This window comes from Ostreibacterium oceani (genome assembly GCF_009362845.1).
Classification (GTDB): domain Bacteria; phylum Pseudomonadota; class Gammaproteobacteria; order Cardiobacteriales; family Ostreibacteriaceae; genus Ostreibacterium; species Ostreibacterium oceani.
In genome coordinates, this window is record NZ_WHNW01000004.1 from 1 (window position 1) to 230,686 (window position 230,686).

General features: G+C 45.6%; 198 protein-coding genes, 2 tRNA genes and 2 pseudogenes (1 of these 202 cut by a window edge). 93 read left to right on the plus strand and 109 right to left on the minus strand.

From position 1 onward, the window contains the following. From GCU85_RS04360 to GCU85_RS04370, 3 genes are all read right to left on the minus strand, one after another. Window positions 1–1,619 (minus strand): thrombospondin type 3 repeat-containing protein (locus GCU85_RS04360; RefSeq protein WP_152809753.1); only part of this gene is annotated, 1,619 nt, incomplete at its 3' end. Between the two features lie 698 nt (window positions 1,620–2,317). Further along, a complete protein-coding gene (gene ssb, locus GCU85_RS04365) occupies window positions 2,318–2,833 on the minus strand; it encodes a single-stranded DNA-binding protein (protein WP_152809755.1) in 516 nt (171 codons plus the stop codon). Next, on the minus strand, window positions 2,815–4,041 hold the full coding sequence (locus GCU85_RS04370; protein ID WP_152809757.1) for an MFS transporter: 1,227 nt from the start codon (window positions 4,039–4,041) through the stop codon (window positions 2,815–2,817). Before GCU85_RS04370 ends, ssb begins: the two co-directional genes overlap by 19 nt. Before the next feature lie 354 nt (window positions 4,042–4,395). Between GCU85_RS04370 and glnA the strand changes: the two genes are divergently transcribed. Beyond that, window positions 4,396–5,802 carry a type I glutamate--ammonia ligase gene (gene glnA / locus GCU85_RS04375; protein WP_152809759.1) on the plus strand — a complete coding sequence of 469 codons (1,407 nt, stop codon included), beginning with the start codon at window positions 4,396–4,398 and terminating at the stop codon, window positions 5,800–5,802. 161 nt (window positions 5,803–5,963) lie between these two features. On the opposite strand, the gene GCU85_RS04380 is transcribed toward glnA, so the two are convergent. Next, window positions 5,964–6,944, minus strand: a complete 981-nt coding sequence (locus tag GCU85_RS04380) for an NAD-dependent epimerase/dehydratase family protein (protein WP_152809761.1) — start codon at window positions 6,942–6,944, stop codon at window positions 5,964–5,966. Between the two features lie 250 nt (window positions 6,945–7,194). Here GCU85_RS04380 and GCU85_RS04385 point away from each other — a divergent pair, with 250 nt between their 5' ends. Both GCU85_RS04385 and GCU85_RS04390 read left to right on the plus strand, forming a co-directional pair. After that, complete coding sequence (locus GCU85_RS04385; RefSeq protein WP_152809763.1) at window positions 7,195–7,626, plus strand: hypothetical protein; 432 nt, start codon at window positions 7,195–7,197, stop codon at window positions 7,624–7,626. Between the two features lie 759 nt (window positions 7,627–8,385). Continuing rightward, on the plus strand, window positions 8,386–8,889 hold the full coding sequence (locus GCU85_RS04390) for a hypothetical protein (protein ID WP_152809765.1): 504 nt from the start codon (window positions 8,386–8,388) through the stop codon (window positions 8,887–8,889). Window positions 8,890–9,767: 878 nt separating this feature from the next. On the opposite strand, the gene abc-f is transcribed toward GCU85_RS04390, so the two are convergent. Continuing rightward, complete coding sequence (gene abc-f, locus GCU85_RS04395) at window positions 9,768–11,714, minus strand: ribosomal protection-like ABC-F family protein (protein ID WP_152809767.1); 1,947 nt, start codon at window positions 11,712–11,714, stop codon at window positions 9,768–9,770. A 403-nt stretch (window positions 11,715–12,117) separates the two neighbouring features. Between abc-f and GCU85_RS04400 the strand changes: the two genes are divergently transcribed. The 7 genes from GCU85_RS04400 to GCU85_RS04430 all read left to right on the plus strand — a co-directional run bounded on the left by GCU85_RS04400 (window position 12,118) and on the right by GCU85_RS04430 (window position 18,927). Continuing rightward, a complete protein-coding gene (locus tag GCU85_RS04400; RefSeq protein WP_152809769.1) occupies window positions 12,118–13,455 on the plus strand; it encodes a Na(+)-translocating NADH-quinone reductase subunit A in 1,338 nt (445 codons plus the stop codon). A 2-nt stretch (window positions 13,456–13,457) separates the two neighbouring features. Further along, on the plus strand, window positions 13,458–14,615 hold the full coding sequence (locus GCU85_RS04405) for an NADH:ubiquinone reductase (Na(+)-transporting) subunit B (protein ID WP_152809770.1): 1,158 nt from the start codon (window positions 13,458–13,460) through the stop codon (window positions 14,613–14,615). Further along, window positions 14,602–15,369 carry a Na(+)-translocating NADH-quinone reductase subunit C gene (locus GCU85_RS04410; protein ID WP_152809772.1) on the plus strand — a complete coding sequence of 256 codons (768 nt, stop codon included), beginning with the start codon at window positions 14,602–14,604 and terminating at the stop codon, window positions 15,367–15,369. The genes GCU85_RS04405 and GCU85_RS04410 overlap by 14 nt, the downstream gene beginning before the upstream one ends. A 15-nt stretch (window positions 15,370–15,384) precedes the next feature. Continuing rightward, on the plus strand, window positions 15,385–16,062 hold the full coding sequence (locus tag GCU85_RS04415; protein ID WP_152809775.1) for an NADH:ubiquinone reductase (Na(+)-transporting) subunit D: 678 nt from the start codon (window positions 15,385–15,387) through the stop codon (window positions 16,060–16,062). 40 nt (window positions 16,063–16,102) lie between these two features. Beyond that, a complete protein-coding gene (nqrE, locus tag GCU85_RS04420) occupies window positions 16,103–16,714 on the plus strand; it encodes an NADH:ubiquinone reductase (Na(+)-transporting) subunit E (protein ID WP_152809778.1) in 612 nt (203 codons plus the stop codon). A 10-nt stretch (window positions 16,715–16,724) separates the two neighbouring features. Beyond that, a complete protein-coding gene (gene nqrF, locus GCU85_RS04425; RefSeq protein ID WP_152809780.1) occupies window positions 16,725–17,942 on the plus strand; it encodes an NADH:ubiquinone reductase (Na(+)-transporting) subunit F in 1,218 nt (405 codons plus the stop codon). 151 nt (window positions 17,943–18,093) lie between these two features. Beyond that, on the plus strand, window positions 18,094–18,927 hold the full coding sequence (locus tag GCU85_RS04430; RefSeq protein WP_218110531.1) for an outer membrane protein assembly factor BamD: 834 nt from the start codon (window positions 18,094–18,096) through the stop codon (window positions 18,925–18,927). Window positions 18,928–19,093: 166 nt separating this feature from the next. Here GCU85_RS04430 and GCU85_RS04435 read toward each other — a convergent pair whose 3' ends face one another. The 4 genes from GCU85_RS04435 to GCU85_RS09960 form a co-directional block, all read right to left on the minus strand. Then, window positions 19,094–19,489, minus strand: coding sequence for a CoA-binding protein (locus GCU85_RS04435; protein ID WP_152809784.1), 396 nt, complete (start codon window positions 19,487–19,489; stop codon window positions 19,094–19,096). 178 nt (window positions 19,490–19,667) lie between these two features. Beyond that, window positions 19,668–21,332: an acyl-CoA synthetase gene (locus GCU85_RS04440; RefSeq protein ID WP_152809787.1), complete on the minus strand. Its 1,665-nt coding sequence runs from the start codon at window positions 21,330–21,332 to the stop codon at window positions 19,668–19,670. 3 nt (window positions 21,333–21,335) lie between these two features. After that, the gene (locus GCU85_RS04445) at window positions 21,336–22,112 is read right to left on the minus strand and encodes an enoyl-CoA hydratase (RefSeq protein ID WP_152809789.1); all 777 of its coding nucleotides are present in this window, start codon (window positions 22,110–22,112) and stop codon (window positions 21,336–21,338) included. Window positions 22,113–22,289: 177 nt separating this feature from the next. Next, on the minus strand, window positions 22,290–22,454 hold the full coding sequence (locus GCU85_RS09960) for a hypothetical protein (protein ID WP_218110532.1): 165 nt from the start codon (window positions 22,452–22,454) through the stop codon (window positions 22,290–22,292). 48 nt (window positions 22,455–22,502) lie between these two features. Here GCU85_RS09960 and GCU85_RS04450 point away from each other — a divergent pair, with 48 nt between their 5' ends. Beyond that, the gene (locus tag GCU85_RS04450; RefSeq protein ID WP_218110533.1) at window positions 22,503–23,846 is read left to right on the plus strand and encodes a glycine cleavage T C-terminal barrel domain-containing protein; all 1,344 of its coding nucleotides are present in this window, start codon (window positions 22,503–22,505) and stop codon (window positions 23,844–23,846) included. A 162-nt stretch (window positions 23,847–24,008) separates the two neighbouring features. Here the strand turns inward: GCU85_RS04450 and GCU85_RS04455 are convergent. Then, window positions 24,009–24,803: pseudogene (locus tag GCU85_RS04455) on the minus strand (aminotransferase class I/II-fold pyridoxal phosphate-dependent enzyme); the annotation flags it as partial. Between the two features lie 67 nt (window positions 24,804–24,870). Here GCU85_RS04455 and GCU85_RS10450 point away from each other — a divergent pair. Continuing rightward, window positions 24,871–25,674, plus strand: a pseudogene (locus GCU85_RS10450) (integrase core domain-containing protein). Here GCU85_RS10450 and GCU85_RS09970 read toward each other — a convergent pair. Both GCU85_RS09970 and GCU85_RS04470 read right to left on the minus strand, forming a co-directional pair. Next, window positions 25,592–25,999 (minus strand): hypothetical protein, encoded by a 408-nt coding sequence (locus GCU85_RS09970; protein ID WP_218110535.1) that lies wholly within the window; start codon window positions 25,997–25,999, stop codon window positions 25,592–25,594. The pseudogene GCU85_RS10450 and the gene GCU85_RS09970 overlap by 83 nt on opposite strands. 15 nt (window positions 26,000–26,014) lie before the next feature. Further along, window positions 26,015–26,449: a universal stress protein gene (locus tag GCU85_RS04470; protein WP_152809793.1), complete on the minus strand. Its 435-nt coding sequence runs from the start codon at window positions 26,447–26,449 to the stop codon at window positions 26,015–26,017. A gap of 534 nt (window positions 26,450–26,983) precedes the next feature. On the opposite strand from GCU85_RS04470, the gene GCU85_RS04475 reads away from it, so the two are divergent. After that, window positions 26,984–28,069, plus strand: coding sequence for a TRAP transporter substrate-binding protein (locus GCU85_RS04475; RefSeq protein WP_152809795.1), 1,086 nt, complete (start codon window positions 26,984–26,986; stop codon window positions 28,067–28,069). Window positions 28,070–28,207: 138 nt separating this feature from the next. Here GCU85_RS04475 and GCU85_RS04480 read toward each other — a convergent pair whose 3' ends face one another. Then, window positions 28,208–29,761: a 3-deoxy-D-manno-octulosonic acid transferase gene (locus GCU85_RS04480; protein WP_218110536.1), complete on the minus strand. Its 1,554-nt coding sequence runs from the start codon at window positions 29,759–29,761 to the stop codon at window positions 28,208–28,210. After that, window positions 29,718–30,629, minus strand: a complete 912-nt coding sequence (locus GCU85_RS04485; RefSeq protein ID WP_152809799.1) for an aldo/keto reductase — start codon at window positions 30,627–30,629, stop codon at window positions 29,718–29,720. Before GCU85_RS04485 ends, GCU85_RS04480 begins: the two co-directional genes overlap by 44 nt. Window positions 30,630–30,727: 98 nt before the next feature. Here GCU85_RS04485 and GCU85_RS04490 point away from each other — a divergent pair, with 98 nt between their 5' ends. Both GCU85_RS04490 and GCU85_RS04495 read left to right on the plus strand, forming a co-directional pair. Further along, on the plus strand, window positions 30,728–31,540 hold the full coding sequence (locus GCU85_RS04490; protein WP_218110537.1) for a symmetrical bis(5'-nucleosyl)-tetraphosphatase: 813 nt from the start codon (window positions 30,728–30,730) through the stop codon (window positions 31,538–31,540). A gap of 206 nt (window positions 31,541–31,746) precedes the next feature. After that, window positions 31,747–31,831 (plus strand) — tRNA-Tyr (locus GCU85_RS04495). A 63-nt stretch (window positions 31,832–31,894) separates the two neighbouring features. Here GCU85_RS04495 and GCU85_RS04500 read toward each other — a convergent pair. The 4 genes from GCU85_RS04500 to GCU85_RS04515 form a co-directional block, all read right to left on the minus strand. Further along, window positions 31,895–32,338 carry a DUF6196 family protein gene (locus GCU85_RS04500; protein WP_152809802.1) on the minus strand — a complete coding sequence of 148 codons (444 nt, stop codon included), beginning with the start codon at window positions 32,336–32,338 and terminating at the stop codon, window positions 31,895–31,897. Between the two features lie 282 nt (window positions 32,339–32,620). Further along, a complete protein-coding gene (lpdA, locus tag GCU85_RS04505) occupies window positions 32,621–34,042 on the minus strand; it encodes a dihydrolipoyl dehydrogenase (protein ID WP_152809804.1) in 1,422 nt (473 codons plus the stop codon). A gap of 46 nt (window positions 34,043–34,088) precedes the next feature. Continuing rightward, a complete protein-coding gene (odhB, locus tag GCU85_RS04510; RefSeq protein WP_152809806.1) occupies window positions 34,089–35,294 on the minus strand; it encodes a 2-oxoglutarate dehydrogenase complex dihydrolipoyllysine-residue succinyltransferase in 1,206 nt (401 codons plus the stop codon). A 58-nt stretch (window positions 35,295–35,352) separates the two neighbouring features. After that, window positions 35,353–38,190: a 2-oxoglutarate dehydrogenase E1 component gene (locus tag GCU85_RS04515; RefSeq protein ID WP_152809808.1), complete on the minus strand. Its 2,838-nt coding sequence runs from the start codon at window positions 38,188–38,190 to the stop codon at window positions 35,353–35,355. 291 nt (window positions 38,191–38,481) lie between these two features. Here GCU85_RS04515 and rsmD point away from each other — a divergent pair, with 291 nt between their 5' ends. Together rsmD and coaD are read left to right on the plus strand one after the other, a co-directional pair. Then, window positions 38,482–39,081, plus strand: a complete 600-nt coding sequence (gene rsmD / locus GCU85_RS04520) for a 16S rRNA (guanine(966)-N(2))-methyltransferase RsmD (RefSeq protein ID WP_152809810.1) — start codon at window positions 38,482–38,484, stop codon at window positions 39,079–39,081. Between the two features lie 64 nt (window positions 39,082–39,145). Further along, complete coding sequence (gene coaD, locus GCU85_RS04525) at window positions 39,146–39,631, plus strand: pantetheine-phosphate adenylyltransferase (RefSeq protein WP_152809812.1); 486 nt, start codon at window positions 39,146–39,148, stop codon at window positions 39,629–39,631. 63 nt (window positions 39,632–39,694) lie between these two features. Here the strand turns inward: coaD and GCU85_RS04530 are convergent, their stop codons facing one another. The 21 genes from GCU85_RS04530 to GCU85_RS04630 all read right to left on the minus strand — a co-directional run bounded on the left by GCU85_RS04530 (window position 39,695) and on the right by GCU85_RS04630 (window position 61,931). Next, window positions 39,695–40,516, minus strand: a complete 822-nt coding sequence (locus GCU85_RS04530; protein ID WP_218110538.1) for an alkaline phosphatase family protein — start codon at window positions 40,514–40,516, stop codon at window positions 39,695–39,697. A gap of 21 nt (window positions 40,517–40,537) precedes the next feature. Beyond that, on the minus strand, window positions 40,538–42,262 hold the full coding sequence (locus GCU85_RS04535) for a dipeptide ABC transporter ATP-binding protein (RefSeq protein WP_152809814.1): 1,725 nt from the start codon (window positions 42,260–42,262) through the stop codon (window positions 40,538–40,540). A gap of 8 nt (window positions 42,263–42,270) precedes the next feature. Continuing rightward, window positions 42,271–43,563 (minus strand): ABC transporter permease, encoded by a 1,293-nt coding sequence (locus tag GCU85_RS04540; protein WP_152809816.1) that lies wholly within the window; start codon window positions 43,561–43,563, stop codon window positions 42,271–42,273. A 34-nt stretch (window positions 43,564–43,597) separates the two neighbouring features. Further along, window positions 43,598–44,773, minus strand: a complete 1,176-nt coding sequence (locus GCU85_RS04545) for an ABC transporter permease (protein WP_152809818.1) — start codon at window positions 44,771–44,773, stop codon at window positions 43,598–43,600. Window positions 44,774–44,884: 111 nt separating this feature from the next. Continuing rightward, a complete protein-coding gene (locus tag GCU85_RS04550) occupies window positions 44,885–46,942 on the minus strand; it encodes an ABC transporter substrate-binding protein (protein WP_152809820.1) in 2,058 nt (685 codons plus the stop codon). 48 nt (window positions 46,943–46,990) lie between these two features. Then, a complete protein-coding gene (locus GCU85_RS04555; protein WP_152809823.1) occupies window positions 46,991–47,692 on the minus strand; it encodes a phosphonatase-like hydrolase in 702 nt (233 codons plus the stop codon). A gap of 16 nt (window positions 47,693–47,708) precedes the next feature. After that, complete coding sequence (locus GCU85_RS04560; RefSeq protein ID WP_152809825.1) at window positions 47,709–48,839, minus strand: TIGR03364 family FAD-dependent oxidoreductase; 1,131 nt, start codon at window positions 48,837–48,839, stop codon at window positions 47,709–47,711. A gap of 197 nt (window positions 48,840–49,036) precedes the next feature. Continuing rightward, the gene (locus tag GCU85_RS04565) at window positions 49,037–50,419 is read right to left on the minus strand and encodes an aminotransferase (RefSeq protein WP_152809827.1); all 1,383 of its coding nucleotides are present in this window, start codon (window positions 50,417–50,419) and stop codon (window positions 49,037–49,039) included. Between the two features lie 80 nt (window positions 50,420–50,499). Next, the gene (locus GCU85_RS04570) at window positions 50,500–51,990 is read right to left on the minus strand and encodes an NAD-dependent succinate-semialdehyde dehydrogenase (protein WP_407944972.1); all 1,491 of its coding nucleotides are present in this window, start codon (window positions 51,988–51,990) and stop codon (window positions 50,500–50,502) included. Between the two features lie 209 nt (window positions 51,991–52,199). Continuing rightward, complete coding sequence (locus GCU85_RS04575; RefSeq protein WP_152809829.1) at window positions 52,200–52,535, minus strand: 5-carboxymethyl-2-hydroxymuconate Delta-isomerase; 336 nt, start codon at window positions 52,533–52,535, stop codon at window positions 52,200–52,202. Window positions 52,536–52,625: 90 nt separating this feature from the next. Next, complete coding sequence (locus tag GCU85_RS04580; protein ID WP_218110540.1) at window positions 52,626–52,991, minus strand: hypothetical protein; 366 nt, start codon at window positions 52,989–52,991, stop codon at window positions 52,626–52,628. Between the two features lie 30 nt (window positions 52,992–53,021). Beyond that, window positions 53,022–53,924 (minus strand): galactosyltransferase-related protein, encoded by a 903-nt coding sequence (locus GCU85_RS04585; RefSeq protein WP_152809833.1) that lies wholly within the window; start codon window positions 53,922–53,924, stop codon window positions 53,022–53,024. Between the two features lie 262 nt (window positions 53,925–54,186). Beyond that, complete coding sequence (locus tag GCU85_RS04590) at window positions 54,187–54,672, minus strand: Lrp/AsnC family transcriptional regulator (RefSeq protein WP_152809835.1); 486 nt, start codon at window positions 54,670–54,672, stop codon at window positions 54,187–54,189. Window positions 54,673–54,745: 73 nt separating this feature from the next. Further along, on the minus strand, window positions 54,746–55,741 hold the full coding sequence (locus GCU85_RS04595) for a cyclodeaminase (protein WP_152809837.1): 996 nt from the start codon (window positions 55,739–55,741) through the stop codon (window positions 54,746–54,748). Between the two features lie 15 nt (window positions 55,742–55,756). Then, window positions 55,757–56,785: a hydroxyectoine utilization dehydratase EutB gene (gene eutB, locus GCU85_RS04600; protein ID WP_218110541.1), complete on the minus strand. Its 1,029-nt coding sequence runs from the start codon at window positions 56,783–56,785 to the stop codon at window positions 55,757–55,759. After that, the gene (locus GCU85_RS04605; protein ID WP_152809839.1) at window positions 56,782–57,570 is read right to left on the minus strand and encodes a GntR family transcriptional regulator; all 789 of its coding nucleotides are present in this window, start codon (window positions 57,568–57,570) and stop codon (window positions 56,782–56,784) included. The genes eutB and GCU85_RS04605 overlap by 4 nt, the downstream gene beginning before the upstream one ends. After that, window positions 57,563–58,300, minus strand: a complete 738-nt coding sequence (locus tag GCU85_RS04610) for an aspartate racemase/maleate isomerase family protein (protein ID WP_152809841.1) — start codon at window positions 58,298–58,300, stop codon at window positions 57,563–57,565. Before GCU85_RS04610 ends, GCU85_RS04605 begins: the two co-directional genes overlap by 8 nt. Window positions 58,301–58,338: 38 nt before the next feature. After that, entirely contained in the window at window positions 58,339–58,776 is a 438-nt protein-coding gene (locus GCU85_RS04615; protein WP_152809843.1) for a universal stress protein, read from the minus strand. Between the two features lie 49 nt (window positions 58,777–58,825). Further along, complete coding sequence (locus tag GCU85_RS04620; RefSeq protein WP_218110542.1) at window positions 58,826–60,112, minus strand: TRAP transporter large permease; 1,287 nt, start codon at window positions 60,110–60,112, stop codon at window positions 58,826–58,828. A gap of 13 nt (window positions 60,113–60,125) precedes the next feature. Further along, on the minus strand, window positions 60,126–60,698 hold the full coding sequence (locus tag GCU85_RS04625; RefSeq protein ID WP_152809845.1) for a TRAP transporter small permease: 573 nt from the start codon (window positions 60,696–60,698) through the stop codon (window positions 60,126–60,128). 231 nt (window positions 60,699–60,929) lie between these two features. After that, entirely contained in the window at window positions 60,930–61,931 is a 1,002-nt protein-coding gene (locus tag GCU85_RS04630; RefSeq protein ID WP_152809847.1) for a TRAP transporter substrate-binding protein, read from the minus strand. 363 nt (window positions 61,932–62,294) lie between these two features. Between GCU85_RS04630 and GCU85_RS04635 the strand changes: the two genes are divergently transcribed. From GCU85_RS04635 to GCU85_RS04700, 14 genes are all read left to right on the plus strand, one after another. Further along, window positions 62,295–63,476 (plus strand): M24 family metallopeptidase, encoded by a 1,182-nt coding sequence (locus GCU85_RS04635; protein ID WP_152809849.1) that lies wholly within the window; start codon window positions 62,295–62,297, stop codon window positions 63,474–63,476. 99 nt (window positions 63,477–63,575) lie between these two features. Continuing rightward, the gene (gene doeB / locus GCU85_RS04640) at window positions 63,576–64,586 is read left to right on the plus strand and encodes a N(2)-acetyl-L-2,4-diaminobutanoate deacetylase DoeB (RefSeq protein ID WP_152809851.1); all 1,011 of its coding nucleotides are present in this window, start codon (window positions 63,576–63,578) and stop codon (window positions 64,584–64,586) included. Window positions 64,587–64,879: 293 nt separating this feature from the next. Beyond that, complete coding sequence (gene ccmC / locus GCU85_RS04645) at window positions 64,880–65,632, plus strand: heme ABC transporter permease CcmC (protein WP_152809853.1); 753 nt, start codon at window positions 64,880–64,882, stop codon at window positions 65,630–65,632. Then, window positions 65,629–65,874 (plus strand): heme exporter protein CcmD, encoded by a 246-nt coding sequence (gene ccmD, locus GCU85_RS04650; protein ID WP_152809855.1) that lies wholly within the window; start codon window positions 65,629–65,631, stop codon window positions 65,872–65,874. The genes ccmC and ccmD overlap by 4 nt, the downstream gene beginning before the upstream one ends. Next, window positions 65,871–66,389: a cytochrome c maturation protein CcmE gene (gene ccmE, locus GCU85_RS04655; protein ID WP_152809857.1), complete on the plus strand. Its 519-nt coding sequence runs from the start codon at window positions 65,871–65,873 to the stop codon at window positions 66,387–66,389. The genes ccmD and ccmE overlap by 4 nt, the downstream gene beginning before the upstream one ends. 15 nt (window positions 66,390–66,404) lie before the next feature. Continuing rightward, complete coding sequence (locus GCU85_RS04660; protein WP_152809859.1) at window positions 66,405–68,369, plus strand: heme lyase CcmF/NrfE family subunit; 1,965 nt, start codon at window positions 66,405–66,407, stop codon at window positions 68,367–68,369. 44 nt (window positions 68,370–68,413) lie between these two features. After that, window positions 68,414–68,980, plus strand: coding sequence for a DsbE family thiol:disulfide interchange protein (locus GCU85_RS04665; protein ID WP_152809861.1), 567 nt, complete (start codon window positions 68,414–68,416; stop codon window positions 68,978–68,980). Window positions 68,981–68,985: 5 nt separating this feature from the next. Continuing rightward, window positions 68,986–69,522 carry a cytochrome c-type biogenesis protein gene (locus GCU85_RS04670; protein ID WP_152809862.1) on the plus strand — a complete coding sequence of 179 codons (537 nt, stop codon included), beginning with the start codon at window positions 68,986–68,988 and terminating at the stop codon, window positions 69,520–69,522. Beyond that, complete coding sequence (gene ccmI, locus GCU85_RS04675) at window positions 69,519–70,847, plus strand: c-type cytochrome biogenesis protein CcmI (protein WP_152809865.1); 1,329 nt, start codon at window positions 69,519–69,521, stop codon at window positions 70,845–70,847. Before GCU85_RS04670 ends, ccmI begins: the two co-directional genes overlap by 4 nt. 6 nt (window positions 70,848–70,853) lie before the next feature. After that, window positions 70,854–71,762, plus strand: coding sequence for an ABC transporter ATP-binding protein (locus tag GCU85_RS04680; RefSeq protein WP_152809867.1), 909 nt, complete (start codon window positions 70,854–70,856; stop codon window positions 71,760–71,762). A gap of 55 nt (window positions 71,763–71,817) precedes the next feature. Then, complete coding sequence (gene ccmB / locus GCU85_RS04685; protein WP_152809869.1) at window positions 71,818–72,486, plus strand: heme exporter protein CcmB; 669 nt, start codon at window positions 71,818–71,820, stop codon at window positions 72,484–72,486. A 161-nt stretch (window positions 72,487–72,647) separates the two neighbouring features. Continuing rightward, window positions 72,648–73,568 carry a DVUA0089 family protein gene (locus GCU85_RS04690; protein ID WP_152809871.1) on the plus strand — a complete coding sequence of 307 codons (921 nt, stop codon included), beginning with the start codon at window positions 72,648–72,650 and terminating at the stop codon, window positions 73,566–73,568. Window positions 73,569–73,951: 383 nt separating this feature from the next. Further along, window positions 73,952–75,316: a DEAD/DEAH box helicase gene (locus GCU85_RS04695; RefSeq protein ID WP_152809872.1), complete on the plus strand. Its 1,365-nt coding sequence runs from the start codon at window positions 73,952–73,954 to the stop codon at window positions 75,314–75,316. Window positions 75,317–75,811: 495 nt separating this feature from the next. Beyond that, window positions 75,812–76,465, plus strand: a complete 654-nt coding sequence (locus GCU85_RS04700; protein ID WP_152809874.1) for a Fic family protein — start codon at window positions 75,812–75,814, stop codon at window positions 76,463–76,465. A gap of 85 nt (window positions 76,466–76,550) precedes the next feature. Here the strand turns inward: GCU85_RS04700 and GCU85_RS04705 are convergent, their stop codons facing one another. Genes GCU85_RS04705 through GCU85_RS04715 form a run of 3 tightly spaced genes read right to left on the minus strand, consistent with a single transcriptional unit; the run spans window position 76,551 to window position 81,417 of the window. Further along, the gene (locus GCU85_RS04705; protein ID WP_152809877.1) at window positions 76,551–78,599 is read right to left on the minus strand and encodes an NADH:flavin oxidoreductase; all 2,049 of its coding nucleotides are present in this window, start codon (window positions 78,597–78,599) and stop codon (window positions 76,551–76,553) included. A gap of 33 nt (window positions 78,600–78,632) precedes the next feature. Then, entirely contained in the window at window positions 78,633–79,817 is a 1,185-nt protein-coding gene (locus tag GCU85_RS04710) for a mandelate racemase/muconate lactonizing enzyme family protein (RefSeq protein WP_152809879.1), read from the minus strand. A 19-nt stretch (window positions 79,818–79,836) separates the two neighbouring features. Continuing rightward, window positions 79,837–81,417 carry a trimethylamine methyltransferase family protein gene (locus GCU85_RS04715; RefSeq protein WP_152809881.1) on the minus strand — a complete coding sequence of 527 codons (1,581 nt, stop codon included), beginning with the start codon at window positions 81,415–81,417 and terminating at the stop codon, window positions 79,837–79,839. Between the two features lie 124 nt (window positions 81,418–81,541). Between GCU85_RS04715 and GCU85_RS04720 the strand changes: the two genes are divergently transcribed. Both GCU85_RS04720 and GCU85_RS04725 read left to right on the plus strand, forming a co-directional pair. Then, a complete protein-coding gene (locus GCU85_RS04720) occupies window positions 81,542–82,183 on the plus strand; it encodes a TetR/AcrR family transcriptional regulator (protein ID WP_152809883.1) in 642 nt (213 codons plus the stop codon). Between the two features lie 137 nt (window positions 82,184–82,320). Next, window positions 82,321–82,719 carry a VOC family protein gene (locus GCU85_RS04725; protein ID WP_152809885.1) on the plus strand — a complete coding sequence of 133 codons (399 nt, stop codon included), beginning with the start codon at window positions 82,321–82,323 and terminating at the stop codon, window positions 82,717–82,719. Window positions 82,720–82,899: 180 nt separating this feature from the next. Here the strand turns inward: GCU85_RS04725 and rpmA are convergent, their stop codons facing one another. After that, window positions 82,900–83,163: a 50S ribosomal protein L27 gene (rpmA, locus tag GCU85_RS04730; RefSeq protein ID WP_152809887.1), complete on the minus strand. Its 264-nt coding sequence runs from the start codon at window positions 83,161–83,163 to the stop codon at window positions 82,900–82,902. A gap of 19 nt (window positions 83,164–83,182) precedes the next feature. Continuing rightward, window positions 83,183–83,491: a 50S ribosomal protein L21 gene (gene rplU, locus GCU85_RS04735; RefSeq protein ID WP_152809889.1), complete on the minus strand. Its 309-nt coding sequence runs from the start codon at window positions 83,489–83,491 to the stop codon at window positions 83,183–83,185. A 184-nt stretch (window positions 83,492–83,675) separates the two neighbouring features. Between rplU and rppH the strand changes: the two genes are divergently transcribed. Then, window positions 83,676–84,218 (plus strand): RNA pyrophosphohydrolase, encoded by a 543-nt coding sequence (rppH, locus tag GCU85_RS04740; RefSeq protein ID WP_328592794.1) that lies wholly within the window; start codon window positions 83,676–83,678, stop codon window positions 84,216–84,218. A 191-nt stretch (window positions 84,219–84,409) separates the two neighbouring features. Here rppH and GCU85_RS04745 read toward each other — a convergent pair whose 3' ends face one another. After that, window positions 84,410–85,744 (minus strand): sensor histidine kinase, encoded by a 1,335-nt coding sequence (locus tag GCU85_RS04745; RefSeq protein ID WP_152809891.1) that lies wholly within the window; start codon window positions 85,742–85,744, stop codon window positions 84,410–84,412. Between the two features lie 32 nt (window positions 85,745–85,776). After that, window positions 85,777–86,451: a response regulator transcription factor gene (locus GCU85_RS04750; RefSeq protein WP_152809894.1), complete on the minus strand. Its 675-nt coding sequence runs from the start codon at window positions 86,449–86,451 to the stop codon at window positions 85,777–85,779. A 250-nt stretch (window positions 86,452–86,701) separates the two neighbouring features. Here GCU85_RS04750 and GCU85_RS04755 point away from each other — a divergent pair, with 250 nt between their 5' ends. Genes GCU85_RS04755 through pgeF form a run of 5 tightly spaced genes read left to right on the plus strand, consistent with a single transcriptional unit; the run spans window position 86,702 to window position 92,939 of the window. Then, window positions 86,702–87,952: a sarcosine oxidase subunit beta family protein gene (locus GCU85_RS04755; RefSeq protein ID WP_152809896.1), complete on the plus strand. Its 1,251-nt coding sequence runs from the start codon at window positions 86,702–86,704 to the stop codon at window positions 87,950–87,952. 47 nt (window positions 87,953–87,999) lie between these two features. Beyond that, the gene (locus tag GCU85_RS04760; RefSeq protein WP_152809898.1) at window positions 88,000–88,350 is read left to right on the plus strand and encodes a sarcosine oxidase subunit delta; all 351 of its coding nucleotides are present in this window, start codon (window positions 88,000–88,002) and stop codon (window positions 88,348–88,350) included. Further along, complete coding sequence (locus GCU85_RS04765) at window positions 88,347–91,364, plus strand: sarcosine oxidase subunit alpha family protein (protein ID WP_152809899.1); 3,018 nt, start codon at window positions 88,347–88,349, stop codon at window positions 91,362–91,364. Before GCU85_RS04760 ends, GCU85_RS04765 begins: the two co-directional genes overlap by 4 nt. Next, window positions 91,357–92,010 (plus strand): sarcosine oxidase subunit gamma, encoded by a 654-nt coding sequence (locus tag GCU85_RS04770; RefSeq protein ID WP_235896231.1) that lies wholly within the window; start codon window positions 91,357–91,359, stop codon window positions 92,008–92,010. Before GCU85_RS04765 ends, GCU85_RS04770 begins: the two co-directional genes overlap by 8 nt. Window positions 92,011–92,066: 56 nt before the next feature. Beyond that, window positions 92,067–92,939: a peptidoglycan editing factor PgeF gene (gene pgeF / locus GCU85_RS04775; RefSeq protein WP_152809903.1), complete on the plus strand. Its 873-nt coding sequence runs from the start codon at window positions 92,067–92,069 to the stop codon at window positions 92,937–92,939. A gap of 167 nt (window positions 92,940–93,106) precedes the next feature. Here the strand turns inward: pgeF and orn are convergent, their stop codons facing one another. From orn to GCU85_RS04795, 4 genes are all read right to left on the minus strand, one after another. Continuing rightward, window positions 93,107–93,679, minus strand: coding sequence for an oligoribonuclease (orn, locus tag GCU85_RS04780; protein ID WP_152809905.1), 573 nt, complete (start codon window positions 93,677–93,679; stop codon window positions 93,107–93,109). 113 nt (window positions 93,680–93,792) lie between these two features. Beyond that, window positions 93,793–94,443, minus strand: coding sequence for an NADPH-dependent FMN reductase (locus tag GCU85_RS04785; RefSeq protein ID WP_152809907.1), 651 nt, complete (start codon window positions 94,441–94,443; stop codon window positions 93,793–93,795). A gap of 121 nt (window positions 94,444–94,564) precedes the next feature. Continuing rightward, on the minus strand, window positions 94,565–95,188 hold the full coding sequence (locus GCU85_RS04790) for an L-threonylcarbamoyladenylate synthase (protein ID WP_152809909.1): 624 nt from the start codon (window positions 95,186–95,188) through the stop codon (window positions 94,565–94,567). Window positions 95,189–95,231: 43 nt separating this feature from the next. Next, window positions 95,232–96,383: an LpxL/LpxP family acyltransferase gene (locus GCU85_RS04795; protein WP_152809910.1), complete on the minus strand. Its 1,152-nt coding sequence runs from the start codon at window positions 96,381–96,383 to the stop codon at window positions 95,232–95,234. Between the two features lie 324 nt (window positions 96,384–96,707). Between GCU85_RS04795 and ubiM the strand changes: the two genes are divergently transcribed. Next, entirely contained in the window at window positions 96,708–98,069 is a 1,362-nt protein-coding gene (gene ubiM / locus GCU85_RS04800) for a 5-demethoxyubiquinol-8 5-hydroxylase UbiM (protein WP_235896227.1), read from the plus strand. A 145-nt stretch (window positions 98,070–98,214) separates the two neighbouring features. Here ubiM and GCU85_RS04805 read toward each other — a convergent pair whose 3' ends face one another. The 4 genes from GCU85_RS04805 to mutS all read right to left on the minus strand — a co-directional run bounded on the left by GCU85_RS04805 (window position 98,215) and on the right by mutS (window position 102,328). Beyond that, window positions 98,215–98,577 carry a type II toxin-antitoxin system PemK/MazF family toxin gene (locus tag GCU85_RS04805; protein WP_152809912.1) on the minus strand — a complete coding sequence of 121 codons (363 nt, stop codon included), beginning with the start codon at window positions 98,575–98,577 and terminating at the stop codon, window positions 98,215–98,217. Further along, window positions 98,574–98,837 carry an AbrB/MazE/SpoVT family DNA-binding domain-containing protein gene (locus tag GCU85_RS04810; protein ID WP_152809921.1) on the minus strand — a complete coding sequence of 88 codons (264 nt, stop codon included), beginning with the start codon at window positions 98,835–98,837 and terminating at the stop codon, window positions 98,574–98,576. The genes GCU85_RS04805 and GCU85_RS04810 overlap by 4 nt, the downstream gene beginning before the upstream one ends. Window positions 98,838–99,057: 220 nt before the next feature. Then, window positions 99,058–99,675, minus strand: coding sequence for a trimeric intracellular cation channel family protein (locus tag GCU85_RS04815; RefSeq protein ID WP_152809922.1), 618 nt, complete (start codon window positions 99,673–99,675; stop codon window positions 99,058–99,060). A gap of 4 nt (window positions 99,676–99,679) precedes the next feature. Further along, window positions 99,680–102,328, minus strand: coding sequence for a DNA mismatch repair protein MutS (gene mutS, locus GCU85_RS04820; RefSeq protein ID WP_235896228.1), 2,649 nt, complete (start codon window positions 102,326–102,328; stop codon window positions 99,680–99,682). Between the two features lie 71 nt (window positions 102,329–102,399). On the opposite strand from mutS, the gene GCU85_RS04825 reads away from it, so the two are divergent. From GCU85_RS04825 to GCU85_RS04855, 7 genes are all read left to right on the plus strand, one after another. Next, window positions 102,400–102,870, plus strand: coding sequence for a hypothetical protein (locus GCU85_RS04825; RefSeq protein ID WP_152809924.1), 471 nt, complete (start codon window positions 102,400–102,402; stop codon window positions 102,868–102,870). Window positions 102,871–102,954: 84 nt separating this feature from the next. Further along, on the plus strand, window positions 102,955–104,139 hold the full coding sequence (gene ispC / locus GCU85_RS04830) for a 1-deoxy-D-xylulose-5-phosphate reductoisomerase (RefSeq protein ID WP_407944973.1): 1,185 nt from the start codon (window positions 102,955–102,957) through the stop codon (window positions 104,137–104,139). Window positions 104,140–104,156: 17 nt separating this feature from the next. Beyond that, entirely contained in the window at window positions 104,157–105,668 is a 1,512-nt protein-coding gene (rseP, locus tag GCU85_RS04835) for an RIP metalloprotease RseP (RefSeq protein WP_152809926.1), read from the plus strand. Window positions 105,669–105,819: 151 nt separating this feature from the next. Next, window positions 105,820–106,668, plus strand: a complete 849-nt coding sequence (locus tag GCU85_RS04840; protein WP_152809928.1) for an FKBP-type peptidyl-prolyl cis-trans isomerase — start codon at window positions 105,820–105,822, stop codon at window positions 106,666–106,668. 331 nt (window positions 106,669–106,999) lie between these two features. Then, entirely contained in the window at window positions 107,000–107,551 is a 552-nt protein-coding gene (locus GCU85_RS04845) for a copper resistance protein NlpE N-terminal domain-containing protein (protein WP_152809930.1), read from the plus strand. Between the two features lie 112 nt (window positions 107,552–107,663). Further along, entirely contained in the window at window positions 107,664–108,851 is a 1,188-nt protein-coding gene (locus GCU85_RS04850) for an amino acid aminotransferase (protein ID WP_152809932.1), read from the plus strand. Between the two features lie 76 nt (window positions 108,852–108,927). Then, window positions 108,928–109,599, plus strand: coding sequence for a SanA/YdcF family protein (locus GCU85_RS04855; protein WP_152809934.1), 672 nt, complete (start codon window positions 108,928–108,930; stop codon window positions 109,597–109,599). Between the two features lie 216 nt (window positions 109,600–109,815). Here the strand turns inward: GCU85_RS04855 and GCU85_RS04860 are convergent, their stop codons facing one another. Continuing rightward, window positions 109,816–110,334, minus strand: a complete 519-nt coding sequence (locus tag GCU85_RS04860; protein ID WP_152809936.1) for a DoxX family protein — start codon at window positions 110,332–110,334, stop codon at window positions 109,816–109,818. Between the two features lie 100 nt (window positions 110,335–110,434). Between GCU85_RS04860 and GCU85_RS04865 the strand changes: the two genes are divergently transcribed. The 4 genes from GCU85_RS04865 to GCU85_RS04880 all read left to right on the plus strand — a co-directional run bounded on the left by GCU85_RS04865 (window position 110,435) and on the right by GCU85_RS04880 (window position 117,267). After that, window positions 110,435–111,196, plus strand: coding sequence for a Maf family protein (locus tag GCU85_RS04865; RefSeq protein WP_218110545.1), 762 nt, complete (start codon window positions 110,435–110,437; stop codon window positions 111,194–111,196). A 5-nt stretch (window positions 111,197–111,201) separates the two neighbouring features. Beyond that, a complete protein-coding gene (locus GCU85_RS04870) occupies window positions 111,202–112,665 on the plus strand; it encodes an Rne/Rng family ribonuclease (RefSeq protein WP_152809940.1) in 1,464 nt (487 codons plus the stop codon). 74 nt (window positions 112,666–112,739) lie between these two features. Continuing rightward, entirely contained in the window at window positions 112,740–116,603 is a 3,864-nt protein-coding gene (locus GCU85_RS04875) for a YhdP family protein (RefSeq protein WP_152809942.1), read from the plus strand. 1 nt (window position 116,604) lies between these two features. Beyond that, window positions 116,605–117,267 carry a thiamine diphosphokinase gene (locus GCU85_RS04880; protein ID WP_218110546.1) on the plus strand — a complete coding sequence of 221 codons (663 nt, stop codon included), beginning with the start codon at window positions 116,605–116,607 and terminating at the stop codon, window positions 117,265–117,267. Here GCU85_RS04880 and GCU85_RS04885 read toward each other — a convergent pair. From GCU85_RS04885 to GCU85_RS04940, 13 genes are all read right to left on the minus strand, one after another. Then, window positions 117,226–117,678, minus strand: a complete 453-nt coding sequence (locus GCU85_RS04885; RefSeq protein ID WP_218110547.1) for a virulence RhuM family protein — start codon at window positions 117,676–117,678, stop codon at window positions 117,226–117,228. The genes GCU85_RS04880 and GCU85_RS04885 overlap by 42 nt on opposite strands. Window positions 117,679–117,863: 185 nt before the next feature. Next, a complete protein-coding gene (locus GCU85_RS04890) occupies window positions 117,864–118,514 on the minus strand; it encodes a DUF4391 domain-containing protein (protein ID WP_152809948.1) in 651 nt (216 codons plus the stop codon). Then, window positions 118,515–121,748 (minus strand): helicase-related protein, encoded by a 3,234-nt coding sequence (locus tag GCU85_RS04895; protein WP_152809950.1) that lies wholly within the window; start codon window positions 121,746–121,748, stop codon window positions 118,515–118,517. 7 nt (window positions 121,749–121,755) lie between these two features. Further along, window positions 121,756–124,887: a type III restriction-modification system endonuclease gene (locus tag GCU85_RS04900; RefSeq protein ID WP_152809952.1), complete on the minus strand. Its 3,132-nt coding sequence runs from the start codon at window positions 124,885–124,887 to the stop codon at window positions 121,756–121,758. Further along, the gene (locus GCU85_RS04905; protein ID WP_152809954.1) at window positions 124,884–125,765 is read right to left on the minus strand and encodes an ORF6N domain-containing protein; all 882 of its coding nucleotides are present in this window, start codon (window positions 125,763–125,765) and stop codon (window positions 124,884–124,886) included. Before GCU85_RS04905 ends, GCU85_RS04900 begins: the two co-directional genes overlap by 4 nt. A gap of 41 nt (window positions 125,766–125,806) precedes the next feature. Then, on the minus strand, window positions 125,807–127,675 hold the full coding sequence (locus GCU85_RS04910; protein ID WP_152809956.1) for a site-specific DNA-methyltransferase: 1,869 nt from the start codon (window positions 127,673–127,675) through the stop codon (window positions 125,807–125,809). Next, window positions 127,676–127,816, minus strand: a complete 141-nt coding sequence (locus tag GCU85_RS09975) for a hypothetical protein (protein ID WP_218110548.1) — start codon at window positions 127,814–127,816, stop codon at window positions 127,676–127,678. Window positions 127,817–128,018: 202 nt separating this feature from the next. Beyond that, window positions 128,019–129,593, minus strand: coding sequence for a phosphoenolpyruvate carboxykinase (ATP) (pckA, locus tag GCU85_RS04915; RefSeq protein ID WP_152809958.1), 1,575 nt, complete (start codon window positions 129,591–129,593; stop codon window positions 128,019–128,021). 173 nt (window positions 129,594–129,766) lie between these two features. Then, window positions 129,767–130,810 (minus strand): tRNA (adenosine(37)-N6)-dimethylallyltransferase MiaA, encoded by a 1,044-nt coding sequence (gene miaA / locus GCU85_RS04920; protein ID WP_152809960.1) that lies wholly within the window; start codon window positions 130,808–130,810, stop codon window positions 129,767–129,769. A gap of 1 nt (window position 130,811) precedes the next feature. Continuing rightward, the gene (gene mutL / locus GCU85_RS04925) at window positions 130,812–132,716 is read right to left on the minus strand and encodes a DNA mismatch repair endonuclease MutL (RefSeq protein ID WP_152809963.1); all 1,905 of its coding nucleotides are present in this window, start codon (window positions 132,714–132,716) and stop codon (window positions 130,812–130,814) included. A gap of 123 nt (window positions 132,717–132,839) precedes the next feature. After that, entirely contained in the window at window positions 132,840–133,991 is a 1,152-nt protein-coding gene (gene bamC / locus GCU85_RS04930) for an outer membrane protein assembly factor BamC (RefSeq protein ID WP_218110549.1), read from the minus strand. Window positions 133,992–134,092: 101 nt separating this feature from the next. Continuing rightward, window positions 134,093–134,977, minus strand: coding sequence for a 4-hydroxy-tetrahydrodipicolinate synthase (gene dapA, locus GCU85_RS04935; protein WP_152809967.1), 885 nt, complete (start codon window positions 134,975–134,977; stop codon window positions 134,093–134,095). 153 nt (window positions 134,978–135,130) lie between these two features. Further along, window positions 135,131–136,123, minus strand: coding sequence for an ion transporter (locus GCU85_RS04940; RefSeq protein WP_152809969.1), 993 nt, complete (start codon window positions 136,121–136,123; stop codon window positions 135,131–135,133). 74 nt (window positions 136,124–136,197) lie between these two features. Here GCU85_RS04940 and GCU85_RS04945 point away from each other — a divergent pair, with 74 nt between their 5' ends. Both GCU85_RS04945 and GCU85_RS04950 read left to right on the plus strand, forming a co-directional pair. Then, on the plus strand, window positions 136,198–136,671 hold the full coding sequence (locus tag GCU85_RS04945; protein WP_152809971.1) for a peroxiredoxin: 474 nt from the start codon (window positions 136,198–136,200) through the stop codon (window positions 136,669–136,671). Window positions 136,672–136,793: 122 nt separating this feature from the next. Beyond that, entirely contained in the window at window positions 136,794–137,834 is a 1,041-nt protein-coding gene (locus tag GCU85_RS04950; RefSeq protein WP_152809973.1) for a GlxA family transcriptional regulator, read from the plus strand. Window positions 137,835–137,989: 155 nt separating this feature from the next. On the opposite strand, the gene GCU85_RS04955 is transcribed toward GCU85_RS04950, so the two are convergent. The 3 genes from GCU85_RS04955 to GCU85_RS09980 all read right to left on the minus strand — a co-directional run bounded on the left by GCU85_RS04955 (window position 137,990) and on the right by GCU85_RS09980 (window position 139,799). Further along, on the minus strand, window positions 137,990–138,499 hold the full coding sequence (locus GCU85_RS04955; RefSeq protein WP_152809975.1) for an OmpA family protein: 510 nt from the start codon (window positions 138,497–138,499) through the stop codon (window positions 137,990–137,992). Between the two features lie 390 nt (window positions 138,500–138,889). Further along, window positions 138,890–139,480: an OmpA family protein gene (locus GCU85_RS04960; RefSeq protein WP_152809977.1), complete on the minus strand. Its 591-nt coding sequence runs from the start codon at window positions 139,478–139,480 to the stop codon at window positions 138,890–138,892. A gap of 163 nt (window positions 139,481–139,643) precedes the next feature. Further along, window positions 139,644–139,799: a hypothetical protein gene (locus GCU85_RS09980; protein ID WP_218110550.1), complete on the minus strand. Its 156-nt coding sequence runs from the start codon at window positions 139,797–139,799 to the stop codon at window positions 139,644–139,646. A 73-nt stretch (window positions 139,800–139,872) separates the two neighbouring features. On the opposite strand from GCU85_RS09980, the gene gyrA reads away from it, so the two are divergent. From gyrA to GCU85_RS04975, 3 genes are all read left to right on the plus strand, one after another. After that, entirely contained in the window at window positions 139,873–142,608 is a 2,736-nt protein-coding gene (gene gyrA / locus GCU85_RS04965; protein WP_152809979.1) for a DNA gyrase subunit A, read from the plus strand. Next, window positions 142,608–143,693, plus strand: coding sequence for a prephenate dehydratase (gene pheA, locus GCU85_RS04970; protein WP_152809981.1), 1,086 nt, complete (start codon window positions 142,608–142,610; stop codon window positions 143,691–143,693). The genes gyrA and pheA overlap by 1 nt, the downstream gene beginning before the upstream one ends. Before the next feature lie 83 nt (window positions 143,694–143,776). Further along, window positions 143,777–144,682, plus strand: a complete 906-nt coding sequence (locus GCU85_RS04975; RefSeq protein ID WP_152809983.1) for a prephenate dehydrogenase — start codon at window positions 143,777–143,779, stop codon at window positions 144,680–144,682. On the opposite strand, the gene GCU85_RS04980 is transcribed toward GCU85_RS04975, so the two are convergent. The 15 genes from GCU85_RS04980 to GCU85_RS10310 form a co-directional block, all read right to left on the minus strand. After that, window positions 144,662–145,327, minus strand: a complete 666-nt coding sequence (locus GCU85_RS04980; RefSeq protein WP_218110551.1) for a sulfite exporter TauE/SafE family protein — start codon at window positions 145,325–145,327, stop codon at window positions 144,662–144,664. The genes GCU85_RS04975 and GCU85_RS04980 overlap by 21 nt on opposite strands. Beyond that, complete coding sequence (ccoS, locus tag GCU85_RS04985; protein ID WP_152809988.1) at window positions 145,314–145,643, minus strand: cbb3-type cytochrome oxidase assembly protein CcoS; 330 nt, start codon at window positions 145,641–145,643, stop codon at window positions 145,314–145,316. The genes GCU85_RS04980 and ccoS overlap by 14 nt, the downstream gene beginning before the upstream one ends. Next, entirely contained in the window at window positions 145,640–148,318 is a 2,679-nt protein-coding gene (locus GCU85_RS04990; protein ID WP_152809990.1) for a heavy metal translocating P-type ATPase, read from the minus strand. Before GCU85_RS04990 ends, ccoS begins: the two co-directional genes overlap by 4 nt. Before the next feature lie 85 nt (window positions 148,319–148,403). Beyond that, window positions 148,404–149,057, minus strand: coding sequence for a FixH family protein (locus GCU85_RS04995; protein WP_152809992.1), 654 nt, complete (start codon window positions 149,055–149,057; stop codon window positions 148,404–148,406). 2 nt (window positions 149,058–149,059) lie between these two features. Then, complete coding sequence (gene ccoG, locus GCU85_RS05000; protein WP_152809994.1) at window positions 149,060–150,475, minus strand: cytochrome c oxidase accessory protein CcoG; 1,416 nt, start codon at window positions 150,473–150,475, stop codon at window positions 149,060–149,062. 342 nt (window positions 150,476–150,817) lie between these two features. Further along, on the minus strand, window positions 150,818–151,759 hold the full coding sequence (gene ccoP, locus GCU85_RS05005; protein ID WP_152809995.1) for a cytochrome-c oxidase, cbb3-type subunit III: 942 nt from the start codon (window positions 151,757–151,759) through the stop codon (window positions 150,818–150,820). A 192-nt stretch (window positions 151,760–151,951) separates the two neighbouring features. Next, the gene (gene ccoO / locus GCU85_RS05010) at window positions 151,952–152,566 is read right to left on the minus strand and encodes a cytochrome-c oxidase, cbb3-type subunit II (protein ID WP_152809997.1); all 615 of its coding nucleotides are present in this window, start codon (window positions 152,564–152,566) and stop codon (window positions 151,952–151,954) included. Window positions 152,567–152,664: 98 nt separating this feature from the next. Further along, entirely contained in the window at window positions 152,665–154,131 is a 1,467-nt protein-coding gene (gene ccoN, locus GCU85_RS05015) for a cytochrome-c oxidase, cbb3-type subunit I (RefSeq protein WP_152810000.1), read from the minus strand. A 345-nt stretch (window positions 154,132–154,476) separates the two neighbouring features. Further along, window positions 154,477–155,172 carry an ABC transporter permease gene (locus tag GCU85_RS05020; RefSeq protein WP_152810002.1) on the minus strand — a complete coding sequence of 232 codons (696 nt, stop codon included), beginning with the start codon at window positions 155,170–155,172 and terminating at the stop codon, window positions 154,477–154,479. Between the two features lie 96 nt (window positions 155,173–155,268). Next, the gene (locus GCU85_RS05025) at window positions 155,269–155,985 is read right to left on the minus strand and encodes an ABC transporter permease (protein WP_152810005.1); all 717 of its coding nucleotides are present in this window, start codon (window positions 155,983–155,985) and stop codon (window positions 155,269–155,271) included. A gap of 214 nt (window positions 155,986–156,199) precedes the next feature. Next, window positions 156,200–156,973, minus strand: coding sequence for an ABC transporter substrate-binding protein (locus GCU85_RS05030; protein WP_152810007.1), 774 nt, complete (start codon window positions 156,971–156,973; stop codon window positions 156,200–156,202). A gap of 194 nt (window positions 156,974–157,167) precedes the next feature. After that, window positions 157,168–159,468 carry an NADP-dependent malic enzyme gene (locus GCU85_RS05035; RefSeq protein ID WP_152810009.1) on the minus strand — a complete coding sequence of 767 codons (2,301 nt, stop codon included), beginning with the start codon at window positions 159,466–159,468 and terminating at the stop codon, window positions 157,168–157,170. 788 nt (window positions 159,469–160,256) lie between these two features. Then, window positions 160,257–160,823: a dihydrofolate reductase gene (locus tag GCU85_RS05040; RefSeq protein ID WP_152810011.1), complete on the minus strand. Its 567-nt coding sequence runs from the start codon at window positions 160,821–160,823 to the stop codon at window positions 160,257–160,259. Between the two features lie 12 nt (window positions 160,824–160,835). Further along, complete coding sequence (locus GCU85_RS05045; protein ID WP_152810013.1) at window positions 160,836–161,672, minus strand: hypothetical protein; 837 nt, start codon at window positions 161,670–161,672, stop codon at window positions 160,836–160,838. A 105-nt stretch (window positions 161,673–161,777) separates the two neighbouring features. Continuing rightward, a complete protein-coding gene (locus GCU85_RS10310) occupies window positions 161,778–162,443 on the minus strand; it encodes a pilin (RefSeq protein WP_328592795.1) in 666 nt (221 codons plus the stop codon). Between the two features lie 250 nt (window positions 162,444–162,693). Between GCU85_RS10310 and GCU85_RS10220 the strand changes: the two genes are divergently transcribed. Next, entirely contained in the window at window positions 162,694–162,816 is a 123-nt protein-coding gene (locus GCU85_RS10220) for a hypothetical protein (RefSeq protein ID WP_268965628.1), read from the plus strand. Between the two features lie 96 nt (window positions 162,817–162,912). Here GCU85_RS10220 and GCU85_RS05055 read toward each other — a convergent pair whose 3' ends face one another. From GCU85_RS05055 to GCU85_RS05065, 3 genes are all read right to left on the minus strand, one after another. Continuing rightward, on the minus strand, window positions 162,913–164,688 hold the full coding sequence (locus tag GCU85_RS05055; RefSeq protein ID WP_152810015.1) for an SLC13 family permease: 1,776 nt from the start codon (window positions 164,686–164,688) through the stop codon (window positions 162,913–162,915). A 124-nt stretch (window positions 164,689–164,812) separates the two neighbouring features. Then, window positions 164,813–165,670, minus strand: a complete 858-nt coding sequence (locus tag GCU85_RS05060; protein WP_152810017.1) for a M48 family metallopeptidase — start codon at window positions 165,668–165,670, stop codon at window positions 164,813–164,815. A gap of 12 nt (window positions 165,671–165,682) precedes the next feature. Further along, window positions 165,683–166,174 (minus strand): YbjQ family protein, encoded by a 492-nt coding sequence (locus GCU85_RS05065; protein ID WP_152810019.1) that lies wholly within the window; start codon window positions 166,172–166,174, stop codon window positions 165,683–165,685. Between GCU85_RS05065 and GCU85_RS10225 the strand changes: the two genes are divergently transcribed. Further along, the gene (locus GCU85_RS10225; protein WP_268965629.1) at window positions 166,173–166,295 is read left to right on the plus strand and encodes a hypothetical protein; all 123 of its coding nucleotides are present in this window, start codon (window positions 166,173–166,175) and stop codon (window positions 166,293–166,295) included. The two genes, GCU85_RS05065 and GCU85_RS10225, sit on opposite strands and share 2 nt — an antisense overlap. A 1-nt stretch (window position 166,296) precedes the next feature. Here the strand turns inward: GCU85_RS10225 and GCU85_RS05070 are convergent, their stop codons facing one another. Together GCU85_RS05070 and GCU85_RS05075 are read right to left on the minus strand one after the other, a co-directional pair. Beyond that, entirely contained in the window at window positions 166,297–166,689 is a 393-nt protein-coding gene (locus tag GCU85_RS05070) for a YbjQ family protein (RefSeq protein ID WP_152810021.1), read from the minus strand. 100 nt (window positions 166,690–166,789) lie between these two features. Further along, the gene (locus tag GCU85_RS05075) at window positions 166,790–167,776 is read right to left on the minus strand and encodes a DnaJ domain-containing protein (protein ID WP_152810023.1); all 987 of its coding nucleotides are present in this window, start codon (window positions 167,774–167,776) and stop codon (window positions 166,790–166,792) included. Between the two features lie 198 nt (window positions 167,777–167,974). On the opposite strand from GCU85_RS05075, the gene GCU85_RS05080 reads away from it, so the two are divergent. Next, a complete protein-coding gene (locus GCU85_RS05080; protein ID WP_152810025.1) occupies window positions 167,975–172,744 on the plus strand; it encodes an NAD-glutamate dehydrogenase in 4,770 nt (1,589 codons plus the stop codon). A 253-nt stretch (window positions 172,745–172,997) separates the two neighbouring features. On the opposite strand, the gene glmU is transcribed toward GCU85_RS05080, so the two are convergent. After that, window positions 172,998–174,410, minus strand: a complete 1,413-nt coding sequence (gene glmU / locus GCU85_RS05085) for a bifunctional UDP-N-acetylglucosamine diphosphorylase/glucosamine-1-phosphate N-acetyltransferase GlmU (protein WP_152810027.1) — start codon at window positions 174,408–174,410, stop codon at window positions 172,998–173,000. A 124-nt stretch (window positions 174,411–174,534) separates the two neighbouring features. Here glmU and GCU85_RS05090 point away from each other — a divergent pair, with 124 nt between their 5' ends. The 6 genes from GCU85_RS05090 (at window position 174,535) to GCU85_RS05115 (ending at window position 181,678) form a co-directional block, all read left to right on the plus strand. Then, window positions 174,535–174,909, plus strand: coding sequence for a DUF3461 family protein (locus tag GCU85_RS05090; protein ID WP_152810029.1), 375 nt, complete (start codon window positions 174,535–174,537; stop codon window positions 174,907–174,909). A 69-nt stretch (window positions 174,910–174,978) separates the two neighbouring features. Next, window positions 174,979–175,413 (plus strand): DUF4870 family protein, encoded by a 435-nt coding sequence (locus GCU85_RS05095; protein WP_218110553.1) that lies wholly within the window; start codon window positions 174,979–174,981, stop codon window positions 175,411–175,413. Between the two features lie 311 nt (window positions 175,414–175,724). Beyond that, window positions 175,725–178,676 (plus strand): DUF349 domain-containing protein, encoded by a 2,952-nt coding sequence (locus GCU85_RS05100; protein ID WP_152810031.1) that lies wholly within the window; start codon window positions 175,725–175,727, stop codon window positions 178,674–178,676. Window positions 178,677–178,748: 72 nt separating this feature from the next. Continuing rightward, entirely contained in the window at window positions 178,749–179,156 is a 408-nt protein-coding gene (locus GCU85_RS05105; protein WP_152810033.1) for an OsmC family protein, read from the plus strand. 100 nt (window positions 179,157–179,256) lie between these two features. Next, window positions 179,257–180,999 carry an ABC transporter permease subunit gene (locus GCU85_RS05110; RefSeq protein WP_152810035.1) on the plus strand — a complete coding sequence of 581 codons (1,743 nt, stop codon included), beginning with the start codon at window positions 179,257–179,259 and terminating at the stop codon, window positions 180,997–180,999. Then, on the plus strand, window positions 180,986–181,678 hold the full coding sequence (locus GCU85_RS05115; RefSeq protein WP_152810037.1) for a thiamine ABC transporter ATP-binding protein: 693 nt from the start codon (window positions 180,986–180,988) through the stop codon (window positions 181,676–181,678). The genes GCU85_RS05110 and GCU85_RS05115 overlap by 14 nt, the downstream gene beginning before the upstream one ends. 42 nt (window positions 181,679–181,720) lie before the next feature. Here the strand turns inward: GCU85_RS05115 and GCU85_RS05120 are convergent, their stop codons facing one another. The 9 genes from GCU85_RS05120 to GCU85_RS05160 all read right to left on the minus strand — a co-directional run bounded on the left by GCU85_RS05120 (window position 181,721) and on the right by GCU85_RS05160 (window position 190,900). Continuing rightward, window positions 181,721–182,320, minus strand: a complete 600-nt coding sequence (locus tag GCU85_RS05120) for a rhomboid family intramembrane serine protease (RefSeq protein ID WP_152810039.1) — start codon at window positions 182,318–182,320, stop codon at window positions 181,721–181,723. A 120-nt stretch (window positions 182,321–182,440) separates the two neighbouring features. Continuing rightward, window positions 182,441–184,258, minus strand: coding sequence for an Ig domain-containing protein (locus tag GCU85_RS05125; RefSeq protein WP_152810041.1), 1,818 nt, complete (start codon window positions 184,256–184,258; stop codon window positions 182,441–182,443). A 56-nt stretch (window positions 184,259–184,314) separates the two neighbouring features. Further along, complete coding sequence (gene pilQ, locus GCU85_RS05130; protein ID WP_218110554.1) at window positions 184,315–186,438, minus strand: type IV pilus secretin PilQ; 2,124 nt, start codon at window positions 186,436–186,438, stop codon at window positions 184,315–184,317. Window positions 186,439–186,464: 26 nt separating this feature from the next. Continuing rightward, window positions 186,465–187,052, minus strand: a complete 588-nt coding sequence (locus GCU85_RS05135; protein WP_152810045.1) for a pilus assembly protein PilP — start codon at window positions 187,050–187,052, stop codon at window positions 186,465–186,467. An 18-nt stretch (window positions 187,053–187,070) separates the two neighbouring features. Next, entirely contained in the window at window positions 187,071–187,697 is a 627-nt protein-coding gene (locus tag GCU85_RS05140) for a type IV pilus inner membrane component PilO (protein ID WP_152810047.1), read from the minus strand. Between the two features lie 3 nt (window positions 187,698–187,700). After that, window positions 187,701–188,267, minus strand: coding sequence for a PilN domain-containing protein (locus tag GCU85_RS05145; protein ID WP_152810049.1), 567 nt, complete (start codon window positions 188,265–188,267; stop codon window positions 187,701–187,703). A gap of 2 nt (window positions 188,268–188,269) precedes the next feature. Beyond that, window positions 188,270–189,274, minus strand: a complete 1,005-nt coding sequence (gene pilM / locus GCU85_RS05150) for a type IV pilus assembly protein PilM (protein ID WP_328592796.1) — start codon at window positions 189,272–189,274, stop codon at window positions 188,270–188,272. 39 nt (window positions 189,275–189,313) lie between these two features. Next, the gene (locus GCU85_RS05155) at window positions 189,314–190,591 is read right to left on the minus strand and encodes a citrate synthase (RefSeq protein WP_152810051.1); all 1,278 of its coding nucleotides are present in this window, start codon (window positions 190,589–190,591) and stop codon (window positions 189,314–189,316) included. 66 nt (window positions 190,592–190,657) lie between these two features. Next, the gene (locus GCU85_RS05160) at window positions 190,658–190,900 is read right to left on the minus strand and encodes a type B 50S ribosomal protein L31 (protein ID WP_152810053.1); all 243 of its coding nucleotides are present in this window, start codon (window positions 190,898–190,900) and stop codon (window positions 190,658–190,660) included. A gap of 469 nt (window positions 190,901–191,369) precedes the next feature. Between GCU85_RS05160 and GCU85_RS10385 the strand changes: the two genes are divergently transcribed. From GCU85_RS10385 to GCU85_RS05200, 8 genes are all read left to right on the plus strand, one after another. Next, the gene (locus GCU85_RS10385) at window positions 191,370–191,594 is read left to right on the plus strand and encodes an oxidative damage protection protein (protein ID WP_407944974.1); all 225 of its coding nucleotides are present in this window, start codon (window positions 191,370–191,372) and stop codon (window positions 191,592–191,594) included. Window positions 191,595–191,708: 114 nt separating this feature from the next. Beyond that, window positions 191,709–191,784: transfer RNA gene (locus tag GCU85_RS05170), tRNA-Phe, on the plus strand. A gap of 32 nt (window positions 191,785–191,816) precedes the next feature. Beyond that, a complete protein-coding gene (rpmB, locus tag GCU85_RS05175) occupies window positions 191,817–192,053 on the plus strand; it encodes a 50S ribosomal protein L28 (protein ID WP_152810057.1) in 237 nt (78 codons plus the stop codon). A 9-nt stretch (window positions 192,054–192,062) separates the two neighbouring features. Beyond that, window positions 192,063–192,230: a 50S ribosomal protein L33 gene (gene rpmG, locus GCU85_RS05180; RefSeq protein WP_152810059.1), complete on the plus strand. Its 168-nt coding sequence runs from the start codon at window positions 192,063–192,065 to the stop codon at window positions 192,228–192,230. A gap of 174 nt (window positions 192,231–192,404) precedes the next feature. Next, a complete protein-coding gene (locus GCU85_RS05185) occupies window positions 192,405–193,415 on the plus strand; it encodes an ABC transporter ATP-binding protein (RefSeq protein WP_152810061.1) in 1,011 nt (336 codons plus the stop codon). After that, a complete protein-coding gene (locus GCU85_RS05190) occupies window positions 193,408–194,178 on the plus strand; it encodes a hypothetical protein (RefSeq protein WP_152810063.1) in 771 nt (256 codons plus the stop codon). Before GCU85_RS05185 ends, GCU85_RS05190 begins: the two co-directional genes overlap by 8 nt. A 150-nt stretch (window positions 194,179–194,328) precedes the next feature. Next, the gene (gene sohB, locus GCU85_RS05195) at window positions 194,329–195,321 is read left to right on the plus strand and encodes a protease SohB (protein WP_152810065.1); all 993 of its coding nucleotides are present in this window, start codon (window positions 194,329–194,331) and stop codon (window positions 195,319–195,321) included. A gap of 12 nt (window positions 195,322–195,333) precedes the next feature. Then, window positions 195,334–195,945, plus strand: a complete 612-nt coding sequence (locus GCU85_RS05200; RefSeq protein WP_152810067.1) for a Smr/MutS family protein — start codon at window positions 195,334–195,336, stop codon at window positions 195,943–195,945. 502 nt (window positions 195,946–196,447) lie between these two features. Here GCU85_RS05200 and GCU85_RS05205 read toward each other — a convergent pair. The 4 genes from GCU85_RS05205 to GCU85_RS05220 form a co-directional block, all read right to left on the minus strand. Further along, the gene (locus GCU85_RS05205) at window positions 196,448–197,416 is read right to left on the minus strand and encodes a hypothetical protein (RefSeq protein ID WP_152810069.1); all 969 of its coding nucleotides are present in this window, start codon (window positions 197,414–197,416) and stop codon (window positions 196,448–196,450) included. Then, entirely contained in the window at window positions 197,406–199,190 is a 1,785-nt protein-coding gene (locus GCU85_RS05210; protein ID WP_152810071.1) for an eL24 family ribosomal protein, read from the minus strand. Before GCU85_RS05210 ends, GCU85_RS05205 begins: the two co-directional genes overlap by 11 nt. Window positions 199,191–199,468: 278 nt before the next feature. Then, a complete protein-coding gene (locus GCU85_RS05215; RefSeq protein WP_152810073.1) occupies window positions 199,469–200,350 on the minus strand; it encodes an SH3 domain-containing protein in 882 nt (293 codons plus the stop codon). Window positions 200,351–200,434: 84 nt separating this feature from the next. After that, entirely contained in the window at window positions 200,435–201,178 is a 744-nt protein-coding gene (locus GCU85_RS05220; protein WP_152810075.1) for a helix-turn-helix domain-containing protein, read from the minus strand. A gap of 143 nt (window positions 201,179–201,321) precedes the next feature. On the opposite strand from GCU85_RS05220, the gene GCU85_RS05225 reads away from it, so the two are divergent. Next, window positions 201,322–201,984: a PspA/IM30 family protein gene (locus GCU85_RS05225; RefSeq protein WP_152810078.1), complete on the plus strand. Its 663-nt coding sequence runs from the start codon at window positions 201,322–201,324 to the stop codon at window positions 201,982–201,984. Next, on the plus strand, window positions 201,968–203,587 hold the full coding sequence (locus GCU85_RS05230) for a hypothetical protein (RefSeq protein WP_152810080.1): 1,620 nt from the start codon (window positions 201,968–201,970) through the stop codon (window positions 203,585–203,587). The genes GCU85_RS05225 and GCU85_RS05230 overlap by 17 nt, the downstream gene beginning before the upstream one ends. Window positions 203,588–203,721: 134 nt before the next feature. Here GCU85_RS05230 and GCU85_RS05235 read toward each other — a convergent pair whose 3' ends face one another. Then, a complete protein-coding gene (locus tag GCU85_RS05235) occupies window positions 203,722–204,189 on the minus strand; it encodes a hypothetical protein (RefSeq protein WP_152810083.1) in 468 nt (155 codons plus the stop codon). 409 nt (window positions 204,190–204,598) lie between these two features. Here GCU85_RS05235 and tolQ point away from each other — a divergent pair, with 409 nt between their 5' ends. The 18 genes from tolQ (at window position 204,599) to arsH (ending at window position 226,422) form a co-directional block, all read left to right on the plus strand. Next, window positions 204,599–205,291, plus strand: a complete 693-nt coding sequence (tolQ, locus tag GCU85_RS05240) for a protein TolQ (protein WP_152810087.1) — start codon at window positions 204,599–204,601, stop codon at window positions 205,289–205,291. A gap of 1 nt (window position 205,292) precedes the next feature. Then, on the plus strand, window positions 205,293–205,742 hold the full coding sequence (locus GCU85_RS05245) for an ExbD/TolR family protein (RefSeq protein ID WP_152810089.1): 450 nt from the start codon (window positions 205,293–205,295) through the stop codon (window positions 205,740–205,742). Window positions 205,743–205,835: 93 nt separating this feature from the next. Beyond that, the gene (tolA, locus tag GCU85_RS05250) at window positions 205,836–206,873 is read left to right on the plus strand and encodes a cell envelope integrity protein TolA (protein WP_152810091.1); all 1,038 of its coding nucleotides are present in this window, start codon (window positions 205,836–205,838) and stop codon (window positions 206,871–206,873) included. Between the two features lie 158 nt (window positions 206,874–207,031). Then, window positions 207,032–208,288, plus strand: a complete 1,257-nt coding sequence (gene tolB / locus GCU85_RS05255) for a Tol-Pal system beta propeller repeat protein TolB (protein ID WP_218110555.1) — start codon at window positions 207,032–207,034, stop codon at window positions 208,286–208,288. Between the two features lie 11 nt (window positions 208,289–208,299). Then, entirely contained in the window at window positions 208,300–208,872 is a 573-nt protein-coding gene (locus GCU85_RS05260; protein ID WP_152810095.1) for an OmpA family protein, read from the plus strand. Window positions 208,873–208,983: 111 nt separating this feature from the next. After that, a complete protein-coding gene (locus GCU85_RS05265; RefSeq protein ID WP_218110556.1) occupies window positions 208,984–209,688 on the plus strand; it encodes a tetratricopeptide repeat protein in 705 nt (234 codons plus the stop codon). A gap of 92 nt (window positions 209,689–209,780) precedes the next feature. Continuing rightward, window positions 209,781–210,656, plus strand: a complete 876-nt coding sequence (locus GCU85_RS05270; RefSeq protein ID WP_218110557.1) for a mechanosensitive ion channel family protein — start codon at window positions 209,781–209,783, stop codon at window positions 210,654–210,656. 90 nt (window positions 210,657–210,746) lie between these two features. Then, entirely contained in the window at window positions 210,747–211,151 is a 405-nt protein-coding gene (locus GCU85_RS05275) for a hypothetical protein (protein ID WP_152810099.1), read from the plus strand. A gap of 20 nt (window positions 211,152–211,171) precedes the next feature. Next, window positions 211,172–212,422, plus strand: a complete 1,251-nt coding sequence (locus tag GCU85_RS05280) for a vWA domain-containing protein (protein WP_218110558.1) — start codon at window positions 211,172–211,174, stop codon at window positions 212,420–212,422. A 351-nt stretch (window positions 212,423–212,773) separates the two neighbouring features. After that, a complete protein-coding gene (locus tag GCU85_RS05285) occupies window positions 212,774–215,656 on the plus strand; it encodes an SNF2-related protein (protein WP_152810103.1) in 2,883 nt (960 codons plus the stop codon). Between the two features lie 124 nt (window positions 215,657–215,780). After that, on the plus strand, window positions 215,781–216,599 hold the full coding sequence (locus GCU85_RS05290) for a KilA-N domain-containing protein (protein WP_152810105.1): 819 nt from the start codon (window positions 215,781–215,783) through the stop codon (window positions 216,597–216,599). Window positions 216,600–216,703: 104 nt separating this feature from the next. After that, window positions 216,704–217,045, plus strand: a complete 342-nt coding sequence (locus GCU85_RS05295) for a GxxExxY protein (protein ID WP_235896229.1) — start codon at window positions 216,704–216,706, stop codon at window positions 217,043–217,045. A gap of 20 nt (window positions 217,046–217,065) precedes the next feature. Beyond that, a complete protein-coding gene (locus tag GCU85_RS05300) occupies window positions 217,066–220,485 on the plus strand; it encodes a site-specific DNA-methyltransferase (protein ID WP_218110560.1) in 3,420 nt (1,139 codons plus the stop codon). Beyond that, window positions 220,482–221,552, plus strand: a complete 1,071-nt coding sequence (locus GCU85_RS05305; protein ID WP_152810107.1) for a virulence RhuM family protein — start codon at window positions 220,482–220,484, stop codon at window positions 221,550–221,552. The genes GCU85_RS05300 and GCU85_RS05305 overlap by 4 nt, the downstream gene beginning before the upstream one ends. After that, complete coding sequence (locus GCU85_RS05310; RefSeq protein ID WP_152810109.1) at window positions 221,552–224,791, plus strand: DEAD/DEAH box helicase family protein; 3,240 nt, start codon at window positions 221,552–221,554, stop codon at window positions 224,789–224,791. Before GCU85_RS05305 ends, GCU85_RS05310 begins: the two co-directional genes overlap by 1 nt. Window positions 224,792–224,875: 84 nt before the next feature. Continuing rightward, a complete protein-coding gene (locus tag GCU85_RS05315) occupies window positions 224,876–225,211 on the plus strand; it encodes a metalloregulator ArsR/SmtB family transcription factor (protein ID WP_152810111.1) in 336 nt (111 codons plus the stop codon). A gap of 15 nt (window positions 225,212–225,226) precedes the next feature. Beyond that, window positions 225,227–225,700 carry an arsenate reductase ArsC gene (locus tag GCU85_RS05320; protein ID WP_152810113.1) on the plus strand — a complete coding sequence of 158 codons (474 nt, stop codon included), beginning with the start codon at window positions 225,227–225,229 and terminating at the stop codon, window positions 225,698–225,700. After that, a complete protein-coding gene (gene arsH, locus GCU85_RS05325; protein WP_152810115.1) occupies window positions 225,700–226,422 on the plus strand; it encodes an arsenical resistance protein ArsH in 723 nt (240 codons plus the stop codon). The genes GCU85_RS05320 and arsH overlap by 1 nt, the downstream gene beginning before the upstream one ends. 219 nt (window positions 226,423–226,641) lie before the next feature. On the opposite strand, the gene topA is transcribed toward arsH, so the two are convergent. The 3 genes from topA to dprA form a co-directional block, all read right to left on the minus strand. Next, window positions 226,642–229,257: a type I DNA topoisomerase gene (topA, locus tag GCU85_RS05330; RefSeq protein WP_152810117.1), complete on the minus strand. Its 2,616-nt coding sequence runs from the start codon at window positions 229,255–229,257 to the stop codon at window positions 226,642–226,644. A gap of 150 nt (window positions 229,258–229,407) precedes the next feature. Next, window positions 229,408–229,896, minus strand: coding sequence for a DUF494 domain-containing protein (locus GCU85_RS05335; RefSeq protein WP_152810118.1), 489 nt, complete (start codon window positions 229,894–229,896; stop codon window positions 229,408–229,410). Window positions 229,897–230,008: 112 nt separating this feature from the next. After that, a protein-coding gene (gene dprA / locus GCU85_RS05340) for a DNA-processing protein DprA (protein ID WP_152810120.1) crosses the window boundary here: on the minus strand, window positions 230,009–230,686 show its 3' portion. Its footprint extends 486 nt past the window's final position; only the last 678 of its 1,164 coding nucleotides appear in the window; its start codon lies off the right edge, out of view; it ends in the stop codon at window positions 230,009–230,011.

Consider the following 230,686-nt stretch of genomic DNA (forward strand, 5'->3'; position numbering starts at 1 on the left):
GGGATGCCATCACCATCGCTATCTGTATTGCTGTAAGGATCAGTACCATTGATGGCTTCATCGCCGTTGGTGACACCGTCGCCATCACAGTCTGCGGCTGCCCACGTGGCATTGCTTGCATCATAACTCGTATAGCCTGGAGCTTGCATTGGGTCACACGCATTGGTTGTTGATGTGCCGTTGGCGACTTCAACATCATTGGAAACCCCATCACCGTCGCTGTCGTTAACTAACATCAACGTAATAAATTCTCCGTCAGCCAAAGTAATATTGGCTATTTCACCATTGGCATTTAAGGCGCCTACTCGTACCGAACCTGTGCTGAAATCACCATCACTATCTTTTACTAAGTAGTAGGTAGCTGAAGCGTTCGAAGCAAAGCCATCAAATTTAAAATTCACCGGCTGGGTGAAGTTTTCCAGCTGCACCTGCCATTCTCGGGCAATACGCGCATTGATTTGCGGTGCGGTGATATCAGTTGGTAATTCTGTTTTCACACTGCTCGTTGCGCCGTTGTTATTAGCAAAGGTCGCAAAGCTTAAATCACTGGCGATGTCTGTTCTTGAGGCATCGTCATTAGGCAAGGTGAAATTATTGGTGGTAGCGACAATAAGCACATCGTCTGCGTTTTGAGAGCGTGAAACTTTTTGATGTAAATCCGAGTCGTTATCTCTACCGATACCAAAAATATCTTTGTTGTACGTTGTATTAACTGACGCATCCCACATCAAGGTTGTGCCATCACTTGCTACATAATTTTGACCAGAAGCTTGATCTAGCGTGACTCCATATTTTATCGCTAAATAAGAGTTAACCCGAGATCGTTCTACTGCTGTTAGCACTCTGTTGTAGGTAATCAACTCAGATACTTTTCCTACAAATCCTTCATCTTTTGCTCCAATATCTGTATACCCAACTGCATATCGCCTTGTCCCAGTAAAATTGCCAAATACAGGTGCTGAAGGTGCAATACTTACTCCATTATTAACAGCAGTTACCGTTGCATCCACTGCTGCTGGAGGTGCAGCTGTAGCTTTACCTGTGTACACACTCCTTATCACTCCATTAGAAGGTCCAGAACCATATGAATACTTAGGCGCTGTATTATTATCTATTCTTGTTTGATAAAAATCTGAGTTAAAAATACCATAATCAAATATTTTAGTACGATCTGATCCAGTAGAAGACCTATCAAAGGAAATTACTTTCCCTGAAGTAACAATTTCTTTTTGAGCGAAAAATTGCTCGATAAAAGTATCATTTAAAGCTGTAGAAAAATCTTCGCTCCATAAAGCATCTGTATCTGATTCAAAATCTAGTGCAGGATTGAAATTAAAATTATTAGGTAATAATGTTGGCTGAGTAATCGTTGTGAAATTATTATCAGTATTATTATAAGTAGCTAAGGCATCAAAGCTATTTCCAGATTGATCTCCCCAAATAGTTACCTCATTGCTAACATTGGTAGTTATTTCTGAGTCAGCTTTGAGCCATAAAGCTAGATTACCCGTTACATTGCCCGGAGCTTGTGCAAGTGCCAGCCCCTGTCCTAAAGCAGCAGTTGTGATTAGGAAGCCAAGTTTCCAATATTTCCATTGGTTAAGTGTTTTGTGTTTCATGTCTTTCTCCGTGTCTTTTTATTTTACTCTTAATACTAGGTATTACTTAAAGATAATATAATAAGATTAAGTCTTAATCAATAGATGAGATTTTAATTTTTATACTGCTTTTGGTTTGGAAGCGCTTTATTTTACGATAACTAACTGTTAATTAATTTATTATTTAAAATTTAGCTTGATTTTTTATGGTTTATTTTTTAAAAAAATAAGGTATTTTTGTATGAATAATTCGCAAAAAAATCGCAAGTAATGAAAAAAATAGCCCAGTGACGATTAAGCGGTTGGCGGTAGCTGGTGATGATTGGTGGTAACTACGGGTAAATACGGGTAAATACGGGTAAATACGGGTAAATTCGGATAAATGCAGGTAAGGGAATTATTGGGAAATTATTGGGGAATTATTGGTATGAGGCTTGAGGGAATTTCAATGTCAGTGGTGGCTCAATGTCAGTGGTGGGGATGAGTGGTGGGAATGAGTGGTGTTAGCCGTTCGGTGTTTGGTGTTTGGTGTCGATATAAAAAAAGCACCCGTGTGGAGGGTGCGTTTAAATGGTGCATTTAAATGGTGGTTTAGATGTTGTTAAGTTAGTGCTGAGGGATTTTTTGTCAGCGCATTTGTCAGTACAATAACCTGTCAACGCAATAACCTGTCAACAGCAGCCTATCGACGAAATATTCGGTGCGATATTCGTGGGGTATTAAAATGGAATATCGTCAGCAAAATCATCATCCAGCTGGGGCTTTTCAAAGTTTTTTTGTGCGCCAGACGATGGATTCGCGGATGGGCTTGCTGATGGGTTTTGGTTGTTTTGGTTAGGGTTACTGCGCGCTGGACTATCGCCAAAGTCAGAAGTGCCGCCCTGGCCACCACCTTGTTTACCGCCCAGCATCTGCATTTGGTCAGCACGGATTTTGGTGCTGTATTTCTCTACGCCTTGATTATCCGTGTATTTGTCGGTGCGGATTGACCCCTCGATATACACCTGCGAACCCTTGCGTAGATACTGCCCCATGATTTCAGCGAGTTTGCCAAACGCCTCGATACGGTGCCACTCGGTGCGCTCCTGTGGCTGTCCTGTGTTTTTGTCTGTCCACGTCTCACTGGTCGCCACTGATAGGGTGGTGACTGCCGTGCCGTTAGGCATGTACCGCATTTCAGGATCATTGCCTAAGTTACCTACGATTATTGCTTTGTTTACGCCTCTGCTTGCCATGTTGCCTCTTTGTTTTTCATCATGTATGTGGTCACCGCGAATAATAATGCGATGCCTGCTAATAAGTAAAATCCATGGTTAATTGTACCACTTGTGTCAAATTTCGTATAGAGACTTGCGCCGAGAATCCCGCCTAAAAAGTTACCAACAAATTGGTAAACGGCATAGACACCACTGCTCGCACCGCGCGAGGTGTTGCTGACTAATTGAAATAATCGCGTCGGCAAGGACGCTTCAATAAACGTAAACGCAAAAAAGAACACCGTCAAACTAACGCTAAACCATACAATCGAGTGAAATCCCATGCCACTGGCAAATAATAAAAAACCACTACCCAAAATCGCCCACATCAGTGGTAGGCGTTTGGCGACTTGGCTTTTTTGTTTGGCAATAACGGGCATGACCAGCGCAAAGGCCACAATCAGTCCAGGGACATAAAGCAAAATAAAATTAACGCCTGCTAAGTGCTGGGTCAGTAACAGCGGAATCAGGAAAAAACTACTGGCAAGTACCAAATGCAGCATGGCGATTTGTAAATTAACAAACCAAGCGGCTTTGTGCGTAATGACTTTGGCAAAATCAGTGAGTTTAAATACGGTCAGCGTTTGTGATGGTATTGGTAGGCGGTAGGCAAAAAAGAGTGCCAGCGCCGCCAACACGCTGGTTAAGACAAATAACCCTTGTAGCCCCCACTGGGCGCTAATCAGTGTGCCTAGCACAAACGAGGCAACAAATGATAAAGCAATAAAAATACCAATCACCGCCATGGCTTTGCCGTGATGCTGACCACGAATGCCATCAGCGACATAAGCAAGACAAACAGCAGAAACAGCGCCTGTGCCTTGGATAAAGCGCGCGAAAATTAACCAATGAATATCATCGGTCATGGTGGCCAACAGACTGCCAAGCAAAAATAAACTAAGCCCAATGTAGAGGACTTTTTTACGCCCGATAATGTCTGATAGTATACCCGCAGGGATTTGTAAGGCCGCTTGTGCGAGGCTATAAATGCCGAGTGCTAACCCGATTTTAAACGGCGTGCTGTGCGTCAAATCTGTCGCTAATAGCGAAAAAGTAGGGAAAATCAAAAATAGCCCGAGCATTCGCGTGGCGTAGATGCTCGCGAGAATCAGCGTGATTTTCTTTTCAACTGTGGTCATGGGTGTGTTCATGGGTATGTTCATGGGGGCGGTCATGGGTGAGGTCATGAGGGGGTTGCTTATTTTATGGTTATTTTATGGTTGCTTATTGTACGCTGTTTGACTTAAAAAATAAAAACTTGTGTGAAAATTTAAAATAACAAACGGTTATCGATAGTTAATTACCTATGGTTTATAAGTTGATAATAATAATTTGATTATTAAGCGGTAAAGCGTACGTGTTATTTATCTAGAGTAGGGTAAGCTATTACTTGAAATTTAAGTGGTTCGCTTGGGTTCGCTTGGCGAATACTGATGCGCTTAAATTGCTTTTGTCACTGTTTGTGTCATTGTTTTTTGTAATTGCTTTTTGTGATTGTTTTTTATAATCACCCTTAATCACCCCAAACTCACGAGGAAACTATGTCAACTGAACTCATCGAAAAAATCAAAGCCGAAGAGATTAAATACGCGGATTTGCGTTTTACGGATACCAAAGGCAAAGAACATCATTTTACCTTGCCTGTCAGCGAATTAGACGAAGAATTTTTTGAAAATGGCAAAATGTTTGATGGCTCATCAATTGCTGGGTGGAAATCAATCAATGAATCCGATATGGTCTTAATGCCTGATCCTGAGACGGCCTATATCGACCCATTTTTTACCGACAAAACCATCAATATTACCTGTGGCATTATCGAGCCATCGACCCTGCAAGGCTATGGACGTGACCCACGTACGGTTGCACAGCGTGCAGAGGCTTACTTACGCTCGACAGGGATTGCGGATACGGCGTTTTTTGGGCCAGAAAATGAATTTTTTGTGTTTGATGATGTGCGTTTTAGAAATGACATGTTTGGCGCTGGGTATGAAATTGATTCCGAAGAAGGCCTCAATAACTCAGCAACCGAATACGAAGACGGCAATATGGGGCATAGACCGTTTTTAAAAGGCGGATATTTACCCGTGCCACCCGTCGATCACTTGCATAACGTGCGTTCAGAAATGTGCAATGTGCTACAAGAAGTCGGGCTTAAAGTCGAAGTGCATCACCACGAAGTATCGACAGGCGGCCAGTGTGAGATTGGGGTTGCGTTTAACACATTGGTTAAAAAAGCCGACGAAGTACAAAAGCTCAAATACGTTATTCATAATGTGGCGCATGACTTTAACAAAACGGCAACGTTTATGCCAAAACCCATCGTCGGTGATAACGGCTCAGGGATGCACGTGCATCAATCACTTGCCAAAGACGGTGTGAATTTATTCACAGGCGAGGCTTATGGTGGGTTGTCTGAAATGGCGTTATACTACGTGGGCGGGATTATTAAACACGCGCGTGCGATTAATGCCTTTACAAACCCCTCGACCAATAGTTATAAGCGATTGGTGCCAGGGTTTGAAGCCCCTGTGGTGCTCGCGTATTCGGCAAAGAATCGTTCTGCATCAATCCGCATTCCATACATTGCAAACCCCAAAGCACGTCGTATTGAAGTGCGATTCCCTGATTCGACAGCAAACCCGTACTTGGCGTTTTCCGCGATGTTGATGGCGGGTCTTGATGGTATTCAAAATAAAATCCATCCAGGCGATGCGATGGACAAAGACTTGTATGACTTGCCTTCTGAGGAATTGGCTGATATCCCACACGTGGCTTATTCGCTAGAATCTGCGTTAGAGGCACTCGACAATGACCGTGAGTTTTTGCTCAAAGGCGATGTCTTTTCTAATGATTTAATCGATGGTTATCTCGCGCTTAAGCAAGAGGAAGTCACGCGCTATCGTATGGCAACGCATCCGATTGAATTTGAGATGTATTATAGTTTATAACGCGATATAAGTTTATGGCGCGATATAAGCTTATCACGCCATAAAAAAACAATCGTGATAACGATAAAAGCCCACTGCGCGTTGCGGTGGGCTTTTTTTTTGATTAAAAACGCACGGGTGTTGTCTGCTATTTTTGGCTATTGTTTATTTTTCTGTGCGTGTTACAACTTCTGTGATTTCTGTGATTTCTGTGATTTCTGTGATTGATAAGCACTAATCTCTGCTTTGATGCCTGTCGCAAAATCCATCGGTGAGTAGCCAAAATCCCGTGCCGCCTCATCGTGCGGGAACGCCCTAGGCTCGACTAAGCGTTGCACGCGTTCACGATAGTCAACTTTGCCAAGCGTTAGCGCAAAAACAGCGCAAGCACCACAGTAGGCGACTGGAAAAGGGACCGAAAAAAAGACCGTTTGCTTTTCTAAATAGGTCGCCATGAGTGTTAGCATGTCAATGAGTCGGATAGGGGCTTTGCCTGATAGGATGTAGGTTTTATTACAAGTGGTTGCTGGATTGATAAGTACTTGATAATAGGCATCACCCAGATCCTGTTGATGGACGGGTTGTAAAGCGTATTTGGCTTGATTAACCACGGGGAAAAAGCGTAATTTATCGACCATTTTGATGAAAATAATGACATTGTTGTCCGAAGGGCTGCCATAAATCATGGTCGGCTGCAAAATGGTGATATCGATATTTCGATTGGCAATGAGCGCCTTGACTTGATTCTCTATGGCAATGTAGTCGGCGCTTGCAGATTTGTAATTGGAGTAGATGCCCGTCGTATGGACCAAAATCAGTCGCTTAACTGGGCTGTTAACCGCTGCTTTGACCACGTTAATGGAGGTGTGAATGCCTGCAATATGCAAAACAGTCGATGCTTGTTTCATGGCTTGATGAATAAATTGATCATCCTGTAAATCACCGACTGAGATGGCGATGGGTAATCCGCTTTCTTCAATTAACCGTCTATCGGCGTGGTTTCGGACAATGGCACGAAATGTCATTTCCCCAAGGTGTGCTTTTTCTTGGGTTAATCGCCGTAAAAACCAAGCACCAGTCCGCCCCGTTATGCCAGTAATTAAGACCTCGTGGCTATTTGATGACGCTGTACCTGTTTGTGATTTAATGTCGTTAACTGTCATATGCGGTGGTTTACCATTCGTTCGTCGGTCAGTCTATATTGGATTCTGAACTAACGCAAGCTACTAAAGCTATCCGCTAACGACATCCGCTAACGACATCCGCTAACGCAGCCCTTTGGCAGTCTTTTGGCAGCCCTTTGATGAATGCGCTGATTTTTAGGATTGAAATCCCAACGAATTGAAATAATTGAACGATTTGTGTTATCATAGGACATGATGATAACCATTTAAAACCAACAAGAGGTCAATCATGCCAAAATCTACATCAGAATCTACATCAGAATCTACAGAGGCCCCCTCAGGAGAGACCGCGCAACCAGAGAATAACCCAGCCAATCCCATGAATACGCCAATGAAAACCTTGTTAGCAGCGCTAACGCAGGTGGTTTCTGAGCATATTGAGCAATTCGAAGTTGTCAATACACACGAAGAAATCGAGGCCCTATTTATGTGGGTTAACAAGGCGCATGGCGGTGACAAGTCGGCTCAAGCGCTGCTTGCAGCAGAAGGGTTGCGTATTTTAGAAGATACTAGTCAGCACTTAGGATTAATGGCACAGGAATACCTGTATGTTAACGAGGAAAATTTAAACAAACGCCCAGCGGGCGAACCAAACCCCAGCCATCTACTCAAGGCAAAATCAGCGGTTGACGAATTGATTACCTTATTAAACAATGGATAAGGCGAATCCGAGACCCAGCTCGCGAGCCTTACCCGTGATGATATTTTTATCCTAAACCGACAATTTAGGCATAATTATCCTGCCTGAAACGACTTACGCATTGCATTGACGTAGCAATACACCAGCAAAAGCAATAGATAAACGCAATAGGTAAAAGATTGGCTATGCGAAAGTTATAATTAAATCTAATGATTTTAATTTAGTTACTTATACTCAATCTGAAACGCGCAAATGGTCGAATTTGGCTCTAAAATAAGGTATAGTTAAAAATCGCAAGCCAATGTTATAATAAGAAAAGTTAGAATAAACACTAAGGTGAAGCCCCCGTGTGGCTATAAAATAATTACCTTGATATTCCTTTTATTTGCCCTAAAAAGTTTCGCCGATACAGTTCTTTTATTAAGTTATGGTTCTACGGCGGAGGGAACGGTTGTTGACTTTTATAGCGGGCATAAGGGTCAAGTGCCTGTCTTTGAATACAGAGATAGCAATGGACAAGCAGTAAAATTCTCATGCCTTTTTATTTCGCCTAATTATCGCTGACGGTTAAGACCAGTCATTGGATGTCATCAGATTGGATATTAAATCCGATAGATAGGAATAGATAGTAACAGATTGCTTTGTATCAATGTATCCGATATGATGGTTAGGAAAAATTACATCGGCCTACATTGGCGCACTGCCACAATAAATATGTATTTAATTTATTATGTTGTGAGTAGTTTAATATTTAATAATTGAAAAAAATAGGATATTGGCATGATTGACTGGATTACGGCTGGTGTGCTTTTAGTGTCTATCGTGGCATTAGTCATAAGCCCATGGCTTCATATTGAATCAAAGCGATTAGAAAGAAGGCTAGAAATACGCTTTCAGTTATATGATAAGATTTTTGAGTATAATGATTTTTATTTTTCGCTTCGTGAGCATTTATGCTATATGTCCAAATTGGATATGAATAAACACACGTCTTGGGAATCCGAGGTGAAATTTTTATTACGACTAGCTGGAAATGAGAAGGACAAGGAACTTTATGATAAATTTGTAGGTGCGCATGGAAATTATGTTGACTATCTTAGCGGTATTCTCGAGATGTATGGCTATGAATTTCCCCCTGGGATATCTGGCGATACTCACTTTGAGAATCAACACTTATTAGAGGAAATACTTAGAGCGCTCGATAGTCTTATTGAGCATTGCGTTGCCGAACATAAGCAAGAAACGAAAACCTTTTGGAAAAGGTGGTTTGCGTGGAAAGAATAGTTTGCGTGGCTAAAAAGGTATTTCAATGACGTTGCACAAAATAAAAATAAGAAAGCAATTAAAGCCAAGCGTAGCGTTTTTGACTAGATATAGCGCTAGATATTACTATTAAAAAATATATAGTTATAAAAAACAATGCATTGTATCTTTAAAGCGTAGGCGGGCCCGCTCCACTTTTCATTTGGCGGGGATTGTTGCTATATGCACCAACAATCCTATTGTTCTAAATAGACAAGGAAGTTTTGGCTGTACATACAGTTTAAGCAACGGGTAGATTATGTTGAAAGGATTTAGTCGCATCAAACGGTACTTTGATGTTAGTTGAGAATAAAATTGTCGATTATTTAAAGGGGAATCCTGCTTGCAAAGGAAAAATTAATGTTAAATCGTAAATGTCCCGTTTGTAAATCTTCCGTACCTCATTTAAAAATAATTAAATCGGTTACTTGGCTTAAAGGGCTTTCGTGTTTAGAGAATGACCATTTTGTGTTTAAATGTGATGTTTGCAAAAATAAAATCTATGTAAATGACTTAGCTGGGCTTTCTCCTAGGATATTGTTTCCAAGTATTATCCTGCTTTATTTCTGGTATAGGGTAGTTTCGGTTTATGGTTTTTTTAGTTTGCTTGGATTATTAGCTACAGGAATAACTCTAGCTTTAGTTTTCATCATATTTTATTGTTTTGTTTATCTTTACCCTAAGATTAAATAAACGAACCTAACTGGCTAACGTGCGCATTGTGCCACGATAATAAACACGAGTCATTGCCGTTATGCTTGGGTGGCTATCAAGCTATAGAATAATTTATAGAGCAAGCCATTGATTAACTTGTTGATTAATTTGCTGATTAAGCTGTTAATTAAGTTGCTCGTTGCTGGCTACGATTGCAATGCCTCGGCGCGTTCTAGTAGTGCGAGGTATTGCTCTTCTTTGTCTGTTAGTGACTGTTGGCATTCGGCGAGTGTCGTCGTGAGTGCTTGTAATTGTTCAGCATCGCTGGCGTTTTCATTAATCGATTGATTAAGTATGGCAATTTTTTCGACAAGCTGGTCGATTTCATGCGGTAGGTTGTCTAGGGCGTGTTTATCTTTGAAAGTCAGCTTTTGCGCAGTCGTTTTTGAGCGACTGTCGGTATTTTCCATGCTGGTTTTGGCGTGTTTGATTTCGCTCTCTGCTTCGCCAATTTCTTTGAGTGTTTGCTCGATGTCTAGGTATTCTGAATATTTTTGATAGCTTTCTTCGATACTGCCGTCTGTATTGAAAATAAACAGTTTTTGGGCGATTTTATCGACAAAATAGCGGTCGTGGCTGACGAAAATCACCACGCCGTCAAAGGCGTTTAGCTTTTCCTCTAGGATGTTAATCGTCTGAATGTCCAAGTCATTGGTGGGCTCGTCCATAATCAGGCAATCGACTTTTTTGGTAAACAGTAACGCCAATGCAACACGACTGCGTTCACCGCCTGATAGCATGCCGATGCGTTTGGTGAGGTCTTCTTGTGGAAAATTAAATAACTTTAGATAGCCATAAACGTGCATGTTTTTACCCTGTACTTCGATGCGATCACCGCCACCTGGGCAAAATGTTGAAATCAGGTCTTTGTTTTCATCGAGTGCTTCGCGCTGTTGGTCGAAATAGCCGATATTAAATTCGGCGCGTTTGATTGTGCCTGAATCGGGTTGGATTTTACCGGTTAGTAATTTGAGTAGCGTTGATTTACCCGCGCCATTGGGGCCGACAATCGCGATGCGTTGCTTGGCAAGGATTTTGGTTTTGAATTGGCGAATCAGTGGGCGACCATCAATGGCATAATTAATATTATAGACATCGAAAAATATTTTTTTACTATGGTTTTTGTCGCTGTCTGAAAAATGCGCTTTTTCACGCATGAGTTCCGAGCGCATCCGTTTGAGTGCATTGGGGTTTTGATTGACTTGTTGTTTGAGTTCGTTGACGCGTTTGACGCGCCCCATATTGCGCTTAGTCCGTGCTTTGACACCACGATTAAGCCAACTGAGCTCATTCTGATACAAACGCGATAAATTATGCTGTTGTTTTTCTAGGGTGGCGATTCGCTGTTCTTTGCTGGCGAGGAAATCCCGATAACCGCCTTTGTAATACACCAGTTTTTGGTTTTCAATTTCGACAATTTGGGTGGCAATATTGTCGATGAAATAGCGGTCGTGCGAGACAAATAAAATTGTGTAGCGGCCGTTTAGAATGGTCTCTTCTAAAAATTGAACCATTTGTACATCGAGGTGGTTAGTTGGTTCGTCCAGAATCAGCACATCGGGGGATTTGAGGATAAGCCCTGCCAGCGCGACACGGCGCTGTTCACCGCCTGATAACTGTTGCACGGGCTTGTTTTCGTAATGTTTTAGGCGAAACGCGACCAACGCTTGTTCGACACGGTTATCCAACGACCATGCGTTGTGGTGGTCGAGAAAATTACTGGTTTGTTCGTGGGCGGTTTTGAGGGCTTCGTTAGTAAAGTCATCCGCCAGTTGCGCGGTCAGTGTTTGGTAGCGTGTTTGAGCGGCCTTGAGCTCGCTGAGCTCGCTTTCAATCGCTTCGCGTACCGTTAATTGCCCGTCAAATCGCGGAATTTGGCTGAGCATTTCGATTTGGATATTCGTATCTGCCACGCGTTTGCCATGGTCTAATGTGAGGGTGCCGTGTACCATTTTCATCAGTGTCGATTTGCCACAACCATTTTTGCCAATAATGGCGACGCGATCCCCTTCGTGCAAGTGAAAATCGACTTGGTGAAGTAGGGGAGTGGTATCGTATTGTTTGCTTGCTTCGAATAAATCGACCAGTGCCATAAATGAATTGTCCTCAGTCCTGTGTTGCCGTGTTGCCGTGTTGTGCGTCTATATGTTGTTATATGCCGCTATATGTCGCTATATAGTATCAGCTTTGCTAACTTTATCTAGCGAAGGATGTGTTTTTTAATTAGGATGCTTTAATCAGGATGAATGTGGTGATAAATTTTATTGAGATGCTATAGACGCAAAAAAACCGCAATTGATGCTTATTTTTCTGTCATAAAAATGTTAAAATTACGACAAAATTTTACACGCTTGGTTTCAGCGTGCTGACACAAATAAATCTACCTGCGTAGCGGCGGTTTTGTTTGCGGTTGATTTGGTTTGGTTTTTAGGTTCGCAACGTCGTTTTTGATGTTTGCGTTTGTTAACAATGCAATGTGAATACCCAAGGTAACCTATGTTCAATATTAAAAAAGGCTTAGATTTGCCAATTGCAGGTGCTGCAACCGGGGCGGTCGAGCAAGTTTTTACGCAACAAGTCGGGGTGCTGGGACCTGAATACATCGGAATGCGACCCAGCATGTTGGTCCAAGAAGGTGATACGGTTAAGCGCGGTCAAAAATTATTCGAGGATAAGAAAAATCCTGGCGTGTTTTTTACCGCACCGATAGCAGGTACGGTGTCTGCGATTAATCGTGGTGAACGGCGGCGGTTGCTGTCTGTCGTGATTGACCGCCAAGGCGACGACGCAGTACAGTTTTTACAAGTCGATAACGTGGCTGCGATAGAAGGGTTATCCCGTGATGCGATTGTTGAAAACTTACTCGAGTCTGGTTTGTGGGCGGCACTGAGAACGCGTCCTTACAGCAAATCACCGAACCCAAGCAGTGAGCCGAATAGCCTATTCGTTACCGCGATTGATACGAATCCGTTGGCCGTCTCGCCAGAGCTAGTCATCGGCGATAACGCAGCGGCATTTGAAGCAGGCCTAGTCGCAGTGAGTAAGCTCACCTCAGGCAAAACCTATTTGTGTAAAGCAGCGACTAGCACCATCGGTGCAGGCAGTGCCAAGGTCGAAGTCGCCGAATTTTCAGGTGTTCATCCAGCGGGGCTGGTCGGTACGCATATTCATATGTTAGACCCAGTGAATACGAAAAAAACCGTCTGGCACTTGCATTACCAAGACGTCATTGCCATTGGGCGATTGTTTTTAACTGGGCAGTTGGATTTGACCCGTATCATTTCGGTGGCAGGCCCTGCCGCGAGCAGACCCAAAATCGTCGAAACCACCATGGGTGCGAATATCAAAGAGCTAACCGCTGATCAGTCGCTAGGCGAGTCCGTTCGTATGATTAATGGTAGTGTTTTTTCGGGTGGTTATGTGTTTGATGGGACTGAGTTTTTAGGTCGTTTTGCGCTGCAATTGTCGCTATTGGCAGAAGGCACTAAAAAAGAGTTCCTCGGCTGGATTACCCCAGGCAGTAATAAATTCACAGTAACGCGTAGTTTTATTGGCGGTATCGTGAAAAAAGCCTTTAACTTCACCACAACGACCAACGGCTCACCACGCTCGATGGTGCCTATTGGTGTCTATGAAAAGGTCATGCCATTGGATATCTTGCCGACTTTACTGCTCAAAGCAATTATCGTCAAAGATACCGAAACGGCACAGCGTTTAGGCGTGCTAGAATTAGACGAAGAAGACCTCGCATTATGCACGTTTGTTTGCCCGTCTAAGTATGAATATGGCGCAATTTTGCGTGAAAACCTCGAAAAAATCGAAGTGGAAGGCTAATCATGAGTGATAAAAAACAAAACTTTTTTGAGCGAATCGAACATCACTTTGTTGGCGATGGTAAATATACTAAATTTTATGCGCTTTATGAGGCGGTAGCGACCATTTTTTATACACCTGGGTATGTCTCGCAACGCTCGGCGCACGTGCGCGATGCGATAGATCTAAAGCGTGTTATGATTTTTGTGTGGCTGGCGACTTTCCCTGCGATTGCTGTGGGGTCATACTCGATTGGCGCACAGGGCTATATGGCGCAAGGCATAGACGCAGGTATACTCGCAAGCTTTTCCAAAGGCTTCTTTTTTTCATTTTTGCCGATTTACTTAACCGCCTTTATTGTCGGTGGATTTTGGGAAGTGCTATTCGCCTCGGTGCGAAAGCACGAAATCAACGAAGGGTTTTTCGTGACCTCTATTTTGTACGCGCTGATATTGCCACCAACCACGCCCTTGTGGCAGGTGGCGCTAGGTATTTCATTTGGTGTCGTCATTGCCAAGGAAATTTTCGGGGGTACTGGGCGCAATTTTGTCAACCCAGCCCTTGCCGGGCGAGCGTTTCTTTATTTTGCGTACCCTGCACAAATGTCGGGTGACCAAGTATGGGTTAATGTTGACGGCGTGACCAAAGCAACACCGCTGGGCGTTGTGCCTGCCGAAGGTATGGAAGCATTAACCCAGTATAGCTATACTTGGATGGATGCATTTTTGGGCTTTATCCCAGGCTCTATCGGTGAGGTATCGACTTTTGCGATTTTATTAGGCGGTGCGTTTTTGCTCTATACGGGGATTGCCTCGTGGCGAATCGTGGCGGGGGTGTTTATCGGTATGGTGGTCACCGCACTGCTATTTAACCTGATTGGTTCTGATACTAACGCCATGTTTGCGATGGGGCCGCATTGGCACTTTGTCCTCGGTGGGTTTGCCTTTGGTATGTTTTTTATGGCGACCGACCCAGTGACGGCCGCTGTCACCAACCAAGGTCGGTGGATATTTGGTATCTTGATTGGTGTGATGACCGTGCTCATCCGCGTGGTCAACCCTGCCTTTCCAGAAGGCATTATGCTAGCGATTATTTTTGCTAACCTATTTGCACCGTTGATTGATTATGGTGTGATGAAAGCAAACATCAAACGAAGAGAGGTGCGATATGGCACGAAATAAAGAAGCCACAGGGTTTATTATAAAAGTAGCCGTCATGCTAAGTGTGGTCTGCGCCACACTGGTCTCTATTGCGGCGGTTAGCCTAAAACCAATCCAAGAACGCAATGCCGCGCGCGAAAAACAACTAAATATCCTAAAGGCGGCGGGTATTTATGAATCAGGCATGAATGTTGAGCAGGTATTTAATGAAAACTTTGTCTCCAAAGCCATTGATATTCGTACGGGTGAAGTGGTTGAGGATGTCGACGTCAAAACCTATGATATGCTGTCTGCTGCCAAAGACCCGAATCAAAATATCGTACTAGGCGATAAAGATATTGCCGGGATTAAGACGATTTCTGAATACGCGATTATTTATTACTTAATGGAAGGTGAGCAGGTAGAAAAAGTCATCCTACCTGTCAATGGCTATGGTCTGTGGGGTATCATGTATGGCTTTATCGCAATCGACAAAGACGGTGAAACCATCCGCGGACTTACGTTTTATAACCACAAAGAAACCCCAGGCCTAGGGGCAGAAATTACCAATGCAAACTGGCAGGCCTCGTGGGTGGGTAAAAAAGCGTTCGACAACCAAGGACAGCCTGCTATTTCGCTAGTCAAAGGTGGTGTCAGTAATCAACCTGAGCGTGCGCAATACCAAGTCGATGCACTCGCTGGTGCAACCATTACTAGCCGTGGGGTAGAAAACATGGTCGCGTTTTGGCTAGGTGAAAATGGTTATCAGCCATTTTTAACACAATTAACGCAATAATCGGTGGAGTAAGTTATGGCAACAACATCTTTAAAAGCAACTTTATTAAATCCAATCCTTGCGAATAACCCGATTGCATTACAAGTGCTAGGCATTTGCTCGGCACTGGCGGTAACAGGAAAAATGCAAACGGCATTTTTAATGTGTATTGCACTGACGTCGGTATTGGCGTGCTCAAACCTCGCGATATCGGCGATTCGCAACTATATCCCGAATAGTATTCGGATTATTGTGCAGATGGTGATTATTTCTTCGCTGGTGATTATTGTCGACCAGATTTTGCGTGCGTTTTTTCCCGCGGTTGCCAAAGAATTATCGGTTTTTGTCGCGTTGATTATTACTAACTGCATCGTGATGGGACGCGCCGAAGCTGTCGCGATGAATACACCACCAATGGAATCATTCGTTGATGGTGTGGGTAATGGCTTGGGCTATTCGGCGTTATTGCTCGTCGTTGCGACTATCCGTGAAATTATTGGCAGCGGTACGTGGTTTGGGCTGACTGTATTGCCGAACGCCAGTGATGGCGGTTGGTATGTCCCTAACGGTTTGATGCTATTGCCACCTTCTGCCTTTTTCATCATTGGTTTGTTGATTTGGGCACTGCGCAGCTACCGCACAGAGCAGGTCGAAGCGCGTGATTTCCAAGAGGCAAGTGCCGCAGAACCCTTATACAGCCCCCATGGGCACTAACTAGCGCATTAATTAGCGCATTAATTAGCGGAGAGAGACGATGGAATATTATTTGAGTCTATTTGTTCGAGCCATTTTCATTGAGAATATGGCCTTGGCTTTCTTTTTGGGGATGTGTACGTTTTTGGCAGTCTCTAAAAAAGTAGAAACGGCCTTTGGTCTTGGCGTCGCGGTAATTGTTGTGCAAGCAATTACGGTACCTGCCAATAATTTAATTTACGCTTTTTTCCTCAAAGATGGAGCTTTATTTTGGAAAATGCTGGGGCTAGATATCGATATTTCTTACCTCGGTTTGGTCGCGTTTATCGGTGTTATCGCGGCGATGGTACAGATTTTAGAGATGTTTTTGGATAAGTATATCCCTTCACTTTATAATGCGCTGGGTGTGTTTTTGCCCTTGATTACGGTGAATTGTGCGATTTTAGGCGGCACGGTTTTTATGGTGGAGCGTGATTATAATTTGGCAGAGTCTACGGTGTTTGGCCTGGGGTCGGGTATTGGCTGGGCGCTTGCCATCGTGTTGTTGGCTGGTGTTCGTGAAAAACTAAAATATGCCGACATTCCCAAAGGGCTAGAGGGACTGGGTATTACCTTTATCATCACGGGACTCATGTCACTAGGGTTTATGTCTTTTTCTGGAATTTCGTTATAGGAGCCTAACCATGGTCGTTTTATACGCAGTACTCGCTTTTATCGTCATCGTATTAGCGCTGACAATGTTGATTTTACTTGCAAGAAAAAGCTTGGTTAGCACAGGCAACGTAACCATTGATATCAATGGCGAAAAAACCATCACCGTTCCTGCTGGCGGTAAATTACTCGGTGCGTTGGCTGGCGAAGGGATTTTCTTATCGTCTGCTTGTGGCGGCGGTGGTACTTGTGCGCAATGTCGGTGCAAAGTAACGGAAGGCGGCGGCTCTATTTTGCCGACCGAGGAAAGTCACATCAATAAACGCGAAGCACGTGAGGGCGAGCGCCTATCCTGCCAAGTTTCGGTCAAACGGGACATGAAAATCGAAGTGCCAGAAGAAGTCTTTGGCACAAAACAATGGGAATGTGAGGTCGTCTCTAATGATAACGTGGCAACATTTATCAAAGAATTGGTGCTAAAAATCCCCGATGGCGAAACGGTTCCATTTCGTGCTGGTGGCTATATCCAGATAGAATGTCCACCACACGAAGTTGAATACAAAGATTTTGATATTGCACCCGAATACCGCGAAGACTGGGATAAATTTAAGGTGTTTGACAACCGTTCTGTGGTCAAGGAAAAAGTTATTCGCGCGTATTCGATGGCAAATTACCCCGAAGAAGAAGGCATCATTATGCTTAACGTGCGAATTGCCTCACCACCACCAGGCGCAGAAGGCATCCCACCAGGGCAAATGTCTAGCTTTATTTTTAATCTAAAACCTGGCGATAAAGTCATGATTTCAGGTCCTTATGGTGAGTTTTTTGCCAAAGACACCGACAATGAAATGGTGTTTATCGGTGGTGGCGCGGGTATGGCCCCCATGCGTTCGCACATATTCGATCAGTTAAAGCGAATTCACACCAATCGGAAAGTGACTTTTTGGTACGGTGCGCGTTCATTAAAAGAAATGTTTTATGTCGAAGACTTTGATTCGCTAGCTGAAGAGTTCCCCAACTTTGAATGGCATGTCGCACTCTCAGATCCATTACCCGAAGATAACTGGACGGGGTATACAGGATTTATCCACAATGTGGTTTATGAAAATCACCTAAAAGACCACCCCGCACCAGAGGATTGTGAGTTTTATATGTGTGGACCACCGATGATGAACAAGTCTTGTATCGATATGCTGCAAAACTTAGGCGTCGAAGAAGAAAACATCATGCTAGATGACTTTGGTGGATAAACACAACCATCCCACAAAAAGTTGAAATACCCAAAGCGGCGGTAGGATAAATTTATTTACCTATTTCGTCGCTTTTTATTATAATGATTGATAATGACAGCATAGGCTGATGCGCTTTTCGTGTCAGTATAAAATGACTAAAGAGGATAACATGAGATTGTTTTTTGTATTCGCGGCACTGATGGCAATGCTAGGCTTGACAGGGTGTTCCACTGTATCCGAGGACAAAACACTAGGCTGGTCGGTGCAGCGCATCTATTCAGAGGCCAAAGAAAACCTAGACGGTGGCTCGTATCGGCCTGCACGTGAGTTGTATGGTAAGTTATTAGCGCGCTATCCCTTTGGTCGTTATGCCCAACAAGCCCAGCTGGATTTAATCCAGCTCGAATACAAAGACCGTGAATTTGACCAAGCCATTGCCCAAGCCGATAAGTTTTTGCAACTCTATCCGACTAGTCCTTATGCCGATTACGCACGGTATATGAAAGGGGTTATCAGCTATTCGCGCGATGTCGGTATTATCGATAAATTAGTCCCAACCAATATTGCCCAGTCCGATCAGGCATTGATGAAAAAAGCATTCGAAGCGTTTCAAGCATTGGTAGAGCAAAACCCCGAAGGGAAATACAGCGAAGATGCGCAACTCCGCATGATATTTTTGAATAACATTAATGCCGAGCACGAAATTTATGTCGCAGAATACTATCTACGCCGAGGGGCGTATCTAGCGGCGGTCAATCGCGCTAAATATGTACTGGAAAATTATCAAACGACCCCGTCTGCAGCACTTGCGCTAGGTGTTAAAGTCCGTGCTTACCGTGAACTTAATTTGCCTGATTTGGCAGACGATGCCATGCGAGTGTTGACGCTAAATTTCCCCGATGAAATCACAGCTAACGAGCGTCTGGTGCATCTGTTAACGGGCGATTTGCAGAAAAAAAGGGGATTTTTTAGCAGTATTCGTCAAACCTTAAGCACCAACTAACAATCAAATAATCCCAACTAACCACCAAATTAAGCGCTTAATTGGAGCGTCAATCAACAGGCGACTGATGTCCTGTTGGTTACATTGAACGGCGCTGAATTAATCATTGCGCTGACTTTTTTGCCCTTGCCTGAGTGATTATCCTCATTGAATGGTCATTGAATGGCTAGCTTTCTAGCGCAGCGTGCTCAATTTTAATGCATTTATCCATAATGACGCTAAGGCCTTGTGCTTTCGCTTTATCAGCGGCTGATTCATGGCTCACGCCCAGCTGCATCCAAATGGTTTTGGCGCCGATTGCTATCGCCTCATCAACAATAGGTGGCACTGCGTCACTGCGTCTGAATATATTGACGATGTCAACCGAAATCGGAATGTCGCTTAGGCTAGCATAGGCTGTTTCGCCCAGTAAATGGGTTAGTTTGGGGTTGACAGGGATTATTCTATAGCCCGCATTTTGCATGTATTGTGCGACCTTGTAGCTGTCGCGCTCTGGGTTATCTGATAAGCCGACAATCGCGATGGTTTGACTGGTGGAAAATAAGTCGTCTCGTGTTTTCATGTGAATCCTCTGCTTGATGTTGGTCGTATTGGTCTCAGTCGTTATTGGTCTCAGTCGTTATTGGTCTCAGTCGTTATTGGTCTCAGTCGTTATTGGTCTCAGTCGTTATTGGTCTCAGTCGTTATTGGTCTCAGTCGTTATTGGTCTCAGTCGTTATTGGTCTCAGTCGTTATTGGTCTCAGTCCTTATTGGCAATGTCGCGCAACACATTTTTCTGTATTTTGCCTGTGGCGGTTTTCGATAATTCGCCAAAAATGACCTTTTTCGGAATTTTAAACCCAGCCAGATTGGCGCGGCAGTGTTTTTGTACGCTTTCTTCGCTTAGCTCGTGGTCTGGCTTGATGCTGATAAACGCACACGGGACTTCCCCCCATTTGTCATCTTTTTTAGCAACGACAGCGACCTCAGCAACAGCAGGGTGTTTGTATAAGGCTTTTTCAATTTCAATGCTAGAAATATTTTCACCACCTGAAATGATAATATCTTTATCACGGTCACGAATTTCCACGTAGCCGTCTGGGTGACAAACGGCTAAATCACCACTATGAAACCAACCTGATGCAAAGGCTTTTTGGGTCTCTGCTGGGTTTTTTAGATAACCTTTCATAACAACATTGCCGCGAAATAGAATTTCACCGATGGTTTGACCGTCATTCGGTACAGGTACAGGCTGGCTATCCAATGAATCCATTTCTGCAACCATCAGGCGCTCTAGCATGGGGTAGCGCACGCCTTGTCTTGCTTTTAACTCGGCTTGTTCGGTTATGGCGAGTTGATCCCATTGTTGATGCCACGCACAGACCACCGCAGGCCCATAGACTTCGGTGAGGCCATAGGTGTGCGTGACATGAATGTTCATGTTTGCCATGGCTTCTAAGATTGATGGGGGTGGCGCTGAAGCTGCTGTCATCACATTAATTTTGTGATTAAAAGTTGATTTTAACGCCGCATCTGCGTTTGACATCATCGATAAAATAATCGGTGCGCCACACAAGTGCGTGACTTTTTCCTCGGCAATTAGTCTAAAAATGGTGTCAACTTTAACGCTACGCAGACACACATGCGTGCCGTTTAGTGCCGCAATGGTCCACGGGAAGCACCAACCATTGCAGTGAAACATGGGTAGCGTCCATAAGTAAACAGGGTGTGCGTTCATATTCCATGCCATAACATTGGATACGGCATTTAAATAGGCGCCACGGTGATGCGTCACCACCCCTTTGGGTAACCCTGTCGTGCCTGACGTATAGCCCAGTGCGATGGCGTTCCATTCGTCATCGGGTAGTGTCCAGGCAAATTGTGGGTTTCCGCTATCTAGCAGCGTTTCGTAGGCCGTGGCTTCGTGGGGAAAATCGTTGGTCGCAGATGGATAGGTAAACTGTGCATCATCAACCACGATGATTTGCGGCGTTACCGATGCCTTATCCAAAGACAAGGTATTCAAAGCTTGTTGAATGACAGGCAGATACTCGCGGTCAACGATAACTAGCTTTGATTCGCTGTGTTCTATCATAAACGCCAATGTACTGGCATCTAGGCGGATGTTGAGTGCGTTAATGACACCGCCCGCCATGGGGATGGCAAAGTGACATTCCAGCATTTCAGGAATATTGGGTAACAAAACCGCCACCGCATCATTTTTGCCTATGCCGATCTGTTGTAATGCACTGGCAAGCTGGATGCAACGCTGGTAAATCTCACGCCAATTACGCCGCACGTTTCCATAAACGACTGCCGTGTGTTCGGGGTAAACCGAAGCAGCGCGTTCAATAAAGGTCAACGGGGATAACTCTGTATAATTGGCCAAATTTTTGTCTAAATCGGTATCAAACATCGATGTCATCGTTTATTTACTCCAATTAGGTGTGCGTTTTTGTAAAAAGGCATCAATGCCTTCGCGGGCATGATCCGTATCCATGTTGCAAGCCATTGTTTCGCTAGCATACTGGTAAGCAGTCGGTAAATCCATTTTCAGTTGTTTATAAAACATCGCCTTACCTAATGCGATGGCAGCAGCGGGTTTGGCGGCGATTGATTCAGCAATGGCAAGCGTATGTTGGCTTAGTGTGCTTTCATCGACTAGGTCGTTGATTAGCCCATAATTTAGGGCTTGTTGTGCATCGATAAACTCACCAGTCAGTAGCATTTTTAGTGCGTGTTTTTGTGATAAATTACGGCTTAATGCAACGGCTGGGGTCGAGCAAAATAAGCCAAAGTTAATACCTGAGACCGCAAATTTTGCCTGCGGGCTAGCCACCGCTAAATCACAGTTGGCGACTAGCTGACAGCCAGCGGCGGTTGCGATACCGTTGACTTCGGCAATCACGGGTTGTGGCAGTTGATTGATAGAAAGCATCATTTGACTGCATTGATTGAATAGGGCTTCGTGAAAGGCTTTGTCTTCGCGGTGGCGTACTTCTTTTAAATCATGCCCTGCGCTAAATGCTTTGCCGTGCGCTTTGATGATGACGACTTTGATGGTTTTGTCTTGGGCAATACTGTCTAGGTGGTTTTGCAGCAAAGTCATCACTTCGCTGGATAGCGCGTTGAATTTTTCAGGTCGATTGAGTATTAATTGCGATATCGCGTGTTGATCGTGGCGTAAAACAATAGCGTCTTGCATAAGGGCTCCGAAAAAATGTCAGAATGAAAAAATATTTTTGTTGTCCTATTTAGGTCAATAGCGGTCGATTATATTCAATTTTGGCAATAAATCTATCTTATAATAGACATCAATTTAAGCAGGTCTTAAATAGCAGGGGTTATTTTAAAGGCAAACTGAAGTTATCTTGAGTGTAATTTAAGTTGCCGTGGCTTGTTTTGGGTTGTTACCCATTTTAGGTATCGCGACTGCCTGTTTGTACTGCTTGTTTGTACTGCCCACTTGTGTGCCATTGTGCCAGCGTGGCTGATACTGGCGACATTGGCGGCATTGGCGATAGACGATACGGGTAACTTGTATCATAAAATTGCGATAAAACAATAATCTGTCAGACCATCATGAGGAAAAAAAATGAAAAACGATCACGAAGTCATCCATAATGAAGCGTTCCACACGCACCCCAACGTGCCCCCCGTCGATCAATCGGATAGAATCGTCCCTTACAATTTACGGCAGTCTGGACCGACATCTGTCCAGATGCTCATTTCGACGCGGATTCGAAAATCGCCATTTTGGCACTTGTCGATTGAAGCAGGGGCGTGGCGCGCCGATGTCTATAATCGCATGTACCATCCACGCGGCTATGTGAAACCAGAAGACGGTGGTGCGATGGCCGAATATGATGCGTTGGTCAATCGTGTGACACTGTGGGATGTCGCGGTCGAACGCCAAATTCGGGTTAAAGGTCCTGACGCCGAAGCGTTTGTAGATTTTGTAATAACGCGTGATGCAACCAAAATCAAACCGATGCATGGTAAATACTGCATCTTGTGCAATGATCGTGGCGGTATATTGAATGACCCTGTTTTGCTGAGATTATCACAAGATGAATTTTGGTTTTCGGTCGCTGATTCTGATTTGTTGTTATGGTTACAAGGGGTCAACGTCGCCAAACAATGGGATGTGGTAATCGACGAAATTGATGTCGCGCCCGTTCAAGTTCAAGGCCCATTGTCGGTGGATTTGATGGCTGAATTAGTCGGTGATGTGGTTCGTGAAATTCCTTATTTTGGTATGTTAGAGAGCGAAATCGCGGGCTGTCCTGTGGTCATTAGTCAAACGGGCTTCTCAGGAGAAAAAGGTTACGAAGTATACGTGCGTGATGCAACACTCAACGCAGAGAATGTTTGGTATGCGATTCGTGGTACGGGTGCGCGCTATGGTCTGCGTGTTATTGCAGTTGCACACCATCGACGCATTGCGGCGGGTATTTTATCTTGGGGACAGGATATGGATAACGAGACATCACCGTTTCAAGTCAATCTTGCCTACCATGTACCAAGAAACAAAACCACTGATTATATTGGAAAAAAAGCATTGGAAGCACAGCGAGAGCAAATCGAGTCGGGAAACTATCCGTTTAAATTAAAAATGGTTGGGCTCAAAATGGGCGGTAAACCAATAACCGATTATGCGCCAGATTTTTGGTTAATTCAAAATACGGAAGGTGTTCGTGTCGGCTATGTGACTTCACCGTGGTGGTCGCCAGAACTACATATCAATATCGCACTGGCTTATGTGCCTTGGGAACTATCAGAGATTGGCACACCGCTTAGAGTAGAATTGCCTGAAGCATACGCCGAAGCATCTGGCGAGCACGTAAAAGCCGAAGTCTGCGATGTGCCATTCCGTCCGTCGGCCAACCCAAGTGCGCGAGAAAAGGCAATGTTAGCGGGCAGAGATTATACGGATTAACGATACGAACGAATTCAATCCAATACGTCAAGCACTCAAGCACTCCTCAAGCCATGAGTGTATGGGAGTGCTTGGCTCAATCGAAACAGGCTCAATCGAAACAGGCTAATATAGACTAATCAGCACGTAATTAAGCGCTGATTAAGCGTTGAATAATGTGTATTAAGCGGTATTAATCAGCTGTTGGCGCAAAAAAGTCACCAGTCGATTATCTGCTGAATAGGCGACATTTAACCGTAGTGCAGGGTAGGGTGATGCCGCTGGATAAAAGAGCTTTCCAGGGGATAAAAAAATCCCCGCTTTGGCCGATTTTTCAGCCAACTGCATATCTGAAATATGACTTGGCAACTTCACCCATAAATATAACCCATCAGAATAGGGTGAGATTTTTAATATCGGCTTTAACTCGCCAAGTGTTGCTAGTGTCGCGGCAGCTTGCGCCGATAGATGCTGTTTTAATGCGCATAGATGCTGTTCGTATTTGCCAGAAATCATTATGTCATAGAGTATGGCTTCATTAAAAGCTGATGTATTGACCATAGTGACCGTTTTGAGTTTTAATAACGAATTGATGCAGTGTTCGTCCGCAATGACATAACCACAGCGTAGCGATGCGGACAGTGTTTTAGAAAAGCTGCTTAAATAAATTGCATGTGGCCAATATGCATGGGAATTATTGAGTATATGTGCAAATGGGTCGTCTATGACGACAATGGTTTGGTGACGATGACAAATTTCACAAATCTCATCAACGATTTTTTCACTCATACTGCCGCCCGTTGGATTATGCGCATAGGGCTGAAAAAACAATATCTTGGGCTTTCTTTTTTCCAGAATGGTTTCTAACTGATATAAATCAGGGTTGATGCTTCGTGCCCAGGGGATTAATTTAATATGTGCCATTTCCAGTTTGCTAAATAAGGGATAATAGCCAGGCGCTTCGACCATGACTTTATCGCCTTTTTTTAGGTAATGTGTAAGATTTCTTCGGGTTGTTTACAGTATTTTTTGAGAGAATACTGTAATGAACATGCACAAACGAATACGCTTAACACCACTTGATCGCCAAGAGATTTGGCGTCTTTATCAAACCAGACAATGGCGAGTAACCGATTTAGCCACACGCTATCGCGTGAGTCGCCCAACGATTTACAAAGTCCTTAAAAACGCGAGGCTGCAGTCTTTTTCACCTAAGAAAAGTACCAACGCGCGTTATCGCAACATCCAATACGGTATGAAGCGATTGGCTAAAGTCGAGCAATCCANACGACTGCCGTTACTACAAGGACAGAAAACAACTGAGGCTAGGGATTATTTGTTTGTTGCGATTGATGACTACTCGCGGGAACTGTACGCGGATATTTTACCCGATAAAACGCAACACAGCGCCAAAGCTTTTTACTCAACAACGTGCTTGCACAATGCCCTTACACCATTGATTATGCGTACTCAGATAATGGTAAAGCATACAAAGGAACGCCGCAACATGCATTTGTCAAAGCGTGTCGTGACAATGGCATCGGGCAAAAGTTTACACGTATTGCTAGACCACAGACCAATGGTAAAGCAGAACGTGTTATCCGCACTATGATGGAAATGTGGCACGAAAAACAATCATTTAAAGATAGTGCACATAGACGATTGGAATTAAATCGATTCATCAATTTTTACAATACTGTCAAACCGCACAAAAGTTTGAACAACGCAACACCTTATGAGATACTTAGTCACTACTTTGAGTTAACCTAACTGTAAACAACGCGAGGATTTCTTACACCTAAACCAACCGTACCTGATAAGGCGGTGGCAAGGGCTTGGAAATGGCTGACTTCCCCCGCATCATTGGGATCTGAATATTTACCTTTAAGTAAATCAATGGAGTGTTTAACGCCACTTAATTGAATAAAGCCAAAGTAAACGGTGAAAACAACCGCACCGATAACTAACCAGCCAACAATCCATAAGAACTCAATTTCCGTGCCAGGGATGGTGATTGAGGAGAATATAAAGCCAACAAATGGGCCAGTCACTACACCAAAGTAGTGTTCAGCTTTTTCTAGCATGCTGGTGGCTTCCTCAGCCTCTTGCGCATACGCAACACTAAACAAGCTAAATGAAGCCAGAATAGCGAATAAATTTCTTAATGTTTTCATAATGATTCCTCCCGATTACGGAACAACGGTGACAGGTACGTCAGCGATTTGCACGAGATTGGCTGGTACCGAGCCAAAGATACGGTTAGATAGCTTGCTACCGCCATGACGACCGACAAAAATATGTGTCGCGTTACTTTCTTTGCCGTAATTGACGAGTGTTTCGGCAATGTTACCGTATTTTACCACCGCATCGATTTGAATCCCGTAGTCACCTAGGGCAGAAACTAACGGGTTCAAAATTGCCGTTTTGGCTTTGGTTAGGTCTTCTTCGCGTCTTTTATGGCGCTGTTCGAGTTCTTCTGGGGTGAGAAAGCTATACGCTGACCACTCAAGCACATGGATGATTTTCAGCGTAGCGCCCGCTGCTTTGGCATCTTCTGCAGCAAATTTAGCGGCTCTTACGCCACCTTCGCTACCATCTATGCCGACAACATAACATTTTGACATAATCAATTTCCTCTCTAGTTGATTGTATTACTGTGCTTTCAACCTAATAAACGACACCAGTGGCATTAACAATCGCATCACTAATTGCATTGCTAATCGCATCACTAATCGCGCTACCAATCTGCAAGCACAGATGCGACTAGGTTAACGATTTTTTAACTAAAAATAAAGTAATAATTGTTATTACTCATTAAAAAGGCAGTTGCATGTTGATTTAAATAAATAAAAATTTATGTCGTTGGTGGGCTGAGTTCATCTATCTGAAATAGTATGTAACGAATGGTACTGTGGGTTTAATGTGAATCATGTGCGCGCGTTGGTATTCGCGCTGTTATTCGCGCTGTTATTTGTGCTGGCATTCATCAATTAGGCTTGATTAAAGCTATTTATTTTTCCTATATTTGTTATAGAATAGTCCAGACGGGTACAATGAGGATACGCAGGCATCTTGCAGTTATTCTGCTTTACAGGCGTTTTTCTTGTCGTATCATGCTGGTAGGTTAAAATAATCAACACTTGACAGAGAGGATAAATATGCAAAGAAGAAAATTCCTAAAGACAGCAGGGGTGACAGCAGGGGCGGTTGCAACGGCCGCATCGATTGCTCAGGCCGATGAGAAAAAAGTCCACGAATGGAAAATGGTCACTACGTGGCCAAAAAACTTCCCAGGGCTTGGTACAGGCGCAGAATTTTTAGCGAAAAAAATTAACGAACTCACCGACGGACAAGTCAATGTCAAAGTTTATGGGGCGGGTGAAATCGTGCCACCGTTGGAGTCGTTTGATGCTGTATCAAATGGCACAGCGCAAATGGGGCATGGCGCAGCGTACTACTGGAAAGGCAAATCAGAAGCCGCACAGTTTTTTGCGGCCGTTCCTTTTGGGCTAAATGCCATGGAAATGGACAGCTGGATTTATCACGGTGGTGGTTTGGAAATTTGGCAAGAGACCTATGCGCCGTTTAATCTGGTGCCAGCTGCTGCGGGCAACACGGGTGTGCAAATGGGTGGTTGGTTTAATAAAGAAATTAACGCTATTGAAGATTTAAAGGGCTTGAAAATGCGTATCCCAGGGTTGGGTGGCGAAGTCCTCAAACGGCTAGGTGGTACGCCAATTTCTTTGCCGGGTGGTGAAATCTTTACTTCGTTGCAATCGGGTGCGATTGATGCAACGGAATGGGTAGGGCCTTATAATGATTTGGCTTTTGGATTGCATAAAGCCGCCAAAAATTATTATTACCCTGGCTGGCATGAGCCTGGCACGACGTTAGAGACCTTTATCAATAAGGATGCACTGGATAGCTTGCCAGAAAATTTACAGAAAAAAGTCCTAGACGCAGCGCGTATTGCAAACCAAGATATGTTTGCTGAATTTAACGCGAGAAACGGACATGCACTCAAGGAATTGGTTGAAAAACACGATGTGCAACTAAAACCATTCCCTGATGATGTGCTCAAAGAAATCCGTAAAATTTCGGATGAGGTTGTCGCTGAGATTGCGAAAAAAGATGCCATCTCGCAAAAGGCGTATGATTCTTATATTGCCTTTAGAGAAAACGCAATTGCGTATGCTGAGGTTAGTGAATTGGCGTATTTGAGAGCGCGTTCAATGACGAATTAAGTATGGTGTCTTCGTTGTCGCTTGCAGTACGGCATTGCGACAAAGCGGCTATCGAATAAGCCGTGTGAGACGCAGTCCGTGTCAGCTAAAACCGTGTCAGAAGCAAGCATCGCATCTGACACGGTTTTTTATGGGCTTTTATGGGCTTTCTGGGTAAATGAGCGTAAAGTAACGCGCGGTTGCGCCTTGGTGCTGTGTTAAAAAGTGGTGCGCGCGATGCCCAATGCTAGGCTGGTTAAGCGTTTCGTTGATGGCATGCGTTAGTAATGGCGTTAGTAATGGCGTGAGTAATGGCGTGAGTAATGGCGCTGATAATGGCGTTGACGTGGCGCCAGTTGATTGACGCTGCAGTGTCTGCGGTGTTTCTACTCCTGTTGCCGTTGTTTTTTTCGCTACTTTTGCGGCCACGTTTTCGGCTGCTTTTTTTGTGGCATCTATTTGCGGCTCTATTGACGGCGTGATAACGACGATGGCTTGTTCCGCGTGCATCGCGGTGACAATCGCATCAAAGTTAAAGAAATGGGGCCCGATAATACTAGGCGTTTTAAATAAGGCCGCTTCCAATGGATTGTGTCCACCATGTGGGATGAAACTACCCCCAATAATCGTCAGCTTTGCCAGCGCATAAAATGGCATCAACTCTCCCAACGTGTCGATGATTAACACGTGGGTTTGTGGCGAAAGCGGTGATTGTTTTGCGTCGCTATAGCGTTCGACCTGCAGCGAGGTGTTAATGCACAGTTGCTGTACCGCGCGGCTGCGCTCAGGATGGCGTGGGGCGATGACCAATAACGCGTTAGCATCATCGGAAAAATGGCTGTTTAGATAAGCGTCAATAATAGACTCGTCTTCACCCTTGTGCGTGCTGGCAGCAAGGATAAACGGGCGACCTTGGGTGCGAGTTTTGCAATTTGTTTTTTGGGCTGCAAAATCAGGGGGAGCATGGATGTCAAATTTCATTGAGCCATAATTGCAGGCGGCCGCGCCTAGTGTTTTAAACCGCGCTTCACTCATAGTGTTTTGACAGGCCACTAAGTCAAAACAGTTAAGCACATCGGCAGTGAAACGGCGACAACGCGCGTAACGGCGATAGGATTTTTGAGAAAGCCGTGCATTAATTAAATAGGTAGGAATGCCGTGTTTTTTTAGCTGACGCAAGCAGTGCGGCCAGATTTCTGTTTCGACAAAGAGGGCGGTTTTGGGCTGTGTTTTTCGAATAAAACGCCCAATAATGGTCGGCGTATCAAACGGGAAGTAACCATGAAAAATGCGCTGATTGAGCTGAGACGCTAATTTATCGCGTACCATCGCCGCACCAGTGGGTGTGGTTGTTGTGATGAGAATGGGTTCATCGCTATCAGCCAGTAGTTTTTCGATCAGGGGTAATACGGCTAAAAATTCTCCAACAGAGACGGCATGAATCCAGATGGGTCTGCCAGGCAGTGTTGGCAGGCCGTAAGCAAAACGCTGGCCGATTTTTTTTCGATAATCTGGGTTGTGACGGCTTTTCCAGAGTAAGCGGATTACCGCAAACGGTGGCAAAATAAGACTCAAAAACGTATAGAGCCACCACCAGAAAAAACGAGCAGGGTGGGTTGTTTTGTGGTGGGTTGGTCGGTGTTTATCTGTGAAATGGCTTGGCATGGTGTTATTTTTTACGTAAAGCCCCTGTATTTGAATATCGAGTGGCACATTGCGCGATTGCCTGTAGGCTATTTTCAGCGGCACGGCAGTTGGCGCTCAGGTGTTCTGGATTGATTGTTCCGCAGATAACGGTATTGACAGGTGAGGCGAGTAAAAAATCCATAGTGGCTTGCAGTGTGTCTGTTGGATTGTCAGGCTGGCTGGCTGCTTGGCTGGCTGTTTGGCTAGCTGCTTGTGCGACTGGTTGTATCAGATGGCCACTGGCAAAGGCTTTTTTGATAAAAATTTGTTTGTGGTGCGCCATGGCATAATCAATAACGGGCTGTTCAGCGCGGTAATGCAGATGGTGTGTAATCATGGCAATGTCCATATCATAGTGCTTGAGTGCTGCAATGCCACCTTCGGCCGTTTTACTAGAGATGCCAATGGCTCGGATAATGCCTTTGCGTTTGAATCGCTGTAGCGTGTTGACGGCATCGGTATGTGCAAGGATATCAAAATCATTGCCATCTGAATGAATCAGCACAATGTCCAGCCAAGTTGTGTTCAGCCGTTTTAGCGATTGTAAAATACTTTGCTCGATTGCTGCTTGGGTAAAGTCAAAAACGGATTGTCCTGCGTGATAGCGTTCCCCAACTTTGGTCGAAATCACCCAGTGCTCGCGTTGGGACAACAGTTGTCCGATTCTTTTTTCGCTTTCACCATAGGCAGGTGCTGTGTCTATCAAATTGATATTGAGTGATTTAGCGCGCGCTAGCAACGCGCAAATAGCAGCGTCGCTCGGCAGCTCAAAGGCATGCGCATACTTCACATCAGTATTGCGGCCGAATTTGACAGTGCCTAAACCAATGGGAGAAAAGGATAATTCATCAGATAACCCACTAGGTTTAATCGTCCTGTAATTGTTTTCAAACATAATCGCCTATTATAGGGCACAAAAAGCAGATACTCTAGAGAAAAGCGCTGATAAAAAAATCAGCCGCAATGATAAATAGGTCACAGGGTTTAAGACGGATGAGTACGTACATTATCGGGGATGTCCACGGTTGTTATCAATCGCTATTGGCATTATTGGGTAAAATACAATTTAACCCCAAAAAAGATAAACTGATTTTCGTGGGCGATTTAATCAATCGCGGGCCTGATTCTTTGTCCGTATTGCGCTTTGTCAAGTCATTAGGCGACTCGGCGGTGGTTGTTTTGGGCAACCATGATATTTCTTTTATTGCGTACATGGCAGGCGTGTATCATGGGCGCGGTACGGATTTTCCGAAAATGGCATTGGCAAAAGACAGTACGGCATTGTCTGAGTGGCTAAGAAACCAGCCACTATTGCATCAGGTGTTGGATTTGAACTATCTAGTCGTTCATGCGGCTATTCCGCCTGAGTGGTCGATTGAAAAAGCAACCCAGCGAGCGCGTAAGGCAGAAAAAAAACTGCGTGGTGAAAACTACAAAAAATATCTGCGTGCCGCGTATCAACCAGGCCCAACGCATTGGAAAAAATGCCAAACGAAACGCGATAAGTTTCGTTATACAGTTAACGGATTAACGCGGTTGCGCTATTGCGATGCTAAGGGTGGCTTTGATCTATCTGAAAAGGCACCGCCTAGGCAGCAAAAAAAAGGACTGTTGCCTTGGTTTGAAAGTCGGCAGTCGCGACAAGATGACCAAGCCACGCAGATTGTCTTTGGTCACTGGGCAGCGTTGGGGTACCATCAGTATGGTAATAGCATTTGTATAGACAGTGGCTGTGTCTGGGGTAATCGGCTCACCGCGCTTAAAATCACGCCAGACGGATATTTGGCCATTCATAAAAAGAGATAGCCTCTTGGCGACAGTCTCTCGGTGATACCTAGTTGCAGGCGATGGTTGCGCATTGCAATAGCATAGCAATAGCCACGGTAATAGGACGAGGACAGGATTGAAACAGGATTGAAGCAGGGCTGGGGCAGGGCTGCAAGCATCGGGTTAAAAAATCCGATAAAATATTTGACAGTGTTAAGCCATTCGGTGATAATAGCCGTCCTGATGGAGGGGTTGGGGAGCGGTCAAACCCATCAGACTGTAAATCTGACGCCTCGTGCTTCGAAGGTTCGAATCCTTCCCCCTCCACCACTTCAAATTTGATTGTTCAATAGAATAATCTGTCAATAGATGCTGATTTTTTTGGTACAGTTGCTATAGGTTTTTTCCATCCTCTATCAGTTTTTGAACTTCAGCGACTGCTTTGTCACCAAGCGCTAACGGGCAACCCCAGTAATCAAATATTCCATCCCTGTTCGTGTTTTGTCCACAGGTTACAAATAAACCTGTTCCTAATCTTGCCTTCAAATGATTAGCTAACCAACCTATAAATCCGCTGTTATCTTTACATTCATCAAAATGAAAAGAGAAAATCTGGAACAATTCTTTGGATTGGTCGTCAGAGGGAATAAGTTGACTCCAAACCTCTTCATCTCGGATTAAACACAGCGCATTTTGATTCACTTTGTCATTAAATTTTGCCAATGGAAATTCTTCAAAGGCGTATGCGCCTGCGTAAACTTTAAAATCTGTTTCGGAAATCACTTTTCTGAGACGGTTTTCTGTCTGCTCGGTTGTTTCGTGGCTTATTTGCACCATAATGTATCCTCATTCTCCGTATAGTTAATTACTTATTAACTTATTATAGGTGAATTTGAGTGACAATTTTTTTGAAAAACAATCTGATTCGAATTAAAACAAAGGTTTTTTAGTGGGAAACTGACTGTTTTATCTGCGTGAGATAATCAAATAGTCTTTTGGGGTGGGAGCAAGCTAATTTAAGGCGCTTGATTTTTAGTAGTAAGTAGCCTAATAAAATAGGGGTGTCAAATGACAATACCCCTATTTTATTAGGTCAAATCCCAGTTGCTTGTGAATTAGCTATTTATTGACTTTGTGCAAGGCGCGACCATCAACAGCTAAGGCGGCTTCATGGATGGCCTCGACCAATCCTGGGTGGCCATGACAAATGCGCGCAATGTCCTCGGCAGCGGCTTTGTATTCCATTGCGACCACGAGCTCTTGAATCAGCTCTGATGCCATCGGGCCAATAATATGCGCCCCTAAAATTTCATCGGTGACGTCATGGGCCAAGATTTTGACGCGGCCTTTATCGGCATCCATGGCTTTGGCACGACCATTCGCGGCAAAGGGGAAGTCGCCTTTTTTGTACGGGATGCCTTCAGCCTTGAGTTGTTCTTCGGTTTTGCCGACACTCGCAATCTCTGGGTTTGTGTAGATGATGCTGGGTACGAGTTCGAGGTTCATATGCGGTGATTGGCCATCAATGACTTCAGCGGCCATGACGCCTTCTTCTGATGCTTTGTGGGCAAGCATCGGGCCACGGACGCAGTCACCTACCGCAAAGACGTTGGCAAGCCCTGTGCGACACTGGTCATCGACCTCGATAAAACCACGGTCATCGCATTTGATGCCTAGGCCTTCAGCGAATAAGTCTTGGGTGTTTGGGCGCCGACCAACGCAAACAAGTAACTTGTCAACTGTTTGAGTTTGATCTCCTTTTTTGTCTTCGTAGGTAATGACGACTTCATTGTTTTTGACGTCAGCTTGTTTGACTGCGGCGCCAAGGCGGATGTCGAGTTTTTGCATTTTGAATTGACGCCCTGCATCTTTGGCGATTTCTTGGTCAACCTGTGGTAACAGGGTTGCGGAGGCTTCAAAAATAGTGACCTCTGCGCCCAAACGGTGCCATACACTGCTCATTTCAAGGCCAATAACGCCAGCGCCAATAACGCCTAATCGCTTAGGTACTTCGGTAAAAGATAGTGCGCCAGTCGAATCAACAATGTGGGTGTGATCCATTTTTGCCACTGGGATGTCAATGGGTACCGAGCCTGGCGCAAGGATAACGTATTGGGTTTTGTAAGTTTCGACTTTTCCTGCTGCATCCGTGACTGCTACCGAATCTTTGGCGGTGAGTTTCCCTTGACCCTGAATCCAATCGATTTGATTGGCTTTGAAAAGCTGCTCAATACCGCCAGTTAATTGCCCCACGATGCCGTCTTTTCGTGTTTGCATGGTTGCAATATCAATGCTAGCCCCTTTGATGCTGATACCATGTGCAGCAAGGCTGTCTAGGCGATGAAAATGCTCGGTGGTTTCTAATAACACTTTTGAGGGGATACAGCCCACGTTGAGACAAGTACCGCCCAATGCAGGTGTTTCGCCTTTGTGCTGGTACATTTCGACACAGGCAACGCGTTTACCGAGTTGAGCGGCGCGAATCGCCGCAACATAGCCACCTGGGCCACCACCAATCACAATGACATCATAATTTGACATAAAAACCTCATAAACCTATTTATACTGAATGGATTGCATTGCTGATTTATACGTCAAGTAATAATCTAGCAGGATCTTCGAGCATGTTTTTCAAATGGACTAAAAAACTGACTGACTCACGTCCATCGATAATACGGTGGTCATAAGTCAACGCAACGTACATCATAGGACGAATCACAATCTCACCATTCTCAACAACCGCGCGCTCAACGATATTGTGCATCCCTAAAATTGCCGACTGCGGCGGGTTGACAATCGGTGTGGACATCATAGAGCCAAACACCCCACCGTTAGTAATAGAGAAAGTACCGCCTGTCATTTCTTCAATGGTTAGGCTGCCGTTTTTGGCTTTGCCGCCGTACTCACGAATTTGTGCTTCGATATCGGCAAAACTCATGCGATCCGTATCACGTAGAATAGGAACGACCAAGCCGCGTGGGCTGGATACGGCAATACCAATATCAAAATAATTGTGATAGACAATGTCGTCGCCATCAATGGCGGCATTGACTGCGGGAAATTCTTTGAGTGCCTCGGTTGCCGCTTTGACAAAGAAAGACATAAAGCCTAATCGGGTATCGTGACGTTTTTCAAAAGCATCTTTGTATTGGCTACGAATGTCCATGACAGGCTTCATGTTGATCTCGTTAAACGTAGTCAGTAGCGCAGAGGTTTGCTGTGACTCGAGTAACCGCTCGGCAATTCGCTTGCGTAGTCGTGTCATGGGGACGCGTTCTTCGGCGCGCATCGGTGCTGCGCCATGGGCCAAAGTGGAGAGTACGTCTTGTTTGGTGATGCGGCCGCTGTGACCTGTGCCTGCAACGGCCGTTACGCCAGTTTCTGCCATCATTTTCTTTGCTGCGGGGCTGGCAATGCTCTGACCGCTTGTGTTAGGGGCTGATTTTGTTTCAACAGCGGCGGGTTCGGCTTTATCGGCCTTGCCAGCGTCACCTTTGTCGGCGTCGCCCTTGTCAGTTTGCGCGTCGGTGGCTTTAGCCTCGGCGGCAGGCGCTTCGCCCGCTTCGATATAAGCGACTAAAGCATCACCTTCGACGGTTTCACCGCTTTCAATGACGATTTCTTTGAGCGTGCCACTAATCGGTGCGGGCAGCTCTAGTACGACTTTGTCAGTTTCTAAATCAACGAGATTTTCTCCTTGATTCACAAAATCGCCAACGCTTTTATGCCAGTCTAACAAAGTCGCATCAGCGACAGATTCGGGGAGTTGTGGGACACGGACTTCATTGCTCATTTTTCACCTTTTTTCTTGATACGTGTTAGTTAACCGATGATATTGCGTAGGCGCTTTATCACGAGTGCTTGTCAGAAATGTTTAATGCCTGTTCTACCAAGGCGGCCTGCTCTTTATTGTGGACATACGCATATCCTGCTGCGGTTGAGGCTGACTCAGGGCGACCGATATAGCTGATAGGCGCTTGGCTAGGGTTGTGTTGGGTTAATTGATGAACAATATTGCGCCAAGACCCTTGGTTTTCAGGCTCTTCTTGTGCCCAGACGATTTCAACGGCATTAGGATAACTGCGAATTTGTGCCGCATAGTCTTTGGCTGGGAATGGGTATAATTCCTCGATGCGAATGATGGCAATGTTTGTGATGCCTTGTTCGCGGCGTTTTTCCAGTAAGTCGTAGTAAACTTTACCCGAACAGAAAATAATCCGTTTGACTGTTGCGGTATCCAACGCATCAATTTCACCAATGATTTCATGGAATTTGCCATTGGCTAAATCGTCCATTGTATTGACAGCAAGTTTATGGCGCAGCAGTGATTTGGGCGTCATAATGATAAGCGGCTTTCTAAACGATTGTTTCATTTGTCGCCGCAACATGTGAAAGGTTTGCGCGGGTGTGGTTGGCATGCAGACACGCATGTTGTTTTGCGCACAAAGCTGTAAATAACGCTCTAGTCGTGCCGAGGAATGCTCAGGGCCTTGTCCTTCGTAGCCGTGTGGTAGCATGACAGCAAGCCCACAATAGCGCTCCCACTTGGCTTCGCCAGAGGCAATAAATTGGTCAAATAGGACTTGTGCACCGTTAGCGAAATCACCAAATTGCGCTTCCCAGATGACCAGCGCATTGGGCTCGCTTTGTGAAAAACCGTATTCATAACCGAGTACGGCTTCTTCTGACAAAATGGAGTCGATAATTCGGCAGCTAGGCTGGTTAGGGCTGATATTGGCTAGCGGTGTATAGCTTTCGCCTGTGGTGGCGTCGTGGATGACGGCGTGGCGGTGCGCAAACGTGCCGCGACCCGTATCTTCCCCTGAGAGGCGAACGAGGTAGCCGTCTTCAAGCAGCGTGGCATAGGCTAAATTTTCAGCAAAACCCCAGTCACAGGGCTGCTTGTCTTCGCTCATATCAATGCGCGTATCGTAGAGTTTTTTAACGATACGATGCGGCGTGAAACTGTCAGGATAGCCGAAGGTTTTTTTGGCGAGTGCGACCAAAGCGGCCTTATCGTATGTCGTATCGACAGGAGTTGCCCAGTCTTGTGCTGCAAATTGCTCCCACGCTTTAATGGCTTCGCTGTTGTGTTTGGTCGTGGGGATCGGTCGGGATACGCTTTCACCTGCATCGAGTTTTGCCTTGTAGGCGTTTTGTATATCGGTTAGCTCGCTAGCGCTAATGATGCCCTCTGCTTGGAGTTTTTCAGCGTATAAACTAAGGGTTGATTGGTGCGAACGGATAATTTTATACATCATCGGTTGCGTGATGGCTGGCTCGTCTGCTTCGTTATGCCCCAGTCGGCGGTAACAGACCAAATCGAGAACGATGTCTTTGTTATATTTAAAAATATAATCCGCCGCTATTTCAGCGCAAAGCACGACAGCCTCTGGGTCGTCGCCATTGACGTGGATGACAGGCGCCTGCACCATTTTGGCAGGGTCCGAGCAATACAGCGAGGAACGGGCATCCAGCGGATTAGACGTTGTGAATCCGACTTGGTTGTTGATAATAATATGCACCGTACCACCGACACGGTAGCCACGCACTTGAGAAAGCTGGAGTGTTTCTTGGATGACGCCTTGGTTTGCAAAGGCGGCATCGCCATGGATTTGAATGGGTACAACTTCGTTAGCAACACCCATAGCAGAGCCAGCGCCAGGTGTTTTTTTGCGACGCTCCATCCGTGCTCGCACAGAGCCTTGGACGACAGGATTGACAATCTCTAAATGTGATGGGTTAAACGCTAACGCTAGGTGCAAATTGCCGCCAGGTGTTTCGACATCTGACGAAAAACCCATATGGTACTTGACATCACCGGCTGTGTTTTCCTTAATGGCACGACCCTCGAACTCATCAAATAGATTGGCGGGCAATTTGCCTAAAATGTTAATGAGTAAATTCAATCGGCCACGGTGTGCCATGCCGATGACGACTTCTTTGCTACCGTTTGTGCCGAGCTTTTGTAGTAAGTGGTCCATCATGGGAATTAGTGATTCGCCGCCTTCCAAAGAAAACCGTTTTTGACCGACATAACGGGTATGTAGGTATTTTTCTAGCCCTTCGCCTTTGACGAGATTCTGTAAAATTTCGCGTTTTTGTGCAGGGGTCGCTTTTGGTTTGTGTGCAAAGCGCTCTAGTCGCTCTTGTAGCCAGCGTTTTTCTTTGATATCGTGAATATGCGCAAATTCGGCGCCGATGGTCGTGGTGTAAACATCTTTGAGGTACGCAATAATATCGCGTAGCTTCATCTGTGTTTGCTCAACGAATAGGGTTGACACATCAAAATATTCGTCTAAATCGCTGTCGTTTAGGTTGTGATAACGATAGTCTAAATCAATAACCGTATTGCGGTCACGGAAATTCAGTGGATCAATGTTGGCGTCTTTGTGACCCGAATTGCGATAAGCACCAATCAGTGAGTTGACTGCAGACTGCTTGGCTGATGCATCACCGCTATCGCTACTACCCTTGGGGAGTTTAGATAAAATTTGGAATTTATCTTGAACGATTAGCCTTGGCGTATCGGGCGTTTGGTCGTTATCTTTGAGTTGCTGGAAGTATTGTCGCCAGTTGTCAGGGACTTCATCTGGGGTCGTGAGGAATGTTTCGTAAAGGCTCTCGACAAAGGTGGCGTTAGCGCCCGATAAATGGGCCGTTTTTTTTAGTTGTTCGTAATTACTCATAAATTAATCTCTATGGATAACAAGTAGTGGCTTTGTTGTCGCCTTTATTGTTGTTGTCTTTGTTGTTGTCTCGCCATTTATTATGATGAGGCCTCACAGCAAGGATTTTAGCGTTATCTAAAGCGCTATGTAAGCGTCACGTAAACCAGGATAAATAGCATGTTCTAAATTAGACATACTTTTGGGGATATGATACGCTTTTATACGCTAGAAATAAAGTCTATTCCTACCAATATCGATTCAAACCCGAACAATCAATTTAAATCATTCATTCACCACTATCACTAACCCATGTCAAACCGCCGTTTTTCTCGTCGAAATTCACCTGCTCGCAACACGGTCAAAGTCATGGCTGGCGAACTCCGTGGACGCGCCATACCTTTTGCGTCAGCTGACGGGCTCAGGCCGACAGGTTCTCGGGTGCGTGAGACACTGTTTAATTGGCTGGCACCCGTGATTGAGGGTAGTCGCTGTTTGGATTTGTTTGCTGGTAGCGGTGTATTGGGTATTGAGGCGATTTCCAGAGGTGCTGCATGGGTGACTTTGGTAGAATCACACCGCCCGACTGCCCAACAGCTTGCAACAGTGCTCAGCGATTTATCTATACAAAATGCACAAATTATCCAGGCAGATTTTCAGCGTTTTTTAGCGTCTCATCCCGTCGATTACGATGTGGTTTTTTTGGATCCGCCCTATGCTAAGCGCTATTTGTCGCGTGTGTTATTGGGCTTGCAAGATTTGCAGAAAAACAAACCTCGTTATATTTTTATTGAGGATAATCAGCCGATTGAGTCGTTAATGGCGGCGTTGCCTGATTATCAGCTAATGCGTGCTAAGCAAGCAGGGGCAATTTATTATGGGTTATTGGTGTTAAATCGTGATACCTTATGAAGCAGCGCGCAATAAACCGCAATAAACAAACCATAATAAACAAAGTTAACCAATCGTAGAATCTATGGCACAAAAAAACGTGGCGATTTACCCAGGCACTTTTAACCCAGTGACCAGCGGACATATTGATATTGTCCATCGGGCGGCAAAAATGTTCGATAAAATCTATATTTGTGTGGCTGAGAGTCAACACAAAAACCCTTTATTTAGTTTAGATGAGCGGGTTGCGCTTATCGAATCCATTGCATTTGCCGATCATGTCGAGGTGATTGGGTTTCGCAAGCTGCTGATTGATTTATGCCATGAGCTCAATGCCAATGTCATTATTCGTGGACTGCGGATGGTGTCTGATTTTGAATACGAATTTCAGTTGGCCTCGATGAACCGCCATTTGGATCCACAAATTGAAACGATATTTCTAACACCTGCTGAAGATAAATCCTTTATCTCGTCGACAATTGTCCGCGAAGTTGCCAAGCTCGGTGGCGACGTCACTCAGCTAGTGCCACAGCATGTTGCAGCGGCACTAAGAGAAAAATACGCGCCTTAAAATACGTGTCTTAAGTGATGCGCCGCCTTAAATGATATGCGCTTTAAATGGTGTGTGCTTTAATCAGCCACCTGTTATCTGCATTACTTTTTGTAAATAAGCAATAATCTCAGTCTGTTTTACGCCTTGGCAAGGAACGATATCTAATATTCGTTCGCCGATGACGTATAGCGGGACGAGCCTTTCTATCGCTGCCATGCCACCGTGGCTCGCGCCTTTGTCATTATTCATGCCGTGGTCTGAGGTGATTAAAATTTGATAGCCCGCAGCAATCCAAGCTGGGACAATGTGGCCAATAACTTGGTCAACTTGGCGTGCTTGACAAAGATATTCATCGCTATAAACGCCATATTGATGACCAGTATCATCGACGTTCATTGGGTGAATTAATAAAAAATCAGGGTCGTAGGTTTTTCTGAGGTATTCAGCGTCTTGAAAAACCGCCATATCAGGATAATGGTCTTGATGATAAAAAATACCGTGTTGAATAGGTTTGTTTTTATCATTTTGAATACGGTGTGTCCAAACATCATACGGTGATTGATTATATAGCTCGCTAAACCAGTGATAAGCGGCAGCCGCCGTTGTGAGCCCTGCATCACTGACGTCATGAAACAGACTGCGCTCATTCGATAGACGGTTCACGGTATTTACCGTAATACCGCTTTCATAGGGTGTTTTGCCTGTTAAAATGGTTTCGTACAGTGGGCGAGAAGCTGATGGCAAAGCGCACTCAATAACTTGGTGCTTGGCAATGCCTGCTTCAATCCAGCTGTGAATACTACCCATCGCTTTTTCGGCGATTTCATTGGCGAGCCCATCAATAATAATTAAAATTGTCTTAGTGTTAGGATCAGCGTGGCTGTTTGTGGCGGTTTTCATCATGAGGTGTTAGGTTATTGGTTGTTATTTAAGTGAAGCATCGCATCGTCTATCGCTGGTATGAAGATGATTTAATGCAGGAGTTAATACGGACGCGTTTGATGAGGTGTTGCAAGGTTCAAGTGGATCAATCATCGGGATGGAGTGAATTAACTGTTGAGTATAAGCGGCTTGGGGTTGCAAGAAAATGTCACGCACCGAGCCTTGTTCAACAAGTTCCCCGTGTCTAATCACCACCACGTGATCACATAAGTTGGCAATCACACTCAAATCGTGTGAAATAAATAAGATAGTCAGTCCCATTTCATCGCGCAGGGATTTCAGCAGTTTTAAAATTTCCGCTTGTGTTGACACATCCAGTGCGGCAACGGATTCATCGGCGACAATAAACTGTGGTTCACAAATTAAGGCACGTGCAATACTGATGCGTTGACGTTGCCCACCAGAAAACGCATGGGGGAATCGTCGCAGATGTGAAATTTCGATATGACAACGCGCGGCGATGGCTTTGACGCGGGCGTCAATTTCCGCTTTGTCTTTGCATAATTTTAATGCTTCTAAGGGCTCTGCGATGATATCGCGAACGGTCATGCGCGGATTCAGCGAGGCATGTGGATCCTGGAAAATCATCTGACCAATCCGCGCAAAGGTTTTGCGTTTGATTTGTTTGGGATGATTAAATTGCAGCGGTTGATCTCCTAAAAAAGCAATCGTGCCGCTGCTGATGGGGGTTGCCCCCAGCAACGCTTTGCCCAAGGTGGTTTTACCTGAGCCTGATTCACCAACCAATCCAATAATGCGACCTTTCGGCAAAGTTAAATTAATGTCTTTAACTGCATGAAATTGCCGCTTATCGTGTCGCCCACCACTATTCATGGGGAAATAAATGTTGAGATTTTCGATGCGAACAAATGGATCGCCTGCGTCTTTGGGTGGCGGTGGCAGTTCGTTGATGTGCGGTAGCGCGTCGAGTAATTGCTGGGTGTAGGCGTGTTGCGGTTGACGCAAAACAGTTTCAGCGCGCCCTGCTTCAACCACACGCCCTTTTTTCAGCACGGTAACGTTGTCCGCCACTTTACTAATTACGCCCAAATCATGTGTGATAAAAATCATCGCCATGCCGAGTTGCTCGCGCAATTCCAGCATTAAATCGAGGACTTGCGCTTGAATCGTAACATCTAGCGCCGTTGTGGGTTCATCCGCAATCAGTAATTTCGGTTGCGTGGAGAGCGCCATCGCAATCATCGCGCGCTGGCGCATACCGCCCGATAATTCAAAAACGTATTGATCAAAACGCTGCTCAGGCATGGGAATACCGACGCGCTCAAATAGTCCGATGCCGATTTTTCGCGCTTCGTCACGGCTTTTACCGAGATGAATTTGAATCGTTTCAATGATTTGCTCGCCAATGCGAATGGCCGGGGCGAAGCTTGCCATCGGTTCTTGGAAAATCATCGACACGACACCGCCATGCACCATGTTAAGCTGTTTCCCTTTTAGCTTAAGCACATTATAGTCTTGGTTGTTGTGATGTAGCATCACACGACTGTTGCTATGCACGAGGGCGTTGCTGGGCATCAAGCGCATAATGGTCTTGGAGGTCACAGATTTACCTGAGCCTGATTCGCCGACCAAACCGACAATTTCGCCAGGATGTACCGATAAATGAATATCATCGACGGCGCGAATCAGTCCTTCTTCGCTACGAAAGTCAACGGTAAGTTGAGAGACATCAAGTAATGATTGCATAGGTTACCTCATCCTTTGCGTTCTGAGTAAGGGTCTGCCGCATCACGCAGGGCATCGCCGACAAACACAAATGCCAATATCAAGACAATAAACACCGATACAGGCAAAAACTGCCACACCATGTTTTGTTGAATATCGGGGTCTTGCGCTTTTTGCAGCAACACGCCTAAACTGTTTACCGGCTCGGTCAAGCCCAAACCTAAGAAACTTAAACTGGTTTCTGCCAAAATAACGTATGGGAAATTAATCAATGTATCGACGATGATATAGCTGGTAAAACTAGGAATCAGGTGTTTGCCAATAATTCGCCGCGTCGAAGACCCGCATAATTGCGCGGCCAAAATATAATCTTGCGTACGCTCGGTTAAAATATGGGTGCGCAATCGCCGAGCAAGTGCGGCAAAATCAAGCATGCCAATAATCATCGCGATAGCAAAATAGCGCTGTACGGGTGTTAAATCAAATTGCGACAGGGCGACTGCACAAGCTAGATAAATCGGAATCGATGGAATCACGCGAATTGCTTCGGTAATACTCATCAACACCTGATCCACACGTCCGCCAAAGTAGCCACTAATACCCCCGACAAGTAGTGAGGTGATGAGTTTAAATATCAGTGCCACAATCGCAATACTAACGGTAATCCAAATCGCATGTAGCGTGCGCGAAAACACATCTTTACCATCTTCGTCGGTACCAAATAAATGGATTTGTCCGTCTTTGACGCCAAATAAATGCCGATCCCATTTGATCTCAAAAAACCCGAGATTGACCAACGAATACTCCCAGCCTTTGACGAAAAAATACACATAGCGCCGTTGGTCTTTATCAATGATGTATTCGTTCTGGCTGGATGAACTTAACGCCCCGCTGTTAGTCAGTGCATCAAGGGCACTTAAATCTCCGCTGGCGATGGTGCTAAAATCAACTTCGGCTTGTTTTTTGGTGTAGGTATACACAAACGGTCGCCACGAAAATTCATTCTCATCGGCAAAATGAATACCTTGAGGCGCACCACGTTTATAGTCGCTATTTGCTCCACGAATCGTCGGGTCGACTGGCGAGAAAAAAGGGGCGAAAAACCCGACAAACACCAAGATAAACAGAAACCACGCCGCCGCTACACCTAACCAGTTTTTTGCAAAGCGACGTTTAATTAAGGCGAATTGCCCCGCAGTATAATAATCATCGTGTTTTAATGTGGGTGGTTGCTCAGGCAGCCCCTCGTTATGTGGCGATGGCAAATCATTGGGAGGTAGATTTGCTGGAATTGGTTGGGCTGGAGGAATTCGGTGACTCATTATGTTTGCCTCTGTTTACTTAGCCTTTGTTTTCTTAGCTCATCACACTTCGACGGACGCGCGGATCAACCGCCGCTAAAATCACATCGGTGGAAAAGTTAAAGACAATCACGACCAGCGCAACTAAAAATAAAATGGCAGCGGCCAGTTGTTGATCGTTGGTCATAGCGAGTGCTTCAATGAGCAATGCCGCTGAATCGGTTAGCCCAATCACCACAGCAACAATAGGTAAATCATTATAAATACGTTGATAGTCAAATCCGACACTGTTAAACAAAGGGCTAATCGAATGCCGTACAGGGTATTTTGCCCATAGCGCTAGGCCAGATACGCCGCGTGCGCGTGCCGCTTCAACGTAGAGTTTATTTGATTCATCGACGACCAAGGCGCGTACGGTTTGTAGTTGCAGCGCCGTTGCCGACCAGCCAATGACAAAAATGGGAAGCCAAATATGACTTAGAAAATCCCATAATTTACCGAACTGAAAACCGTTTTCAAACCAACCGACTTGCGCCCACTCATCCGAAAACAACCCGGTCGGCATGGCTTTTCCAGCAAACACAAACAACAGAATAATCGTTAACGCAAGTAAGAAGTTAGGGATTGCTAATCCAAGATAACTGATAACCCGAAGTACATTATCTAAAAACTTTTGACAGAGCGTAATTATACTGGCAACAACGCGTTGATTTGTTTGTAGTTGTGGATTTCGGTTAAGCCACGATTTACCAATCATGCGCGCAGAAAATACACCAAAGGGCACAGCGATTAAATACGAGAGCAGCAGTCCCGCAATACAAAACCCAAAACTCAGCCAAAAACGATCCCCTAATGCTGACGATACCGATTGTCGTTTGGAGCAACTAAAGCCTAAATCGCCTTTAAGCGTGAGGTTGCTGACCCAAGTAATCCAACGCTGTAAAGCAGGTTGATCTAGCCCCATGCGAGCACGTTCAGCATTGATTTCTGCCTCGGTAATGATTTGCCCTTGGCTGCTTTTATACGCAATCATTTTTTCGGCGCAGTCACCCGGAATGGTTTCCATCAACGCAAAAACCATGCCGCTGACTAACAACAAAGTCAGCAGCGCCATTACATAACGACTAAAAACGTAGTTCCAGTACTGGCTGGTGAATGCTTTAAAATAAATCGTCGCACCAATACCAAGCAGCACCCACAGCAACCAAGTGTTCAGAAAAAACGCGCTCATTTTATGACCTTATTCATTCGACATTCTGTTGGATTAAGTGGCAAGTGTTAAATCAAGTGGCAAGCCATGTTTTTACACACATGACTTGCTCAATCTTTCTCATAACCATTGTTAAGGCTTGAGGTACCACTGCGTTGCCATATAAGGATACACACGGTAGTATTCGTAAGAAGAGGTTTTGGGCACTTCAAAGTTACCTAAGTTACGACTGTAATAAATCGGTGAGGCGCCTTTTACCGTGCCGATAATCAACAATTGTTCCAGCCAGTTATCCACAAGCTCCTTGCCCAGTTGATTCGACGCATCAGAACCCATGCTGAGCGTAGTGAATTTGTCAGCCATATTCGCAATCTCGACAAATGCTTCAGGTTGCTGAACGCCTTCTTTCCCATTGGTGTCATTATATTTAGTCCAGTCCAACCCGTTTCGAATACTGAAAAAGTTTCCAAACGGTGCTTTAAACGTGCTGGGATCACTAGCTAAAACGGCCAAGGGTTGTCCGACTTGCCACTGCATAATGCTTAAGTCATTGGCGGATTGCGCATTGCGGTATTCGTCCGAAGTGACTTCTTTTAATGCCGTTTTAATGCCAATATCAGTCATATTCTGTGTGAAAATCTCGGCAATTTCAGTGGCGATACCCTGTGTTGTAAAGCGAAACGATAATTCAAACGATTCCCCTGAAGGGAGCTCGCGCACACCGTCACCATCGCTATCCATGATACCCATTTCATCTAATAACGCTTTCGCTTTTTCAGGGTTATAGTCCGTTAGATAATTGCGTTGCTCATCATTCACAAAAGGCGTAGTGTCAGGGTCAAACACCGTGTATTGCATGGGTTTGCCTAAATTCAAAAAGCCAATTTCGTTCATTTTCGGGCGGTTGAGGGCGTGCGAAGCGGCTTTGCGGAATCGTATATCGCTGAACACTTCGGCAAGCTCAGGATTTTTATCGTTCACATTAAACGAAAATGAGGTTAATGCAATATTGGGACGTAGTGCAATATCGTAATTACCTTTGTCACGATTTTCTAACAATACGGGCGCGGCTGGTACATTCACCGATTGCGCTTTGTAGTCAATTTCGCCAGCAATCATTTTCGCAGTTTGAATGTTTTCATCGCTAATAAAAACCTCTTTAATCTCATCAATATACGGCAATTGATTACCCGCCGTATCGACTTGGAAAAAATAAGGGTTGGCGACTAAGCGGCGACCTTCTGCAGTATCTTCAACGACAATAAACGATTCTAAGGTCGGTGCCGTAGCTGGATAACCTGCAGCAACTAATTTGTCCGATAGTGCTTTGTTTTTATTAATCGGCGTAGGGACATCTTTCCAATCTGATTGCCCGTAATAAAAAGTAAGCGCTTCATACGCGTCTTTAAAACCTAGCTCTTTGGCTTTAGTATCGGCATCATCACTGACTTTAGGGTCAAATTGGCTGAGTAAATGCTTGGGCTGAAAAGGTTGCGCAAAATCGGTGGCAAACATACCAAGCAATCCAGGCTGAGGCGCAGCGAGACTGATTTTAACCGTGGTATCGTCGATGACTTCGACCGTCCACGGCTTACCACCGGCTAAAAAGCGGTCGTCCATTTTGCTGATGACTTTTTCATCACGCAGTAAATTATTATACCAATAAGCTACGTCATGTGCGGTAAAGGGGTGACCATCAGACCATTTATGTCCTTCGCGCAGTATTAGCGTAAGCTCGGTGAACTCGTTGTTAAACTGCCACGATTTGGCGACATTCGGCACAATAGTTTGCAAATCATCACTAAAACGCACTAAATTCACGTGGCGTACTGATAATAAATCCGAAGTGCCTGATTCTGTCGCTTTGGAAATACCGTCAAATACGCCACCGTAAGTACCAATCGCTTGGTAAGGCGCAATCACGAGTGGCTCATCAGGCAAGCGTTCGTTGACTGTTGGTAACTCCGGGTTGCCTTTGATTTTGCTATTCAGTGTTGCAATATTGGGGTTTTCTTTGAAAGAAAGTGTACAGCTGTGCTTTTGCTCAAATGCGGCCGCATCGACAAAAATATGCGGATATTGGCCATCGGCTTGATTAGCGACAAGCGGTGGACAGTCACCAGCAAAGCTAGATGTGGTAAAGTTAGATACGGCAACAACGATACTGGTTGATAAAAATAGTTTTTTCATAACTTCCTCAGATGGTTTGATAATGGATTAATAAAAAGTGACAATGGGTTACAAAGATAAAATATCGCTCAAGTTATCAACGATGACATCGGGTTCAGCCTGTGCGATTTGTTCGCGCGTTTGTGCGCCCGTCAGCACGCCGACCGTGACACCACAATTGGCGTTTTTGCCTTCTTCGATATCAATCGCCGAATCGCCAGCTTTTAAAACACATTCAGGGTGATCGATGCCAAATTGGCGCATAGCTAGGTGAATCATGTCAGGTGCTGGTCGACCACTGCTGACATCATCAGCGGTAATGAGTGCATCAACGGTTTCACCAGTCGTCCAATCTAAGCGTTTGAATATCGATTCGGCGGTGACGCGGCTATAACCTGTGTTAAGGACAACAAACACACCGCGTTCACGTAACTCGGTGAATAAGTCTTCAACGCCGTCAACTGGGCGCATCGAGTGGTCGCGATAGGCTTGTGTTAGCATGGGCTGGAATGCTTGGAATGCTTTATTGGCAAGCGTATGGATATCGACAATGCCGATATCCAGCGTTATCGCACGCAGTGTATCGACAATGGCTTGATGTTTTTCTTTACCCGCGCCATGCTCAAGCACAGTCTCTAGTGATATCCTTAAACCGTGTGATGCTATGACGGGCTGTATTGCTTGTTGCAAGGTTTTATAGACGAGATTTTTCTCATCAACGGTTGTCCCTGCCATATCAAAAACACACAACTGAATTGAGTCTAATAACATATCAAATGGCTCCTCATTAAATCGTTTTTCTGTTTGAGTTTAGTGCTAGGGTTAGTAACTCCTCACCCAAGGCAAAGCCCGTGGATGCGCCTGTACCACTTGTCACTACCCCAACAGCTACGCCGTTTGTAGGTGAATATTTCAGCACGACATCGTCAGCTGATGGGTAAACGCCCAACCAACGTTCGCGCACGGAGAAAGTCTGGTTTGGTATTAAACGTTGTAATTCGGCGATAATCAGCGCATCAATGTGTTCGTCACGAAACGGTATTTCGGCATCGGTGTAGCGGTGACTGTCGCCGATTATCCAGGAGCCATCTTGTGATTGTACGACAATCAAGTGAATGCCAAACTGACGGTAGTTTTCCATCGTTTGGTCCAACAACAGACCAAGGAATTTGCCTTCGGGTAATTGTGCAAAGCCGTCATAGCGCGCAAAACTTAAATCTGACATCAGCGCACCAGGTAGCGGTATCGATTTCTGTGGCTTAACGCGCAGCATTTGTAAGGTACATAATTTGATCGCGGCTTGTTTATAAAGCTCAGGGTATAAATGTGTCGCGTCATGGTGTGCGCATACGATGCAATGTTCACCGCGGATTTCACCTTGTGACGTGGTTATCGTGGGTAGCTCGATACGGTGAGCCTGTGTTTGCCAATAAAAATCGACATGATGGACCTTGGTTAACCAGTTGGCAAGTTGCGGGATGGCGGTTTTGGACTCAACACGCAACTCATGCGGGCTGAATAACACGCCCTCATGAGGTCCAAGAAAAGGGAGTTTTTCGGCAATCTCTGTTTTTGACAGCCAGCGACAGTCTTTGCCCATTTCGGTGTGCAAAAATGCTTCGGCAACGGCGGTGGCTTCGGGGCGCTGCGCTGGCATGTACAAACCACGTTGTGCTATAGGAATGCCTGCTTGCGGTGCAATCTCTGCCCATCGATCACGCGAGTATTTCGCACGGCGCCAATGTTCGCCTGCGCGTTGGCCAGAAACGGTAATAAAACCAAAGTTGCGAATGGATGCGCCAACACAGCGTGCATGGCGTTCTAAGACAGCGACCGATAAGCCTTGCTTTACTGCAGCATAAGCAGTCGCCAGGCCAATGATGCCACTTCCAATCACAACAATATCATAATTACGCATGCCTTAATGGTAGCGTCTATTTGTTACCGTTTTTTGATATTTATGCTAAGGATAGATGACAGTTTTGTGATGTTTTTATGAACAAGAGAACAACATGTTTTGATGAATAATAAGCAGAAGGTGCTTTTAACCACAACGGCATTAACCCGCGTCGATTAAAAGCACCTAAACATAGGTTAAAAATATTGGCTAACGAATTAATCCCCAAACACTTCGCTGACAGCCGCAGTAATTGCGCTGACGACGGTGTCAATTTCTGCTTCACTGATAATGAGCGGTGGGGCAATGCCGATAATATCGCCTTGTGGCATAGCGCGACCGATAACATGGCGTGCTAGCATGGCGGCAGCGACTTTTGGTCCGTGTTGACCGATGGGGTTAAACAAAGTTCTACTGTTTTTGTCAGCAACAAATTCGATGGCACAAAGCAGCCCTTGACCGCGAATATCACCGACATTTTTATGGCTGCCAATGGCGGTTTTTAGTTTGTTGAGCAGTGATTGCCCACGGACGTTGGCGTTATCGACTAGATTTAATTCATCGACAAGTTCAAGACTTGCAACGCCTGCGGCAGCACCGATTGGGTGAGCGGAATATGTCCAGCCGTGCCCAAAGGCTCCTAGTTTGGTTGTGCCGTCCTCTAGGACTTGCCAGATTTTATCAGATACAATAGAGGCTGAGAGCGGTGCATAAGCTGAGGTTAAGCCTTTGGCTGAAGTGATGATGTCAGGTTTCATCCCGTAAAGGTCCGAGCCAAACATAGCGCCCAATCGCCCAAACCCTGAGATGACTTCGTCAGCAATCAGCAAAATATCATACTTGTCCAATACGGCTTGGATGGCTTGCCAATAGCCCTTGGGTGGCGGGACGAGACCGCCAGTGCCTAGCGCTGGCTCGCCAATAAACGCAGCGATTGTATCAGCACCTTCTTTTAAAATCAGCTGCTCTAAATTATCAGCACACTCGGCAGAAAAAGCGGCTTCGCTTTGGTTGCAGTCTTTGCGGTGGAAATAATAAGGCGCATCGGTGTGAATGACTTGCGATAATGGCAAATCAAACTGATTATGGAATAGTTCTAGTCCAGTTAACGAACCCGTCATTAAGCCTGAGCCATGATAGCCGCGCCAGCGAGAAATGATTTTTTTCTTTTCAGGGCGGCCAAGGACGTTGTTGTAATACCAAATGATTTTGATATTCGTCTCATTGGCATCAGAGCCTGACATGCCATAATACACTTTGGACATGTTGTCGGGTGCGCGGTCGATAATCATTTTTGATAAGGTGATAGAGGCTTCTGTACCATGACCGACATAGGCGTGATAATAGGCGAGTTCTTGTGCCTGTTTGCAGATGGCGTCGATGATTTTTTGTTGGCCGTAGCCCGTGTTAACGCAGTAAAGCCCTGCAAAAGCATCGAGGAGTTTGTTGCCGTTACTATCGGTGATGTAAACACCTGAACCACTGTTGACGATACGCTCAGGCGCTTTGCCGTGAGCAAAATCTGCCAAGTGTGTCGAAGGATGGAAAAAAGCGCATCTATCCCATTGTTCTAGTTGTTGTGCTTTTTCTTGATTGGTCATTGGTTTCTCCTAAAAAGGTGGTTTTATCTATAGCGAGACACTAAAGGGTGTCGCGCTGTGTATCATTTAAGCGTAATAATTTAAGCGTAATAACGGCAAACATACTTAATTTCGGTAAATTCTTCCATACCCAGTCTTGCGCCTTCGCGACCTAACCCAGACTGTTTTGTGCCGCCGAAAGGAATCGGTGCGCCCGTAATTTTGGTGCGATTAACGGCTACCATACCATAATTCAGCGCGCGTGTAACACGATAAATTCGATGGGCATTTTGTGTATGAACATACGCCACTAAGCCATATTCGCTGTCATTGGCACGTTGGATTACGGCATCCTCATCGTCAAACGGGATAATGGCGGCCACAGGGCCAAAGGTTTCTTCGTGCATGATATCGGCGTTGTCAGGGACATCCGCCAAAACCGTTGGCGTCATATAGTTTATGCCCGCGGGGTGTGGCTGCCCACCGGTTAGCAATTGTGCACCCTTGGTGATGGCATCTTGGACTTGTGCGCATTGTTTTTGTACCGCTTTTTCGTTAATTAATGGGTTAATGTCGGCGTTGTTGATGCCTTCGCCTACTGACAGTTTTTCGGTTGCTGCGGCAAATTTCTCGCAAAATTCAGTATAGATATGGCGGTGGATAAAGAGGCGATTAGCGGCGAGACAGTCTTGACCAGAGGTAGCAAATTTGGCGGCAATGGCATGCGCGACGACGGCGTCGACAGCGGCGTCTTCAAAGGCTATAAACGGGGCGTGTCCGCCAAGCTCTAACACGAGCTTTTTGACCGTTTCGGCGCTTTGGCGGTAGAGCAATTTACCGACCTCTGTCGAGCCAGTAAACGAAATAGCACGTACACGTACGTCATGCATCCACGGTGCAACGATGGTTGCTGCATCACCCGTTAGCACATTAAAGATACCCGCAGGAATGCCTGCACGGGTTGCGAGCTCGGCTAAAGCCAGCGCGGAGTAAGGGGTTTCATAGGACGGGTGGATGACCACAGGGCAGCCTGCGGCAAGCGCGGCGGCCGCTTTGCGGGTAATCATGGCACAAGGGAAATTCCACGGCGTAATGAGCCCAACGATACCAATAGGCTCACGCCATAGCTCCATCTCTGCGTGCTGCAAGTGTGAGGTGACACCCTCGATATTCGGGCGTTTTGCTTCCTCTGCATAAAATTCAATAAACGCCGCCGCATAGTCAATTTCACCGCGCGCGTCATCAATGCCTTTGCCTTGCTCTAGCGTCATAATTAGCGCCAAATCATCCCGATTAGCGATGATTAATTCAAACCATCGACGTAGGTATTGACTACGTTCATGTGGTAACAATCCTGCCCATTGTGCAAAAGCCGACTGCGCGGCATTGATGGCCGTTTGGCTTTGTTCGGCACTCAACATGGGTATATTGCCCAACCAGTTTTGATTCGCAGGATTATAGACATCCATTGTTTGATGGTCGGTTGCATTCACCCATTTACCGTCAATAAAGGAAAACTCCTTAAATAAAGTGGGGTCGTTCAGTTGTGATAAGTGGTTATCACGGGTGTGTTTTGTGGCGGTCATCATCATTGTCATCAACTCGTCAAAGGTGAATAAATTATTTTCAACCCATTATAAGTGAGTTTGGATGATGGTTTTTTTGGAAAAATAGCTTTTTTCGACTAAAAACGATGGTTTTTTAGTGGAAAACGGCGTGTTTTATCTGTGTGTGGTGAAATGGATTGAACCGTCTTGCATTTTTAGTGCCACCGGGGAGCGCAGCGTGTGTCTTGCGATAACTAACGACACCACTTTGAATAACTGTCACGCTCAATGTCGACTACTTCGACAGTTAAAGAACAAGTTTGGATATCAAGTGTTTTAAGTGCTGATAACACACAAAGAGAAAGCATTTTCTTTTGTTCAGGGGTTCTGCCAGATAATATTTTTAAAGCCACATGAATAAAATCAGAATGCTTAGCCCCAGTTAAATAGTGGTGATAAATCATTGTCCTTATTTTGATATCGCTGCCGTCAGGCTCAAATAGCCCAGATTCCATGGCGCCTGAAAATACCAGCGGCAGTATCCGCTCAGCATCTAATGCTGCCGAATGCTCGATTATACAATGGGGCATGAGCTATATCCAAAAAACAGAATGCGAATGGTATACATAAAATTAAAGGAACTGTGTTGGCATGAAAAAGCCAAGTCCATCAATGGCTTTTTATGTTTTTTTGCTATATTCACCAATGACCTCTATTTTGCCAACAATATTACGGTTTAAGTCATCTAGATCTTCAGCAGGTATCCACCATTCCGTGTGTCCAATTGCGCCTACTTTTTTAACGGGATAATTATCCATAAACGCTTTTTTTACTTCGAACTTTGTTACATAACCTTTGCCGAAATCAGTAATATTCCACTGAGTGAGCTCAATGGCATATTTTTCATTAGTGACGGGGTAAAAAATTGGTTGCTCGGGTAGCCTAGGTGGCCATTTCAAATAGTTAGATTCAATCACTAAATCTAGTTCTTTCTGCCCTGTAGGGCGATAGCAAGTGATAGTCTCTATGTTTCTTAATTTAGTCATAGCCTCGTTTATCATATGTTCAATGCTATCTTATGCTCCACTAAAATCAACTAGTATGGTTTTAACATCGTTATTGATAGTTATGTTCTCTATTTTATAATCAGTTAAAGTTGAGACGCCATCATTATCTTGTGCATAGAATTCTGTTTTTATTCTTGTGTATCTTTTTTTATTGTTTTTTAAAAGTCTTTTATTCTCTTTTAGGGTTTTGGGGTCATTTGATACCTTGCCATCATTGTTTTTTAAAATTGATGGGTTGTGCTCTAACGCTTTAAATTTGCCGTTGTTATCGCACAGTGCAATATGGCCTTTAAAAAGATGACGTATAAAAAAATCATCATCTTCTCGTCCCCATTGCCAATAATTATTTGAGTACCCGTTGATATCGAAAAAGATATCTTTTGGCACTAAGACAGCACCCCCTAGTACCGTTTGCTTATATTCCTTGTAATTACTGTCTTTTTCATGTTTTATTTCAAAGAAAAGCTTTAATGTATGGCTGCAGTATCTATAGTCAATATTTTCAGGTAATAAGTCTACATCATGAAATACAAAGTATTCACTGTCCTTTCGGGCATTTTTTGCGCCAATATTCATAAGTTTTGCTTTGTTAAAAGGTTTTGAGTTTGTTTGTTCGACAATAATTATTTCGTAATCTATTTTTTGCTTATCAAGATAATTTTTTATATATGGTAAAAATAGTTTTAAGTGTTCCCGTCTGTGCCTATATGGAACAATTAACGTCATTTTCCTATGGTATTTTTTTATTTCAAAAGTTGTGTTTTTTTTCCTTAGCTCCATAAGCGTTCTTTTTATTGGGGATGTTAATGAAATTCCTATAATCTCAATGGGTTTTATTGAGCCAGCTTGATTGTATTCAAATGTTACATCTTTCGTTATTTTATGCTGTGGCAAGAATTTATTTATTGTCATTATCTGTTTATGTTATTGTTATTTTGATGTAATTGAACTGGCTTTTAGCTCCATTTTGACGTGTAAAAGTAGGAGCTTGATATTGAGGTTGGCTTTTTATAGACGAACCCATTTTGCTGTTAATAGCAATTGTATCTATATCTAGGCTAAAATCAATCACAAAAGTAAGAATAAAATCACAGCAAATGTAATCGTTTTATTAGGTTTGCTGCATGGTGTGTTTTGGTTGGGTGGGCTTGCCAAGCAGAAAACAGTTAGCGGGCTATTCATCAGGTACGGGTAAAAAATCAAGTGGTAAGGCTGTTTTGGATTTGATTCGTTTGGTCACAATGTAGGTGTAGTAACGTTTTAACCCAATATTAGCGTTTAGCATGGTGTCAACCAGTTGCTGGTAGCTATCAATGGTCGGGACATCGATTTTTAGTAAATAATCAAACCCACCACCAATCGCCCAACATTCGCTTATTGCTTGGTGTTGGGCGATGTAGTCTTCGAAACGACTAAAATCTTGGGATTGATGGCTGCTAATTTCGGCTTGCAAAAAAACCGTGGTGTGAACACCCAATTTGTCTAAGCAAATCTTGGCGCCATAACCCGTGATGATGCCTGCATTTTCTAGGCGCTTGAGACGATCCCAGCAAGGTGCGGGTGACAGGTGAATGCGCTCTGCCAGTGCGGTCTTGGTAATGCGTCCTTCGTCTTGCAAAATGCGTAAAATGGCGAGGTCACGTTGGTCGAGTTTTATCATGTGTTTTTATTTGAATCAGTTACAATGGCGCAATTACAATGGCGCGGTTACAATAGCGGCCTAATTAATGGCGTTAATTGGCTGGCATTTCTGTGCCTAGCCCTTGGCGTTGCATTTGCGTCCAGACCGCATTGGCAATCGCTGTGTCTTGAATCCCTGTGCCAGTTAAGTCACACAAGGTGATTTGCTCATCATGTTGTCTGCCGATTTGTTGGCCCGCACAAACGTCACCTAATGTGATGAGCGGTGATGTTTGAGCTAAAAGCCCTTGTGACTGAACGCGACGCATTTCTCCACGTTCAATGGATTGGGCGATACTGTCAACAATAATGTTGTCTAGCGTTAGTATCGCCTGCGGATCGATTTCGTTTTTTACGGGTGAGTCTGCGCCCATGGCGGTAATGTGTAGGCCTGAGTGTAGCCAGCTGGCATCGATTAACGGCGTCTGAGACGGCGTTGTTGTCACTACGGCTTGGGATTTTTCTACCAATGCCTGACGGCTGGTCTCAACGTGCACGGGTTTTTGCAGTAATTCGCTTAGCTCGTGGGCTAATTGGTTGGCTTTGTCTGTGTTTCGCCCCCAAATGAGTATGCGCTCGACGTTGCGTTCTTGGGTAAAAGCCAACGTTTGTAGTTTGGCTTGCATGCCCGTGCCAATAATACCTAGCGTTGGGCAGTGTTTGGGGGCAAGGTGTCGTGCCGCAACGCCGCCAGCGGCTGCTGTGCGTAAATCCGTCAAGTAACCGTTATCAAGTAAAACGGCTTTGGTTAGCCCAGTTTGTGCACAAAAAACAATCATTAAACCGCTTAGGCTTGGTAAGCCTTTGCTTGGGTTGTCAAAAAAGCCTGGGCTCGCCTTAATGGTAAATGTCGGTAGGCTGGGCACATAGGCTGTTTTGACATCGACCTCGCCGTTGACCATGGGTAGCTCCATACTGAGCACAGGTGGCATAATGACCTCTGTGGTTGCAAGCAGGGTAAATGCGTGCTCGATAGTGTCAGTGATAGATTGACTGAGCGGGAAGTGCGCTCTCAGAGTTTGTTCGTTAATCAGTTGAATGTTGGTCATATTTACACGATATAGTTAGTCAGTTACTGGTGTTGCTGTTTTGGGGTTAACGATGTCATAAAACTGTGCCATATCGATGTTTTTCCCAGAGATAATCAGGGCAATATGTTTGCCTAATAAAGGCGCTAGTCGCTGTTTTATGTCTTGGTCAATTAAGGCAGCAACACCCACCGCACCACCGCCTTCGGCAACGATGCCTTCATGAAGGAATAGGTGTTGCATGCCGCGAGCAATTTGTGCTTCGGATAATAAAATTAAGTCATCAAGATATTGTTTAGTCAGGTCAAACGTGTATTGATTGTTAAGGCCAATGCCACCGCCTAATGAGTCTGCTAAGGTGGGCTCTTCGGTAATTTCTACGGGGCGGTTTGCTGCTAAACAGGCGGCCATGCAAGCGCCGCGCTTGGGGCTAACGCCAATGACGCGAATGTTGGGGTTAATGGTTTTAAGCACCATTGCAATGCCACCGAGCAATCCACCGCCAGAAAGCCCAACAATGACGCTATCAATTTGAGCGAAATCAGCCAGTAATTCTAGCCCAATAGTGCCTTGTCCTGCAATAATATCAGCGTGATCAAACGGTGGGATTTCAATCAGGCCTTTTTCTGCGACGAGCTGGTCAACGACGGTTTGTGCATCGTCTTGGCTGTTGCCAAATATTTCAACTTGCGCGCCTAGCGCGCGAATCGCCTCGACTTTGTTGCGAGGGACTAAGGTTGACATGCAAATAGTCGCTTGGGAACCCATTTTTTTGGCGGCGTAGGTGAGGGCGCGCCCGTGGTTCCCCGTTGAGGCGCAAACCACGCCGCGGGCGAGTTCCGCTGGGCTTAATTGTGCAATAGCGTTAGCCGCGCCGCGTAATTTGAATGCACCGATAGGCTGTAAGGTCTCTAGTTTGAGTTGGACATCGTATCCGTTTGTCGATAAGCTCTCTGCACGAATTAGCGGTGTTTTTAGTGCCGTGTCACGGATGGCGTGCTGTGCTTGGTAAACGGATTGCAGGTTAAGGGGTTTGGCGCTTTTCATGGGGTGTCGATGATTCATTGTTTGATGGCTGTTTTTGGGGCTGATGCTTTTGTTTTTGTCGTTGTTTTCACGGTTGCTGCCGTAGCAGTTGCAGCCTTAGCAGTTGCTGCGGTGGATGGGTTTTGCGCCAAGCAATACTGTTGCAATCGGTACAGGGCGCATTCGATGTGAAAGCGTAAGATGGTGGCGATACTGTTGTGGTGACCTGCCTGCAATACACGCGTTAAATCCGTAATTTCTTCGCTGAGAATATCGGTTTCTTTTTTTAGTAATCGATTGTCTTTGAGCAAAAAAGGCCACATTCTAGCGGATTTGTAGAATAATAAAGACAGCATTTCACAGAGGGCGCGGCTATCAATGGCCTGTAGCGTGATTTCAAATAACTCTAGGTTGATTTCGGCAAATGCATGTTGCGGCGATTGATTTTGGTTGATTTGCTGGCTTTTAATGAGTAATTGTTGCATCTGCTGCAAAACCGAGTCGGGCATCGGAGATTTTAATTTTTGTGGAATGAGCATGACCAGCTCCATACGCATGGCATAGATATCGCATAGGTAGTCTAATTCAACGGTGGAGACATAATTGCCCGCGCCGTGGCGAATTTCAACCATGCCTTCGTTTTCAAGCGTGGTTAGTACGCGGCGAATAGGCGTGCGGCTGATGTTAAACTCTTCTGCCAGTGCGTGTTCTGATAGGCGCTTTCCAGGCTCGTACTCGAGTAAGCAAATCCGTTTTCTGAGTGTGCTATACACTTCATAAAACCGCTGTTGCGCGTCGTTACGTGATTCGTGTAAATTAAACATGGCGATGGGTTGCTTTGTTAAGTTGTTCGACAACCTGTGTAAACGTGCATAGATTGCTACTAAAAATTGGTTTTTTTATGTGGTTTTGTAATGCATCAAGTGCGCCAACGACCTGCAATGCGGTGCAGGAAATAAAGAGCGCTTGCCCCGCTGTAGTCACTGCACCTTTAGCCGCTTGGACAATGCTAGCAGGCGATACACAGGCGATATCGCGATCATCGTCAATATCAAGATAAGTGAGCGAGGTAATGGTGAGTCCTTGTTGACTAAAATATTCGGCGAGTTGATAACTAACGGATTGGCTATATGGACAGAGCAAGTCAATGTGTGTATAACCAGCTGATTGGATTGACTGTAACGATGCAGCGGCGGTTGTGATAATGGGTGTGTTGGGCAAGTCGATGGCTTGTTTAATGCGCGCCTCACCCAACAAAGCCGAGGCGGCAGTACAATTAAAAACCAGCGCATCCAGTGTTGTGTCTGGTAAGATTTGGGCGGCCGCACTAGGTAATTCAAATAGCATATCAGACAAACTTTTGCTGGTAATCGGATTTTGAAAATGTATACGATTGACAAAAACATCGAATTCGATTTGCCGCTTGTGACGCAGATAGTGAAAGTCGTGTTCGCAGGTTAAATCGGTGGACAAGACAATCATTCCGACTTTAGGCCGTGATTTGATGATAGGCTCGATGAGCGTATTGCTTCGCTGGGCTTCGGGTATGTGCATCGAGTTTTTTATAATTAAGTTAAGTAGGTGGCAGCCAATCAGATAACCAGAACAGGGATATTTGCCATGCTGGTGACCTTGTGCGAAACGCTGCCCAGCATAAACCCATCACGATCGCCATGACCGCGGCTGCCGAGGACAATCAAATCAATTTGTCGTTCTTCAGCAAAGGCGATAATGGTGCGTGCAACAGGCCCAATTTTGATAAACCCCCTAACGTTGATTTCAGGATTTGCCGCTGTGACAGTCGATTTGGCTGATTTAACCAGCTGCTCGCTGTATGCTAAGACACTATCACCGACCGTCGAATTATCATTAGGCATCATATGCATGGAGGCTTCTAGATTGCTCATGTGCTTTTGTACTAATAGAATATAAATATCAGCATGTAGTGATTGGTTAAGCTCAATCGCTTTTTCTAATGCGGCTTTGGCTGCGTCTGAGCCATCAATGGCGACAAGTATTTTTTTAAACATAGGTTTTTATCGTGGTGGTCTCGTGTTGATTTCGTGGGGCTCTATAAGGTCATTTATCAAAAGCAATATCACGCAAAAAGAGCGCAATTTGCGGAAAAATAATCAGCAGGGCAGACGTTGCCAGTAGAATGAATATAAAGGGCGGTGTGCCTCTAATGACTTCGATATAAGGACGTTTAAAGACGGCAATGGCGGTAAATATATCACAACCAAATGGCGGTGTCGCTGAACCAATCGCAACCTGTAGCGTAATAATGACACCAACCAAAACAGGGTCTAAGCCAGCTGCGTTGACAACGGGGGCAAAAATGGGCACAAGAATCAAGATGACCACAATCGGATCGACAAACATACAGCCGATAAAAAATGCGATGGATATAGTGACCAGAATGGCGATTGGCCCCATGTCTGCAATGCCGATGCCTGCCATAATGGCTTGTGGGATTTGTGCTAACGAAATGACATAGGAAAACGCCGCACCAGCACCGACCAGAATAAAGACAACTGCAGTGATTAACCCAGTAGATTGTGCTGTTTTGTAAATATCAGATAGCGATAGGGTTTTAAAAACAATGAATTCAAGAATAAAGGCATAAGCCACACAAATCGCGGCGGCTTCGGTGGGGCTAAAGATACCAGTATAAATTCCGCCGACAATAATGACGGGGAAGCCCAGTGGCCATAGGGCTTGCTTGACGGCAATAAAACGCTCAGGCCAAGTCGCTTTTGGTTCGGTGGGGACTTTGTGGATATGCGCATAAATCACACTGTAAATGGCAAAAAAACAAAGAATTAGAATGCCTGGCCCAATCCCTGCGATAAAGAGCTCAGCGATGGAGGTTTTGGAGACAACGCCATAGATAATCATGCCGATACTTGGTGGGATTAAAAAGGCGATATCACTCGCATTGACAATGAGGGCGAGTACAAAAGAGTCTTTGTAGCCTGCTTTTAGCATGCGGGGACGCAGCGGTGTGCCTACGGCGACGACCGTGGCTTGTGTTGAGCCTGAGACAGCGCCAAACAGCGTACAGGCAGTGGCCGTACTAATCGCCAGCCCGCCTTTGACGTGACCGATGAATTTCATCACCATATCAATCAGTCGGTTAGCGGATTCGCCACGCGTCATAATATCGGCGGCCAAAATAAACATCGGCACAGCAATGAGAGAAGCAGGGCGAATGCCAGCCATCATCTGCTGTACCATAAAATCCATTTTACTGAATCCACTAAAAATCTCATAGAATCCAATGGCCGCGCCCAAGAGCAGTGGTATCATCATCGGAAAGCCGAGGAGAAGTAAAATAATCATGGCAGCGAGCATTATCCAACCCATTGGTTTTCTCCCTTTAAATTTCGATTTCAGATTCTTGGTAGCCGTCAACTACCTGTGTTGATAGGTAGATGTCGTCCGCCAAATAGTTTTTGATTGCCGTTAATAAATATTGCACCCCAGTCATAAAAAATCCAATGGGCACCCATACATAAATAAACCAAACAGGGATTTGTAGCGCAGGGAGTATTCGTCCTTTTTTCATCATTCCTGCAATATAGCTAAATGCATAATAGCTGAGTGCGAGCATGCAAACAGCAGTCACCAGCGCGATGATAATCATCAATATTTTTCTGGGTTTGTGCCCCAACATGTCGAAAAAAGCGGTCATGCGGATATGTCTGCCATGTCTGGCAGCGTAGCTTAGCCCTGAGAAAGTAATAAAGATAATCAAAATTCGATTAAGTTCTTCGATAAAAAAGATTGATCCAAACGTCATGCGTCCGATGACATTGGCAATAGTGGCAATTGCCATAATCAATACGCCCGATGCTAGCATAAACGATTCAATACGACTGACAAAGCGGTCTAGCGTGCCGAGTACGCCAGGTAATGATGATTGATGCGGGCTAGATTCAAGGTTTGACATAGTGGTGTTTGGGGTGATTTTGTCGTTAGTTTTGTCGTTAATTTTGTGGGCGGTTTTCTGGCAAGCGTTGTTTTCGTGTTATTTGTTATGACGCAATGATTGCGTAATGATTGACTGAAACCCCTATCCGCAGTCAACGGATGCAACGCATAGATATAAATGAATATAGACGCTATTGCTAACCAGTTGACTGCTGATAATGTTGGGTTTAGTTAAGCTGACTTACTCGACTTATTTAGTCGCTTCTAAGTCTGCTTTTAGCTGTGTCAGTATAGCGTTGCCAGAGTCACCTGTCATTTCGACGAATTTGGCTTCGACTTCTGCAGCCGCATCTTTGAAGCATTGACGTTGTTCATCGCTTAGCACGGTGATGTTCATGTCGGGCTTGGCGGCTTTGATTTTCTCGAGTTCGGTGGTTTCTAGTGCTTTCTGGTACTCAACAATATAGTCAAATGCAGCAGCAGCGGCGTCTTGGACTAGCTGTTGATCGGCTTCAGATAGCTCACTGTAAAAATCTTGGTTCGCCATAATCGCCGTGGTGAAGTTGCTATGACCTGTATAGGTAATGTGGTCTGTGACTTCATAAATTTTGGTTGAGTAAAGGTAGAAAGTCGGGTTTTCTTGACCTTGGATGATGTTGGTTTGTAGTCCGCCGTAGACTTCGCCCCAGGGTAGCGGTGTTGGTGTCGCACCAAATGATTTGTATGTCTCGACGAGCAATGGGTTAGTCATTACGCGAAATTTCACACCGTCTAAATCACTACACGTATTGATGGCTTCTTTGGTCGTCATGGCGACTTCACCCTCGGGATACATTTTGAGTAACTCTAGCCCTTGATCGGCATAGAGTGTTTTGAAGTCTTCGTTGACGGCTTTGCTCTCTTTGAAAAAGCGTGCCAAATGGTCTTGATCAGCGGGTAAAATATAAGGAATAAAGAAAACCTGTGCTTCAGGGATTAACGCACCAGTAAATCCCGGTGATTGATTAACAAACTGTAAAATGCCCGCTTGTGCTTGTTCCATGATGTCAGCAGACTCGCCCAGTGTACCATAAGGAAATAGCTGGATGGTGTAATCTGAATTGGCCTCGATATGTTCTTTGAATTTGGTGGCATATACGCCTTGTACTTCAGTGAGAGATTCTTCGAATGCATATTTCCATTGCTCGGCAGACGCAACGTGAGCGATAAATGCGCTGGCAATGAGTGGTGTGTACAGGGCTTTTTTTATCATAAGATTTCCTCTTGATGGTTGGTTATTTTTCATTTAAGATATTGTATTAATTAATTTTATTTTTACTAATAAGCGCTAGGGTAATCAGTAAATTCTGAGTAGATTCTGCAATAAAAGCATTGGCTATAACTCCTATCACAAATTTTATCAGCCTACATTAACGAAAAAAAAAGCAGAAAGCAAATACTTTTTGTATACATTTTTTGATTTTTTAACTATTATTTACCTAAATCCCAGCAACAATATTGTGATTTGTATACCTCTTTGAGGGTGGCGGTGAATTTGCTGGGCTTTGCGTGTGGTTTTTTAGTCCATTTTTACAGGTGCCATTTTTACAGGTGCCATTTCTTAAAGGTAATAGGCATGAAAGAATCAAGACGACGGTTTAGCCGTCAAGAATATGTCGACAGACAAACCAAAGTCCGTCAATCGATGCGCGAAAAAGGGGTTGACGTATTAATCGTTACCGACCCATCCAATATGTGTTGGCTAACAGGGTATGATGCGTGGTCATTTTATGTACACCAGTGCTTGGTGATTGATGTCAATACGGCTTTGCTTTGGTACGGACGGATTATTGACGCATCAGCGGCCCAGATGACCACTGATTTGCCCGCTACGGACATTATTCCTTATCCCGATGATTATGTGATGTCAACCGAGCGCCACCCGATGGATTATCTTTGTGGCGTGTTGCGTGATCGTCAGCTAATAAATGGCGTGATTGGTGTGGAAATGGATAACTACTATTTTTCAGCCAAGGCCTATGAGGCGCTGCAACAAGGACTGCCAAAGACGAAATTTGTTGACGCAACCGCATTGGTTAACTGGCAGCGCAGTGTTAAATCGACGGCTGAACTGACCTATATGCGTCAAGCAGGCGCGATTATCAAAAAGGTGTACGACCATATTCTCGAAAAAGCAGAGCCTGGTATGGCGAAAAATGCCCTAGTGGCTGAAATTTTGCACGCCAGTGTCTCAGGGACGGATGGGGTTGCTGGTGATTATGCGGCTATTGTACCGCTGATTGGCGCTGGCGAAGAGGCATCTGCCTGCCATCTGACATGGGATGATTCGTTGATTGAAGGGGATACTGGTGTGTTTTTTGAGATAGCAGGCGTAGTGTCGCGATATCATTGTCCGTGCTCGCGCACCGTATACTTTGGGAAGCCACAAAAAAAATACCGAGAAATTGAAGCCGTAATTAATGAAGCGATTGCAAATACATTGCCCGTGTTTGCACCAGGACGGACCTGCGGCGAAGTGGCGGCGACTTTTTTTGATACGCTAGAAAAACACGGATTTAATAAAGACAATCGCTGCGGTTATCCAATTGGGCTATCTTATCCGCCTGATTGGGGTGAGCGCACCATGAGCCTGCGACGCACTGACACGACAGTGCTGCAGGCTGGGATGACGTTTCATTTTATGCCAGGCATGTGGTTTGATGACTGGGGGTTTGAGACGACTGAAAGCTTGGTGGTGACCGAGCAAGGCGGCGAGTGTTTGTCTAGTGTGTATCGAGGAATGCTCGTTAAGCCGTAAGGTAGCGTGCTAAGTGCGAAAGGGTTAGGCGCTTAAAGGTTAGGCGCTTAAGGGTTAGGCGCTTAAGTGGTTAGAATAATTAGAGAGAGACAGCTTAGTATGATTGAAACATCCATTACCCCCACGATTGATTTTGAACAATCGGGTATTCAACATGGTTTTTTAAGGTTGCCCTATTCGCGAGATGACTCTGCTTGGGGCGCGGTGATGATACCGATTGCCCAAATAAAAAATGGCGAAGGCCCCACGGCGCTTGTGACTGGCGGCAATCATGGCGATGAATACGAAGGTCAGATTGCGTTGCTAGATTTTGTCAATACGTGTCAGCTAGATGATATTCAGGGAACGGTTATCGTTGTGCCTGCCATGAATTATCCTGCGGCGCAAGTGGGTAGCCGTGTCTCGCCGATTGATAAAGGCAATTTGAATCGTTCCTTTCCAGGAAACCCCATTGGCAGCGTAACCGAAAAGATTGCAGATTATTTTACACGCTATTTAGTGCCACGCGCTGATTATGTCTTGGATATGCATTCAGGCGGCAAGACGCTGGATTTTATCCCGTTTGCGGCGTGTCATTATCTGGCCGACAAAGCGCAAGAAGCACGCTGTGAAGCCGCAATGCAAGCCTTTGGCGCACCCTACGAAGTCAAGATGCTAGAGATTGATGCGACCTCCCTCTATGACACGGCGGTCGAAGAACAAGGCAAGACTTTTGTAACAACCGAGCTGGGTGGCGCGGGCACAACGACACCAGAGACAGTCGCGATTGCTAAACGTGGCGTGGCTAACTTTTTGCGTCATGCAGGGATTTTACAGACGCTTGCTGAAGAAGAGCAACAAGCACCAGCCATTCGGATTGATATGCCTGATAATCGTTCGTATGTGTTTGCAGAGCACGAAGGCATTTTGGAGCCTTGCGTTGGGCTAGGGGATTATGTAGAGCAAGGGCAGTTAGTCGCCAAGGTTCACATCGGGCATCGTACAGCGGTGCTACCATTTGAGTATTATGCGCCGCGTGACGGGATTGTGATAACACGTAATTTTTCGTCTAAACTCAAAATGGGGGACTGCTTGCTGGTGATTGGTGAGATTGTTGGTACTTCATCATAAACGGCGTGACTAAATTGTGCCGCCAGCTAGCGCGTCGCTCAGAAAGCTGACCTAAAGCGAATTATTTACAGCCGTTGACTGAGACGTTAAATCGCATTCATGTTGACGGTTTTGCTGTCGTTTACAGGATAAAAAGTTTATAATGCCCCTTGTTTAATCGCCAGTCAATGAGTGCGGGATGATTGCCGTAACGTGTGATTCCGTCAAGTGCATTCCTCAAGTGCATCCCGTAAAGCCTGAGAGTAGGTTGAGTTGAATAGGCTGAACGTGTATAAACAAGATATGGGCATCGTATGACTATAATGAAAACGCTGAAACGCTGGTGGCATCAGCTGTCCTCGCCGCATTATTTTAATAAAATAGCGGCGATTTGTGCGCCTGTTTTTTGGATGGCGGCACTGCTGTTGTTGGTGTTGGGGTTTGTTTGGGGGCTTTTTTTTGCACCGCCTGATTACCAGCAAAAAGATGCATTTCGTATTATCTATGTCCATGTGCCCAGTGCGTTTTTGTCGATGGCGGTTTACGTCTCGATGGCAGTGGCTGGGTTGATTTATTATGTGTGGCATATCAAACTAGCGGCGTACTATAATCGTGGCATGGTGTTGCTGGGTGCATTGTTTACCGTGCTGGCATTATTTACTGGCGCCGTCTGGGGCAAGCCAATGTGGGGGACGTACTGGTCATGGCGCGATCCACGCCTGTTGGCAGAACTGCTTTTGTTATTTTTGTATTTGGGTTATTGGTCGCTGACGATTACGATTGAGCGCAAAGCCTTTGCTGACAAAATGGGGGCGATTTTGTTGGTCGTTGGTGTGATAAATATCCCTATTATCCACTACAGTGTCGTTTGGTGGAACTCGCTACATCAGGGCGCCACGATTATGAAGCTAGGTAAGCCGTCAATTGATGCGAGCATGTTGTGGCCGTTACTTATTTGTTTGCTGGGTTTTTTATGCTTTACCATTGCCTATGGCTTTGCGGCGACGCGTTATCAAATGATTGCCGCGAACAATGAAAAGCGTTGGCTGGAGCGTCTCTACTCATGAGTAATAACAATATGTTACAAGATTTTTTGCAAGTTTTGCATATGAGTGGCTATGCGGTGTTTGTATGGTCTGCTTTTGCCATGACGATGGCGGTGTTGATCGGCGTGTATTGTTATGTGAGTAGCCGCTTAAAAGCGGCACTAAAACAGCAAGAAGAAATGAATCAAGCAATAAAATCACAGAAATCAGCGCAGCAATTGTCGCCATCGCCCTCCGAAAAAATCAATGGCGGTGTAGGATGAAACCGGCACGTAAACGACGTTTAATCACCCTAATAGCGGTGCTAGTCGGTGTTAGTAGTGCATTGTCACTATTGTTGGTTGCTAAGGGGTCTAATTTGAACCATTATATGGAAATATCCGAAGTGCATGCAGGCAACGCACCAATCGGTAAGACGATTAGCATTGGTGGATTGGTTGAAGCAGGTTCAATTGAACGCACAGCGGGTTCGCTTCAAGTAGTGTTTAGTGTGACCGATACCAAAAAAAATATTACCGTTCACTACGAAGGTATCTTGCCTGATTTGTTTCGCGAGGGGCAAGGTGTGCTAGCACGTGGAAAACTAATCGATAAACAGACCTTTGTGGCGCACAATATCTTGGCAAAGCACGACGAAAACTACCTCCCCAAAGAAGTCAAAGCCGAACTTGAAAAGCAAGGGTATTTTCAGCAGGCAACACCAACATTATCTGGCGATGATTCGTCATTGCGTGGCGCAGATAATACGGGTTATGGCGGTACGGGTTATGGCGATTAATCATAGGGTAAATCAATGATTTTTTCTATTATAGAATTAGGACATTATGCGTTAATATTAGCGCTCGTCATGATGTTTTTACAAACCTTGCTGGGTTTTTTTGGTGCTTATGCCAAAGAGCTCAACAGCATCGCTTACAGTGTTCGCGCGGTAAAAGTAGGGTTTTATTTAACGACAGTATCGCTGGTGGCACTGGCCGTTGGTTTTTTGCAGAATGATTTCAGTGTCAAATATATTGCCTCTAACTCGAATGCCTATCTACCGTGGTATTATAAAGTGTCGGCGGTGTGGTCTAATCATGAAGGCTCATTATTGCTATGGGCGTGGATTTTGGCGCTGTGGAATTATCTTGTCGCTGTCAAGGCGACGCATTTGCCCCCCAGTTTTCGCGGCAAAGTTTTTGGCGTATTAGGTGTGATTAGCGCTGGATTTTTTTCTTTTCTTATTCTGACATCAAATCCGTTTGAACGATTACTGCCAGGCACGGCTGTTGGCGGATTCCCCTTGATTGGAGAAGACTTAAACCCGCTGTTGCATGACATTGGCCTGATTTTGCATCCGCCGCTGTTATATGTCGGTTATGTCGGGTTTTCGGTGTCGTTTGCGTTTATTGTTGCCGCTTTGTTAGAAGGTCGCTTGGATACGGCTTGGGCACGGTGGTGTCGGCCTTGGACGATGATGGCATGGTCATTTTTGACACTAGGTATTGCGTTGGGTAGTTGGTGGGCTTACTATGAATTGGGCTGGGGCGGTTGGTGGTTTTGGGATCCAGTAGAAAACGCCTCATTGATGCCGTGGCTTGCAGGGACGGCATTGATTCATTGCTTGGCAGCGACTGAAAAGCGCGATGTGTTTAAGATTTGGACGGCTTTTTTGGCGATTTCGACATTTTCTTTATCGCTGATTGGTACATTTTTAGTGCGCTCAGGCGTGCTCACTTCGGTACATGCCTTCGCCAACGACCCAACACGCGGTATTTATATCCTAGCATTGCTGGTGTTGATTTCAGGTAGTGCGTTTTTACTGTTGATTTTGCGCGCGCATCGGTTGCATGGTACGGGTCGATTTGAGTGGGTTTCACGAGAAATGGGGCTGTTGTTAAATAATCTGTTGCTGTGTGCGGCGTGTCTGATCGTCTTTATTGGTACGTTGGCGCCGCTGTTTTATGATGTGCTGGATTGGGGGCAAATTTCCGTCGGGCCTGCGTATTTCAACCAGATGATGCTTTATGTATTCGTTATTACTCTTGTTTTTTTAATGTTTGCGCCGTATTTGCACTGGAAACGTAATCGGCTTGCGCGATTTGTCCCGATGCTATTGATTGCCGCGGTATTTTCTTTGGGCTTGTCAGCCTTGATTAATGCGCCGTTTGCCTCGTTTAGTTGGTTGGCGTTTGCATTGACCGCGCTAACCCTAACGGCGGTTTTGTCGACTGGCTGGGATGCCTATCAGCAATCCTATCGAACCAAGACGGGCTGGCGATTACCGAGTAAAGGCTATTTAGCCATGCTAACCGGGCATTTGGGGTTTTTGGTCATGTCATTAGGTATTATTTTGGTGTCAAGCTATGCCGTGGAAATTGACCGTTATGTACGCTCAGGAGAGACGGTCGAGGTTGGCGATTATAATTTTGAAATGAAGGGCTTAAGCAATCACGAAAACAAAATTTATTCGGCTTCGCGGATTGATTTTTTGGTGCGTGATGCAGAAAATAACGTGGTAGGTATTATGTCGCCTGAAAAACGCCAATACGAAGTTTCGCAAATGCCAACCGCTGAATCAGCACTGCGAGCGAGTTTGACCGAGGATATTTATGTTGCCTTGGGCGAACCCCAAGATGCAGGGGCTTGGTCGGTGCGATTTCAAATTAAACCCTATATTCGTTGGGTATGGTTGGGGGCATTGATTATGTCACTGGCAACTGTATTTGTGCTCCGTGATCGACGCTATCGACTAAAACAATCTCAGGCAGTGTCATGAGGCAAGATGTCATGAGGCAAGATATCAATGAGGCATGAAATTCGATGAAAAATAACGCGATAGACACAGGCATCAGTCGGACGCAGTGGATTAGTCTGGGTGTGTTTTTGCTTGCTATTGCGGTAGTGACGGTCGTTTTTTTCCGAGGATTGGGGCGAGACCCGCAAGCACTAGACTTAATGACAGCAGGCAAGCCCATCCCCGACTTTTCCTTGCCCAATTTGCTGGCAGAGAGCCACCTGTCTCGAGCCGATTTAACGACGGATCAGGGGTTTTATTTGATGAATTTTTGGGGTTCTTGGTGTCCTGCGTGTTACGACGAGCACACGTTTTTAATGGCGCTAGGCAAAAAACATGCCCTGTACGGTGTGAATTGGAAAGATGACAAAGCCGATGCGTTAGCGTTTTTGCAAAATTTAGGCAATCCATTTAAGCAAATTATTGTTGATAAACATAGCGAGCTGGCTATTAATATGGGTGTTTACGGTGCGCCTGAGACATTTTTAATTACAGCAGATGGCGTGATTATTCACCGCTATGCGGGGCCGCTAGATGACGCATTGTGGCAATCAGAATTTGTGCCAATCATTAACCAACTTGAAACCAACTAACGCCGATGTCTTTATTAAATCACTACCGCTGGCTTTATCGTGTGATGACACTGATGGTTGCCGTGCTTGGCGCTTGGGCTACGGCAAGCTTTAATGTCTATAGTTTTGAAGAACGCGCACAAGAACAACAGTTTCAGAAAATCATCAAAGACCTACGTTGTCCTAAGTGCCAAAACAACAATCTGCACGATTCGAATGCACCGCTTGCGGTGGATATCAAGGATTATGTGTATGATTCGTTGCAAACGGGGCAGGGCGAGGCGCAAATCGTTGAATTTTTGGTGGATAAATACGGTGAATTCATTATTTATTCACCGCAGCGCCCTGTGTTATGGTTGTTGCCTTGGGTAGTTGCTGGCGGTTTATTTTTATGGGCGTTGATTAACATCTCATACAAAAGAAATCAGCAACGCAAACGGCAAGCGGATGCCGCATCAGCCAGTATGCGAGAAATTATTGCCGATTATGAGCACGAACACGAGCCCGAACACGAGCCCGAACACGAGCGCGAACGCGAGCAATCATCCAAGAGGCAACCATGATTATTGCTATTTTTCTTGCTTTGTTGGTGCTGCTGATGTTTATGTGGCCAGTGAAGACAGAGACAGGGTTTGACGAAAAAGGTGAAGCCATTAAAATTTATCGAGACGAAGTGGCGTTTATCGATAAACAATACCAAACGGGCTTGATTGATGCGCAAGACAAAGCCAAATTACTAGAAGAACTTGACGTGAAAACTACGTCAGCGATTGCGCGTATAGAGAAAAAGCAATTCGCGCCACGACTGCGCTATACGCCCGTATTTGCCGTGGCATTGGTCATCACGCTGTCGCTGGCGATTTATTTTGTTTATTTACAAAATAGTCAAATCAAACGCTGGCATGATTTTAAACAGGTGCATCAAGCGCAAGTGACCGAAGGACTGTTTGATGGTGATGTGATTGCCGCTTTTTTAAACAAAAATCCGTCATTAGCCAGTCATTATTGCTTCACCATGCAGCAGACGCTATTGGCAAATTATCATGCCAACGCGGATGCGCTGGCAAATTTAGCCAATTGCCATTTGATTGTCGGCTATCCACAGCTCGCAAGGCAAGCTATTTCTCGCGGTTTGGGCGAACAGCCTGAGCACGCAGCGCTGAATTTTTTATCAGCAGAAATGGCGTTTGTTGAAAATAATCAATTAAGTAGTGACGATTTAGACCGATTATTTATTACGATTCGGGCAGAACCAAAACACAAAGGTGCGCTGCGTTTATTGGGGATTAATAGCCTGAATTTGGGGCAGTATGCGCAGGCACAGTTCTTTTTTGATAATTTGCGCGAGGTTGAAACAGACCCGCAAATTTTGGCGCTTTTAGACGATATTGACGAGACAATTGCGGCACGCCAAGCAGCAGAAGCGGCGGCTGGCGAGCCCCAACCAGTAACGCCGCAATCAGCGCCCCAAACGTCGCCGCAAGCAACTAAACAATTACAACCCAATGAGGCATCGCTTCATTTGGCGATAGCGGTTAGCCCCACGTTGATTGCGTCACAGCCTGAAACGCTGACCTGGCCAAAATCCGTTTTTGTTGTGGTCAAATCCGTTGATGGTGCCTTGATTAATGCCAGTAAATATATCATGCAAGATGCCAATCAAGCGCTAGTAGTGACCATTTCAGATGATATGCCACAAGCCATGCAAAGACAATCGCTGGCCGACTTTGAGCAAGTCACGGTGACCGCACGAGTGAGCCTCGATGATCAACCAATTGCTGCCAGCGGTGATTTAACGAGCGGTGCGATACCGATTCCTGTATTAAAAAACACCGAGGGACCAGCGCGCGCGCCTTATCGATTGGTTATTGATCGAACGGTGCCGTAATAGTCCATGAATACGATAAGCTCAGAAAGGGCATCACCGCACAAGGCGTCATCGGACAAGACGTCATCGCACAACCCCCCGCCGATTTGCGAAGTGAGCGAGCTGGCGTTGGTGCGTGGCAATCGGTTGTTGTTTCAAGGCATGAATTTTATCTTATCGCGCGGTGAAGCGTTGCATATCTGCGGACGAAATGGTAGCGGAAAAACAAGTTTATTTAAAATGATAATGGGGTTATTGCCGCCTAACAAAGGACTCATTCGAATTGCAGGTCAGTCGCCCCAACAGTTTTTGGCAAACAATCCAGCAAGTATTGCGTATTTAGGGCATCAAACGCCCATTAAGCGTGAGTTTACCGTGGCAGAAAATATCCGCTTGAATACCCAACTATTTGCCAATTGGCGACCTAGCCAAACGCAAATTGATGTGGCCTTGGATGCAGTTGGGTTACAATCATTTGCTGATACGCTAGCGGGTAAGCTTTCTGCGGGTCAGCAGCGACGAATTTTGTTATCTAGATTGTGGTTATCACCACTGGAATCAGCGGCGCAATCCTCATCGCAATCCTCATCGCAATCACAATCACAATCACAATCACAATCACAATCACAATCACAATCACAATCACAATCACAATCACAATCACAATCACAATCACAATCACAATCACAATCACAATCACAATCACAATCACAATCACAATCACAATCACAATCACAAGACATAAAACAACCGCCTCCCCAGCTCTGGCTGCTTGATGAGCCCTTGGCGGCACTAGATACCAACGGTGTCGATGCATTACTGGCGCAAATTGCACGATTGGCTGCTAGCGGGCATAGTTTTATTCTGACATCTCACCAGTCGATTCGTTTGGAGTGCGCGTTACAAACGCTCACGATAGGCAAAGCACATAAATGATAACGCCTCTGATGATGATAAAGAACACCGCACTGAGCGCTGGGGATAGTGCACAGTGATAAAGGCACTGCTTTATCGGGAGTGGTTACTTGCGGTGCGAAAGTTGCCCGTATTGTTGCAGCCTGTCAGTTTTTTGTTGATTCTCATTACGATTTTCCCGATTGCGGTGGGTGCTGAGACCACGCTATTGCAACAAATTGCACCCGGTGTTATTTGGGTCGGCGTGCTGCTATCGGTATTGCTTTCTAGCGAACATTTTTACCAAGCCGATTACCAAGACGGTACCATCGCGCAGTGGTATTTGGCAGGTAATGACCGACTATTACTCAGTGTATTGGCTAAACTACTGGTGCAAAGCGCGTTGCAAATCATCCCCGTGTTATTGCTATTACCGATACTGAGTTTATTTTACACACTGCCTGTGATGACCAGCGTATTGATTGGTTTGACCATTCTTTTGGGTGGGCCGTGTTTGGTTTTGTTGGCAATGCTTGGGGCAGCGATTACCGTCGCCGTGCCGCGCGCTGGGCTACTGTTGATTGTGATTATTTTGCCTTTGTACTTTCCTGTGATTATTTTCGCGATATCGGCGATGCGTCATTATAGCGATGGTTTTAGCCCCGTGTCTGATTTTGCCCTGTTGGGTGCTTTGTTATTATTTAAGTTAACCCTGATGCCATTTGCCATTGTCGCGGCACTAAAAACCGCACTATCTGAAAGTTAGACTGGAATAATCTTATCGTGGTGCGGAATTAACCTGCGACATGATTTAAAGGGATACGAAATAGGCATCGGACGCATGAATTACCTTGCTATTTAAATGAAACTTCATTACTATGCTTGTTGTTGGAAAATTAATTAAATTCAATTTTTAAGGGATAGATTATGAAAAAACATATTGCAGTTATATTTTTATCATCGCTATTAACTCAGCTTAGTTTGGCTGCGGACTTTTCTTTTCGTGGACAGTTGAGCAACGATGATGAATTTTTGTTATTTAATTTTGCTGTGGATGAAACGAGCGATGTAACGTTAATTACGCATTCTTATGCAGGCGGTGTTAATAGTCGCGGGGAAATTATCCCACAAGGCGGTTTCGATCCAATTTTAAGTTTGTTTGATTCAGCAGGTGTTCTAATTGATAATAATGATGATGGGTCGTGCAGCGAAGTCCCAGTGGATTCTGTGACAGGAGAATGTTACGACACTTTTTTAACAGCTCGTCTTGACCCAGGTGAGTATACTGTATCTATCACGCAGTATGATAATTTCCCAAGAGGTGAGAATTTATCTGATGGCTTCCTAGGTGCAAATACAACAGGTTTTGTTGATGTGACAGGAAACACCAGAACCAGTTCGTGGGCCTTTGATGTTTTAAATGTAAGATCAGCCAACAACGATACCACTAATTTTGTATCAAATCCGACAGGAGTATGGTACGAACCTGAAAGGCCAGGTGATGGGTTTAATTTTGTCAAAACTAATGCAGGTTTATTTTTCTATTTCTACGGTTACAAAGCGAGTAATGCTTCTGAACCACTGTGGCTGCTATCAGGTGCAGGACCTAAAAATATCAGAAAAGGAACTAGCTATACTATGGATGTGTTTTCATCCTATGCGAATAATGGCGGTAGATTCGGCGCGCCACCTGTTGCCAGCGATAATGGCATAAGTCCTTGGGGCACCGCGACAGTCACATTTAATGATTGTAACACAGCTCAAGTCACATTGACTGGCACAGATGGAACTGCTAGCTTTAATTTGGATCGTTTGGCATCTGTAGAAGGGCTGAGATGTTCTGACTAAGACTAAATAGTTACCGCATAATAAATGCGCTAACTGAAATAGAGCGTTATTCTGGGTAGAGAGAATTTGTCTATCCAGCATAACATTCTCATTATGTATTAAATCTTAAGCATAAATCATGCGACCTAAAAAATGTGGTCTAAAAAATAAGTCACTTTTTATCTAAGGAGCAGGCATGCAATCGGCTTAACAGCCCTTCATTATTTCAGGTTTACAATCCTCGCTATTCTCAAATTAGTTGTTATAATAGGCTTACCCTGTGCGAGACTAATCGGCATAGCGGCATTTATACGATTTTCAATCTTTTAAATTATTCAATAATCCTTATTCCATTGGTTTTGATTAGTGTTGCGTGATGCAACGGGCTGATGGCGGAAAACCATATGAATTCTACAGTAAATAATACAATCAACAATACAAGTAATAACGCAAACAATAATGCAAACAATAATGCCCCTTCAGCGCCCACAGTCCAATTTGCTGATTTAGGCCTGGCAGCGCCAATTTTACGCGCGATCAAGGACACAGGTTATGACACACCGACACCGATTCAGACCAAAGCCATTCCATTGGTATTAAACGGTGGCGATTTGCTTGCTGGGGCGCAGACAGGGACGGGCAAGACGGCGGGCTTTACCTTGCCCATTTTGCAACGCCTAACTCAAACGCGCCCGACTAACATTCGCGCTGGGCGACCGCGTTGCCTGATGCTCACACCGACACGCGAGTTAGCCGCACAAATCAAAGAATCAGTCGATACCTATAGCAAATACCTTGAATTACGGTCAATGGTCGTGTTTGGTGGCGTTAATATTAACCCACAGATTAACCAGTTACAACGCCCAATTGATATCTTGGTCGCGACGCCAGGACGCTTGTTGGATTTACACCAACAGGGCGAAGTCGATTTATTAGGTATTGAAATTTTGGTTTTGGATGAGGCTGATCGCATGCTCGATATGGGCTTTATCCACGATATTAAAAAAATCCTCGCGTTGCTACCTAAATCGCGGCAAAATTTGCTCTTTTCGGCGACATTTTCAAACGAGATTAAAAAACTCGCTGATCGGTTGTTGAATCAGCCTGATTTTATCGAAGTCGCTAGACGTAATACCGCGTCTGAAATGGTCGAGCAATCGGTGTATCGCGTGCGGCAAGGACACAAGCGTGATGTCTTGAGCCACTTGATTAATCAGCATAATTGGTATCAAGTGCTTGTTTTTACTCGTACCAAACACGGTGCCAATCGATTGGCAGAAAAACTCGTCAAAGATGGTATTAGCGCGCTAGCCATTCACGGCAACAAAAGCCAAAGCGCACGCACCAAAGCCCTGTCAGAATTTAAAACAGGCAATACGCGTGTACTCGTTGCGACTGATATTGCCGCGCGGGGGTTGGATATTGACCAACTGCCACAAGTGGTCAATTTTGAGTTACCCAATATCCCCGAAGATTACGTGCACCGCATCGGGCGAACAGGCCGTGCAGGCGCTTCGGGTGGGGCAATTTCATTGGTCGATCAGGATGAATTGAAATACTTAAAAGACATTGAAAAACTCATCAAACGCACGATTCCTACCTTGACGCTTGACGGCTTTATTCCGCCGACAACCATCGAGCCAGAGCCCGATAGACCTGCGCGGCGAGGCAATCACCGATCTACCGCAACGCATAACGCTAGAAACAAACCCGCCCAAGGGCAACGACGCCCCCAAAGCCAGAGAAAACCCAACGGACAGTCGCGCTAGTGGCGTAATACATCACGGCAATACATCGCGCATAAATTGCAATAAACTGCATATAAATTGCGATTTAATCAGCATCTAATCACCGCCTAATCAATAGCAGAATGCAATAGCAGAATGGGTGGTGGTTATTTTTAAAATCTTACATCTGAAGCCTTAAGAAGGCGAATTTTAGTCGATATTTTGCCATTGTGGCCATATGAGGCGATACAGCCACTTAGAAATAATTTGACAATGTTAGCTACTCACCCTGATGCACTCAATAACGATATTGAGTGCATTAGATTGATATTAAAGCACAAACTAGCTGAAAAAGATTGGGTGGTGCGGTGGATTAGTTTCCGAAAAAATCAAGCAGTCGAACGAGTTGAGCTGTTCAGACAACTTGAGAATTACGCAATAAAGCAATCATAGCAGGAATTTAGCAATGAATTTTTGGATTCTTTTGTATTATCTTGAAATCGCTTAAACTCATAATAAAACATCAACGATTAATGTATGACGAAAACGGAAGCAATCTCTGATGTAAAAAAAATACTGTCTGATTTGGTTTATAATATGACCAGTCACGAGGGCAATCCAATCACATTGTCCGAAGTAAGAAAATTGCTTGGTGGGGGAGAGATTGACGGGCATGACGTCAGTGATGAACAGCAGGTTTTTCGCATTAAAAACGGCTGGGAAGAAATGATTCGATTGGTTGAAAATAATCAGTTTCAACCTAACAAAAAAACCATCTGTTACTTGCATAACATTTACGCGAAAGAGGAAGCCTTGACATGGGGCGAATTTCGCACGCGAATCGTCACGATACGCGGTACAGAACATATGCCGCCTGATGCGGATAGTCTCGATATATTGTTCGATGAAATGATTGATAATTATCACCATGCCATAGATAAAGACGATGCCAGCTACGACGTGTTTTTAAGCTGTGCGATGAATCAATATTTTAACGATGGCAATAAACGCGCTGGTCAGTTTTTGATGAACGGTGCGCGTTTATCGCTTGGTCTGCCCGCGATTACGATTCCCGCTAAACGGAACTCGGAGTACAACCAAAAAATGGTTCAGTTTTATGACTCACAAGACCGCACAGAAATGAAGACTTTTTTACAGTCTTGTCGGATTAATGCCCCAGTAGTTGACTAATCAACACCAACGAAAAACACCAACGACAAACAGCACCAGCGATTAATCAGCCCCCTCCAAAAAACGGCCGTTAAATATCCTTGACTTAAATATCCTTGACTAGGCGCAGAGCATCATAAATGGCAGCGTGCGTATTACGCGCACTGACCGCATCGCCAATTCTAAATAGCTGGAATTGTCCTGCTAAATGGCGAACCAAGGTCTGCGGCTTACCATTTAGCAGGGCATTGACATCGACTGCGCCTTGGTTTTTTGACAGTGGTTTGAGGTCAAAATACAAATCCGCGAGCGGCAAAGTGCCGTAATTGACGATGATTTGGTCGTAGGTTTTTTCATAGGTGTGGTCGCTGTAATCTGTGCCAATGGTTGCGCGAAGCTGCCCTTCTTGGTGACGTTCGACGGTAAGCAATCGGCGTGTGACGGTAAAGGTTACGGCTTTGTCTTGTAAGGCACGCATGTAGGGCGATAAATTCATGGCCATAATATCGGGTGCAAAAGTGCGGTCTGGCGTCATGATTTCTACGGTAGCGCCAGTCTCTGCAATCATTTCTGCCGATTGTAGACCTGAGTGGTCACCGCTTTCGTCATAGACGAGGACATTATTGCCCGGTTTTACATCGCCTGACAGGATATCCCACGCCGTGTCAACCAGTGATAAATCGCCATGTTGTTCAAATAATTCCGTATTAGGCATGCCGCCTGTGGCAATAATCACCACATCAGGGTTTAGCGCGGTAATATCAGTGGCTTCTGCCCACGTGTTAAACTGAAAATTCACGCCAAAGGATTCGCATTGTGCCATGCGCCAGTCAATAATCGAGCGCATTTCGCTGCGTCGTGGTGATTGCGCGGTGAGGCGAATTTGTCCGCCCGGTTCATTCGCTGCTTCAAAGACAGTGACACGATGACCGCGTTCGCCAGCAACTCGTGCCGCCTCTAGCCCTGCAGGGCCAGCACCGACAATGACAATGTGTTTGCTTTGTTGGGTTTTGGGGATGTCATGCGGCATCGTTAATTCGCGACCTGTGGCGGCATTGTGGATACATAGGGCTTCACCACCTTGGTAAATGCGGTCTAGGCAAAATGTCGCACCGACACACGGACGAATATCGTCTTCGCGTCCTGCGATGATTTTGCGCACAATATGTGGATCTGCCATGTGTGCGCGCGTCATGCCTACCATGTCGAGTAATCCCGCAGAAATGGCATGGCGAGCGGTAGCGATATCAGGGATTTTTGCTGCATGAAACGTTGGCATATTCGTGGTTTGTTTGACACGTCCAGCAAAATCCAAGTGCGGTGCGTTTTTCATGCCCTGCACAGGAATAACGTCTGTCATGGCAGGGTCGGTATGAATTCGTCCACGAATGACATTTAAAAAATCCACCATGCCACAATCACGAAAACGCTCAGCAATGGCGAGGCCTTCTGTCTCTGTGATGCCGCCAGGTTGGGTTTCATCGGCGGTGAACCTTACCCCGACAATGAATTCATTGCCGCAACGGCGACGAATTTCGGTCAGCACATCAAAGGTAAACCGCAAACGATTGTCTAATGAATCGGCGCCATAGGAACCGTCTAGCCGATTGGTTAGCGGCGACCAAAACTGATCCATTAAATGGCCGTAGGCTTGAATTTCGATACCGTCCATACCGCCTGCTTGCATGCGTTCTGCGGCACTGGCGTAGTCATCGATAATACGCTCGATGTCCCAGTCTTCGATGAGTTTAGGAAAGGCACGGTGGGCAGGTTCGCGATGCGGGCCGGGCGATACGGATGGTAGCCAATCGCCTTTGTTCCAGCCCGTGCGGCGACCTAAATGCGTCAGCTGTATCATGACCGCGCAATCGTATTCGTGGCACGCGTCGGTGAGTTGCTTTATCCAAGGCACGACTTCGTCTTTGTACGCCAAAATATTGTTAAAAACGGGTGGACTGTCTTTACTGACAGCCGCTGAACCTGCGGTCATCGTCATGGCGATGCCTGCTTTGGCACGCTCGGCGTGATAGGCGGCATAACGCGCCTTGGGCATGCCATCTTCGGGATAAGCGGGTTCATGACTGGTCGTCATGATACGATTTTTTAGCGTGAGGTGCTTGAGTTGATAAGGTTGTAATAATGGATCGTTAGACATGAGTTTCTCCTAATGCATTATGGCATTATGCGCCTAGTGAAGCGGCAGGCGTTGATAGCGTCCTGGATTATTAGGGTGATCAAAATGGCGCATTGGACCATGTGTTTTGAAATGATTGTGCCAGTGACGCATTGCATCTGCGTCAAGTGTCATACCCAGACCGTGCCCCTCGGGAACGTCAATGACATCGTTTTTTTGTCGAAAAGGCCCATTTTCAATGACATCACCAATCTGCCAACGAAAGAGCGATTGCGATGCTTCGCTAATATGTGCAGTGGCGGCTGAGACGTGCAAATAGGCGGCAGTCATAATGCCTAAGTCGTTTGAGTAACACCAAAAACCCTTGCCCATGGCTTCGCAAGCGGCGATAAATTTTAGGGTTTTTGAAATACCACCCAAGGCGGCAAAATTACACACGAAATAATCGGGTGCGCCGAGCGCAACGGCACGGCGTAAATCAGGGACATGCGTTGAAAATGGGATGGTTGAATGCTGGCGTAGTTGCGCCATTTCTTCAAAAGTCGCAACGGGGTCTTCGTAGTTGCGAATATGATAAGGCTCGATTTCACGGAGGATATAACGGGCGGTTGGTAACGACCACTGCATGTTGCTGTCCAGTTTAATCTGTGCTTTATTGCCAAGGGCTTCGCGCAGTAGCTTTACTGTTTTTATTTCTAATTCGGGGTCGCCTAAGATGAGTTTTCCTTCAAAAATAGAAGCACCGTGTTCTTCTCGCATTTTGAGGCAGTATTCGACAACGGCTTCGGGCGTCGTTTCCCCTTTTAGTCCGTTATGGTCAGGGCGAAAGGAAAAATATTCTGAGAAGGCGATTTTTTTGCGTACAGCGCCGCCAAGCAGCTGATAAAGCGGTGTGTTATAGGCTTTGCCCTTGATATCCCAGAGCGCAATCTCGACAGCGCCAAAGGCAACGCTGGCCGCATTTTCGCCAGTATTGGCGGTGATTTGATAGGGTGGCACACAGCGACTTTCACAATCGGCAATATCCAATGGATTGGCACCGATGAGTGCAGGCACAATGTCAGTTTTGATGATTTCACCAAAATGCCACCACGGTGCCTCACCTAGTCCGACAAGGCCTTGATCGGTCTCGACCTCAATGATGGATTTAGACGCGCCAGGATAAAGCCCGCCAGTCCACCAAAAGGGTTTATCAAATGGCACATTAACATGGGTGACTTTGATGCGGGTGATTTTCATGATTTATCTCCAAAATCAATCAATGCCATAAGTCTGGCGTATGGTCTTTTTTGTCTTGGATAAATGCCTGTAGTTCGGCGTCGATTGTGGCATCTATTGGCGGTGCTTCGTAGTCGGCCAACAGTTGTTTCCAACGTTGGTTGGCGCGGGTTGCCATATCGATACCGCCTTGCTCAGTCCAATGTTCCCAGGGCTGATTGTCATCGAGTGCGCTGTCGTAATAAGCCGTTTGATAATGGCGCATGGTGTGAGCGGTTGAGAACAAATGCTGCCCAGGGCCAAGCTCAGCCAGCGCCTCAAATGCTAATGTGTCGTCGTTGACTTCAAACCCTTGGCAATAGCTGTGCAGCATGCCACACAAGTCCGTATCCATGACAAATTTTTCATACGACATCGATAGGAGTCCATCTAAAAATCCTGCGCTGTGTAGGATAAAATTAGCACCGCCTTGGACGGCTGACATCATTGACATCATGCTTTGCTGCATTGCTTGTGCATCGGGGAGTTTTGAGGTCGAGAAATTCCCTGCGCATCGTAGTGGAATATTTAGCCGTCTGGCTAGTTGCCCCATGACCAAGGATGCTAGTGCAGGCTCTGGTGTGCCAAAGGTTGGCGAGCCAGACCGCATTGCCAATGAACTTAAAAAGCAACCTAAAACAACGGGTGCGCCAGGGCGTGTGAGCTGGGTAATTGCGCAGGCCGTCATGCTCTCAGCCAAGCACTGTGCGAGTGCGCCGGGCATTGTCAGCGGTGATACGGCGCCGCCTAATAAAAAAGGTACATGGATAGAGCCTTGGTTAGCCGCAGCATAGGTACGAATACCTTGTGTCGTCACACCATCGAGCACCAACGGCGAGGTGACGTTAAAATTCCCCATAACCACACAGTGCTTATCAACAAAATCTGTGCCAAATAAAATACGACACATGGTAATGCTGTCTTCAGCGCGTTCGGGTGCCGTGATAGAGCCTAAAAAACCGCGGTCAGAGTATTTGATATGCGCATAAACCATATCAAGGTGGCGTTTGTTGACAGGGATATCAGTCGGCTCGCAAATCGTCCCGCCAGAATGGTGCAACCACGGCGATGATTGGCCAAGTTTGATTAAGTTTTGAAAGTCGGTAATTGTGCCATAGCGCCGACCGTTGTCTAAATCCATGACAAAAGGCGAGCCATAAGATGGTGCAAAGACCATGGCATCGCCACCAATGACCACGTTATTTTTTGGGTTTCTTGCATGCTGAGTAAATTGGGCGGGTGCTGTCTTTAAACACTCACGAATCATTCCAGGTGGAAACTTAATGCGCCAACAGTCTGGTTTGGTTTCAGTGACTTGACCGCCTGCTTTGCGAAATAATTCAACGGTTTCTGGGTCATCACGAAATTCAATGCCAATTTCCGCCAAAATACGGTCGGCGGTTTGTTCGATTTTTTCCAAACTGGTCTCATCGAGTAAGTCATAGGTGCGAATTTTTCGTTGGATGTACGGGACTTCTAAGTGTGGGTTTTGCCCTGGTGCGCCAGTGCGTTTGTCGTGAGAGCGACTGCCACGGCGAGTTTTTCTTGGTGTTGATTTGGCAGAATTGGTAGCGTTATTCATTGTCTATGACCCTCATTGTCTATGATCCCAGCAACGGATTTAAAATTTTATTGTGCTTTTTTCTCAGTTTCTGCTAAATTGACACAAGTGTCAAGAAATTTTACGAATGGCTGCTATATAAAAAATGAATAATGATTTAAGCACAAGCCCCGCCTCAAAAACATGGTCGTCTAAAAATCAAGGCTCTCCTGCTATTTGGTTACAAGCGGCGTATGAATTAATTATTGAACAAGGGGTCGATGCGGTCAAAATTATGACCCTCGCGAAACGGCTACGCATGACGCGCACAAGTTTTTATTGGCATTTTGCCGACAGAGAGGCGCTGCTACAGGCGATAATTACACGCTGGGAAGCGCAAAACACAGGAAATTTAATTCGGCAAACACAAAAACCAGCAGGTAACATTTGCCAAGCGATACTTAACGTTTTTGATTGCTGGCTAGATGATGCGCTGTTTGATGCGCCGCTGGATTTGGCAATACGCAATTGGGCGCGTAACGATAGCGCACTACAAGCACGATTAGATACCGCCGATGCGCGACGATTAGCCGCATTAGCGGGGCTGTTTACACGGTTTGGTTATTCAGCGCTACAGGCCGAAGTCCGCAGTAAAACAGTACTTTATACACAAATTGGTTATATTTATATGCAGGTGCTCGATGCGCCAGATAAACGATTGGCGATGATAGCCGATTATGTGCAGGTGTTTACGGGCGTTGCACCGAGTATATCCGAAATAGAGGCATTTGTTGCACGTCATTCTTAGTGTCTCATTCAGTGCCTTATCATCAGCGCCTTATTCAGCACCTTATTTAAATACATTCGGCAGATGGGTAGTGAGGTTATCATGTTATCACGAAAAAACATAGTATTTTGATTTAATTTAGTGAGATAGGAGTCAACATGAAATTAGGTTACACAATTATCTACGTGCCGCAAGTCGATGCGTCGCTGGCATTTTTTGAGACGGCATTTGGGTTTTCTCGACGATTTTTACATGAGTCGGGTGATTATGGTGAGCTTGAGACGGGTGAGACAACGCTTGCGTTTGCTTCGCACGAATTGGGGCAGATGAATTTTGCAGCAGGCTTTGTCGCAGCCAGTGAATCTAGTCAGCCGCTTGGGTTTGAAGTGGCGCTGGTCACAACAGCCGTTGAGGAGGCGCATACCAAGGCGCTAGCGCACGGTGCGGTTGAAATAAAGGCGCCAGAATCAAAACCATGGGGCCAGATGGTTTCTTATGTGCGCTGTCCGGATGGGACGCTGGTTGAGATTTGTTCGCCTGTTTCGAGTCAGGACTAGGTTGGTGTGGTTTGCTTGGGTCGATTGATTACTTGAGTCGAGTAACGCAAAAAGCCCCAAAGAGGGGGCTTTTTGCGAAAGGTAAGGTAATTGAATCGTAGTGTGTGTTGGCGTAGTGTGTGTTAGCGCTGTGAATAGGATAGCGCCACACGTCACGCGGCCACACGTCACGCGAGTAGGCTATGCCTCTAACGCCTCAATCATTACATATTTTCTATTGTTAGGTCCTTTGACGGCAAAGCTAACGCGACCATCAACTTTGGCGAAGATGGTGTGGTCTTTGCCAAGACCAGTGTTATCACCGGCATGAAAACGTGTGCCACGTTGGCGCACGATAATGCTGCCTGCTGAGACGATTTCGCCGCCAAAGGCTTTGACGCCAAGACGTTTTGATTGGGAATCGCGACCGTTACGGGTACTACCGCCTGCTTTTTTATGTGCCATGAGTATCTCCTAGTATAGTTTACGCGATGCTTTCAATGCGAACCGCAGTGTAATTTTGTCTGTGACCTTGTCTTTTCATATGGTGCTTACGGCGTTTAAATTTGATAATTTCAATTTTTTTGCCACGTGCGTGCTCCAAGATTTGGCCTGTGACTTTGGCATCACTGAGCATTGGTGCCCCGATTCTAATGTCATCGCCATCAGCGACCATTAAAACGTCTGAAAATTCAACCGATTCGCCCGTTTCGCCTGGGATAGTTTCAATGCGAATGACTTGACCTGTTTCAACGCGGTACTGCTTACCGCCTGTTTTTATTACCGCATACATATGCTGTTTCTCCGTTTGATTTCAAGGCGTTGGGACGTGTGTCTCAGCGACACCCCACGCTTGGCTGCCTGAAATAAGTTAATCTTTTAATTTTATTAATAATAAAAAGCACTGCTAAAAAGACAGTGGAAAATGATTATAAAGTATGAAACAATTGTATTCAATAAAAAATTGAGAAAAAAACGTGATTGATGAAAAAGGTTATCGCCAAAATGTTGGAATAATTATCATTAATGCCGAGAAAAAAGTATTTTGGGGTCGACGGATTGGGCAGAAATCTTGGCAGTTTCCTCAGGGAGGAATTGATGAGGCAGAAAGTGCGCAAGACGCAATGTACCGTGAGCTGCACGAGGAAGTCGGCTTGCGGCCGCAGCACGTTGAGCTGGTTGCAGAGACAGAAGGTTGGTTGCATTATGAGTTGCCGAAAAAGTTTCGGCGCAAAAATACGCAGCCGCTTTGTATTGGGCAAAAGCAAAAATGGTTTTTATTGCGGCTAGTCGCCAGTGAAGCAGAAATTGATTTTAACCAAGGGAAAAAAGCCGAGTTTGATGCCTTTCGCTGGGTAGATTATTGGTATCCTGTGCGGAAAGTGATTTACTTTAAGCGCTGTGTTTATCGTAGTGCTTTGGCAGAATTTGCCCGCACGGTCGGCATCGAGCAGCAACGCGCTGTGTTGACTAAGCCATCGAAGCCTGCCAAACACCTTAAGCGAACGAAAAGAAATTAGACGAAAAACAATGGGCTTATATCGCAAACTGTGATGCAAGTTGCATTGCAGGTTATGCAGGTTGCATTGCAAACTACATCGTAAATCATATCGTAAATCACATCGTAAATCATGCGACTTGCTGGTTTCAAGCGATTGTCTTGTTGGCTCTAGCGCTAGGAAATCGGTGTGTTAAGCGGCGTCGAACGGCATCAAGTGGCGTCAATCGGTAATGCCGATAATACCGGTAATACAATATGGACAACGGTGCCTTGGTCGACACGGCTTTGAATGATGAGTTCACCTTGGTGCGCATCAATAATGGCTTTGATTAAATATAGCCCAATGCCAAATCCCCCAGTGCTACGCTGGCGTGAATGGTCAATGCGGTAAAATGGCTCAGTAAGGAGTTTGATTTTTTCCGCAGGAATGCCGACACCAGAATCTTCAACTGAAATCGTTAGCGTCTGCTCGTCACAGGCAGTGGATATAATGACTTTGTCGTCAGGCTGACGATTCGCTGTCAGCGCATTTTTGATTAAATTTTTAATCGCAAGCCCGATACGGTTTGCATCAATCGTTATTTCAGGCAACTGACTGTCTAGGTTAAATACGACTGGGGCATTTTCGAAAAAACGGCCCTGTATTTGATAGATAACGTCATTGACATTGGCTTTGCTTAAGTCGAGTGGCGCGTGGTTGCCTTTTAGTCGTTCGGATTCGAGGAGTTCATGAATGAGGGATTCCATTTCGTTCATGTCTTCTTCGGCGCTGGCTTTTTGGTGGCTGTCATCCATCATGGATAGCGCAATTTTAGCACGCGTAATCGGGGTGCGTAGTTCGTGGCTAATGGCGAGTAGGAGCTGGCGTTTTGCTTCTAGCATTTGCTCAATGTTGTCTGCCATTTTGTTGATAGATTTTGATAAATCACCGAGTTCGTCGCGACGATTAATCGGCAATCGATGCGAAAAATCGCCGTCACCGATTTGTTTGACGCCTTGCTGGATGATTTTGAACGGGCGAAAGGTAAAATACACAAACGCATAAATTAAACCGATAATGAATAAGGCGGCAATAACCGTGATGAGAATTTCTTTGACGCGGGTGGTTTTGTGTAGTTTTTCAGTAATAATAAACGAGGTGATATAGCCCTGATTAAATGTACGTAAGATAAAGTTGTCTTTGTAAAAACCTGCTTCTGAAGTAATGCCTTGGGGGCCAACGCGTTGGATTTTAACATCCAGATAATCTTTGTCGATGAAGTCACCATTAGATGCCCAGCTAAACGTCGGGGCTTCGATGACGATATTCACAGGGGCTTGTTCGGTAATACGCTTGGCAACGTTAATGTCGGGTGGGAAGCCGACTTCGTTTTGTAGTGAGATTAAATAATTACTAAAATAAGGTCGAATTGAGTCTGAGAGTTGGCGTTCAAAGGTAATGCCTAGTGAAAACCATAGCCCCCAAGCCAATAGCGCGGAGGCACTAATAAAAACTAAAATAATTTTGATCGAAATTGAACGACCGAGTCGGCGAAAAAAACGCATGCAGTAACGCGTCGGGTTAGTGTTGGTAGGCGTTAGGCAGCAACAAATTTATAGCCCACTCCCCAGACGGTTTGGATATAATCTAGTGGTTTTAGTTTGTTGCGGAGGCGGCTGACCAAAATATCAATCGAGCGTGAAAATAGTTCGCTATCGATGCCGCTGAGTTCGTTCATGATGTCATCGCGGCTATAGACTTTGTTGGGGTGCTCGCTCATGAGTAGTAGCAGGGCGTACTCTTTGGTCGTTAGTTCGACTTTATTGCCATTAACATGGACTTCGTAGCTGTTTTTATTAATGATGAGTTTTTCAAACTGGATAAGGTTTTCGGGAATATTGGTGGTATCTAAAGTCACGCGTGATAAAATGCTCTCCACGCGGGCAACCAGCTCGCGCGGGTCGAATGGTTTGGGTAAATAGTCGTCTGCGCCCGCCTCTAGCCCGATGACTCGGTCGTTAATGTCACCGCGGGCAGTGAGCATTAGAATGGGTACGTTGGAATGTTTGCGGATTTTTTGACAGACTTCAAAGCCGTCCATTTCAGGCAGCATGACATCAAGGATGACCAAGTCAGGCTGCGCTTTTTCAAAGCGCGCTAAGCCAGCAGATGGGGTTGTTTCGCTAATCAAATTAAGGTTGAATTTGGCAAAATACTCCGATAGCAGGGTTCCAATTTTTTCGTCGTCGTCAATTAGCAAAATGATTGTCATAGGCGTTGTGTGGTCGTTGTGTATTGTTTTAGTGGATATGATGAACAGTGTATTGCACTTTAGATTATCATATCACTATTATTGCGGATAAAAGTTACAATTTGCTAAACTCCCAATTGGCGTCGCTGGTGTGCTTGGTGTTGGGGGTGATTCTTAAATAAAATGGCGTAAATAGACAATGCCAAATGAGCCTTTTGCGATACAATAATACGATTGATAATGTTAACTAGTTAATTAGGTTGGATAGACAATGAGCAAGTATTCGATTTTAAGCCTCGCTCGCAACGCGATGTCCTATAATGAAAAATGGGGTGAGGCGTGGCGTTCTCCTGAGCCAAAGCAGCAGTATGACGCGATTATTATCGGCGCAGGTGGACATGGATTGGCCACGGCCTATTATTTGGCAAAAGAGCACGGCATAACGAATGTTGCGGTCTTGGAAAAAGGGCATTTGGCTGGTGGGAATATTTGTCGTAACACGACAATCGTTCGCTCTAATTATCTGTGGGATGAAGCGGCACTTTTCTATGAAAAAGCCATGAAGCTATGGGAAGGATTGTCGCAAGAAATCAATTATAACGTGATGTTTTCACAGCGTGGTGTTTATAATTTGGGGCATACGTTACAGGATTTGCGTGATATTCGTCGTCGCGTGGAGGCGAATCGTTTAAACGGCATTGACTCTGAATTTTGCGATGTGCAACAGTTGCAACGCGAAATTCCGTTTTTAAACTGCACACAAAATGCCCGTTATCCGATTATGGGTGCATCGCTGCAACGCCGTGCTGGCGTAGCGCGTCATGATGCCGTGGCTTGGGGTTTTGCGCGCGCAGCGGATAAGTATGGCATTGATATTATTCAAAACTGCGAAGTGACGGGGTTTGAGATTGAAAACGGCGTGTTTAAAGCTGTGCAGACAAACCGCGGCACGATCCGCGCGAACAAAGTCGCGATTACGGTTGCAGGAAACACGTCCGTGCTAGCCGAAAAAGCAGGGTTTAGACTACCTGTTGAGTCGCACCCGTTGCAAGCATGGGTTTCTGAACCGATGAAACCGATTTTAGATACGGTCGTTATGTCAAACGCGGTGCATGGTTATATTTCTCAGTCTGATAAAGGTGAGTTAGTTATCGGTGCGGGTATTGATGCCATGAATGGTTATAGCCAACGAGGCGCATTGCACACGGTGGAGCATGCAACGGCTGCAATTATTGAATTGTTCCCTGTCTTTAGTCGGGTGCGAATGCTGCGCCAGTGGGGTGGAACGGTCGATACAACACCAGATGCTTGCCCAATTCATGGCAGAACGCCAGTTAAGAATATGTATATTAATTGCGGCTGGGGAACGGGTGGTTTTAAGGCGACGCCAGGTTCTGGCTGGACAATGGCTTATACGTTAGCTAAAAACGATCCGCATCCACTTAATGCCCCATTTTCGTTGGAGCGATTCGAGACGGGTGCATTAGTTGACGAGCACGGTGCCGCTGGTGTCGCGCACTAACTAGGCGCTAGCTAGGCACTAACTAAATTTGGTCGGAGAGTACTTATATGTTAAAAATTAATTGTCCTTACTGTGGTGTTCGGGACGAAATAGAGTTTAGCTATGCAGGCGAGGCGCATATTGTTCGCCCAGTGGATGGCGAGAATATGACGGATGCCGAATGGGCAGATTATCTATTTAATCGTAAGAATCCTAGGGGTGTACACCTAGAGCAGTGGTGTCATACGGCAGGCTGTCGTCAGTTTTTCAATGCTGCGCGCGATACTGTGTCTAATCAGTTTATCCAAACGTATAAAATTGGTGAAGTATTTCATCTGGATGAGGCCGTTAAAAATAACGAAATAGGCAAAGAGACAGAGACAGGCGCAGAACATCTTCAGGAGGGCAGTGGCTCATGAGACCTTGTGTTAAACGCTTGCCAGTCGGTGGGCAAATAAACCGTGATAAACCATTACACTTTACCTTTAACGGTAAAGCCTATATCGGTTATGAAGGGGATACTTTGGCGTCTGCATTGTTAGCCAATGGTGTTAAGATTTTGGGGCGCAGCTTTAAGTACCATCGCCCGCGTAGTATTTTTGGGCTAGGCGCTGAAGAGCCTAATGTATTATTACAAATCGGCGAAGGCGCAAAGACGCTACCGAACCAGCGCGCCACACAGGTGATGCTTTATGATGGTCTGGTGGCAAAAACTGTCAATGGGTTTCCGTGTGTTAACTATGATTTTTATGCGGGGCTAGGGCTATTCTCAAAAATGCTATCGGCTGGTTTTTATTACAAAACATTCATGTGGCCGAAAAGCGCTTGGGACTGGTACGAAGAAAAAATCCGTGCCGCCGCTGGTCTAGGGATTAGCCCTGTTGAGGCAGACCCTGATATTTATGAACATCGGAATCAACACGTTGATATTTTGATTGTTGGTGGCGGTGTTGCGGGTATTCGAGCGGCACTGGCGGCCGCAGCGTCTGGGCAGCGCATTATGCTGGTTGACGAACAATCAACGTTTGGTGGCTGGTTTCAGCACAGTCAACAGAAAATCGATGGCATACAGCCTAAACAATGGATTGCCCAAGCGATACAGACCTTGCGTAATCAATCCAATGTGACCGTATTAAATCAAGCAACGGCCTTTGGTCGTTATGATCATAACTTTATTGCTGTTTTAGAAAAGCATGGCGAGGTTAATCGCGCAGCGCACCAGCCACGAGAAACCGTTTGGCATATCCGCGCCAAACACCTGATTTTAGCCACAGGCGCTCAAGAACGCGGGTTGTCATTTGGTAATAACGATCGACCAGGCATTATGCTCGCCAGTGCGGTGTCGGGTTATATTCATCGTTATGGCGTTAAATTAGGGAGTAACGGTGTCTTATTTACGAATAACGATGGCGCTTACCAAGCTGCTATTGATATGCAAAAAGCAGGCATCACCGTCAAAGCGGTGATTGATGTCAGGCACCAAGGCGCTGGCTCTATTGCGCAGGCAGTTAAGGCACTGGGTATCAAAGTTTATAATGGCTATACCGTCGTTAACACTTATGGGCGCAAAGGCATTCACAAGATTCGTGTGACTAAACTTACCGAAGACAAGCGTGCGTTGACGGACGTGGTCGAAGACATTGCTTGCGATGTGTTGGCGGTATCGGGTGGTTACTCACCCGTGATTCATTTACACTCGCATATTGGCGGTAAAAATCGCTGGAATGAGGAAAAGCTTTGCTTTGTGCCCGATCCAGCAACAGGTGAAGGGATTTACTTTGCAGGCGCAATCACAGGTGAGTTATCGACACGTGGCTGTTTGAGGCAAGGGGCTGAAATCGGTTATCAGGTCAGCAAAGGCGTAAATGGTGCAACAGGCGAGACGGCGAGCGAGATTACCGTGCCATGTATCCAAGAACACCAAGAAAACCCCATCGAAGCGTATTGGCAAACACCGTATGCTAAGGGACCAACGCGTGCGCCTAAACAGTTTGTAGACTACCAAAACGATACGGGTGTGAGCGATATTTATCAAGCGATTACCGAAGGTTATAAATCGATTGAACATATCAAACGCTATACGGCGCTAGGGTTTGGTACGGATCAAGGTAAAACAGGCAATATCAACGGCATGGCAGTAGCGGCTGAGAAAATGGGCAAAACCATCCCTGAAGTCGGCACAACCACGTTTAGGCCTGCCTATACGCCTGTCACCTTTGGTGCATTGGCGGGCCGCGAAATCGGCGAATTTTTCAATCCAATCCGTACAACGGCGATGCACGAATGGCATGTGAGCCACGGTGCTGAGTTTGAGTTGGTTGGAGATTGGTATCGCCCGTGGTACTATCCGCAAGATGGCGAAGACATGGAGGCGGCAGTTGCCCGTGAATGCCTTGCTACCCGCCATAGTGTGGGTATGCTAGACGCATCAACACTGGGTAAAATCGAGGTCAAGGGCAAAGATGCTGCCAAATTCTTAAATATGATGTACACTAACCCATTTTTAAAATTGGGTATCGGTAAAGCGCGCTACGGATTGATGCTGGGCGAAGATGGCATGTTGATGGATGACGGTGTTGTACTAAGATTGGCCGAAGACCATTTTTATGTGCATACAACCACAGGTGGTGCTGCTAGCGTATTTAATTGGATGGAGCGTTGGGCGCAAACCGAGTGGCCAGAGATGGAGGTATTTTTCACGTCTGTCACCGACCATTTTGCAACCACGGCGGTTGTCGGTCCCAATAGCCGTAACGTACTAGAAAGTCTCTGCGATGATATTGATTTTTCTAATGAAGCATTTGAATTTATGAGCTTTAGGGAAGGCACTATTGACGGTATCCCAGTTCGGGTTTGTCGAATTTCGTTTTCTGGCGAATTGGCCTTTGAGGTCAATGTTAACGCCAATTATGGGCGTCATATTTGGGAAGCGATTTATGCAGCGGGTCAGCCGTTTAACATCACGCCTTATGGCACAGAGACCATGCACGTGTTACGCGCGGAAAAAGGCTATATCATTGTGGGGCAAGATACCGATGGCTCAGTGAGTCCACACGACTTAGGTATGGCGTGGGCGATTGGTAAAAACAAAGCCTTTATTGGCGATCGCTCTTTGCATCGTGAGGATATGGTGCGTGATAACCGCAAGCAGCTTATCGGCTTAGAAACCGCTGATCCGAAACAGGTATTGCCTGAAGGCGCGCAACTTATCAACACGCGGGAATATGAAATCCCTGCCGATATGCAAGGACATGTGACATCAAGTTACTACAGTCACAGTTTAAATAAATCGATTGCATTGGCACTGGTAAAAGGTGGATTGAGTCGAATCGGTGAGACGTTGTACTCGCCACGCCCAGAAGGCGGCATCGTTGAAGCTAAAATTGTATCGCCCGTTTTTTATGATGAGGCAGGAGAAAAACGTGATGGTTAATTTATTGGATAAAGCAATTTCTGCAATGCGCCCTGTGTTAACGCCTTATCAAGGTAAAGCCACAACAGGAAATGCCGCAGAAAATACCGCAGAAAACACAGCGGTTATTTTGACGGAATTGGCCTGTTTGGACTATTTAAATGTTAGGATTCGAGCAACAGATGAGCAAGCTCGTCACCAAGCCGCTAAAGTGTTGGGCGCTGAATTGCCCAGCATTTCGCAATTTTGCTCAAACTCAGGCAACACACTGTTAGGGATTGGTCCTAGCGAATGGCTTGTTGTGTTACCTAGCGGCGAGGCGGCCAAGGTGCAAAACGAATTGGTGGCCGCCTTGGGCGATGCACATCATTTGGTGGTCGATGTCACAGGCGGGACAACGCAATTACGTGTGACAGGCGAAAAAGCCCGTGCAGTCCTCGAAAAAGGCGCTTATGTCGATTTGCACCCGCGTATTTTTAAATCAGGGCAGCATTATGCGACCGTTTTGTCAGGCGCACCCACTGTAATTATGTGTTATGGCGACAATGACTATGCGTTGCTTGTGCGCCGTAGTTTTTCTGATCATGTCGCGCGATGGGCGATTGATGCCGCGTCAGAGTATGGATTTACGGTAACAGCGCCTGCCCTGAAGTCCACGGCAGAGTAGATGCGGCGTTAAGGGTTGGGGGGCAGTCATATTCGATGCCATGCTGGGCGTAGCAGATGAAACTAAGTAAAACGGATGTCGTGTGGCCAGATTGGCCAGCGCCAACACAAGTCGTTGCGTTTAGCACCACGCGGCTGGGCGGTGTCAGTACAGGTGATTACCAGCAACTGAATTTGGGGTTACACGTCGGCGATAATCAGGCGCATGTGGCGACCAATCGCGCACGGTTACAACACTTTGTTGGTGAAGATACGCCGTTAGTGTGGCTTCATCAAGTGCATGGCGATGCCATTGCAGATGCGGCAACGAATGTGGGAATGGGTTCGGGAATGGGTTCAGTCACGGACTCAGAGATGGGTGCAGCAGCAACGGATAGGATTGAAGCCGATGCTTGTGTTTGTGCGCAACCCAATCTCGCCTGTGTCGTGATGACCGCGGATTGTTTGCCCGTGTTGCTATGTAATGCCAAAGGCACTCAAGTTGCCGCGCTGCATTGTGGTTGGCGTGGATTATATCAAGGATTGATTGGCAAAACGCGACGCAATTATTTTAGTGACGAACCGGTTATCGCCTGGCTGGGGCCTGCTATTGGGCCGCAAAGCTACGAAGTCGATGATGCGTTTTATCAGCGCTTTGTGGCGTTAGATGCTGGGTATGCCAGTGCGTTTTATGCCAATCGTTCTGGGCATTATTGGTGTGATTTGTATGCCATTGCGCGCTATCAATTACACGCACAAGGCATTGCGTCTGTCTATGGCGGTGGGTTTGATACGTTGTCTGATTCGCGGTTTTTTTCGTATCGCCAGCAGACGAATGCAGAAAAGACACGAGGCGAGACAGGAGGGGATACGGGGCGCACAGAAACGGGGCGAATGGCAACGGTTATCTTTATTCAAAACGAAGGGCTAGGAAAGGCTAGGAAGGGCTAGGAAGGGCTAGGAAGAATTAAATAAACTCACTTAGATTCGGGCAATCAGTGTTAATTAACGAATGGTGCTAATTAACGAATGCCCGTCGTTGGTTTAGATGTAGTCGCTAAAATTTCAGTGGGTTAAGTTTTGGTGGCCTAGATTTTAGTAAGTTAAATCTCAGTAAGTTAAATCTCAGCAGGTTGGGCTGAAACCATAATCGTTTCGCGGTAGTGTTTTAACTCATCAATCGAATCATAAACATCGTCTAGGGCGAGGTGGTTGCTGTTTTTTTGGTAACTTTTTGCTGCGTTAGGATACCAACGGCGCGCGAGTTCTTTGAGTGTGCTAACGTCTAGATTGCGATAATGAAACCACGCTTCTAATTCGGGCATTTGGCGCGCGAGAAACCGTCTGTCTTGGCAAATGCTGTTGCCTGCCATCGGCGATGCGCCTTTGGGAACGTACTGACTAATGAATGCCAGCGTTTCTAGCTCTGCCTCACGTAGGGTTGCGGTTGCATTTTGTACGCGAGTATAAAGCCCTGACTGGCGGTGCTGACGTTGATTCCAGTCATCCATTTGCGCCAGCACGTCTTGAGGCTGGTGGATCGCGATTACTGGGCCTTCGGCGAGCACCTGTAAATGTGAATCGGTAATAACCGTTGCAATCTCGATAATCTCATCGGTTTTTTGACAGAGCCCTGTCATTTCTAAGTCAATCCAGATTAGGTTGTTGCGAGATTTATTGTTATCGGTCATGTAAAATTCCTTTGGGTGCTTTTTAGGTGGCTTAGCGATTGTTCCAATCAATGTGCTTGTTTGTTAGGTAAGAATGGCATATCGCTTGTTGTAATGCTGAGGCTAGTGGTTATTTATTGTTTCGTGTCGGTATTGTGTCGGGCGGTGGCTTGAAAAGTGGCTTTAAAGGTGGCTTGAAAGGCGTGTAGTGCGGCTAAAAAGTCGTTGTACTGTGTCTTATCGGTTATTGTACCATCGACGAAAGCCTCGTGAAAACGGGGCAACGAAAATTGGCTAATAATATTTGCGCCCATGCGAGGGAATCCTGCCTGAGCAATTTGCATGACAGAAGCCCCGCCAAATTGTCCAGGTGAGGTACTCAGTAATAGCATGGGTTTGTCGCCAAACATTTTGCGCTCCAGCCGCGATGTCCAGTCGTAGAGGTTTTTAAAAGCAGCCGCAAAGTTGCCATTGTGTTCGGCTAACGAAATGATAAAGCCATCGGCGGCTTGGAGTTCTGTGAGAAAGGCTTCGGCAGATTCGGCTTTGCCGATGGCCTTTTCCATATCTTCGCTAAATAGTGGACAAAGATAGTCATTGAGGTCTAAAACTTTTGCACTAACAGCTTTTTCGCTAACAGACGTAAGTTGGTTGGCAGCAAAAGTCACAAGCTGTTTGTTAATGGAGGTCGTGCTGGTGCTCGCAGCAAAGGCGACAACGGTTGTCGTTGTTTCCGTTGTCGTTGTTTCCGTTGTCGTTGTTTCCGTTGTCGTTACCGATGTCATGGATGCTCAGGGGTTGCTAAAATTGGGCACCATTATATCACGTGCCCTCAGTTAGACAATGCGCGTTCGCCGTGGCGTATTGATACGGTATTGATAACGTATTGATGCGGTGTTGATGGTGTTATTGGCGCAAAATGACGGGTGTGTTTTTTGTCAAATCGACAATTTGGCTAGGTTTGGCGTGACCGCCTAGCGGCGCATCGATAAAATATTCAACCCACTGCGCAAAAACTTGCTTGGCTTCGTTAAGGTTAGCCACAGGTGGCTTGCCACTGATATTAGCGCTGGTCGAGATGAGCGGTGCGTTGAGCGCGTCGCATAAGGCCACGATAATTGGGTGCTCACTGATGCGGATGGCAATCGTCTCATGGTTGCCAGTTACTAATGCAGGGCAGTTGCTAGATTTGGGCAGTAAACAGGTGACAAATCCTGGCCAAAGGTCGTCTAGTTGGCTGCGTTGTACCGCATTAATCGTGATATAGGGTTCGATTTGTGAGAATTGACTGGCGACCAAAATAAGCCCTTTGTCGGCGGGTCGGGATTTGGCTTGTAGGAGTTTTTGAATGGCGCTGGGTGATTGGGGGTCGCAGCCTAATCCCCATACACCCTCAGTGGGATAGCAAATAACGCCAGCTTGCCTGATAATAGTAACGGCGTCGTTTATCTGTGTCGCTATCTGTGTCGCTATTTGTGTCGAGGTTTGATTTGTTGTTTGTTTGTCTTTTTGATTAGGCGAGCTTGTCATGGTGTGATTGGGTGTGGTGTAATTGGTTGTGGTGGTTATTGATCTAGCTTTTTGGCTGATTTTTTTCCTTTTTTGCCTTTTTTTGTTCAGCGTGCTGGGCTTTTAGGGCTTTTTTGTCGCCTCTGATATGGCTGGGTTTGCGTGGGTAAAATGCTGATTCGCCAGTAGGTCGTGTTTTAAAACGGCGGTGTACCCAGTAATATTGGGCCTCAAAGCCAGTCAGTAAGGTTTCAATCGCTTGGTTCATGGCGTTGGCGGCGACAGCCTCATCAATGAGTTTGTCAGTAGGGATTTCTGGCAAAAAACGGATTTCATATTGACCAGTTTGCGCGTTACGAAAACCAGCGACAGGGATGACGGCGGCGTTGGTTTTGCGTGCGATTTTGGCATATAACGGCAGTGTGTAAGCATCGACCCCAAAAAACGGCGCAAACACGGCGGGTGCGCGACTGCCAAAGTCTTGGTCGGCTGCGTACCAGACGCATTGGCCTGCTTGTAGCTGGGTGATTAATGCGCGCATATTGCTTTGTTCAATCGCGCCTTGGCTATGTAATATTCGCCGCCGTGAAACGATGTAATCCAGCACGGGATTTTTCATCTTGCGGTACATAAAATACGTGGGGAATTTTAGCGTGACCATAGGCGCACCAAAATCAATATGGGTGGTATGCATGCCGAGTAGTAACACGCCTCGGTTTTCTTTGAGCGCATTGCTGACATGATAATCATCGACAAAATGAATCTTATGGGCAAAGCGCTCAGCAGGCAAAAACCAGCCCATCGCCATTTCAAATATACCTTTGCCTAGGGCATCTACATGCTGATTGAATAAATCAGTGGTATTGAGTGACGATTGTGAAAAACAGTGTTCAAGATTGGTTTTGACGACCAGCATACGATAGGGCATGGTGATTTTCATTAGGCGACCGAGCCCGCTGCCTATGGCCATTAAACCGTGATAGGGTAATACACGGACCAGTAACCATAAAATACCAACCGCTAACCAACTACCCCAATGTTTTGGGTGCAGGAGTTTGCGGTCAAATGGCGGGGTATTCTCTGGCATAGGTATTTGGGTAGTTGGTCGGTGGTTGGTCGGTGGTTGGTCGGTGGTTAGTTGGTCTTTTAGGTCATGATTGTTTTGCGTTTTTTTGGTTATTTTTTGATGCAAATGCGTCGTGTTAGCGTGTGCCATCTTACCGTAATAATGTCAATTGATAAAGTGCTTGGTTGCGGGTTGAACTATTCAACAAAAAACAGAGTCCTTTTAACGTGTAAAGCGATTCAAACTACAAAGCCAGATCAACCTTGGGATTTGCATGAACCTTCATTGCAGTATGCTCTCAAAAAAACACTGTAAACAGCCCGATAAAATTCTATAAGTTAGGCGGGATCTGGCATTGGCGACGTTAAAACATTATAAACAATTCACCTAAAAACAGCCGACAAAATGCGTTGAACGCGCTATAATTGACCATAGTTGAAATTAAAACAACAAAGCAGCGGGCTGGGGTGCAAGATGACAAGTGATAGCGAGAAAATGACTGAGGTATTGCCAAGCGATAACTTGCAAGCAACAGGGGATACAGCAGAGGATGCAGAAGTGGGCGCAGTAGCGGGGGCAGTGGGCGATTTTCATCAGGGAAGCGCACGAGATAGCGAGCGAAATAGCGAGCAAAATGCGGACACTCCAGATATTGCCGACATCGCCGATATAGTCGTTATTGGTGCAGGGCCTGCTGGATTGAGTTTTTGCAAGTCGTTGGCCGACAGTGGGTTATCCATTACGTTGGTCGAGCAACATGACCAAGAGACGCTAGCCAACCCACCACCCGATGGGCGCGAGATTGCCTTGACACACGTCTCTCAGCAAACGCTACAAGCATTAGGGGCGTGGGATTATCTACCCGCCGCGGATAAATACTACCTACGCCAAGCCAAAGTCATTGACGGCGATTCGCCTTATACGTTGCATTTTCCAACACCAGACAAGGCATTGGGGCAAGCCACAGACACGTTGGGTTATTTAATCTCTAATCACAATATACGCCGCGCGCTTTATGCGCAGTGTAAAAATCAACCCAATCTCACGTTTAAAACGGCCACGCGTGTTCATTCGGTTACAAGTAATCGTGAGATGGCGACCGTGACGCTAGCCAACGGCGATACGGTTCGTGCGCGATTGGTGGTTGCCGCCGATAGTCGATTTTCGGCAAGCCGTCGACAGATGGGGATTAGCACCCAAATGCAGGATTTTGGTCGCACGGTGGTTGTTTTTCGTATGCAGCATACCCTGAGTAATGAAAGCACCGCGACCGAATGCTTTTATTACGGACAGACGCTGGCGATTTTACCCCTGACTGAAAAGCTCTCCTCGATTGTGATTACCATTGATAGTGCTAGCGCGCATGAGATACTGGATGTGTCGCCCGACGCGTTACGGCGATTAGTGATTAAGCAATTGGATGCAAAGCTGGGCGATATGCATTTGATTGGTGAGCGCCATAGTTATCCGCTGGTTGGCGTGCATGCCAATCGATTTTATAGCCAGCGGTATGCGTTAATCGGTGACGCGGCGGTGGGAATGCATCCCGTGACGGCGCATGGATTTAATTTAGGACTGCAAAGCCAATCTCTGTTAGCTGAATTGATTTTGGCTGCCAATCGCGACGGCAAAGATATTGCAAACCCTGAATTATTGCGCGAGTATGATCGCAAGCATCGCCGTCATACACTGCCGCTTTATTTGGCAACCAATGTTATTGTGAAATTATTCACCACTGAGACCCCGCCTGCAAAAATCGTGCGTAAATTCGCGATTCGCGCAGGTAATGTATTGTTGCCGTTTAAAAAAATAGTCAGCAAGCAATTGACTGGGTAGTGGGTAAAGTGAGTGCGTAAAGTGAGTGCGTATAGACGATGCCTTGTGTTAGCGTCTCTTGGATACCGAACAATCACCCCCAATGAATACACTAACCTATGCCGTGTTAAACCACCAATGCGTACCCTTGGCTAATTCACCTCGGTCAAGCTTCTGTCAAATTTGCTAGATATTCGTCTCCTGTAATAAGGGGAATAAGTCTAGTCAATACGCTTTCAAAGACGCCGGGTTCCGCTTTGGCGATAAATTTAATTTTTCTATGTCGGTAGTCCAATGTCTGGATTAAATTGCTGGCAACAACCGATGGTTGATCTAAACCAGTAATCAATACTTCGGTTTGAGTATGTCGAATGCTAGTGCTAATTGGGCAACAGATAAGCAAGCCACAAGCTTTGCTATATGCTTTGCTAGACAATATAAGTGCTGGACGATATTTACCAATCTCTTTACCTTTAGTCGGTTCAAAATCAAGCCAGACAATATCGTTTCTATCGGGCAAGTATGTCATTCATCAATCTCTTTGCCTGCGGGATTGGTCAGTAAATCAGCATGAGAGTTATCGACTGTTATGCCTTTGATTAAGTCAGCTTCTTTAAATGGCCATTTATTTTTTCTATTAACAGCACTAACTGTTAATACGTGATTCTCTTCATCTAATGACAATGTGACCTCACAGCCATAATTAATTCCCAGCCCTTTGGCGATTTCCTGATTAATTCTTAGACCCAGTCCGTTGCCCCACTTGGTTATTTTGCCTGTGATTTGCATTTCTATTACTCAATAGTCACTAATAAATATAGTATACACATGTATATACTATATAGCAAATATTGGCGCCTGATCTCCCCTTTATCAAGTAACTTACCCCATCAGATTATTGCCAACCCAACCGCCATTTTTGGCGATAGCTGGCAAACAGTTGGTGATTGCTGATGATTACTGATGATTGCTGATGTCGGCTGATGTCGGCTGATGTCGGCTGGTAGCCCTATTTTTTGTTGAATCTCGGCAAGCCCCAATTATGATAAACCGCCGTCATTCTGATGCCAAAAATGGTAGATAACGTGATGGGATAAGCGATTTCACGGGCGATATTGAGATGAAGTAGGATGAGCAAGATGCCCGCACCAATTAAACTGGCGGTGATGTAGATTTCTTTGTGTAAAACCAGCGGTATTTCATTGCAGATAATATCACGCATGATGCCGCCAAAAGATGCGGTGGTAACGCCCATAATGACCGCAATAAATGGGGTGAATTGATTGAGCAAAGCGACTTCTACGCCAATCACCGTAAATGCCGACAAACCAATAGCGTCAAATACACGCAACGGTCGCTCAATTTTGATGATTTGGCGATAAAAAATCAGTGTGAGTAGCGCGCAGACGAAAATAACAATCAGGTAAGTGGGGTTAACCAGCCAAAAAATGGGGTGGTTATTGAGGAGTAAATCTCTGACTGTGCCACCACCGACAGAGGCAACTGTGGCGATAAGTAGCACCCCAAAAACATCCAGGCCTTTGCGAATCGCCAAAATTGAACCCGCTGTGGCGCAAGCGGCAATCCCGATTAAATCGAGTGAGGTAATAAGGGTTTCGATAGTCATGAGGTTATTGTGATAATTTTTTTAGCGATTGCAACAGTTGTAATGCTTGCAACGGGGTGGTGTTTTCGATTTCGATGCCATCAAGCGTGTTTTTTATCGCTTCATATTCAGGGGGTAAATTGACATTAAAAAGTGTCATTTGTGCGCTGGGTGTTTGCTTGGGTGTTTTTTTGCGTGGTTGTCCGTGCGGTTGTCCGGGTGGGTTGGATTGGCTGTCACTGGTGTTGTTTTTGTCGCTTTGGCTAAATTGGGCGAGCAATTGCTGCGCTTCGTCGATGACAGCGGGCGCGACACCTGCGATTTTGGCCACATGTAGCCCGTAACTCTTACTCGCGGCGCCAGGCTTGACGTGGTGTAGGAAAACGATATCCCCGCCACTGTCAACGGCATCCAAATGCAGATTAAATAGCGTAGGGTGCGTCTCGGTGAGCGCGGTCATTTCGAAATAATGCGTGGCAAATAGGGTGAGGGATTGGTTGTGCGTCGCTAAATACTTGGCGCTGGCCATCGCAAGCGATAGTCCGTCATAGGTTGAAGTGCCGCGTCCTACTTCGTCCATCAACACCAGCGAGTGAGGTGTTGCATGGTTTAGGATGGTTGCGGTTTCGGTCATTTCAACCATAAACGTGGATTTGCCAGCGCTAACGTCATCGCTGGCGCCAATACGGGTGAAAATACGATCGATATGACCAATATCGGCCGTATCGGCGGGGACAAAGCTACCGATGCGTGCCATGAGGCAAATTAAGGCCGTTTGCCGCATATACGTTGATTTACCGCCCATGTTTGGCCCTGTGATAATCGCCAAGCTTTGCTGACCATCCAAATGGGTATCGTTGGGGATAAATGGTGTGGTTGTATAGGCCTCGACAACAGGATGCCGCCCATTTTTGATATGGATGCCCGTGTTATCGCTTAATTGAGGGCGGCGATAGGCTAGCGTCTGGGCGCGTTCTGCTAAATTGCTGAGGGAATCAATGCTGGCGATGGCGTTGGCAAGCGCTCTGAGTCCTTGGGTTTGTTGTTGCAAATCCATGACGAGGCGTTCGTATAAGGTTTTTTCTAACGAGATGGCCTTGTCTGCAGCGGATAATACGTTGTCCTCGAAACTTTTTAGCGTCTCGGTAATGTAGCGTTCTGCATTTTTTAGCGTTTGTCGGCGCGTGTATTCGGCAGGGATTTCAGTGCCACTGGCTTTGCTGATTTCGATGTAATAACCGTGCACGCGGTTGTAGCCGACTTTTAGATTGGGGTTACCAGTGCGGGTTTTTTCTTGGGTCTCATAGTCTAATAAAAACTGGTTGGCGGTCGAAGACAAGGTGCGTAATTCGTCCAAGGTGGCATCGTAGCCTGTGTTAATCACACCGCCTTCGCGGGTGTGTGGCGCAGGCTCTGGGTAAATCGCGCGCGCAAGGAGGGCTGCCATGTCATCGAATGCGCCTAGTTGTTGCTTTGCTGCATTCATCAGCGTGCTGTTTGCCGACGTGAGGGTTTGCGTTAATTCGGGTAGTTGTTGTAGGCTGTCCCGTAGCGACGCTAAATCTTTGGGGCGAACAGTGCCTAGCCCGATACGCGCGGCAATGCGTTCGATATCGGCGATGCCTTTTAATTGTTGTTTTAGCTGGTCGTTATCAATGGCGGTTTGCAGTATATCGATGCTGTCATAGCGCTGGTTTAATTGCGTATTGCTAATCAGTGGCTGCGAAATCCAGCGGTTAAGCAAACGGCTGCCCATTGCGGTTGCGCATTTGTCCAAGACACCCAATAATGAAAAAGCTTTGTTACCTGCGTGATTGTGGGTGAGCTCCAAATTTCGCCGTGTAATAGCGTCTAACACCACATAATCACGGTGGGGCGTTTTTTTGGGTAAATCGAGTTGGGGTTTGGTTTGACGGTGGGTGTTTTGTAGGTAGTAAACCAATACACCCGTGGCAACGGTCTCATGGTCGCTGAGCTCTAGTTGTTCTAGGTGGCGCAGTTGATAAAAGTCGCATAATTGTTGTGTTGCTGTTGTGCGATTAAAGTGCCATTCGGGGAGTTTGGTCGTTTGGTAGCTAGCAAAACTCGTCGCCCATTCTGTTTCGCAATAAAGTAATTCAGCGGGCGTGATTCTGGCGAGTTCGTTTTCTAATTCGGCAATGTCGTTTAGCGTAATCACGTGGCAGGAAGCGGCGCCAAGTTCGGTGTATGCAATAACAGGCTGGTGGAGGTTAAACACACACGCCAACACATTGTCGCGGGTAGCATCTAGCAAGTTTTCATCGCTAATGGTGCCAGGCGTAATAATACGGGTTACTTTGCGTTCGACAGGGCCTTTGCTGGTATTTGGATCGCCGACTTGTTCGCAAATGGCGACCGATTGGCCTTTGCCAATGAGTTTGGCAAGGTATTGATCGACGCTGTGAAAGGGTACGCCTGCCATCGGGATGCGTTCACCCGCGCTTTTTCCACGATAGGTTAGGCTAATACCCAGCAATTCGTGGCCGCGAATGGCATCATCAAAGAACATCTCATAAAAGTCACCCATTCGATAAAAGACAAGCATGTCATCAAATTCGGCCTTGATACGCAAGTATTGCTGCATCATGGGTGTATGCTCGTGATGGTTGGTAGGGGGTTGTTTTGCGTTCATTGTCGGTTGTTGTGTAACCATCGGTTGGTGAAAAGCGTATAGACTAGCAAATTTATGCAGTATTTTCTTCTATTTTTCGTTAAAATATCCCAATGAGAGACGATGAAGACGCGGTTAAACCAGTCATACCTGAACGCGACCGTGAATACCGCATTACCCTACTGATGTTGATGGCGTTAATTTTATTACCTGCCTCTATTGCTAGCTATACGATTGCGCTGATTGCTATTATTAAAAGCACTTATTCAGTCACAGCAACGGATTATCTATTGCCCGCGCCACTCACAGGGATTTTAGTTGCGTTGTGCATCACAGGCTACCTCGCAGTGCATTGGGTCGTGATGATCAAGTTTTATCGTGCGATTGAGCGCCAAATCATCGGTTGGATGAATTTTTTTCGGGTTTATGGGTTGTTGGTAATCAATCTATCGGTCTTGGTGTTTACGGTGCTGTTTGACTTGTATCAACTGCCGATTTATATGGTACCGATTATGCTGCTGGGGATTAATGGCTATTTGGTCTATTTACGCTATCGCTTACTGACGGGTTTTCCGTTAGAATAGCCGCCTATGAATCAGTCTATAAATCAGTCTATGAATCAGCCGATGAATCCAATAAAAAAGCCTGCGCCTGTAAAAGCGGAGCCTGTGAAAACAGTGACCATTTTAGGCGCAACGGGATCGATTGGTACGCAAGCACTGGATGTGATTGCAAAGCATCCCGATAATTTCACGGTGTTTGCGCTTACGGCGGGGAATAATACGGCGTTATTGTTGCAGCAGTGCATTGCATTTATGCCACAATATGCGGTGGTCAGTGAGACGGCTGATGTGAAATCGCTAGTGGCGCAATTTGCCGCACACCATTTGCCCACCCAATTATTAGTCGGTGCTGAGGCGTTATGTGAAGTCGCTGCTGCGAGCGAGGTGACGCATGTTGTTGCGGGGATTGTTGGCGGTGCGGGGTTGCCGTCTATTCATGTGGCGGTCAAGGCTGGCAAGGTGGTTTTGCTGGCTAACAAGGAATCACTGGTCATGACAGGGGAAATACTACTTGCCGAGGCGGACAAAAACCACGCGACCATTTTGCCCTTAGACAGCGAGCATAATGCGCTTTTTCAGTGTTTGCCCATCGCACAAGGCTTGCGCCGAGAAACCTTATCACAAGCAGGTGTTGCCAAGCTAGTACTAACCGGTTCTGGCGGTCCGTTTCGTGAGTTACCGCTAGATGCACTGGCGCATCAGCTGCCTGAAGCAGCTTGCAAACACCCCAATTGGTCTATGGGACGAAAAGTCTCGGTCGATTCAGCGACGATGATGAACAAAGGGCTAGAGTATATTGAAGCCAAACTCTTATTTTCGGCGGCAGATAGTCAGCTGGATGTGATTATTCATCCGCAGTCGATTGTGCATTCGTTGGTACAGTACAAAGACGGCACGTCACTTGCCCAGCTAGGCTACAGTGATATGCGCGTACCGATTGCGCATGCCTTGGCTTATCCTGCACGTCTCGAATCAGGCGTGGCGTCGATTGATTTAACCCAATGTCAGTTAACGTTTGAGCCGGTTGATTACCAGCGATATCCCTGTTTACAGTTAGCCATCGAAGTCGCTAACGAAGCCGCGCTCACGACGATACTCACGGCGGCTAATGAAGTCGTCGTCGAGGCGTACCTCAATCATCAAGTGGATTTTGGTGATATTCATGTCGTTGTGAAACAAACGTTAGATACTTGCGATACACTGACGATTGATGGTATTGATGCTGTGTTAGCGCAAGATCAGTTGGCGCGTCAGCAAGCCAACCGACTAATCAAACAAAAACTAAATTAATTAAAAAACAGGTTGATATGATTGAATGGATAAACACGCTGCCTAATCCTTTGGTGGCCATTGTTGGCTTTATTGTGACCATTTTGTTTTTGGTGAGCATCCATGAGTACGGGCATTTTTGGATGGCACGGCGATTTGGTGTGCGTATCGAGAAATTTTCAATCGGCTTTGGTAAACCGATTATTAGTTGGCGTGGAAAACGCGACAATACCGAATATTGCTTGGCATGGATACCGCTGGGTGGTTATGTCAAGATGTACGGCGAAAACGTCAGCGAATTAGAAAAACTGGGTGAAGACAGCCATACCCCTCATCAGGGGAATGATAGTATTGACGCTAGCGACTATAGTGATTATAGCGATATTGCTTGTGATGTGTCGCAGACAGCGCAGTCAACACAGGCAGCGCAGGCAGCGGGGGGCAGTTTTTCTGCATTGCCGCCGTACAAGCGTTTGCTGATTGCGCTGGCAGGTCCTGCCGTGAATTTGGTATTTGCGGTGTTTGCCATTTGGCTGCTGTTTGTCATTGGTGTGGCGGGAGATAAGCCACAAATAGGAGAAATCCAGCCCAATTCAGTGATGGCCAATACACCGATTGCTGCCGGCGATAATATTGTCGCTATTGACGGCAAAACCATTGTCACCGTGGGCGATGCCAATATCTATTTGGTAAAAGGTCTAGGCAATGCGGTGGTGGATATTGTCGTTGAGGATACCAGTGGTCGGGTGAAGCAAGCGGCCATTAATATGGCAGAATTACCTAAGGGTAGCGAACAACAGATTACTCAGGCGCTAGGGTTTAATTGGGCAGTCGTTGATGCAATTAAAAATGCGCCCATTATCATCGGGGTGGTGCAGGAAAACTCGGCGGCAAGCCACGCGGGTTTGGTGGTAAACGATGAAATTGTCGCCGTCAATGGGCAACCCATCAGCCAATGGACGCAGTTTGTCGATGTTGTCAAAAGTCACCCAAATAGCGCGTTGGCACTCAGTATTATTCGAAAGGACGAAGAAAAAAACCTGACACTAACGCCACAAACACACCCAGAAAATAGCAACTGGGGCTATGCAGGCGTCAGCCCTGCTTTTGATGAATCGGCTTATGAAAAATACCAAGTCGTTAAGCAATACGGGGCGTTAGCCGCGATACCCCAAGCCGTGCGTTATAACTATGATCAAGCCGCATTGCTGCTGAAAACGTTGGGTCGCATGATCACTGGCAAGGCCTCTATCGAAAATATGGGTGGACCAATTACAATTGCAGATTTTTCAGGCAAAACGATTAAATTAGGCTACGAAGTGTATTTTAATTTTTTAGCGGCGATTAGCTTGACATTGGCGGTGATGAATTTATTACCAATACCCGTCTTAGACGGTGGGCATATCGTGATGTGCTTGGTTGAAATGGTCAAAGGCAAACCGTTGTCAGAGAAAACGGTCGGCGTTTTGATGCGCATAGGGCTTGCGGTGCTATTGAGTTTTATGCTGTTGGTCATTAGCGTGGATTTGTGGCGGTATTTAATTGCTTGAATTTCTTTTGTAGGTCAGCAGGTTTAAAAGCCACTAAAGAAAGCGCCAAAATAAGCACCAAAATGTAACTGGCATGATACATGTTGTTTATATGGGTTGTTATAATTCTCCCCACGTTTAAATTAATTCGTCAATTTTTAGGAGTTTGACCATGAAAAAAATACTATTAGCCGCCGTCGCCGTCGGGGTGACACTTAATATTCACGCTGCAGAGCTGAGCACTGATGACCAAAAAATTTCTTATGCGGTAGGGACGCAAATTGGTGAAACGCTGAAAAATAGCGTTAATGGACCAATAGAGTTAAACCAAGACGCATTGTTTGCGGCAATTTCTGATGCGTTGGCAGGCGAGACGCCTAAGCTTTCAGCCGAGGAGATGAATCAAGTCATGCAAACGTTCTCTCAAAAAGCCATTGAACACCAAAAAACGCAAGCCGCAGAAGCAGCAGCTAAAAACAAAGCAGAAGCCGACGCATTACTCGCTGAAAACCAAGCCAAAGACGGCGTTGTTGTGACTGATTCTGGGCTACAATACCTTGTCGTTAGTGAAGGTAATGGCGACAAGCCAACCGCAGAAGATACGGTTCGCGTTCATTACAAAGGGACATTTGCCGATGGGACTGAATTCGACAGTTCGTATAGTCGAGGCGAGCCAGCTGAATTTCCTGTCAATGCGGTTATTCCAGGCTGGGTAGAGGCACTGCAATTGATGTCAGAAGGCGGTAAATTTGAGTTGGTTATTCCGCCTGAGTTGGCCTATGGCGATCAAGGTCCTGCGAATATCGGACCTAGCCGTGCGTTAAAATTTGAAGTTGAGCTGATTGAAATTGTCAAACCAGACAATGCAGCAGCCGAAGCAGCCGAAGCAGCCAAAGCAGTTACAGAAGCTGCTGTAGAAACTGCTACAGATGCTGCTAAGGGTGCAGCAGATGCCACAGCCGAAGCGGCCAAAGACGCAATGGACGCGACCAAAGAGGCAGTAAAAGAAGCAGCGAAATAAACAGCGAAATAAACAGCGAAATAAGCAGCAATCACGCTTTTACCGACAATTAGCGTAATAAAAGCCCCTGATGCTTAGGCATTGGGGGCTTTTATTTTGTGCCAATGTTAGGTCGGTGGTTTAACTTGCTTGTCTTTGTTACTGGGTTAGGTAAAATAAGGGTTGTGCTGAAATAATTTGTGCCGATGTGCCTGAGTCAATTTGTTTGGATTAACTTGTTTGGATTAACTTGTTTGAGCCGATTTATACAATGGTTGATGGCCCAAGGGGTTTATATCTAAAGGGGTTGATGGCTAAAGGGTTAACGGTCAGTTGAGAGAGGAGAAATAGAATGAATGATTTTCGTGTGATGTGTCGCCGTTTCAGTCGCGCAGGTCTTGTGTTTTTTATGCTGTTGTCAGGTTGTGTCTCGACAGATGATGCAAGCACCAACGCTAAAAACACAGCAGAAACTGGGGCGGCGGAAAAAGCAGCGGGGAATGCAGCGGGTAATTCAGGGGTCGATGGAACGTATTATGCACGGCTACCCTGTGCAGATTGTCCAGGTGTCCGCGTTGACTTAGTCTTGTCAGGTGACGGTTTTTATGAAGCGATGTTAGCGACAGTAGGCGCTGAAGACGAAGCTGTTTTTCAGTCTGGGCAATGGGTGCAAGCAGATAATCGCGTACAACTGATGCCATCGAACAGTGAGTCAGCTGGCGAAAATGCGGGAGAAAACACAGAAAAATCACCCAATTCACCTGACTCACCTAACGCTGGGATGAGTGCATTGAGCACGACTTCACAGTTTCAAATAGACAATAACGGCTTGATATTACTCAACGCGGCGGGTCAACCTTATGATGGTGATGCGGCGAATGCATATCGATTTGAAAGAAAATAAACATAATCATATTAAGGTCGTTAGGGGTTGAAATCGGACGCCTAATTGACCTAACTGATTATTAAACAAAAACTAAACAACTAAACAACTAACTAAATAAATAAGAGGTTTTATGTTTGAGCAATTGTCCGCAGTTCCAGGCGATCCTATCCTACAATTGATTGAGATGTATCGACAAGATACCAACCCACAAAAGATTGATGTCGGTGTCGGTGTGTTTAAAAATGCAGAGGGCGAAACGCCGGTTATGCGTGCCGTCTCTATTGCCGAACAACAATTGCACGATACCCAGGCGACCAAAGCCTACGTGGGTATTGCGGGTGATGCTGATTTCAATGCCGCAATGCGAGCGTTGGTTTTCGCTGATAGCGTTGATTATGCGCGCGTTCAGGCGTTGCAAACGCCAGGTGGCAGCGGTGCATTGCGGGTTTGTGCAGAGATGTTGTACGAGGTAATGCCAGATAGCACGGTGTGGATGAGTGATCCAACATGGGGGAATCATCGTCCAATTTTTGAAGCAGCAGGGTTTACCGTCAAGCATTACCCCTATTTTGATCCGGCTACGCGCATGGTCGATGAAGCGCGTATGCTGGCAGCATTAAACGAGCTAGGTCAAGGCGATATTGTTTTATTGCATGGCTGCTGTCATAACCCAACAGGCTCAGACTTGTCTTTTGCGGCTTGGGATCGCGTGGCAGAGATAGCGAGTCAGCGTGGGTTTTTGCCGTTTATTGATTTGGCGTACCAAGGCTTTGGCGACGGTCTTGATGCTGACCTATACGGGATACGTCAACTAGCCAAGCATGTCGATGATATGATTGTCACGAGTTCGTGCTCTAAAAACTTTGGTTTGTACCGCGATCGCGTTGGTTGCGCATTGGTGTTGGCAAAAAATGCAGCAGCAGCAACGGTTGTCAAAGGACGGCTAGCTATTGCAGCGCGGGTGTCTTATTCGATGCCACCCGATCATGGTGGGGCGATTGTTGGCATGATACTGAATGATGCGACACTGCGTGAACAATGGGAAGATGAATTAACGGAGATGCGCAATCGTATCTTGAGTTTGCGTCAGCAATTGGCCGATAGAATGCGAGACATTACTGGTACGCCCAAATGGGATTTTATCGCTAGGCATCGCGGTATGTTTTCGCTGCTTAGTTTGGATAAATCGCAAACTGATAAATTAATCCATGATTATTCTATTTATATTGTCAATGGCGGACGAATTAATATCGCAGGTCTGCGTGATGAGGCGCAAATTAATCGATTTGCTGATGCGCTAGCAGAGGTAACTAAATGATAAATTTCTATTTAATTAGCGATTTGTTTCTTTGATTAAATAGAAAGCCTCGATAGTCAGCGTGGTGAATTAACGCATGCAATGTAAGGTTACCCACCTGCGTCAATGGGTTCAGCGCTGGCTGTTACGGTTTATTATTTTGGTGTTGGTTATTGCTATAGTGGCAGCACTATTAGATTATCGTGTCACGGTCAGCGCCAAACCAGAACAATACGACAGGGTGCAGGACATTCCCCATCATTCGGTGGGGTTGCTGCTAGGGACGAGCAAATACCTCACGTCAGGCCGCGTCAACGCCTATTACCAACACCGTATCAATGCCACTGTGGCGCTCTATCAGGCGCAAAAAATAGACTACGTGTTGGTGAGCGGCGATAATGGTACGGTTTATTATAACGAACCCGTATCGATTCAGCAGGATTTGATTGCGGCAGGAATCCCTGCGTCGAACATTTATTTGGATTATGCCGGTTTTCGTACCTTAGATTCGGTGGTGCGTAGCCAAAAAGTCTTTGGGCAACAGCAGTTAACGATTATCTCACAGCCCTTTCACTCGGCGCGAGCGCTTTATATTGCCGAACATAACGGCATTGACGCTATTGCTTTTAATGCCAAGGATGTGCCGCTTAAATATGGGTTTAAGGTACAAGTTCGCGAGCGGCTTGCACGGATGAAAATGTTTTGGGACTTGTGGACGGGGCAGTCGCCTAAGTTTTTGGGTGAGCCGATTGAAATCCCCGCCAGTTGAACTGCCAGTCACCCCGCTAGTCACCGCTGCTAGTCGCCCCACTACTAAGTCGTATCGCTACTAGTGGTATCGCTACCAGCGCCATGCTTGGCAGCGATACGGCGAATAGATTGCAGTAATTGATTGCAGCAATCCATTACGCGTGTTTAGTTGACGGTGCTAGCCCAACCAAACACGAGGTTATTGATTTGTCGTTGTTTATTGATGCTGAGGTCTCTAGTAATGATAAGTGGGTTTTTTTCGTAAAAGCTGATCAATGCTAACTCGACCAGCGCCGAACACGATAATAACCAAAATTAATAAACCCCATACCACATGGTCTTCAAACCCTTTGGTGGGGAATACAATACTCGTTGGAATAAATCCCCAGACCGTTGTCATGGCGAATTCGCCCGCAGTCAGGGCTTTGTAAGAAAGCACGGCGACGATGTTAAAAACAAACAGAGCAAACGCCGACCAGCGCGTCAAAATGCCAAAAATAATCAGTAGCGGCAAGACAATTTCAGCGGTAGTGCCTAGCATAGCAGCTAGTTTAGGTGACAATAATGGTACGCTATATTCGTATTCGAATAGAAAAACGGTGGTGCTAAAATCCTGTAATTTTTGTAATCCAGCCCGCAAAAAAACACTGGCAACAAATAATCGGATGATCAGTAACGTAATACATTGAAAAGGTTTGGTTGCCATTTCACCAAAGTTTAAGAGTTTGTTGTAGCCGTTTTGTATGGGGTTCATAAAATGTCACCTAGTCGTTTATTAATAATTAAGTTAAATGATGCGTATTGTATTCGGATATGCCTTATTATACGCATATTGAATAAAAATGGTTTCTAAAGTGCATCGACAAATTATTTTGGCATCGTCATCGCCACGACGAAAAACCCTGTTAGGGCAGTTGGGTTTGGATTTTTCAGTTGTTGTCCCCGAAATCGACGAAAGTTGGGAAGCGCATCTTAACCAATCAAGCAAATTTGGGGAGGCAAATGGTAATGCGATACCCGACGGATTATCTGAAGGCTTGGCTGAAGGCTTGACTGAAGGTTTATCACAGGCAGGGTCTGAAAGACCTGAACGGTTATCTCGGTTTGCCTGCTATGCACAGCGATTAGCGATTGAAAAAGCCCAAACGGGGCTAGCCATGTTGGATGCCGATGTTAGGATGAAGTCGCAGCCGATTGTTATCGGCGCAGATACTTGCGGGGAGATTGATGGTAAACTATTGACCAAACCGTTGCATTATGAGGATGCAAAACGTATGTTAGAGACTTTGTCGGGTGAAACGCATCAGATTCATTCTGCGTATGCATTAGTGACGGCTGATAATAGGTTGTCACGAGTCGTTACTTCGCAGGTGACCATGAAGCCATTGACTAAAGAGGAAATAAAACGCTATTGGTTGACTGGGGAGCCATTGGATAAAGCAGGTGCTTATGCAATTCAAGGACTGGGTGCGCAATTCATTCGGCAGTTGGTTGGTAGCTATTCTGCGGTGATGGGGTTGCCTTTATTTGAGTTGGCACAAGATTTACAAAAACTCGGTATAGCGACATTGCCTATTGCGCCATTACCTATCGTGCCATTACCCCCGGAGGCTTAACCGACATGCTAAGGCAAAAGCAAACTGAGATATTGATCAATGCTGGGTTGCATGAAACGCGGGCAGCACTACTTGAAAATAGTATTTTACAAGAGGTCTATATTGAGCGCCAAGCATCAGCGGGCATTGTAGGGAATATTTATAAAGGCAAAGTGGTTCGCGTTTTGCCTGGTATGGATGCAGCTTTTGTCGATATTGGTCTGGAGAAAAATGCGTTTTTGCATGTCAAAAATATTGTGGCGTCACGTCAAAGCCTAGCGGATAAACAAAGCATCACAGACTTTGTTTATCAAGGCCAGACTTTATTGGTGCAAATACTCAAAGAGCCGCTAGGCAACAAAGGTGCGCGGTTATCGACTGATATTTCAATCCCATCGCGATACGTCGTGTTTTTGCCTAATGCAAGCGATATTGGGGTTTCTACGCGTATCGAAGATGAGTCAACGCGTCAGCATATCAAGGCCTGCATCGAAAAATTTTCAATGGGGTTGCAGGGTGGGTATATTGCACGTACCGCAATTGAAAAAACAGATGCATGGGCATTGCATTCTGATATTCAGTATTTGCATAAAATTTGGCAACAAATCCAAGACAAAGCGCAAAGCGCGCCCGACAGCAGTTTGCTGTATGCGGGATTGCCGATGCATTTACGCGTATTGCGCGATTTGGTCGATGAATCGGTCGTTCGCATCCAGGTCGACTCTGTGGCATGGGTCAATGAAATGAATCAATTTATTCAGGACTTCTTTCCTGATAATTTAGGCTTAGTCAGTTATTACGGCGCTGAACGTCCGATTTTTGATTTATATAGCGTTGAGGATGAAATTGACAAAGCATTACGGCGCAAGGTGACGTTAAAATCGGGTGGGCATCTCATGATAGACCAAACCGAAGCCATGACGACCATTGATGTCAATACGGGTAAATTTGTGGGTGCACAAAACCACGCCGAAACTATCTTTAAAACCAATTTAGAGGCCACCAAAAGTATCGCAAGACAGTTGCGGCTGCGTAATCTAGGCGGTATTATCATCATTGATTTTATTGATATGTTAGATACGGTCCATCAACAGGCGGTCGTTGATTCGTTAGTGGAGGCAATGGATGCAGGGTACAGCCGCTACACGATTGAAGCCATGTCTAGTCTCGGTTTGCTGCAAATGACACGAAAGCGCACCCGCGAGAGCTTGGGGCATATTTTGTGCGAAACGTGCCCAGCTTGTCATGGACGCGGCTATGTCAAAACGATTGAAACCGTTGCTAATGAGGTCATTCGTGAAGTGATTCGTGAATCGGTGCAATTTAAACCCCAGCGGATTAAAATCATTTGTGCGCACGAAATCAATTATTATCTCAGTGAAGAAGCCCCTGATATTTTAGCGGATGTTGAGGAAACATTAAAAATACCGATTACGACGAAAGTGGATGAATATTATGCGCGTGAGCAATACGATATTGCAGTGTATTAGCCAATGGTTAATTCATCAGCGTGTTGATGACGCGCGGATGCCGTGCTGCGTAACCGTCAAGGTTAAGGGACTATATGTGGCGTAAAGTAGGCAAATTCTTTTACCGCTTAGCACGTATTTTACTGTTATTATTTATTGTGCTGGTCACTTTGTTGGCTTTGGTGCTGAAAAATCCTAATTGGGTGATTGATTTTGCACAGGCAGAGCTGGCTAACTATGGCATTGAATTAAAAATCCATGAAGTCAGCGGGGAATTCACGGGGCTAAATTATGCCCTGACAGGGCGTGTCTCTACGACCGATTACCATGGCATTGCGGTTGAATCGGCAGACATCAATATGCAGGTGAATTGGTGGCAGTTTATTCGGTTTGACAAATTGTTGGGTGATATCACGGTAAAACAAGCAGCACTTACCGTTGATCCTGATGCAACGCGAGCTGGCGTGATGCAGACCATTAAACGCAAAAAAAGTGAAAAAAGGCAGGGCGCGGATTATGTGGAAAATACAGAAAGCATAGTAGGTAACGCGGCAGATGACGTGGCAGGCGACGTGGCAGGCGACTGGACAAGTGGAGAGTCACGGTTTAGTGAGATCCACTGGCTATTTGAGTCGGTTAAAGTCCAGGTAAATGACCAAGCATATACTGCACGCGGAGAGGGGCAGGGCATCAACACGGCGAATATTGAATTAATCACGGCTAACAAAGAAGCGCTGCGCCTTGATTATGTCCATGAAAAATCGGCGTTAACTATTCAAAGCCAAGCATTAGATATTTCAGCCTATACCAACCAGTCTGCACAATTGCAGCAGGTTAATGCACAGATTAATACCCGCGATTGGCTAGCCAGCCAAATCGAGGCGACCGTCGAATATGCGGGTATTCAGGGTGATATAACGATGCAGGGTGATGGCAATGATCAAGTCAAAATGACCGCTAATGTGGCAGATAACACCGTTGAGTTGTTGGCCAAGCGAATAGCCGGAGGGGCAAAAATCACCTTTGCGAATCAAGACTTGACCCATTTTATGCCGTTGCGGGATTGGATTGCTGAGGTGTTTCCCGTTAAGCATTTTTCTGGTTTGGCGACTGGAGAAGTCGTCTACATGGCGCAACAGGGCATTACCCAAGCGGACTTGACGCTGGTAAATCCAAAAGTTTCGCATGCAACAGGCCAATTCAGTGCGGCTGGGATGAATTTGACCTATCAAGAGGCAACAGTCGATTTTACCGTCGCGTTTAACGAAAATTCACAGGTGTTACCATTATTGGCGCGTGGGGATAAGCCGTTGGTTTTGAGCGGTCAAGTCAACGGGCGCTATCAGGTGGCCTCCAAAACACTCTTGATTGAGGATGGCCGCTTAGCTGATGATACGATAACTGCTTTGGTTTTTAAAGGGCAATTGCAAGAGAAAGCGTTTGAAATATCAGGTGAATTGACTGATGTGGCGGTTGATGGCATCGTCGATTATCTACCCCAGCAAGTCAACAAGCAATGGTTAGAATCATTAACAGTAGGGCTTGTCTCGGGCAAGACAAACCAAACGACCTTTGCGATTTCAGGTCCAACGAACGCTTTTTTTGCGAGTGAAGCGTCTCGGCTTCAAATCCACAGTCAAATCCAAGACACGGTGATTCAGCACCCACAAAATGCGCAGCAAGCCACGATTGCTCATGCGGATATTGCCATTGATAATCGGGCTATTACTATTGATAACGCCAAAGTAACGACTAATGGTGTCACGGTTGTCTCACGCATTAATATACCTGATATCCAAATCGGCGAGGTTCAAGTCGGCGAGGTTCAAGCCGACATAGCGCTGGCCGAAACCCCGATTGCGGCATTGGCTGAGTTAGCCAGTAAAAATGGGCTAGCTGAGGCGGTGCAAAAAATCAACCAAGAGATCGACCTGACGGGGAGTGTAAGTGGCGATTTGTCGTTGTTATTCGATATAAAAACACGAAAGTGGCAAGTCAGCGCACAGCCTGTTATTAAGCTGCAAAAGCTAATGGTGGCGCGTTATCCTGATATCGATTTTCAGGCGATTAACGCCCGTGCAACGATTCGGGATAACCAATTGGATAGTGCCGAGGCGACAGGGCGTATCAATGGGCAGTCAGTGGTTGGGGATTTGACCAATAAAATGACCAATAAAACGACTAATAAAACGACTAATAAAACGACTAATAAAACGACCGAAAAATCAGGTTATGAAATTGACTTGAAAGGAAAAACAGACGCAGTTAGTTGGTTGGCGATTTTTGGGGTGATCGATGCAAAACAGCACAGTCTGTTATCAACCTATGGTGTCATCGATAATGCCCCAGTTGATAGTCGGGCAACCATCCGCTTAGATAAGCATTGGCGGTTTGTTAGTGTCAGTGGTGAAAGCGAGCTTGATGGTATCGCGCTCAATGGGTTTGACGCAATAACCAAGCCTAAGCAGCAAAAAGCACGCACACGATTTAGCTATAACCATCAGACTAAGCAAGTCGATTTTAGTATGGAAAAATTGCTAGATTTGGCAATACAGTTAGACGATAGGGGTAGGAGGATTGATGGACTGTTGTTAGCAGCAGGAGAAATAAAACCAACATCTGCAAGCACGCCATCTTCAGATGCCTCGTCGAAAACCTCGTCGAAAACCGCTTCAAAAGCGGTGGGATTTGAAGCCAATACAATAAAAATTCACCTACATAGTCCGCGATTTGATTGGCAGTCCTTTAACCAGTTTTATCACGATTGGTTGTCCAAGAAAGGGGCAGATAATAGTGCCACAGACAATAATGCCACAGACAATAGTGCTAGGCGAAAACAAATACTAGCAAATTTAACCGTAAAACTGGACATCAATGTTGACGATTTGCGTTTTGATAAGACGACCAGCTTTCCGTTGGTTTTGTGGGGCAGTTTGAATGATATGACAGTCGTGAGTCCTTTGATGAATGGGCGGATTCAGTATCAGCCAAATCAGTTTGATGCCCAGCTGACTCGGCTAAACCTAAGTCAATGGATAGACATGATTAAGCCCAAAGAAACGGCGCAGGATAAGCCTACTGATTATCGGTTAGGCGACTTTGCCAAAGCCTTTCCACAGATGAAAGTCGCAATCGAAAAAATTATTTATAACGACCACGACATTGGTCGGTTTGATTTTAAAACCAGCATTAATGAAGGCCAGTACAGCATTGATGAGATGCTACTGACGGGGCCAGACTATTATTTAACGATTTCAGGCTACGAAGACAAAGAAGCGCAAGGTATTACGACCAAAATTCAAGCCGATTTCAAAAGTGAGCGCACCCAAAATTTGATTAGCCAATTGGCGTTAAACGAAGTGATGGAAGCTGATCAATTTGATATGGCATTTGATTTAGCATGGCCTGGAAAGGCGCATAGTCTGAATATTCGTCAAAGCTACGGCACCGCTAGGTTGTACGGACAAAATGTCAAATTAACCGAAGTCAAACCAGGGGTTGGCGGTGTGCTAGGGCTGATGGATTTTGGTAGTATTTTAAAACGGATTAGCTTGGATTTTTCAAATTTAACGAGTTCTAAGCTAACCTTGGACACCATCAATGGTACTTGGAATATCGGGGGTGGGCGTGCGGTGACCAATGATTTTAAGGCGGATGGTTCGTTGATTTCAATGCAAATAACAGGACCAATCGATTTGTACCGCCGTGAATTCGATAATCTGTCGATTGTGGTGATACCAAGCGCTAGCAACGTGTTGCCGATTATTGGCACGGTCGCTGGCGGTGCGCTGGGGGCGGCTGCAGGCGTCGTGGTACAGCAGGTTATTGGGGATGAGTTGAACAAGGTGGCGGGCATTCCCTACACGCTGTCTGGCAAATGGCTAGACCCTGAATTAAAGCTAACCGCTGCACAAGCGTCGGATGAGAATGTGCGCGACTCAGGCTTTGGGGATAAATAACGTGAATCATAATACGCAAGCCGTTTCAACAGCTGATTGTCGTGACTACCCATGCGAGCAAAGTCAGGCGCTAGTGCTACTCAATGGCGATAAAGTGCCGTTGGCTGATTTGCCGTTTGCCTTGTCAGCATATGCGCTGGTGGTTTGTGTCGATGGCGCGTGGAATCAGCTGGTTGCAGACGGTGATGATGAAAAAGTGCATCAAATCATTGGTGACGGTGATTCCATTTTAGACCCTGCGCCAAGCAAATGGCAAATAGCACACGACCAATCGACCACGGATTTCGAAAAGACACTGTTATATTTAGATAAATTAGGGTTTAATCAAGCCGATATCTACTGGGGTAGTGGCGGAGAAATGGATCACTTTTTGGGGAATTTGGCGGTCGCTGCGCGTTATCATGACCGTATTCGTTGTGTGTTTTATGATCAACATCAGGCGTATTTTTTTACCCAGACGGCTGTTAGGTTGCACGGTCAAATCCATCAGACCATTACGCTATATCCGTTTCCAGCAGCAACGGTGAGTAGCGATGGACTGCGCTATGAACTACATCAAACCGATTTAGCAATAAAAACCCAACAAAGCCTACGCAATGAAATAATAGAAACCAAGGCTCACCTAACGGTCAGCGGCGATTTGTGGGTGTTTATCACGAGGTAATGTTGGGTTTATGAGTTGCTTTTTCAGCCGTTCATCGTCCATGGTAAAGCCTTTGCGGATGTATTCGTTAAGGCGTTTGGTGGCCCAAATTCTAAATCGCGTGGCCATTATGGAGTTGACACGATAACCCAATGAAATAATCATATCCAGGTTATAGTGTTTGGTCTGGTATTTTTTACCGTCTGCGGCAGTTCGTAATAATTTCTTACTAACTGAATCCTCCTGCAATTCACCTTCGGTAAATATGTTTTTGATGTGCTGCGTAATGCCGGGCCGTTCTACTCCATAAAGACTTGCTAACTGATCTTGCGTAAGCCAAACATCATTTTCGTTTAAGCGTACATCGACCGAAACTTGTTCATCCACTGTTTTAAAGATGATGAATTCTGAATTATTTTTTGGCTCTTCCATATTCCTCATTGTGCTTTTTTATCAATGTTTCCAACGCAATTTTTGAACCTTCCCTTGCTTGTGTAATCGTGCTTTCTTTTCTTTTCTTTCGTCCGTGCGTAGGGAAAGATACACTCTTTGACAAGCTTTGGCAGGTGCGGTTGGCTTGAGCGGCTTGGCAATGTGTGTGGCTTTAGGTGTATTCATTAGTTTATGATCTTTTTAAGTTCCTTTTCAGTAGTCTTCAACTTTAGATTTAAGTCCACCTTCTCATTAAATTTTTTACTTCTTGAAATTGCTGATTTAAGCTTGGCAACTTTCTTTTTCAATTGGTCTATTTCCTGCTGATTTTGCAGGATTGAATCCATAGACTTTTTAGATAAATCAGGCTTTCCTGTTAGTTGAACACAAAGGTCTTTATGCACTGCATCCAATGAGTTTTTAAGATTGATTTGAAAGGGTGTGGTTGCCAAATCAAACCAATCTGAGGTGAATGTCCAATCAACTACTGAAATGTCTTCATTCGTTGGGTGAGGGTGCTTTACTGCAGTGGAAATATAAGCTTGTTCTTTGAACTCAACCCAAAAGACTATGTGATACGGAATTGCCTTGTTAATGATTTCAAGGATTTTCAGGATATCCGTCTGTTCTTTCAATTCTACCTTAAAAACCTGAATTTCCTTAATATCCTTGGCTTCTAAGTTTACTGTTTCAGTTGATAATTTGTGGATCCAAGTAATGCGCTGAATACCATCCGTAAACTGCTTCTTTTGTTTGGTGTTGGTGTACTCATCAAAGGCATTCTTTGGTACAACACGACCTACTTTTGTTCTTGAAGGTAAGTTGAAAAAGTCCATTTAACGCACGATTAAAAATGATACTAATTTAAAGTCTTCAATACCTTTTATCTTTTCCTGCAGCGCTGTAGTTCCACCTGATTTGAATAAGCTTAACACTTCTTTTTCTTCTTCCTTTTGGAGGATAGTACTTATGCTATGCTTGAGTAATGACGAATATTCATCCATTTGGTGGTAGTCATCTGTTTGTTCGCTTAATTCCTTGCATACTTCTTCAATTGGTGCCGTTTGTCCTTTGCAAAGCATACGCATCGCATCTAATATCTTTTTAGAATCAACATGATTTAAGATGAGCTCACCGCTCATCTTCATATACACCAAGTAGTAGGGGTGTAATCTGTTTAGCTTATTGATATTGACACTTGAATTGACATTCTTCAAAACAAATATTGCCCCACTTTGAAGAATTGGGCTTGATTTAACAACAGCATGCAATCCTTCTGGAATATTCTTCAATTCACCATACTCCTTAATCATGTTGGATAGATCCACTCTAAAGTCATTCAATCCAAGGTCGGTAATACTGACTCCTTCTCTTAAATCTTCCAAGTCAATTACTTCATCCTGCAGCCTTTGTAATTGAATTTTACGGTACTCTAAGTCTTTATCTTCTGTGTTGAGAATGTTATCATCACCTGTGCTTGCCATGTTGCTGATAAGCATCTTGTTCTCCACACGCTGCTTGAGGTTGATATAATTATCGAGAGTAACATCAGGCCAAAAGTTGACCATGGTTATGCTGCCATTCTTCGAGCCAATCCTATCTATTCTACCGAAACGTTGAATGATTCGCACTGGATTCCAATGAATATCATAGTTGATTAGTAAATCACAATCTTGTAGGTTTTGACCTTCCGAAATACAGTCTGTGGCTATCAATAAATCAACAGAGTCTGAGATTCTTGGATATAGCTGAGCCTTGTCTTTAGACAATGGCGAAAAGCAAGTAAGGATAGCATTGAGGTCTGACGGTATTTTCTTGGAAGTACAAATCTTACGTGAACCTGTAATGAGTGCTGTGTTTATGCCATAGTTTTCTTTAAGTGACTCGCTAATATTTTCAAATAGGTAGTTTGCGGTATCAGCAAATGCAGTGAAAACTATTGCCTTTTTGTTCTCATGGTTAAAAGGTTTTTCAGCCTTGTTATTCAAAAGCTCAACTAAGCTTTGAAGTTTTGCATCATTGGCTCCTGTAATGTCTACAACCTTGCCCCATAGGTGATTCAGAACAGTAAGGTCTTCATTCAGGTCTTCCTGCCACTTGGTAGTGTCCATGTCAGCAATGTGTATCTTAATTTTCTTCCCAATTACCTGCTCTTCATCTGCCCAATTTGATTCAAAGTCATAATTCTCATCGCTAAGGATTTTGTGGATTCCCTCATAGTCATCCGCATCACCTTTATCTATGGTTTTAATAGCGTTTTCAATCTGACCGATAATACCTTCCAAAGTAAGACGGAAAGAGTCGACAGAACTCTCTAAACGCTTGAGTAAGTTGATACGCATGAGAATACGCAAACTCAATTCTCTATCTACCTGAGATAGTTTTCCTGAACCTGAACGCACTTCTTTATCGTACAAATCCGCATACGCCTGAACCTTGCTTGGCAGAATGTAATTCAATGGCGTGTAAACAGATAAGTTTAGTAGGGTAAGCTTTTCAGCAATATCCACATAAGTAACATCATCAGAATCAGTTAGCGGACTTTGAATGGGCACTGGCTTATTGCGAGTAGGAAAATTCCCAATAGCTGTGGTGTCGTAATAAGTGGTTATGTGTTTCCTTGATCGTGCTATGGTCAATGAGTCCAATATCTCAAAGAAGTCAAAATCGAGCATGTCTAAGAGCTTCTCTGTGGTACGTTCAGCTGTTTCGTATTTACTCCAAATATTGAAAGCTTGTTGTGCCTTTCGGAAGATTTGGTCAATGCTGCTTGCGGTGTCTAATTTGCTATCTATATTCTCCGTATCACCTTCATACGCCAAAGCTAATTGGTTTCTTAAATCGTTGAATCTGTTATTAACAGGAGTAGCAGAAAGCATCAATACTTTTGTTTCAATTCCTTCTTGAATGACCCTGCGCAATAATTTCTGATAACGATTTTCCCTGTCTACAACTGTATTGTTGTTTCTGAAGTTGTGTGATTCGTCAATGACAATTAAGCCATAGTTTCCCCAATTCACCGATTCGAGATTACGACCGTTACTTGTTCCACTTTCTCTACTAAGGTCAGTATGGAATAACACATCATATCTGAAGCGGTCAGCCGCTAATATGTTGTTCTTATCGTTGTGGCGATAAGTGTTCCAATTGGCTTCTAATTTCTTAGGGCAAAGCACTAATGCGTCCTTATTCCGCATTTCGTAGTACTTAATGACGCCCAAGGCTGAGAATGTCTTACCTAGACCCACAGAGTCAGCGATAATACAGCCCTTGTACTTCTCTAGTTTATTGATAGCACCAATAACTGCATCTTGTTGGAAATTATAGAGTTTGTTCCATACGAGTGACTCTTTGAAGCCTATTTGTTCGTTAGGAAGGTTGTCTAATGACAGGTCTTCAAGAAAGTCATTGAAAATATTGTATAGGGTAATGAAATAGATGAATTCAGGGCTATTTTCCTTGTAAGCACTTTCGAAGTAGTCCTGAACTTTCTGTGTTACATCTTTTAAGTCTTCTTCATTATCCCATATCTGATTAAACCAATCTAAGTAGTCATTGCTATCAGGGTATTCCGCTTTTTGGATAAGCGTAGGGAACCCTTTTTTGTGTGTAATTCCTAAATCGGAGGTGGTGAAGCCATTAATGTTTGAATACGCTTGTGCATTCTTATCGCCTTGATCAACATGTATCATCCCATTAAGGGGTTGGTTATTGTGTTTATTGGATTTAAATGTGACTTTTCCCTTTACCCACCTTGAACACTCTTTGGCTATGGCCCTTTGGTTGAGTTGGTTCATCAATCTCAACTCAAACTCACCACCACAAAGTTCTGACTCCCTTACTATGTGTGGTATGTAGAATTTTCTGCTCTCTTTCTGAAACTTCTCTTCAGTGAAGGTAGGTGTGCTAAAAATGAAACGCAATTCATCAATCTTGCCCAACTCTTTTTTAAGTGCTTCAAAAGCATAGATTGAGAACGTAGAAGCGGCAATACTGAGTTTACTGCCTTTTCTTATGGTCTCCTTTAGGTCATCACCCAAGCGTGTATTTATATTGTCGATTAGCTTCATATAGGCATTAACTCAATTGCACAATGTCCATTAGTTTCTCGTAACCGCTCACTTTCTCAAATCTCACTTCTGCACCGCTTATTTCCTTAAAGTGTTCGGTAGCGCAGTGGATTTTTAGCTGTTCTATTTCTCTCAGATCTAAGTCGGAATCTGACCCTTTTGTTTCTGCTACAAAATAGATATGGCGCACCTTGTCTTTATCAAATACTATCGCCCAATCAGGGCTGTAGTTAGCTACTGGTGTAGAGACATAGAAACTTTTTGGAAGCTTGGCATACACCACAACTTCAGTGCTGTTTTCTAATGCAGTAGCAAAGTCTGATTCAATTTTAGAGTCGGAAGTAAGGAAGTCGTAAATGTGCTTTTTGAGCAATTCCGACTTGCGCAATGCAAACTTATCATTGGTGAACACGGTCTTGGCGTCATGCCGTTCTTCGGTCTTGTGATATACAATGTTGTTGATAATAAGGCTTGCTTTTACTTCATTGATCAGCTTGCTGCACTTGCCTATAAACTCTTCTGGATTCTTACGAATGAGCAAGAACTTCTCCTGCTTAATCTTCTTGAGTATTTCTACTATGGTTCTTCGGGTAAGATTGGTTTGCACTTCTATTTCACCTACTACATCATAGACCGTATTGGAATACAAATCATTCTTGAGCTTGAAGTTTTCTCGTTTTGATTCTTTAATCAACTCGCCATGCTTCATCTGTTCCGCAGAACCGTCTTTTAGCTCTCCTGTTTTCACTTCATACACACGATCACCAATGTTGAGTTGGGCATCTATTTTGACTTTCGAATCCTGAATAAGCTGCTCTGTATCGAACTGTACTTCGTAAATGGTTTTCAGGTTTATCTTATCCCAAAGAGCTTGAAACTCCTTCTTAGCGAAGTTCTTGTTGGTGTTGAGTATGACCGTTTGACGTTCATCTTCTGGCTTGAACTCAGCACCTGTGTAAATAGTCTGTAATAGTTTGCAAACAGCTTCTTTAAAGGGTTCAAGCTTCTCTGGTAGCGCAATTTTGCCTTGCTCAATTAGCTCTTTTCCTTTAGGGGTGATTTTGTATTCTTCATCAATTATTTCCCCAACAATCAGTTTAAACTGAAGCTTCTTTGCATCATCTTCTGTTAAGCGCAGCTCTTCACCTTTTTCATTGGTAATGAGTTTGCTCACGAAGTAATCTACTTCTGCTTTTTGTGGTCTGTCTTTGAGGGTATCGGCTATTTCTTTCTGTAATCCTTTGGCAAAGGCTTCATAGCTCTCAGAGGCAATAACGGTAAGCTTGTTCAACTCATGGACCTGATCGCCAACCAATTCAAAATCTTGACGGACTCCACGTTTATCTACACACAAACGCATACCACGTCCTACTTCCTGTCTGCGTCTGGTTAAACTGCCACTTTCTGCATGTTTTAAGGCGCATATTTGAAATACATTCGGGTTATCCCAACCTTCTTTCAATGCTGAGTGTGAGAAGATAAAACGGGTAGGTTCTTCAAAGCTCAGTAATCTTTCCTTGTCTTTCATAATCAAGTCGTAGGCTGAAACATCTTCTGATTCTTCTGAACCTTTCTTGGTAGTTGGATCTACGGTTTTCCCTTTCTTATCTATTGAGAAATAGCCATTGTGCACTTGGTCTGCTGAATCTCTTTTGAGGTATTCTCCAAAGTTGGTTGGCATGTAGCCTTTATGCACCTTGATTGGGTCTGTGTCTTTTAGAAAGTCGTTGTATTCCTGCTCAAATAGGTCTAAGAACTCGTTCTTGACCTTGTTGTATTCTTCTTCAAATATCTGAGCGTATTCACCCAATTGCTGTTCTCCTAATTCATCATACACACGGTATTTCTCCACGGTATCAATGAAGAATAGAGATAAAACTTTTATACCCTGACCAAAGAGCTGTTTTTCCTTTTGCAGGTGTGAGAGGATACATTCACGAATCTGAACTCTGCGGAATGCGTGTTCATCTTTATCATTGAGTATATCACCTGGATAGACATCTTGACCACCAACCACAATTTTATTGAGGTAGCCATTTATCTCGGTTACCGTCTGGTTCTTATAAGCAGGCATATTGCCCGACTGCTCATACAAGTTGTAACCTTCAGCTACTTTAACTCGCTTCTTGCTTATGGTGCCTGAGGCTGTGCGCTTTTCATGCTCAATGATTGCAAAAGGAGGCTTGTCGGTACTCAGGCTAATACTTTCTAAATACAAATAACCATTCGTTCCGGTTGAGCCTTTTAGGTTGATTCCTTTTACCTGTATTTTCTTAACCAATCGTTTATTGTAGGCGTCCAAGGCATCTAAACGATAGATTTTATTGTACTCCACCTTGTGCGTAGCTGAATAGCGTAGCGTGAAGAGTGGATTAAAGTCCTGCATGCTCGCTAAAGTCTTTTCACCATCCACTGATTGCGGTTCATCAATAATTAAAATCGGGTTGGTCTGAGCTATAATATCAATAGGTCTTCGTGTACCAAATTGGTCTAACTCCTGATAGATACGCCTGGCATCTTTACCACTGGCATTGAATGCCTGGGTATTGATAATCATTACACTGATACGGCTATCAGAGGCGAAATTCTCAATGTCCTGTGGACGACCTGAGTTGTAAATGAATGGATTGATCTTGTGCCCGTAGCGTTCTTGGAAGTGGTCTTGTGTTACCTGAAAAGATTTGTACACCCCTTCACGAATGGCAATGCTGGGTACAATGACAATAAACTTGCTCCATCCATACTTTTTATGCAGCTCATACATGCTGCGGATATAGGTATAGGTTTTACCTGTACCTGTTTCCATTTCTATGGTGAGGTTGTAGCCTAACTTTACACCTTTAGGACGTTCTATCTGTTGGCTTTCATGCAGGTCGTTTTGCTTTTGGACTTCCTGAATGTTCTTCAACATCTGCGTTTCCATGAGTTGGATAGCGGCATTGCGGTACCCAATTTCTTCTTCTAAAGAAAGAGCAGCTTGCGCACTGCCCCCTGAAGCTACCAATTTGGCATTCCGTACCAATTCTTTGCTGCGCTCTAAAGTGAAGCGATTGGTTTTGAGGGATTGCCCTTCAAAACAATCTACTACAGCCTGAACTGCATTGACCTGAAAATCTTGTTCTTTAAACTGTAGTTTCATAACGCATTAATCTTATTGATTATTGATACTGCATCTGCTTGCAATTGAGTGAATGCAAACCATTTTTTGCCAAGATCCTTAATAGACGCCCCGATATGATATACCTGTTTTCCATCAAATATCATAAAGCGGTCATGAGCATCTTTGAAAACAACAGCTTTTACTTTAGGGTACTGTCCATTATGTTTTTCTATATCAAGTTGAAGTTGCTTGGATATGGTTTTTGTGTAAATAATTACTTCTACCTCCTGATTTCTCTTTGAAAGCAGTGTGAGAACCGTGTCATCAACATAATTGTCGATGATCTGGATTGACTTTTTAGCTGTTCTAATCAAATCAGAAACAAAAGCATAGGCATCATACGTTTGACCATTAAAAAAGACCCCCTGTTTTGGAGGCTGATTTTTCGATTCTAACGCTGTAAACACTTTAGCGAATTTTTGATCGTGATCTGCCAATTTCAATTGAATACCATCCATTCTTTGTAATAACCCTGCATGAGAACTAATCACTTTTCTCATCTCGACAAAAGCATCCATTATTTGAAGGCTTACTTGAATGGCTGTGGAACTTTTTAATACTGCTGAAAGCATGGCTACTCCTTGCTCTGTGAATGCGTATGGCATAGACGAAGAATGCTTGAGGGTTTCTAACCGGTCACAATTTGTGACCAGTTCATCTCTCTCCTCTGTGGTAAGTTGAAATCGAAACTTTTCAGGGAATCTTTCTATGTTTCTTTTAACAGCTTGATTTAAAACTTTCGTTTCTACATCATACATTTCGGCAATGTCGCGATCAATCATTACTTGAGTATCTCTGATGGTAAAGATTCTATTCTCAATCTCAAGTAGACTGTATTTTTGTATTGCTTTGTTCATCAAATAGTAACCTTTGTTAGCGGTCGCAAATTGCGACCGCTTTAAATCACTTTCATTTCAGTTTCTGGACTTAGCTGCTTGAGTAGCTGCTTTACATTGGTTTTGGCAGTATCATTTTTAAAGCCACTATCTTTGAACACTATGCGCAAGGGTTCATCTTTGGTAATGGCTTTGGCAAAGTCTTCATCAATACCGCTATCAAAGCAAGCATATAGTGAGTTCTCTGCTACTTTAAAGACCTTCTTGCCTGATACATCTACCTGCTCAATCTTGAGCGATAGGGGTAAGCCCCAATCCAACATCACTTGTGCCAATAAATCATCTGCAGAGCGGTCTGATTTTACATTGTCTGCAAAGAGGTCTAAGTTGCCTTGGTCATAGTCTTGCGGCTTGTAATAGACATCTTGCATGTTGCTTTCATCCAAGCGATAGACACGGAATCCATAATCTATATCAGCCTTGGTTTCTTCTTTGATTTTTTTGGCTGCTCTACGGATTCGTTCTTTTGCTATTTCACAAATATTTCGATAGCCGTCTTTATAGGCTTGTGTTTTTTCTTCAAGCAGTTCTGGAAGTTGAACTTGAATACACTTTCTGTTCCCTGAATCTTCGGCATTCTTTGATATTACAGCATGAGCAGTAGAACCTGAACCTGAGAAAAAGTCTAAAACAACGTCACCTTTTTCAGCATCGGTGGTTAATGTAATTATTCGCTTTATTAAGTCTACTGGTTTTGTGTATGTGAAGTAGTTGTGGTCAAATAATTGAAGAAAGTCAAGTGTAGCTGATTGAGTGCTTCCCACTTCTGTATAATCCAAAACTGACCTTTGTACAACCTTTTTTGCTTCTGTGAGATATTGCTTCTTACGTGGTGATTTACTTTTTCCATCTGCACCCCAATAGAGTCTTCCTTCTTTTACATGTTGGGCATGGGTCTCTTTAGAATAAGCCCAAACAGCAGTTTCACGAGGCCATACTTCTTCACCTGTAGTTGGGTTTATTAATGGATAATATAGGTTTGGTCGTTCATCTTTGTTCTTGTTACATGTATATGCTGCAGAGTTCCACGGTCCATTAGGGTCATTATCAGGGTTCTTATAGTAAGAGTTTTGTTTTTCTGATCGCTCTAATCTGTTTGGATACCAAGTTTCTTTGTCTTTGGCAAAAACTACAAGGTATTCATGATCTGAACTGAACCACTGAGAGTCATTTGCTGGTGATACTCGTTTCTTCCATACAAGCTTCGAAACAAAGTTAATTTCACCAAAAATGTCTTTACAGATTTTCTCTAAACTATCTACTTCATTATCATCAATAGAAATAAATATAGCTCCATCCTTGTCGAGTAAATTTCTCGCCAATTTTAACCTTGGATACATCATGCTTAACCAATCGGAATGATAGCGTCCTGCTGTTTCAGGGTTGGCTACCAAACGTTGGTTGTACTCGTCTTTTTGTCCGCTTTCAATCAGTTCTTCTTGGGCATCTTTGCTAAAGTTGTCTTGGTACACAAAATCTTTGCCTGTGTTGTAAGGCGGGTCTATGTAGATCATCTTAATCTTACCCAAGTAGCTTTCTTGTAATAGCTTGAGTACTTCTAAGTTGTCGCCTTCTATGTAGAGGTTTTCGGTGTTGTCAAAGTTTACAGAGTCTTCTCGTACAGGGCGTAGAGTTTTAGTAGTGGGCAAGTTGGCGGTTACTATGGCTTCTCGTTTCCCTGGCCACTCCAAACGGTAGCGTTCTTTATTGCCTTGTACCACGGCATGGCTCAGCTCTTGTTTGAGCAGGTCAAAGTCTATGGCTTTGCCTTCTGCACTTTCCGTAACGCAGTTGGGGAATAGGTCTGCTAACTTTTCAAAGTTTTTGTTTACCAGGTCGGGTGATTTGAGGTCTAATTTATCTGTATCCATTTACTTTTTTTCTTTAGTTGAGACGATTAAGTCTTTCATATCTACGTCTAATATTTTGGCAATGTCGGCAAAAACCAAATATGCTATTTGCGCGTTGGCTTTTGCATGCCGCACAACAGGGTTATAGGTCATACTAAACATTCGTTTATTCGTCATAGTATACGAGATACAACCACAAAGCAATCGTTGTGCTCAAATGCCTAGCGCCAGCGAGCATAACCATGATGCTGGTTGGACGCTACAATCCGCTAAATCAAAACCACCTACAAAAACTGCCCACGAAAGCTGCCTACAAATAAAATCTGTCTTAGAAAGGGCAGTTACACAGTTGAATGACCGTTTATTATCCCTTGGGGGCGGCGGATTTGATGGCATCGGTTGCCTGTGCGGCATATTGCGTGAAGTTTTCATTAAACATTGCTGCCAGCGATTTGGCCTGTTTCTCATAGGCAGATTGGTCTGCCCACGCATTTTTAGGGATTAGGATATTATCAGGTACGCCAGTGCATTTGGTGATAATTTCAAAGCCAAAAACCGAATCCGTTTGGCTGGGCGCATTGGCTAGTTCGCCTGCGTTAATCGCATCAATAATGGCGCGTGAATAAGCCAGCTTGATACGTGAACCAACGCCATAAGCACCGCCTGACCAACCCGTGTTGACTAGCCAGACATTGACTTTGTGCTGTTGCATTTTTTGCGCTAACAATTCGGCGTATTTGGTCGGATGCCAGACCATAAATGGTGCGCCAAAGCAAGCGGAGAAAGTGGCTTCGGGTTCGGTAACGCCCATTTCAGTGCCTGCCACTTTGGCGGTGTAGCCTGAAATAAAGTGGAACATGGCTTGCTCAGGACTGAGTTTGGCGACGGGCGGCAATACACCAAAGGCATCACAAGTCAAAAAGACAATATCGCTAGGATGCCCCGCTAGGCAAGGAATACGGGCGTTAGAAATGGCCTCGACAGGGTAGCAGCCGCGCGTATTTTGTGTGATACTAACATCGCTATAATCGACTTGGTGTTGGTCGTTGAATTTGACATTTTCTAGTACCGAGCCAAAGCCCAACGCGCCGTAAATCTCAGGCTCTTTTTCCGCGCTAAGATCGATGACTTTGGCGTAGCATCCGCCTTCGATGTTAAAGATACCCGTATCGGTCCAAACATGCTCGTCGTCGCCGATTAGCTCACGATTAGGGTCTGCTGATAAAGTGGTTTTGCCTGTGCCTGATAGCCCAAATAAAACGGCTGAGCGTTCGCTATTGATTTCGGCAGTGGCTGAACAGTGCATGGGTAGCTGTTGCTGTAATGGCATCAGGTAATTCAAAATAGTGAATACGCCTTTTTTCATTTCACCTGCGTATTCGGTGCCAAATATCACCATTTCACGGTGCTCGAAAGAAAGCGAGACGGACGTATTGGAGGTAACCCCTTCAATGCCTTGGTCGGCATCCACGTGCCCTGCGTTATAGACGACGTAATCGGGCTCGCCAAAGTTAGCTAATTCGGCTTCATTAGGGCGAATCAGCATATTGTGCATAAATAACGCGTGGTAAGGGCGCGAGGTGATGATGCGTATTTTTAAGCGGTATTGTGTATCCCAGCCAGCGAACCCATCGACGACATAGAGTCTTTGCGTCTCATTCAGCGAGGTGATTGCTTGGTCGCGTAATTGAATGTGTGAGGCCTCAGGCAATGGTCGGTTAATGTCACCCCACCAAATGTTTTGCGCTGAATCGGGGTGTTTGACGACACGTTTATCTTTGGGTGAGCGCCCTGTTTTTTCCCCAGATAGTGCAACCAAAGCCCCTGAGGCGGCAATCGCACTGCCAGCTTCGTATTTGATGGCCTCTTGGTAAAGTACCGCTGGCGCTGCGTTACGTAAAATGATGGGTTGGGAAATTCCGTTAATAGTTACGCTCATATTGTCTCTCGATGCAGGTTAATTAGGGTTGTCTAACCAGGGTTATCTAATCAGCGTTGTCACAACATAGGGTGACAATCGTTTCAAGGCGCATACCATAACACAAAAGCGACATTTTTTCCTTAAAAAAATCAACTTTTATGAAGGAAATATGGCAGTCTTGTACCTTGTGTCTAGGGTGGTGATTTTGGGGTATCAATCTCGGCGTTAATCTCGGCATCAATCTTGGCGTTAATCGCAGATTTAATGGTCAAAAAATCAACTTTTAAGGGGTCAGGGATGATAATGTCGGCGGGGATTTTGCGTAGCCAAGTGAGCTGTCGTTTGGCGAGTTGTCGGGTAGCAAAGATGCCACGTTCGCGCATTTCTTCCCAGGCGGTGTTCGTTTTGTTGTGTTGTCGAGTACGTTGAATATGGTCGTATTCACCGGCAAGGTATTGCCAAACCTGACGATAGCCCGCGCATCGCATTGACGGGTGTTCCGCGCTGAGCGTGTATTGCCGTTGCAGTGCGCGCACTTCATCGACTAAACCGAGGGCAAGCATGGCATCAAATCGCTGTTCGATACGCTGATGTAGCCACTGTCGATTGTCGGGGAAGAAAGCGATATGAAAAAAATGAAAGCTAGCGGGGGCTTGTTGCTCGGCAAATAACTCGCTTGGCGCACGGCCTGTCAACCGTGCAATCTCGACAAAACGAATGAGTCGCTGGGTGTCGTTACCCTGAATGCTGGCGGCAAGCGCGGCATCGATTTGGCTGAGTTCGTCGCGTAGCGCCTGATGGCCATGCTGTGCCAACGTATGGTGTAGTTGTTTGCGGAGCGATGAATCCGCTGCAGGCAGTGTGGCCAGTCCATCAATCAGCGCTTTGTAATATAACATAGTACCACCAACAAGCAGTGGGATATTGCCGCGCTGAGTGATTTGCGCAACGAGGTCGTTGACATCCGTCACAAACTGGGCGACCGAATAATGTGCCTCGGGTGAGATAATGTCCATTAAATGATGCGGGTAACGGGCCCTTAGTTCGGGCGAGATTTTGGCCGTACCAATGTCCATGGATTGATAAATTTGGGCGGAGTCCATATTGATTAGTTCAATCGGGAAACATTCGCTTAGCTGGATGGCCAAATCGGTTTTTCCTGCGGCAGTTGGCCCTGTGACGGCGAGAACTAGCGGTTTGACTAGCGGTTTGGCTTTGCTAACGGGGACAGGCATTTTACTCTCCGCGCAAGAATAACTTGTCCAGCATATCAATGGTTAATTGTGTCCACGTTGGGCGACCGTGATTGCAATAGTCGCTACGTGCGGTGCGTTCCATGTCGCGAAGCAGGGCGTTCATTTCATCGAGGGTGAGCTTGTGATTGGCGCGAACGGCGGCATGGCAAGCCATGGTTGAAATAATGGGGTAAATGATGCTTTCGTGTGCGCGATGACCCTCAAAATGGCCGAGTTGGTTGATGACTTCATGGACTAGTGCTTCACCCCGTTGGCTGCTAAGTAGGGCTGGCATCGTCCGTATTGCAAGGTGCGTCGGGCTAGTAAAATGCACGTCAAAGCCTAAATTAGCCAATGTCTCTGTCTCTGCCTCTACGGTGTCAATCTGTTCGCCAGTGAGCTCGGTAACGATAGGGACGAGCAAGGTTTGCGTGGCGATTGTTGCGGTATCAAAGCTAGTTTTCATGCGTTCATACACGATGCGTTCGTGTGCCGCATGCATGTCAACGATGATGAGGCCTTGGGTGTTTTCTGCCAAAATATAAATGCCATGAATTTGTGCGATGGCGCGCCCTAGTGGATAAGGGGTATCATCAGGTAGTGTGCCAGTAGATAATGCATCAGTAGATAATGCATTGGTAGATAGTGCTGCTACGTCGATTTGATCAGGATTTACCGTGTTATCGCGGTTAGCTGAATGGGGTAATAACTGGTAATCTGCAATACGGTTGCCTTGGTGTCCCGCTGTGTAGCTGGTGTATTTGGTGTTGAATAAGGCGCCTTGTGAAGCGCTGTGTGGGGTGCTATGTGAAGTGCTGTGTGAAGCGCTGTGTGGGGCATCTTGTTGCCTAGTTGATGGTTGGCTGGTTAATGACTGATTGACTGACTGATTAGCTGAATGATTGACTAACTGAGCTTGGCTTTGTGGTTTGGCAAGGGCGTGGTGCAGAGTAGAGTAGATAAAATCATGGACGAGTCGGCCTTGATGAAATCGGACTTCTTGTTTGGCTGGGTGCGCGTTGACATCGACTTGTTCGGGGGCGAGTTCGATGTGTAATAAAAAAACAGGCTGGCGTTGTCCATACAGGGTGTCGCGATAGGCTTGTTTGACCGCATGCGCGACCAACCGATCTTTGATGAAGCGACCATTGACATAAAAAAACTGTTTGTTGGCTTGGGACTGGGCGAGATTCGGGTGCCCAACCCATCCCCACAATCGCACGCCAGCGCGCACTTCGTCAATAAACGTGGTGTGCTCTTTAGCCGCTGGACCAAAAACATAAGCCAGTCGTGAGGCTTCGTAATTACTCGCGCCAGCGGCAAAGCGTGTGACTAATTTGTTGTTGTGGTGCAAGGCAAAGCTCACCTCAGGGCGAGAAATGGCAATACGTCTAAACCATTCTTGGCACTGGGAAAATTCAGATTTTTCTGTCTTTAAAAATCGTTTGCGCGCAGGAATATTAAAAAACAAATCCCGCACCCAAATAGTCGTGCCGATAGGATGCGCTGCTGCCGTAATGGTTTTTTGATTGGTAATCTGGTAGGCGTTATCCGATTCGGGGGTGCGCGAGAGGATTTGCATTTGGCTGACGGCGGCAATACTGGCTAATGCCTCACCGCGAAACCCCATTGACGTCACATGCTCTAATTCGTAGAGATTGCTGATTTTGCTGGTCGCGTGGCTGGTGATGGCCAGTGCCAAATCGGCCTCGCTAATGCCGTGTCCATTGTCAATCACGCGGATTGATTTGCTGCCCCCTGCTTCTAAATAGACGCTAATTTGGTCGGCGTCTGCGTCTAGACTATTCTCTAATAATTCTTTGACAATTGACGCAGGGCGCTCAATGACTTCCCCTGCGGCAATTTGGTTGACAAGGTGGTTGTCAAGTTGTTTTATTCGCCGCATAAGCTGTCATTCAATTCAGTTATCAATCCAATATCACCGATAAAAGCCACCGATAAAAGCCACCGACAAAATCAATCAGTGCCATAACCCATTGCCATAATTCAGTACCGTAACTCAGTGCCATTAAGGCGTTTCTTGAATGGCTTGGGATATTTGTTGTAGTAACGCTTGTGCCGCATCGGGTGTGGGGGTTTCATCCGCGATTTGTTTGACGACGGCAATTTGCTGATTGCCTTGGTCAGCCAATCCGACTTCGTAGCGGGTGATTTGGCGCTCGGTGCGCTTGATGAGGAATCCCGTTTCTTTGTCTTCGATTTTGGCGAATTGATACGTGCCGCTTTGGCGGTTTTGTCGTGTCAGTTCATACCCTGAGCGATCAATGGCAACACCCAGCAGAACCCACGCTTCGTTGAATCGTCCGTTGATGACTAATGCGGGCGTGCCATCCGCCAAACGCTCAAATGCGAGCGAAGACTGCTGGCGCTGACTGTTTTGTGCGTCTATTTGCTGTAAATTGCTGGCATTGTTGAGTAAGTAAAGGCTAAGGCGGCGTAGCATTTCAATTTCTAATTCAGGGTTGCGTGACGAACCCGCCCAGGCGTACTGTTTGACTTCGCGTTGGTTGGCTGTGCCTGCTGTGTTGGCATCAGAAATGGCTTCTTCGGTTGCGCCGTAGTGAGTTAGATAAACGTAAGTAACGTCATCGTGGTAGTCGATACGTGTGCGGAATTTGTCACGAATGCCTGAATCACGAATGCCGCTGAAAATATTGTTTAAAAATCCAGTAATTCCCGTAGAAGGCAGGTTGCCATTGGCTTGTAACCAATCGGTTTCCATGATGCCGATATTTTTGTCTTGGCGAACCAGTGGCAGTCCGTTATTGAGCCAGAAGGCGCTAGCACGGTCAAATACTTGGCTAGGGCTTGCTGTCATTTCTAGCCATGACACGTTGCCGTCAGAATGGATGTTGCGTAAGGCGGCGGCAAGACGGTCTTGTTCAGATTGTGTGTTGCTTCTTTCTTGTTGGTAGTCTGATAGCGCGGCTTTGTCGACACCTGATAGCTCTGGGATAGTCAGGCTGTCATCAATGCTGGATTGGGTTAGATCAGGCGGTATTTCTAATGGGTTGGTGGTGCGACTTTGTCGGTAATCAGGGCGATTGTCGGGTACCAGCGATTCAACATCGACGCTAGAGCAGCCGCTAATCCCAGTAAGCAACAAGCCAATAAGCATCAAGGTGAAAAATCTAGGGAGGGAGTTATTTTTGTTTATCATGGTTAGGTTCTGCTGTGTTTTCATTGTAGGTTGATGAGTAAATAAACGAATAATTAATAAGCGCGTCATTAAATAGATTAATTAAATAGATTAAATAGGCGCTATACAGTTTTTGGTAACGCAATATGTGCCGCTGACAAAGCGGCCTCGACGCATCCATAGTGCGCTTCATCAAGCGGCACAAGCGGTAGTCGAAGGGTGTTTTTAATATAGCCCATTTGTGCTAAAGCCCATTTTGTCGGGGCGGGGCTTGGCTCGATAAAAAGCTGCTTGTGTAAGGGTTGTAGACAATCATCGATGGCTTTGGCCGCGGCAAAATCGGTTTTAGCCAGCTCGCAAACCGACGCCATCAATTTGGGGGCGACGTTAGCCGTGACCGAAATGGCGCCCGCAGCGCCTTCGTGGATGATTTGGCAATTGATTGGATCGTCACCGCTGTAAATAGCAAAATCTGCAGGGCAAATCCGTAGCAATTCGCGGCAACGCTCGATCGTGCTGGCCTCTTTGATGCCGATAATGTGTGGAATTTCAGCGAGTTTTTTGACGGTTTCTGGGGCAATGTCGCTACAGGTTCTGCCGGGTACGTTATAGAGAATCAACGGTAAATCACAGGCAGCGGCAATAGCAGAGAAATGCGCAAACAGGCCGCGTTGGTTGGGTTTGTTGTAATACGGGCTGACGGATAAATGGGCATCACAGCCAGCGGCTTGGGCGCCTTTTGCCAGATGGATAGCCTCTGCCGTGCTGTTGGCGCCAGTGCCTGCAATGACGGGGATGCGGCCGTTGACTTTGTTGGTGACGAATTGGATGCACTGGATATGCTCTTCGGGCGTGACTGTCGGTGACTCGCCTGTTGTGCCGACGGCGACGATACCGCGCGTGCCCTGTGCAATATGAAATTCAATGAGGCGTTCTAATGCATCCCAGTCAATTTGACCGTTAGGTTGCATGGGCGTGACGATGGCCACTAGTGATCCTGTAATCATAAACAGAACTCCTTTAATAAAGCTAGATTGACACCAATATTAACGCCCAAATCGAAAAATAACAACCATTGTTCGATGAAATGTTGTTGAGTAAGTTATGGATGGGCTACTGGACGGCAGTCAATGTTCGCAAAGGTTGATTGGTGTGAGAGACTATTCGGGCTGGTCAATATCAATTAATTTGGCTGGCAGGCTTTTGCCGCAGTGTGGGCAAGCGTCTGTTTTTGCGCTTTGGTTTTTGGAGGACATGGCCATTTGGTTTTGTAGAATTTTGTTGGCTTCTTCGGGCTCGATATCGAATTGCTCTTGTAGTGTTTTTAAGTGCTGGTATTCTTCGGGAGTGATAACGCCGTCTAGCAGAGCTTGTTTGACCGCGTCGCGATAATTGTCTTTGTTTTTATGGAGCTGCTCAGAAAATGCCGACGCCAGTATGCCCGCAGGTAGCGCGACAATGCCAATGCCAATGACGGTAATCAGCCCGCCAAAGACTTTACCCATCGGGGTAATCGGCGTGACATCGCCGTAACCGACGGTGGTGAGTGTAATCAGTGCCCACCACATCGCTTTGGGGATACTGCCAAAGGCTTCGGGCTGTGTCTTGCCCTCGATTAAGTAGATAAAGCTAGACGCAATAATCAACATAATTACCAGCACAAAGCACGCCGCCGCAAAAGAGCGACTTTCGTTGCGCAGTACAGTTAGCAGCGTGGTGATGGTCGAATTGTAACGGGTAAGCTTGAAAATCCGCAGTAACCGCAAAATACGCAAGAATCGCAGGTCGACAGAAATGAAAGCCAGTAACATCGGTAAAATCGCAAGTAAATCAATGATTGCCATGGGCGACATGGCGTATTTTAGACGGGCTTTGCTGGGTGGTAAGTCTTTGTATTTGGGGAGGTCTGGCGCAATCCATAGGCGCGCAAGGTATTCGACACTAAAGACACTGACTGCAACCACATCGATATAGCGTAATATATGGCCGTAAGTGCCGCTGATGCTAGGCTCTGATTCGAGGACAATCGAAATGATGCTGATAATGATGAGGCCAATAATCAACAGATTAACCGTGATGCTGAGCCTGTCCCTGCTGCTGTCATCTAGGGCTAAGGTAATTTTTTTTCGAAGCGGCGCAGTTTTGCTAGGCATACATGTTATAATTTAGTTCGATAGCTAGATTTTAGCAGAAACTCACCGATTGACGAAGCAATTAAGGTATATTCATGGTATCAGCATTGACAGCAGGGGAATTAACAATAGGGCAGGCGGTTCCACCGTTTGTGGGGCAAACCAATCAAGGGCAATGGCAGTTGACCGATTTTCTGGGGCAACAGGTGATTGTTTATTTTTATCCCAAAGACAATACCCCAGGCTGCAATAACGAAGCGCAAGACTTTAACCGCGCTATGCCAGAGATACAGTCGAAAAACGCAAGCGTCGTTGGGGTGTCGCTGGATAGCCTCGCCTCGCATCAAAAATTCAGTGATAAGTTTGATCTGACCTTTCCGCTGATAGCCGATGAAGATAAATCAATCAGTGAGTTATTTGGTGTGTATCAGCAAAAACAATTCATGGGTAAAACCTTTATGGGGATTGTCAGAAGCACCTTTGTCATCGATGAATCAGGTCACCTAAAACACGCTTGGCGACAAGTTAAAGTCAAAGGGCATGTTGACGACGTGTTATCGGTGTTATAATACGGGGTTTATAAATAATTGCCCTACAAGTAAGCGTCTTACAAGCGAATTGCTAATTGTTGGTCTTTTTGTTAATTTTTTATTAATTTTTTTGTTAATTTTTTTATGGCAGTAATATATTGATGGAAAAAACGCCAAAGCAAGTGGCATTTTTAATGCTAGAAAATTTTTCTATGATGGCTTTTTCGTCGACAATCGAGCCGATGCGTGCCGCTAATCGGTTGTATGGTCGAGATTTGTTTCAGTGGCAGCTGTTTTCTGTGGACGGTGGTCCTGTAACGGCAAGCAACCAAATCCAGCTAACGGTAGATGGTGCGATGGCGGCCATTAAACGCCCCGATTTGATTGTGCTGTGCAGCGGATTAGATGTCCAGCACATAGACTACAAAGCAATTAGCAAGATTTTATGGCCCTTTGCGAGCAATGAATCGGTCAGTATCGTTGGTGTCTGTACGGCGCCTTATATCTTAGCCAAATGTGGCCTGCTAGACCGCAGTCGTTGTACGATTCACTGGGAGAATTTAGCCAGTTTCCGTGAGGAGATGCCAGCACTGCTAGTGACTAACAATATCTATGAGATTGACGGTAACCGGATGACGTGTTCGGGTGGAACCGCGCCAATCGATATGATGCTGGAATTGATTCGGCAATCGTTTGATCAAGACTTAATGTTGGCGGTTGCCGACCAGTTTATGCACGAACGCGCAAGACCTGCGGATGAATCGCAAAAAATGGCAGAACATGTCCTCACATCACGGCAGTCGTCCAAACTCGCCGAAGCCATTCAGATTATGCAAAACCATATCGATGATCCGTTGTCTACCAATGAGGTCGCAGAAATTGCGGATGTGTCTTTGCGCCAATTAGAGCGTTTATTTAAAAAGTATAAAAATACAACGCCACAGCGTTATTATTTGTTCCTGCGGTTGCAACAAGCGCGGCGGTTGCTGTTGCAAACGAGTTTGTCAGTGTTGCAAGTGACGATTGCAACGGGGTTTTCCTCGCAGTCGCACTTTACTAAATGCTATCGTGATTTGTTTCATCATACACCTGGCAGCGAACGCAAAGTCATGCGAATTGATAAAACGACAGCCTTGGACGAGCCGTTAAGTGAGTCATTGAATGACGCGTTAGAAGAGGCGCTGGATGCGGCGAGGCGCTAGCGGATGCGTTAAATGGCGATTAAATGGGCAATTAAATCACGATTAAAAAATCCCGCTGAATGAATCGCTCATTCGCGGGATTTTTGATTTTTTATCGACTCTGAAACTAGGCGGATTATCTGTCGCTTAATCTCAGCGGGTTGTGATTTATTGTATTAGTTGTAAACCACTTTAATCGACGGTCCTTCGATATGAATCTCAACGCGGCGATTTTTTTGCATGCCTGCACGGGTTCGGTTGCTGGCAACAGGCTGCGTTTCGCCTTTGCCTTTTGCAACGATGGCACTGCTTGGGATGCCTTTGCCTTGTAGGTAGGTTGCTACCGCGGCAGCGCGTCGCTCTGATAATTTTTGGTTGTAGGCATGCGATGCGCGGCTATCTGTGTGTCCGATGACAACGACGCGATTGCTATCGCTAATCACACCGCGCGATTTTGCCTGCATTAAATGCGAGGCTAGCCCATCGAGCTCTTGTTGCCCTTGTGGTTTTAATACCGCTTTGTCGGTATCGAACCAAGTGCGGCCAGTATATCTAAAAGGCTGCGTGATAAGCCCCGGTGCATTGAAAACTTGCCCGTGGTGCTGGTTGTGGTGGTAGCTGGTGCTACACCCTGAAATGCCGATGACAAAGGTTGCGACGATGGCAAGACTTAAATTTCCTTTCATTGTTAAACTCTCCAATAAGTCAGTTTTTAGTTATTGTCAGCATAGCTTAATATGAAATGGCTTAAAAAACAACAGCCCATTTCAAATAAGTCGATTTTCTTTGCTGTGTCTCGTTTTTATTAAGCCCTGAATTCCATTTGCAAGGCATTTACCCAAGACATTACCAAGGCATTTGCACCTGTGTGATGGCGAAATAAAGCGCAATCAATGCGTATAGAAAATTATACGGGACTTTTGTGGTGCTTGTGTGGTGTTTTTGTGGTGCTTGTGTAGTGTTTGCCTAGGAGGGCTTTGTGCCGATTAAAATAGATAATAAAGTAGGCAAAAGTAGACAATAAAAAACCCGCGTTAATGCGGGTTTTTTATTGTCTTAAGCAGTGTTAATGGTGATTAGTTCGCCATTTTTTTAACGTGCTTTTCAACGCCTTGTACTTTAACTTCGACGCGACGGTTTTGTTGACGACCTGCTTCGGTTGCGTTGGTTGCAACAGGGTTTAGCTCGCCTTCACCGTATGCAGAAATCATGTTTGCAGGAATACCTAATTGAACTAGGTAATTGCGAACAGTCGCTGCACGACGCTCAGATAGGCCTTGGTTGTACTGAACAGAACCTTTGCTGTCAGTGTGACCAACGACTTCAACTTTGCTGACTTTAGCGATGCGGCCGAGTTCTTTGCCTTCTTTGATTTTGCTAGCAAGGGTTTCTAACTCTGCTTTGCCTTCGGCTCTCAAGTAAGACTTGTCAAAGTCGAATAGCGTGTGTGCGCCAAGTGTGAAAACTTCTTCAATCATTTTTGGTGGTGCTTCGTTACCACCACACTCAACGCGCTCATCGTTATAAACTGCTTCAACGCAATCGCCGAAACTATTCTTAACGACATTGCCACTGCTGTCAACTAATGCGTTAGGTGTTGTGTGGGCAGAGGCTGCGAAAGACGCCGCAGTCGCTGCAACTAGTACTAATTTTAAATTTTTGTTCATTTTTTTCTCCAAACAAAAGATAACTTGCAAGTTATATCCTAATTTAGTTTTATTATATAAAGAGTCCTGAAATATTAAAACTCCCGCCTATGATAATAGGCAACGCGAAAAAATGCAAAGAAAATAGCGAAATTATTACAATAATATTGCTTTGGCTGCTTGTTTAATACTTGTTTGCTGCTTGCGGCCTGCATAATAAATCCTGATTTGGCTGGCTGGCTGGATGGACGGATGACTGGATGACTGGGCGGCTAGGTGGGTGCTGGGTAGTTTGCCGTGCGCGCTCGTGGGCAGGCTCGTGGGTAGTGTAAATAATCATGACCAGCTATGCGTGATATGGCGAGCTTGTGTTAAAATAGCCGCTTTATAAGATGGATAAGTAGGAAAATATCATGACTGAATTCGCAAAACAAGTCGCACCAGTAAGTTTAGAAGGGGAAATGAAAGCCTCTTACCTAGATTATGCAATGAGTGTCATTGTTGGGCGAGCATTACCCGATGTGCGTGATGGGTTAAAGCCAGTGCATCGGCGTGTGCTTTATGCAATGGATAAAAACAACAATGCGTTTAATCGCCCTTATATCAAATCGGCGAGGATTGTCGGTGAAGTAATTGGTAAATACCACCCGCACGGTGACCAAGCGGTATATGACACCATTGTTCGCATGGCACAGCCGTTTTCGATGCGCAATATGCTGGTCGATGGACAAGGAAACTTTGGTTCAATTGATGGCGATGCCGCTGCTGCAATGCGTTATACTGAGATTCGCATGGCGAAAATCACGCACCGCCTGCTCGCCGATATTAATAAAGAAACAGTTGATTTTGTCCCGAACTACGATGGCAAAGAATTTGAACCAACGGTATTGCCAACGCTGGTGCCTAATTTGTTGGTCAATGGTGCTTCGGGTATCGCAGTCGGTATGGCGACAAACATCCCGCCGCACAATGTCGGCGAAGTCGTTAATGCGTGCTTGGTTGAGTTAGATAATGAAAATGCCACGGTAGATGACTTTTTGGCCGTGATGCCTGGGCCTGATTTTCCTACGGCGGCTATTCTCAATGGCTCTGAGGGCATTCGCCAAGCCTATGAAACGGGCAAAGGACGTTTGTTTGTTCGCTCCAAAACCCATGTCGAGACAATTAACGAAGTCAATGGACGCCAGGCCATTGTTATCGATGAGCTGCCTTATCAAGTTAACAAAGCACGCTTAGTTGAACGTGTCGCGCAGCTGATGAAAGAAAAAATCATCACAGGGATTTACGATTTGCGCGATGAATCGGATAAGCAAGGCATCCGTGTCGTGATTGAGTTAAATTTGGGCGAAGTGCCAGAAGTCATCCTCAATAACCTATTCCGTCAAACCCAATTGCAAGTGACGTTTGGTGTGAATATGGTGGCATTGCATGATGGCCGCCCCCAGCTATTACCGCTTAAGACGATTATCCGTGCCTTTTTAAAGCACCGCCGCGAGGTAGTTACACGGCGCACGATTTTTGATTTGCGCAAGGCAAAGAATCGCGCACATGTGTTAGAAGGTTTGACAGTTGCTTTACATAATATTGACGAAGTGATTGCCATGATTAAGCAATCACCAGGTCCAGCCGAAGCCAAAGAAGCGCTAGTATCAAAAGCGTGGCGCCCAGGTCAAGTGCTAGATATGTTGGCGCGTGCAGGCGCTGAAAACTCGCATCCTGATGAGCTGCCAGATACGTATGGGTTGCAGCAAGACGCGTATCACTTATCACCCGTGCAGGCCCAAGCAATACTGGATATGCGTTTGCACCGTTTGACAGGATTAGAGCAAGAAAAAATCATCGAGGAATACAAAACCCTGATTGAGCTCATCGAAGATTTGCTTGATATTCTAACCAACCCAGACCGCTTAATTCAGGTGATTCGTGAGGAGTTGATCGCGATTCGTGATGAATTTGCAGATGTACGCCGCACCCAAATTATCGACCAGCATATTAATCTGACCTTAGAGGACTTAATCGCCGAGGAGTCGTTGGTTGTGACGTGGTCGCATGATGGCTATGTTAAGTCACAGCCACTCGCTGATTATGAAGCGCAAAGACGTGGCGGTCGCGGTAAAAGCGCGACCAAAACCAAAGACGAAGATTTTGTCGAACGTCTATTTGTCGCCAATAGCCACGACACGTTGCTTAGCTTTACTAGCTATGGCAAGGTCTTTTGGATAAAAGTCTATGATTTACCGCAAGCGGGCCGTAATGCCAAAGGTAAACCGATTGTGAATTTGTTACAGCTAGACTCAGACGAAAAAGTACAAGCGGTACTCCCTGTGCGAGAATACCGTGACGATGCCTTTATTTTCTTTGCGACGCGAAATGGGGTGGTGAAAAAGACCCCGCTGTCTGCGTTTTCGAACCAGCGCGCTAACGGTATTATTGCGCTCAGTCTGCGAGACGGTGATGAATTGTTGGATGTGGGCGTTACAAACGGTCAGTGCGATGTCATGCTATTTAGCGATACAGGCAAAGTCATTCGATTTAATGAAAACGATGTGCGAAGCATGGGACGCACCGCCGCAGGGGTTCGCGGTATGCGATTGGTTGATAATAGTCGTATTGTTGATTTGGTGGTGGTTAACCCAGCGGACGATGTGGATATTTTAACTGCAACCATCCGTGGCTACGGCAAACGAACTGCGTTGGCAGAATACCCATTACGTGGTCGTGGTGGTCAAGGGGTTATTTCAATTCAAACCAGCGAGCGTAATGGTGCGGTTGTCGGTGCGATTCAAGTGACAGACAGCGAAGAAGTCATGCTGATTACTAACGGCGGCACGCTAATTCGCACCCGAGCAGCCGAGGTATCACGGGTAGGCCGAAATACGCAGGGTGTTAAACTGATTCGGATGGGTGAGGGCGAATCTTTGATTAGCGTGGTTAGAATCATTGATGACGAAGAAGCCGCTGAGGATGCCGCCGAGCTGGCTGTTGACGGCGCTAGCGCTGGAATCGGTGTCAGTGGTTCAGCGATTGATTCAGCGATTGACGTGTCGGTTGATAGCGCGTTTGATGAAGACGCTGGAAATATCGACGCGGATATTGACGATGATGCGGATAATGATGCGGATGATGCTGCGGATGAGTCGAGGGATTAATGGCAAATCAAGATTTACTGGTCTATCGCGATAAAATTGATGCAATAGATGAACAAATCCTCGCGTTGCTATCATCGCGCGCTGCGTGTGCCAAAGCAATCGGGCATATCAAGCAAAACCAAACCGTGGCAATGCCATTTTATCGGCCTGAACGCGAAAAAGCGGTACTAGAACGTTTGATGGATATGAATCCAGGCCCATTGCCAGATAAAGAAATCCGTCGCTTATTCCGTGAAGTGATGTCTGCGTGTTTAGCCTTAGAAATGCCGATGGATATTGCGTATTTGGGCCCAGAAGGGACTTACACACAAGCCGCAGTACTAAAGCAATTTGGTCATTCGGTTAATACCGTACCGCTACGCACCATCCCCGATGTGTTTAAGGCTGTACAATCAGAAAATGCCCATTTCGGTATTGTCCCTAGCGAAAATTCAACCGAAGGGGTGGTGACACATACGCTAGATATGTTGTTGCAATCGGATTTGCGTATTTGCGGTGAGATTTTATTGCGCATTCAGCACAACTTGCTATCCAATGCCGAAAGCTTGTCAGCCGTCAAAGCGGTTTATGCGCACGAACAAGCCTTGGCGCAGTGCCGTAACTGGCTAAACCGCTATATTCCTCATGCGGATTTGCGCCCCGTTTCAAGTAACGGCAAAGCGGCTGAAATTGCGGCAACAGAAGCCAACGCTGCCGCCATCGCAGGACAAATGGCATCGGATTTTTATGGCTTGAGTATTCTGGCTGCTGGTATTGAAGATGAAACCAATAATACGACCCGTTTTTTGGTCATTGGCAACCAACAGCTGACACCGACAGGCGATGACAAAACCAGCTTAGTGGTCTCGGCAAATAATCACCCTGGATTGCTACACCAATTACTCGAGCCAATCGCAAGGTATAAAGTCAATATGACACGTCTAGAGTCGCGTCCAGCGCGTCAAGCTATATGGGAATATGTGTTTTTTATTGATTTAGAAGGCCACGAACACGATGAAAAAACGGCATCGCTGTTAGCAGAAATAAAACGCACCGCGAGCTTTTTCAAAGTGCTTGGTTCTTATCCTGTTGGCACAGTATTTTAGTGCCTTAACTGTTTACTGGCATTCAATTGGACACATTGACAAACACAACTCGATACAATCATGTTGCGCTGATCGGTGTGGGCATGATTGGTGCTTCGTTTGTATTGGGGTTAAGGCAAGCGGGGCTTGTTGGCAAAGTGGTCGGTGTGGATGTCGCTGAGGCCGAATTAGTAACGGCTAAAACACTGGGCATTATTGACGAGACGGCCACCATTGACACACTACCACCAGTGGATTTGATTATTATTGCAACCCCCGTTGGTGTGATGCCCCGTATTTTTAACGCATTGGCGCATTATCCTTGGTTAGCCGATACCTTGATTACGGATGTTGGCAGCACCAAACAATCGGTAATTGCGGCCGCAGAAGCGGCTTTTCCCGATTGGCCGAGAAATTTTGTCCCAGGCCATCCCGTGGCAGGGCGTGAGTATATTGGGGTTGCTTATGCCGTTGCCGATATGTTTGATGGTTTCCGTGTGGTTTTAACGCCGCACGAGAAAAATGACCACGGTGCCGTAATGCGGGTTGCGGCGCTTTGGCAGGCTTGTGGCGCGCATGTCGAACAAATGTCGGCTAGCGCCCACGATCGCGTATTGGCGGCGACATCGCATTTGCCGCATGTGTTGTCTTATTGTTTGATGGAAAGCTTGGCAACGACAGAGTACGAAACGTCTATTTTTGATTATGCGGCGGGTGGTTTTAAGTCTTTTACCCGCACGGCATCGTCGAACCCAGTGATGTGGCGTGACATCTGTTTAAATAACAACACGGATATTCTGTATTGGTTAGACCACTATTTGGATACTTTGGCAGAAATGCGCGACTTAATTGCCGATGAGGCAGGCGATGAACTATTAGCCGTTTATGAGCGTGCGAAATCCATTCGGGATAACCATATCCACCTGACACAGACACAAAGTGTTGCTAAATCGAGCGATACAGCAACACAAACACTGGCATCATTTGTGTCAAAAGACAAAACTAAGTAAGGAATAACAACCCAGTAATATCAATAATAAGGCGAGTAGCGCGCGGTATTTTTTTAAGCGTTGCAAGTGATTAGACAGCAACCCAATGCCAATCAGCGTTGGCATTGTGCCCAAGCCAAAACAAGCCATCGCAATGACACTAAGCAAGGTGGTCGGGGCCGACAGAGAAACCGCCAAGGCGCTATAAACCAACGAACACGGAATCCATCCCCAAATAAGGCCAATCGCATAGACTTGGTATAGGTTTTTGGGTGGCATCCAAGGTGCAGCAAATTGGCGTAAGCGACGCCATAAGGCTTGGGCGGGCTGGGTAAAGAAACGCAATTTAGGGAATCGAACAAAATAACCTACGCCTAAATAAAGCATGATAAATGCCGCCAGCAATCTAACACTATTGGCATAGGGAATTAGCCCTGCCGTTTGCTCAGCAAATCGGTTGAGTAGGAGTGCAGATAAAAAAGCGATACATAAATAACTGCTTAATCGACCGAGGTTGTACAAATAAATAGGGGCGATGCGTGTTTGTTTGGGGCCAATTTGTAATAGCAGTTGTTGCAAGCCACCACACATCCCGATGCAATGACTGCTACCGAGTAGCCCGATAACAAACGTGGTTAGTAATAACGGTAGCTCAGTGATGGTCATCTGGGGGGAGTGGTTTTGTGGGTTGGTTTGCTTTTGTGGGTTGGTGAGTGTTGTGAGGATTGTTGGTTTTGTCGTCGTTGTCGCTTTCTTGCTCTCGCTCCTGTTTCTGTTCTTGCCCTTGTTTCTGCGCCTCTTTCTGCGCCTCTTCCTGCGCTTGGCCTTGCATGTGTGCATCGCTGTCGTCATCTAACAACACGCGATAAGCAGGGCTATCTAAGTCATCAAATTGTTGATGATTAACGGCCCAAAAAAAGGCGTAAACAGCCACCAGTAAAAGCGTAATGGTCAACGGAATTAAGACGTATAAAATACTCATGGCTTTATCCAGCTAATGCGCAGGGCATTGCTTAACACGACGAGCGAGCTCAATGACATGCCAAGCGCCGCCGCCCACGGCGGTAAAAAGCCCAAAATGGCCAGCGGAATCGCAGTGACATTATAACCAATTGATAGAATTAAATTTTGTATAATGATACGGCGTGTTTTTTTGGCAACTCGAAAAATAAACGGAATCTTGTTTAAATCGGGGCTAGGCAATACCATGTCAGATTGGCTACGCGATAACGCCGATGCATTACCGACTGCAATGGAGACATCGGCCTGAGCCAAGACAGGCGCATCATTAATGCCATCGCCAATCATCATCACGTGTTGTTGTTGCTGTTGGCTATGAGCGACTGCTTGTAATTTATGCTCAGGAGTTTGTTCGCCTCGGTAATCTGTGAGATTGAGTTTTTGCGCGATTTCTGCCACACGTGCGGTGCTATCTCCACTTAGAATCTGTAATGAAAGGTGGCGTAATTTTGTGATGGCACTGGCAGCGGCTGAATTAATCTCATCACTGAGGTGAAAACACGCGATGAGACTGTCAAGCCGTTTATCGTGAGACTGCTCATCGTGGGGTTGCTCTTCGCGGGATTGATTGGTTTGGCAAAGGTGGATGGCATTGGGCTGGGTTTGCTCTGCCAGCGCTGGGAAACGCTGTATAATGGCCTGCTGGCTACCGATAAAATAGGGCGTGCCATTCACGCGGCCGCTAACCCCTTCACTGGTAAAAATAGTCGTGTCTTCACTGTGGATGCTTGGGTTGATAAATGGTTTGAATGCCTTAGCGATAGGGTGGTGAATGCCGCTTTCTAGGGCCGCAGCAATGGCGAGAATATCCGTGTCAGCGTGTTCTGTCTTATTATATAGTTTGACAAGATGCATGTCATCGGTGGTCAGTGTTCCCGTCTTGTCAAATATCAATTGCGTGATTTTAGGGATGGCATCTAGCGCCATGTTATTGCGCATAAAAATACGATATTTGGCCAGTAAGCTTGATGCGCTGGCGTATGCAGTAGGAACAGACAGCGAGAGCGCGCAAGGGCACGTTGCCACGAGCACAGCCAGCATGACTTCAAAAGCACGTCGGTCATCAATAAACGCCCACCAAACGAAATAAGTCATTGAGGTAGAAAGTAAAATGAAAGCAACTACATAGGCGGAAATGCGGTCGGTAATTTCTTGTAGTTTGGGTTTTTGTGTGTGGGCGGATTGAATTAATTGCTGCGTTTTGGCGAGCGTGGTGTGGTTAGTCAGCGCAGTCATTTCAATAATCAGGGGTTGTTCTTGGTTGATTGAGCCTGCAAAGACAGTGTCGTTTGGTCCTTTTTTAATTGGTCGCGCCTCACCCGTCAATAACGATTCATCGACGGTCGATTGACCTGAAATGACCACACCATCGCCTGCAATGATATCGCCAGCAGGCACGCTAAGCCTGTCCCCTAGGGCGATAGACGCGAGTGGCGTAGGGCGCGTTTCGAACGATTTTCCGCTGGTCATCTTTCTGCTGGACGTCTTGTCGTCGATTGCTTGGGCTATTTGATTAGTTGCTTGATTGGCTGTTTGAGTGGCTGTTTGAGTAGTCTTGTCGACAACTTTCTGGACAACCTCGGGGAGTATTTGCTCGTTAAGGGCGCTATCGCGTTGAGCCTTGTTTTTGCCCATGACTTCTAAGTAACGACTGGCCGATAGGAAAAAAATAAACATCACCACCGAGTCAAAATAGATTTCACCTGCCCCCAAAAGGAGATGATACACGCTAAAGCAATACGCCAGCGTAATGGCGAGACCAACTGGTACATTCATGTTGAGCCGATAATATTGCGATCGCAGGATTTGTTTGAAGGTTTTTTGTGGCTGATAAAACCCTGCAATGGCCTGGTATAAGCTGTGTAAAAACGGGTAGCCCGCGTAAAAGAAAACGGGTGTCGTGATAAAGAAACTCACCCACTGTAAAAAGTGCTTGATGGGGTCTGACATATCGTAAAACGCACCCGCATAAAGCGCGACAGAGTACATCATGACTTGCATCATACCTAATCCAGCGACTGCTAGGCGCTTTAGCTGCGTTTTTCGGGTGGCCATATAAAATTGCTGCGCCGCATTTTGTTTGTCCAGTAGCGGCCGATATCCTAGTTTTGCGATAGTTTGTAATAGTGTGGATAGCGAGGTGGTATTGTCGTGCCATTGGATGCGTAGCGCTTGGGTCGAGGCATTACCTGCTGCATAGACGACACCAGCAATGCGCTGTAGGCTTTTTTCAATTAGCCACATGCAGGCGGCGCAATGCGTATCGGCAACAAATAGGTCAATTTGTCGCATTGACTGGCTGCGGTCGCTTGAGTCGTTTGAGTCGCCGAGGTCGCTTGGGTTATCTAGCTTAGCTAGCTTATTCAGGTCGTTAGGCTCGAGTTTGCTCGTGTATTTTTCATAAATCTCAGGCAAATCATAGGATGCATAATGGGCTGCACGTTCACTATCGACTTTGGGGGCACCTGTTCTGACGTTGTAGTAATTGGCCAGCCCACTGTCATGCACCCATTGGGTGACGCCGAGGCAGCCGTGGCAGCAAAAATGGGCAGTTTGTCCTCGAATAGGGGCTGAAATTTTGACGTGTGCGTCAATGGGCGTTAGGCAATGAAAACAAAGCGAAGACGTGTCTGGCATAAGAGTGACTATAGTAGCTATGCTGGGGTTATTTTGTGATGAGTAAGTAAATGGTCAAATTCGTGTGTTGGCGGTTAGCTACTTATTATCCGCTATCCGTCGTTGGCTGGCTCCCCGTCGTTGACTGGTTACTTGGCTCCTGACTGCCTGTTGGACTTAACAAAATTGAGGATTCTGATTGCAGTAGCCGCCCCTTAATACGCCAAATTTTTTCTGTGGCGCTGGTTTTTTCTGACGCTGTTTCTGATATTGTTTCTGATATCGCTTCTGATGTTCCTTCTGGTATTATGCTTTGTACGCCAATCATTTGTGCGTCAATGAGCAAGTCCCATTTATTACCCCGTATATTGTCAGGGGCTGCGACGGTGTATTGTTGCTCGCTGATACGTGTCAGCGGCAGGGAAAAATCTTGTTTTTCAAGGGTTGGGTGTCTAAATAATAAGGTCAGGGCGGTCATGCCGTCAATGCGCTGGTTAAAAGTCACAATGATTTTGTCAGGTGTCAGGGTAAGTCTGGCGAGCAAATCGCGTGAGGCGGCTACTGCTTCTAGCGGCGTGGCTTGGCCGGGGCTTTTGCCGCGCTGATGGTAGCTTTCGATAACACCCGAATCGGTATTCGTAATCGCAATGTATAATAAAGTAGCCGTGCCTGTTAAGGCTAACCCAGGCACAATGATTAAAAACAGCCAAACGTAAGGGTAGCGGTACCATGGCATGCCTGAGGTGGGGGATTGATTCATGGTTAGTCTCTGGTTACGTTTAGAAAGCGGGTCTGGGAACGGTGGACTTCCCCTGTGGTTGTGTTTTTGACGATTAATTCAATCGGCGTATTGTAGTTCGTGAGCAAATCTTTATCCGCTAGTATGCGTATCGTTGTGTCAAAGACTTCGCCTGATTTGACTGAGAACCCCGTTTGTGCGCCCTGAACGGTCAGACCGTCAATACCCGCTGCAGAAATCTCATAGTTGGCATCATCTAAGGTCTTGTTGAGTAGATTAATGCTATAGACATTTTCTATTTGGTTATTTGGGGCATAGCGTGCCAGTATGTTCCGGTCACGTTTGATGTTGAGCTCGATAGCACTAATCGTGATAACTTGATAGATAAGCACGCTAATACCTACCGCTAGGATAACGCCATAGCCTATTGTCTTGGGGCGAATATAGCGGGTTTTTTTGCCCATCATTTCATTGTCTGATGCGTAGCGAATCAGTCCTCTGGGTGCTTCGATTTGATCCATGACATCATTGCAGGCGTCAATACAGAGTGAGCAATTAATGCATTCGGATTGGTTACCATCACGAATATCGATGCCAACAGGGCATACTTGAACACATAGATTGCAGTCGATACAGTGTCCGTCTTGGTTTTCGCCGCGTTTGGCTTTGCGGCGTGGCTCACCCCGTTGTTTGTCATAGGCGATGAGCAAGGTGTTTTCGTCGTACATCGCGCCTTGAAAGCGGGCGTAAGGGCACATGGTTTTGCAGAATTGCTCGCGTAACCAGCCTGCGTTTAAATACGTCGCGCCAGCGTAAAAAAGCGCCCAAAAGGTGGCAGCAAAGCTCGCGCTTAAGGTGAAAAAGTCAGGAATCAGCGCGCGAATGGCGGTGAAATACCCGACAAAAGTTAGTCCTGTCCATAACGCGAGAATTATCCATAACGCATGTTTTGTGACTTTTTTGCGGATTTTTTGGGCATTCCAAGGTTGCTTGTCGAGTTTGATTTGTTGAATACGACTGCCTTCGGCGAACCGCTCTAGCCAAATAAATGCCTCGGTCCAAATTGTTTGCGGGCAGGCATAACCACACCAGACACGGCCGACTAAAGCGGTTAAGAAAAAGAGCGTCATCGCCATAATAAATAAAAATAGCGTCAGGATAATCAAATCCTGCGGCCAAATCACAATATCGAAAATATAAAATCGGCGGTTGGGCATGTCAAACAAGATAGCTTGGCGATTATCCCAGTTTAGCCAAGGGAGTAGAAAATAAATGGCTAGTAAAACAACGAGTCCATTGTCACGGATTTTGGCAAAAATGCCTTTGACTTCGCGCGGGTAGATTTTTTTGCGGCTTTCGTACAAATGAATGATTTTCTCATCAATTTGTGCTTGATTTGATGATGTTGATGCAGGTGTGTTGTTCGCGCGTTTTGTCATGGTGTACTACTTTGCTCAAAAGGTTATCAAAGGTTAGCAATAATCGTTAACAGGGATAACGTAGGTTAAAAGCCATTGGCTTAATTATATCACTTTCTGCCAAGGTATAGATGACAGCCATGCAATGCAGTTTAACCAAAGTAGCACAGAATAGCAGACAGTAGTACAGAGTGGCGAAGCGTGGCCTGTGTGATTTTTATGACACATTACACCGCCGTATTCGGTGTCAGTTTAGCAACGCGGTAAAAAAACACGACAATGGTAATGCCCCATGTGCCTCATGTGCCGCACTGTTGCTGTGCTGTTGCTGTTATAACTGAGTCGTTGCTACCGTTCTGTTGTTTACTGTGCGCTTGGGTTTTCTTGTGATAATGAGTAGATATAAGCCGCTAGCGTTTTGATTTTTTCTTCAGAAAGAATGTCAGCGTGCGCAGGCATGACGTTTTGACGACCATTGTAAATGCTGGTTAGCACGATACTGCGCAGGTTGTCAACGGCGTTGTCGCCAGTACCATAGAGCCAAATATCGTCGGTTAGGTTGGGGCCGCCGACAGCGGCAAGCCCTGTGCCGTCTGGCGCGTGACACGCCGCGCAGACATTTTGATAGGCTTTTTCACCCGCCGCATTAGGCTCGCCATTACCTGAGAGCGATAAAACGTATTCGGCGGTATCGTCGATGATGGTGTCTTTATCTAGCCCGTTATTTTCAGCAAAGACCATAAGCGGGTCTGTCTGTGTGGGCATGACGCCACGGCGACCTTGGGCAATGCTGTGGATAATCGCGGCGGGTTCGCCACCGTATAACCAATCACTATCGCGTAGGCTTGGGTAGCCGACTGCGCCACCCGCATCAGAGCCATGACAAACGGCACAGTTATTTAAAAATAAACGTTGCCCAGTTTGGATAGTTGCTGGATTTTGGGCGATTTCTTCGATAGGACCGTTGGTGATGGTGGCGTAGTACTCGCTGTATTTTTTATCGGTGAGTTGCAGGGCTTCTTCGTATTGCTTTTCTTTGGTCCAGCCGAGGAAACCTTCGTTGTTACCAAGCGCTGGGTAGGCAAAGACAAACCCAATCGCCCAAATCGACACCGCCAAGAACGTCCAAAACCACCATTTAGGTAAGGGTGAGTTTAGCTCGGTAATACCATCCCAGCTATGCCCTGTTTCTTCGTCGTCGTCTTTGCCGATCTTGATTTTAGACGTGCCCCACAATAATAAAATGTAGCCAACTAACGAAGCTAGGACAACAAATGTGACAAAGTAGCTAGCAAATGGACTCATTGTGATTCCTCATGTTTTGTTGAGTGAGAATGGGTTGATTGGTTGGGTTGATTTGAAAAATCGGCGTGCTCATCTAACGGGAGATGCGCCGCGTGGTCGTAGGTGTCACTTTTGCGCGTAAAAAAAAGTAACGCGCACATGGATAGAAACGCGCAAAATAGTAGTAAAGTCGGTAATCCTATCATGGGGACGCTACCTTTTAATGTTTCTGCCGACGCCAAGCCCTTGCAGGTAGGCAATGACGGCTTCGATTTCTGTTTTGCCTTCTAGGTCGTTGATGGCATTTTCGATTTGTGCTTCCGTATAAGGGTGCCCAAAGCTGTCTTTTAATGTGCGCATGCTTTTTTGGGTCAGTTCTGCGTCAACTGGCGTGGTTTCTAGCCAAGGGAATGCCGGCATGTTTGACTCAGGCACCAAAGTCCGTGGGTCGATTAAGTGTAAATAATGCCATTCATCAGAATAACGGCCGCCAACACGGGCTAAATCAGGTCCAGTCCGTTTTGAACCCCATTGGAATGGACGGTCATAAACCGACTCACAGGCGAGAGAATAGGCACCATAACGCTCGGTTTCCCAGCGAAAGGGGCGAATCATCTGTGAGTGACAGTTATAGCAACCTTCACGAACATAGATGTTAAAGCCAGCTTGCTCTAGGGCGGGGCGGGGTTTGACCCAGTCGCAAGGTTCGGTTAATTCATTTTGTGTAAATAATGGCATGATTTGTACCAGCCCACCCCAAATAATGGCAAGAACGGTGAGTAGCCCTAACCACGTGACACTTTTTTCAATGTGTGAATGCTTTAACATGTTAACCCTTTTAATTTAATCACAATACTATTAATCACTATTAACCACAATACTCAGAAAACAATACCTAGCCTCTAGCCTTTAGCCCTTATTAAGCCTTAGACTTTGGCCATTACAGGCGCTGGTGATGCGGCGCCATCAGTACGATTTAGTCCATCCAATACTTCGCCTGCTTTACAGGCACGATAAGTGATATAGAGGTTGTACGCCATTACGACCATTCCGCTGACATACAACACACCACCCAAGACGCGGGTTACGTAGTACGGATAGGTGGTTTTTAAGACTTCGACAAAAGAATACGCCAGCGTGCCATCAGCGTGGACTTCGCGCCATAAGAGCCCTTGCATAATGCCGGCTACCCACATGGCAGTCACGTATAGGACGATGCCGATGGAGGCTAGCCAAAAGTGGACTTCAATGAGCTTTTTGCTTTTCATGTGCTTTTGCCCGAATAGTCTGGGGAACATGCAATAGATTGAACCAATGGTAATCATGCCCACCCAGCCCAAAGCGCCTGAATGCACGTGACCAATAGTCCAGTCGGTATAGTGTGATAAGGAGTTGACAGTTTTGATGGCCATCATTGGGCCTTCAAACGTCGACATGCCATAAAAGGATAACGCCACGAATAAAAAACGGATAATCGGGTCGGTGACGAGCTTTTCCCAAGCGCCAGAAAGCGTCATAATACCATTAATCATACCGCCCCAAGACGGTACCCAAAGCACAACGGAAAATGCCATGCCAACGGTTTGCGTCCAGTTAGGCAGCGCGGTATAGTGCAAGTGGTGTGGTCCAGCCCACATGTAGATAGAAATCAGTGCCCAAAAGTGGACAATTGATAAGCGATACGAATAAATCGGGCGTTCTGCTTGAGCGGGGACAAAGTAGTACATCATGCCTAAAAAAGCCGCCGTTAGGAAAAATCCGACCGCATTGTGTCCGTACCACCATTGCACCATCGCGTCGACAGCGCCTGAATAAATAGGGTATGACAAATGCCAGTTAACGGGTACGGCCAAGCTGTTAAAAATATGCAAAATGGCAACCGCAATAATAAACGCACCGTAAAACCAAAGACCGACAAAAATATGCGGCTCTTCGCGTTTTGTAATCGTGCCGAAAAAGACCACCGCATAAGCGACCCAAACGATAGTTAGTGCAATATCCAGCGGCCAAATTAGTTCGGCGTATTCTTTGGATTGGGTAAAGCCCAGCGAATAAGTGATCACGGCAAGCGCCAATATCGCCTGATAACCCCAAAAGGTAAACATGGCAAGTTTAGGCATAAATAAACTGGCGCGGCAAGTGCGTTGCACGACAAAATACGAGGTGGCAAACAAAGCACACCCACCAAACCCAAAAATGACGCCGTTGGTATGGATTGGGCGAATGCGGTTAAAGCTGATATAAGGCGTCTCAAAGTTGAGCGCGGGCCAAGCGAGTTGGGATGCAGCCCAGACACCAATAAACATTGCCACGATACCCCAAAATACGGCCATTACCGTGAATAATTTAATGACTTTGTAGTCGTAGTTGATTGTCTTAGCTACCGTTTGCATGACTATTTGCCCCTGTTGAACGCTTAACGATTGTCGTAATAATGTATTCGTATTCGCAATAATATCTTGATAAGTTTTTTATAGCACGATTAACACTGCCGCGATTAAAGCTGCGATTAAAACACGCATAAAAATCTGCGCGCCATTTTTCTGTGCTGCTAACCTAATTATAGTAGCCTAGATGCCAACTTTTTTCAATAAAAAACCCCAATAACCTTATTACAGACTGGGTTATTGATGGGCGTATTAGGCGAGAAATGGCGCACGGTGTTTTGATATTTGGCGCATAAAGCGAGGCTTAGCATGATGGGTTATGCGGTGAAGTTAACGCGGTAAAGTTAATGCTTAACGCTGCAAATGGGCGAGGTAGCGTTTTTCAAGCCCCTTAAAAACCAAAACGATAATGGCCGTAATACACAAATAAATAAGCGCAGCGACAATAAACGGGGTATAGGGATCGTAATAATCGTTGCGTAGTTGCTTGGCAATCCCCGTTAGGTCGGTCACCGCGACCCATGATAGCACGGCAGAGCCATGCAGCATGTAAATCACTTCGTTACCATAGGCGGGTAGCGAGCGTCTAAAGGCGCTGGGTAGCATGATGCGGCGTAGTACTTGCCAGTTGCTAAGGCCGTAGGATTGTGCCGCTTCAATTTCCCCGTAATTGGTGTTGTTAAGTGCGCCACGTAGAATTTCGCAGGTGTAGGCGGCGGTGTTTAACGTCATGGCGGCAATTGCCCAAGGCCAGGCAGGTTTGATCACATGCCACCAAACCGTGTCGCGGATGCCATCGATGCCACCGAGTAGCAAGCCGAAGCCAAAGTAAAAAATATACAACTGAATCAACAACGGCGTACCACGAAAGATATAGCTAAAAAGCTCGGCAGGCCAGCGTACCAATGGATTTTTGGCGCTAGACATCATCGCGGTGGCAAAGGCTAAAATCAATCCCAGCAATAGTGAGACAGCGACCATCCACAGCGTCGTCCAAGTGCCAGCGAGGATGCGGTCGTAGTTGTCGATGATAATATTCCAGTTCATAGTTGGCTAGTAATGTTTATGTATGTTTATTTGATGATTGAGTAATGTTTGAGTAATAGTTGGGTGATTTTTGGGTAGTTGTTAGGTAGTTGTTAGTTAGGAAGAACGAATATAGCCAATGCTATAGTGTCTTTCCAGATAGCGAAAGACAATAATTGATAGGGTCGTAAAGCATAAAAAGACAACGCCTGCGAATAAGTAAAAGGTAAATTGATAGCCCGTGGCTTTGGCGGCATCGGCTGAGAGTTTGACGACATCTTGTAACGAAATGAGCGAGACTAATGCGGTTGCTTTGAGCATGACGAGCCAGTTATTGCTAATGCCAGGTAAAGCATGGCGCGTCATTTGGGGTAAAATAATGCGCCAAAAAATTCGCAGGCGGCTAAGCCCGTAGGCATTTGCGGCTTCGCGTTGGCCTGATGGCACGGCGAGGATTGCGCCACGAAACGTCTCTGCCATATAGGCGGTGTAAATCAGCCCGATGATAATAGCGCCTGCCCAAAACGGGCTAAAGTCAATCGCGCTCACGTCAACGCCGTTTTTGTCGGCCCAAGCAAACCGCGTGTCATTGATAAATTGTTGACCACCGTAAAAAATCAGGAGTAACAGAACCAGCTCAGGGATGCCGCGTATAATGGTGGTATAGGCAAGCCCTAGACCATTTAGTATACGAGAGTCTGACAACCGAGATAAGGCAATAAGCATACCTAAAACCAGTGAAATCAAGAGCGCCGTCAAGGCAACCAGCAGCGATAAACTCGCCCCTTTTAATAAAGTAGGTAACCATTGTGAAATGACATCGATGCTTTGCATAGTGGACTGGGTTGTTGTGTCGTGTTGTGTTATCTAGCGATGATTGACTGGTGGTTTAGCCATTGCGTAGGATAGGGCGGTACAGGGTAGCATTGGGTAGCATTGAGTAGCATTCGTCAGAAAATAACGCCTATAGATTTTACAAGGATTTTATAAGAATCTTATAAGGATTTTACAAGGTATCTATAGGCGTCTGGTATTTCATTGACTGTAATTACTCACCATAAACATCAATTTCAAAATACTTATCATTGATGGCCTTGTACGTACCGTTTTCACGGATGGTTTTGATGGCGTTATTGAAATCGGCTTTGAGTTCGTCTTGGCCTTGGCGGATACCAATAGCGATACCTTCACCGTAGTATTTTTCGTCGGTCAAATCAGGGCCAAAAAATTCATAGTTTTGTCCTGCTTCGGTATCTAAAAAACCTGCTTTTAGCGCAAGCGATTCGGCCGCAACAACATCGAGGCGACCAGCTTGTAAGTCGATATAGGCTTCGTCGTTGCTGTTATAGCGCTTGATATCAGCGACTTCACCAAATAAATCGGTTATGTGCTTGTCAAACGTAGTAGAGACTTGTACGCCGATGGTTTTGCCTGTCATGCTCTCAGGTGAAAATTCAACATCGCTACCTTTTTGACGGATGAGCTTGACTGGGATGCGGTAATAGCGGTCTGTGAAGTCAATGCTTTGTTTGCGTTCTTCGGTGGCGCTCATCGACGCGATGATGGCATCGATTTTTCGGCCTTTTAGGGCAGGAATTAGGCCATCCCAGTCGATTTGTACCAGTTCGCACTTGGCTTGCATGGTGTCGCATAGCGCATTAGCGATATCAATGTCAAAGCCCACGACTTCGCCCGATGAATTGACCTCAGAAAACGGCGGGTAAGCGCCTTCAACACCGATTTTTAAGTTTTTTTCGGCCAAGGCAAAGCTAGATGCTAATGTCATCACAGTGGCTAATACGATTTTACTTGATTTTTTCATGTGGTTTCTCCCAATAGTATGGATGGAAATGATGGAAAAGATTAAAAACAGATTATAGCACTAATTTATAAAATTCATAAAAAAATAAGCGCTGCTGTCGCTAAACGATAACGCTTATTTAATCATCATCCCAATTTCATGGTTTAAATTTCATTACCCAATATTACCCAATATTACCCAATACCATCTAGGCGTTATGGTTTAAACCCCATGTCGATATAGTCTTGGGCGTCGACGGCGGCAATCGCAGCCATATTGATAATGCGCCTGACCGTGGCGCTGCGCGATAAAATATGAACGGGGTGTTCGAGTCCCATCATCATCGGCCCAATAGTCACGCCGTCAGCAGCGACGACCTTCATGAGATTAAAGCCAATGTTGGCGGCATCTAAGTTAGGCATGATGAGAATATTGGCGTTGCCAGTGAGTTCGTTGTCGGGGAAAACTTCATGGCGGACACGATGCGAGAGTGCGGCATCGGCTTGCATTTCGCCTTCGACCATGAGCTCTGGGTATTTGGCTTTGAGGATTTCGCGCGCGCGCGCCATCTTGTCCACTTGCTCACGCCCTTGTTTCGAACCAAAATTCGAATGCGACAGCATGGCAATTTTGGGGATAACGCCAAATTTTTTGACATTGAGCACCGCGAGTTCAGCGATATTGACAATCTCATCGCAGGTTGGATTTTCGGTGACATTGGTGTCGCTGACAAAAACGGTACCCTTGGAGGTAATCAGCATACTTAACGTCGCCGGCTTGATGACGCCTGTGCGGGGTTTTAGTACGTGTAAAATGCTCTCTAAATGTCCTTCAAATCGTCCAATCGTCCCGCAGAGCATGGTGTCAACCAGTCCCAAATCGACCAATATTGCCCCCAAAATTGTTGGGCGTGTATTAATATCAACGCGTGCGGCGTGCGGATCAACGCCAAATCGTGCCGAACGCTTGTGGTAGTGCTTGATGCACTGTTGGTAGTAGACGTTATTTTGCTGGTCAATCAGTTCAAAATCTTTACCGATCGCCATATGCAGCCCAAGTTTGTCGAGTTTTTCCTGGATGCGTTTGGGGCGGCCGATGAGTACGGGGTGGCCGATGCCTTCTTCGATGATGGCTTTGGTGGCAAACAAGACGCGTTCCTCTTCGCCTTCGGTAAGGAGAATGCGTTTTTTGTTGGTGCGTGCGGCGGTAAACACGGGGCGCATCGACATGCCCGTTTTGTCAATCATGGCCTCTAGCTGCTTTTCATAAGCGGCTAAGTCGTCAAGCGGTCGTGCGGCAACGCCTGATTCCATCGCGGCCTTGGCAACAGCGGCAGGGATGACGGAAATCAATCGTGGGTCAAATGGCGTGGGGATAATGTAATTGGGGCCAAATTCGAGTTTGACGCCATAGGCGTTTAAGACTTCTTCGCCGACGGGCGCTTTGGCTAAATCCGCAATGGCTTTGACGCAGGCGAGTTTCATGGCCTCGTTAATTTCGGTCGCACCGACATCCAGCGCACCACGGAAAATATAAGGAAAACAAAGGACATTATTGACTTGGTTAGGAAAATCCGATCGCCCTGTGGCAATCATCACATCAGGGCGTGCGGCTTTGGCGACATCGGGCATGATTTCTGGGACGGGATTGGCTAATGCAAGTATTAAAGGATTGGGTGCCATGGATTGCACCATTTCAGGTGTGACTAAACCAGCCTGTGAGACACCCAAAAACACATCCGCGTTGACCAAGGCATCTGCTAGCGTGCGATGCGGTGAGTCAATAGCGTAGTCTTTTTTACGGCCTTGATCAGCGCCTTCGCGCCCAATATAGATAACCCCTTTGCTATCGCAAACGGTGATATTTTTTTTCGGTACACCGAGCGAGACAAATAAATCCAAACACGCCATGCCAGCCGCGCCTGCACCACTGGCGACAATACGGACTTCATCAACGGTTTTGCCCTGAATGCTGAGGGCGTTTAATAGGGCGGCGGTCGCGATAATCGCGGTGCCGTGTTGGTCGTCATGAAAGACGGGGATGCCCATGCGTTGTTTGAGTTTTTCTTCTATTTCAAAGCATTCGGGGGCTTTGATGTCCTCTAGGTTAATGCCGCCAAAGGTCGGCTCTAAGCTGGCCACAATGTCGATAAATTTATCGGGGTCGGTTTCGTTGATTTCGATATCAAAGACATCAATGCCCGCAAATTTTTTAAAGAGGACGCCTTTGCCCTCCATCACGGGTTTGGATGCCAGCGGGCCAATATTGCCCAGCCCCAGTACGGCCGTACCATTGGTAATGACCGCAACGAGGTTTTGGCGGGCGGTGAGGCTGGCTGCCTCAGCAGGGTCGTCAACGATGGCCTCGCAAGCGTACGCAACGCCAGGCGAATAGGCGAGTGCCAAATCACGCTGGTTGGACATGGATTTGGTGGCGGTAATTGCGACCTTGCCTGGCTTAGGTAGGCGGTGGTATTTTAGGCTTTGTTGTTTAAAGTCTTCGGATTGATCAGACATATTGGGGCTCACTTTAATTAAATGATATTTAAATAATATTTAAATGATACAGGGCAAAATATGCCACAAATTAACCGCGTATTATAGCAGACTGGTAGGCGACTGTGCGGTTTTTTATGCGAGTGAGGTAGATGGGTGAAATAGGTGAGTGGAATTGGTGAGGGAATTATCGGGTTGTTGTGGGTGGGTTGTTTTTTGTTGTGCTAGGTCGCTACGTTAGGTCGTTGTATGAAGTCGCTGCATAAAGTCGCTGCGCTGGGCCTGACTTTTTTTGAAAAAAGTCAGCAAAAAACGTTCCCCGATAGACCCTGCTGCGCATCCCCTCACAATGGCTTAAAAATCGGCGCGGATGAAACTCGCTTTGCTCAGACAGTCATCCGCTTTTATCCGATTTTACGCCATTACTCGGTGGTCTATAAGGGGTTGTGTAGGATTGCTGTTGCACGTAAAGTTTGCTATACATTTTGCTGTGAGGTGATTTGCCGAGAATTGTTTTTCGTTGTGCTAGGTCGTTACGTTAGGTCGTTGTATGAAGTCGCTGCATAAAGTCGCTGCATAAAGTCGCTGCATAAAGTCGCTGCGCTGGGCCTGACTTTTTTTGAAAAAAGTCAGCAAAAAACGTTCCCCGATAGACCCTGCTGCGCATCCCCTTGCAAATACAGCCTCCCGTCGGCGCAAATGGGAATTCGCTGCGCTCACCATTTGCTCACTTCCGAGGAAGGCCTATTTGCGCGGCGGTCTATAAGGGGCTGGTCTGTAGGGGCTGGTCTGTAGGAGATTTGTGTTTTCTACGATTTGGTGCGTTCGTAGACTTCAAATGCCATGGCGTAGGCATTTTTGTCATCGGCGGCGTGGTGAGTGCTGGCGGTTTGCTTAAACTGTGTCCAGTCAATGGCGGGTAAGTACGTGTCGCCATCGAAATCTGCCAGCACACGATTGAGGTAAATCTTATCGACGAGGGGTAAGGCCTCGGCAAATATTGCGGCACCACCGATGATGTGAATTTCTGATTGACAATTTTTGTCACTGCCGTCATTGTTATTGGCTTGATTATCCAGCCACTTTTGAGCAATAGCAATCGCGTCACTGACGCTCAACGTCACCTCGGCGTCAGGCAGTTGGTAATCGGGGTTGCGGGTGATGACGATATTGAGCCGATTGGGTAGGGCTTTGCCAATCGATTCGTACGTTTTGCGCCCCATGATAATCGGGCAGCCCGTGGTGATGGCCTTAAAATACGCCAAATCCCGTGGTAAGTGCCACGGGAGCTGGTTGTCACGGCCAATAATGTCGTTAGTCGAGGCCGCGACGATGAGGGTGATGGGGTTTTGGGTTTTGGTCGTGTTGTTTGACATAATGATGTTTTTTTAATCTATTGCTTTGATGCCAAAATAATCGACAGGGATGCCTTTTTTGTCAGTGATGATAATGGCTTCGCCGTACTGTGCGAATAATTTGAAAAAGTAAAAGTTATCACCATGTTCAGCTTTGTAGGCATCAATGAGTTTAACCATATCGGGCTCAATGGCGATGCGGTTCATTGCGCGTTCTGCGGTTTTTGGTAAATCTGCCAGTGCTTCGGGGCTGTTCATCGGGCGATAGCGTGAAACGATTTTTTCAGGGTTTAAGTCACCAACAAGACGTTCAGTTTGGTTGGTATCGAATAATTTGTCGAAGTCATTCATATTCGCCTCTTGGTTGAAGTAGTCTTCAAATGCACTATATAACATTGGTGGGTATGTTTTATAGGCATTTAAGTTGCTAATAGTTTTGATAGGGTCTATGCCAGGTTTGTATACTAAATCCTCTGTTCGTGGGGTGGCGATATAGCCACGGTGGGAAAGCACTTGTGCGACGGGGCGTTGATTATAGACCGTGGTGACACCGTAAATGATAAGGGCGGCCTGTGTGACGATGATAATACCTAAATCAAAGCGGAGTTCTTTTTTTGATTTGCGGTTGTTGTAAAGGAAAAAGGTGAGCAGTGGACCGATTACGAGGTCAACGGCAATCATAATGCGCATACCTTGCCAGCCGCCATTGATTTGAAAATGCGGCGCAGGAAACCAATAAACCAGCATAACCCACATGAAAATGGCAAAGACGATCAAGCTAAAGATTAAGTGTACACCGAGTGCCTTGAGTCGTCCGAAAAAATTAAACCCCTGATAGGGTTGGCGCTCGCCAAATAATGTGCTGAACATGTTCGTTCTCCAATAAAACTATTTAAACATTATAAATCAAATTCTAAATGACGCGTAATAAAAAACCCCGCCAAGGCGGGGTTTAGTATCAAGTTGTGTTAACAATTAACGACAAGCTGATGGTAAGTACTTGCGTGGTACAGTGGTTGGCTGCGTAGGAGCGTTGCCAGTAGCAGCTGTCCAGTTGTTGTCTGCACTATAGCCACAAACTGATTCATAGTTAGTTACGTCGCCAGATGAAATACGTGGCAGTACAGCGAAATTCAAAAACTGAGTTTGAACTGCTTCCGAAATGTTCTCAGTTACAGCGCCTGAAGGACGTGTTGCATGTGTGCCTGAATCAAATAGGACGGTGTTTAAATAACCTTTAGCGCCAGCAATACCGCCTAAGTTTCCAGACCAAGTAATAGCGGTCGGTGCTCCGCCAGCCTGAGCAGTTAATGCAGTGCCGAAAACACCTGCTACAGCTGAAGCTGCTCCTCCGATATATTGAGATTCGCGACATTGGTTGATGACTAGGTTGAATGCTTCTGCTTCTGCCTCTGCGCTCGTACCGTCACCATCACCAGCCCCAGGCATAAATCCATAATCGGTATGAAATTCACCTAAACTGATTCTTGCTGCGCCGCCACAGTTTAGTGTAGGGTCAGCCATTTTAGCACGGACGGTGTAGTTAAGGTAAGCTGGAATCGCAGTTGCTGCCAAAATACCGATGATTGCAACCACAATCATTAATTCGATTAGGGTAAAACCTTTTTGTACATTTTTCATTTTAGAACTCCTAAAATTTTAAGTTTAAATTAAAGTTAGTTTGATAACCACCTTACCTATAGCAATTGGCGTGCCAACTTTTTAAAATTAAATAAAATCATATATTTGAATTTTTGGTATAAGTGGTTTTCGTGGTATTGGGGTTGTATTTCGCTGCGCCTGTTTTTTTTGTTGCACCTGACTTTTTTAAAAAAGTCAGCAAAAACCTTCCCCCGATATACCATGCCCAGTATTCCAGTTCTAGTATTCCATGCCTAGAATACTGGGCATGCCCTCGTTAATCACTAACCATCGGCGCGAATGGAAACACGCTGCGCGCGCCATTCGCTGGTTTTTGATGGTGATTCCGATGGTGATTCCGATGGTGATGTGATTTTCTCGGTGGTATATAGGGGGTTGGATGTTTTTCGTCTCTGTTTGCTATCACTAGTAAGTAACCAAAAGAACGCACTATAGCCAAAAGAACGCACTATAGCCAGAAAAAGGCAATCGCAGGCACTGCCACCAACACCACAATAATATCTAATAACCACCCCATGCGTGCATAATCACCAAAGCGATAACCACCCGGTGACATCACCAGTAGGTTAGACTGATGCCCAATCGGCGATAAAAAGGTACACGACGCGCCAATACACACCGCCATCAAAAACGCCTCGACAGGATAGCCCAGACTGGTGGCGATACTCGCGCCAATCGGTGCCATAATCACCGCGGTCGCGGCGTTATTAATGACATCGGAGAGCAGCATGGAGATGATAATGACCACCCCGAGCAGGATATAGACAGAGGCGCCTTGACTGGCATGGACGATCCCATTGGCGATTAATCCTGTGGTGCCCGTGGTCTCTAGTGCTTGGCCAACAGGGATAAGGGCTGCCAGTAATACAATCACAGGCCACTCGACCGAGTTGTACAAATTACGCAGGTTGACAATTTTTGTCACCACCAATGCGCCCACGGCGGCAGTAAATGTCAGCGATGATGACAAATTTGTCAGTGAGGTGACCAAAATTGCCACCGCAAAAATAGCAATCGTGGTCCACATTTTGCGGTGCTTGCCCAGCGTGATGTTACGCTCAGCCAGCGGAAAACAGCCGAGGTATTCGAGCTTTGCCGCGAGGCTATCTTGGTCAGATTGAAGGAGCAACACATCGCCTGCGCGCAGTGTGGTGCGGTGTAGACGCTGCTTAATCGACTGCCCACGCCGTGAAATCGCCATCAGATTAATGCCGTGATTGGCGGATAAGTGCATCCCCGATGCGCTACGCCCAATCATGCGTGAATCAGGGCCGATAACCACCTCGACAATCGACACGGTGTCGGATTGTAGCGTCTGGGTATCGACTTTGGCATCGACCATTTCAAAATCTGCGTCATCGAGGAATTGTTGGATCGCATCGGGCTGCCCCTCGACGACCAAAATATCATTCTCGCGCAGGATTTCATACTGGGTCGGTGCGAGCATGCGTTGCTCGCCACGGACGATGGATAAAATCTGGATGGCTTCGCCCTCGCAGAGCTTTAACACACGGTACAAAGAGCGGTTGAGGTATTTGTTGTTTGCGGGGATGCGGACTTCGGTCATGTATTCAGACGCGGCGGCGAGTTGGTCATTGCTACTCGCGGCAGTGTCGCGTTTGGGTAAAAATCGCCAGCCAATAAACGATAAATACAACACACCCGCCAGCGCCACCAACATCCCAACGGGGGCAAAATCAAACATAGAAAACGCCGTGCCAGTTTGTTGCTCGCGATACGCCGAGATAATAATATTGGGTGGGGTGCCAATTAACGTCACCGTGCCGCCCAGCAACGAGGCGAATGAAATCGGCATCAGCATGCTGCCAGGGTGTGCCTTTTTGCGTTTGGCGAGTGCAACCGTAATCGGTAAAAATAATGCGAGCGCACCGACGTTATTCATAAACCCCGAGCAAACGGCAACAATCCCTGTGAGTAGGAATAACTGAATGCTGGTGTGCTGACCAAAGCCCTTGAGCCAGTTCGCAACGACCTCTAGTGCGCCTGAGTATTGCAGTGCATGTGAGATAATCAAAATCGCCGCAACCGTAATCACCGCAGGGTGTCCAAACCCTGAAAACATGGTGTTTTGGTCAACCAGCCCAAACAGCGTTGCCGTCACCAATGCCGTCATCGCCACAATATCGTAGCGCCACTTATTCCAAATGAATAGTCCGAGGGTCGCGACTAAAATGGCGGTAATTAACGCTTGGTCTGTCGTCATAAACTGGTCTCTATCGTTTTTCCAAACCCGCTATTATACTGGAAATTTACTATTGCGTGAAATAATCCCGATGATTGCTTGCGATGGCATGATTTTGACTTATGAATTGATTGCTAATTGATTGCTAATTGTTGTTTTTTAGTACGGCAGGGAGTGCTGTGCGGCTGTTTTTATCAGTAGTTAAGGCTTGTGCTTGGATTTGTTGGCGTAGCGCGTTGATACGATTAACAGGCAGTGGGTGCGACGAGGAAATTTCAACCCAAGCGCTCTTAGATGGCTGTACCACGCTAAATAATTCAAATAACTCAACGCCGCCATAGGCGTTGCCGTAGGTGTGATTGAGCAGGGCAATGCCAGCCTTGTCGGCGGATTTTTCGTCATCGCGCGAATAATTAAGCTGCAACAAATTGATACTCGCGCTGTCGATGCCGCGGGCGTTGGTGTCAAAAACGGCCGCCCAAATCATCCCAGTGAGGACGCTGCGGCTAAGTGCGCGTAACACATCACGATGCATGATATGTGCCATTTCATGGGCAATGACCATTGCTAGCATATTTTCGCTGTCCATGACGTCAATAAGCCCTTGGTTAATGACGATATGCCCGCCTAAGGTCGCAAATGCATTGATATCAGGGCTAGTGCTGTAGTGTAAGGTAAAGCTAAAATCGCGCAGGGGATGGTCGGGGTTTTGTCTCAGTGCAGACTGACGAATTTTGTCAGCGATGCCCTGTAGTGATTTGGTTTTGTTAGGGTAATCAGTGGTGACAAAAGGCGTCAGTGCGGTTTGCGTTGCGGTGTGGGTTAGGCGTTTTTCCACCGCAAACGGCACGTATTGCACGAGCTGGTTGGCAAAGAGCCAAATCAATCCGATGGCAATCGCTAACAAGATAACCAGTGCCGACAGGAGCTTGGCTGCTGTGACTAGCGGATGGGTTTTGCTGACGTTGACATTTTTTGTCAGAATAGGGTCTTCGTAATGCATTGGGCGTGTGTTTTATGTGGGCGTGTTAGATGGTGTAGGTGGCGGTACATAGTTGACAGCCGTGCCGTAGGCGAGGACTTCCATCATGGCGCTGGATTTGTTGCGTGTGCCGTAATTAATGTTGGCGGTTTCAAATTTGACATTGACCAGCATATTGGCACCTTGTTCTTTGGCGTTGGCCTTGAGCCTAAGTAGGGCTTCTCGGCGTGCGCGGTCCAATAGCGATTCGTACACGCTCATATTGCCGCCAAAAATGCCAATCAACCACGCCACAAATCGTTTGAACGGGTCAGAGGCAATCACGACATTGCCCATCATGGCGTTGATAACGTGGGCATTGTCTGGTGGGTATTTGCTGCTGATGACAATAATGTCAGCCAAGTCGAGTTCGCGTGATTCGATGCTCGCGTAGTGTTTGCGCTCGGCATGGCTGCCCCAAAAGTAACCGCCAGTCACAAGCGCAATAGCGAGGATAATTTCAAAATAATGTAGGATAAATGCCATGGCGGTTGACTATAGTGGTTTCTATGGTGGTTTTTATGGTAGTTTTTATGGTAGTTTTTATGGTAGTTTTTATGGTAGTTTTTATGGTGGCTTCTATGGCAGTCTTTATGGTGGGCTATAGATTACGAATTTGCGGCAGTTGTCTGTGCCGCTGTTTGTGTTGCTGTTGCTGTCTGTGCTGTTGTCTGTGTTGCTGCCGCTTTTTTCAGTACCACTGCCGTGCCGTAGGCGAGTATCTCAGAGGCGCCAGTGGTAATCGTTGAGGTTGAAAAACGAATATTTAATATCGCATTGGCGCCTTTGGCGGTGGCTTGTTCGACGAGCCTGTCTAGGGCCTCTTGGCGAGATTCTTCGAGTAACTCAGTGTAGCCACGTAATTCACCGCCCAAGAGGTTTTTAAATCCTGCCATAAAATCACGCCCGATATGTTTGGCGCGTACGGTGGAGCCTTGGACAATGCCTAGATGTTTGACAATATGGGTGTTGGGGATGACTTCAATCGTTGATAGTAACATGCAGAAAATCCTAAAAAAATGGGCAGTTATTGCGAGTGTTACGGATATTGTATGGTATTGCTGCAGTGCTGTCTAGTTGAAAGCACAGCCATGCCGTTATTTAACGAAATTGATAATGCTTTTTGAGTAAATCATAGGCGCGGTTAATGTCAACGCTGCGTTGGGTCGCTTCGGTTAATAAATCCGCAGGATAGCCACTGGCAATCAGATTGTCTGGGTGGTGGCGTTTGATTTGTTCACGGTAGGCACGCTTTATTTGTGTTGGTGTGGCGCTGTCATCTAGCCCCAAAATAGCGAGTGCCAGTTTGAGTCGGCGGGCTTTGGGGGTGAGTTGCTTGTCGAGGCGGGCTTTTTCGGCTTCAAAGCGGCGTTTGTCACGTTCTCTGCGGTGGGCTTCGGCGCGTTTTTCGGCGGCCGCATTGGCAGCGGTGAATGCGCCTAGACGAAATTCGTCCAATAAGTGCTGGTACTTGTCTTGAAAACCCAAACGCTGACTGAGTAACTTGAGGATGTGATACTCAGGGAATTGCGTGTTTTGACTGGCGTAGGCAAACGAGAATTGTGTCTCCAAAAAGGCATCGCAAAGCGCAGGCGTCATTTCGCAGTATTCAATAAAGGTTTCAATCGCCGCGTTGGTGTCGAAATCGGCAGCAGCCCCTTCGTGAAAATAGCGCGTGGCGGCATCAATGCGGGGGCGATCAAGCTGTAATCTCGCCATGATGTCGTCTAGGTGGGCTTGCTCGTGCTGACAGATTTCGCCATCACTGGCGGCGATGTGTCCAGCGAATAAAAACGTGGATTTAAAATAGTAAAAGCCAATATCTTGTTGGCTATACAGACGGCGTTCGCGTTGGCGTTGGTTGGCTTTGAGCTGGGCTTGTTTTTTTTGTAGTATTGGGCTGTCGCGCTGTGTCTCTAGTTGCCCAACAATCCAATCACTCAGCCAGTGTGCGCTCGCCCCTAGCCCTAGGCAAAATAACAACCAAAGCCATAACGCACTGCCTGTAAAGGTATTTAGTACGCTAGGAGAAATCGCCAATGCACAGGCGGTCAGGATAATTAAGCCAGAAAGGGTGGGTTTTAACATCGTTAAGTACTATTTGTTTAGTTAATATTTCCTATCATTGTGTTAAAATGCTTAGCGAACGGTTGTGAATTTCGTCAGCCATAAGGCGTAGCGTAATTAGCGGTTGTGTCGTCAGCATATGGCACGGGTTAATTCGGCTTGCGTTATTTGCTTGCGATGTTGCACGGCTATTATTGATCAGTCAATTCAGGAGTTCGTATGGTCTATCACCTACAAAACGAAATAATCAAGTTAGCAAAATCCAAATTAACCACGACACAGTTTAACCTAGCAAAACCCTTTTTAGAAAATTATTATGCCCTGACAGGGCGAGAGGACATGGAAAGTTTCTCGGGCGATACCCTGTTTTCAACCGCGTATGCGCATTTTCAGCTATTAACGACCTTTGATGGCAAATCAGACCAAGTCAGCGTCTATAACCCCAGTAAAAAAACGCACGGCTTTGGTGATGATTGCAGTGTGTTGGATGTGGTCGCGAAAGACCGCCGATTTTTGGTCGATTCGATTCAAATGGCGTTTGTACGCCTGAATCTCTCTATTCAGTTTTTTACCCATCCGATTTATAGCGCCACGTTTGACAGCAAAGGCAAAATTAAAGCGCTCGATTGTGCAGAGGAAAGCCACGAAGGCAATATTTCGGTAATCCACGTCGAGTTTGAGCGATTGCCCAAGGCCAAACTCAGTCTCATCAAAGCAGAAATCGAAAAAGTCCTCGCCAATATCACCGCCGCGACCGAAGACTGGCAAGCCATGTCAACGCGTGTCGATGAAGTGGTCAAAGCCATCCAGCGTTCGCGCAATCTACCGCAAACGGCTGAGACAATTATCGAAACGACTAAGTTTTTGGAATGGCTTAACGCGGGGCACTTTACCTTTTTGGGGTATCGCCAATACACACTAAAAAACCATGAAATGTACACGGTGGCGGACTCTGGGCTAGGTGTGCTACGAGATGACGGCAAGGGTGAGCTATCGCAAAGCTTTAGCAAGCTGCCTGCAAAACTCAAAGAACGCGCCCTCGCGCCTGAGCTGATGCTATTTTCAAAGTCCAACAATCTATCAACGATACACCGCCCTGCATACATGGATTTTATCGGCATTAAGCAGTTTGATGATGAAGGGAGCGTCACTGGCGAGCACCGTTTTTTGGGATTACTAACCGAAGAAGCGTATCGTTATGCACCGCATGATATCCCGCTGTTAGCGCACAAGGTCGATAATATTTTGGCATCAACCCACTTGCCGACCAACTCGCATGCGGCAAAATCGATTCTAAATATTATTTCGCAATTACCGCGCGACGAGTTATTTCAAGCCAGCAATGAGCAAGTCCTCAAAATGGCACTGGGGATTTTCCATCTGCGAGAGCGCGCCGCACTGCGGTTTTTCTCGCGGATTGATACCTTTGAAACGTATGTAGCGTGCTTTGTTTATCTGCCACGCGAGCGGTTTAATACGCGGTTGCGCCGCCGCATTCAGCAGTATTTAGTCGAGAAAATGAATGGCTCGGCATCTGAATTTAGCGTGCATTTTGGAGAAATGTTGCACGTACGTTTGCAAATTTTGGTACGTACCCAGCCAGGTAAAATTGCTAAGTTTGACGAAAAAGCGATTGAAGCGGATTTAACGGCCATGATGCTGAATTGGTCTGATCAGGTGCAACAATTACTGCAAACGCAACGAGGACAATCCGAAGGGAATTTGTTATTTAAACAGTTTGAAAAAATCACCCCGGTGGCTTACCAAGAAAGCGTCATACCAACGATTGCGGCACAAGATTTGCAATCGTTGAGTGAGCTGGATGACCATCAGCCCATTAAAGTCAATTTATATCGCGAAGTCGATGATAGCGATAACACCATGCGTTTAAAATTGTACGGGCGTGGTGAAAAAGCCAACTTATCCGATATTATGCCAATATTAGAGAATTTTGGCTTTATCGTGAATTCAGCCACCCCGTATCAGTTTAGTGCCGAAGGCGAAAGCGCCTTTTGGTTGGTTGATTTCTTGTTATTCTTGCCCGTTGCTAGCCGTGTTGATTTAGCGACGCTGCGACCGCATTTTGTCGAGGCCTTTACCAATACATGGTATGGCACCGATGATTCTGATGGGTTTGACCAGTTGGTGGTTTCATATGGTTTGCCCGCGCGCGATGTGGCCTTGCTACGCGCGGTTTCTAAATACGCGATACAGGCCAAAGCGCCATTCTCGCATGGCTATATGCAGCAGGCATTGAATAATAATGCCGATATTGCCGTACTGTTGGCGGCATTGTTCCACGCGCGTATGGGGCTGACTGTCAAAGCCCGTGATAAAAAAGTGAGCGCAATTTTAGCGGATATCGACACACGACTGGCAACCGTTGAAAGTCTAGATGAAGACCGTATTATTCGTTGGTATATTAATATTATCAATGCGATGCTGCGAACGAATTTCTATCAGGCAGACGCAAATGGTCAGCCCAAGGAGTATATTTCGTTTAAGCTCGAATCGGCAAAAATCCCTGATTTGCCGTTGCCTAGACCGCTGTATGAGATTTTTGTCTATTCAACACGTGTCGAGGCAATTCACCTGCGCGGCGGTAAAGTTGCGCGGGGTGGGTTGCGCTGGTCAGATCGATTTGAGGATTTCCGCACCGAAGTGTTGGGGTTGGTCAAAGCCCAAATCGTGAAAAACGCCGTTATTGTCCCCGTCGGCTCTAAAGGCGGGTTTATTGTTAAAAAACCTGATAATAGCAGCCGTGAGGCCTATGTCGAAGAGGGGATTCGTTGTTATAAAACCTTTATGTGTGGGTTGTTGGATATTACCGATAATATTGTTGCTGGCAAAGTTGTGCCACCCAAGGATGTCTATCGCCACGATGAAGACGACCCGTATTTGGTCGTTGCCGCCGATAAAGGAACCGCCACGTTTTCGGATATCGCCAACGGTGTGGCAGCATCATACGGATTTTGGTTGGGCGATGCATTTGCCTCGGGTGGCTCGGTCGGATATGACCACAAAGCCATGGGCATTACCGCTCGCGGGGCGTGGGAATCGGTCAAGCGTCATTTCCGCCACCTAGGTAAAGACACGCAAAAAGAAACCTTTACTGTGGTTGGTATCGGCGATATGAGCGGTGATGTTTTTGGTAACGGCATGTTGTTGTCCGATAAAATTCAATTGCTTGCTGCGTTTAACCATTTACATATTTTTATTGATCCAACGCCAGACGCCAAAAAATCCTTTGCAGAACGCCAGCGATTATTTGAATTACCACGCTCGTCTTGGGCAGACTATAATCAAAAGCTGATTTCAGCGGGTGGCGGGATTTTTTCGCGTAGCGATAAATCAATTACCATTACGCCGCAAATGCAAAAAGCCTTTGATATCAAAGAAAGTGCGTTGCCGCCCAATCAACTCATTAACCGATTGCTCAAAGCACCAGTTGATTTGCTTTGGAATGGTGGGATTGGTACTTATGTCAAGGCGGCTTCAGAGACGCACGCACAAGTCGGCGACAAAGCCAACGATGTCCTACGAATTAACGGCGAAGAATTACGCTGCAAGGTCATTGGTGAGGGCGGTAATCTCGGGTTTACTCAGTTAGGTCGGGTTGAATTTGCCAAAAATGGTGGGTTTGTTCTGACCGATGCGATTGATAATTCAGCTGGTGTGACGTGTTCAGATCACGAAGTGAATATCAAAATCTTGCTTAACCAAGCGGTCGAGGCAGGGGATTTGACGGTTGCTGCGCGTAATCAGTTATTGGAAAAAATGACCGATGAGGTAGCACAGTTAGTATTACGTCAAAACTATCAACAGCCGCAGGCAATCAGTATCGGTGTCTCAAACAAAAGCCTTTTCCTAGACCATACGCGGATTTTAAAGCACCTAGAAAAAACAGGGCGGCTAGATCGGGCGTTAGAGTTTTTGCCTGATGACGCAGAAATCGAGCGGCGGTTAGCCAGTGGTGAGGGGTTGTACGGGCCTGAATTGGCAGTGTTGTTGGCTTATTCAAAAATCCAACTGTTTGACGAGCTATTGGATTCTGATTTGCCTGATGCCAAGTTCTTCCAAGCGGATTTAAGCCGATATTTCCCGACGCCCTTGCGTAAGAAATACGCCAAATTGATGCAAACCCATCCGTTGCGACGCGAGATTATTGCCACGTTTTTGACCAATAGTATCCTAAATCATATGGGGTCGGTGTTTATCCAGCGAACCAAAGAAGAAAGCGGTCAATCGGCTAAGCAAATCGTGCTTGCTTATTGTGCTGCACGTAACATTTTTGGCGCACGTGAGCTGTGGGATAGCATTGATGCCTTGGACAATGTGGTCTCGGCTGATTTGCAAAATGACTTGCATCTGCGGGTTCGTAAAGCGCTGGAGTTAGGCTCTAATTGGTTGTTAATTAATCGACGAGATGCCATTGACATTGAGAAACTGGAAAAATCATTTGAGGATTTCGATAAAATCGCCGTACAGTTGGCGAAAATCCTACCCAAATCTACCGCCAAAATAGCCGAAGATGAAGTCAAGTCGTTGGTCAAGCAAGGTGTACCCAAAGCTTTGGCCGTCAAAATGGCGTACCTGTTATTCTCGGTGAGTGTGCTCGATATTATCGATTTAGCGACGAAGACCAACATGCCAGTCAACCATGTGGCGAGTGTGTTCTTTGGCCTTGCCGAGACCTTGCATATTTATTGGTTACGCCAATCGGTGGCAGGGCTTTACAATAATGATTACTGGCGTCGAAGAGCCTGTAACTCATTGATGCAAAATATTGTCAATAATTGGGTGAGTATCACTGAGCATGCCGTTAAACTCGACAAAAATGCAGATAAAGCCGTCATTAAATGGCAGGAAAATACCGAAAATGTCCATGCCAGTTATCAGGCGATTTTAACAGAAATCAGTAAGTCAGAAGCCGATGTTGCCCGCTTATCGGTTGCCGTGGGTGAGCTGAGTGCTTTGGCAAGAGGCTGATTTAAAAATTGACTGAGAAAGCTGACCGAGAAAGCTGGCTGAGAAAACTGACCGAGAGGCAGTCAATAAAGCAAACTGCAATAGGGTAAGCGGTAAGAAAACCACGCGTTAATAGGCGCGTGTAGTGACAAAGAAACAGGCGTGCCAACAAGGGCGCGCCTGTTTTTTATTGCGTGGTATTTGTTAGTGCTTCTTTATTTATTGTTTTTGTAGGTTGTTTTTGTAGGTTGTTTTTGTAGGTTGTTTCTGTGGGTTATTTATTTGGGGGTTGCTTCTGTGGGCGTTGCCAATTCTCGATATTGCGTTGTTTGCTGCGCGCGATGGCGAGATTTTCACTGGCGACGGGCTTGCTAATTGTCGAGCCTGCGCCAATCGTGGCACCGTGTGCAATATGGATGGGGGCGACTAAGGCGGTATTTGAACCAACAAAAACATTGTCTTCGATTGTTGTCAGGTGTTTATTTGCGCCATCGTAGTTACAGGTAATAGCCCCTGCGCCAATGTTGACATTGTCGCCGATAACGGCATCGCCAACATAGCTTAGGTGATTGATTTTGCTGTCTATACCAACGGTGGTGTTTTTAAGTTCGACAAAGTTGCCTATTTTGGTGGCATCGGCTAAGCGGGTGTTGGGACGAATTCGCGCAAAAGGACCGATTTGCGCCGCTGCCCCGATGGTGGCGTCTTCGATAATGGTGTTGGGTAAAATAACCGTGCCTGCGCCAATGTGACTGTTTTTGATGATGCAATTGGCACCGATGGTGACGTTATCTGCCAAATGGACATTGCCAATCAATAGACAATTAATGTCAATGCTGACATCTTGCCCGTGGGTGAGTTGTCCACGCATGTCAAAGCGATTCGGGTCGAACAGGGTGACACCGTTGTCGAGTAAGCTATCGGCTTGACGGCGTTGATAAATACGCTCCAATGTTGCCAACTGTTTTTTGTTATTGCAGCCCATGATTTGCTGGCTATCGGCTAGGCGGTAGGATTTGACGGGGTATCCATGCTGCGCTGCGAGCGCGACCACATCGGTGAGGTAGTATTCGTGTTGTTGGTTGTCGTTGGTGATTAACGGCAGTAGTGTTTTTAGCAGATCACCACGAATGGCAAAGCAGCCGCTGTTGATTTCTTGAATGGTTTTTTCAGTGGCGCTGGCTTCTTTTTCTTCAACAATGCGAGTGACATGTCCGTTAGTATCGCAAATAATACGGCCATAACCTGTGGGGTTGCCAAGATTAACGGTCAATACAGCAATACCACTGTCTTGGCTAGTTTTTGCCAGCGCAGTTAGTGTCTGCGGTTGAATGAGCGGCGCATCACCGACTAAAATTAGGTAAGTCGTTTCATCAGCGATATGCGGCAAGGCCTGCAAAACGGCGTGTCCTGTGCCTAATTGTTGCGCTTGTGTAATCCAAGTAATGTCAACGTGGGCAAAAGCAGATTGGATGCGCTCGCGTTCGTGTCCGCACACGACAATAGGCGGCTGTGCGGCTGGCTGTTCGGCTGGCTGTGTCGTTAGCTTTGTCGCTGTGGCCAACAGGTGTGCCAGCATAGGTTGACCGCCGATGGGGTGCAAGACTTTGGGTAATGCAGAATGCATACGCGTGCCTTTGCCAGCTGCGAGAATAATAACGCCTAACATAAGCGGCTCCTTTGTCATTTTTGGTTGCGCTCAATTATAACGCATAAACCCATTCATAGGCATGGATTTAAGAGAAAAAAAAGCGTATCATAAGGGTTCAAAACAGAGAATCATTTATTCATAAAAATTAAAGAGGAGCGCCATGTCTTATCCGGCATTGAAGAATTTAGGGGTTAACCGTCCCCACGAAATTAGTAGTTATACCTTGTATTCCAATAACGAAGTCGACACGCTTCGCATACGCTATACCCGCCAAAAAGGGTCGCTGTTGCCCACGGTGAAAAAGTTTAACTTCCCTAGACGACCATTGCCTGGTGTGCAGCTTAACCCCGGGGCAACGAATTTGACTGAAATTTCGCCTGCGTTAGAGGATGCATTGGCTGAATTGACTAAATTACTACAAAAAAACAAATCAGAGCAAAACAAAAAAGCCGAATTGATTCAAGAGTTAACTGAGTTTGAGGCCTATGTTGCTGACAGAATCTCAGAATTAAAAGCGGAAATCGAGCAACTATAACCACATGAACATGAAATATCTCAATCGATGGTTGAGTCAAAATAGGTGTGCAAATAATGAGTGCAAATAATGAGTGAAGATAATCAAAGCAATGAGCAGCGTGTCGATGACCTGTACCAGTCGCCTAAGGCGCCCATAACGCCTAAGCAGACCACCATGCTAGATGAAAATATGGCACACCCGAATTCAGGGACAGCGAATGCGATTTATATTCTGTATTTGGTGAATATTGTGGTGCCGTTTCTCGGTATTATTGGTGTCATAATGGCCTATGTTAAACAGTCAGAAAGTCCAGCATGGCTGCAGACGCATTTTCGATTTCAAATCCGTACATTTTGGATTGGCATACTGTATGTGGTGATCGGTATTATAACCCTTGCAATTATTATTGGGTTTTTTATTCTACTGTTTACTACCGTTTGGTACATTATTCGCTGTGCTAAGGGGATGAACGCGTTGTCTAACCGACAGCCGATAGAAAACCCCGCCAGTTGGCTGTTTTAACGGACGCAAATTCCTGCGTGGACGACGCGAAAATCAGTCGATAAAGCGTAACGAAAAAGGTTGACTAAAGCAGGTTAGCTAAAGATGTCACAGTGGTAGCGCGGTAGTAGTAGCGCGGTAGTATTATCGCGGTGAATTGATTATGATGGGATGGCGTAAGGTGACATAGCCTAACATCATGATTGCCTAATTTTTACGTAATGGATTATAACGTAATGAATGTTGGCGTAATGAATGTTAGCGTGATGAGTTTTAGCGTGATGAGTTTTAGCGTGATGAAAGGTAAGTTGATCAGTTAATTGGAGGCAACGATGCGTTTTTTGAAAAAGATATTCGGCTTAGACCCTGACAAAAGCACCCCGCAATCGTTGAAAACGGCGCCCGATGCGGTGAAAACGTCAACGGCGGAGAACTCAACGGCCGAGATTTCAACGCCCTCAGAAAGCGCGACAGCCAAAGCACCTGCGGCACAGGAGGCTGCGAGTAAGCGTCTCAAAGACAGCAGCTCCAAAAACAGCAATCTCAAAAACAGCAACCCAAAAAAACGGATTGAATGGATTAAATCGATTGCTGACATTGAATTGATGCTTGATTGTTATCAAGACGAACAGGATGAAATTGTAATCGATTGTGCCGATATGCGGCTGCGTGAGCTATTGACCGAGCAAACAGAGGCGGTGCCAATTGCGAGGATTAAATCGGCGTCACTTAGTTTCAAAACGCAAAAAACACTCGCGGCGGCGGCGGCATTGCCCGAGTTGCGGCAACATTTTTTGGACCAATGTGATGATGACCAGTCACTCAATGAGATTATTGCGAGGACGCAAGATGTACAGATTAAGCGACAAGCAATCGATAAATTATCTGACACGGATGCGTTGCAGGCCTTAGTCAAACAGGCAAAAGGCAAGGATAAAGCGCAGTATCGGCTTGCAAAATCTCGATTAGTCGCGGTCCGTGAGCGCCAGCAGACAAAGCTTACATTGGATGCGCAAGCGACAACACTGCAATCACAAATCGACACACAAACAGTCAGCGAAGCCAGCGTGGCGAAGTTTACCGAGCAACTGGCAGCAGTATCGCCTGATTTGACCGCGTCAGCGCGACAGCACTATCAACAGATTTTGACGATGGCGCAAGCGGCAGCACAAGAGTTACGGCAATTTCGTGATGCAAGGCACGAAATCTTAGCCACGGTGTCTGATTTGAATAGCCAGTTAACGGCGGGTGATTTTTCAGGCGATGAGACGGTTTTTCGCCGGCTAGTCGATAAACTGCAACAAGCATGGCAAGATTTGCCTATCTGGCAGTCGGCCGAGCGAGAGACGTTTGATATTCGGTTTGAGCAAGCCTTGGGTCAGCTCAATGAGGCGGCCGCCCCTTATTTTAGAGAAAAAACGGCTTATCAAGCGCAGCAAAGACTCTTGACGCAAGGGCAGCGCTGGATTAGCACCCAAACCTTTGTCAGCGCCAATATGATTGCTGATTGGCAATCTCGTTGGGAGGCATTACCCATCATCTCGGATCAGGTGGCTGCCAATGATTTGAATACACGCTATCGGCAAGTATTAGACAGCCTGCAAGCCAAAGCCCAACGATTACAGGCTCAGCAATTAGATAATGATGCCAACGTGCCGAAATTAATGGCAGAATTAAGGCAGTATATTGACGCGGGTGAGCTACAGCCTGCGTTGACAGCGCAAAATGACATCCGTAAGCGGCTGCAGTCTGAAGCAAGGTTATCCAAAGCGGTACACCAATCTATTATTGGCGAGTTCTCGACACTACAACAGCGTATTCACGAACTAAAATCATGGCAAAATTTTGGCAGTCAGCAAGCCAGAGAAACGTTAGTTGAAGCGATGCAAGCGCTGGCAGAAAAACCGAATATGGACCCTGAATTAAAGGCAGAAGCGGTACAGGCATTGCAAAAACGGTGGAAAGCCGTGGCAGGGCGCGCACCGCAATCGCTATGGGATCGTTTTCAACACGCCTCGGATGCGGCTTGGGCGCCTTGCGCTACGTATTTTAGCGAGCAACGACAGCAGTCAAGCGAGCTGCTGGCAGAGCGCTTGGCGTTTTTGGCGGCAGCAAAATCGCATATCCAGCGAATTGATTGGGATAAGCCCAATTGGTCTGCGATTGATTCGGCATTTAAAAAGTTTGAATCCGCCTGGAAAAATTTCCCAAAACTGCAAGAAAAGGATTACATCAAAGCAAAGCATGTTTATAAATCCGTTGCAAAGTCATGGGAAGGTCGGTTAGCGGCTGAGCGCAAAAATGAGTTGGCACGACGAGAGTCAATCATTCAACGTGCAAATGCATTGGCTGATACGGGTGTGACATCAGACAATGCAGCGGCGGTTATATCGACCATCAAACAACTAAAAAATGAATGGGCACCAACCGTACCGCTACGACGGCGCCAACAAGAGCAAGCGCTGTGGCAGCGTTTTCAAACGGCGTGCGAGAAAGTGTATAGTCAACACGACCGTATGATGTCGGCCGAGCGCTCTGAGCGCGATACGCTGATTAATCAGTACAATGAACAATTAGGTGCTCTGCAGGCGTGCGTTGAAAACGCGGCGACCATAGCAGACCTCATGCCAGATTACCGTAAACGCCTTGATGCGTTGGCTGATTTTGCTGATGCGCCAGCGTTTGCACAGCATCGGCTGAATCAACGGTTAGAAAAAATTAACACGCTGGTTTCGAATAAAAAAACACAGGAAAAACAAGCCCAGCAACAGCAGCAACTAGACTGCCTACGCCAGCAAGATGCCTATTGTACGCAGCTCGAAACGGTGTCATTATCTGAGTCGGCGCTGGCGGATTTGCGTGATAAATGGCAAGCACTGACGGCTACCGTAGCACTGACGGACGGACAGTCAGCTATGCAGGCACGGTTTGAGGCGGCAATTGCCGCGCAGCAATCAGGCTCGTTACCCGATGGGCGTGAAACGCAAGGGACGCATCATGATTTGGCGCGTGCCAAAGCGATTGCGCTGACGCTGGAGATTAGCAGTGACATGAATAGCCCGGCCACTTTTCAGGCGGATCGCCAAGCGATGCAATTAGCCAACTTGGACGCGGCACTTAATGGTGACAAATCGTTTGAGCACAATGCAACGCCTGAAGGGCGTTATGCATTAGCCGTTGAATGGTTCGCCTTGCCCAAAGGCGGACTAGCGACAAGCGACTACCCTTTGTCTGATTGGCAACAGCGTATCGACAATGTGCTGTCGCAGACAAAGATGGCATAACGACATGCAATAACAACATGCAATAACAAACACTTCATTTTAATATCTATTACTGTATAGGGGATAACACGAATGGCAACAGCAAAAGTAGTCTATCAAGGTCAATTACGTACTCAGGCGACGCATCTTGCCTCGGGTAATGAAATCACCACCGATGCGCCCGTGGATAATCACGGTAAAGGGCAAGCATTTTCACCGACTGACTTAGTCACCAGTGCGTTAGGTAGCTGTTTGATGACTATTATGGGTATCAAGGCTGAATCGCTGGGCGTGGACTTAACAGGGATGCATGCCGAAGTCACCAAAATAATGGCGACCTCACCGCGGCGTATCGCTGAAATTCATGTATCAATGCATATGCCCAGCACGATTGATGCAACGCATCGTCAGCAACTCGAGGCGGTCGCATTGGCGTGTCCTGTTAGCCAGAGCCTACACCCTGAGACCAAACAACACATTCAATTTCATTATGACACCTAAAAAATAGCGACACCTAAACAATAGCTAGCCGTTACGACCGTTACTAACGTATTGCCCAATTTAATTGTTTAATTGCTTAATTCTCTAATTGCCTACTTTCTTGTCGAATTTCCTCTCTAGACGTCCTGCTGGCTTGCGGTTATCAGGCACTGTGTTAGCCAAACTATTGGGCAGTGCAGTGATGTTAGCATTGGTGCTTGCGATTTTGGCCGCAATCTTACCACTATTTTTTATTTCGGTGGATGGCACGCGGGCGCGCTTTTCTGACTTATTGTCGCTACTCAATAATCAATGGATACAGCGCGTGATTTGGTTTAGTTTTTACCAAGCCACGTTATCCACGTTGATTAGTGTTGGGCTTGGGCTATTGGTCGCGGGTGCGCTTATGCGCCAACGGTTTTGGGGGCGGCAATTATTAATCGGTGGGTTGACTTTACCCATGGTGACGCCAGTTATTGTGATGGTTTTTGCCCTGATACAAATTTATGGAACGAATGGCTGGGTAAATACCACATTAGCTGCGTTACAGCTACCCAAAGTAGGTCCGATTTATGGATTGTCGGGCATTTTGTTGGCGCATGTCAGCTTTAATCTGCCGCTTGCGGTATTTTGTCTATTACAAATGTGGCAAACGCTACCTAGATCATTATCTAAGCAAGCGGCACAATTGTCGCTCAATCCTTGGCAGCGGTTTGTTTTGGCCGAGTGGCCTTATTTGAAAAAGACGATAGGGCGTACCGCTTTGTTGATTTTTTTGCTGTGTTTTGGTAGCTTTACCGTGGTGTTGACATTAGGCGGCGGGCCGAATGCAACGACCTTAGAAGTAGCCGTTTATCAAGCGATTAAATTTGAATTTGAGCCGCAAAAAGCTGGGTTGCTGGCGATGTTGCAAATATTGATTTGTGTTGCGGTTGGGGTTTTTTGGTTGCGGTTGGGCGGACAGCAAGCCGTGACATTGCCTACGCAACTACCTACACAACTGCCTACGCAACTGACACAATCCATCAGATGCTTTCAGCGACCGCTAGGCAAGTGGATAGACTATGCGTGGATTATGCTGCTAGTGTGGTTGTTGGTGTTGCCTTTATTGGCGGTTTTGTGGTCAGGGTTGTGGTCGGGGGTGTCGTCGGGTTCGTCTAGCAACGGGTTTTCGATATTGGTCGATGCGCGTTTTTGGCAGGCGCTATTGAAAAGCGTGGGGATTGCTTTGGTCAGTGCAACGTTGGCGATTGTTTGTGGTCTATTTTTTAGTTATTTTTTAACATCGCTGTCGGTTAAGCGTCAGTTATGGGTTGAGTTTTCGGGGCTGATAGGGTTTGTCGTTCCGCCCGTTATTTTGGGCGCGGGTTGGTTTATTATTACCTATCAGTGGATAGACATTCAGGCTGGCGGGCTCGCGTTAATCGTCTCTATTCATATAATGATGACGCTCCCTTATGCGGTTAGAATTTTTTATCCGAGATGGGTGCAAATACAGGCACAGTCTCAGTTAAGTACGATGTTAGGGGTTTCAGGGCTTGCCTATTTAACGGGTATTGCGTTACCGCAATTAGCCCCTGAATTACGCAAGGCAACTGTGCTGGCAATTTGTTTGTCACTGGGGGATTTGGGTGCCGTTGCGCTCTTTGCAAGCTCAGATACACCGACGTTGCCGCTACTCATTTATGATTTGCTAGGGCGTTACGAAGTCAACCAAGCGGGTGTTGTTGCAGCTGTGCTCATGCTATTGTGTATGGCATTTGGGGCGTTATTATTACGCGGGAATATGCCGAGTAATCTACAAGGTAATCCACGGGACAATCTACGGGGCAATTCACGAGGGAGTCAGCATGTTGGTGGTTGAAAAAATCGCGGCAACCTACCCTGAATTCACCTTGGCTGCGGATTTTCAGGCAGGTGCAGGTGAAATATTGGTAGTCAGCGGGCCGAGTGGCGCAGGAAAAACCACGCTGATTGAATTAATCGCAGGGTTTATTCCCATGCAGCAGGGGCGAATCCTGTTAGACAGCAAAGACATCAGCCAATGTGCGCCCAGTGCACGAAATATGATGACGATTTTTCAGTCGAATAATGACTTTCCACATCTGAGTGTGGAGAAAAATGTCTTGTTGGGTGCAACGCCACTATTGCGTCATTTGCCACGGTTTCGATCGCAGGTTGATGCCGCAATGGCAGCAGTCGGGTTGTCAGCATTTGCAAAGCGTCTGCCCGATGCCTTGTCAGGTGGTCAGCGTCAGCGCATTGCACTGGCGCGAAGCTTACTAAGCCAGCGGCGGGTATGGCTGCTCGATGAACCATTTGCCGCTTTAGGCCCACGGATGCGGGTAGAACAGCTACAATTAATTCAGCAGCTAACCGTCAGCAATCAACTGATCACCTTAGTCGTCACACACCAACCGCAGGAAATGCGTTTGGCTGATCGGTTGTTATTTTTAAACGAAGGTAAAATCAGTACCATCGGTGATTTAAACGCATTACTGGATAACCCGCCCGCTGCGTTGGCTGCGTATCTGGCGGATTAGTTTGCGCTGGTATTTGCGCTGGTATTTAGCTTTGACGTTTTATTACTGGTATTGACGTTGCAAGTGTCTAACCCATGCCCAAGCAAGGCCAAAGGCAAAGCCTGCCAAATGCGCAGCGTTGGCAATGCCGCCACCAAATAACCCAACAGCAGACAGTAGCATAAATCCAATCAGGAAAAACGCGATATTATCAGGGATTGGGGCAGGGTAAAATGAAAGTTTGGGACGCAAAAATAAATACCCCAATTGCGCAAACACTACACCGCTTAAGCCCCCGAATAGTCCAGGTGAAAAATACGCTTGGCAACTATTACTGACGAGTGCCGCCAATAAAATAAAGCCGAGAAAATAACGGCTACCATCGGTTTGTTCGATGCGAGTGCCAAAATAGTAAAACCAAATCAGGTTAAATGCCAAGTGTGCAAAAATAATCCCCAGCATAGGGAAATGTAAGAAAATCGGTGTAATCAACCGCCACCACTGGCCGTTTGCAATGCGTGTCCAGTCGAAATGAAACCACAGTAATACGTCAAAAAAATAGCCAAACCCCGTGAGCAAACTAATCACCGTGCTTAACACCATGAATAACGTGAGAATAGGGTAGCGTTTAGCGAATGTCGTGAGTTGGGGATTGATTTGCATGAGTTATAGTCAAGGTCAAGCGGTGCGTGAGGGGCTAATGCGTTATTCTATAACGCCAGCCATTGCCATGCAATAAAAAAGCCCCCAGAAGGGGGCTTGATTATGACATTCTACGAATCGTTATGGGTTAATGACTATTGTGAATGTACGCGATGCTGTCTCACTAGCGGTCGAGGTCGCTTGAACTTCAAAGGTATAAGTACCTGCAGTGGTTGGGTTGCCACTGATTACGCCCGTTGCTGTATCTAGCGATAAACCAGGCGGTAAACTACCTGAGAGCAAGGCAAAGCTAGACGCTGTTCCGCCTGATACGGCAAGGGTCTCAGAATAGGCTGTACTAACAGTGCCGTTTGGTAAGTTGGCGGCGGTAGTGATCTCAAAGCTCGGGGTTGTTATGCCACCGCCAGTGTCCCCACGAATGATAAACGGAAGTACACTTTCGTAAGATACGCCATTGCCATCTGTGATGGTGAAAATGATAGCATGACCGTCTGCAGGCGTGTTGTCGCAGACAGAGCCATTAACAGTCACTTGGGTTGTGTTGGCGGTAACGGTAACCTCGAGACCTGTCAAAGTCTCACCATTTGCATTAACCAATGGAACGGCAGCATTTGCACCCAGTGATGTTTGAATGCCATTCGCATCCATAGACCACGCATAAGGTGTGGTTGGTGTATAACCATTAGCGCCTGAAATTGTGAATACTTGTGTGTAAGGAACGCAAGGATCGCCACTGGCAGGTCGTGTTACGTCTCTAAATGCTAAGGGGGCTATGACTAATCCGCCACGTACAATCTCGATAGTGATTTCTCGCTGGTCGGTGCTACCATCAGTACCTGTAACTTCTACGGTGAAGCTGTAGTCGCCCGCAATCGACGGTGTGCCAGAAATGGTCCCATCTTCGTTAACGGTTAGCCCAGGTGGGACATTGCCTCCTGTGATGATAAATCGCACAGGCGTTGCACCACTGGTTGGAATGTTGAAGTTATAAGAAACACCAACGGCTCCTTGGGGTCCATCCGATGCCGTAATTTTAATTGGGGCTGAGGGTGGGATAATGTCATTCGTGACGACAATCGTGCGAGATGCGGTGACTAATTGCTGAATACCATTATCCACATTGTTATCGGCAGCGTCTGCATTGGCTGTAATCGTGAGCAATCCTGTTTGGTTAGCAATTGCACTCAGCGAAGCAACGCCACTCTCTGTAAAGGCATTGACTGATTGACCTATTTGTCCTCTAAATCCAAGAGTAGTTCCAGCGAGACCGCTAGCGGTAACAATTAGATTGCTGTCTTCGGGATTGTTGACTGGGTTTCCTGCTTCGTCAGTAATGATGACGGCGATGTCTGTTGGTCTGTTGGGATTGATTTGACTTGGGCTGGCTATGCTTAAGTTATAAGCACTACCTGTGCTGGGGTATTCTACATCAAAATTGACGAATTTAGTATCACTGACAACTCCATCAGCCCCTTCGGCATAAACAGAAAGTACTATCCTTCCTTGTTGTCCATCGCCAGCGGCTACAGCTAGTCTTCCACGCCCACCATTTAGGTCGATTGGTACGCCGCCAAGAGGCACGTTAATGTCGACTTCATTGCCGTTTTCGTCAGTTATAGTTTCATAACAATCGGCATTTTCTAGATCAAAGCAGTATATAACAGCATTGAATAACGAACCTAATCCAGTTATTTGTGCATAAACTTCTTCATCACCTGTTTCAAGTGGTCGGTCTAGCTGGCTGGCATATACATCAACAAATGCAAACTGTCGATTGGACAGACCTTCTAGGTTGACCCCTTGCGGGTTGGGTTCGATAATTGAGCGACTGACGGTGACTTCAATTTGGGGTTTTTCTCCGCCAAAAAAATCATCTCCACCACCACATGCCGATAGCAGTACAGCGAGTCCTGAGAGTAATAGTGTTTTCATTTTCATAATAACTTCCTTTCGTTAATGCGTTTGATTAATGTGATTGAATGTGTATGCTCAAATTAATTTCTAATTTCTGAAAATTTATCCTCAGAAACGTAGCGCTTGTCGACTATTTTAGGCGTGACAAAAATAAGCAGTTCACTTTTTTGCACGCTGTTTAGGTCACGTCTAAATGCTCTGCCGACAACAGGTAAATCACCAAGCACAGGTACTTTAGAAACGGACTTGGTTTTGGTCTGTTCATAGACACCGCCAAGCACAACGGTTTGGCCGTTGTCAACCAACACTTGCGTCGATACATTATTAGTATTAATAGAAGGGACAACACCATCCAATGTCTGAGTTAGTGCACCAACAGTATCTTTGTCAATTTCTAGTATCATGTCAACCATTTGATTAGGTGCAATTTTTGGGGTAACATTGAGTTCTAGGTTGACCTCTTTAAATGCTACGGTTGGTGTGCCAGAATCGTCTCGAGTGGTGTAAGGAATCTCTGTGCCTTGAGAAATATTTGCAGAGTTTCCATCTTGGGTAATAACGCGTGGACTAGAGATGATTTCTCCTCGACCTTCGTTTTCTAACGCTGATAATTCTAAATCAAGCAAGAAGTCACTACCTAGTAATTGGACTCCTAAAATTCCTGTTGGATTTGATGAGCCTAAATTGACCCCTAGACGATTGTTTAATGATGGGGCGGTAATAGCAGATGAAGAGCCTGAGGCAAGATTGTCTCTGGCGCTGGAGGTGATGGTATCAGCTGCTGCCAATGAGCCGCCCCCACCAATAATATTGCCACCAGACGCGCCAACGAATGCACCACCCCAACGAATACCTAACTCGTGGGTAAAGTCGTTAGAGGCAGAAACAATGCGTGCATCTATCAATACTTGGTTTACCGCAACGTCAAGTTCGCCAATTAACGCACGTACTTTTTGGATGCTGCTAGGAACGTCGTTGACAATTAACGTATTTGTTCTTGGGTCAACTGCAATAGTCCCTCTTGCAGAAAGTAGTCCGTTGTTATTTCTTCCTTCTGCACCTGATGTGCTTCGGTTGGTATCGCGAATAATTTTTTCTAAATTTTCAGCGCGCGCATACTGGATTTGAATTAATTGGCTTTGTGTTGGCGCAAGCTCACGCTCAACATTGACAATGTCATAAGCGGCGCGTTTGTTGCCAGCAATAGTTGCTGCTGGGGCGACATAAATAACGCCACTATTTTCTTCTTTACCCAGTCCTTTAGTTTGTAGGATAATGTCCAATGCTTGATCCCAAGGTACGTCGTTAAGTCTTAGCGTAATGCTGCCACTGACTTCGTCACTCACAACAATATTGGTGTTGGTGAAGTCTCCGATAAGCTGTAGTACGGCTCTAACCTCAATGTCTTGGAAATTCAGTGATAACGGCTCACCGTCATATTGTTTTCTGCTGTCACCTGGTGGGAGTAATGCCTGGTCTAGCTCTTCTTTTAGTGGTTTGCTCAGCTCAATTAAGAAACGATTGTCACTTTGATAAGAAACAATCTCATAATTGTCGGTAAGTGTATCAATTTGTAGTTGATTTTTGCGGATGTCAACGTGTTTTGCAGGCGTGCCAAAATCTTGGACATTTAAGCGTTTAGCTTGGCCAAATTGACTGCCTCTGAGCTGTGCAATAATTTTTGTACCTTGACGCTGGATATCGACCGACGCGTTTTCGTGGGGTAAAGCAATTTCTACAACGCCTTGTCCTTCTGCGCCACGTTTAAAATCTACCGTTGAAGCTTGGTTGGCGACAGCCTCCGGCACACGTTGCGATTTGACTTGACTAGGCTCTTGGATCGCTATCGTGATTTTGTTATCGGTATCTACTATTTTATAGGGACTTGCCTTTGTTAAATTAATCGTCGCCCTGACGCGGTCATCGCCTTCAATTACGGCTATGTCGGTCACTAACGGACTCTTGATTTCTGTAACACTACTTGTCAGGTTGCTCTTCCCATTAGGGATGTCAATGACAATTTTCGCAGGCTCATTCAAGCTATAAGACGAAACGCCAGAGAAGCCAGAACCAATAAGCTGAATTTCATAAGCACCGTCTGCATTTCGTCCAGAGATGACACTGTTAATGTCTCCTGCCCAAGCTGGCGTAACAGCCAACGTTGTCGCGATGATTAAAGACAATGGTTTAGTTTGTTTTAACATGGTTATTCCTTTCATAATTTTAACCTCTATTGCTTGATGACCATGACGGTTTTTTTATCTTCCCAGCAGCCGCCTGTTCTAAATTTTTCTTGGATGACAAGTGCTGTTTCCCTAATTTCGAACACCCTGCCATGATTTTTACCTAAGTACTCTCCAACTTGGATCTCTATGACGCCATGACTAGGCGTTTTAATAAGTGCAACGTTCTCATTTTGTCTTAGTGTACCAACAAAAGACAGTGCATCTAAGCTGTAATCTTCAAGTATACCCTTTTCTCGAGTAAAATTGGGCTGGGTTGCGTTCGAAGATATGCAGGTGTCTTTGGTTTCTTGACCTGAATCATCAGGATTGATCGGCGTTGGACTTTCCGTCTCTAGCACGAAATCTCGAGCACGAAAAGGGTCAGAGAGACGACGGTTTTCTTTATAATTATAGCCTGTATAAGGTGTTATTTCGCGCGTTTCCATCTGGTATGCACCTGAAATTCGTTTGGCGGCGTCTTTCTGTTCCTGGATGTGTTTGCTGACTTCGCTTTGTCTTTCATTAAACGGCAAGCACCCTGATAAAAGTACCACCAATGCTAGAGCTGAATAATGTTTGCTTTTCATTTTCATATTTCCCTCTTTTGCCCGTTAGTTGCTCGTACTATCTTCATCGTCTTTGAAGATATAGGTACGTAATTCAGCGGTCATCGTAATTGGTGTGTTTTCATTTCTAGGGAATTCTGCATTGCGACCACCGCGTGAATTGTTGGCTCTGAAGCTCACACTTTCAACGTTCATAATCCGCTCTAAAGTCGTGACTTCTTCGACAAAGGATGCCATGCTGACATAACCCACTTCAGCATTTAACGAGACAGGCTTAATGGTATAAAATTCGCGATCGATATCTCGTTCAGGTGTGAATTTATCGAATACAATGCCATTATTTCTAGCGCTAATATAGACATTATCGATTAACGCAGGCATGGAAATCTCAGTTGGGAGGTATTTTTTAGCCTCATCGCGCACGATTTCTAGTTCGACGATTTCTTTGCGAATTTGTGGCAACGTCGCGATGATTTCTTGGTTTTTCTTATATTCTTGCTTTTGTGTGCTAATTTGACCTTCTTTAGATGTGATTTCGTCAACAATAGGGTTAATCAAAAATTGTTTTGCCAAAATAACAAACAACGCAATGATAAGTAGCCCTATAATAAGCGTCAGTGCCGCTGGCCACGTATGCAGTGAGTTGAAAGAAAAATTGCTTTTTTTCGCCATGTCTTAGCCTCCTGTCTGTTCCCTGCCTGGCAGTAATAGCTGGCTAGTAATGTTAAAGGTTTTGACTTCTTCGCCTAAATCGGGTGCCGAAGTGATGTTAATTAGCCGTGGTTCTTGGTACCATTGGCTCGCGCGTAGCTTTTTCATCAAGTCTGAAATTTCCGTATCATTTTTCGCGATGCCCGTAATATTGACATTGCCATCGCGAAGGGTGAATTCAGTTAAAAACAAGTCTTGGTTATTGGCGTCCGATAGCTCTTCAAGCATGTGTGCCGCAGAGGCGCGGTCAGCTTGAAGCGCCTCAATGGCGTCAATCTGGTTGTTTAACTTGATTTTCAAGGTATCTAGCTCGCGCTTTTCTTTGATTTGGGGCTGGATATCTTGGTTGGCTCTTGTGATCTGTGCAAGCGCTGCATTATGATCACCAAGCCGAATTTTTTCGTAGCCATAATAAAGTCCGCCTAGCGCAAGCCCTATAATAGCTGCAATGCCGAGGGAAGTCTTGACACTTTTTTCTTTTTTAGCGCGTAGTTCATCGCGCCAAGGTAGTAGGTTAAATTGTATTGCCATGATTACTTCCTCATTGATAAACCTGCAGCTACCGCTGACATCGCAATGGCTGCTTCACTGCTTAGCCCATATAGTTTTTTCCCAAGTTTGATTTCTTGACCGATTGGGAGTGGTTCAAATTGCATGGCGCTGATGTTTTCACTAAGGTTTTGAGTCAGCCCAGGGACTAGACTGCCACCGCCTGTGACATAAATAGTCTCGATGTCTTGGTTATTGGTTGAGCTAAAAAATTCAATGGCCAGAACAATTTGCTCGCTGACAGAATCTAAATAATTGGTCAAGACATTTTCGGGGACGCTACTAATTGAGGTCAACTTTAAAGATTCGGCCTCCTCAATGCTGATGGCGTTGACTTCTGAAATGGTCTCTGTGAGCTGTTGTCCGCCAATTTGTTGCTCGCGACTAAATAACAACTCACCTTCTTTGAAAACGGTCATTTTGGTGGTGCGGTAACCAATGTCGAGCACACCGTAGCATTCGCGATAATTTTTGCCCTTGATTTGCTCGATAAGCTGACCGATGGCAAAGGCCTCGATATCGACTTCTTTGTGTGTAATTGATTTCAGATTGACTGAGCCAGCAACTTTGTCAACCACATCACGCCGACTAACCGCGACAAAAACCTCTTGTTGCCCTGGGTTTTTCTCTGACTTGCCTAGACTGGTATAGTCGACATAGATTTGATCTAGCGGGAATGGGACAAAATTAACCAGCTCAATCTGCACCTCGCCTTCTAACAATTCGTCCGATAAATCGGCGTCTAGGCTGATAGTGCGGAGTATGGTCGAGGCTGTTGGCACGCTTAGTGCAACTGATTTGTGCGATTTTCCAAGCTGTTTAATCAGTCTAGCGTTGATTTGTCTTAATGTGTTGAGATCGACTGCGCCGCCGCCACGCATTTCTGGTGGCAGTTGCTCGCAAGCGACTTGCTCAATGGTGGCTTTTCGACCACTTTTTTTGACGGATACAGCTTTAACTGAATAGCTGCCAATATCTATTCCTAACACGAGGATCCCTCCAATTTGTTTAACGTTATTATTATAATATTATTTAAAATTTCTTTGGGTTAACCCAGTATAGAGCTGTCTTGGTCGACCAATTTTATGGTCGGTTGTGACTAGCTCGTTCCAGTGTGCCACCCATCCTGCTGTTCTAGCAATCGCAAACATGACTGTAAACATATTGACAGGAATGTTAAGTGCACTATATATAATTCCAGAGTAAAAGTCTACATTTGGATATAATTTTCTTTCAATAAAGTAATCGTCTTTGAGTGCAATCTCTTCTAATTTGATGGCCAAATCCAGTCGTGGGTCGCTACCATACTTAGCTAGAACCTCATGGCACAGCTTGCGAATAATGGTTGCGCGTGGGTCAAAGTTGCGATAAACGCGGTGTCCAAAACCCATCAAACGGAATGGATCATTTTTATCTTTGGCCTTGGCGATATATTTATCTACTTGGCTGATATCGCCGATATCATCGAGCATTTTTAATACGGCCTCATTGGCGCCACCGTGCGCAGGTCCCCACAGTGAGGCAATCCCAGCAGCGATAGCTGCGTATGGGTTGGTGCCTGTGCTGCCAGCGAGTCTGACGGTTGAAGTGGAGGCGTTTTGTTCGTGATCCGCGTGCAGAATAAAGAGAACATCTAAAGCGCGGGCTGCCAGTGGGTCAATTTCATAGTCTTGATTTGGGCGTGAAAACATCATATTTAGGAAGTTTTCGGTGTAGCCCAGCTTAGGATTTGGATAGACAAATGGCTCGCCAATAGAATGCTTGTAAATTGCAGCGGAGATAACTGGCATTTTTGCGACAAGTCGCAGGGCAGTTTTGCGGCGTGTATCGGCGTCACGGATATTCAATGCATCGGGGTAGAATGCAGATAGCGAGCCGACAACACCCATTAGCATGGCCATTGGGTGCGCGTCATAATGAAAGCCTTCAAAGAATGTCTTTAGACTTTCGTTGATTAACGAGTAATCTTCGATTTCTTGTCGGTAGGTCTCACGTTCTGACGCAGAAGGTGTTTCCCCAAACAATAATAAATAAGCGACGTCTAGGAAATTTGACTTTTCGGCCAGCTGCTCTATCGGGTAGCCGCGGTAGAGTAGCTGGCCTTCGTTACCATCGATAAATGTAATCTTGCTTTCGCAGCTGGACGTTGCGGTAAAAGCAGGGTCATGGGTAAACAAGCCCGTTTGACTGGTAATCGTACGCACGTCGACGACAGGTCGGCCTAGCGTAGGGAAAAGCACGGCTAAATCAACGCTGGTTTCTTTGTCGTCGTAATGGGTGGTTAAAGTTACTTTTTTGTCGCTCATGGTATTAAAGACCTCGATTAACTACGCGGCTAACTAAAGACAGGTTGCGATGTTCGCGTTCCGCTATTACTTTTGATACTTGCGTTTGAAGCGATCAACACGCCCTGCGGTATCAACAATGTTTTGTTTGCCAGTATAGAATGGGTGGCTTTTGCTTGAGATTTCAACTTTTACCAATGGGTACTCGTTGCCGTCTTCCCAAGCGATGGTCTCTTTGCTTTCTACCGTTGATTTGGTTAAAAATGCAAAGTCTGCGCCAGCATCTTGGAAAACCACGGGGCGGTAATTTGGGTGTATATCTTTTTTCATAATTTTCTATGCTCTCCTGTAATTTTAATTTAAATCAATCAAATCAGTATTAAATAAATGTCCAGTGTCAAATTCAAGCGTTAAATAAATGTATTTTTTATGCAGTTGCCGAGTCATAAGGTACGCAACCGCTGCAAAGCAATCCAATTTAGAGTATCCAAAGCTTTTTGTTAGCGTTAACAGTGACCAAGCGTGACGACTGGTCTGCTTGGTCGGCTAGGTGCTGCTTGCTATTTAACAAAAACAGTTATAAATAAGAACAAGATTTTACCGTAAAATAAGCAATTATCAAAGTTTTTTGCTAATGATTGGTGCTATTGGTGGTATTGTGCGCGCCTTTTTGTTAGGATGTTTTAATTATCACCGTGATGTTAGTTGCTGTTACGGTGTTTTGATTGTCATCAGTCGGCTATCACAGTCGGCTATTATTTGCTTTATTTATGCGTTAGTTAAATTCGGAGGATTTTTCGTGGTTTATTGTGTCAAGCTAAAAAAAGAAGGGGAAGGGCTTTCTCGTCCACCAATACCGGGTGAGTTAGGTAAAAGGATTCAAGAAAATATTTCGCAAGAAGCGTGGACAATGTGGTTAGGGCAGCAAACGATATTGATTAATGAATATCGCTTGAATCCAATCGACCCACAGGCAAGGCAGTTCCTCGAAGAGCAAATGCAGACTTATTTATTCGAAGATTAGTTTTGTCGCTTGAGTTTGTCGGTTGGTTTTGTAGGTTAGTATCAATAATTTTAGACTTTTTTAGAAAATTGGCTTGACGAATGCTAGAAACCAGTGTTTAATACGCCATCCTATGGCCAAGTAGCTCAGTTGGTAGAGCAGCGGATTGAAAATCCGCGTGTCGGTGGTTCGATTCCGCCCTTGGCCACCATTTGATAGATATAATAGTTTGAGGTTTTCATCATGTCGAGAGTGTGTCAGGTTACCGGTAAACGACCGATTACAGGCAATAATGTTTCGCATGCCAAGAACAGAACAAAGCGTCGCTTTTTGCCTAATTTACAAACCCATCGGTTTTGGGTTGAGAGCGAGAATCAATACATATCAATGCGCGTTTCAACCAAAGGAATGCGAATCATCGATAAGAAAGGCATTGATGCGGTGTTAAAAGATGTTCGCGCGCGCGGCTTAAAAGTATAGGAGTCTTTGATGGCAAAAAAAATTCGTGAAAAAATCCGCTTAGTTTCAAGTGAAGGCACGGGACATTTTTATACAACTGATAAAAATAAGCGTAATATGCCAGAGAAATTCTCGATCAAAAAGTTTGATCCTGTCGCTAGAAAGCATGTGATTTATAAAGAAGCTAAAATTAAATAGCAACCTAAAGTAGCACGTTAATGCATACGTGTTAATACAGCATCCCATCGCAACCTATCGCGACTAAAAAAGCCGATTTTCTCGGCTTTTTTTATATCAAAAATCGGTGCGTCCTTGTGCGTTTTGTTTTTCAATTGTATCGTCTTTCTTCGTAAAAACGATTATAATGCACGCATGCATAACGAAATCGTGCTTGAAAACATACACTATGAACAAGCTGGGCATTCGTTGCTTAGCGAAATTTCATTGACCGTCAAACAAAATGAAGTCATGGCTTTGCTAGGCACGAATGGTGCGGGTAAATCCACACTGCTTCGCATCTGTGCAGGTCTATTAGTGCCAACTACAGGTAAACTATATCGCGCCCATGAAAATCTGGGCCAAGCGATAGGGTATGTGCCTGAAATTCCACCGCTATTGCCGCAATGGACGGTGAAAAGCTTCCTTGAGTATGCGTGTCGTCAACGGGGTATTCGTGGGGCAGCAATGACGGCTGCCATACAGCGGGTCACGGATGACTGTGAATTATCGGCCGTGTTTAAAAAACGTATCGCGACGCTTTCTAAGGGCAACCAGCAGCGGGTTGCTATTGCGCAGGCGCTACTACATCAGCCTAAATTACTATTGTTAGATGAGCCGACAGCTGGCTTGGACCCTTGTCAAATCAATCATTTTCGTGCGCTGATAGCGCGCATTCAGCCCCATGCCACGATTATATTGTCGTCGCATATTATGCAAGAAGTGATTAGCTTGTGTGATCGGGTTGCGATATTGCATCGAGGTCAATTGGTTGAGCTGTTAGATATTAACGCGCAGGCCAATGTGTGCGTCATCCGTTTTGCGCATGAAGTCACGCATGAAGTACATCAAACGCAAGCGCTACAAGCCTTTTCAAGCTGGCGCGCTAAAGTCGGTGACGATTATACGTTTGTTTTTAATCATCAGGGTGAAAAGGATGCGTTATTGGCTTTTTGTCTGCAAAAACAGTGGTCAATAGATAAGGTATTAGACGCTTCGCAGTTGTTAGAGCAGCAATTTTTGCAAGCCGTTGGCTTTGATGTTGAGGGTCAGCTACCTAACGGACAGCTACCTAGCGGACAGCTACCTAGCGAACAACTACCTAGCGAGCAACAACCTAATGCGCATCCAATGCTGCCGAACAATGACGGGGTGCAAAATGTTTGATTATCGTGTATTCGCTCAGGTTTTATGGCGAGATAGCGTGGCGTTATTCCTACGCTGGGGATTTTGGCTGTTATTGGCGGTGTGGGTGTTTTTAACGGCATTTATGTATTTTGCTTATTTGGATGATTTTATTGCTATTCAGCCCCAGCTGCGGGCTAAAAACAGCCCCTATGGCGTGACAGATATTGTGATTATTCCGTATATTAAGACCTTGGGTTTGCTCGGTATTTTAATATTGACTGCCTTGGTCTCGCGTGCGTTTTACGAAGAGTTATGGGCACCGTTTGGTGCTTATTTTCGCGCGTTGCACCTGCCTGTCACGGGTATTGTTGCTGCCAAGAGTGTGCAGTTATTCTGGATAGTTGCCATCATTGTATGGGTGATTGCGCTACCGATTTTGGTTAGTGGGTTGTTTTTCACCTATGACATGCGGCGTGTTTTGTTGGTATTATTGGCGCTCAGTGGCTTGTTATGGGTGATTGGGTTGTTAACAATTTGGCTATCTCAGCTGCTTTCGCATAGTGTTTTGGTGGTGCTAGTTGCGGTGAGTTGTTTGACAATGACGGAATTAGCCGTCAGGCTAGTTACTAGCCCTGAGTGGTTGCTTCCTATTTTGGCGTTTTTTTCGCCAATAGCACACTTTAATCAAATGGCAAACGGTGTTATGATGCGAAGCAGTATCGTTTTTTTAATGGTGTTTACTTTGCTGATGTGGGTGCTTATTCACCGTTGCTTTTCAAACCGTTATTTATTTGTTCGTTAATGACTAGTTGGTTAACGGGTGTGCGTTAACCGAGCGTCACTAAAACTAACCCAAACTAAGGCAACCAAACTAAGGCAACCAAATTAAGCCAAATTTAAATCCACACCCACTCCCGAACTGATACCCGAACTAACACTAACTAGAGGAACTATGGAATTTTTGACTGCGTATTTTTTATTTGTTGCAAAAGGCGTTACTTTGCTTGTATTTTTGCTATTGGGGTTATTGCTTGTCGTTGCCATTGTCTCGCGCGGTAAAAAGCAAGACAAAGACGATCGCGAAGCCCTAGAAGTAACCTATCTAAATAGTGAGTTATTTGACGATAAATTACAACTCCAAGCCGATTTATTGGATAAAGCAGAAAGAAAGCAAATTAAAAAATCACCAATCAAACCCGATAAGTCAAAATCCAGATTATTTGTGATTGATTTTGATGGCGATATTTATGCGTCCGAGACATCAGGTCTGCGCCGACAAATCACGGCGATATTGCAAGCGGCGGACAAAGACAAAGACAAAGTATTGCTTTGTTTAGAGAGTCCTGGCGGTGTGGTGCATGGGTATGGGTTGGCGGCTTCGCAGCTCAGTCGGCTAAGAGCAGCTGGGATTCCACTGGTGGTGGCGGTTGATAAAGTGGCAGCAAGCGGTGGATACATGATGGCTTGCGTGGCAGATGAAATCGTTGCTGCGCCGTTTGCGGTATTGGGCTCGATTGGTGTGGTTGCGCAAGTGCCCAATATCCATCGCCTACTCAAAGAAAACAAAGTCGATGTCGAGCTACACACAGCAGGTAAATACAAACGCACATTGACGCTACTCGGTGAGAATACTGACGAGGGGCGAGAAAAATTCTTAGCGGAGTTGGAATTAACCCACGATCTATTTAAATCACACATTCATAAGTTTCGCCCGCAAATTGATATCGATACGGTGGCTACTGGTGAGACGTGGTATGGACAGCAAGCGATTGAAAATCAATTGGCGGATAAACTAATGACCAGCGATGATTATATTTTATCAGCCGCCCAAGAAATGGATATTTATCAGCTGAGTATTTCACATAAACAAGGGTTTATTGAAAAGCTCAAAGAGCAGTTTATGCACAAACAAAAAGCACAAATCAGTGATCGGTATTTTATGTAATGAGGTGATGGGTTGTCGGAGTTTGAAAAGCTAGTTGGTAAGGTAAAACGCATAAAGACGGACAAAAATCCAGAATTTACAGCGCCCAAAAAACCAACACCAGCGAAACCAACCAAGTTGCCTAGGCAGTCTGGGCAGCATTCTGAGCAGCAATCCACTGAGGATTTTGATTTTGCCCCAGTGTCGATGGCGTCTTGCGATATTGGCGTAGAGGATTTTATTGAATACCGTCGAGAAGGCATCCAACACGCACTGATGAAAAAGCTGTCCCAAGGTCAGTTGCCCGTCGTGGAGACCATCGATTTGCATGGTATGACGACCGAAGCCGCCGAGCGTTATTTGCATGAAACCATCATAATGCTGACATTTCCTTACCAGACCTGTATCAAAGTCATTCATGGCAAAGGTTATCATTCAGACCGCCATTCAGATTATCACTCGGGGCACGCTGCAGCTCAGGCTGTCACTGATAATCCGTGGGATGGTCCCGCGCCAATACTTAAAAATTTCACCGCACGTTATCTGTCGGCACACCCTCGCGTGCTTGCTTTTGTGAGTTGCCCTCGAAACAAAGGCGGAACAGGTGCGGTGTATGTGCTAATCGCCCGCGCTAACCGCAGTTAATGCGCCTAAGACGATACTTGATATCGTGGTGTAAATTGGATCAGATTGTTGGGTTGCTTCTGCCATGTTCTATGCCAAAGAGTATAGTGATAATTAATGAGCCTACAACTTATTTTCTTTCAACATCCAAGTCAGTTTCTAAGTTACCATTTAACACAACCCAACTCGTTTTCCTTTTAAGCCCCGTTTTTCAAACCTAACCTGATGTTTTTCTTCTAATTATTTTATTCGTATATCTTGTAATTTCCCAAGTTCAGTGGCTTTTTTCCCACCAGACCAACTATTATCCCATGGAAAGTCTTTTCTTTCATTAAGATATCCAATCATATCCATTGACTGCCATTCGTTTCTGAATTGCAATAAGCGGGTTTCTTCATCAGGCTGTGAGTCGCAGCCAGTAATAAGTAGTGTGCTCAATAAGGTGAGTAGCAAGTATTAGTGTTTTCATGGTTATTTTTATCCTTTGGCTGATTCAGACCGTCTAATATACGGTGTTAATTCGTTAGTTTGTTAATTTTAGCTGTAATTGTTTGACGACGTCTTGATAACCATAGTCGTCAATTCCAAAAGGGACGCTCAGTTGACTTTCCCACTGTAATGGATGGTTTTTTATGTTGAAGTTGGCTAACGCCTCAGCATTGTTTAGACGTAAATTTAGGGCTAAACCTTCTAAATTGTCATAGTACCATTTTTTGTTGTCTTCAAATTCTTTTTCTAGCCGAGTATCAGTCATTTCTGTCAGCTTTAGATTTGCTAACCAATTAGCCATTCCGCGCTGGTATGACTCATCTGAGAACGCTATTTTTCCTGACGTTTCTGCAATACTAATCGCTTTGAAAAGCGGGTGATATCGATCTGCTTCGCTATATAGTTGGTCTGTCATTCTGTCGTTGTCAAACCATGTGGACTGCACTAATTGAACCATGTCAGGGTGTAATCTGACGATTTGAGTTTCTACCGAAAATTCGAATAAATCAAACCAATCAATGGCAGCTGTAAATGAAGCTTCTCGATTTTCTGGATTATAATTAAATGATAATGCTGCATTCCCTTGTGCTTGGCTATAGCCGAAGTAGGCATGTCGCCATAGGAAATCCTCTAGGTTTAACTGTTGTATCAGTTCGTGATTGTAAATTACGCGAAAGTCAAAATGACCATTATTGATTGCCAATTTTGCCTGTGTGAGTGTGCCATCTTTGGCGTGTGTTAAATCGCTGATCGTTAAATCGCCAATGACATTAATCTGACCATCAGCAATTAATGCGAAATCCTCCAGCGTCACTTCGTTGCCGAATAAATTGGTACTGACTGAATTATATTGAAATTGATCGGATAATTCATTGAGTAAGAAATAATCTTGAACAAAGCGTTCGGTTTTTTGTTGTACTGTGTTGCTACGCCAAAATAAACCAAAAACAAGTAGTATAGCAACAAAGGCGAGACTAATCGTTAGCATTAATTTATTCTTCATTGCTAGATAACTCCTTAATTTTTTCGTTTAACGCCTGCTTTAGTTGCTCAATAATCGTTTGCTGATTTCCTAAGTCTGTGCAGAATGCCATTTCACATTGATATGCTTTAGCGGGTGTTAAGGTGACCGCTGGCTGGTTAGGCTTTTCTGTGCTCAGCACAATATTAATCCCTGCTTCATTTAATAGATACCATTGTCCTTTAATTAAGGGGCTGGTTAATTGCTTGCTTTCAATGGTATAAGGCTGTGGCCAGTCAGTTTTCATAACACCAGTGTCGACTGATTCACCAACACGAATAACTTGGTTGACAGTGACGTCATCTAGCTGACTGCCTTCTAAAATAGTCTCAGCGATTAGGCGGTTAATGCTTTTTTTGCGGTCATTCTGCCATAATGATCGACTGCTTTTATTGCCCAGCCAATCAATAGCGCTTGTGCGAATACCGCTTCTGTAAGGGTGATTCAGTTGTTCATGAACCTGAGTAAGGATATCCTCTATGCGCGTGCTGACCAGCATACGATCATTGTCAGACCATGTGTCGTATGTGCTGATGACATAAGCTTCTAATTCTTTTTTGGCGTCTTCTAATTTTGCTATTATTTGCTGCCGTGCTGCTTCGGCTTTTTTGCGTTCTATTTCTTGTCTTTCCTCTGCTTGTCTACGTTTTTTCTCTTCGGCTGCCCGCTGTAATGCCAGTTGTTTCTCTTTTTCGAAAAGTGCACGTTCTTTTTCCTTAGCTAACTCAGCTGCTTTTTCAGCGGCTGCTCTTTCTTCTTCTTTTTGGTAGATTTCTTTTATATCTGCTTCGCTAAAAACATAGGCGAGGTTTTCGTATTGCTTATCAAAATATAACTCGATTCGATAAGGCTTAAGTCTGACATTCTTTTCTGACCAGTTGAGGTCACTATAGACGCGGACATAGAGTCTTCTGTAACGATCGTGTTGTCTTGATTTTTGATAAAACTCCTCTGCTTTACTAATAGGTAATTCAATCGTGTTTATTAAGCGTGCATCTAATGTCTTTAGCTCGAGGGAACTAAAATTTCTCATATTGACATAACGACATTCGCGATGATCTCTGACGTAAAAAGAACGTGTCAAATCAATCGGAAACCCACCGCGGTCGATATCATATTTATCGAATTTTTTTCTAAATTCAATAAATAATTTTGGGCTTGGCTGCGCAAAATCAGCTTCAAAGGCAGCACGGTGTTCTTCTTCTAAACGAAGTCGGGAAAATTCATCATTGGCCTCTTTTAATTGTGGGCAGTGATATTGCCCTAAATAAGCCTCTAATACTTCGGACTCTTGTGCGTATCTCTCTTTTCTCTCTGGGTCTTGAACGTTTTTGGCATAAAATTTATAAACTTCATAAAATGATAACGGCTTGGCTTGTTCTTTGGCAGTTTCTGCTTGCGCGGTTTCTGCTTGCGTGGTTTCTGCTTGCGTGGTTTCTGCTTGCGTGGTTTCTGCTTGCGTGGTTTCTGCTTGTGTAGCTTCTGCTTGTGTAGCCTCTGCTTGTGTAGCCTCTGCTTGCGTAGCCTCTGCTTGCGTAGCCTCTGCTTGCGTAGCCTCTGCTTGCGTAGCCTCTGCTTGCGTAGCCTCTGCTTGCGTGGTTTTTGTTTGTAGGTTTAATTGCAATTGCCACGCTTCTGACTGAGAGCTAGTGCCCGTCAGAAAGGGTGTTTCGCTGATAGTATTTTGAAAACGTAATGCGGTGGTTTTTACTGTTTCGCATTCGGCTTTTAATACATGGTTAAGTTTTGCAAACAAACGACTAAATGAATCAGATTGATAGTAGTCTGTATCTCGGCCAATGAAAGTAAGTGTGACATCGGGTTTACACCAATTATCGGTCTTTGAGCTAACAAAGACCTCTACTTTATCTTTTCTGAATAAGCCAAACGCGTGTTTGTTTGACTGAAAGCCGCGGATAGGGTCAATGCAATGATTGCAATCTGTAGTATTATTTTTTTCATTGGTCTTAACTGTCCGTTTTAACTGTCCGTTTTATCAGTGAGGATTTGCATGGGATGTGTGTCAAAAATAAATTAAATGATTTCCCATGCGCCATCGCCACTTTTACACGCTTCGAATTTTTCTGTATTATTGCCTTTGTCGCTTTTAACATCGAGATTGACTGTTTTGCAAACGGTGGCAGTTGAAATGGTCGTTTCTTCTAAGTCTAACTTGTCGAGATTTATCCCAGAAGTGCTGGCACTTTTTGTTTGTTGGATGTCAGCGTCTGATATGTCGTCTAGACGAATGGCGTTGTCTCTAGAAGGTTTTTTGGTGGTCTCTTGGCTTTTTTGATAAGGCTTTACTAGCCCGCCGTGGATATAGCCTAACGTGATGTTATTCTTAGAAACGAGTACCCAGCCCGAGCGAGTTTGTCCTATTGCGTTAAAGCGTTCACCTTTTTTTAATCCACTGATAACCTGCCCTGATTTGCTCGGTTTATGTCTTATATTTGAGCTGCTCTTGGTCACGTAGGTCTTGCCAATATTTGTTAGACTAGGCGATGTATCGACTTTTTTGTGCTTAACAACGGCTACTTTGTTTTTCGTTACTTTGCTTTGGCTTGTTTCGATTCGAGCGCTTGCGCCGCTGTGATTGCTTTTCCATGTGCCAGACTGAGCACCGTCCTTATTCAAAATTTCATTAGACTTTGACATTAAAGCAGCGCGATCTTTCTCATCTAAATGTTTGCCAATTTCTGACCCAATCAAGCCACCAAGTAAGCCGCCTAATGCGGTAGCGATGACGCGCCCACGGCCATCGCCAATTTGGCTTCCTAGTGCGATGCCAAGCACTGCGCCGATGCCTGCTCCAGCCTCTTGCTTTGAAAGAGATTGGCAGCCAGAAAGGGATAGTGTGCTGAATAATGCGAGGAAAAATATGGCTTTAGACTTTGTTTTCTTGAGTGTATTCATTGAAAATCTCCTATTCTTATCTATAACGCTGATTCTTAATATAGCAAAAAATATAGCAAACCCTTTTTTACTTTCCTCGCTGATTCAATCTGCTTGTTTGCGTTGAAATTGTTTAAACGCGGAATATTCCCAATGACGGATGGCGAGCATCATGGTGACGCCCATTTTATTGCGTTGCGGGAGGTGTTTTTCCTTGTGGGATATTTCACTAAACACTTCGCCGATATGCGCAAGCCGAATTTGTAAGTCACTCAGCGACTGTGCCGTAATGGTTGCATTTCGCACAACGCGCAGCGCATTGTCTGCGGAAAAATCTTGGCTCAGGAATTCATGTTGTACTTGCGCGGCAAAGTAGCGTTCAATCGGGCCATTGGGCTGCCATTTGAACTCGTTATTCAGTAATAATCGGATGCGATTGTTCGGCTGTAACTCAATAATTTCCATGCGGTCTAGCTGGATTAATAGCGCTAACATCTCATTGTCGTCAACGGTGTAAAATGACTGAATATCATCGGGTTGCCAATTATCAATCAACAAATACGCGACCAGCAGTAATTTAGGTTGTTCGATGAGTTGCTGTTCTAATGCCAGTGGGATTTCTGATTTTTGCGGTGCGCTGTTGTCGGCTAAGTTTGCCAAATAACTGAAGCTAAGTCCCAAAATATCGCAAATATCATCCAGTCGGCGCAGGGTAAAATTACCGCTGGCAAACATTTGTTTAACCGCTGATTCGCTGAGGTGTAGGTCTTTGGCGAGTTGTTTGTAGGTGATGCCTTGTTGTTTGAGTTGTTGTTTGATGGTTTGGATGAGTTTTCTGCTGTGCGCCATCTCGATACCCCTAAAAGTATTGTTTTATTGTACTGTTGGTTTAATTATACCCAACTTTTGCTTTTGTTGTTGTTTTAAATAGTGCCAATGGCAATAATGTCAGTGTTGAACACATTTTGTAAACGACAAGAGGAGATACAAGTATGAAGATGTTAAAACGATTAACCACAACACTCAGCGCCAGTGTTAGTCAAGCAGTCGATAGTATCGAAAACCACGATGCAATCATCGACGCGGCACTAAAACAAGCGCGGGAAGAGCTCGCCAAAACCCAAAGTCGGTTGTCAACGCTACGCCGTCGGGATATGCAGCTAAAGCAACAACAAACCAGTCTAGCAGCGCAGTACCAAGCATGGGGCGAACGCGCTAAACGCATTGCCGAAAGCGATGAATCGCAGGCATTGCAGTGTTTGTCTCGGCGACAGCATTGTCAACAGCAAATTGACCAGCTAGCGACCGCAATGGCGGAAAATAAGCAGCTAGATAGCGAGTTGAATGACAATATTGTACAAATGCAGCAACGGATTCACGAAATCTCGCAGCAGCAACAGCGCTTACGCGCCCAGCAATCGGTGGCAGAAATTAACGAAAGTTACTATCAACACGTTGAAAATGAAGATTTGGATAAAGTATTTGAACGCTGGGAGACCACGGTGCTAAAGAAAAGCTACCACACCGAACACGTCAAAAAGCCCCAAGGCGATCCATTAGAAGCACAATTTAAGCAACAAGAGCACGATGCGGCATTAAAAGCAGAGTTAGCCGCTTTGTTACAAACGGAGGTGCACGATGAGCAGTCAAGTTAACCGTTATTTCTATAGCAAAGGATTGGATGAATCCCATACCGCGCTGGGTGATGAAAAAGCGCCTGATGCGATGAGTTCTAATGCGATGAGTTCTAATGCGATGAGTTCTAATGCGCTAGGCGATGATGCCAACAGCGCTGAGGTCGTCAACTTTGAGACCGCCAGCATTGATGCTCCCAACACTGCCGACACTGCCGACACAGCCAGCACTGCTAGCACTGCCACTGCGCCTGTAGATTCAGGGCTGGCAGCCGCTGCGACCCAGTCTGCACAGGCAAGTTTACGCCATCCTAATCAATTGGATAGCAAAGTCGAGGGTTCTGATTATGCAAGCGATGATGAAAATGCCGCAAGCGTGGCTTATTTATTCAATGCGCTGCGGGTTTGCGGGGCGTTGTTTGTAGTAGCATCTATGTCACTGTTTTTATTGCAAGGTTGGAGTGAAGGTAACGATGTGCAGCGCTACTTAAAGCTACTCTCGCAGACCGCGTTACTGACCACGGCAGGCTTTGGTCTCGCGTTTATTATTAAGGAAAATCGTGGCGCACGCGTCTTTTTTGGGCTGAGTTTGCTCTCTATCGTCTCTAACTTTGCCGTGCTAGGCGCTTTGTTGTATTCATTTTACCAATTAGATGGTAATTTGCAGCAATATCCTTCGTTTGTCACTTGGCAGGCCAGTGATTGGGGTGCGTTTTTAATGACTGCGTTGCCTGCTGTGGTCGCCTTGACAGGGCTTGCGTACCTGATTATGCTGATGTTTGCTCGTCAGCACGCCAAACCATTGACGATGACGTTGATTGGCTTATCTTTGTTGCTGTTGTTACCGATTCGTAGCCTGTGGATTATGGTGCCGTTGGCGGCAGTTGCGTTGGTGGTTGCGATTCGTGTGTATAGGCGTCTACAACACTATACGTTTGATACGCTCGAAGGAAAATTCGCCAAAGCGGCTCTCTTTGTGCCGTTAGTTATTCTGTTGAGTCGTAGCTTGGTGTTATACGCAGAGACTGAGGTGATGGCGTTGATAATTGCGTTGTCTGTCTATACCGTCATTCGTCAAGCGGCTGATATTGAACGCGTTGGCCGCTGGATCTATGGCGCATTACAAAGCATGGGTCTGTTGGCAGCAATAGTGGCAGTGTTGGCATTGGCAGTGATACTCGATGATATTCGTGGTGTGTCGGATGATGTTTTATTGTTACTGACTTTGCTGGTATTAATGGGTTTTTGTCACGATATGCTATGCCGATGGACAGATGAATTTGCTAAAAATGCACTGTTATTGGCCGCCTATGGCTCGATGATGTTTATTTATGGGTTTGTTGTTAGCCAATCGTCGCACCCGTTTTCTTTGGTGGCAGGATTTGGGTTGAGCATACTGTGTTTGGCGCAGAGTTATTACCATCGCACGCAATTGGCATTTTTCGCTGCAGTCGCTTTTGCTGGGCTGATGCTGTATCAATTGATCATCAATTTCTATACCCTGATTGAAATCTCAAATTGGGTCACGGTTGGGCTGCTGGGTGCGATGATGATTGTTGCTGTATCGGTATTGGAACGCTACGGTGCACGCATAAAATCCGCCTGGCGAGGTCGCCATTTGTAAGGTGTAAAGGTTGCCGCGACTGGTCGGCGACTGGTCGTTTATAAGGCTAGGATGGCTAGTATGTGGCTAGGATGGTATTTAAGACAACAAGCACCGCCGCCGAGGTTAAACGTGGCGGTGTTTGTTGTTGGCGGTTAAAGCGTGAACAAGCGACTGATTTTTCGACAGTAGCGCATCAGAATGAAAGCAAGCGATAGCGATATAAATTGCGTAATTAGCTGGTTGCGCAGATAAGATTGGTCGAAGGTTGTGTTTATATTTTTTATAAAAAACAACGTAATGATTAAATCGATAACATACGGTAAGCAGTACAAAAAAAAGATTAAGCCGATAAAAAACACGATATGAAAAGGGGCTATTGCGTGTTCGGGGTTGTTATTTATCGCAGGGTATTCGGAAATGCCTAAAATGGTATTAGGGATAAACCATAATACGATGGTAATAATAATGATAGAAACATTGACGGTAGCATAGAGCAGTTTTGATTGATAGATAGTATTTAACTCGCGCATTATCGGTAAGTTAAAAAGCGTATCACGAATTAAAAACAAAATAAAAATAAACAAAACGAGTCGGTATAGGGCAATTAAGGTAGTTTTCATGGTTTCCTCATGGTGGCGTTACGTTTTTGTAACAGGTTAATTAAGAATAGTTTTTAATCTAAATTGTCGTTATGGTTGACGTATAATAATGGGGTTGAATTTTCATCGTTTGCATTGATGTAGTCGGTTGTCACCAGGTATCGTAACTAGGCATTTCGAAGGCATTGTTAAGGCATTTCTGGTCGCTTGAATTCGCTGTTTGACCGCCGCTGTTTGACCCTCGTGTCTAGCCGTCGTGTCTAGCCGCCTTTAGCTATGCTTAAATCGCGTATTAGATGGCTATATTATAATAAATAACAGCAGATTACGCACTAATGAATTTTCGACGAATTGAAATAGGTACAACTAAATTAACTGACCTACGTATATTAGCAATAGTGCGAATAACTTAGGAGAATTCGAGGAAATTATGTCACATGATTTGTCTTTCTGGTCGCTAATCGGTGAGGCGAGTGTTTTTGTCAAACTCATTATGCTGATTTTGCTTGGGCTGATTCTGGTCGCGGCAGGTATTGCGGGTAAAAAATGGATGCGGTTTGTCCGTATTCAGCGCAAATGCAAGCAATTCGAGCGTCAATTTTGGTCTGGTAATGATATATCGTCTTTTTACCAAGCCTTAAAATCACAGCCGACAGAGGGGCTTGAGTCGCTATTTGTGGCGGGCTTTGCCGAGTTTAAGCAGTTTGGCATGAACGATTTAAAAGACGATGGTGTGATTATCACCAACTGTCGGCGCGCGATGAGTGCAGCCATCTCGCGCGAACTGGACAAGCAAGAAGAACTCCTGCCGATTTTGGCAACCACGGGTTCGGTTAGCCCCTACATTGGATTGCTGGGGACGGTCTACGGCATTATGATGTCGTTTTTAGGGCTGGGCGCTGTGCAGACGGTTTCAATCAACGATGTTGCGCCAGGGATTGCCGAGGCGTTAATTGCGACTGCAATGGGTCTGTTGGCGGCGATTCCTGCTGTGCTTGCTTATAACTACTTTATTACGCGATCTGAACGGCTTAATGTCACCTATGAGACGTTTACCGAAGAATTTATTAATATTTTGCAGCGGCAAATCCTAAAAGCAAAAACACAATCAAAAAGCGCATAACATGGCAACAAGACAGCGGCGCGGTCAACGCGCAAAATCCGAAATGAATGTCGTTCCCTACATTGACGTCATGCTGGTGTTATTGGTTATTTTTATGATTTCTGCGCCGATTATTAACCAGTCGGTTGAGGTGAATCTCCCCGCATCCAGTAATGCTCAGGATATCGAGCCACCTAGCGCTAACGCCGATTTGCCTCGTCCTCTGGTGGTAACCATTGACAGCGCGGGCAAGTATTTTGTTGATCGAGCAGATGAAAACTCATTACCCGTTACAACCAATTTGTTGCGACAAATTACCCAAGACGCACTGCGTGATAATACCGCCACACCCGTTTATTTGCGTGCAGACGAGCAGGTTGGTTATGGTGCGGTTATGGTGGTCATGGATGTGTTGAAGTCTAGTGGCGCTCAGGCGGTGAATCTAGTCACAGAACAACCCGACAATCAATGACCGTGGTTGATAGTTGATGGTTGATAGTTGACGTGTGATGCGGGCATTTAATGCTAAAGTGGGATAGGTAAGTGATACAGCCAGTGATAAAAAATGAAAGGTCTGAATAAAGAACTACTCGCTGAGAATTTAGTCGGCATACTGAGTGCTGTGACTATTGTTGTGGCAATTATTGTCAGTGCGTTTTGGGTTAGTCAACCTGAAAAGCTAACCACAACCACAACGCAGACTGATGTTAGTGTACAGACAATGCAGGCAACAAGCGTGGATAGTCAAGCGCTAGAAGATTTGTACGCACAACGCCAGCAAGAAATCGAAGCAGAAGCACAGCAAAAAGCCGCCGAGCAAGCGGCGATTGCGGCAGCAAAGTTGGCCGCGGAAAAGGCCAAACGTGACACGGAAAAGGCCAAGCGTGATGCAGAAAAGGCCAAACAACAGGCCGAACAAGCCAAGCGTGATGCAGAAAAACTAAAACAACAAGCCGAATCGGCCAAAGCCCAAGCCGAAAAAGAACGACAAACAGCCGAAGCGGCCCGCAAAGCAGAGGCAGAGCGCAAAGCAGAGGCAGAGCGCAAAGCAGAGGCAGAGCGCAAAGCAGAGGCAGAGCGCAAAGCAGAGGCAGAGCGCAAAGCAGAGGCAGAGCGCAAAGCAGAGGCAGAGCGCAAAGCAGAGGCAGAGCGCAAAGCAGAAGCAGAACGCAAAGCAGAAGCAGAGCGCAAAGCAGAAGCAGAACGCAAGGCAGAAGCAGAACGCAAAGCAGAGGCAGCCCGTAAAGCAGAAGCAGCCAAGCGGGCGGCAATCGCCGCAAGTATTGGTGAGACGATTAGTGACGCCGATGCCAGTGCCCAAAAAAGCCAAGCCATTGCGCATTTTTCAGGCATTATCGGTGAACGCATCCGTGGGCAATGGGTTATCCCAGCCAAATTGTCGCCTGATTTGACGGCGCGGGTTCGTGTTAATTTGTCAGCATCGGGTGCGATTGAGTCAATTACCATGATACAATCTAGCGGTAATGTAGGGTTTGATAATTCGGTCAAAGAGGCCGTTTATCGTGCAGCACCCCTGCCGATGCCTGATAACCCAGAGTGGGCGGCGGCGTTGCGTGAAATCACCATTCGGTTTCCCAAGTAAAGCCGTGGTAATAAAAAACATCTTGGCAATGATGATTTTTTGTATGGTAAGTTTTGGTTAGTGTATGGTCAGTATTCGGTAAGTATTCGATAAAATTGACAACAGTAAAAGTAATGGCATCTTAAGGCATGATGACAATTAAAGACAACGGAGCAATCATGAAAAAATGGGTTTTAGGGTTATGTAGTTTGCTGATAGTGACTTATTCAAGCGCGGTAGAAATTGCCGTGGGTGAAGGCCGTGTTGCGGCAAAACCCATTGCAATCGTGCCGTTTGCAGGCAGTACAGGCGATGAATCTGTCGATTTTATCGTCGCAGCGGATTTAAAGCAAAGCGGTGTGTTTGCGCCGATTGCCCCAACGGCCTATCAGGCGCGTCCTAGCCAAGCCAATCAAGTTGATTATGGCTTGTTTCAAGGGGTTGGCGCCGCTTATGTGGTCGTTGGTGAGTTAAGTGGCGGTAGTATCCGCTTTGCATTGCTGGATGCGTTTCAGCAAAATATCGTGGGCAGCTATGTGGTGAACGTTCCGCGCGGTAATTTGCGTCATGGGGCACACCAAGTCAGCGATATTATTTTGGAAAAACTCACGGGGGTTCGCGGAGCATTTGCGACACGAATTGCCTATATTCATGAATCGGGTCTTCGTGAATCGCGCGCTTATCACTTGATGATGGCGGATATGGATGGGTATAATTCGGTCACGTTACTGACCAGTCGTGCGCCAATTATGTCACCCCGATTTTCACCCGATGCTAAGCAACTGGCTTATGTCACGTTCGAAGGGCAGCAGCAACAGATTGTCACCCACGATATTGCGACAGGCCGCCGCGGATTAGTATCGAATGCGCCAGGTATTAATTCAGCACCTGCGTGGTCACCCGATGGCACGAAAATTGCCTTTGTCCTTTCCAAAGACGGTAACCCTGAAATCTACTTCAAAAAACTAGCCACAAATCGGTTGGTGCGCGTCACTGATAATCCTGCGATAGAGACCGAGCCAGTTTGGTCGCCTGATGGGCAGAGTATCTATTTTACCTCCAACCGCGGTGGGTCGCCTCAGTTGTATCGTATTAACATTGGTACGGGGGCATTGTCACGCATCACGGGGACGGGCAGTTACAGCGCAGGCGCAGATGTGTCGTCTGATGGTAGTAAAATCGCGTTAGCACGAAATAATGGTGGGCGTTTTGTGGTTGGCACAATGGGCGTTAATGGAGGTGCTTTTGCTGGAGTCAGCCAAGGCTTTATCGATGAAACGCCGCGTTTTTCACCAAATGGCCAAATGCTAATTTTTACGTCGGTAGAGAATAATCGAAGTGTACTAAAAATCGTTAACGTTGATGGTAGTGGTACCAATACGTTATCATCATCTGGACAAATCAGGGACCCTGATTGGTCTACTTATATTCAATAGAGGAGCAAAATATGAAACAGTTAATCGTAGTTTTAGCGGCAGTGGTTTGGTTAGCGGGTTGTGCTGGCACCAAAACGGCAGAAGACCAAAGCACGCTAGGTGCTGGCGAAGGCGCTATCAGTAGTGGCACAGATGGTGTGTATTCGGGTGGTGGGTATAATCCGGGTGACGCCAGTGGCTTTAATGAGGCGACAGGTGGGGATTTTTATGATAACCCAAACTACGGACAAAATGTCGTGGGTGGACCGAATGCCCCAGCAAAAGATCGCGTTATTTATTTTGGTTTTGACAGCGCCAGTATTGATAGTCGCGCCGATGCCATTGTCAACGCGCATGCCCAATACTTAGTGAATAACCCTAGCGCGAGCATCTTATTAGAAGGGCATACCGACAGTCGTGGTAGCCGTGGATACAATATTGCCCTAGGCGAAAGCCGTGCCATTTCAGTTTTGCGACGATTGACTGATATGGGGGTTTCACCCAATCAAGTCCGAATTATTAGCTATGGCGAAGAAAAACCAGCGGTTAACGGGTTTGACGAAGAGGCGTACAAGCGTAACCGCCGTGCGGTCATCCAATACTAAGCATACTAAGCAAACTAAGCAAACTAAGCAAACTAAGCAAACTAAGCAAACTAAGCAAACTAAGCAAACTAAGCAAACTAAGCAAAGGCGAGATTGATAATGAGATTGATAATGACTAGAGTATGGACAACACCACTATTGGCATTAACGGTCACGGGGTGTGTGAGTACGGCAGATTTTGAGGCTTCGCAACAGCGGATTGCTCAGCTCAATACGCAGCTAGGTGGTTTAGAAAAGCAGGTCATGGACTTGCAAGCCGAGTTATCTGTGGTCAAAGCGCAGCGCCCCATTCGCCTGCCGACTGGCACGCCGATACCGCCGGGCTCGCGTAATAATCAAGCGTCTGGTCAAAATGACGCGAATGCGAGTTCGAGTAATAATAGCGGTAATAGTAGCAGTAATAGTAATATGTCTGATGAAGCCAGTGCCTACCACCAAGCACTGGCTTTGTATCAGTCTGGTGATACGGATGCCGCGATTAGCGCGTTTGAAAATTACAATAGCCGCTACCCCAATGCCGATAATTTGCCGAATGTGCTGTACTATTTAGGGCAGGCGAGCTTTGTCCAACGCGATTATGGTCGCGCTGAACAAGTCCTTGAGCAGTTGATTTATCAATACCCGATGAGCCAAGTCGATCCGCGCGCCCCCGAATTACTGAGACGTATTTATCAGCATAACAACCGCGCGGATAAAATTGAGACGCTGGATAATTTTTTAAATACAATGAACCAATCCAATCTAGCAAATCCCAATAACTCGACCAACAATCCAGTCAATAACCAAGCCACTGGGCAGCCTGCGCTATTGAATTAGTTATTTGGCTAGCGTATTGAATTAACGAATTGAATTAACGAATTGAATTAGCATCGATTAAACAACTCACTGATCACTAACGGAATCCAATCATGAAACTACTGACTGAAAACCTAGATACGATGGCATTGATAAACCAGTATGCGTTGCCGTGGGCAAAAAATATCATTTTTGCGCTCGTGATTTTTATCATTGGTCGCTACGTTGCCAAAGCCGTGCAAAAGCTGATTATGCGGCTGGTCAAACGCTCGACACAAGATGAAATGTTGATTAATTTTATCGCTTCGATTGTGGGGGCGATTTTATTGCTGTTTGTCATTATTGCCGCATTGTCTCAGCTGGGTATTGATACGACATCGCTGATTGCGTTAATTGGTGCGGCGGGTTTGGCGATTGGTTTGTCGTTACAAGATTCGCTCAAAAATTTCGCGGCAGGGGTGATGATTTTGGTATTCAAGCCCTTTGTCAAAGGCGATTATGTAGAAGTCACAGGCGGTAAAGAAGCTGGCACGGTAGAGGATATCAGTATTTTTACCATGACCATGAAAACGCTAGATAATAAGGAAATCATCGTGCCTAATGGGGCGATATTATTGGCACCAATTATCAACTACTCAAAACATGAAACACGGCGTGTTGATATGGTCTTTTCCATTAGCTATGATGATGATATTCGCCAGGCCAAAACACTAATGGCTGATATTTTGACCCAGCATAACCTGGTGTTGCAAGATCCCGCGCCCGTTGTTGCGGTGGCCGCTTTAGCCGACAGCTCGATTAATTTTAATGTGCGTCCGTGGTGTAAAACTGCCGATTATTGGACCATATATTCGGATGTGCACCAACAGGTCAAAGAGGCGTTTGATGCCGCAGGTATTACGATTCCGTATCCGCAAGTGCAAATGCACCAAGAGAGACCTAGCACAAAGCCTAGCACAAAACCCAACGAAAATCCCAGCGCGGATTAATGCTAGCCATGCTAGGGGTTAAGTCGCCACAAGTTGGCTATGAGACTTGGCTAGGACTTGGCTAGGACTTGGCTAGGACTTGGCTAGGACTTGGCTAGGACTTGGCTACGAGACGAAGGTAATCCTTGCACTACCCTGATATCGCTTTCTAAGTACGCAGATAAAAAGCGCCTTGATGCATTTTACGCGGTTTTATACCTAGCCGCCTTTCCGTCATTATTAGAGACGGTATCTGGTGATTATCGTGAACCAATAAAGGAAGCAAGGCAAACCTACAGTTTACGCACCTTTGAGCGGTTTTTAATTTATTTTGGCTTTGTAACGATTGAGGATAAACCCAATGAAAAGCCCAATGAAAAGCAGTTTGGGTCGGATTGGTATATTACGAAAACCGACTTGTTTGATAAATTTATCCAATGCCGCCCACATAACGCTGACAGCGGTAAAAATAAATTAACCGTCTTTGGTATGAATGGCTCCAATAAATTGCATTGATGATAAGGGCAAAATTGGAAATGGCAAAATTGAACACTTGGAGTTTAGGTGAAATGAAAACGTTAACTATTGCATTTTTTTGTTTGTTTTTTATTACTAAAGCTTATGCCGAACAAGAGGTTGAGCAAGAAAAGGTCCGGCAAAATAATGTGCCGGAGGTTGATGAGGCGGAGGGTAATAGTGATCCATTTGGGATCTTTTCTGCAGCCTCCTGTCATGAATTGGCAGAAAGGATTACCAAAAAACACACCCCCGATTTTTCACAGTGCTATAAATCACAAGCAGTTACCAATCAATGTGATGAATTTGAGGGCAGTTTGGTCGGTAAAAACCAGGACTCTACTGTATTAGTTGTGCTCGATGCGTCTGGTTCTATGGTTGGTGAAATAGGAGGCGAGCAGAAAATTGATATAGCCAAAAATGTTGTACGAAATTTTGCATCTGGACTTTCAAAGGGAACACAATTTGGGCTGCTTGTGTACGGGCATCACGGTTCAAATCAAGAAAAAGATAAACCTTTGTCGTGTGAAAAGTCGGAAATGTTGTTTGGGTTTGGTGAGTTTCAAGCCAGTAAGTTTGATGCAGTATTAGATGGCTTTGATGCAACAGGTTGGACATCTATTGCAGGAGCGATAAATACTGCTGAAAATTTATTAGCTGGTATTGAAGGCAGTAAGTCGCTTTATATTGTTTCTGATGGTATCGAGACTTGTGGAGGCGATCCGATTAGTGCAATGAAAACATTAAAAGAAAACGACAAAGCGATACAAACGGAAGTTAATATTATTGGTTTTGATGTGGATAATGAGACTCAAGCACAACTTAAAGCAATCGCGGCAGCAGGGAAAGGAAGCTATTTTGCGGCTGATGATGCGGATAAGCTACGAAAAGAGTTTGACAAAGAAAAAGAAAGATTGATTGATGAGGCAATAAAAAGACGCAATTGTATCCTTGATGGGGCGATCGAAAAAGCAAGTGTAAATAATGCAATTGAAAAAGATCAGCGCGCTTGCTTGGTGGAAAAAATTGAGACACGCCGTGAAGCATCGCATGAAGAATATGAACGCTTAAAAAATAGTAAGCAAATAGAATTGTCTTGTGCAAATTGGCTAATAGAACAAAGATTCAGGTCGGCAAGAAACAAAGATTGGATTAAAGCCACGAATGACGCCGCTTTTAATATGATGGATATTCAGGGTGAATTACATAAATCGCATATTGAGGTAGAGAAAGAGCATAAAGAAAATATTAACAAAATCAACGGAGAGTGATAGCTGCAGTGGTCAAAACTTAATCTGACGGACAGTATCTTTTAAATTAGACTAATTTTGCAGATATAATTTATGATTTAGATTTTTGTTCTGTTTTGTGGGTGGTGAATGTCCAGTTTTACAGTAAAGTGATAATTTTTATACCGTTTTTCAGTTTGATACCGATGTTATGAGTCATTAATCCGGCATCCAAGTATGTTCGTTTTTAGACTTTACCGGTTTTAATCTATTATCGGTTGCAGAAACGGGTATAATTGCAATTTTTGGTGGTGTTAAGAATTAAGCTGTAAAAAATAGTTCTAATGCGTAAATAGAAGCGAATTATAATTAGGAGCAATGCAGTAAATCAATATGACGAAGTTTCATTCTAAATATTTCGCTCATGAATTGACTCGAACTGGAGGGAAGGGTGTGGACCGCCTTGGTCGTGCCTTGTTTGACGCTCGTGTTGACCTGAACCCACACCAGATAGAGGCGGCGCTCTTTGCTTTGAGATCGCCATTATCCAAGGGCGTTTTGCTGGCTGATGAAGTCGGTCTTGGTAAAACCATTGAGGCCGGACTGGTAATCTGTCAGAGTTGGGCAGAAAACTGTCGAAAACTATTGGTCGTGTGTCCTGCCTCCCTACGTAAGCAGTGGGCAGTTGAGCTGGAGGAGAAATTTAATTTACCCAGCCAGATTCTTGATGCTAAAACCTATCGCGATTTACAAAAAGCAGGCAACCCGAATCCTTTCGATGAACGAAAAATTATCATTTGCTCTATGCACTTTGTGGCCAGCAAAGCTATGGATATTCGAGCTATCCCATGGGATCTTGTTGTCATTGATGAAGCGCACAAACTAAGAAACGCATATAGGGAAAGCAACCGGATTGGTCAGGCTGTCAGACAAGCTACATTAGACAGAAAAAAATTACTGTTAACTGCTACTCCGCTACAAAACTCTCTTCTCGAACTTTACGGTCTTTCAACGCTGATAGATGAGAATATTTTTGGAGATCTTGCGTCTTTCAGAACTCAGTATATAAATTATGGCGGGGACGTTTCCGGACTTCGCGACCGCCTTCAAGGCTTTTGTTGGCGTACACTTCGCAGTCAAGTGGTTGAGTATGTTCCCTATACCGAACGTAAGCTGATTACGCGCCCATTTAAGCCTACAGAGCAGGAACATCATCTGTATGAGGCTGTTTCTAAATATTTAATGCGCGATGATACCTATGCCTTTCCTGCCAGACAAAAACACCTATTGATCCTACTTATTCGAAAGGTACTGGCATCTTCACCGACCGCGCTTGCCGGTACCCTTGAAATCATAAGAGAGCGATTAGAGGGGCTTTTGGAAAAGGCAAAAAATGGCCGTTCAGTCTCGCAAGCTTTAATCGAACAGGCGAATTTAGATGAAGACCTGCTGGATGAAATACTTGAAGATGAAGAGGATGATATCAGTGACATTATCCCGGAAAACAATGAGCCTGTTCGGGAAGAAGAACTCGATTTTGCCCGTCTTAGTAATGAAATAAATGAAATCAATCAATATATTGAATGGGCGCGAAGCATAGGAATAGACACTAAATCCAAAGCTTTACTCACAGCACTTGATGTCGGTTTTCAGAAAATGACTGAGATGGGGGCAGCTCGAAAAGCCGTCATTTTTACCGAGTCCCGAAGAACTCAGGATTGGTTATTGAATCATTTGAATAACCAAGGGTTTGCTGATCAGGTCATCACCTTCAATGGCACCAACAAAGATGATTCAACCGGAAAAATCTATACCGATTGGCTGGATGCCAACAAAGATACCGGGCGCATTACCGGCTCACGACAAATTGATATGAGGGAGGCAATCCTCGATCATTTCAAAAAAAGCGCAAGCATTTTAATCGCCACGGAAGCCGGAGCTGAAGGCTTGAACATGCAGTTTTGTTCTATGGTGATTAATTTCGATTTACCTTGGAACCCTCAACGAATCGAGCAGCGCATTGGTCGTTGTCATCGTTATGGGCAAAAGCATGATGTCGTTGTTATCAACTTTCTCAATGAAAAAAATGAGGCCGACAGACGAGTACATGAAATCCTGGAGCATAAATTCAATCTTTTCAGTGGCGTTTTTGGTGCCTCGGACGACGTACTTGGAACCATCGAATCGGGTGTGGATTTTGAACGCCGCGTGTTGGATATCTATCAAGAGTGCCGGACTGAAGATGAAATACAAAGTGCCTTTGCCGCCCTTCAAAAAGAACTGGAAGAATCCATCCAAATTAAGTTAAAAGATACCAGAAAAGTCCTGCTGGAAAACTTCGATGAAGACGTTCATGAAAGATTGAAAAGCAACCTGATCGGCACGCAAGAGAGACTCGACCGTATCGGCAAACAGTTCTGGGCCGTTACCAGGCATGTGCTGTCCGAACATGCGACGTTTAATGATTCCACGCTTTCTTTTACGCTCCACAAGCCGCTAGTTAACGGCACGAGGCTTGGCACCTACCATCTTGTTACAAAAAACAAGGAAGTGCAGAACAGCGAGTTTTTGTATCGACTGAGCCACCCTCTGGGAGAGCATGTCATTCAAATCGGTAAGGATTTACTCTGCCCCGTCTCAACGGTCGTGTTTGATATTACTAATAATCCGACGAAGATATCCGTCATTGAAAACCTCAAAGGAAGATCAGGCTGGCTTACACTCACTAAGCTCATAATTTCTTCGTTCGAATCAGAAGAATATTTGTTGTTTTCAGCAATCGATGATGCCGGAGAGAACCTTGGTCAGGAGACAATAGAAAAGCTCTTCAATTGTATTGGTTATGACAACCAAGAAACATCGCTGCCTGAACCGATAAGGCAAAGGCTCTTTGCAGATAGTGAAAGGCATATCAAGGCCACCATCACCAGAAACCTTGAAGATAACAATAAGCATCTGTCAGAAGCCTGTATTCAGCTCGATAAGTGGGCAGAAGACATGGAAAAGGCGGCGGCCAAAGAGATGGATGACACCAAACGCATGATTGCCGATATTCGCCGACAAGTCAGACTTGCTCCGACTATGCAGGAACAGGCCGAGCTTCAGGGCGAGCTAAAAAAGCTTGAAACCTTGCGCCGCAGACAACAACAGAAAATTTTTGATGTTGAAGATGAAATAGCCCAAAAACGGGATTCGCTGGTCGAACAGTTGACCAAGCGAATGGAGCAAAAAACAGAAACCCAGACACTTTTCACCATCCGCTGGGAGGTCAAGTAGTGAATCACGCAAGGCCCCCAAAACAAAGAAATAATCCGCAGATTACGCAGATGGACACAGATTTTTATCTGACGGAATTCAGTTGCATTGGAAATGGAAATAAAAATGAAAGTGGAGATGGGTGATGAGTAAGAATAATACGATCACAGTTTTAAATACTGAGGTAAAAATAAAGGCAATAGATCAAAATGACTTCATTTGCCTCACTGATATTGCAAAGTCCAGAAATCCCGATCATCCCGACGATTTAATCAGAAACTGGCTCAGAAATCGCAATACGTTGGAACTCCTTGGAATTTGGGAGCAGCTTCATAATCCTGATTTTAACCCCGTCGAATTCGACGGGATTAGAAAAAAGGCTGGGCTTAACAGCTTTACACTGACACCCAAACAATGGGTGTCGTTCACCGGAGCTATCGGAATCACATCAAAGGCAGGTCGCTACGGGGGCACTTTCGCACACAAAGACATTGCTTTTGAATTCGCCTCCTGGGTCTCTGTTGAATTCAAACTCTATCTTATTAAAGAGTTTCAACGGCTCAAAGAAGCAGAACAAAAGCAGCTTGGCTGGGATGTTGGGCGTCAACTTACCAAAATCAACTATCGTATTCACACCGATGCTATTAAAGAAAACCTGATTCCAGCGGAGCTGACCAAACAACAGGTTAGTTTTGTTTACGCCTCGGAAGCTGACATACTGAACATGGCGCTTTTCGGGAAAACTGCCAAACAGTGGCGGGATGAACACCCGAACGATAAGGGCAATATTCGAGATTACGCCAACGTGACACAACTGGTATGCTTGGCCAATCTGGAAAACCTGAATGCGCACTTTATTCAGCAGGGGTTGGAACAGCCTGAACGGCTTAGAATTTTGAATAATACAGCCATCCAGCAGATGAAGCTGTTAACGGAAGATAAAGCAGTTAAGAAATTACAATGAGCTACGAAGATAATAACCGCGAAACGCACGAAACACATGAAAAGGTTTTATTTCCTAATGAATGCTATGCCATTCAGGGTGTAATCTTTGATGTTTACAAATAAATGGGCTGTGGGTTCTTAGAAGTGGTTTATCAAGAATGCCTTGAGAGGGAACTCACCAAGCGGGCGATTCCTTTTCAGCCCCGGGTTGCGCTTCAACTGAATTATAAAGGTGAACCACTGAAACAGACCTATAAGCCTGATTTTATCTGTTACGAGAAGATCATCATTGAAATAAAGGCAGTTAAGGAACTGGGTGCCGACCATAAAGCCCAACGCTTGAATTACCTCAAAGCAACAGGACTTGAACTGGGCTTGCTCGTCAACTTTGGCAGTCACCCCAAAACTCAAATTATACGTATTGCAAATACTAACTTCCGCGATTTTCGCGCCTTTCGCGGTTAAAAATACAGGAGATTGAATTTATGCCGACTACCGAAAAACTGAGAAACAAGCTTATGGCCAAGCTGACGGAGCTGTTCCAGCTGGATCAGCCGGATCTTGATTTTGGATTCTATCGCATCATGCAGGCTAAATCCCAGCAGGTGAAGTCCTTCATCGATAAAGATCTCCTGCAGATTATTGAGGATGCCTTCGGGCAGGTTGATGAAGGCAGAAAGGCTGAACTCGCCGCTGCCGTGGAAAAAGCAATTCAAACCGCCAAAGACTTCGGAGCGCCAAATCCCGAAGAGACAGAACCGGTAAAAAAAGCCAAGGCGGCACTGGATGCCCTGCGCGACGGAGCCACCGCTGAATCCGACGTGTATGACCATCTGTACCGTTTCTTTGAACGATATTATGACGAAGGCGATTTTATATCTCGCCGGTATTACGCCCGAGAGAACGCCGGAAAGGCCGCTCCCTTTGCCATTCCATACAATGGCGAGGAGGTTAAGCTGCACTGGGCCAATGCGGACCAATACTACATTAAAACGGCAGAATACTTTTCCAACTACAGCTTCGATATTACCCAGGCTGCTGAAATCCGTAAGATGTCGGATGGAGAAAGGGTTCTAAACGGCATCCCGGAAAAAACGCTCAAGGTGCATTTCCGTATTGTCGATGCCAGCGAAGGTGAGCATGGCAATGTAAAGGCTGCCGAAGAAAAAAAGCGGTTTTTCATTCTGCACGAGGAAAATCCGGTGGAGTTCAACGATGCAGATGAGCTGGTTATCAATTTTGAATACAAAGCGCTACCCGGAGGGAAGAATGACGTTGATGCCGATACAGAGAAGGCATTGAAAGAAAAATTCGGCAAGAGCCTGAACAAAGGGGCTATGCCGAATCTGGCCATTGCTGCGAAGGTTATTGAGGCTGCTTCCGGGTCAGAAAAGGCCAAAGAATATCTCAGCGCATTGGGCCTGCATGCACCGACAGACAAGATTTCCAACAGACCGCTACTGGCGAAATATATCAACCAGTACACCGCCCGCAACACCTGCGACTACTTCATCCATAAAGACCTTTCAGGCTTCCTTAAACGAGAGCTGGACTTCTATATCAAAAACGAGGTGATGCACCTTGATGATATCGAAAATGCCGATGCCCCTGCCGTGGAAAACTATCTGGCCAAGCTCAAGGTCATCCGCAAGATTGCCACCAAGCTGATCGACTTCCTCGCCCAGCTGGAAGATTTTCAGAAAAAGCTCTGGCTGAAAAAGAAGTTCGTCACCGAGACCAACTACTGCATTACGCTGGATCGTATTCCCCAAGAGTTGTACGAAGAAATTGCAGCCAACGATGCGCAGCGTGAAGAATGGGTAAAGCTCTTTGCCATTGATGAGATAAAGAGCGACGCCGGAGGATTGCCCGGTATGGGGTCGCCGGAATATTCGGTTCCGCTGACGACCGACTTCCTGAAAGCGAACGACAAACTGGTATTGGATACTGCATTTTTCAGCAGTGATTTTAAGGCAAAGTTGATTGCGTCAATCGAGGACTTTGACGAACAGTGCGATGGCCTGCTGATTCATTCGGAGAATTTTCAGGCTTTGAACCTGTTGCAGGAGCGGTATCGGGAGCAGGTTAAGTTTATCTATATAGACCCTCCTTACAACACAGCATCCACACCAATCCTATATAAGAATGAGTATAAGCATTCTTCATGGGCATCTTTGATGTTTGATAGGCTTGCTACATCAAGGAACCTAATGAACAAGATTAATGGCATAAAGGCAGTAGCAATTGACGATGCAGAGATGGTTAACCTGTCTCAAGTCATCGAAGGAGTATATCCCGAATACAGGTTTTCAAAGGTAACAGTTGTTCACAATCCGAAAGGTTCTATTACTAAAGATTTTAACCGCGTTCATGAATACTGTCTATTCCTGACAAAGGAAGATGATAAGGCCGCAATAGCTAGGACTCTTGAGGAAAATAAGACACCTAGAAAAATGCGTCGTTGGGGTGAAAATTCACTTAGAACTGAGCGTCGTCTTTCTTTTTATCCAATATATGTGAAAGACGGCAAAATAGTTCGAGTTGGTGAGGTCCCGCCTGATGATTTTCATCCTTCAGGAAGAAATGTGAGCACTGATTCTGGCGAAATTGAAATTTGGCCAATTGATCAAGACGGAGTTGAAAGGCGTTGGAATTTTGGACTGGACTCAATACATGAAAACTTGCAACGGGTTACTATTCAAAAGGTTGATAACACCTTAGACCTCTTTTTAACACACGAGCTTACAGTCCCAAAGACCTTCTGGAATGGGGGTGAATTTGATGCAGGCAATTATGGGAACACACTTCTAATTAATATTCTCGGAAGCAAACTCTTTGATTTTCCAAAGTCAATAAAGCTTGTGAAGCGATGTGTTTATCTTGCTACCGCAAACAGTAAAGAATCTGTAGTTCTCGATTATTTTGGAGGTTCTGGAACAACTGCACATGCAACGATTGAGCTAAATAAAGAAGATGATGGAATACGTAAATATGTGCTGGCTGAAATGGGAGCACACTTCAACAATGTTCTTAAGCCTAGAACGCAAAAAGTCATCTATTCCCCAGACTGGAAAAACGGCAAACCGACAAGTCGTGACACAGGCATCTCTCACTGCTTCAAATATATCCGTCTTGAATCCTACGAAGACACACTGAACAACCTTGTCTTTGACGAAAATCCTGTTCGTGGCAAAGCCATCGAAAGCAACCCATCGCTTAAAGAGGACTACATGCTCCGCTATCTGCTGAATGTGGAAACCCGGGGCAGTCAGAGTTTGTTGAATATAGATGCTTTTGCTGACCCAACGGCCTACTCCCTTCTGGTGAAAAGACCCGGCAGTGATGAACAGGTCACAAAAAATATCGACCTGATAGAAACCTTTAATTACTTGCTTGGCCTGCGCCTTGAAAACATGGCCGCCCCGCAGACCTTTACTGCCAGCTTTACCCGCAAGCCCGATCCTGAACTGCCCGAAGACCAGCATACTAAGCTGGTGGTGGATGGAAAAATTAAGACAATCAACAATGAACAATTAACAATGAACAAAAATGGCAATACTGATAATTGTTCATTGTCTACTGATCATTGTAAAATCTGGTGGTTCCGCAAGCTGGAAGGCTGGGTTCCAGCCGATCCGATGAACCCGAACAACGGTCAGAAAGAGCGTGTGCTGATCGTGTGGCGTAAGCTCACCGGTAATCTGGAAGAAGATAACCTGATGCTGGACGAGTGGTTCGAAAAATACCGCATTTCAACCCGCGACTTTGAATACGACACCATCTATGTCAACGGCTCCAACAACCTGCCCAACCTGAAAAAGGATGACGAGAACTGGAAGGTCCGCCTCATTGAAGAGGAGTTCCACAAGAAAATGTGGAATGATGAAGGGGGAATGGGGAAATGAAGAAAGCGGATAAAAAACGGATACCCCTTTCTCGCAAGAGCGAAACAGATCTCATCCGTTCATCGGCGGCTGAATATTTGACCTTTGTGGCGGCAACCGGCGACGGTGGCGTTGAGGCGGTATACGCGGATGAAAACATCTGGCTGTCCCAAAAGATGATGGGCGTGCTCTACGACGTCAATGTGCGCACGGTGAATGAACACCTGAAAAAGATTGTTGCTGACAGCGAGTTGCAGGAAGATTCAGTTATCCGGAAATTCCGGATAACTGCCGCCGATGGCAAAAATTACAACACCTTGCACTATAATCTATCGGCCATTATTGCGGTCGGTTATAAGGTCAACTCGGAACGTGCCGTCCAATTCCGAAAGTGGGCCACCACCATCATAAAGGAGTATACCATCAAAGCCTATGTGATGGATGACGAGCGCATCAAAAGCGGCGGTTCGATTCTAACGGAACAATACTTTGAAGAGCAGCTGGAACGTATTCGGGAAATACGTCTTTCTGAGCGCAAATTCTACCAGAAGATTACCGACATTTACGCGACGTCCATTGACTATGATGTGACTGCTCAGGCGACCAAACGCTTTTTTGCAACCGTACAAAACAAGCTGCATTGGGCTATTCATGGACAGACCGCTGCCGAAGTGATCGTTGATCGGGCGGACCATCAAAAACAAAACATGGGCCTGACGACCTGGAAGGACGCTCCAAAAGGTAAAATCCAGAAGTTTGACGTCAGTGTAGCCAAAAATTACCTGACCGAAAACGAAATGGCACAATTGAGCCGATTGGTGAACGCTTATCTGGATGTGGCTGAAGACATGGCCTTGCGCAAGATGCCTATGACAATGCAGGATTGGGAAACACGGCTGAATAAATTCATAGAAGCTACCGACCGCAAAATCCTGCAAGATGTTGGAAGGGTAACGGCGGAAATTGCCAAGGCCCATGCTGAAAGCGAGTTTGAAAAATACCGTACCATTCAGGATCGGCTTTTTGAGAGCGACTTCGATCGTCTATTGAAACAGATAGAAGCCACCCCAAAAGAGGGAGACACGTAATGGCAAAACAAAAATCCAAAGGACCTAAACAGCATAAATTCAGGGACAAGCTTCTCCTGAATCAATGGCTGATGAGCTTGTTCGGTATTGATCCGCTTGCCGAAGACGCATCGATACGTCCCTTTCACAAACTGGCTGAGCCTATTCGTCATCCCAAGCTGGAAGGTTTCGACAAGGATAATCTACACAACTTCTACCATGCACTGGTTAACAGCAATCTGTTTTGGGATGATGGTGTACAACTGAGCAAATCACAGTTGCTGGCCTATGAAGAGAATATTGTCAGACACACTCAAGCGATCAATGCCAAGCGTCATCGTCCCGTGGTCTGGAAGTATTATCAGTGGCTTTCGCTTTTGTTTGTTGAAATCTATCTCGACCGTTATTTCAGTGACCGGGAGTCTTTGCTCGCTGCGCTAAACGAGTATGTTGACCGTTTTAACAGCCGCTACTTGGAATATGCCGATATGGCCTATTTCAATGAAGACGAGCTGAACAAGCTCTCTTTGCAGAATGCCACTGGCTCAGGCAAAACGCTGCTGATGCATGTCAATTACCTGCAGTATAAGCACTACTCAAAAAAATACGGCAAAGAGAAGAATCTCTCCAGAGCAGTTCTTATCTCACCCAATGAGCGTCTAAGTAATCAACATTTAACCGAATTTCATGAAAGTAATATTAATTCGGCGTTACTTGAAAAAAAACAAATTTCAACGGCTGACATTGATGTAGTTGAGATTACAAAATTAGGTCATAAAGAAGGACCGGGAACAATTGCAACTCGCAGTCTTGGCGATCAGAATTTGCTGCTTGTTGACGAAGGGCATCGCGGCCTTTCAGGGAAAAACGCCAAGACGGATGAAAACGCATGGTTTAAAAACCGTGCCATGCTATGTGAAAAAGGCTTTACCTTCGAATACTCGGCAACCTTTGATCAGGCCGTTTCCGGTACGGGACACGAAGACGACTATGCAAAAACGGTTGTTTTTGACTACTCCTACCGTTGGTTTTATGAGGATGGCTTTGGCAAAGACTATCAAATTCTCAACTTACCAAAATCATTTGAGGATTTAAAAGCCGTCTATTTAACCGCCTGTCTGCTTAAGTTCTATCAGCAGCTTGATATCTATGAGGACAAGCGCGAGGAATTGCATCCTTTTAATATTGAGAAGCCTTTATGGGTTTTTGTTGGGAGCACCGTAACCGGTGGCAAGCTCGGGAAGGACGAACAGATTGTCGCCACCGATGTGGCCCAGATTATCGCATTCATAGCCGATTTTCTCTCGAACAAAGATAAGGCTTGCAAGCGTATGGAGGAAATTCTGACCGGAAACGGACAGGACACCGGTCTATTGGATAGTAATGGCGTTGATATTTTTGAAGGCTCATTTACATGGCTGGCCAAAACAATGAACGCAGGGCTTTCTTATGACGATCTTTACAAAAATATCCTTCAATTGCTGTTCAACACAAACACCGGCGGGCATCTTGCCCTTGATCGCGTAAAAGGAGAATCTGGGGAAATTGCGCTGCGGGTCGGCACGTCAGAGACACCTTTTGGGCTGATTAATGTTGGTGATGCTAAAGCGCTTGCGGAGCATATTGAAAGTGTAGCGAAACAAGATGGTTTGTCACTGTCTGTTGAGGATAGCGACTTCTCGGAAGCGGCCTTTGATTCTGTTAAGGATTCCGCCTCCCCAGTCAACCTGCTTATCGGCTCAAAGAAGTTTGTCGAAGGCTGGGACTGCTGGCGAGTGAGTACCCTTGGTTTAATGCATGTTGGTAAAAGCGAAGGGGCACAAATTATTCAGCTTTTTGGACGTGGCGTGCGACTGAAAGGATACCAATGGAGTCTCAAGCGAAGTGGGCATAGCTATGCTGCGTCCATTCCTTCATATATCGAGGAACTGGAGACGCTGAACGTATTCGGTGTGGAAGCTGATTTTATGGAGAAATTCCGCCAATTCCTTGCCGATGAAGGATTGCCCGGCAATGAGCGCAGACGTGTGTTTACCATACCGCTGAATGTCACCTATGACTTCGGCAAAAAGTTACAGATTATCAGGCCAAAACGAAAAGCGGATGACGGAAAAGAATATGACTTTAAAAAGGATGCTCCCGTCCCCAGCTTGGGTCAGCTAACAGAGTATCTTCAGCTACACCCGGTTGTGTCTGACTGGTATCCGCGTATTCAATCCATCCACTCAAAGAAGACTGCCGAGGCGATCAAAAAAGATGATGTGAAATTGGCTGACAGGCATATCTCGCTACTGAATATGGATGCGTTGTATTTCGAACTCGAGCAGTTCAAGCGTGAGAGAAGTTGGTACAACCTGAATATTGATAAAACAGGTATCCAAAAGCTCCTTGCTGATACAACATGGTACACCCTCTATCTGCCGACCAGCCGATTGGAACCAACTAGTTTTGATGATGTTTTATTATTGCAACAGGTGGCAACCGAACTCCTCAAGAGGTTCTGCGATCATTATTACAACTATTGTAAACGGTCATTTATTGAACCACGCCTTGAGCTAAGAGAGCTTACGCCGGAAGATGACAATATCCCTCAGGAAGATTTTTATCAACTCATCGTCGATGGCAGTGAAGAACAGGTAATTTCTGGAATTATTAAAGTGCAAAAAGAACTGGAGGAAAACAAGCAATCACTGCTTAAAGCAGGCGAGCTCCAAGCCTGTAAATTCGGGATGCATCTTTTTGCGCCGCTCTTCCATGTAAGAAAAGGTGGAAAAATTACTATTTTGCCAGTAGCGCTGAACCAAAGTGAATTTCAATTTGTGACGGATCTAAAAGAATGGTCCGAAACCAATACTGACCAACTTCAAAAGGACGGTGTTGAACTCTTTTTGCTTAGAAACTTAAGTCGTGGAAAAGGTGTGGGTTTTTTTGAGGCGGGTAATTTCCATCCCGACTTTATTCTGTGGATGATTGTTGATGGCAAACAATATGTCACCTTCATTGAGCCGCACGGGCTGCTTCACGAAGGCCCTGCGAGTGAGAAGGTGCAATTCCACAAGCGCATCAAAGATATCGAAATGCGCTTTGCCAACCCGGATGTCATTCTCAACAGTTTTATTCTGTCGTGGACAAAATACCCACATCTTCGTTGGGGAATCTCGCAGGAAGAGCTGGAAGCCAATCATGTGCTCTTCATGACGGATGACCGGAATGGATATATTGACAAATTGTTTGATAGGTTAAAAGTGATTGCAAAATAGTAAACTAGTATTGTCTATGCCTAGCTTGCATTTAACCCCATATATGCGATAATCCACATATATGAAAAAACGAATATATAAATTATGACCCCGGTTAGTTTTTATAAATGTTTGGCGGATGAGACGCGGTTGCAGTCGGTGTTGTTGATTGCGGTGTGTGGGGAGCTTTGTGTTTGTGATTTGATGGTGGGGCTTTCGATGGAGCAGCCTAAGGTGTCGCGGCATTTGGCGCAGTTGCGTAGCTGTGGTGTGCTTTTGGATGAGCGTCGGGGGAAGTGGGTGTATTATCGTTTGCATCCGGATTTGCCGAGTTGGGCGCGGGAGGTGGTGTTGCTGACGGCGGCGCAAAATGGTGATTATTTTTCGGCGGCGCTTAAGCGCGTTAAATCGTCTCAGGCGCAAACGCGTAATTGTGGTTAATGATAAGGGTCAGTGATGAAAATTCTCTATATTTGTACGCATAATCGCTGTCGCAGTATTTTATCTGAGGCGATTACCAATGACTTAGCCGGTGATGTGATTACGGCGAAAAGCGCGGGCAGTGCGCCGGCTGGGGAGGTGCATCCGCTGACGCTGAAATATTTGGCGCAATCGGGTTATAAAACCGCGCATCTTCGCAGTCAATCGTGGGATGATTTTGCGGATTTTGCCCCGGATGTGGTGGTGACGTTATGCGACTCGGCGGCGGGGGAATCGTGTCCGGTTTATTTTGGCAAAAGTATTAAATTACATTGGGGGCTGAATGACCCATCGAAAAACACGGATTCTGATGCGGCAACCGAGCAGGCGTTTTTGCAGTGTATTTCGGTTATTGAAAAACGCGTGGCGGCGCTAAAGGCGATTGTCGAACTTGGGGCTCAGGGTGAGGATTTCGTGTCGCAATTACGGCAAATTGGGGAGATTGTCTAATGTCGCAAAGTGAGTTAAAAAACATTGAATTTGAACATTTCAAGGTTCCAGAGCAGGCGCATTTTATGCACACGCCATCGACGGCCTCGACACATGAACCGCGTATACTATTGTTGTATGGGTCGCTTAGAGCGCGCTCATTTAGCCGCTTGGTGGTTGAGGAGTGTGCGCGGTTATTAACGGCGATGGGGGCGCAGGCGCGTATTTTTAATCCGCATGGATTGCCGCAAACGGATAGTGATGATGGCTCGCATCCCAAGGTGCAGGAGTTGCGCGAGTTAATGACCTGGTCAGAGGGGCAGGTATGGTGTTCGCCGGAGCGTCATGGTTCGATGACGAGTATATTTAAGAGTCAGATAGACTGGGTGCCGCTGAGTATTGGTGCGGTGCGCCCGACGCAAGGTAAGACGCTAGCAGTGATGCAAGTGTGCGGCGGTTCGCAGTCGTTTAATACGGTAAATCAATTGCGTATATTGGGACGCTGGATGCGTATGGTGACGATTCCGAATCAATCGTCTGTGGCGAAGGCGTTTTTGGAGTTTGATGATGATAATCGCATGAAGCCCTCTGCGTACTATAATCGTATTGTGGATGTGATGGAGGAGCTGATGAAGTTTACGTTATTGCTGCGAGACCATAAAGAATATATGGTTGATCGTTATTCGGAGCGTGTCGAAAGCGCTGAGCAGTTAAGTGCACGGGTCAATCAACGTAACATATAGCGTGACGCAATTGGTAGTACGCCACTGATAGGGCATACGCTGATAGGCCATACTTTTTATCAGGCTCACCAGACACCAAATTCACCAGACACCAGACACCAGACTTAACCGCACTGAGATATACACGCCACGGTACAATCGCTGAGGTATGATTGCCGCTATGCCTTTCGGTGCGTAGGGGTGCGTAGGGTTTGGTTTTGACTACTACAACTACCGCCGCTATTTGCTACTGGTGCTTTTCGTCGTCGTTTTTGTGGTTTTCGTGGTGGTTGCTTTCTTAGTGGTTGCTTTCTTAGCAGCAGGCTTTTTAGCGGCAGGCTTTTTAGCGGCAGGTTTCTTGGCTGTTGCTTTTTTGGCGGTTTTTTTCGTGGGTTTCTTCTGCTCGATTAGCTTGGTTGCGGCTTCTAGCGTGAGTTTTTCGACGTCAAAATCCTTGCCCAGCTCAACTTTGGTTTTGCCTTTGATGATGTTAAATCGGCCCCAGCGCGCTTTTTCGACGCGAATACCTGCCTCTGGCCAGTGGTGGATGAGTTTTTCCTTTTCCTTACGTTTTTTGTCTTCGATAAGGGTGACAATATCCTCGTGGCTTAGATTGTCGTAGTCATATTTTTTGGGGATATTAATAAACAGATTGTTCCATTTAAGGTATGGGCCAAATCGACCAACGGCTTTTTGTACGGGTTTGCTTTCGTATTCTGCAATTGGGGCGTCGGCTTTTTGTTTGGCAATAATTAGCTCAACCGCTTCGTCGTAGCTGACGGTAAACGGATTTTTGCTTTTGCCCAGTGAAATATACTGACCATCGTATTTGACGTAGGGGCCGTAACGGCCTTCGTTGACTTCGACGGCATGGCCTTCGTAATCGCCGAGATTGAGGGGCAGTTCAAATAATTTTAATGCCTGTTCTAGCGTGATTTCATCAAACGCCAAATCGCCAATAAGGCTAGCAAATTGCGGCTTTTCTTCGTCTTCTTTGGTGCCTAATTGGACAAAAGGCCCATAGCGACCAAACCGCACCGAAACGGGTTTACCCGTTTTTTTGTCAATGCCGAGTTCTCGTGCTTGCATGACTTCTTCGCGCGGCACGGCCATTTTTTCCTCAACATTTTTTGAAAAAGTCTGCCAAAATTCGTCTAGCAGGGTCAGCCAGTCCTTTTTGCCATCGGCAACGACATCTAGCTCGTCTTCGAGTTTTGCGGTAAAGTCATAGTCAACGTAACGGCTAAAATGTTTGGTTAAAAACAAATTAACGATTTTTCCTGTGGCAGTCGGCGATAGTCGGCGTTTGTCACTAATGACATATTCGCGATTGAGTAGCGTTTGAATAATCGATGCGTAGGTAGAGGGGCGACCGATGTCGTATTCTTCTAATGCCTTAACTAGGGTTGCTTCGCTGTAGCGGGGCGGCGGCTCGGTGAAATGCTGTGATGGAATAATATCGGTTAGTTGCAGTGTCTCACCAACGCTAAGCGGCGGAAGAATCGTGCCGCTGTCGCCAGTCGTCTCGGCGTTATCAGTGTTGTCGGCGTCGGCGTTATTTGGGGTGTTCTCGGTTTTTGTGATGCCAATTTGATAAACGGCCAAAAAACCAGGGTGCTTGATAGTCGAGCCGCTGGCTTTGAATGTAGCGGTCGTGCCGCACGCAAACGTGACCCCTACGGTATCCAGTATAGCGGGTGTCATTTGCGACGCAATGGCGCGTTTCCAGATCAAATCATAGAGCCGCCACAAGTCGTTGTCGAGCAGGCTGCGAAGCCGCTGTGGGGATTGACTCGCCGAGGTTGGGCGAATGGCTTCGTGCGCCTCTTGGGCGTTTTTAGACTTGGTTTTAAAGCGTCGCGGTTTGTCGGGGAGATAATCATCGCCAAAAGTGGTTTGAATATGCTGTCTAAACTGAGAAATGGCATCGTTCGATAAGCTGACAGAGTCCGTACGCATATAGGTGATTTTGCCTTCCTCGTAGAGTTTTTGCGCGAGCCGCATCGTGCGTGTTGCGCCAAAGCCTAATTTATTAGCGGCTTCTTGTTGCAGTGTCGAGGTAATAAAAGGCGGCGATGGGTTGCGTTTGCGTTCCTTTTTCTCGATGTCGGCAACGGTGAGCTTGCCGTCAGCGGCTGCTTTGATCTGCGCAACCGTTTGGCTTGCTTGTTCTGCGCTATTGATGTCAAATTGTTTTAGCTTAACATCCTGAAATGTCGTTAGTTTGGCTTCAAAAGTGTGTTGCGATTTCTGCAGTCCAGCCTTGATTTGCCAAAATTCTTGGCTAACAAAGGCGTCTATTTCTGCTTCGCGCTGGCAAATCAGCCGCAAAGCAGGCGATTGTACACGTCCTGCGGACAATCCTGATTGGACCTTGCGCCACAGCAGTGGTGATAAATTAAAGCCAACTAAAAAATCCAGTGCGCTGCGTGCTTGTTGGGCATTGACTAAATCCATAGAGATGCTGCGCGCATTTTTGATGGCTTGTTTGATAGCCGATTCAGTAATTTCATTGAAAACTACGCGGCTAGTTGCTTTGTCTTTCAGCTTGCCCTGCTGCTTGAGGACTTCGTATAGATGCCAAGATATGGCTTCGCCTTCTCTATCAGGGTCAGTCGCGAGATAAAGCGTATCCGCATCGCGTAGCGCACTGATAATCGCGTTAATGTGGCGCTTTGCGTCAGGCGAGACTTCGTAATCCATTGCAAAATGGTTATTGGGGTCAACCGCGTCAGTTTTTTTTCGTAGTTGGCGAACATGGCCATACGAGGCTAATACCGTGAAATCCTTGCCTAGGTATTTGTTGATGGTTTTGGCTTTAGCAGGTGATTCCACCACGAGTACGTTTTTTGTCATAATTTAGATATTTTTTCGCTATGTGCTATGGGTTTGTGGCGTTGTTAGTAATGGGTTTAATGGTGTTTTTGTTTGTATATTTGTTCTGTTGTTCGTTTTGCTATTCGTTTTGCTATTCGTTTTGCTATTCGTTTTTTGAGGCGTGTTGCATCAATGAAATACAGCGGGTGAAATTTCGTCGCTCAGCAAATGAGATAACCATTCTCTATCGGCGACTTTGTCTTGGCGATGATAAAGGCTCATCAGCGCGACCCACATGACGTCTTCGAGTAATAATTTGGACTCGTCTAGCGTCATGAGTTTGGCGATAATGGTTTCACGCAGTGGCGCATCGATGACGTGCATTTGTGTGAGTTTGTTGATAAAGCCGCGACTTTCGACTGAGATTTTTTGTTTTTCAGCCGCGCTAAACCAACGGATGCTTTGTTGGCTGGGTAGCTGCAAAAAATGATGGTTTTGCTGGATGTCGTTTAAGTCAACAAACCAATCGAGCGCACGATTGATGGTTTTTTCAGTAAAGCCCGCCTCATTGAGCGTTTGTTGCATTTCGTTGAGACTGGCGTTACCCTTTTGCTCATAAATAATATGATCAAACAAGTAGAGTAACGTGTCTAAGATAGAATAATTGTCTTGTTGCATGTGTTTGCTCGTTGTGTGCTCGTTTTAATCTGTGGCTTGTGTCGGTTGTGCTGTTGTTTATTGTGTTGTGTGTATTGTGTTGTGTGTATTGTGTCTTTTGTATTGGTCGATGTTAGTGTGTCTTTTTCTGGTAGCGACCACCCGCTTGTTTGGTGACGTGTCCATCCAGCTCAAGTATCAACAAGATAGAAGAGACTTGTCCAGCAGGCAAACCGCTACGCTTGGCAATCAAATCGACGGGCTGCGGTTCAAAAGTCAATGCTTGCCAAAGTGCGGACTTCTCAGGGTCATCTGTCACACTAGCGGGCAAATCAGCAAAACGCGGCGGCGTGTCGATTGGATGATGCGCCAAATCAATATTTACTTTTTCTAGCGTATCAGATTTTTGACTTTCTACAAACGTTAAAAGTTGCGCTTGTAGTTCTTCAAAGATATCGTTTGCCGTTTCCACCAGTTTTCCACCCTTTCGAATCAGATGGTTACAGCCTCGGGCGAGTGGGTTGTGGATAGAGCCTGGGATGGCAAAAACTTCTCGACCTTGCTCGAGTGCGGTTTGTGCAGTAATGAGTGACCCGCTTTTTAATGAAGCCTCTATCACCAGCGTGCCCAAGGTTAGCCCGCTAATGATGCGATTTCGTCTAGGGAAAGCTTGTGGCAAGACAGGTGTGCCAACGGGTAATTCGGTGACTACGCAACCTGCGTCTGTGATTTGGTGTGCCAAATCATGGTGTTTGGCGGGATAAATTCGATCGGGGCCCGTCCCCATGACGGCAATCGTTTGCCCTTGTTC

Coding starts and splice junctions, on each gene's coding strand:
- ssb (WP_152809755.1), bottom strand. CDS start 2,833: ATGGCAAGCAGAGGCGTAAACAAAGCAATAATCGTAGGTAACTTAGGC.
- GCU85_RS04370 (WP_152809757.1), bottom strand. CDS start 4,041: ATGACCTCACCCATGACCGCCCCCATGAACATACCCATGAACACACCC.
- glnA (WP_152809759.1), top strand. CDS start 4,396: ATGTCAACTGAACTCATCGAAAAAATCAAAGCCGAAGAGATTAAATAC.
- GCU85_RS04380 (WP_152809761.1), bottom strand. CDS start 6,944: ATGACAGTTAACGACATTAAATCACAAACAGGTACAGCGTCATCAAAT.
- GCU85_RS04385 (WP_152809763.1), top strand. CDS start 7,195: ATGCCAAAATCTACATCAGAATCTACATCAGAATCTACAGAGGCCCCC.
- GCU85_RS04390 (WP_152809765.1), top strand. CDS start 8,386: ATGATTGACTGGATTACGGCTGGTGTGCTTTTAGTGTCTATCGTGGCA.
- abc-f (WP_152809767.1), bottom strand. CDS start 11,714: ATGGCACTGGTCGATTTATTCGAAGCAAGCAAACAATACGATACCACT.
- GCU85_RS04400 (WP_152809769.1), top strand. CDS start 12,118: ATGTTCAATATTAAAAAAGGCTTAGATTTGCCAATTGCAGGTGCTGCA.
- GCU85_RS04405 (WP_152809770.1), top strand. CDS start 13,458: ATGAGTGATAAAAAACAAAACTTTTTTGAGCGAATCGAACATCACTTT.
- GCU85_RS04410 (WP_152809772.1), top strand. CDS start 14,602: ATGGCACGAAATAAAGAAGCCACAGGGTTTATTATAAAAGTAGCCGTC.
- GCU85_RS04415 (WP_152809775.1), top strand. CDS start 15,385: ATGGCAACAACATCTTTAAAAGCAACTTTATTAAATCCAATCCTTGCG.
- nqrE (WP_152809778.1), top strand. CDS start 16,103: ATGGAATATTATTTGAGTCTATTTGTTCGAGCCATTTTCATTGAGAAT.
- nqrF (WP_152809780.1), top strand. CDS start 16,725: ATGGTCGTTTTATACGCAGTACTCGCTTTTATCGTCATCGTATTAGCG.
- GCU85_RS04430 (WP_218110531.1), top strand. CDS start 18,094: ATGAGATTGTTTTTTGTATTCGCGGCACTGATGGCAATGCTAGGCTTG.
- GCU85_RS04435 (WP_152809784.1), bottom strand. CDS start 19,489: ATGAAAACACGAGACGACTTATTTTCCACCAGTCAAACCATCGCGATT.
- GCU85_RS04440 (WP_152809787.1), bottom strand. CDS start 21,332: ATGACATCGATGTTTGATACCGATTTAGACAAAAATTTGGCCAATTAT.
- GCU85_RS04445 (WP_152809789.1), bottom strand. CDS start 22,112: ATGCAAGACGCTATTGTTTTACGCCACGATCAACACGCGATATCGCAA.
- GCU85_RS09960 (WP_218110532.1), bottom strand. CDS start 22,454: ATGATACAAGTTACCCGTATCGTCTATCGCCAATGCCGCCAATGTCGC.
- GCU85_RS04450 (WP_218110533.1), top strand. CDS start 22,503: ATGAAAAACGATCACGAAGTCATCCATAATGAAGCGTTCCACACGCAC.
- GCU85_RS09970 (WP_218110535.1), bottom strand. CDS start 25,999: ATGAAAACATTAAGAAATTTATTCGCTATTCTGGCTTCATTTAGCTTG.
- GCU85_RS04470 (WP_152809793.1), bottom strand. CDS start 26,449: ATGTCAAAATGTTATGTTGTCGGCATAGATGGTAGCGAAGGTGGCGTA.
- GCU85_RS04475 (WP_152809795.1), top strand. CDS start 26,984: ATGCAAAGAAGAAAATTCCTAAAGACAGCAGGGGTGACAGCAGGGGCG.
- GCU85_RS04485 (WP_152809799.1), bottom strand. CDS start 30,629: ATGTTTGAAAACAATTACAGGACGATTAAACCTAGTGGGTTATCTGAT.
- GCU85_RS04490 (WP_218110537.1), top strand. CDS start 30,728: ATGAGTACGTACATTATCGGGGATGTCCACGGTTGTTATCAATCGCTA.
- GCU85_RS04500 (WP_152809802.1), bottom strand. CDS start 32,338: ATGGTGCAAATAAGCCACGAAACAACCGAGCAGACAGAAAACCGTCTC.
- lpdA (WP_152809804.1), bottom strand. CDS start 34,042: ATGTCAAATTATGATGTCATTGTGATTGGTGGTGGCCCAGGTGGCTAT.
- odhB (WP_152809806.1), bottom strand. CDS start 35,294: ATGAGCAATGAAGTCCGTGTCCCACAACTCCCCGAATCTGTCGCTGAT.
- GCU85_RS04515 (WP_152809808.1), bottom strand. CDS start 38,190: ATGAGTAATTACGAACAACTAAAAAAAACGGCCCATTTATCGGGCGCT.
- rsmD (WP_152809810.1), top strand. CDS start 38,482: ATGTCAAACCGCCGTTTTTCTCGTCGAAATTCACCTGCTCGCAACACG.
- coaD (WP_152809812.1), top strand. CDS start 39,146: ATGGCACAAAAAAACGTGGCGATTTACCCAGGCACTTTTAACCCAGTG.
- GCU85_RS04530 (WP_218110538.1), bottom strand. CDS start 40,516: ATGATGAAAACCGCCACAAACAGCCACGCTGATCCTAACACTAAGACA.
- GCU85_RS04535 (WP_152809814.1), bottom strand. CDS start 42,262: ATGCAATCATTACTTGATGTCTCTCAACTTACCGTTGACTTTCGTAGC.
- GCU85_RS04540 (WP_152809816.1), bottom strand. CDS start 43,563: ATGAGTCACCGAATTCCTCCAGCCCAACCAATTCCAGCAAATCTACCT.
- GCU85_RS04545 (WP_152809818.1), bottom strand. CDS start 44,773: ATGAGCGCGTTTTTTCTGAACACTTGGTTGCTGTGGGTGCTGCTTGGT.
- GCU85_RS04550 (WP_152809820.1), bottom strand. CDS start 46,942: ATGAAAAAACTATTTTTATCAACCAGTATCGTTGTTGCCGTATCTAAC.
- GCU85_RS04555 (WP_152809823.1), bottom strand. CDS start 47,692: ATGTTATTAGACTCAATTCAGTTGTGTGTTTTTGATATGGCAGGGACA.
- GCU85_RS04560 (WP_152809825.1), bottom strand. CDS start 48,839: ATGCGTAATTATGATATTGTTGTGATTGGAAGTGGCATCATTGGCCTG.
- GCU85_RS04565 (WP_152809827.1), bottom strand. CDS start 50,419: ATGACCAATCAAGAAAAAGCACAACAACTAGAACAATGGGATAGATGC.
- GCU85_RS04570 (WP_407944972.1), bottom strand. CDS start 51,990: ATGATGATGACCGCCACAAAACACACCCGTGATAACCACTTATCACAA.
- GCU85_RS04575 (WP_152809829.1), bottom strand. CDS start 52,535: ATGCCCCATTGTATAATCGAGCATTCGGCAGCATTAGATGCTGAGCGG.
- GCU85_RS04580 (WP_218110540.1), bottom strand. CDS start 52,991: ATGACTAAATTAAGAAACATAGAGACTATCACTTGCTATCGCCCTACA.
- GCU85_RS04585 (WP_152809833.1), bottom strand. CDS start 53,924: ATGACAATAAATAAATTCTTGCCACAGCATAAAATAACGAAAGATGTA.
- GCU85_RS04590 (WP_152809835.1), bottom strand. CDS start 54,672: ATGATAAAACTCGACCAACGTGACCTCGCCATTTTACGCATTTTGCAA.
- GCU85_RS04595 (WP_152809837.1), bottom strand. CDS start 55,741: ATGACCAACATTCAACTGATTAACGAACAAACTCTGAGAGCGCACTTC.
- eutB (WP_218110541.1), bottom strand. CDS start 56,785: ATGAATCATCGACACCCCATGAAAAGCGCCAAACCCCTTAACCTGCAA.
- GCU85_RS04605 (WP_152809839.1), bottom strand. CDS start 57,570: ATGTTTAATTTACACGAATCACGTAACGACGCGCAACAGCGGTTTTAT.
- GCU85_RS04610 (WP_152809841.1), bottom strand. CDS start 58,300: ATGCACATACCCGAAGCCCAGCGAAGCAATACGCTCATCGAGCCTATC.
- GCU85_RS04615 (WP_152809843.1), bottom strand. CDS start 58,776: ATGTTTAAAAAAATACTTGTCGCCATTGATGGCTCAGACGCAGCCAAA.
- GCU85_RS04620 (WP_218110542.1), bottom strand. CDS start 60,112: ATGGGTTGGATAATGCTCGCTGCCATGATTATTTTACTTCTCCTCGGC.
- GCU85_RS04625 (WP_152809845.1), bottom strand. CDS start 60,698: ATGTCAAACCTTGAATCTAGCCCGCATCAATCATCATTACCTGGCGTA.
- GCU85_RS04630 (WP_152809847.1), bottom strand. CDS start 61,931: ATGATAAAAAAAGCCCTGTACACACCACTCATTGCCAGCGCATTTATC.
- GCU85_RS04635 (WP_152809849.1), top strand. CDS start 62,295: ATGAAAGAATCAAGACGACGGTTTAGCCGTCAAGAATATGTCGACAGA.
- doeB (WP_152809851.1), top strand. CDS start 63,576: ATGATTGAAACATCCATTACCCCCACGATTGATTTTGAACAATCGGGT.
- ccmC (WP_152809853.1), top strand. CDS start 64,880: ATGACTATAATGAAAACGCTGAAACGCTGGTGGCATCAGCTGTCCTCG.
- ccmD (WP_152809855.1), top strand. CDS start 65,629: ATGAGTAATAACAATATGTTACAAGATTTTTTGCAAGTTTTGCATATG.
- ccmE (WP_152809857.1), top strand. CDS start 65,871: ATGAAACCGGCACGTAAACGACGTTTAATCACCCTAATAGCGGTGCTA.
- GCU85_RS04660 (WP_152809859.1), top strand. CDS start 66,405: ATGATTTTTTCTATTATAGAATTAGGACATTATGCGTTAATATTAGCG.
- GCU85_RS04665 (WP_152809861.1), top strand. CDS start 68,414: ATGAAAAATAACGCGATAGACACAGGCATCAGTCGGACGCAGTGGATT.
- GCU85_RS04670 (WP_152809862.1), top strand. CDS start 68,986: ATGTCTTTATTAAATCACTACCGCTGGCTTTATCGTGTGATGACACTG.
- ccmI (WP_152809865.1), top strand. CDS start 69,519: ATGATTATTGCTATTTTTCTTGCTTTGTTGGTGCTGCTGATGTTTATG.
- GCU85_RS04680 (WP_152809867.1), top strand. CDS start 70,854: ATGAATACGATAAGCTCAGAAAGGGCATCACCGCACAAGGCGTCATCG.
- GCU85_RS04690 (WP_152809871.1), top strand. CDS start 72,648: ATGAAAAAACATATTGCAGTTATATTTTTATCATCGCTATTAACTCAG.
- GCU85_RS04695 (WP_152809872.1), top strand. CDS start 73,952: ATGAATTCTACAGTAAATAATACAATCAACAATACAAGTAATAACGCA.
- GCU85_RS04700 (WP_152809874.1), top strand. CDS start 75,812: ATGACGAAAACGGAAGCAATCTCTGATGTAAAAAAAATACTGTCTGAT.
- GCU85_RS04705 (WP_152809877.1), bottom strand. CDS start 78,599: ATGTCTAACGATCCATTATTACAACCTTATCAACTCAAGCACCTCACG.
- GCU85_RS04710 (WP_152809879.1), bottom strand. CDS start 79,817: ATGAAAATCACCCGCATCAAAGTCACCCATGTTAATGTGCCATTTGAT.
- GCU85_RS04715 (WP_152809881.1), bottom strand. CDS start 81,417: ATGAATAACGCTACCAATTCTGCCAAATCAACACCAAGAAAAACTCGC.
- GCU85_RS04720 (WP_152809883.1), top strand. CDS start 81,542: ATGAATAATGATTTAAGCACAAGCCCCGCCTCAAAAACATGGTCGTCT.
- GCU85_RS04725 (WP_152809885.1), top strand. CDS start 82,321: ATGAAATTAGGTTACACAATTATCTACGTGCCGCAAGTCGATGCGTCG.
- rpmA (WP_152809887.1), bottom strand. CDS start 83,163: ATGGCACATAAAAAAGCAGGCGGTAGTACCCGTAACGGTCGCGATTCC.
- rplU (WP_152809889.1), bottom strand. CDS start 83,491: ATGTATGCGGTAATAAAAACAGGCGGTAAGCAGTACCGCGTTGAAACA.
- GCU85_RS04745 (WP_152809891.1), bottom strand. CDS start 85,744: ATGCGTTTTTTTCGCCGACTCGGTCGTTCAATTTCGATCAAAATTATT.
- GCU85_RS04750 (WP_152809894.1), bottom strand. CDS start 86,451: ATGACAATCATTTTGCTAATTGACGACGACGAAAAAATTGGAACCCTG.
- GCU85_RS04755 (WP_152809896.1), top strand. CDS start 86,702: ATGAGCAAGTATTCGATTTTAAGCCTCGCTCGCAACGCGATGTCCTAT.
- GCU85_RS04760 (WP_152809898.1), top strand. CDS start 88,000: ATGTTAAAAATTAATTGTCCTTACTGTGGTGTTCGGGACGAAATAGAG.
- GCU85_RS04765 (WP_152809899.1), top strand. CDS start 88,347: ATGAGACCTTGTGTTAAACGCTTGCCAGTCGGTGGGCAAATAAACCGT.
- GCU85_RS04770 (WP_235896231.1), top strand. CDS start 91,357: ATGGTTAATTTATTGGATAAAGCAATTTCTGCAATGCGCCCTGTGTTA.
- pgeF (WP_152809903.1), top strand. CDS start 92,067: ATGAAACTAAGTAAAACGGATGTCGTGTGGCCAGATTGGCCAGCGCCA.
- orn (WP_152809905.1), bottom strand. CDS start 93,679: ATGACCGATAACAATAAATCTCGCAACAACCTAATCTGGATTGACTTA.
- GCU85_RS04785 (WP_152809907.1), bottom strand. CDS start 94,443: ATGACATCGGTAACGACAACGGAAACAACGACAACGGAAACAACGACA.
- GCU85_RS04790 (WP_152809909.1), bottom strand. CDS start 95,188: ATGACAAGCTCGCCTAATCAAAAAGACAAACAAACAACAAATCAAACC.
- GCU85_RS04795 (WP_152809910.1), bottom strand. CDS start 96,383: ATGGCACACGCTAACACGACGCATTTGCATCAAAAAATAACCAAAAAA.
- ubiM (WP_235896227.1), top strand. CDS start 96,708: ATGACAAGTGATAGCGAGAAAATGACTGAGGTATTGCCAAGCGATAAC.
- GCU85_RS04805 (WP_152809912.1), bottom strand. CDS start 98,577: ATGACATACTTGCCCGATAGAAACGATATTGTCTGGCTTGATTTTGAA.
- GCU85_RS04810 (WP_152809921.1), bottom strand. CDS start 98,837: ATGCAAATCACAGGCAAAATAACCAAGTGGGGCAACGGACTGGGTCTA.
- GCU85_RS04815 (WP_152809922.1), bottom strand. CDS start 99,675: ATGACTATCGAAACCCTTATTACCTCACTCGATTTAATCGGGATTGCC.
- mutS (WP_235896228.1), bottom strand. CDS start 102,328: ATGGTTACACAACAACCGACAATGAACGCAAAACAACCCCCTACCAAC.
- GCU85_RS04825 (WP_152809924.1), top strand. CDS start 102,400: ATGAGAGACGATGAAGACGCGGTTAAACCAGTCATACCTGAACGCGAC.
- rseP (WP_152809926.1), top strand. CDS start 104,157: ATGATTGAATGGATAAACACGCTGCCTAATCCTTTGGTGGCCATTGTT.
- GCU85_RS04840 (WP_152809928.1), top strand. CDS start 105,820: ATGAAAAAAATACTATTAGCCGCCGTCGCCGTCGGGGTGACACTTAAT.
- GCU85_RS04845 (WP_152809930.1), top strand. CDS start 107,000: ATGAATGATTTTCGTGTGATGTGTCGCCGTTTCAGTCGCGCAGGTCTT.
- GCU85_RS04850 (WP_152809932.1), top strand. CDS start 107,664: ATGTTTGAGCAATTGTCCGCAGTTCCAGGCGATCCTATCCTACAATTG.
- GCU85_RS04855 (WP_152809934.1), top strand. CDS start 108,928: ATGCAATGTAAGGTTACCCACCTGCGTCAATGGGTTCAGCGCTGGCTG.
- GCU85_RS04860 (WP_152809936.1), bottom strand. CDS start 110,334: ATGAACCCCATACAAAACGGCTACAACAAACTCTTAAACTTTGGTGAA.
- GCU85_RS04870 (WP_152809940.1), top strand. CDS start 111,202: ATGCTAAGGCAAAAGCAAACTGAGATATTGATCAATGCTGGGTTGCAT.
- GCU85_RS04875 (WP_152809942.1), top strand. CDS start 112,740: ATGTGGCGTAAAGTAGGCAAATTCTTTTACCGCTTAGCACGTATTTTA.
- GCU85_RS04885 (WP_218110547.1), bottom strand. CDS start 117,678: ATGGAAGAGCCAAAAAATAATTCAGAATTCATCATCTTTAAAACAGTG.
- GCU85_RS04890 (WP_152809948.1), bottom strand. CDS start 118,514: ATGGACTTTTTCAACTTACCTTCAAGAACAAAAGTAGGTCGTGTTGTA.
- GCU85_RS04895 (WP_152809950.1), bottom strand. CDS start 121,748: ATGAAGCTAATCGACAATATAAATACACGCTTGGGTGATGACCTAAAG.
- GCU85_RS04900 (WP_152809952.1), bottom strand. CDS start 124,887: ATGAAACTACAGTTTAAAGAACAAGATTTTCAGGTCAATGCAGTTCAG.
- GCU85_RS04905 (WP_152809954.1), bottom strand. CDS start 125,765: ATGAACAAAGCAATACAAAAATACAGTCTACTTGAGATTGAGAATAGA.
- GCU85_RS04910 (WP_152809956.1), bottom strand. CDS start 127,675: ATGGATACAGATAAATTAGACCTCAAATCACCCGACCTGGTAAACAAA.
- GCU85_RS09975 (WP_218110548.1), bottom strand. CDS start 127,816: ATGTTTAGTATGACCTATAACCCTGTTGTGCGGCATGCAAAAGCCAAC.
- pckA (WP_152809958.1), bottom strand. CDS start 129,593: ATGAGCGTAACTATTAACGGAATTTCCCAACCCATCATTTTACGTAAC.
- miaA (WP_152809960.1), bottom strand. CDS start 130,810: ATGCCTGTCCCCGTTAGCAAAGCCAAACCGCTAGTCAAACCGCTAGTT.
- mutL (WP_152809963.1), bottom strand. CDS start 132,716: ATGCGGCGAATAAAACAACTTGACAACCACCTTGTCAACCAAATTGCC.
- bamC (WP_218110549.1), bottom strand. CDS start 133,991: ATGATAAACAAAAATAACTCCCTCCCTAGATTTTTCACCTTGATGCTT.
- dapA (WP_152809967.1), bottom strand. CDS start 134,977: ATGATTACAGGATCACTAGTGGCCATCGTCACGCCCATGCAACCTAAC.
- GCU85_RS04940 (WP_152809969.1), bottom strand. CDS start 136,123: ATGCCTAGCAAAACTGCGCCGCTTCGAAAAAAAATTACCTTAGCCCTA.
- GCU85_RS04945 (WP_152809971.1), top strand. CDS start 136,198: ATGGTATCAGCATTGACAGCAGGGGAATTAACAATAGGGCAGGCGGTT.
- GCU85_RS04950 (WP_152809973.1), top strand. CDS start 136,794: ATGGAAAAAACGCCAAAGCAAGTGGCATTTTTAATGCTAGAAAATTTT.
- GCU85_RS04955 (WP_152809975.1), bottom strand. CDS start 138,499: ATGAAAGGAAATTTAAGTCTTGCCATCGTCGCAACCTTTGTCATCGGC.
- GCU85_RS04960 (WP_152809977.1), bottom strand. CDS start 139,480: ATGAACAAAAATTTAAAATTAGTACTAGTTGCAGCGACTGCGGCGTCT.
- GCU85_RS09980 (WP_218110550.1), bottom strand. CDS start 139,799: ATGATTATTTACACTACCCACGAGCCTGCCCACGAGCGCGCACGGCAA.
- gyrA (WP_152809979.1), top strand. CDS start 139,873: ATGACTGAATTCGCAAAACAAGTCGCACCAGTAAGTTTAGAAGGGGAA.
- pheA (WP_152809981.1), top strand. CDS start 142,608: ATGGCAAATCAAGATTTACTGGTCTATCGCGATAAAATTGATGCAATA.
- GCU85_RS04975 (WP_152809983.1), top strand. CDS start 143,777: ATGATTGGTGCTTCGTTTGTATTGGGGTTAAGGCAAGCGGGGCTTGTT.
- GCU85_RS04980 (WP_218110551.1), bottom strand. CDS start 145,327: ATGACCATCACTGAGCTACCGTTATTACTAACCACGTTTGTTATCGGG.
- ccoS (WP_152809988.1), bottom strand. CDS start 145,643: ATGAGTATTTTATACGTCTTAATTCCGTTGACCATTACGCTTTTACTG.
- GCU85_RS04990 (WP_152809990.1), bottom strand. CDS start 148,318: ATGCCAGACACGTCTTCGCTTTGTTTTCATTGCCTAACGCCCATTGAC.
- GCU85_RS04995 (WP_152809992.1), bottom strand. CDS start 149,057: ATGAATCAATCCCCCACCTCAGGCATGCCATGGTACCGCTACCCTTAC.
- ccoG (WP_152809994.1), bottom strand. CDS start 150,475: ATGACAAAACGCGCGAACAACACACCTGCATCAACATCATCAAATCAA.
- ccoP (WP_152809995.1), bottom strand. CDS start 151,759: ATGAGTCCATTTGCTAGCTACTTTGTCACATTTGTTGTCCTAGCTTCG.
- ccoO (WP_152809997.1), bottom strand. CDS start 152,566: ATGTTAAAGCATTCACACATTGAAAAAAGTGTCACGTGGTTAGGGCTA.
- ccoN (WP_152810000.1), bottom strand. CDS start 154,131: ATGCAAACGGTAGCTAAGACAATCAACTACGACTACAAAGTCATTAAA.
- GCU85_RS05020 (WP_152810002.1), bottom strand. CDS start 155,172: ATGAACTGGAATATTATCATCGACAACTACGACCGCATCCTCGCTGGC.
- GCU85_RS05025 (WP_152810005.1), bottom strand. CDS start 155,985: ATGCAAAGCATCGATGTCATTTCACAATGGTTACCTACTTTATTAAAA.
- GCU85_RS05030 (WP_152810007.1), bottom strand. CDS start 156,973: ATGAAAAAATCAAGTAAAATCGTATTAGCCACTGTGATGACATTAGCA.
- GCU85_RS05035 (WP_152810009.1), bottom strand. CDS start 159,468: ATGTCTGATCAATCCGAAGACTTTAAACAACAAAGCCTAAAATACCAC.
- GCU85_RS05040 (WP_152810011.1), bottom strand. CDS start 160,823: ATGTCAAACAACACGACCAAAACCCAAAACCCCATCACCCTCATCGTC.
- GCU85_RS05045 (WP_152810013.1), bottom strand. CDS start 161,672: ATGTTCAGCACATTATTTGGCGAGCGCCAACCCTATCAGGGGTTTAAT.
- GCU85_RS10310 (WP_328592795.1), bottom strand. CDS start 162,443: ATGAAAAATGTACAAAAAGGTTTTACCCTAATCGAATTAATGATTGTG.
- GCU85_RS10220 (WP_268965628.1), top strand. CDS start 162,694: ATGCCTAGAATACTGGGCATGCCCTCGTTAATCACTAACCATCGGCGC.
- GCU85_RS05055 (WP_152810015.1), bottom strand. CDS start 164,688: ATGACGACAGACCAAGCGTTAATTACCGCCATTTTAGTCGCGACCCTC.
- GCU85_RS05060 (WP_152810017.1), bottom strand. CDS start 165,670: ATGCATTACGAAGACCCTATTCTGACAAAAAATGTCAACGTCAGCAAA.
- GCU85_RS10225 (WP_268965629.1), top strand. CDS start 166,173: ATGGCGGTTGACTATAGTGGTTTCTATGGTGGTTTTTATGGTAGTTTT.
- GCU85_RS05065 (WP_152810019.1), bottom strand. CDS start 166,174: ATGGCATTTATCCTACATTATTTTGAAATTATCCTCGCTATTGCGCTT.
- GCU85_RS05070 (WP_152810021.1), bottom strand. CDS start 166,689: ATGTTACTATCAACGATTGAAGTCATCCCCAACACCCATATTGTCAAA.
- GCU85_RS05075 (WP_152810023.1), bottom strand. CDS start 167,776: ATGTTAAAACCCACCCTTTCTGGCTTAATTATCCTGACCGCCTGTGCA.
- GCU85_RS05080 (WP_152810025.1), top strand. CDS start 167,975: ATGGTCTATCACCTACAAAACGAAATAATCAAGTTAGCAAAATCCAAA.
- glmU (WP_152810027.1), bottom strand. CDS start 174,410: ATGACAAAGGAGCCGCTTATGTTAGGCGTTATTATTCTCGCAGCTGGC.
- GCU85_RS05090 (WP_152810029.1), top strand. CDS start 174,535: ATGTCTTATCCGGCATTGAAGAATTTAGGGGTTAACCGTCCCCACGAA.
- GCU85_RS05095 (WP_218110553.1), top strand. CDS start 174,979: ATGAGTGAAGATAATCAAAGCAATGAGCAGCGTGTCGATGACCTGTAC.
- GCU85_RS05100 (WP_152810031.1), top strand. CDS start 175,725: ATGCGTTTTTTGAAAAAGATATTCGGCTTAGACCCTGACAAAAGCACC.
- GCU85_RS05105 (WP_152810033.1), top strand. CDS start 178,749: ATGGCAACAGCAAAAGTAGTCTATCAAGGTCAATTACGTACTCAGGCG.
- GCU85_RS05115 (WP_152810037.1), top strand. CDS start 180,986: ATGTTGGTGGTTGAAAAAATCGCGGCAACCTACCCTGAATTCACCTTG.
- GCU85_RS05120 (WP_152810039.1), bottom strand. CDS start 182,320: ATGCAAATCAATCCCCAACTCACGACATTCGCTAAACGCTACCCTATT.
- GCU85_RS05125 (WP_152810041.1), bottom strand. CDS start 184,258: ATGAAAATGAAAACACTATTACTCTCAGGACTCGCTGTACTGCTATCG.
- pilQ (WP_218110554.1), bottom strand. CDS start 186,438: ATGTTAAAACAAACTAAACCATTGTCTTTAATCATCGCGACAACGTTG.
- GCU85_RS05135 (WP_152810045.1), bottom strand. CDS start 187,052: ATGAAAATGAAAAGCAAACATTATTCAGCTCTAGCATTGGTGGTACTT.
- GCU85_RS05140 (WP_152810047.1), bottom strand. CDS start 187,697: ATGGCGAAAAAAAGCAATTTTTCTTTCAACTCACTGCATACGTGGCCA.
- GCU85_RS05145 (WP_152810049.1), bottom strand. CDS start 188,267: ATGGCAATACAATTTAACCTACTACCTTGGCGCGATGAACTACGCGCT.
- GCU85_RS05155 (WP_152810051.1), bottom strand. CDS start 190,591: ATGAGCGACAAAAAAGTAACTTTAACCACCCATTACGACGACAAAGAA.
- GCU85_RS05160 (WP_152810053.1), bottom strand. CDS start 190,900: ATGAAAAAAGATATACACCCAAATTACCGCCCCGTGGTTTTCCAAGAT.
- rpmB (WP_152810057.1), top strand. CDS start 191,817: ATGTCGAGAGTGTGTCAGGTTACCGGTAAACGACCGATTACAGGCAAT.
- rpmG (WP_152810059.1), top strand. CDS start 192,063: ATGGCAAAAAAAATTCGTGAAAAAATCCGCTTAGTTTCAAGTGAAGGC.
- GCU85_RS05185 (WP_152810061.1), top strand. CDS start 192,405: ATGCATAACGAAATCGTGCTTGAAAACATACACTATGAACAAGCTGGG.
- GCU85_RS05190 (WP_152810063.1), top strand. CDS start 193,408: ATGTTTGATTATCGTGTATTCGCTCAGGTTTTATGGCGAGATAGCGTG.
- sohB (WP_152810065.1), top strand. CDS start 194,329: ATGGAATTTTTGACTGCGTATTTTTTATTTGTTGCAAAAGGCGTTACT.
- GCU85_RS05205 (WP_152810069.1), bottom strand. CDS start 197,416: ATGAAGAATAAATTAATGCTAACGATTAGTCTCGCCTTTGTTGCTATA.
- GCU85_RS05215 (WP_152810073.1), bottom strand. CDS start 200,350: ATGAATACACTCAAGAAAACAAAGTCTAAAGCCATATTTTTCCTCGCA.
- GCU85_RS05220 (WP_152810075.1), bottom strand. CDS start 201,178: ATGGCGCACAGCAGAAAACTCATCCAAACCATCAAACAACAACTCAAA.
- GCU85_RS05225 (WP_152810078.1), top strand. CDS start 201,322: ATGAAGATGTTAAAACGATTAACCACAACACTCAGCGCCAGTGTTAGT.
- GCU85_RS05230 (WP_152810080.1), top strand. CDS start 201,968: ATGAGCAGTCAAGTTAACCGTTATTTCTATAGCAAAGGATTGGATGAA.
- GCU85_RS05235 (WP_152810083.1), bottom strand. CDS start 204,189: ATGAAAACTACCTTAATTGCCCTATACCGACTCGTTTTGTTTATTTTT.
- tolQ (WP_152810087.1), top strand. CDS start 204,599: ATGTCACATGATTTGTCTTTCTGGTCGCTAATCGGTGAGGCGAGTGTT.
- GCU85_RS05245 (WP_152810089.1), top strand. CDS start 205,293: ATGGCAACAAGACAGCGGCGCGGTCAACGCGCAAAATCCGAAATGAAT.
- tolA (WP_152810091.1), top strand. CDS start 205,836: ATGAAAGGTCTGAATAAAGAACTACTCGCTGAGAATTTAGTCGGCATA.
- tolB (WP_218110555.1), top strand. CDS start 207,032: ATGAAAAAATGGGTTTTAGGGTTATGTAGTTTGCTGATAGTGACTTAT.
- GCU85_RS05260 (WP_152810095.1), top strand. CDS start 208,300: ATGAAACAGTTAATCGTAGTTTTAGCGGCAGTGGTTTGGTTAGCGGGT.
- GCU85_RS05265 (WP_218110556.1), top strand. CDS start 208,984: ATGACTAGAGTATGGACAACACCACTATTGGCATTAACGGTCACGGGG.
- GCU85_RS05270 (WP_218110557.1), top strand. CDS start 209,781: ATGAAACTACTGACTGAAAACCTAGATACGATGGCATTGATAAACCAG.
- GCU85_RS05280 (WP_218110558.1), top strand. CDS start 211,172: ATGGCAAAATTGAACACTTGGAGTTTAGGTGAAATGAAAACGTTAACT.
- GCU85_RS05285 (WP_152810103.1), top strand. CDS start 212,774: ATGACGAAGTTTCATTCTAAATATTTCGCTCATGAATTGACTCGAACT.
- GCU85_RS05290 (WP_152810105.1), top strand. CDS start 215,781: ATGAGTAAGAATAATACGATCACAGTTTTAAATACTGAGGTAAAAATA.
- GCU85_RS05295 (WP_235896229.1), top strand. CDS start 216,704: ATGGGCTGTGGGTTCTTAGAAGTGGTTTATCAAGAATGCCTTGAGAGG.
- GCU85_RS05300 (WP_218110560.1), top strand. CDS start 217,066: ATGCCGACTACCGAAAAACTGAGAAACAAGCTTATGGCCAAGCTGACG.
- GCU85_RS05305 (WP_152810107.1), top strand. CDS start 220,482: ATGAAGAAAGCGGATAAAAAACGGATACCCCTTTCTCGCAAGAGCGAA.
- GCU85_RS05310 (WP_152810109.1), top strand. CDS start 221,552: ATGGCAAAACAAAAATCCAAAGGACCTAAACAGCATAAATTCAGGGAC.
- GCU85_RS05315 (WP_152810111.1), top strand. CDS start 224,876: ATGACCCCGGTTAGTTTTTATAAATGTTTGGCGGATGAGACGCGGTTG.
- GCU85_RS05320 (WP_152810113.1), top strand. CDS start 225,227: ATGAAAATTCTCTATATTTGTACGCATAATCGCTGTCGCAGTATTTTA.
- arsH (WP_152810115.1), top strand. CDS start 225,700: ATGTCGCAAAGTGAGTTAAAAAACATTGAATTTGAACATTTCAAGGTT.
- topA (WP_152810117.1), bottom strand. CDS start 229,257: ATGACAAAAAACGTACTCGTGGTGGAATCACCTGCTAAAGCCAAAACC.
- GCU85_RS05335 (WP_152810118.1), bottom strand. CDS start 229,896: ATGCAACAAGACAATTATTCTATCTTAGACACGTTACTCTACTTGTTT.